At 41.3% G+C, this 230,686-nt stretch carries 192 protein-coding genes and 4 pseudogenes; 64 read left to right on the forward strand and 132 right to left on the reverse strand.

Going from position 1 to position 230,686, the window contains the following annotated elements:
- From QE382_RS00005 to QE382_RS00080, 16 genes are all read right to left on the reverse strand, one after another.
- On the reverse strand, nucleotides 1–428 hold a 428-nt coding region (locus tag QE382_RS00005; protein ID WP_307184164.1), incomplete at its 3' end, for a glycosyltransferase.
- 38 nt (nucleotides 429–466) lie between these two features.
- Nucleotides 467–1,318, reverse strand: coding sequence for a glycosyltransferase family 2 protein (locus tag QE382_RS00010; RefSeq protein WP_307184165.1), 852 nt, complete (start codon nucleotides 1,316–1,318; stop codon nucleotides 467–469).
- A 27-nt stretch (nucleotides 1,319–1,345) separates the two neighbouring features.
- Nucleotides 1,346–2,488 carry a glycosyltransferase family protein gene (locus QE382_RS00015; RefSeq protein WP_307184166.1) on the reverse strand — a complete coding sequence of 381 codons (1,143 nt, stop codon included), beginning with the start codon at nucleotides 2,486–2,488 and terminating at the stop codon, nucleotides 1,346–1,348.
- A gap of 110 nt (nucleotides 2,489–2,598) precedes the next feature.
- Nucleotides 2,599–4,047 carry a lipopolysaccharide biosynthesis protein gene (locus QE382_RS00020; protein WP_307184167.1) on the reverse strand — a complete coding sequence of 483 codons (1,449 nt, stop codon included), beginning with the start codon at nucleotides 4,045–4,047 and terminating at the stop codon, nucleotides 2,599–2,601.
- Nucleotides 4,040–4,981: a glycosyltransferase gene (locus QE382_RS00025; RefSeq protein WP_307184168.1), complete on the reverse strand. Its 942-nt coding sequence runs from the start codon at nucleotides 4,979–4,981 to the stop codon at nucleotides 4,040–4,042. The genes QE382_RS00020 and QE382_RS00025 overlap by 8 nt, the downstream gene beginning before the upstream one ends.
- A complete protein-coding gene (locus tag QE382_RS00030; protein WP_307184169.1) occupies nucleotides 4,978–5,583 on the reverse strand; it encodes an acyltransferase in 606 nt (201 codons plus the stop codon). The genes QE382_RS00025 and QE382_RS00030 overlap by 4 nt, the downstream gene beginning before the upstream one ends.
- Nucleotides 5,564–6,631 carry a glycosyltransferase family 4 protein gene (locus QE382_RS00035; protein ID WP_307184170.1) on the reverse strand — a complete coding sequence of 356 codons (1,068 nt, stop codon included), beginning with the start codon at nucleotides 6,629–6,631 and terminating at the stop codon, nucleotides 5,564–5,566. Before QE382_RS00035 ends, QE382_RS00030 begins: the two co-directional genes overlap by 20 nt.
- 34 nt (nucleotides 6,632–6,665) lie before the next feature.
- Nucleotides 6,666–7,847, reverse strand: coding sequence for a glycosyltransferase family 2 protein (locus QE382_RS00040; protein WP_307184171.1), 1,182 nt, complete (start codon nucleotides 7,845–7,847; stop codon nucleotides 6,666–6,668).
- The gene (locus QE382_RS00045) at nucleotides 7,847–8,761 is read right to left on the reverse strand and encodes a glycosyltransferase family 2 protein (protein WP_307184172.1); all 915 of its coding nucleotides are present in this window, start codon (nucleotides 8,759–8,761) and stop codon (nucleotides 7,847–7,849) included. The genes QE382_RS00040 and QE382_RS00045 overlap by 1 nt, the downstream gene beginning before the upstream one ends.
- Nucleotides 8,742–10,187: an O-antigen ligase family protein gene (locus tag QE382_RS00050; protein WP_307184173.1), complete on the reverse strand. Its 1,446-nt coding sequence runs from the start codon at nucleotides 10,185–10,187 to the stop codon at nucleotides 8,742–8,744. Before QE382_RS00050 ends, QE382_RS00045 begins: the two co-directional genes overlap by 20 nt.
- A 6-nt stretch (nucleotides 10,188–10,193) precedes the next feature.
- Entirely contained in the window at nucleotides 10,194–12,350 is a 2,157-nt protein-coding gene (locus tag QE382_RS00055) for a GumC domain-containing protein (protein WP_307184174.1), read from the reverse strand.
- A gap of 4 nt (nucleotides 12,351–12,354) precedes the next feature.
- Entirely contained in the window at nucleotides 12,355–13,095 is a 741-nt protein-coding gene (locus QE382_RS00060) for a TolC family protein (protein WP_286770379.1), read from the reverse strand.
- 20 nt (nucleotides 13,096–13,115) lie between these two features.
- On the reverse strand, nucleotides 13,116–14,312 hold the full coding sequence (locus tag QE382_RS00065) for a sugar transferase (RefSeq protein ID WP_307184175.1): 1,197 nt from the start codon (nucleotides 14,310–14,312) through the stop codon (nucleotides 13,116–13,118).
- Nucleotides 14,312–14,677, reverse strand: coding sequence for a response regulator (locus QE382_RS00070; RefSeq protein ID WP_307184176.1), 366 nt, complete (start codon nucleotides 14,675–14,677; stop codon nucleotides 14,312–14,314). Before QE382_RS00070 ends, QE382_RS00065 begins: the two co-directional genes overlap by 1 nt.
- A gap of 117 nt (nucleotides 14,678–14,794) precedes the next feature.
- On the reverse strand, nucleotides 14,795–17,038 hold the full coding sequence (locus QE382_RS00075; protein ID WP_307184177.1) for an LruC domain-containing protein: 2,244 nt from the start codon (nucleotides 17,036–17,038) through the stop codon (nucleotides 14,795–14,797).
- A gap of 247 nt (nucleotides 17,039–17,285) precedes the next feature.
- Complete coding sequence (locus QE382_RS00080; protein WP_307184178.1) at nucleotides 17,286–18,116, reverse strand: helix-turn-helix domain-containing protein; 831 nt, start codon at nucleotides 18,114–18,116, stop codon at nucleotides 17,286–17,288.
- Nucleotides 18,117–19,420: 1,304 nt separating this feature from the next.
- On the opposite strand from QE382_RS00080, the gene QE382_RS00085 reads away from it, so the two are divergent.
- Both QE382_RS00085 and QE382_RS00090 read left to right on the forward strand, forming a co-directional pair.
- A complete protein-coding gene (locus QE382_RS00085; RefSeq protein WP_209579387.1) occupies nucleotides 19,421–19,588 on the forward strand; it encodes a hypothetical protein in 168 nt (55 codons plus the stop codon).
- A 43-nt stretch (nucleotides 19,589–19,631) separates the two neighbouring features.
- Nucleotides 19,632–21,584, forward strand: coding sequence for a fimbrillin family protein (locus tag QE382_RS00090; protein WP_307184179.1), 1,953 nt, complete (start codon nucleotides 19,632–19,634; stop codon nucleotides 21,582–21,584).
- A gap of 479 nt (nucleotides 21,585–22,063) precedes the next feature.
- Here the strand turns inward: QE382_RS00090 and QE382_RS00095 are convergent, their stop codons facing one another.
- The 11 genes from QE382_RS00095 to QE382_RS00145 form a co-directional block, all read right to left on the reverse strand.
- A complete protein-coding gene (locus QE382_RS00095) occupies nucleotides 22,064–24,331 on the reverse strand; it encodes a glycoside hydrolase family 20 protein (RefSeq protein WP_307184180.1) in 2,268 nt (755 codons plus the stop codon).
- An 11-nt stretch (nucleotides 24,332–24,342) separates the two neighbouring features.
- Nucleotides 24,343–26,751, reverse strand: coding sequence for an aminotransferase class V-fold PLP-dependent enzyme (locus QE382_RS00100; RefSeq protein ID WP_307184181.1), 2,409 nt, complete (start codon nucleotides 26,749–26,751; stop codon nucleotides 24,343–24,345).
- Between the two features lie 20 nt (nucleotides 26,752–26,771).
- Nucleotides 26,772–29,642, reverse strand: coding sequence for a tetratricopeptide repeat protein (locus QE382_RS00105; protein ID WP_307184182.1), 2,871 nt, complete (start codon nucleotides 29,640–29,642; stop codon nucleotides 26,772–26,774).
- Nucleotides 29,643–29,648: 6 nt separating this feature from the next.
- Entirely contained in the window at nucleotides 29,649–31,157 is a 1,509-nt protein-coding gene (locus QE382_RS00110; RefSeq protein WP_307184183.1) for a glycosyltransferase family 2 protein, read from the reverse strand.
- A gap of 10 nt (nucleotides 31,158–31,167) precedes the next feature.
- Complete coding sequence (locus QE382_RS00115; protein ID WP_307184184.1) at nucleotides 31,168–32,247, reverse strand: HEAT repeat domain-containing protein; 1,080 nt, start codon at nucleotides 32,245–32,247, stop codon at nucleotides 31,168–31,170.
- Nucleotides 32,248–32,250: 3 nt separating this feature from the next.
- The gene (locus QE382_RS00120; RefSeq protein WP_307184185.1) at nucleotides 32,251–33,267 is read right to left on the reverse strand and encodes a ParM/StbA family protein; all 1,017 of its coding nucleotides are present in this window, start codon (nucleotides 33,265–33,267) and stop codon (nucleotides 32,251–32,253) included.
- Nucleotides 33,268–33,292: 25 nt separating this feature from the next.
- The gene (locus tag QE382_RS00125) at nucleotides 33,293–33,685 is read right to left on the reverse strand and encodes a hypothetical protein (RefSeq protein ID WP_307184186.1); all 393 of its coding nucleotides are present in this window, start codon (nucleotides 33,683–33,685) and stop codon (nucleotides 33,293–33,295) included.
- Between the two features lie 2 nt (nucleotides 33,686–33,687).
- Nucleotides 33,688–34,059, reverse strand: coding sequence for a response regulator (locus tag QE382_RS00130; RefSeq protein WP_307184187.1), 372 nt, complete (start codon nucleotides 34,057–34,059; stop codon nucleotides 33,688–33,690).
- A gap of 194 nt (nucleotides 34,060–34,253) precedes the next feature.
- Complete coding sequence (locus tag QE382_RS00135) at nucleotides 34,254–34,904, reverse strand: response regulator transcription factor (protein ID WP_307184188.1); 651 nt, start codon at nucleotides 34,902–34,904, stop codon at nucleotides 34,254–34,256.
- 36 nt (nucleotides 34,905–34,940) lie between these two features.
- Complete coding sequence (locus QE382_RS00140) at nucleotides 34,941–35,531, reverse strand: hypothetical protein (RefSeq protein WP_307184189.1); 591 nt, start codon at nucleotides 35,529–35,531, stop codon at nucleotides 34,941–34,943.
- A 179-nt stretch (nucleotides 35,532–35,710) separates the two neighbouring features.
- Nucleotides 35,711–38,638, reverse strand: a complete 2,928-nt coding sequence (locus QE382_RS00145; RefSeq protein WP_307184190.1) for a sensor histidine kinase — start codon at nucleotides 38,636–38,638, stop codon at nucleotides 35,711–35,713.
- A 392-nt stretch (nucleotides 38,639–39,030) separates the two neighbouring features.
- Here QE382_RS00145 and QE382_RS00150 point away from each other — a divergent pair, with 392 nt between their 5' ends.
- A complete protein-coding gene (locus QE382_RS00150; RefSeq protein ID WP_307184191.1) occupies nucleotides 39,031–39,645 on the forward strand; it encodes a helix-turn-helix domain-containing protein in 615 nt (204 codons plus the stop codon).
- Nucleotides 39,646–39,655: 10 nt separating this feature from the next.
- Here QE382_RS00150 and QE382_RS00155 read toward each other — a convergent pair whose 3' ends face one another.
- A complete protein-coding gene (locus QE382_RS00155) occupies nucleotides 39,656–40,492 on the reverse strand; it encodes a helix-turn-helix domain-containing protein (protein WP_307184192.1) in 837 nt (278 codons plus the stop codon).
- Nucleotides 40,468–40,914: a response regulator gene (locus QE382_RS00160; protein WP_307184193.1), complete on the reverse strand. Its 447-nt coding sequence runs from the start codon at nucleotides 40,912–40,914 to the stop codon at nucleotides 40,468–40,470. The genes QE382_RS00155 and QE382_RS00160 overlap by 25 nt, the downstream gene beginning before the upstream one ends.
- Before the next feature lie 472 nt (nucleotides 40,915–41,386).
- Between QE382_RS00160 and QE382_RS00165 the strand changes: the two genes are divergently transcribed.
- Nucleotides 41,387–42,643: a tyrosine-type recombinase/integrase gene (locus QE382_RS00165; RefSeq protein WP_307184194.1), complete on the forward strand. Its 1,257-nt coding sequence runs from the start codon at nucleotides 41,387–41,389 to the stop codon at nucleotides 42,641–42,643.
- Nucleotides 42,644–42,674: 31 nt separating this feature from the next.
- Here QE382_RS00165 and QE382_RS00170 read toward each other — a convergent pair whose 3' ends face one another.
- The 4 genes from QE382_RS00170 to QE382_RS00185 form a co-directional block, all read right to left on the reverse strand.
- Entirely contained in the window at nucleotides 42,675–43,868 is a 1,194-nt protein-coding gene (locus QE382_RS00170; RefSeq protein ID WP_307184195.1) for a C1 family peptidase, read from the reverse strand.
- Nucleotides 43,865–45,007 (reverse strand): acyltransferase family protein, encoded by a 1,143-nt coding sequence (locus QE382_RS00175; RefSeq protein WP_307184196.1) that lies wholly within the window; start codon nucleotides 45,005–45,007, stop codon nucleotides 43,865–43,867. The genes QE382_RS00170 and QE382_RS00175 overlap by 4 nt, the downstream gene beginning before the upstream one ends.
- Before the next feature lie 104 nt (nucleotides 45,008–45,111).
- Nucleotides 45,112–46,194, reverse strand: a complete 1,083-nt coding sequence (locus tag QE382_RS00180) for an endonuclease/exonuclease/phosphatase family protein (RefSeq protein WP_307184197.1) — start codon at nucleotides 46,192–46,194, stop codon at nucleotides 45,112–45,114.
- A gap of 83 nt (nucleotides 46,195–46,277) precedes the next feature.
- Nucleotides 46,278–47,363, reverse strand: a complete 1,086-nt coding sequence (locus tag QE382_RS00185; RefSeq protein WP_307184198.1) for a mechanosensitive ion channel family protein — start codon at nucleotides 47,361–47,363, stop codon at nucleotides 46,278–46,280.
- A gap of 791 nt (nucleotides 47,364–48,154) precedes the next feature.
- On the opposite strand from QE382_RS00185, the gene porL reads away from it, so the two are divergent.
- Together porL and porM are read left to right on the forward strand one after the other, a co-directional pair.
- Nucleotides 48,155–48,967: a type IX secretion system motor protein PorL/GldL gene (gene porL / locus QE382_RS00190; protein WP_307184199.1), complete on the forward strand. Its 813-nt coding sequence runs from the start codon at nucleotides 48,155–48,157 to the stop codon at nucleotides 48,965–48,967.
- Nucleotides 48,968–48,997: 30 nt separating this feature from the next.
- Nucleotides 48,998–50,533, forward strand: coding sequence for a type IX secretion system motor protein PorM/GldM (porM, locus tag QE382_RS00195; protein ID WP_307184200.1), 1,536 nt, complete (start codon nucleotides 48,998–49,000; stop codon nucleotides 50,531–50,533).
- 140 nt (nucleotides 50,534–50,673) lie between these two features.
- On the opposite strand, the gene QE382_RS00200 is transcribed toward porM, so the two are convergent.
- A complete protein-coding gene (locus QE382_RS00200; RefSeq protein ID WP_307184201.1) occupies nucleotides 50,674–51,768 on the reverse strand; it encodes a sensor histidine kinase in 1,095 nt (364 codons plus the stop codon).
- Between the two features lie 384 nt (nucleotides 51,769–52,152).
- On the opposite strand from QE382_RS00200, the gene QE382_RS00205 reads away from it, so the two are divergent.
- The 5 genes from QE382_RS00205 to QE382_RS00225 all read left to right on the forward strand — a co-directional run bounded on the left by QE382_RS00205 (nucleotide 52,153) and on the right by QE382_RS00225 (nucleotide 61,394).
- The gene (locus tag QE382_RS00205; protein WP_307184202.1) at nucleotides 52,153–53,520 is read left to right on the forward strand and encodes an IPT/TIG domain-containing protein; all 1,368 of its coding nucleotides are present in this window, start codon (nucleotides 52,153–52,155) and stop codon (nucleotides 53,518–53,520) included.
- Between the two features lie 87 nt (nucleotides 53,521–53,607).
- Nucleotides 53,608–56,676: a SusC/RagA family TonB-linked outer membrane protein gene (locus tag QE382_RS00210; protein ID WP_307184203.1), complete on the forward strand. Its 3,069-nt coding sequence runs from the start codon at nucleotides 53,608–53,610 to the stop codon at nucleotides 56,674–56,676.
- 10 nt (nucleotides 56,677–56,686) lie between these two features.
- Nucleotides 56,687–58,705, forward strand: a complete 2,019-nt coding sequence (locus QE382_RS00215) for a RagB/SusD family nutrient uptake outer membrane protein (protein ID WP_307184204.1) — start codon at nucleotides 56,687–56,689, stop codon at nucleotides 58,703–58,705.
- 78 nt (nucleotides 58,706–58,783) lie between these two features.
- Nucleotides 58,784–59,785 carry a DUF4973 domain-containing protein gene (locus tag QE382_RS00220; RefSeq protein WP_293879768.1) on the forward strand — a complete coding sequence of 334 codons (1,002 nt, stop codon included), beginning with the start codon at nucleotides 58,784–58,786 and terminating at the stop codon, nucleotides 59,783–59,785.
- A 70-nt stretch (nucleotides 59,786–59,855) separates the two neighbouring features.
- Nucleotides 59,856–61,394 (forward strand): family 43 glycosylhydrolase, encoded by a 1,539-nt coding sequence (locus QE382_RS00225; RefSeq protein ID WP_307184205.1) that lies wholly within the window; start codon nucleotides 59,856–59,858, stop codon nucleotides 61,392–61,394.
- 89 nt (nucleotides 61,395–61,483) lie between these two features.
- Here QE382_RS00225 and QE382_RS00230 read toward each other — a convergent pair whose 3' ends face one another.
- Both QE382_RS00230 and QE382_RS00235 read right to left on the reverse strand, forming a co-directional pair.
- Nucleotides 61,484–62,248, reverse strand: coding sequence for a response regulator transcription factor (locus QE382_RS00230; RefSeq protein WP_293956065.1), 765 nt, complete (start codon nucleotides 62,246–62,248; stop codon nucleotides 61,484–61,486).
- Nucleotides 62,249–62,250: 2 nt separating this feature from the next.
- Nucleotides 62,251–65,427, reverse strand: coding sequence for a ligand-binding sensor domain-containing protein (locus QE382_RS00235; protein ID WP_307184206.1), 3,177 nt, complete (start codon nucleotides 65,425–65,427; stop codon nucleotides 62,251–62,253).
- Between the two features lie 242 nt (nucleotides 65,428–65,669).
- On the opposite strand from QE382_RS00235, the gene QE382_RS00240 reads away from it, so the two are divergent.
- A complete protein-coding gene (locus QE382_RS00240; protein WP_307184207.1) occupies nucleotides 65,670–66,734 on the forward strand; it encodes a glycoside hydrolase family 43 protein in 1,065 nt (354 codons plus the stop codon).
- A 109-nt stretch (nucleotides 66,735–66,843) separates the two neighbouring features.
- Here QE382_RS00240 and QE382_RS23655 read toward each other — a convergent pair whose 3' ends face one another.
- Together QE382_RS23655 and QE382_RS00245 are read right to left on the reverse strand one after the other, a co-directional pair.
- Nucleotides 66,844–67,074 carry an Rpn/YhgA-type helix-turn-helix domain-containing protein gene (locus tag QE382_RS23655; protein WP_503167752.1) on the reverse strand — a complete coding sequence of 77 codons (231 nt, stop codon included), beginning with the start codon at nucleotides 67,072–67,074 and terminating at the stop codon, nucleotides 66,844–66,846.
- On the reverse strand, nucleotides 66,980–67,486 hold the full coding sequence (locus tag QE382_RS00245) for a PD-(D/E)XK nuclease family transposase (RefSeq protein WP_307188001.1): 507 nt from the start codon (nucleotides 67,484–67,486) through the stop codon (nucleotides 66,980–66,982). Before QE382_RS00245 ends, QE382_RS23655 begins: the two co-directional genes overlap by 95 nt.
- A 178-nt stretch (nucleotides 67,487–67,664) precedes the next feature.
- On the opposite strand from QE382_RS00245, the gene QE382_RS00250 reads away from it, so the two are divergent.
- The 3 genes from QE382_RS00250 to QE382_RS00260 are packed head-to-tail and all read left to right on the forward strand — an operon-like array spanning nucleotide 67,665 to nucleotide 73,659.
- Nucleotides 67,665–70,859, forward strand: coding sequence for a SusC/RagA family TonB-linked outer membrane protein (locus tag QE382_RS00250; RefSeq protein WP_307184208.1), 3,195 nt, complete (start codon nucleotides 67,665–67,667; stop codon nucleotides 70,857–70,859).
- A gap of 11 nt (nucleotides 70,860–70,870) precedes the next feature.
- Nucleotides 70,871–72,730 (forward strand): RagB/SusD family nutrient uptake outer membrane protein, encoded by a 1,860-nt coding sequence (locus tag QE382_RS00255; protein ID WP_307184209.1) that lies wholly within the window; start codon nucleotides 70,871–70,873, stop codon nucleotides 72,728–72,730.
- Between the two features lie 2 nt (nucleotides 72,731–72,732).
- Nucleotides 72,733–73,659: a hypothetical protein gene (locus tag QE382_RS00260; protein WP_307184210.1), complete on the forward strand. Its 927-nt coding sequence runs from the start codon at nucleotides 72,733–72,735 to the stop codon at nucleotides 73,657–73,659.
- A 159-nt stretch (nucleotides 73,660–73,818) separates the two neighbouring features.
- On the opposite strand, the gene QE382_RS00265 is transcribed toward QE382_RS00260, so the two are convergent.
- On the reverse strand, nucleotides 73,819–75,465 hold the full coding sequence (locus QE382_RS00265; RefSeq protein ID WP_307184211.1) for a RagB/SusD family nutrient uptake outer membrane protein: 1,647 nt from the start codon (nucleotides 75,463–75,465) through the stop codon (nucleotides 73,819–73,821).
- Nucleotides 75,466–75,470: 5 nt separating this feature from the next.
- The gene (locus tag QE382_RS00270; protein WP_307184212.1) at nucleotides 75,471–78,521 is read right to left on the reverse strand and encodes a SusC/RagA family TonB-linked outer membrane protein; all 3,051 of its coding nucleotides are present in this window, start codon (nucleotides 78,519–78,521) and stop codon (nucleotides 75,471–75,473) included.
- A gap of 525 nt (nucleotides 78,522–79,046) precedes the next feature.
- Between QE382_RS00270 and QE382_RS00275 the strand changes: the two genes are divergently transcribed.
- The 13 genes from QE382_RS00275 (at nucleotide 79,047) to QE382_RS00335 (ending at nucleotide 95,187) form a co-directional block, all read left to right on the forward strand.
- Nucleotides 79,047–79,388 carry a helix-turn-helix domain-containing protein gene (locus tag QE382_RS00275; protein WP_307184213.1) on the forward strand — a complete coding sequence of 114 codons (342 nt, stop codon included), beginning with the start codon at nucleotides 79,047–79,049 and terminating at the stop codon, nucleotides 79,386–79,388.
- A 146-nt stretch (nucleotides 79,389–79,534) separates the two neighbouring features.
- Nucleotides 79,535–80,119 carry an RNA polymerase sigma factor gene (locus QE382_RS00280; protein ID WP_307184214.1) on the forward strand — a complete coding sequence of 195 codons (585 nt, stop codon included), beginning with the start codon at nucleotides 79,535–79,537 and terminating at the stop codon, nucleotides 80,117–80,119.
- A 56-nt stretch (nucleotides 80,120–80,175) separates the two neighbouring features.
- Nucleotides 80,176–81,339 carry a FecR family protein gene (locus tag QE382_RS00285; RefSeq protein ID WP_307184215.1) on the forward strand — a complete coding sequence of 388 codons (1,164 nt, stop codon included), beginning with the start codon at nucleotides 80,176–80,178 and terminating at the stop codon, nucleotides 81,337–81,339.
- A 67-nt stretch (nucleotides 81,340–81,406) separates the two neighbouring features.
- Entirely contained in the window at nucleotides 81,407–85,015 is a 3,609-nt protein-coding gene (locus QE382_RS00290; protein ID WP_307184216.1) for a SusC/RagA family TonB-linked outer membrane protein, read from the forward strand.
- A gap of 12 nt (nucleotides 85,016–85,027) precedes the next feature.
- Entirely contained in the window at nucleotides 85,028–86,452 is a 1,425-nt protein-coding gene (locus tag QE382_RS00295; RefSeq protein WP_307184217.1) for a RagB/SusD family nutrient uptake outer membrane protein, read from the forward strand.
- A gap of 19 nt (nucleotides 86,453–86,471) precedes the next feature.
- Nucleotides 86,472–88,970 (forward strand): zinc-dependent metalloprotease, encoded by a 2,499-nt coding sequence (locus QE382_RS00300; RefSeq protein WP_307184218.1) that lies wholly within the window; start codon nucleotides 86,472–86,474, stop codon nucleotides 88,968–88,970.
- A gap of 58 nt (nucleotides 88,971–89,028) precedes the next feature.
- A complete protein-coding gene (locus tag QE382_RS00305; RefSeq protein WP_307184219.1) occupies nucleotides 89,029–89,571 on the forward strand; it encodes a DUF3347 domain-containing protein in 543 nt (180 codons plus the stop codon).
- A gap of 241 nt (nucleotides 89,572–89,812) precedes the next feature.
- The gene (locus tag QE382_RS00310; protein WP_307184220.1) at nucleotides 89,813–92,080 is read left to right on the forward strand and encodes a PAS domain S-box protein; all 2,268 of its coding nucleotides are present in this window, start codon (nucleotides 89,813–89,815) and stop codon (nucleotides 92,078–92,080) included.
- Nucleotides 92,055–92,426, forward strand: a complete 372-nt coding sequence (locus tag QE382_RS00315) for a response regulator (protein ID WP_209579340.1) — start codon at nucleotides 92,055–92,057, stop codon at nucleotides 92,424–92,426. The genes QE382_RS00310 and QE382_RS00315 overlap by 26 nt, the downstream gene beginning before the upstream one ends.
- Nucleotides 92,427–92,500: 74 nt before the next feature.
- Nucleotides 92,501–92,716, forward strand: coding sequence for a hypothetical protein (locus QE382_RS00320; RefSeq protein ID WP_307184221.1), 216 nt, complete (start codon nucleotides 92,501–92,503; stop codon nucleotides 92,714–92,716).
- 503 nt (nucleotides 92,717–93,219) lie between these two features.
- The gene (locus QE382_RS00325) at nucleotides 93,220–94,245 is read left to right on the forward strand and encodes a hypothetical protein (RefSeq protein ID WP_248932873.1); all 1,026 of its coding nucleotides are present in this window, start codon (nucleotides 93,220–93,222) and stop codon (nucleotides 94,243–94,245) included.
- A gap of 2 nt (nucleotides 94,246–94,247) precedes the next feature.
- Complete coding sequence (locus QE382_RS00330) at nucleotides 94,248–94,727, forward strand: type II toxin-antitoxin system death-on-curing family toxin (protein WP_209579337.1); 480 nt, start codon at nucleotides 94,248–94,250, stop codon at nucleotides 94,725–94,727.
- A 310-nt stretch (nucleotides 94,728–95,037) separates the two neighbouring features.
- A complete protein-coding gene (locus tag QE382_RS00335; RefSeq protein WP_307184222.1) occupies nucleotides 95,038–95,187 on the forward strand; it encodes a hypothetical protein in 150 nt (49 codons plus the stop codon).
- Here the strand turns inward: QE382_RS00335 and QE382_RS00340 are convergent.
- Nucleotides 95,188–95,430 (reverse strand): annotated as a pseudogene (locus tag QE382_RS00340) (IS66 family transposase); the annotation flags it as partial.
- On the opposite strand from QE382_RS00340, the gene QE382_RS00345 reads away from it, so the two are divergent.
- Together QE382_RS00345 and QE382_RS00350 are read left to right on the forward strand one after the other, a co-directional pair.
- Nucleotides 95,359–98,223, forward strand: coding sequence for a SusC/RagA family TonB-linked outer membrane protein (locus QE382_RS00345; RefSeq protein WP_307184223.1), 2,865 nt, complete (start codon nucleotides 95,359–95,361; stop codon nucleotides 98,221–98,223). The pseudogene QE382_RS00340 and the gene QE382_RS00345 sit on opposite strands and share 72 nt — an antisense overlap.
- A 16-nt stretch (nucleotides 98,224–98,239) precedes the next feature.
- On the forward strand, nucleotides 98,240–99,922 hold the full coding sequence (locus tag QE382_RS00350) for a RagB/SusD family nutrient uptake outer membrane protein (protein WP_307184224.1): 1,683 nt from the start codon (nucleotides 98,240–98,242) through the stop codon (nucleotides 99,920–99,922).
- Between the two features lie 259 nt (nucleotides 99,923–100,181).
- Here the strand turns inward: QE382_RS00350 and QE382_RS00355 are convergent, their stop codons facing one another.
- The 3 genes and pseudogenes from QE382_RS00355 to QE382_RS00365 form a co-directional block, all read right to left on the reverse strand.
- Complete coding sequence (locus QE382_RS00355; protein WP_307184225.1) at nucleotides 100,182–101,303, reverse strand: Fic family protein; 1,122 nt, start codon at nucleotides 101,301–101,303, stop codon at nucleotides 100,182–100,184.
- Between the two features lie 159 nt (nucleotides 101,304–101,462).
- A pseudogene (locus QE382_RS00360) lies at nucleotides 101,463–101,753 on the reverse strand (TlpA family protein disulfide reductase); the annotation flags it as partial.
- 24 nt (nucleotides 101,754–101,777) lie between these two features.
- Nucleotides 101,778–103,061, reverse strand: a complete 1,284-nt coding sequence (locus tag QE382_RS00365; protein ID WP_307184226.1) for a TlpA family protein disulfide reductase — start codon at nucleotides 103,059–103,061, stop codon at nucleotides 101,778–101,780.
- A gap of 361 nt (nucleotides 103,062–103,422) precedes the next feature.
- On the opposite strand from QE382_RS00365, the gene QE382_RS00370 reads away from it, so the two are divergent.
- Nucleotides 103,423–104,427 carry a hypothetical protein gene (locus tag QE382_RS00370; protein ID WP_307184227.1) on the forward strand — a complete coding sequence of 335 codons (1,005 nt, stop codon included), beginning with the start codon at nucleotides 103,423–103,425 and terminating at the stop codon, nucleotides 104,425–104,427.
- A 105-nt stretch (nucleotides 104,428–104,532) separates the two neighbouring features.
- Here the strand turns inward: QE382_RS00370 and QE382_RS00375 are convergent, their stop codons facing one another.
- Together QE382_RS00375 and QE382_RS00380 are read right to left on the reverse strand one after the other, a co-directional pair.
- Nucleotides 104,533–104,715: a hypothetical protein gene (locus tag QE382_RS00375; RefSeq protein ID WP_307184228.1), complete on the reverse strand. Its 183-nt coding sequence runs from the start codon at nucleotides 104,713–104,715 to the stop codon at nucleotides 104,533–104,535.
- A gap of 214 nt (nucleotides 104,716–104,929) precedes the next feature.
- A complete protein-coding gene (locus QE382_RS00380; protein WP_307184229.1) occupies nucleotides 104,930–105,166 on the reverse strand; it encodes a hypothetical protein in 237 nt (78 codons plus the stop codon).
- A gap of 443 nt (nucleotides 105,167–105,609) precedes the next feature.
- Between QE382_RS00380 and QE382_RS00385 the strand changes: the two genes are divergently transcribed.
- Nucleotides 105,610–106,365 (forward strand): beta propeller repeat protein, encoded by a 756-nt coding sequence (locus QE382_RS00385; RefSeq protein ID WP_307184230.1) that lies wholly within the window; start codon nucleotides 105,610–105,612, stop codon nucleotides 106,363–106,365.
- A 167-nt stretch (nucleotides 106,366–106,532) separates the two neighbouring features.
- Nucleotides 106,533–107,606 carry an AI-2E family transporter gene (locus QE382_RS00390; RefSeq protein ID WP_307184231.1) on the forward strand — a complete coding sequence of 358 codons (1,074 nt, stop codon included), beginning with the start codon at nucleotides 106,533–106,535 and terminating at the stop codon, nucleotides 107,604–107,606.
- 426 nt (nucleotides 107,607–108,032) lie between these two features.
- Here the strand turns inward: QE382_RS00390 and QE382_RS00395 are convergent, their stop codons facing one another.
- From QE382_RS00395 to QE382_RS00405, 3 genes are read right to left on the reverse strand one after another with little or no spacing between them, the layout of a single operon-like run.
- Nucleotides 108,033–108,311: a hypothetical protein gene (locus tag QE382_RS00395; protein ID WP_307184232.1), complete on the reverse strand. Its 279-nt coding sequence runs from the start codon at nucleotides 108,309–108,311 to the stop codon at nucleotides 108,033–108,035.
- A 25-nt stretch (nucleotides 108,312–108,336) separates the two neighbouring features.
- Nucleotides 108,337–108,789 (reverse strand): DUF5675 family protein, encoded by a 453-nt coding sequence (locus QE382_RS00400; protein ID WP_307184233.1) that lies wholly within the window; start codon nucleotides 108,787–108,789, stop codon nucleotides 108,337–108,339.
- A gap of 3 nt (nucleotides 108,790–108,792) precedes the next feature.
- A complete protein-coding gene (locus QE382_RS00405; RefSeq protein ID WP_307184234.1) occupies nucleotides 108,793–109,371 on the reverse strand; it encodes a hypothetical protein in 579 nt (192 codons plus the stop codon).
- A gap of 78 nt (nucleotides 109,372–109,449) precedes the next feature.
- On the opposite strand from QE382_RS00405, the gene QE382_RS00410 reads away from it, so the two are divergent.
- Nucleotides 109,450–109,629: a hypothetical protein gene (locus QE382_RS00410; RefSeq protein WP_209579325.1), complete on the forward strand. Its 180-nt coding sequence runs from the start codon at nucleotides 109,450–109,452 to the stop codon at nucleotides 109,627–109,629.
- Nucleotides 109,630–109,722: 93 nt separating this feature from the next.
- On the opposite strand, the gene QE382_RS00415 is transcribed toward QE382_RS00410, so the two are convergent.
- The 4 genes from QE382_RS00415 to QE382_RS00430 all read right to left on the reverse strand — a co-directional run bounded on the left by QE382_RS00415 (nucleotide 109,723) and on the right by QE382_RS00430 (nucleotide 113,010).
- Nucleotides 109,723–110,001 (reverse strand): hypothetical protein, encoded by a 279-nt coding sequence (locus QE382_RS00415; RefSeq protein WP_115045852.1) that lies wholly within the window; start codon nucleotides 109,999–110,001, stop codon nucleotides 109,723–109,725.
- 74 nt (nucleotides 110,002–110,075) lie between these two features.
- Complete coding sequence (locus tag QE382_RS00420; RefSeq protein WP_307184235.1) at nucleotides 110,076–110,849, reverse strand: LytR/AlgR family response regulator transcription factor; 774 nt, start codon at nucleotides 110,847–110,849, stop codon at nucleotides 110,076–110,078.
- 26 nt (nucleotides 110,850–110,875) lie between these two features.
- Nucleotides 110,876–111,904 (reverse strand): hypothetical protein, encoded by a 1,029-nt coding sequence (locus QE382_RS00425; RefSeq protein WP_307184236.1) that lies wholly within the window; start codon nucleotides 111,902–111,904, stop codon nucleotides 110,876–110,878.
- Nucleotides 111,905–112,062: 158 nt separating this feature from the next.
- Nucleotides 112,063–113,010 carry a hypothetical protein gene (locus QE382_RS00430; protein WP_307184237.1) on the reverse strand — a complete coding sequence of 316 codons (948 nt, stop codon included), beginning with the start codon at nucleotides 113,008–113,010 and terminating at the stop codon, nucleotides 112,063–112,065.
- 491 nt (nucleotides 113,011–113,501) lie between these two features.
- On the opposite strand from QE382_RS00430, the gene QE382_RS00435 reads away from it, so the two are divergent.
- Nucleotides 113,502–114,473: a helix-turn-helix domain-containing protein gene (locus tag QE382_RS00435; RefSeq protein WP_307184238.1), complete on the forward strand. Its 972-nt coding sequence runs from the start codon at nucleotides 113,502–113,504 to the stop codon at nucleotides 114,471–114,473.
- A 278-nt stretch (nucleotides 114,474–114,751) separates the two neighbouring features.
- The gene (locus tag QE382_RS00440) at nucleotides 114,752–115,165 is read left to right on the forward strand and encodes a hypothetical protein (RefSeq protein WP_307184239.1); all 414 of its coding nucleotides are present in this window, start codon (nucleotides 114,752–114,754) and stop codon (nucleotides 115,163–115,165) included.
- A 58-nt stretch (nucleotides 115,166–115,223) separates the two neighbouring features.
- Here the strand turns inward: QE382_RS00440 and QE382_RS00445 are convergent, their stop codons facing one another.
- The 4 genes from QE382_RS00445 to QE382_RS00460 are packed head-to-tail and all read right to left on the reverse strand — an operon-like array spanning nucleotide 115,224 to nucleotide 120,758.
- Nucleotides 115,224–116,591 carry a RagB/SusD family nutrient uptake outer membrane protein gene (locus QE382_RS00445; RefSeq protein ID WP_307184240.1) on the reverse strand — a complete coding sequence of 456 codons (1,368 nt, stop codon included), beginning with the start codon at nucleotides 116,589–116,591 and terminating at the stop codon, nucleotides 115,224–115,226.
- Between the two features lie 10 nt (nucleotides 116,592–116,601).
- Nucleotides 116,602–119,778 carry a SusC/RagA family TonB-linked outer membrane protein gene (locus QE382_RS00450; RefSeq protein ID WP_307184241.1) on the reverse strand — a complete coding sequence of 1,059 codons (3,177 nt, stop codon included), beginning with the start codon at nucleotides 119,776–119,778 and terminating at the stop codon, nucleotides 116,602–116,604.
- Nucleotides 119,762–120,379 carry a TlpA family protein disulfide reductase gene (locus tag QE382_RS00455; RefSeq protein WP_307184242.1) on the reverse strand — a complete coding sequence of 206 codons (618 nt, stop codon included), beginning with the start codon at nucleotides 120,377–120,379 and terminating at the stop codon, nucleotides 119,762–119,764. The genes QE382_RS00450 and QE382_RS00455 overlap by 17 nt, the downstream gene beginning before the upstream one ends.
- 1 nt (nucleotide 120,380) lies before the next feature.
- Nucleotides 120,381–120,758, reverse strand: coding sequence for a hypothetical protein (locus QE382_RS00460; RefSeq protein ID WP_307184243.1), 378 nt, complete (start codon nucleotides 120,756–120,758; stop codon nucleotides 120,381–120,383).
- A gap of 877 nt (nucleotides 120,759–121,635) precedes the next feature.
- On the opposite strand from QE382_RS00460, the gene QE382_RS00465 reads away from it, so the two are divergent.
- Nucleotides 121,636–122,121, forward strand: a complete 486-nt coding sequence (locus QE382_RS00465) for a hypothetical protein (RefSeq protein WP_307184244.1) — start codon at nucleotides 121,636–121,638, stop codon at nucleotides 122,119–122,121.
- A 302-nt stretch (nucleotides 122,122–122,423) separates the two neighbouring features.
- Here the strand turns inward: QE382_RS00465 and QE382_RS00470 are convergent, their stop codons facing one another.
- From QE382_RS00470 to QE382_RS00480, 3 genes are all read right to left on the reverse strand, one after another.
- The gene (locus QE382_RS00470) at nucleotides 122,424–122,762 is read right to left on the reverse strand and encodes an RpnC/YadD family protein (protein WP_293887143.1); all 339 of its coding nucleotides are present in this window, start codon (nucleotides 122,760–122,762) and stop codon (nucleotides 122,424–122,426) included.
- Nucleotides 122,763–122,842: 80 nt separating this feature from the next.
- On the reverse strand, nucleotides 122,843–123,490 hold the full coding sequence (locus QE382_RS00475) for an RpnC/YadD family protein (protein WP_307184245.1): 648 nt from the start codon (nucleotides 123,488–123,490) through the stop codon (nucleotides 122,843–122,845).
- A 398-nt stretch (nucleotides 123,491–123,888) separates the two neighbouring features.
- The gene (locus QE382_RS00480) at nucleotides 123,889–124,104 is read right to left on the reverse strand and encodes a Fic/DOC family N-terminal domain-containing protein (protein ID WP_307184246.1); all 216 of its coding nucleotides are present in this window, start codon (nucleotides 124,102–124,104) and stop codon (nucleotides 123,889–123,891) included.
- Nucleotides 124,105–124,480: 376 nt separating this feature from the next.
- Between QE382_RS00480 and QE382_RS00485 the strand changes: the two genes are divergently transcribed.
- Together QE382_RS00485 and QE382_RS00490 are read left to right on the forward strand one after the other, a co-directional pair.
- Nucleotides 124,481–124,840: a hypothetical protein gene (locus QE382_RS00485; RefSeq protein WP_307184247.1), complete on the forward strand. Its 360-nt coding sequence runs from the start codon at nucleotides 124,481–124,483 to the stop codon at nucleotides 124,838–124,840.
- 102 nt (nucleotides 124,841–124,942) lie between these two features.
- A complete protein-coding gene (locus QE382_RS00490; RefSeq protein ID WP_307184248.1) occupies nucleotides 124,943–125,278 on the forward strand; it encodes a helix-turn-helix domain-containing protein in 336 nt (111 codons plus the stop codon).
- Nucleotides 125,279–125,347: 69 nt separating this feature from the next.
- On the opposite strand, the gene QE382_RS00495 is transcribed toward QE382_RS00490, so the two are convergent.
- The 7 genes from QE382_RS00495 to QE382_RS00525 all read right to left on the reverse strand — a co-directional run bounded on the left by QE382_RS00495 (nucleotide 125,348) and on the right by QE382_RS00525 (nucleotide 134,958).
- The gene (locus QE382_RS00495; RefSeq protein ID WP_307184249.1) at nucleotides 125,348–127,261 is read right to left on the reverse strand and encodes a polysaccharide biosynthesis protein; all 1,914 of its coding nucleotides are present in this window, start codon (nucleotides 127,259–127,261) and stop codon (nucleotides 125,348–125,350) included.
- A 118-nt stretch (nucleotides 127,262–127,379) separates the two neighbouring features.
- Entirely contained in the window at nucleotides 127,380–128,342 is a 963-nt protein-coding gene (locus QE382_RS00500) for a nucleotidyltransferase family protein (protein ID WP_307184250.1), read from the reverse strand.
- 263 nt (nucleotides 128,343–128,605) lie between these two features.
- Nucleotides 128,606–129,589 (reverse strand): type IX secretion system ring subunit PorN/GldN, encoded by a 984-nt coding sequence (porN, locus tag QE382_RS00505; protein WP_307184251.1) that lies wholly within the window; start codon nucleotides 129,587–129,589, stop codon nucleotides 128,606–128,608.
- A gap of 31 nt (nucleotides 129,590–129,620) precedes the next feature.
- Nucleotides 129,621–130,916 carry a T9SS ring complex lipoprotein PorK/GldK gene (gene porK, locus QE382_RS00510; protein WP_307184252.1) on the reverse strand — a complete coding sequence of 432 codons (1,296 nt, stop codon included), beginning with the start codon at nucleotides 130,914–130,916 and terminating at the stop codon, nucleotides 129,621–129,623.
- Between the two features lie 27 nt (nucleotides 130,917–130,943).
- Nucleotides 130,944–131,636: a hypothetical protein gene (locus tag QE382_RS00515; protein ID WP_307184253.1), complete on the reverse strand. Its 693-nt coding sequence runs from the start codon at nucleotides 131,634–131,636 to the stop codon at nucleotides 130,944–130,946.
- A gap of 131 nt (nucleotides 131,637–131,767) precedes the next feature.
- Nucleotides 131,768–134,167, reverse strand: coding sequence for a GumC family protein (locus tag QE382_RS00520; RefSeq protein WP_307184254.1), 2,400 nt, complete (start codon nucleotides 134,165–134,167; stop codon nucleotides 131,768–131,770).
- 8 nt (nucleotides 134,168–134,175) lie between these two features.
- Nucleotides 134,176–134,958, reverse strand: a complete 783-nt coding sequence (locus QE382_RS00525; RefSeq protein ID WP_307184255.1) for a polysaccharide biosynthesis/export family protein — start codon at nucleotides 134,956–134,958, stop codon at nucleotides 134,176–134,178.
- Between the two features lie 277 nt (nucleotides 134,959–135,235).
- On the opposite strand from QE382_RS00525, the gene QE382_RS00530 reads away from it, so the two are divergent.
- A complete protein-coding gene (locus QE382_RS00530; RefSeq protein ID WP_307184256.1) occupies nucleotides 135,236–136,336 on the forward strand; it encodes a nucleotidyltransferase family protein in 1,101 nt (366 codons plus the stop codon).
- Here QE382_RS00530 and QE382_RS00535 read toward each other — a convergent pair.
- From QE382_RS00535 to QE382_RS00625, 19 genes are all read right to left on the reverse strand, one after another.
- Complete coding sequence (locus tag QE382_RS00535) at nucleotides 136,308–136,751, reverse strand: WxcM-like domain-containing protein (protein ID WP_307184257.1); 444 nt, start codon at nucleotides 136,749–136,751, stop codon at nucleotides 136,308–136,310. The genes QE382_RS00530 and QE382_RS00535 overlap by 29 nt on opposite strands.
- Nucleotides 136,752–136,755: 4 nt before the next feature.
- Nucleotides 136,756–137,715, reverse strand: a complete 960-nt coding sequence (locus QE382_RS00540) for an MraY family glycosyltransferase (protein ID WP_307184258.1) — start codon at nucleotides 137,713–137,715, stop codon at nucleotides 136,756–136,758.
- 28 nt (nucleotides 137,716–137,743) lie between these two features.
- Nucleotides 137,744–139,696: a polysaccharide biosynthesis protein gene (locus QE382_RS00545; protein WP_307184259.1), complete on the reverse strand. Its 1,953-nt coding sequence runs from the start codon at nucleotides 139,694–139,696 to the stop codon at nucleotides 137,744–137,746.
- Between the two features lie 12 nt (nucleotides 139,697–139,708).
- Nucleotides 139,709–140,560, reverse strand: coding sequence for an aldose 1-epimerase family protein (locus QE382_RS00550; RefSeq protein ID WP_307184260.1), 852 nt, complete (start codon nucleotides 140,558–140,560; stop codon nucleotides 139,709–139,711).
- A gap of 13 nt (nucleotides 140,561–140,573) precedes the next feature.
- Complete coding sequence (locus tag QE382_RS00555; protein WP_307184261.1) at nucleotides 140,574–142,313, reverse strand: phospho-sugar mutase; 1,740 nt, start codon at nucleotides 142,311–142,313, stop codon at nucleotides 140,574–140,576.
- A gap of 30 nt (nucleotides 142,314–142,343) precedes the next feature.
- A complete protein-coding gene (locus tag QE382_RS00560) occupies nucleotides 142,344–143,249 on the reverse strand; it encodes an NAD-dependent epimerase/dehydratase family protein (RefSeq protein ID WP_307184262.1) in 906 nt (301 codons plus the stop codon).
- Between the two features lie 15 nt (nucleotides 143,250–143,264).
- The gene (locus QE382_RS00565) at nucleotides 143,265–144,011 is read right to left on the reverse strand and encodes a glycosyltransferase family 2 protein (protein WP_307184263.1); all 747 of its coding nucleotides are present in this window, start codon (nucleotides 144,009–144,011) and stop codon (nucleotides 143,265–143,267) included.
- Between the two features lie 45 nt (nucleotides 144,012–144,056).
- Complete coding sequence (locus QE382_RS00570) at nucleotides 144,057–144,983, reverse strand: hypothetical protein (protein WP_307184264.1); 927 nt, start codon at nucleotides 144,981–144,983, stop codon at nucleotides 144,057–144,059.
- A complete protein-coding gene (locus QE382_RS00575; RefSeq protein WP_307184265.1) occupies nucleotides 144,967–145,854 on the reverse strand; it encodes a glycosyltransferase family 2 protein in 888 nt (295 codons plus the stop codon). The genes QE382_RS00570 and QE382_RS00575 overlap by 17 nt, the downstream gene beginning before the upstream one ends.
- Complete coding sequence (locus QE382_RS00580) at nucleotides 145,847–146,413, reverse strand: LbetaH domain-containing protein (protein ID WP_307184266.1); 567 nt, start codon at nucleotides 146,411–146,413, stop codon at nucleotides 145,847–145,849. Before QE382_RS00580 ends, QE382_RS00575 begins: the two co-directional genes overlap by 8 nt.
- Nucleotides 146,410–147,555, reverse strand: a complete 1,146-nt coding sequence (locus tag QE382_RS00585; protein ID WP_307184267.1) for a glycosyltransferase — start codon at nucleotides 147,553–147,555, stop codon at nucleotides 146,410–146,412. The genes QE382_RS00580 and QE382_RS00585 overlap by 4 nt, the downstream gene beginning before the upstream one ends.
- 1 nt (nucleotide 147,556) lies before the next feature.
- Entirely contained in the window at nucleotides 147,557–148,417 is an 861-nt protein-coding gene (locus QE382_RS00590; RefSeq protein WP_307184268.1) for an O-antigen ligase family protein, read from the reverse strand.
- 337 nt (nucleotides 148,418–148,754) lie between these two features.
- Nucleotides 148,755–150,197, reverse strand: a complete 1,443-nt coding sequence (locus QE382_RS00595) for a hypothetical protein (protein ID WP_307184269.1) — start codon at nucleotides 150,195–150,197, stop codon at nucleotides 148,755–148,757.
- A gap of 78 nt (nucleotides 150,198–150,275) precedes the next feature.
- On the reverse strand, nucleotides 150,276–151,346 hold the full coding sequence (gene gmd, locus QE382_RS00600) for a GDP-mannose 4,6-dehydratase (protein WP_307184270.1): 1,071 nt from the start codon (nucleotides 151,344–151,346) through the stop codon (nucleotides 150,276–150,278).
- A gap of 61 nt (nucleotides 151,347–151,407) precedes the next feature.
- Complete coding sequence (locus tag QE382_RS00605) at nucleotides 151,408–152,358, reverse strand: GDP-L-fucose synthase family protein (RefSeq protein ID WP_307184271.1); 951 nt, start codon at nucleotides 152,356–152,358, stop codon at nucleotides 151,408–151,410.
- Nucleotides 152,359–152,375: 17 nt separating this feature from the next.
- Nucleotides 152,376–153,371, reverse strand: coding sequence for a mannose-1-phosphate guanylyltransferase (locus QE382_RS00610; RefSeq protein ID WP_307184272.1), 996 nt, complete (start codon nucleotides 153,369–153,371; stop codon nucleotides 152,376–152,378).
- A gap of 33 nt (nucleotides 153,372–153,404) precedes the next feature.
- A complete protein-coding gene (locus QE382_RS00615) occupies nucleotides 153,405–154,787 on the reverse strand; it encodes a nucleotide sugar dehydrogenase (RefSeq protein ID WP_307184273.1) in 1,383 nt (460 codons plus the stop codon).
- A gap of 47 nt (nucleotides 154,788–154,834) precedes the next feature.
- On the reverse strand, nucleotides 154,835–155,356 hold the full coding sequence (locus tag QE382_RS00620; RefSeq protein ID WP_307184274.1) for an ArsR family transcriptional regulator: 522 nt from the start codon (nucleotides 155,354–155,356) through the stop codon (nucleotides 154,835–154,837).
- 196 nt (nucleotides 155,357–155,552) lie between these two features.
- Nucleotides 155,553–156,047: a hypothetical protein gene (locus QE382_RS00625; protein WP_307184275.1), complete on the reverse strand. Its 495-nt coding sequence runs from the start codon at nucleotides 156,045–156,047 to the stop codon at nucleotides 155,553–155,555.
- 181 nt (nucleotides 156,048–156,228) lie between these two features.
- Here QE382_RS00625 and QE382_RS00630 point away from each other — a divergent pair, with 181 nt between their 5' ends.
- A complete protein-coding gene (locus tag QE382_RS00630) occupies nucleotides 156,229–158,148 on the forward strand; it encodes a 7TM diverse intracellular signaling domain-containing protein (RefSeq protein WP_307184276.1) in 1,920 nt (639 codons plus the stop codon).
- Nucleotides 158,145–158,756 carry a response regulator transcription factor gene (locus QE382_RS00635; protein ID WP_307184277.1) on the forward strand — a complete coding sequence of 204 codons (612 nt, stop codon included), beginning with the start codon at nucleotides 158,145–158,147 and terminating at the stop codon, nucleotides 158,754–158,756. Before QE382_RS00630 ends, QE382_RS00635 begins: the two co-directional genes overlap by 4 nt.
- A 62-nt stretch (nucleotides 158,757–158,818) precedes the next feature.
- Here QE382_RS00635 and QE382_RS00640 read toward each other — a convergent pair whose 3' ends face one another.
- The 16 genes from QE382_RS00640 to QE382_RS00710 form a co-directional block, all read right to left on the reverse strand.
- Nucleotides 158,819–159,310, reverse strand: coding sequence for a hypothetical protein (locus QE382_RS00640; protein WP_307184278.1), 492 nt, complete (start codon nucleotides 159,308–159,310; stop codon nucleotides 158,819–158,821).
- A gap of 229 nt (nucleotides 159,311–159,539) precedes the next feature.
- Nucleotides 159,540–159,722, reverse strand: coding sequence for a hypothetical protein (locus QE382_RS00645; RefSeq protein ID WP_307184279.1), 183 nt, complete (start codon nucleotides 159,720–159,722; stop codon nucleotides 159,540–159,542).
- A gap of 20 nt (nucleotides 159,723–159,742) precedes the next feature.
- On the reverse strand, nucleotides 159,743–160,165 hold the full coding sequence (locus QE382_RS00650; protein ID WP_182983049.1) for an adenylyltransferase/cytidyltransferase family protein: 423 nt from the start codon (nucleotides 160,163–160,165) through the stop codon (nucleotides 159,743–159,745).
- A gap of 28 nt (nucleotides 160,166–160,193) precedes the next feature.
- Nucleotides 160,194–160,661, reverse strand: coding sequence for an adenylyltransferase/cytidyltransferase family protein (locus QE382_RS00655; RefSeq protein WP_307184280.1), 468 nt, complete (start codon nucleotides 160,659–160,661; stop codon nucleotides 160,194–160,196).
- Nucleotides 160,662–160,777: 116 nt separating this feature from the next.
- Nucleotides 160,778–161,296 carry a 3'-5' exonuclease gene (locus tag QE382_RS00660; protein ID WP_307184281.1) on the reverse strand — a complete coding sequence of 173 codons (519 nt, stop codon included), beginning with the start codon at nucleotides 161,294–161,296 and terminating at the stop codon, nucleotides 160,778–160,780.
- A gap of 56 nt (nucleotides 161,297–161,352) precedes the next feature.
- Nucleotides 161,353–162,456: a glycosyltransferase family 4 protein gene (locus tag QE382_RS00665; protein WP_307184282.1), complete on the reverse strand. Its 1,104-nt coding sequence runs from the start codon at nucleotides 162,454–162,456 to the stop codon at nucleotides 161,353–161,355.
- Nucleotides 162,449–163,531, reverse strand: a complete 1,083-nt coding sequence (locus QE382_RS00670; RefSeq protein WP_307184283.1) for a glycosyltransferase — start codon at nucleotides 163,529–163,531, stop codon at nucleotides 162,449–162,451. The genes QE382_RS00665 and QE382_RS00670 overlap by 8 nt, the downstream gene beginning before the upstream one ends.
- A gap of 44 nt (nucleotides 163,532–163,575) precedes the next feature.
- Nucleotides 163,576–164,478, reverse strand: a complete 903-nt coding sequence (locus QE382_RS00675) for a glycosyltransferase family 2 protein (RefSeq protein WP_307184284.1) — start codon at nucleotides 164,476–164,478, stop codon at nucleotides 163,576–163,578.
- Between the two features lie 17 nt (nucleotides 164,479–164,495).
- Nucleotides 164,496–165,380, reverse strand: coding sequence for a glycosyltransferase family 2 protein (locus QE382_RS00680; RefSeq protein WP_307184285.1), 885 nt, complete (start codon nucleotides 165,378–165,380; stop codon nucleotides 164,496–164,498).
- A complete protein-coding gene (locus QE382_RS23515) occupies nucleotides 165,377–166,465 on the reverse strand; it encodes an EpsG family protein (protein ID WP_370877869.1) in 1,089 nt (362 codons plus the stop codon). Before QE382_RS23515 ends, QE382_RS00680 begins: the two co-directional genes overlap by 4 nt.
- A gap of 14 nt (nucleotides 166,466–166,479) precedes the next feature.
- Nucleotides 166,480–167,544, reverse strand: a complete 1,065-nt coding sequence (locus tag QE382_RS00685; RefSeq protein WP_307184286.1) for a glycosyltransferase family protein — start codon at nucleotides 167,542–167,544, stop codon at nucleotides 166,480–166,482.
- A gap of 38 nt (nucleotides 167,545–167,582) precedes the next feature.
- Entirely contained in the window at nucleotides 167,583–168,557 is a 975-nt protein-coding gene (locus QE382_RS00690; protein WP_307184287.1) for a glycosyltransferase, read from the reverse strand.
- Nucleotides 168,557–169,285 carry a glycosyltransferase family 32 protein gene (locus QE382_RS00695; protein ID WP_307184288.1) on the reverse strand — a complete coding sequence of 243 codons (729 nt, stop codon included), beginning with the start codon at nucleotides 169,283–169,285 and terminating at the stop codon, nucleotides 168,557–168,559. Before QE382_RS00695 ends, QE382_RS00690 begins: the two co-directional genes overlap by 1 nt.
- Nucleotides 169,282–170,808, reverse strand: a complete 1,527-nt coding sequence (locus QE382_RS00700) for a lipopolysaccharide biosynthesis protein (protein ID WP_307184289.1) — start codon at nucleotides 170,806–170,808, stop codon at nucleotides 169,282–169,284. The genes QE382_RS00695 and QE382_RS00700 overlap by 4 nt, the downstream gene beginning before the upstream one ends.
- Before the next feature lie 10 nt (nucleotides 170,809–170,818).
- Nucleotides 170,819–171,892, reverse strand: a complete 1,074-nt coding sequence (locus QE382_RS00705; protein ID WP_307184290.1) for a Wzz/FepE/Etk N-terminal domain-containing protein — start codon at nucleotides 171,890–171,892, stop codon at nucleotides 170,819–170,821.
- 1 nt (nucleotide 171,893) lies between these two features.
- On the reverse strand, nucleotides 171,894–174,422 hold the full coding sequence (locus tag QE382_RS00710) for an SLBB domain-containing protein (RefSeq protein ID WP_307184291.1): 2,529 nt from the start codon (nucleotides 174,420–174,422) through the stop codon (nucleotides 171,894–171,896).
- A 271-nt stretch (nucleotides 174,423–174,693) separates the two neighbouring features.
- Here QE382_RS00710 and QE382_RS00715 point away from each other — a divergent pair, with 271 nt between their 5' ends.
- The 6 genes from QE382_RS00715 to QE382_RS00740 all read left to right on the forward strand — a co-directional run bounded on the left by QE382_RS00715 (nucleotide 174,694) and on the right by QE382_RS00740 (nucleotide 179,587).
- The gene (locus QE382_RS00715) at nucleotides 174,694–175,611 is read left to right on the forward strand and encodes a DUF5106 domain-containing protein (protein WP_307184292.1); all 918 of its coding nucleotides are present in this window, start codon (nucleotides 174,694–174,696) and stop codon (nucleotides 175,609–175,611) included.
- Nucleotides 175,611–176,084: a S24/S26 family peptidase gene (locus QE382_RS00720; protein ID WP_307184293.1), complete on the forward strand. Its 474-nt coding sequence runs from the start codon at nucleotides 175,611–175,613 to the stop codon at nucleotides 176,082–176,084. Before QE382_RS00715 ends, QE382_RS00720 begins: the two co-directional genes overlap by 1 nt.
- 513 nt (nucleotides 176,085–176,597) lie before the next feature.
- On the forward strand, nucleotides 176,598–177,062 hold the full coding sequence (locus QE382_RS00725; RefSeq protein ID WP_307184294.1) for an NAD-dependent epimerase/dehydratase family protein: 465 nt from the start codon (nucleotides 176,598–176,600) through the stop codon (nucleotides 177,060–177,062).
- Nucleotides 177,028–177,510: a Rossmann-fold NAD(P)-binding domain-containing protein gene (locus QE382_RS00730; protein ID WP_307184295.1), complete on the forward strand. Its 483-nt coding sequence runs from the start codon at nucleotides 177,028–177,030 to the stop codon at nucleotides 177,508–177,510. Before QE382_RS00725 ends, QE382_RS00730 begins: the two co-directional genes overlap by 35 nt.
- 175 nt (nucleotides 177,511–177,685) lie before the next feature.
- Nucleotides 177,686–177,955 carry a PqqD family protein gene (locus QE382_RS00735; RefSeq protein ID WP_307184296.1) on the forward strand — a complete coding sequence of 90 codons (270 nt, stop codon included), beginning with the start codon at nucleotides 177,686–177,688 and terminating at the stop codon, nucleotides 177,953–177,955.
- 3 nt (nucleotides 177,956–177,958) lie between these two features.
- Nucleotides 177,959–179,587 carry an ABC transporter ATP-binding protein gene (locus QE382_RS00740; protein WP_307184297.1) on the forward strand — a complete coding sequence of 543 codons (1,629 nt, stop codon included), beginning with the start codon at nucleotides 177,959–177,961 and terminating at the stop codon, nucleotides 179,585–179,587.
- Nucleotides 179,588–179,597: 10 nt separating this feature from the next.
- On the opposite strand, the gene QE382_RS00745 is transcribed toward QE382_RS00740, so the two are convergent.
- The 20 genes from QE382_RS00745 to QE382_RS00840 form a co-directional block, all read right to left on the reverse strand.
- On the reverse strand, nucleotides 179,598–179,993 hold the full coding sequence (locus tag QE382_RS00745; RefSeq protein ID WP_307184298.1) for a hypothetical protein: 396 nt from the start codon (nucleotides 179,991–179,993) through the stop codon (nucleotides 179,598–179,600).
- A 76-nt stretch (nucleotides 179,994–180,069) separates the two neighbouring features.
- Nucleotides 180,070–181,479 (reverse strand): tyrosine-protein kinase domain-containing protein, encoded by a 1,410-nt coding sequence (locus QE382_RS00750; protein ID WP_307184299.1) that lies wholly within the window; start codon nucleotides 181,477–181,479, stop codon nucleotides 180,070–180,072.
- Nucleotides 181,476–182,471: a GumC domain-containing protein gene (locus tag QE382_RS00755; RefSeq protein ID WP_307184300.1), complete on the reverse strand. Its 996-nt coding sequence runs from the start codon at nucleotides 182,469–182,471 to the stop codon at nucleotides 181,476–181,478. The genes QE382_RS00750 and QE382_RS00755 overlap by 4 nt, the downstream gene beginning before the upstream one ends.
- Nucleotides 182,472–182,477: 6 nt before the next feature.
- On the reverse strand, nucleotides 182,478–183,272 hold the full coding sequence (locus QE382_RS00760; RefSeq protein ID WP_307184301.1) for a polysaccharide biosynthesis/export family protein: 795 nt from the start codon (nucleotides 183,270–183,272) through the stop codon (nucleotides 182,478–182,480).
- A 56-nt stretch (nucleotides 183,273–183,328) separates the two neighbouring features.
- Nucleotides 183,329–184,420: a nucleotidyltransferase family protein gene (locus QE382_RS00765; protein ID WP_307184302.1), complete on the reverse strand. Its 1,092-nt coding sequence runs from the start codon at nucleotides 184,418–184,420 to the stop codon at nucleotides 183,329–183,331.
- The gene (locus tag QE382_RS00770; RefSeq protein WP_307188002.1) at nucleotides 184,407–185,516 is read right to left on the reverse strand and encodes a glycosyltransferase; all 1,110 of its coding nucleotides are present in this window, start codon (nucleotides 185,514–185,516) and stop codon (nucleotides 184,407–184,409) included. The genes QE382_RS00765 and QE382_RS00770 overlap by 14 nt, the downstream gene beginning before the upstream one ends.
- A gap of 35 nt (nucleotides 185,517–185,551) precedes the next feature.
- The gene (locus tag QE382_RS00775; protein ID WP_209577248.1) at nucleotides 185,552–186,658 is read right to left on the reverse strand and encodes a glycosyltransferase family 4 protein; all 1,107 of its coding nucleotides are present in this window, start codon (nucleotides 186,656–186,658) and stop codon (nucleotides 185,552–185,554) included.
- Nucleotides 186,655–187,794 carry a glycosyltransferase family 4 protein gene (locus tag QE382_RS00780; protein ID WP_209577246.1) on the reverse strand — a complete coding sequence of 380 codons (1,140 nt, stop codon included), beginning with the start codon at nucleotides 187,792–187,794 and terminating at the stop codon, nucleotides 186,655–186,657. Before QE382_RS00780 ends, QE382_RS00775 begins: the two co-directional genes overlap by 4 nt.
- Nucleotides 187,760–189,052 carry a hypothetical protein gene (locus QE382_RS00785; protein WP_307184303.1) on the reverse strand — a complete coding sequence of 431 codons (1,293 nt, stop codon included), beginning with the start codon at nucleotides 189,050–189,052 and terminating at the stop codon, nucleotides 187,760–187,762. Before QE382_RS00785 ends, QE382_RS00780 begins: the two co-directional genes overlap by 35 nt.
- Nucleotides 189,053–189,056: 4 nt before the next feature.
- Nucleotides 189,057–190,166 (reverse strand): glycosyltransferase family 2 protein, encoded by a 1,110-nt coding sequence (locus tag QE382_RS00790; protein ID WP_307184304.1) that lies wholly within the window; start codon nucleotides 190,164–190,166, stop codon nucleotides 189,057–189,059.
- On the reverse strand, nucleotides 190,075–190,953 hold the full coding sequence (locus QE382_RS00795) for a GT-D fold domain-containing glycosyltransferase (protein ID WP_209577239.1): 879 nt from the start codon (nucleotides 190,951–190,953) through the stop codon (nucleotides 190,075–190,077). Before QE382_RS00795 ends, QE382_RS00790 begins: the two co-directional genes overlap by 92 nt.
- Entirely contained in the window at nucleotides 190,950–191,825 is an 876-nt protein-coding gene (locus QE382_RS00800; protein ID WP_307184305.1) for a beta-1,6-N-acetylglucosaminyltransferase, read from the reverse strand. Before QE382_RS00800 ends, QE382_RS00795 begins: the two co-directional genes overlap by 4 nt.
- 31 nt (nucleotides 191,826–191,856) lie before the next feature.
- Entirely contained in the window at nucleotides 191,857–192,792 is a 936-nt protein-coding gene (locus tag QE382_RS00805) for a capsular polysaccharide synthesis protein (protein ID WP_307184306.1), read from the reverse strand.
- A gap of 19 nt (nucleotides 192,793–192,811) precedes the next feature.
- On the reverse strand, nucleotides 192,812–194,269 hold the full coding sequence (locus tag QE382_RS00810) for a lipopolysaccharide biosynthesis protein (protein WP_307184307.1): 1,458 nt from the start codon (nucleotides 194,267–194,269) through the stop codon (nucleotides 192,812–192,814).
- A 13-nt stretch (nucleotides 194,270–194,282) separates the two neighbouring features.
- The gene (locus QE382_RS00815) at nucleotides 194,283–195,170 is read right to left on the reverse strand and encodes a polysaccharide pyruvyl transferase family protein (RefSeq protein WP_307184308.1); all 888 of its coding nucleotides are present in this window, start codon (nucleotides 195,168–195,170) and stop codon (nucleotides 194,283–194,285) included.
- Entirely contained in the window at nucleotides 195,157–196,158 is a 1,002-nt protein-coding gene (locus QE382_RS00820; RefSeq protein ID WP_307184309.1) for an NAD-dependent epimerase/dehydratase family protein, read from the reverse strand. The genes QE382_RS00815 and QE382_RS00820 overlap by 14 nt, the downstream gene beginning before the upstream one ends.
- Before the next feature lie 16 nt (nucleotides 196,159–196,174).
- Entirely contained in the window at nucleotides 196,175–197,323 is a 1,149-nt protein-coding gene (locus QE382_RS00825; protein ID WP_307184310.1) for an MraY family glycosyltransferase, read from the reverse strand.
- 52 nt (nucleotides 197,324–197,375) lie between these two features.
- Nucleotides 197,376–197,882, reverse strand: a complete 507-nt coding sequence (locus QE382_RS00830) for a thioredoxin domain-containing protein (protein ID WP_209577225.1) — start codon at nucleotides 197,880–197,882, stop codon at nucleotides 197,376–197,378.
- 31 nt (nucleotides 197,883–197,913) lie between these two features.
- Nucleotides 197,914–199,119 carry an OmpA family protein gene (locus QE382_RS00835; protein WP_209577223.1) on the reverse strand — a complete coding sequence of 402 codons (1,206 nt, stop codon included), beginning with the start codon at nucleotides 199,117–199,119 and terminating at the stop codon, nucleotides 197,914–197,916.
- 653 nt (nucleotides 199,120–199,772) lie between these two features.
- On the reverse strand, nucleotides 199,773–200,357 hold the full coding sequence (locus tag QE382_RS00840; protein ID WP_209577221.1) for a helix-turn-helix domain-containing protein: 585 nt from the start codon (nucleotides 200,355–200,357) through the stop codon (nucleotides 199,773–199,775).
- Nucleotides 200,358–200,953: 596 nt separating this feature from the next.
- On the opposite strand from QE382_RS00840, the gene QE382_RS00845 reads away from it, so the two are divergent.
- From QE382_RS00845 to QE382_RS00860, 4 genes are all read left to right on the forward strand, one after another.
- On the forward strand, nucleotides 200,954–201,082 hold the full coding sequence (locus tag QE382_RS00845; protein ID WP_307184311.1) for a hypothetical protein: 129 nt from the start codon (nucleotides 200,954–200,956) through the stop codon (nucleotides 201,080–201,082).
- 129 nt (nucleotides 201,083–201,211) lie between these two features.
- On the forward strand, nucleotides 201,212–201,640 hold the full coding sequence (locus QE382_RS00850) for a hypothetical protein (RefSeq protein ID WP_307184312.1): 429 nt from the start codon (nucleotides 201,212–201,214) through the stop codon (nucleotides 201,638–201,640).
- Between the two features lie 388 nt (nucleotides 201,641–202,028).
- Nucleotides 202,029–202,244 carry a hypothetical protein gene (locus QE382_RS00855; protein ID WP_209577216.1) on the forward strand — a complete coding sequence of 72 codons (216 nt, stop codon included), beginning with the start codon at nucleotides 202,029–202,031 and terminating at the stop codon, nucleotides 202,242–202,244.
- Nucleotides 202,245–202,417: 173 nt separating this feature from the next.
- On the forward strand, nucleotides 202,418–203,332 hold the full coding sequence (locus QE382_RS00860) for a phosphoenolpyruvate carboxykinase (ATP) (protein WP_307184313.1): 915 nt from the start codon (nucleotides 202,418–202,420) through the stop codon (nucleotides 203,330–203,332).
- A gap of 61 nt (nucleotides 203,333–203,393) precedes the next feature.
- Here the strand turns inward: QE382_RS00860 and QE382_RS00865 are convergent, their stop codons facing one another.
- From QE382_RS00865 to QE382_RS00875, 3 genes are all read right to left on the reverse strand, one after another.
- Complete coding sequence (locus tag QE382_RS00865) at nucleotides 203,394–204,926, reverse strand: S41 family peptidase (protein ID WP_307184314.1); 1,533 nt, start codon at nucleotides 204,924–204,926, stop codon at nucleotides 203,394–203,396.
- A gap of 154 nt (nucleotides 204,927–205,080) precedes the next feature.
- Nucleotides 205,081–206,289, reverse strand: coding sequence for a DUF4374 domain-containing protein (locus QE382_RS00870; RefSeq protein ID WP_209577210.1), 1,209 nt, complete (start codon nucleotides 206,287–206,289; stop codon nucleotides 205,081–205,083).
- A 23-nt stretch (nucleotides 206,290–206,312) separates the two neighbouring features.
- Entirely contained in the window at nucleotides 206,313–208,721 is a 2,409-nt protein-coding gene (locus QE382_RS00875; protein ID WP_307184315.1) for a TonB-dependent receptor, read from the reverse strand.
- Nucleotides 208,722–209,065: 344 nt separating this feature from the next.
- Here QE382_RS00875 and QE382_RS00880 point away from each other — a divergent pair, with 344 nt between their 5' ends.
- The 3 genes from QE382_RS00880 to QE382_RS00890 are packed head-to-tail and all read left to right on the forward strand — an operon-like array spanning nucleotide 209,066 to nucleotide 211,514.
- The gene (locus QE382_RS00880) at nucleotides 209,066–209,398 is read left to right on the forward strand and encodes a hypothetical protein (RefSeq protein WP_307184316.1); all 333 of its coding nucleotides are present in this window, start codon (nucleotides 209,066–209,068) and stop codon (nucleotides 209,396–209,398) included.
- Between the two features lie 3 nt (nucleotides 209,399–209,401).
- Nucleotides 209,402–209,677, forward strand: a complete 276-nt coding sequence (locus QE382_RS00885; protein WP_307184317.1) for a hypothetical protein — start codon at nucleotides 209,402–209,404, stop codon at nucleotides 209,675–209,677.
- A gap of 10 nt (nucleotides 209,678–209,687) precedes the next feature.
- Complete coding sequence (locus tag QE382_RS00890) at nucleotides 209,688–211,514, forward strand: PepSY-associated TM helix domain-containing protein (RefSeq protein WP_209577202.1); 1,827 nt, start codon at nucleotides 209,688–209,690, stop codon at nucleotides 211,512–211,514.
- 164 nt (nucleotides 211,515–211,678) lie between these two features.
- Here QE382_RS00890 and QE382_RS00895 read toward each other — a convergent pair whose 3' ends face one another.
- A complete protein-coding gene (locus tag QE382_RS00895; protein ID WP_209577200.1) occupies nucleotides 211,679–212,959 on the reverse strand; it encodes a replication-associated recombination protein A in 1,281 nt (426 codons plus the stop codon).
- A gap of 214 nt (nucleotides 212,960–213,173) precedes the next feature.
- Between QE382_RS00895 and QE382_RS00900 the strand changes: the two genes are divergently transcribed.
- The 4 genes from QE382_RS00900 (at nucleotide 213,174) to QE382_RS00915 (ending at nucleotide 218,061) form a co-directional block, all read left to right on the forward strand.
- Nucleotides 213,174–214,277: a tetratricopeptide repeat protein gene (locus QE382_RS00900; protein WP_307184318.1), complete on the forward strand. Its 1,104-nt coding sequence runs from the start codon at nucleotides 213,174–213,176 to the stop codon at nucleotides 214,275–214,277.
- A 198-nt stretch (nucleotides 214,278–214,475) separates the two neighbouring features.
- Entirely contained in the window at nucleotides 214,476–216,602 is a 2,127-nt protein-coding gene (locus QE382_RS00905) for a carboxy terminal-processing peptidase (protein WP_307184319.1), read from the forward strand.
- A 39-nt stretch (nucleotides 216,603–216,641) separates the two neighbouring features.
- The gene (locus tag QE382_RS00910; protein ID WP_307184320.1) at nucleotides 216,642–217,151 is read left to right on the forward strand and encodes a transposase; all 510 of its coding nucleotides are present in this window, start codon (nucleotides 216,642–216,644) and stop codon (nucleotides 217,149–217,151) included.
- Nucleotides 217,129–218,061 (forward strand): IS3 family transposase, encoded by a 933-nt coding sequence (locus QE382_RS00915; protein ID WP_307184321.1) that lies wholly within the window; start codon nucleotides 217,129–217,131, stop codon nucleotides 218,059–218,061. The genes QE382_RS00910 and QE382_RS00915 overlap by 23 nt, the downstream gene beginning before the upstream one ends.
- Nucleotides 218,062–218,150: 89 nt before the next feature.
- Here QE382_RS00915 and QE382_RS00920 read toward each other — a convergent pair whose 3' ends face one another.
- Together QE382_RS00920 and QE382_RS00925 are read right to left on the reverse strand one after the other, a co-directional pair.
- Nucleotides 218,151–219,764 carry a hypothetical protein gene (locus QE382_RS00920; protein ID WP_307184322.1) on the reverse strand — a complete coding sequence of 538 codons (1,614 nt, stop codon included), beginning with the start codon at nucleotides 219,762–219,764 and terminating at the stop codon, nucleotides 218,151–218,153.
- A 20-nt stretch (nucleotides 219,765–219,784) separates the two neighbouring features.
- Entirely contained in the window at nucleotides 219,785–219,958 is a 174-nt protein-coding gene (locus QE382_RS00925; protein ID WP_209577192.1) for a hypothetical protein, read from the reverse strand.
- A 358-nt stretch (nucleotides 219,959–220,316) separates the two neighbouring features.
- Between QE382_RS00925 and QE382_RS00930 the strand changes: the two genes are divergently transcribed.
- The 3 genes and pseudogenes from QE382_RS00930 (at nucleotide 220,317) to QE382_RS00935 (ending at nucleotide 221,896) form a co-directional block, all read left to right on the forward strand.
- The gene (locus QE382_RS00930) at nucleotides 220,317–220,673 is read left to right on the forward strand and encodes a transposase (RefSeq protein WP_209577191.1); all 357 of its coding nucleotides are present in this window, start codon (nucleotides 220,317–220,319) and stop codon (nucleotides 220,671–220,673) included.
- Nucleotides 220,674–220,691: 18 nt separating this feature from the next.
- A pseudogene (locus QE382_RS23520) lies at nucleotides 220,692–220,886 on the forward strand (transposase); the annotation flags it as partial.
- A gap of 179 nt (nucleotides 220,887–221,065) precedes the next feature.
- Nucleotides 221,066–221,896, forward strand: a complete 831-nt coding sequence (locus QE382_RS00935) for a universal stress protein (protein ID WP_209577190.1) — start codon at nucleotides 221,066–221,068, stop codon at nucleotides 221,894–221,896.
- 56 nt (nucleotides 221,897–221,952) lie between these two features.
- On the opposite strand, the gene QE382_RS00940 is transcribed toward QE382_RS00935, so the two are convergent.
- Nucleotides 221,953–222,360, reverse strand: coding sequence for a DoxX family protein (locus QE382_RS00940; protein ID WP_209577189.1), 408 nt, complete (start codon nucleotides 222,358–222,360; stop codon nucleotides 221,953–221,955).
- Nucleotides 222,361–222,597: 237 nt separating this feature from the next.
- Between QE382_RS00940 and QE382_RS00945 the strand changes: the two genes are divergently transcribed.
- Nucleotides 222,598–223,428 (forward strand): universal stress protein, encoded by an 831-nt coding sequence (locus tag QE382_RS00945; protein WP_209577187.1) that lies wholly within the window; start codon nucleotides 222,598–222,600, stop codon nucleotides 223,426–223,428.
- 39 nt (nucleotides 223,429–223,467) lie between these two features.
- Here the strand turns inward: QE382_RS00945 and QE382_RS00950 are convergent, their stop codons facing one another.
- A complete protein-coding gene (locus tag QE382_RS00950) occupies nucleotides 223,468–224,370 on the reverse strand; it encodes a S66 peptidase family protein (protein ID WP_209577185.1) in 903 nt (300 codons plus the stop codon).
- 240 nt (nucleotides 224,371–224,610) lie between these two features.
- On the opposite strand from QE382_RS00950, the pseudogene metG reads away from it, so the two are divergent.
- Nucleotides 224,611–226,681 (forward strand): annotated as a pseudogene (gene metG / locus QE382_RS00955) (methionine--tRNA ligase).
- Nucleotides 226,682–226,817: 136 nt separating this feature from the next.
- Here metG and QE382_RS00960 read toward each other — a convergent pair.
- Together QE382_RS00960 and QE382_RS00965 are read right to left on the reverse strand one after the other, a co-directional pair.
- A complete protein-coding gene (locus tag QE382_RS00960; protein WP_307184323.1) occupies nucleotides 226,818–227,723 on the reverse strand; it encodes a GLPGLI family protein in 906 nt (301 codons plus the stop codon).
- Nucleotides 227,720–230,506, reverse strand: coding sequence for an outer membrane beta-barrel protein (locus tag QE382_RS00965; RefSeq protein WP_307184324.1), 2,787 nt, complete (start codon nucleotides 230,504–230,506; stop codon nucleotides 227,720–227,722). The genes QE382_RS00960 and QE382_RS00965 overlap by 4 nt, the downstream gene beginning before the upstream one ends.
- Between the last annotated feature and the right edge of the window lie 180 nt (nucleotides 230,507–230,686).

Below are 230,686 nucleotides of genomic sequence, written 5' to 3' on the forward strand. Positions count from 1 at the left end.
ACATTTAGCAAACAATTTGCATCGCTAAATACAACAATTGGAGTTTTCACATATTCCATACCATGATTAACGGCAGCGGTTTTGCCTCTCCTAAGGGGTGACCCGACAATCTCAACCATCGGATACTGCTTTAATAGATCATGGCTATGGTCAGTACTTCCATCTATAACCCATAGGATGTGCAACTTGTCTACTGGGTAATCAAGTTCAAGGCAATTTGCCATTTTTTCAGGGATAATTTCCGCCTCATTATAAGCCGTAATAAATAGCGTCAATGGAGGAAACTGCTTTCCGTCGCTGTTTTGCCCGCCCTCCTTTCTGTGACTGGGGTATGGAAATAACCTGGCTAGTATAAAAATTACGATAGCATAACCGATATAGGTATATAGCACCAAGAATATACAAGTCCAGAAGACAAATTGAATCATAGGCCTGATAGATTTTAGACAAAAATAGACAATTATTTTTACTCAATCTTGTTGGAATCGTCATCATGGTAATGCTTTTTACCCGAAAACAGTCCGCTTAGCGATCTTATAGCTTTACGCAACCTCACGAAAAAACTATTTGCAAGAGATCCATCGGCACTTAGCGTATTCTGTCCAGTCAGTGCGCGCGCCTCTTTACTGCGAATAAACTTAAGCTTTCCATAGTGTTTAAGTCCTAATGCCATTGACCCATCTTCACCACGCTTTATATCCGTCCGGAACCCCACCTCACGCCCAAGATCTGTCTTAAAGGAAAAAACCATTCCCCGCACACACAATTCCGGTCTTTTTATATATTGGAGGTTGAGGTAAATATCCCGAAGCCCTTCATAAATCCATAAGAAAGTTCTTGACTGCCTAGCTAGCGGCAAGAAGCTCCACAAACTGAATGTTGCCGACACCCCGGGTCTATCCAGTACTTTCACATGCGTTTCAACATAGCTTGGGGGATACATGGTGTCTCCATCTACGCAAAGCATAAATTTACCTCGTGCTTGATCAAGACCACACTGTCTAGCAAAGCCAGGTCCTTGCTTTAGTTCATTATGATAAGTCACACCAAGTCGTTTTAAAATTGATTCTGTTTGATCCGTCGAATTATTATTAATGACAATTAATTCCATGGGCAAATTACAGCGCTGTTCTGCTAAAGACCAGAGACATGCCAAAAGCTTCCTTTCTTCATTATAGGCGATGACCACAATACTTATAATCGGGTCAGAACTTGTAGAAAGTTGGATCTGTGCCCGAACCTTCTCAATAACATCATTATCTATAGACCCTACTTCTTGGTCATAGACCTTCGCATATTGGGTATACCATTTAGCCATCCTAGCGTCAATTATTTTGTTAAAACATTAAATTGCTTGCAGCACCTTATTCATCTGTTCGGCCCATGATAAGTCCAAAATACTATTGCGAATACAGGCTGGGTCAAATTTTTTCTTCTTTAAAAATTCCAGTATTTTAGTGACATCAATAGCGGATTCATCAGGACTCGCTTTAAGCACATAAGGTTTCCCGTCAAAGTCAGCATCAGATTCCGAATAAATAAAGGGAATTCCACGCGCTGCATATTCTCTATTTTTTAAGGTTTTTATGACCTGTATACCACTACGATGCCGGCCTAAACTACCTATTGCAAAGTCTGCCAGATTGAAAATCGCATCCAATTTGTCCCCCCAAAGCGGGCCATGCAAGAATACTTGTTGCTGAAGATTGAATTGCGCTATCAGCTCCATAATAGATGAGCGTTCACGTTCGCCGCTGAATTGCCCCACCAAGTGAAAAATAATTTGGCAATCAGGGTGACTTTGTTTATAAATACCAAGTCCGCGAACCAGTCGATCAAATCCGTGCCAATAATGTATTTCCGCAACCCCAAGCAAATGGATCGTTCGTTTTTCTACTCCTTCCTGTAGTTTACGAACAGGTATAGCGCTGAAGTCTATCCCATTGGAGATACGTATCGCTCGCTGCCCAAAAATTGTTCGGGCATCAGAAAAAGTGACAAAAGCATCCAATTGCTTTGCTAACTTTTTACGATAAAGACGATCAATTGCCAATTCGAGGCGCATGCGCAAGGTGACATACTCCTGATCATAGGGATAAGTCGGAATCTCCATTAACACTTTTGCGCCTGAAAGCCGCATCTTCTTCACCATGTTTAATGTGAAAGGATTGGCATTATGGTCAGACCGAATATAAATCAGTTGGAACTTATTTTTCTGTACGTATTCTGAAATTGCCCGATAGTCTATACGTTTACGTATTTTAGCTAGTGGACCTCTACCGAAATCTATAAGAATCTCGTCTCCGATCCTCCATACACGTGATCCATTCCTCTCTATAGTGTAATAACAAAGCTGCACATCGACGCCATTGGACTTCAAACCATTAATTTGACCCCATATTTTTTTACTTATGCCATTATGTTCACTAAAACCATGGAATACTAAAAAAAGTACCTTATACGATTTATCTTTCACCGGGACCTTCACGTTCGATTGTTGTTAAATACTTTTGCTGCTAGACTGGAAAATACAAAAAGATTATGAATACAAGAAAAAATGATCAAAATGCTTTAATGAAAAAGCTTGATAATTTAATCTTACTGTATTGATGACTTACGTAAAAATATCAACAGCAGATTGCGATACCCTCCGAACCAAATCATTAAGATCATAGATAAAACATATATACCAGTTTTCAGTGCTAAGCGAAAAGCCAAATTATCGGGCAAATGGTAACCTATGACTAAATGAAAAATAAATCCGAGTACAATTGCAAATAAGATCGGCCGCCATAGGCTATTGAAAAAGCCAACCATACTCCGTCTGAATACCGTACGATACATCAACCAGTAGGCCTGTACAAAATTGACACTAAATGTAACCAATAAACACATAGCCACTGCGTCGATACTTTTAGCGTAAAATACACCAAATAGTATTCCCGCAACATTTAATACGGCCGAAAACAAACCGCAAATAAAAAGATTTTTAGTATCTCCTGCTGTTTGGAAAATGGAGCCCGATGAGGATAGTATCAATTGGATCCCGACCGTTAGACTCAATATTTTAAAAGAAGGAATAGCTAATCCCCACTGCGGTCCAAAAAATAATAAAATGAGTTCTTCAGCTGAATAAAACAGGAAAACGGATAATGGAAATCCGATCAGCGACAATAGGCTGGTTAATTTTAGATTGGCTTCATAAAGATATTCTTTATCCTTTCCCCGCTGACTTAATATCGGATGGATCACTGGTGTAATCACCTGCGTAATGTTTTGGAGTGGCAATGACATTAGTCGATAAGACTTATCATAGAATCCCAGCGGTACCATGCCCAGATATTTACCAATTAATAGGGTATCCGAATTTCTGCTGAAATAGTTGATAATATTAAATAAAAACTGAAAAATAGAATAAGAAAATAAAGGCCGAAGAGGTTGAAATGAAAAACGTAAACTAAATTTCAATGGATACTTAAGATATGAAATAATAAAAATCAATAGCGATGAGAATATCGGATTTAAAATAAGCGCGTACACCCCCATTCCTTTAAAGGCAGCAATTATCGATAGACCGCCGCCGATAATTTGAACAAGTAAACTTCGTAAAGCGATCGATTTAAATAACCTATCGCGAAAAAATAAGGCATTAGGAACTACGGTAATTCCCGAAAAAAATAGGCTTAGCGCCAGCAATTGGCAGATTGGTTTCAATTGGGGCTGTGCATACCATTTTTCAATAATTTCAGCAGACAAAAAGAATAGTACTGACAAAGTGATAGCAATATATACAGAAAGGGAAAATAAATAGCCTAATGCCTTTCGATCCAGCTCTTTGTGCTGTATAACTGCAGGAGACAGTCCGAAATCCGCTATTAAATTTAGAAAAGCAATCGCCACCGTAGCTATGGCCACTACGCCAAACTGATCTGGTGCGAGCAATCGTGCTAAAACCGCGGTAACGACCAGCGAAATCACCAAATTCGCATATTTGGCCAATGCCGTGAAAAATACCCCAGAAACGATTTCCTTTTTTATGTTATCCATGCAAAAAGCCTTTCTTAAACAGTAGAACTCCGATCGTTTTAAATGAAACATATCTTCGCCAATGCGTTAAAACCAACAGAAATACTTTCCAGCGGTCAGCGGTCGATAGCACATGTGCTTTCCATACCACTGCGTTCAACATACGATGCAGATACAACTCAATAATTTGTCTGCTATCCGAATACTTTCGTCCGTACTCCCTCAAACGCCGGGCAACTGTGAAGTAACATGTTATATTAAAAAGTTTTAATCGGCTTGTCATAATAGAATCCGGCCTAACACGCCTGTGGAAAAATTGCTCTGGTATATAAGCAACTCGAGCTGCCGCTAGATACAATAAGACTGTAAATAACTCATCCTCATGCACGATAGCGGGTTCAAATCCAAATCCATTACGATCAAGTATGTCTTTACGAATTAAATACATACAAGCTGAAGAGAAAAAGTCGTCTGTGTTCAGTTGCTGTTGCAATGCATCCGGCCCACTAAAAACAGTATAAGCCGGTATTTTTTGTCGGGAATAATTAAAATCCTTTAGTATGGAGCTATCTGAATTATCCGCAAAAACCGAAGCATCAAAATAAACAAAATCGAGGTCTTTCTTTTCACAATAATGCAAACACATGGATAGTGCATCTGCACGCAGCAGATCATCACTATCCATAAAATAAATATACTGGCCGTTCGCAAGAGAAAGGCCTCTATTTCTGGCAGCAGATAGGCCTTGATTTTCCTGGGAAAATAATTTGACACGGTTATCACATGAGCTCCATTTTTCCAGTATGGAGAGACTTTGATCGGTCGAACCATCGTTGATCAGTATAAGTTCAACATCAGCATATTCCTGATGAATAATACTCTGTATAGCCTGATCAACATACATAGCTGTATTATAAACAGGCATTATAATGCTAATCAACGGTCTTTCATTCATGGTTTGATCCAGGCATTAAGATTAAAATCGTACTTCTTCACAATTTTGGCCGGGTTTCCAACGACAACACTATATGGCGGAACATCTTTTGTAACCACGGAGCCCGCACCTATTACAGCATGTTCACCTATGCTAATACCTGCTAGAATAACCACATTTCCACCGATCCAGACATCGTCAGCAATCGTCACTGGAGCGGTGCTGACTCCTTGGTCTGCAATAGCTTTGGTCACATCTTCATATGCGTGGTTTAATCCTGAAATAAGAACATTTTGACCGATATTCACTTTATTACCAATTGTCACTGGCCCAATGATCGTGTTCGAAATTCCTATTCGGCTATTGTCGCCGATAAACAAGTCGCCGACAGCGTTATTCAATACAGCAAATGACTCGACCACGGATCGGGATCCTATAGCACACTTACGGAAAGGAACCAGATCACGGCGTACACTACGATAAATCACTGAACCCGCCCCACGTTTAACATAAAAAAACTGCAGCATACGAACATACCAGCGCGGCCGTGTACGCACAGGACTCATGATAAACCAGTGCAGTAAGCGCTTAAACTGAGGATGATTATGAATGTACGCTTTCATATATTGCTAATGTATGTTTCCCGGTATGTTGCCAACTAAAAGCTTCACTTCGCGCTAAACCTTTACTAACAAGGGAGCTATATAACTGTGGTTCATCTTCCAATTTCAACATGCCTGCAGCAATGGATTTGATATCCATCGGGTCTGTATATACCACATTATCCCCGGCTACCTCAGGAATAGCCGATGTATTGGAAGTAACCACAGGTATGCCACAAGCCATAGCTTCAAGCAAGGGAAGTCCAAAGCTTTCCCGAATAGAAGGATACAAAAAAGCAAAAGCATCATTGTAAACTTCAACCAATTTGTCATGAGCTATATATTCTTCGACCACAATAAAATCTTTTATCGCCAACAAATCGAATTCTTTTAATAGCTTTTCCAAATACGTGTGGTCTAAATCGGCCAGGAGCAACCTTTTCTTGTATTTGCTTCTCTCCAAATAAAAAGCATAAGCCATCAAGGTATTCCTCAGGTTTTTTTTGGGATCGGTATTACCTAAAAGAAGCCAAAAAGCCCCCTTCTCGAGCTTTAAAAATGTGCTTTCCGAAGGTATATCCATCGATTTAAATCGTGAACTTACACCATTATAGACCGTGATAATTTTTTTCTGTAGATGCGGAAAGGCCGCTTCGATATTTCTTTTTTCAAAGTTAGAGACAGTGATCACGGTATGAACCTTTTTCAATACACGTGGCACGACCCAACGCCTATAGATACGGCCCAAATTTTGGTACATGGACGAATTGCTACCAATCTTTTTCTCCATAAAGATGATATCGTGCAACGTAAGTACCAGCGGAATAGACAATCCCAATGGCGCAGTGTTGGAGGTACAGTGCAGGATATCCGCATTGCTGGTTTTAATAAGTTTAGGTAAAAGAAGTTGCTCCCAAATAAAATAGTTGGAGCTTTCCAAAACTTTAATCTCAAAATTTGCTGAACCTTCCAAACAGCGGTCCTCTCCCGGTCCGACAGCAATAATATACCGGTTAAAGGTATCCAACTTTTGAAGCGCACGGATTACTTCCAAAGCCACAAAATCCATTCCGTGTTTATTAAGGCGAAAGATTCGTTGTGCCTCAATTACTATAGTCTTCTTTTTTTTCGCCATGCGGTGTATGCACAAAAGTATTACGTCCCGATTTGATGCCCATAAAGCTACGTAAGATTGCCATAAAAATAAATGGTAATTTTAAAAAGCAGAGCAATGTCCTGCGCGTATAAAATCTATTTGGTATAGCCAAACCAAGTGACACGATAAACAAGCCATAGAGTATAAGCCATTTATAGGCCAATGCTGGAGCTACCAAATAGACGATACAGCCCAAAATAGGAACCATTCCGAGCAAAATAATGCGGGGCGGAATCGACCATTGGATCAGTTTGTCGAACATAGGCCAGTTGCGGGTCCGAATTATTGTACGAAATCGCTTCAAAGTATTCAAAAAAGTGTCAATTTGAGCAGCAATCCATCTTTTTCGCTGGTTGGACAGATCGCGACGGTTCTGTACTTTCTCGTCTAGTACATACACATCTTCCAAATAAACGGTAAATATCTTATCTAAAAGCAAATAATACTCCAGCTCTTTATCCTCACCCATGGAGCTTATTTTAGCCATCGTATCTTTAAACCACTTGATTTCAAACAACATGCCCGAGCCCGTCAATGCGGCGGGCAAACCCAGGTTCACATGCCCCTGCCTAAAAATTGAATTATTTATTTCCTCACTGATCCCATCGAGATATGCGGTATCGGTATTGCTATTTTTTGCTATGCGATGTGTTTGGATGGCAACCGCGCCAGATGCAAAGCAATCGTTGACGAGTGCTAGATAATTTGGAGAAACTAAATTATCAGCATCCAATATAACAACGCCATCAAAATCTTCTTCGTTGATAACGTTCATTGTCAGATTTAGAGCAGCTGCTTTGGATCTTTTTTCATACGTAGGAATTAGTATTCGAACGCCTAAATTTTCAAGTTCGTGGTTTGTCTCTCTCGTCATACTATCAGAAACAACGATAATTTCGAAAAGCTCTTTTGGATAGTCCTGTTTTAAAAAAGAGTGTATGCTATCAACGATTACTGCATCCTCCTTATATGCTGGAAATATGATAAGGAATCGATGTTGAATATTCGATCGTTCAAAGAATAATTTCTTCGGAATGCGAAAGCCGACTGCAAAAACAAAGAAATACATGATCCAGACCAGGAATGGAATAAAAATCAATGTTTCAATAATAAACAAAACCGTTTCCATCAGCTTAGATTCTTTTTAGAAAATAATTTAATCCCAGACCATGTCCCTGAATATACTGCACCAATATGACTCCACATACCCGAAAAAACAAATTTAATCAATCTTATGCTATTCGCTATCCCAATAAGATAAAAAACAGCCAAAATCCGGCTTATCCCCGACCTATTTCGATAAGCAAATAACAAGCGGTTACGTGTCAGATAAAATGTTTTTAATGCGGAGTCCTGGCCCGTGGAAGCGCTTTCTTTATGATAGATATGGGCAGCTGCAAAATACACTAATTTATACTTTTTATTGATCCGGCAGCTCCAGTCCAACTCCTCATAGTAAAGAAAGAAAAGCTCCGACATCATACCAATTTCTCTGATAATTCTGTTGGGTACCACCATAGCTGCACCATGCAAATAGGGAATCTCCATGCTTGTATCATATTGGCCTTTATCCATCTCCCGATAACCGATCTGTTTATTACGTAGGGTAATTGATGTCAGCGGTGTACACCCGGCAAATTGGATCATTCTCTTGGGTTGATAATACATTATCTTAGGTGAAATTCCACCTACTTGTAAATCTAGCGCAAATACTTCTAACATGCCCAAAATTTCGCTATCGGCGTTTTCTGGAAGCAGTGTATCATTATTTAAGAAATAAATAAACTCGCCAGTAGCTATTTCCAGCCCCAAGTTATTTCCTCCTGCAAATCCCAGGTTCATTCGGTTATAATAGCCTTTGATATTAGGAAATTGATGTTTGATCAGACTATATTCATCTTTTAACGAACCATTATCGATGACAATAACCTCATATGCAAAAGATAGTCTTGCATTCAGAATACTTTCCAATAGGGAAATGGTATCAGCCAATCCATTGTAATTGACCGTAATAAAAGATATTTTATACGGTTCTGATGTCATCGCTCAATTTTTTGTCCAAATAAGGCGAAAGCATAATAACCCCCATTAGAATGTATACGGTCTGCCCAGTAGGCATTTGATGAAGCACTTCATTCGCATATCCCGCAACCATAATTCCTGCAAGTCCGGCTGTAGAAGCCATTGCAATAGACTTGATCCGCCTATCTTTCACTCGAAATAGTACGTAATATGTGCCATATCCCAATATCGTGAGACATAAAATAATATAGCAAATAAGACCGAAGATCCCCGTTTCTACCCATATAAAAACGAAGGAAGAATCTGTTGCGATACCATGTATTGCATCTCCTTCATTCGCATGTTTAGACCCGCCCAATCCTATACCAAAAGGATGGTCACCCATAAAGGTTCGCATTTTTTTCTGGTTCTCCAAGCGAACATTAAAGGAAGCATCCTTTGAAAAAGAGAAAGCCGTCCGCATACGACGGATATCGGAACTGCTATTGCCAATGGTCGTTAAATTAAAGAAAGCAAAAGCCATTATTAATAAAGAAAGACCAAAGATTACCCACTTCCACTCTTTTACAAGAATAATGAAGAAAGCAAAGCCTGCAAAAGGAACAGCAATAGCGGCCCTTGTCCCGGATATCATTAGCCCGTAAGCCGCAAAAGCCACAATAACTATATAAAGAAAACGTCTTTTTCCCTGCTTCTCATAAATAGCTAAGATCGTAAAAAATACCACAGCCAAGCCCATATGGCAGCCAAAATTTGCCGCATCACTGAAAAATGAAAAGTAACGGATCCCACTATAAATAACATGCGTATGAGCGCCGAATGTATATAGCCAAGCAGTCTCGAATCGGTCTAAACCGATATACTTTTGGCCTATCGCCTTTAAAGCTCCCAAAAGAACAAGGATGCCCCAAACTTTAAAAAATAAACGCAATTTGGAAATGTTATCCAGACTAATAAACACCAATAATTGAAATAAGACAATATGCATCCCAATGCTACGGACTGTCGTAATCCAGTTCGCAAAAGTTGACATTGGATTTATAATCTCCAGCATACAATAAAGCATCCAAAAGATGGAGATCAGGAGAAAAGTATTAAAGTGTACTTTCCCTAAGGAATTTCCTCTAATAAAATGTAAAGCTAGCGAGAGAAAATTAAATAAGATCAAAAGATCAAGTATGACGCCTACTGGAAGTGGAAATGTGATATAGCGTCCAAAACCCATCACTAGGTAGGATACAATATACAATAGAAAGAAACAACTTATTGGCGAAGACAGCAGCACCATAATAACCAATAGAAATACAGGCAACATATAGAACAGCACAGCCAATGACACACCAGCAAAAATAAAAATGCAAGTTCCTGCCAATCCCCCGAGTATGAGGAACAGCAGGAGCAAATGCCGATTGGTTATCATCGATTTTATATGATCATACTGCATCATATCCAACTATTTCCCCAGCGATGTCAGACCAAAATTACCCAATTGATATTCCAGACGTCTCAAAAAGGTAAACGGAGGCAACATTCCTGTAAACTCTTCCACAACATATTTTTCAGCGTTCATCAAGCAAATTACGATTGGTTTACCAGCAGAACGTTGCAATAGATCTGCAAACATCAACTCATCTTCTGTTTTCCATACTGAGTCCGCCCTTAATACCAATAGCGTGGCCATCCCCCGCTCTAAAAATAGAGAAGGAATGGGACTTAATGCCATAGAGCCATGCTTGACTAATGAAATATCATAATTACCGAGTTTTTCAGCCCAGCCACCATCCACTAAATATTCCCTCGATTCTGCACTAAAATCAGTCCCTTCTTTATAGGCCAGTACATTAATACCCAATCCCTGCCAGTAGGCTGTTAAAATGTCTGTCAGTGAGCTCAAATCTAGTGTTGAAGAGAACTTGACAATATTGATAAAATTTATAGGATTTGAGTTGTTGTAAAAACCATATAATCTATTGGCCAAAACATGGATCGCTCTTTCTTCAATTTTAGTCTGTTTGACACCACTTTTCCCAAGCTTAGGTAGCGCTGCAATCACTTTTCCTTTTGTAATCCGTTCGGTTCGTGTTTTATCTCTTAACGTACGGTCAAAAAGTTCAATAATAAGTAATATTCCAAGTATAAATGCCACAGTCCCAAAAAAGACAGCAAATACAATCAATTTTCTGCTATGCGGAAGTGCATTTAACGGAAAGCTTGCCGGATTGATCACTTTTAGCGTAGCCGAATTCATTTCCAAGCTCTTTAGTCTCAACCGCGCGGCATTTAAACTGGATAAGATTGACAAATAGGACTGCTCGGTAAAGGATATACCACGTTCCTTACGTTTTAAGACAGAGCCAATAGGTGAATATTGGGTGTATTTATGATCCAGTTCCTGCTTAAAATCACGGGCGACATTAAGTTCCGCCTCCGAGCGTTTGAAACGTAGAAGTTCTTCTACCCATTGCTTTACATAATTTGCATTTGGATAGCCATTTTTAGTATATTTTTCCGCTGTATATTGATCCATAAACGAACGGAAGCCCTTCTCCTTTTGATCCAATTCATGCGACAGTACATCTAGATCAGCTCCGCCCTGTTTATGCTTAAGAGAATCTACACTCAACGTCCGTATCTTTGAAATATTATAGTTGATGTCTGCAATCTGATTCATGCGTGCCAAAAACTCCGTATTATTTTTGATCGCACGCATATTGGCATCCATTCCCGACTCCAATTGTTTTATAGCTGCTTGCGCACTGTTATAAACAAATAAGACATCCTGATGTCGTAGTTCATACTCTTTATCCAATAAAGCAATTGCTTCCGTCTGTTTATCGTAATTGATCACCCGGTTTTCAACGTTATACATTGTCAAAGAATCTTCCTGTCCGCGAAGTTCCCGGCCTATACGTTCAAGCTCAGCCTCGAAATACCGGATGACATTGTTGGTACTGCCGAATTGCAAATTGGTATATTCGATCGCAAAAACTTTACTCAAAATATCCAATGTCTGAAAAGCAACCCCTGGATCGTTTGCCTGATAGTTGATCTGTAAAATATCGCTATTGTCTACCCTGTTGATCTTAATATTTTCGCGGAGAGCATTATAGCTGAAATAAGGATGGTTCCAGTTGAAAAGGCCGTAGACAAAATTATTACGGTCTGCTTTCTCATATTTTTCCAGATTCTTTACTGTATTTTCTTCCGAGCTCTTATCGATCAACTTCTGTACGTCTTTGGGGGTAATTGCGACAAGCTCCTTGTAATGTTTTGCGGTAATATATACATTATCTTTAGTAGGATCGCCGTGGATCATAAGCCGTGCATAAAGCTGCATAGAAAGCCTTTTGATCGTTTCCTTCGAATTAATAGTATTGATAATATTCTGGATCGAATTATTTAACACGTTCCAGTCTTGCGAAGCATTGGATTCGCCTGGATCACTTCCATAACTTGAAATAACACCTGTATAGATTGTAATATCAGTCTTATACTGCCGATCCATTTGACGAGTCAGGTAGATCGCCAGCAAGGCAAAACCTAGCGGCAAAATCAACAGCCACCACTTAATTCTGAAAATGGCCCGAAAGATATAATGGAAAATATTCATGATGCTATTGGCTTATAATTTTTGTCTTACTCAGGATTTCTAAGGTAAGGATTTCATTGGTAATAATAGATTCGTTGGTTTTCAGAATTTCATAAGCCTCTGTCTCCAACTTCTTTGCTGTATTAAGATCGCTTATATTTGCATTGCCTGACTTAAATTCATTCTCAGTCATTTTGTAATTCGCTAAGGCGATATTGTAATCTTCAATTTTTTTCTTGAGTGTAGAAAGAGCTGTTTTTACTTTCGTATAGGAGTTGACGATACGGATACGTTGCTCATCAAGCCATTTGTCCAATTCCAGCTGCGTAAATCGCTGTTCCATCTTCTGACGTTTGATTTTATTGCCTCGATCGAAGAGATCATCCAAAGGAATATTCACTCCGGCAGTTCCGTAATAGGAGCTTTGGGTTACGCCAGAAGACTGATAGAAAAGAGGAGTATATTCATTCGTGAACGCTGAATTAATCGCGATATTGCCATACTGCCAAGATCCACCAACCCTGAAATATTTTAACCAGCTTCTCTTTTCTGTTATCAACTGATTAGCCTGAGCCTCCATTTTTGCCTCATACATTTCCACTCCTGGACTTTGCTTGGCATTTTGATAAAGGGTTTCCAAAGGCGGAAGTTTAAGCTTTGTAAAATCAACCATATCCGTTGGGTCCATCACAGATTGTGCTTTTAGCAATAGGCTTGCTGTAACTAAATTTAACAGCAAAAAAGCCCTTTTAAGCAATAAGTTCATCGAAATTATTATTTATGTTATTAAACATCCGCCTTTTGGATGAATGCGGAAAACGTTTTATACAATATTTTTAAATCCATCCAGACCGAATAATGCTGTGCATAGTCAATATCCAGTTTTATTCTTTCCTGATCGGACATACTTCCATTATCGCCCCGCTTTTCAACCTGCCATAGGCCCGTTATACCCGCCGGAGCCATAAATCGCTCCACACTATCGTCTGTCGTCAGCATCTCGGCTTCATAGAGTGGCAAGGGCCTATTTCCCACAATAGACATATCGCCTTTAAGTACATTAAACAACTGGGGCAGTTCATCAATGCTATATTTACGGAGAATACGCCCGACCTTGGTTACACGTGGATCTTTCTCAAGTTTAAAGAAAGCCGCCTTTTTTTGTCTTCCAGCACTATCAGAACTTTTTACAACCGTATCATCATCTATAAGTACGTCACGTAGCTCATCCGTCGTAAAAAGATGCGCATCACCATCGCTTATCATAGTGGTCACAGTGCTACGATTAACACTTAGCGATGCATCTGCATATTGATTAAGTGCCATATACTCTTTTAAACGCTTGTCAGCGTCGGGATACATGGATCTGAATTTATAAAAATCAAACATATAATAGCCAGATCCTATCCGTTTCGACTTGTAGACTGCCGAACCTTTACTTTCAATCTTAACAGCTAGATAAGCAATTATCAATATCGGTGATAGTAGAAGGATTAAAAGTGAAGACACTACTATATCAAATAATCTTTTTCCTAAAGGAATTCCTAATTGAGGAAAAGATGTATGATTGCCTTCAAATTTTTCAGTCTGTGCTGTCGCTTCGAAATAAAGTTTAATATATTTTCTAACCGATTCAAAAACATCCACATGTGCACGTGGATTAATTGTATTTGTGATACCAGCCTCAAAATAAGATTGCTTCTCAAAACGGGAAAGATCATTTCCAATCAAGATCAGTAATGTATCTTTTCCATGCTCGACAACCTTTGTCAACCTCGATAGGTCTTTATTTAAGCTTTTGCTTTTTTCATAGAAGACCACAGAAAAAAACTGCCCTTCATGTTCTTGAAAATACATATCCATGGCTTCGAATGAATCAAAAAACTTCAATTCCACGCCCAATATCTCTTGGACTTGTTGATGAAAATAATCAAAAGTTTCGAGATTATCACCAAAGTATATATAATCGCTATATTGAGGCATTATTTTAATGCTTTTTTAATCCGCAACTTTAATTCAAGCGGATTGAACGGTTTTAAGATAAAATCATCGGCCCCAGCTTCAAGCAAGCTGATCCGGGTATTGGAATTATCCTCGCCTGACAAAAAGATTACTGGAATAGTCTTCAGAAATTCATTTTGCTTGATCATAAGCAGCAAATCGTACCCATTCATTTCTGGCATGGTATAATCTGATAAAATTAAGTCAACTACATTCCCTTCCTTGAGCCAATTGTATGCATCGATAGCATTACTAAAGAAACGAAAGTCATAATCTGCATTTAAATAAAGTGTAATTAATTGACCAATTGCTGGTTTGTCGTCAATTATTAGAATCTTCTTTTTCATCAATCTTTAGATTTAATAAGCTTTGCTTTGGAACTGCATACCCTAAAATTACTACAAATACCAGAGCCCCCCCTTTTAATAAGGCTGCTCTGGTACATGCAGAAGTTAGTGCTTCTATTACTTCTTATGTAGATACCAATCTGTATTTTGGGTACCCCCACTTGTTGCCCAAGACTCAAAGAGCGGATACGCAGCGGTAATCGCCTGTCCTTCGGACGGGTACACAAAAGATACCGGCACCAACAAACCAAATGGCTCATTCGATTTCGCTTTAAATGGATCTGATGCGGACAACAGTCTACCGGCCTCCTTCAAGACCAAACTTTTATTGATTTTGTCAGTTGCCTTATAACCAACTAGGTGCACTTCATTTCGGCCAGCAAGGTTTTGATTGAAGTTTACAATGAAGGCATTTAATGTCCCATAAGTAAAGTTATCTATCGGCGTATTGAACTCAATTGTTACAATTACCTCCACAGGCGCATATTGGCCCGATTGAGTCGATATAAAACGTGTATCTGTCACTCCAAAAGCCTTATGCGCATCATCCCATAATGGAAGCACAGCGTACGTTTGTCCAGATTCCGTACCATTTGCTCCTAGAGGCAAGGCGGTACCTACCAAATCTTTGCGTGAATATGTTACACTTTTGACATTTCCCGCCGCGATACCATCAAGCTGCACAGCGGTCGAAAAACGGATCGAAGCACCTATTGATCTTAATTTTGCTTTCAAGGCCACTTTAGTCACCTTATTCGCTGTATTTTGAAATTTGGTGATGTTCATATCCAATACGCAATCATTCATATCATAATCGCCTTTAGCGGGCCATTTATCTTCGAACACATAAGAATAAGTGCCTAAATTAACCTCAGTAACAGTCTGGTCTGTCGGATTGCCACTAGAAGCATTATTACCACCGGCGTTACAAGAAGTTCCCGCAATCACAACGGTCGACTTATCGTAAGGAACCAATTTAGCTGGACTATTGATCACATAATATGTACTCCATTGTGCATTCGCTGTATGATCTGAGCAAGCTACCTCTAGGTTACCACCATACGTAATAGCCATCCACTGGTTGCTTACATCAACCTTTTTGAGACGGGCCAATGCCTGACCCGAGGTCGGTCCAGTCATGGTGCTCGATTGGCTGTTAAATTTAGCCAAAGTTTTCACATCCAAAATAGAAGATGCAGCCAAATTGATTTTTGTACCACCGGCATCTAATTTATCTAAACTTAATAGAGCGCCCTGAGCCACCGAAATTGTCGCACCATTGGTCGTCAATGAATTGATTACTGTATGACAAACAGCCTCCAACGTAGCATTCGTTAAGGTAGCGTTCTGTACAGTAAGCGTTCCCTCATTACGCACCACCGTACCGTTTGTGGTACTGCTCAGATTTTGGATTGTAGCGACCCCATAGTTGGTAAAATTACCATTGGTGATATCCGCTTTATCGGCAGCAAGCGTACCATAATTGACATACAGCGTATTATTTTTTGTCTCCATTTTGGAAAGTGAAGCCGAGCCATAATTGACAAAGCCACCCACCGTATTCTGCGTTACGTTAACTAGGTCAATCGAACCCGCCTGCGTAATATACAATCCATTATTGCTTCCAAGGTTTAGCTCAAAGCTTGTATTTTTCCAAGATCCTTGAATGTAAATCTTCACATTACTTGTACCGTTGTTGGCATCGATCTTACCTGTAAAGGTAACACCAGATTTAACTACATACGATTTATTGGACTCGACAGAAATAGTCGAATTGCCCGATAGCGCTATTGCATCGGAAGGAACTACAACCGGTGTAGCTTCCACCGCTGCCGCTCTTAAGCTGCCACTTGCCAACGTCGCACTCGTCTTAGCGCTGCGCAAAACACTCGCTTTACTAGCCCAACCCGCGCTGACTCCACCCACATTGATCGCATTTTGCTGCCCAACTTCAATCATACTGGTTGCGGCAACACCAAGTGGAGAAGTCTCTCTTAAATAGATATATTTTGCAAGTGTTGGAATCATGAGCTTACCAACAAAATCCTGTCCAGATTTTGCCTGACCCGCAGCCAACAGATTCGTCCCACTACCCAACGTCGGATCATTATCAAAAAACTCCACCCGATAAAAGTATTTACCGCTAAATTGATCGTCAACTGCAACGCGCACATCGACAGCGCGTGTCGAATTCCACATAAAATCAGTTGGGACATTAACGCCAGCAGGAAATAAGGATGAAGAATCGGAGCCTGCAGTAGTATCGTTGTACAAATCCTTTACTTTCGAACAACTTGCCCCGAAGAGCGTAATCCCTGCAAGACCCACCAAGAAGAGATTAAAGCTTTTTATGTTACACATAATTAAATAATAATAGATCAATGTTAAACAATTCTATCAGTCGACCGAGACAGGACTTTAATATTCGGCTTTTATACAATACTATTAATGTCGAACTGCTTGAAGCAAAGATATAACTAATTTTAGTGAGTAAATGACAAAATGCGCAAGTCCAGTATAAATTGCAAATCTTGTAGCGGTTCAACTACACTGTCGCATAGAAAACTACAAAACTAGGTTATAGTTAAATAAAGATATTTTAGGAATATTATCCTTGCCAACGTTTACGGTACTCAGTTGGCGTCAAGGCCGTTTCTTTTAAAAAAAATGTACTAAAGTTATTAACGTCTGCATAACCGAGCTCCCAAGCAATCTGCTTAATGCTGAGTGATGATTCAGTAATCAGCTTTTTACTCACTCGAAGCAACTCTTCGGTGATCAGCTCTTTTGGCGTCGCCCCCAGCACATCTTTCGTTAAGTTAGTTAATTTCTTAGTTGCGATGTTTAGCTCTTGAGCATAGAAAGCTACACGTTTTTCTTTTTTTACATACTGCTCTACCAACACCTGGAAACGCCTTACGAGCTTTATATCTGCACTTTGCCCCACCAGTTCATCCGACTGTCTATCTTCAGCATATATCGCAGCTAAGAGTACAATTTGTTTAACAATATTGTGAGCCAAATCGCGATATATCACCTGATTATAATTCTGCTTAGATAGTTTAAGCTGCATACCCACAAATTCATAGTAGGTTGCATACTCCATAGGCACACACAACACATGGTAGTTATATTCGTTTGTATTAAAAGATTTGAAGTTTCGCAGAAATGCAGTATCAACCGCCGTACGGGCAAAAAAACTTTCCGAAAAATAAATAATTAGAAAAGGTCGGGACTCATCTGGGTTAGCTTCAATTTTTATCCCCTTCGGAATCAACACCAGACAGTATTCTTCAATTTCTTTAATCTGATTATTGATCCGTATACTACAGCCGCCCTTTGATACAAAAAGAACCACATAATTTTCTTTTGCTGTTGCATCGGTCACTTCCGAAGGCTCCTGCGCTACACCAATAACCCGCTGAACTCCAAATTCCATAATTATTATTTACTGCATATAAGGCCTGATAACCATTTCATAATGCTGAAATAGGGAGCAATTTAGCAAATAAATTACAAACACAAAAAAATGCATTTTCAAACCTTGAAATGCACTTCAAGTATAACCCTGATATAACATGAACCCTTAAACATATTCCCAAGCAGGCAATCACCAACTACATGTAAAAAACTATAAAAGGTGCAGGAACAACAACAAACAAGAAATTATTTAAAATAAGTTTGAACTACAGATGTGCATGCAAATTGTTTCCTAACCAACTAATCTATCAGGCAAACCATTACCACCATCCACCCTCATTTTGAACAAATTATGTTAACCAGAATATAGATCTATATACATTATAACTTGAAAAGATAAAAAATTGTAATATGAACAGAAAAAGTAATCAAACTTCCAAAAATCAGCGAATCTAAGGTGTATTCCAGAAAGCTCAACGGACCTGAACGATCGTTGCCTTAACATAGATAATAATAAGTAAAAAAGAAAAATGGACTGGTTGTTTATACAATTTTTCCTAAAATGAAATAATAAAGAAAAGAAAATAGATCACTTAAATTTAAATTTTAAATTATATTAATTTGTAAAACACGAATTAATCATACAAATATCGCCATAGACACCACACAGGATTAATTTAGATAGTTTGAAAAACGTATTTATACTTAAAGTAAAAAATAGAACATACTACAAAAGTATCAATACAAGAAATATATTTCTATATTTACAGAAAACAGAAACCTCAAAGCAATTAAAACCAGTGATAATATCAAAACAAATTAATTAGAGAAAAACAAATAGGTAAAAAATAAATCAACACGCCACCAAAACAAAATATTTAAACAAGTTGTTCAATAGAAAATTAGTATAAACAAAGTTGGATATATATGTTTTTAAACCAAGAAATATTGCCTTAAAACAATAATTTACCATAAAACATACATATATATAACGATGAAGAAAGTTGTTTTATTACACAATCAACAGATATTTATAAAAAGTTTACAATTTTTTTTTGCACAAGTTGATATTAAGTCGTAATATTACAATTCAATTCAAAAGAAGTACAACTAACATATAAGAATTTAAAGTATTAACAATTAAATTAGAAACCAAAAAATAGAAAAATAACTAGAAATATCCAGGCTACAATAGCAATATAATTGCCTATACGCAAAGGCAAGCCGTTAGATCCTAGGCATTTCTGAAGATATCAGGGTTAAATTGTCCATTAAATTTTAACCCGCACTAGTAATAGTGCGGTATATCCAAATAATATCATCATGAATAAGAACGCAAAAAAAATGTACGTCGCTCCGTCCATTAAAGAGCACGTAGTTGAACTTGAGCAAGGCATTGCTGCAGGTTCTCAGGCACAACCAGGTTCAACACCACAAACCGACGGTTGGGGAGCAGGTCCAGACGGTACTACTACCGGAGAGGGTGCTTAATGTATAATCATCACATTACTTAACAACACGAAAAAGCACTAAAATGAGATTTCATCTGACTAAAAGAGCTCACTGGGTTGTTGCGATGGCAATGCTAGCAATCCCCGGGACATTAATCACAAGTTGCTCCAAGGACAACAAGACTGAAAATGTCGACAACAAAACAAATGTCCTCACTGTAGCGGTGGGGGGCATCAAAACCAGCGGCAACGATGGCGCAGTAAAAGTTGGCTCGGCGAAACCGAGCACAACGACAAGCAAAATCCATTCATTTTCCGATGTAGACATGGTTGTTTCGACTGACCACAATTTACCAACCATTACCAATGATGGGATAGCAGTAAAACGATCTGGCGGATTAGCCGCGGATGTCGCCCCTGGCGTCACTGAAGATATGGTATCAGGCACAAAATATGTTGTCTATATCTATTCGGGAACAACACTAATTACCGCCAAACAGCTGGTAGCAGGTACAGCAGGTACGATCGAAGGGCTTAATCCCGCCACATCTTACACATGGATAGCCCTTTCTTACAACACTTCCGATAACGATCAACCTGCTCTTACACCAACAAATGGATCGATTGCTTTGGCACAAAATAAAGATGTGCTTTATGCTTCAGGAACCGTAAATCTGGCAACAAACTCTAACATCAACATCCAATTCAGCCATAAGTTTTCACGTATCGGAATTGAATTAAATACCAAAGGGGTCTTTGGTAATATCACAGGTAATCCTACAGTCAATGTAACCGGACTAAACTTAGCCACAGGTAGCATTGCATTGCTTGATGGAACTGTCACGGCAGGCGCAAGCTTCACCCCAACGTTAACATACGCCAACTTCACAAACATCGATCCGGCATTTAATGACGCAAAAATTGCTTACGTGTATACAGCATCCACTGCTGCACAAAATGCAATCAATGTACAGGTCCAAAATTTAAACATTAGCCATGTCGACGGTAGCTTAGCGCGCACCTATTTTGCTACCGCTTCAAATTTCCCGTTTGCGGTAACACCGCAACTAGGAAACAGTCATCGCCTGTTGTTGAATGTGGTGGAATCTCCATTAATCACAAATTTCGGGGGCCGCACTGTAAAATGGGCTCGGTCTAACCTGTTTTACAGAGGCAACAATGGCAATGGTCGCAATTATGCATTCTATGCAAATAATCAATTAACAGCTAGGGCTAACGGCTATTTCGCTTTTGGAAGTATTGTTCCTGGACAATTTGCGACTACAACAACAAATAATGGCGATCCATGTGCATTGGTATATCCAGCAGGTCTTTGGAAACAACCGGCAAAGGCAGACTTTGCTAACATGGTACGAGGAGATATTGAAGTAAATCAACTTACTGGGGCATTAGGTGGCCTGGGCCAAGTAGTCGACGCAACAGGAGTAACAGGACTTGCAAATATAATTACGAATCTATTGACTAATGCAACATCTTTGCTAGTAAATACAGCAGCACCTAATTCAGCATTAGCTCCTTCCACTCCATTTAATTATGGTCAGTACACATTAGCTTCTGGTGCAAACGGTGCTCCTACTTCAGGTTCGAATGCTTTTGGTGACGTAAACAGTGCATCCAATAGACTACGTTTTTATTATAATGGTGAGATTTCAAACGTGAATATCTTACCCCTACTTGGAAACGGTGGTTTAGCAAATATTGGTTTAAATGATCTTAGTGTTGACATTGCAAACTTCCAAGTGGCAAACTTAAATCTCCCCTTACTCAGTAGTTACGGCAGAGCAACAACGCTTTGGACAAATGAACAAGGCGCTAATATTGTTGGCTTAGTTGGCGCAGGTACATGGGGTTATTATGGTAACGCTGGCCGTAGTCTAACTTTAGTTCCACTATCCTTAGGCACTCGATTCCACATGGCAAACAATACCGGCCAGCTTTTGAATGGAGTTAGCGCATTAGGTGCAAATGTACTAAGTACATCATTCAAAAACGTTCGCTGCGTACGCGTAAACTAAAAAAAATAAGCATAAGATAATTTTTGGAGCTTCGGCGACCAAAAGTGGACGGCTAGAAATTCTAGCCGTCTTTTTTTTGAAATGTAGTACTTAAGCTACCTATCAAATTTTTACATGATTTTAGCATTTTTTAACAGGAGCAATTCCGTATAATTTTTTTACATTTGGGCCATCAAGTCATTTTTTTTGCGTTCGACTTGATAATATTAATGGATAGAATGGGGCGAAGGCGTTCGCCCCATTTACTTTTAATTCTTTATAGAGCCTTATTAAAATAGCTTTCCTCTCATTCAAGACCTACATCCAATTAACTAATATCCAGCCGATTTCCTACCCCATTCAGCTAATCTGCTGGATCAGCATGATGGATATGATAACTTGTACTAAGAAACAAAACGACCAAATGGCACTACGACCGCAGCTTTCGATAAATCTAACAGATAAAATAACGCAAAAAGGACAAAAAACTCGAACCGTATCTATTTTCTCACGTGAATTTCATCTATGGCAAAAAGCGGGTTACGATGCTTCGACCCTTCAAACCAATGTGGAAATTCTTGCGAAAAAGAAATTTTCACTTTTAAAAAACGTCCTTTTTGTTGTTTTAAGCCAAATGAAACTGGAAAACATATCGGGCCTTCAGGAATAAGACCAGTATCGATCTTATACGTCCCGATGTTAACGTACGAAATATTATCTTCTGAGGATTCTACCGCGATTCCATCCGGAAGAAATAGATAATGTGCCGGATCCAGAAGGAAGTTAAGCTGAATTTGTGAAGCCATTGTTTCATTCGGAAAAGGAAAAGTAATCTCCACATCCTTACTATCAAATAATAGCCAATTGTAACTGTAATCTGTCGTTCCCGATAAGCCATCATTCAGTGTTGTTTTTCCATTTGCGGGAAAATCCTCCAAAAACGAAGGTTTAAACTGAGGCTCTATCCCTTGGAGCAATGAAGGCAAATAGGGTTTATTTAATAGCGTTAGCCATTGCTGCCGGTATTGCTCAAGACTGCCACCAGTTTCAGCCAATTCGATAGCTCCGCCTCGAAGTGCATGGTCCAAAAATTCATCTATCCGATTCATCCAATTGGGATTGACTACCCACTGACCATCAGCTTTCCTGTTCAAAAAGCCGAACGGATGGTCTCCATAAGCCTTTGCCTGCTCCAAAGCTGCATACTCGAGACCCAAAGCAATCAATTTGACACGACTTAAAAATTTCGGATCTCCAGCTACAGTTTTTTGCGCATTATTCAAAAGTTCCTTAAAAAGTTTCATCTTTTCTAAACGCAGATATCCATGTCGCGAAAGGATGGGGTTACCGTATATATCAAGCGTCGAGCGACTTGTTTTTCGAGCTTCAACAAGTTGTTTTAGATACTTATTAATAACCTTTGATGCTGCACCATAATAACCGTCCAAAAAATCTTCTTCCACCTCAGCTTGATCTAGCTCAGGATTCCATAGACTCTTGGCCTGCATATAACTGGCATAGGCAGACATATCAGCCAGCGTATGTCCAGGCCCATGTTCAAAGATACCTTTTACACCGTTTTGATACATATAGGCGATATTGCTCTGGTAGTGATCATACATCGGAAAAGGATTTAAATAGGCGGTAAATTGCGTGGTATAATCCCACACAAAAATATGCGATGAGATCTTTGACCAGTCTTTGAGCTGGCGTCGAAAGGGAGCAGCTGTTGGATTAACCGCCAGGCCCTGCTCCCGCGTTGCATCTATCGTGCTTAGCAACACATGTACATTGGCCGATGGCCGAGTTATTTTGGGAGCTTCTGCGGTGTAACCATAGGCTAAGGTCGTAAAATTCTGTTCTGGAAATTGAGCTGCCACACTGTTCACAAATCGGATCAGTGTGCCCTGCGGTCCGCCTTCCTCCTGGTCAACCTTTGTACAGCGATCGCAGGTACAGTAACCTTTTCCATCCATTGGCGCTATAGACCAATAGACCGCATCAGGATTATCGGCAATGGCCTGTCGAAAATAATTGATTGCTATTTTTTGGACGTCAGGATTTGTTAAACAGAGTTGTGTTGCGCTACGCTTTCCGTTTGTTAAAGCGAAATATTCAGGATGCTGCTGAAAATAGTCTTCCGGTGGTATAATTTTAAAAAATGAATGTCCCCATAAGCCCCACAGATCTTCAAATCGATGCAAATGATGCCAATCCAGGTATTCACCATCCGCAGAAGCAGGGTAGTAAGACTCTCTATAACGTAATGGTGGTTCAAAACGAAAATTGAAATCCTGAGGAAGTGACAGATTCGCACGCTTCGGGACCCATGCAGGCCCTTGATCATATTTCCGAGCGCCAAATTGCTTCTCGATAAGTTCATATACGCCATACAGTAGGCCTTTTCCTGAACCTCCAGTCAGATAAACTTGTCCGTCCCGAACACTAATTTCAAAACCTTCGTTTCCAAGCTCAACCTTCTTTCCAATCCGCTGTTGATAAAAATTATTCCCGATATATACTACGTGTTTTTTGGTCCCAGAAGGGCTCGACAATATCGCTAATGGTACGCCAGTAATACGTTTAATATACTCTTGCAATACCAAAGCCGCCTTTCGCTCCAAATTTGATGGATGCGAGGAAATAAGGATTTCAGTTTCGGCTTTCCTATCGCGTACGATGTCCACTTGCTGCGCCATACAGCTGCTAATGAACAGCAATCCAACAAGAACGAACAGGTTCAGTTTATAATTTGCATCTTTCATCATTGCATATTAAACTAGATCACCAAGTCCACTTCTTGCTTATCCATGATCGCACAATCCACAAAAGAAGCTATCGTATCAAGTACCATGCGCAAGCGGCCCATATTTTCATAATACGGTATACCAAAACGCAGTACGTGTCCAACCTTCGCTTCTACTCTACAATGCTTAATGCATTTAATATGGATGTCTTTCTTTCTCAAAAACTCATAGAGTGGATAAGGATCATAATCTGACACCAGTAGACTTACGACCGGAGATACATCATCTCCCATAAAACAGTGGGTAATGCCTGCATGGCCCAAGATCCCATTAAGCTCTCTTTTCAGATAAGCTGCCAGATAGGTACTGCGCTCCAGGATCGCTTTCGGCCCAATTTCTCGATAACGTTTTAGGCTTTGCCTCAACCTTTCATACAATAAGAAATCCTGCCCCCCCGGAATGCTGAACCCATGGGTTTGTGGATCTTCAAAAAGATGCTGCTTATTCCAATATAAGGCCCCGATCCAACTTGCAAAATCTTCTTTGAACCAAGCTAAACCACCGCCCAACGGTCCATGCAACCATTTATGTGTACTCCCGATCAATACATCAGCATCCCCAAAAGGAAGTTGCTGAATCCCTAATGACTGTGCTACGTCAAGAATCAGAATTGCATTCGGAACTGCCTTTTTTATATTGCTCAGGCGCCACTTGTCTTGCATCAGTTTTCCTGTGGGATAATAGACATGCGATAAGAACACGATGTCTGGTTGCATTTCGCGCAAGCATCTGTTAAATTCCTCCGCGTCATTAAGGACAACATCAGGGAGATAAGTGAGCTTATATTCTGGCAAATGTTCAAAGGGGCCGATACCGCCCGGATGTTCATGCTCACTTGTCAGGACCTGAAAACACCTCTTCCCATCCTCCTGCAACCTCCGTAAAAGCACCAATGCCAATAAATTCATGGTCTGAGATGTGCTTGAAGTCACATTACAGCGATAACCGATAGCCGGCCACAATTTAGCACATTCCTCCTGTATGGAAATAAAAGCTTCCCTCCCTAATGCATATAAAGAAAGTGGATTGCCGTTTACCTGATTTTTGATGGTTTCGAGCCGATCCTGTGGCAACGTAGCCAGGCAGCCTGGATTCAGATTCACCCGGGTCGAAGGAAATGTATTGATCCTGAACTGATCCCAATACGCTTCATTTTCTGTTTTTCGGACGGCATCTACTCTTTTAAGATCAAGATTTTTCCCATCAGAACATTCGTTCCAGGCACTATGGGGTGAAAAATGATGCGATAGAAGTGTACTATATTGCTTTTGTAAAAGACTGATGGATTCCCTTATCACGGTATGGAAATCGGTATGATACAAATGACTTCCCTGCAAACTTGTCTCAATGCTATATATAGGTTTCTTGGCAGCACTTTCCCCCCTAAGATCGGAGGTAAAAGAAATCTTGGGATCCAACCCAACACCTCTGGCAATGTCAGCAATATCCGCCGCTAATTCATTGATGGAATAGTGTGTTTCTGTAACATGGTTCACCACACGATGTTCACCAACTGGTGGTACATCTTCAACAAACCGGGCCAACGAATTGACCGCATCGTTCAACGCCATAAGTCCAGTACGCTGGTTTCCGCTACCATAGACTGTCATCGAAGAACCAGAAACTACCTGCGCTAGAAAACGGTTGGCTACTGTTCCAAATATCGGATCGTAATCAAAACGGGTAAAAAGATCAGGCGAGGCATCCATTTCCGATGTTAGCAGACCAAAGACCGTTGCTTGCATCACTTCCGTGATGCGAAGCCCCCAGGTACGCGCCGCCATCGCTACATAATTCGAGTCATTTATTTTGGAAACATGATAAATATCGTTTGCCGCCCTAGGGTAAGGTAAAGGCGTCGACGCCAACTGCCCTTTATAACCAGGCTTAAAATAGCCTTCGGCGATCGGCAATCCGCCCTTGGCATATTCACCAAACGATCCAAGCTTAATAATATGGGCTTTCGGAACATATTCGCGTACTGCCCAAAGCAGACGCATATTGCCTTCTTCATTGTTACGGATGGTATAAAGAGCCTGTTGTAATCCCAACATCGAATAACTCGCCGAACACTGCTGTGCGAGATGATAAATCGTATGCGGCCGTTCCCGACGAATCAGTTCCGCCAATTCGTCCGAACAAACCTCAGCGTGCACAGCGCACATATTAGCTAAACCATATTTTCGGCCAAATGCTTCGATGCGACTTGAGAGATCCGGAATCTGTAGCCATGGCCCAAATCCGAGATTGGCAACCGTGCTTTTGCGCCAGCCATTATCCAGCAATATAATTTTTTGGTCTGGATGGTGCAGCGCTAACTTCATGGCTAGCGGCCAGCCCAAATACCCTTCGGCGCCTAAAATTAAAATTGTACCATTCATTGTTCAGTTATTGGCTAGAGTTAAAATTTCACCTGTAAGGCGAGCAGTAGATCATATTGATTACGAAATGTTGCCGTACCAATTTTTTGACTCGTGTAGGTACCATTTAGACCTAACGATGTACGATAATTTATTGTACGTCTGTATCCCGCGCCCACACTTCGACTCATAACACCACCCAATTCAGGCAATAGAATAAGCCTGCTTCTGTCGTCTGGCGAAGTTCCAAGTCCAAAATTTGCCTGTAATAAATCAGCTTCAGTAAGCTCATATTTTGCGCCTGCCTGAAAAGCGAAGTAGAAATCCTTTTCCTCCTTAATGGCAAAGATTCGTGCGTTCAGCAGAAAAGGGTCAAAACTCTTGCTCGCACCAACAACCAGTGATGCTGCTTTGATCGCGACAACTTCCAGAAAACGCACACCAATCTCCCCTTCGAAACCTTTTCCGAGCTGCCGATAAAGCGAATAGGCCAACCTATATTTGGGAAGCAACACATTATTGGATATACCTATCGAAGCATTCCAGTAAAGCAATTTATTCGCCGTATACGTCAGGTCGCCTTCTCCCATAATGCCCGTACCTGATTGCCTTCCTGTGAATAACAGCTGTGCACCATAACTTATTTTTGGCGACAATCGACGGGTGTAGTACAGTGTCGCAATACGGTATGCAGGTGGCGCTGGATTATCATCAACACCTGAAAAGGAGCTATTCAGCAAAGAAAGTCCAAAAGCATGCTGCATGGTTTTGCTTCGCAGAAGAGCCGCATATTCTCTGTATTTACGCAAATCGAAGCGCTTAGATAGTGTATCAGCATAATGTGCCGCTTCAACAAACCGACCCAAACTGTCGAGTACGATTACTTTTTTTAGAAGAAAAGGCTCGGCATACTCAAAATGCTGTAATGCCGTATCCACACTCTGCAAGGCATATACAAAGTCTCCTTTTGCCATCAGAAGGTTTATTTTATTACTATAAGCAAGCGAATCTGTTCGATTGCCCTCGAGCACGCGATCAAAACAAAAAATTGCGCTATCGGCTAACCCCTTTTTCTGAAAAGACAATCCAGCCGACATCCACGCATCCTGTACCATCGTACGGTACTTTTGATTGTACGGATATTCTGTCCGCAGCATGGTGGCGACCTGAGCAGCTGCCATATACTGCGCACTATTATAAAGGATTGAAGCTTTCTTCTGAAGAAATTCGCGGTCACCCGGATAACTTTGCAGGGCCTGCTGAACAACGAGCAAAGCTTCCGGATAGCGTCTTCTGAGGTCAAGAATATTAGAAAGGTAGTGTAGGGCTTCTTTATTATCGTTGTCTTCGATGAGTAATTGACGAAGATGCGTTTCCGCTTCTCCGTACTCTTCCACCAGTATGCAGGCATTGGCTGCGGCCAGCTTTTGCTCCAAATAAAGCGATTTAATTTTCGGATTTCCCGGATAACTGGCGTAAAGTTTTTCGCTTAAAGCTACAGCCTGCTGTATTTTGCCCGATTGTGCCAGGAAACCCGCCTTTTTTAAGTGTAAATCGATATCATTTGGATAATAACTGATCGCCTGCTCCAATTCCCGAAGGGCCGAGGATAAATTATTTTGCAGGATAAGAGCGGAAATACGCCCTTGCAGCGCTGGCATATTGCTCGGATCTAAGTGAAGCGTACGATCGTAGTAAACGATGGCGCTGTCGGCTTGTTGCTGTTGCAAATAATAACTGCCACAGGCATTGATCATTTGTAATGCCTCTGATCTAAACGCTTTATCACCGTTGCCCCCATAGAGCTTAACTGCAATATCTGCCGCTGTCTGATAGCGATGTAGCTGAAATTCAAAATCCATTTTTCTGCGCAGTAGTACACGGTCGCCTGCATTACGCTGTAAAGCACGGTCTACCCAATACAGTGCCTGTGTCGTCTCCCCCCGAGAAGCGGCTATGCCTACCACCTTTTCCAAGGCTTCCCGATCGCCTGGATTCTGATCCAAAATCGACTGATAAAGTGCATAAGTATCCGTGTTCTGATAATATCCGGCTGCTTCTTTCCGTAAACTATTGTTTAGGTCAAGGGCTTTTTTATCTTTCGGATAGTAGCGTAAGATCAGACGTAACACTTCTAAAGCCTCTGCATAACGATGTGATTCCTGTAGCAGGCTGAGCTTTTGGAATAATGCATTGTAAGATTTACTATCGCTGTTCAATATCGCATTTGCCTTGGCGATTCGGGCGTCATAATCACCGCCTTGCGCCACGAGATTGTTCATTTTTTCGATGAGATCTGTATTTTTCGGTGCGAGTTCGAGCGCCTTTTCATAATAAGAATTGGCCAGATTATTCATTTTATTGCCTTTGTACCAATCCGCTTTTGCTTCATAATGACCGGCCATCGCGAGTCTTACATTCCCATCGGTCGGAAAACGCCGGATCAGAACCTGTGCCCAGGAATCTCCATCCTGATAGCGTTTGAGCATATCCAGTATATTGAGCTTTTTGATTCCGAAATCTTTGTTAGCAGCAAAACGCGCCAATCCCATTTCGACGTACCGCAGAGCTTCAGCAGGCCGATTTTTTGATAAATAAGAACCTATAATATAATAATACACATCTTCATATTCGGGCGAAGCACGCAGTACCAGTTGTGCCGTACGGATCGACTGATCATAGCGCTTCTGCGCCATATAGATTCGGGCCAGTTGTACCTGGGCATCGATATGGGCTGGATTCAGCTTTATGGCCTCCTCCAATGACTTCAAAGCTTTCTGCTGCTGAGCAGATTTAATTTCTACCACAGCCTGTTGGTACAATTTTTCGGCACGCACGGAATTCCAGGTCTGTGCTCGCAGCACCTGTGTAGACAGTAGGAAGAGAATAAAAATAGTATAACGGAAATTCATAATAGCTTAAGCTTGATTTTTGACAGTAGACTTTTGGCTTGCAAAACCTTTACGCTGCATATTCCCCCATACCAGCTTTTGCCTGAACATGGACTGTATGTAGCCTTTGATACTAAAAAAAACAATGAGCGGATGATAAATAAACGGTTCAGCAAAGGCCGTGAGGCACAATCCTATCACCTCGCTCGTTTTGCGGTAATGTCTTTCAATTAACTGATCCCACAGCACGGCTATGGAGCTTACCAGCACAGAAAACATATAAAGAAAAGCGAGTAATGTAAATGTATTTTCCCAATTGATGGCGCCGATTAAAATAAGATAGATGTAAAACAACAGCCCCAAGACCTCAAAAATAGGCGCCAAAAACTCAAATAGGAAGTTATAAGGAAAGACAATCAGGCCGAGCCTTTTAAACTTAAAATTAAATAAAACATGACGGTGTAACAGCATGATCTGGATCAATCCCCTAGCCCAGCGTACACGCTGTCTACTGAATACCGGCAAGGTTTGGGGTCCTTCCGTCCAGCACAACGAAACAGGAATATACCGTATCGCATATTTGTGATTATTCTGGATCATGTAAACACTCATGCGCGTCACCATATCAATATCTTCGGCAAACGAGCGTGGATCATAGCCCCCAACCTTAACGGCGATATGTTTATCAAAAAGGCCAAGTCCTCCAGATACATTTGGGACACAATTAATTGAGCTCCATGCCATTTTTGAAAGCAAGTATGCCCGAATATACTCCAGTTCCTGAAAGCGTGGGAGGACTTTATGTGGCGGTTTGAAGCGCGTTATTACACCATTATCCACTTCAGAAGAATTGATCATCCGCAGAGGTGCCCCTACCGCTATGACCCGGCGTTGGTTGTTCTCCACGTGGATATAACCAGTATCGGGTATCACCTGAATGTCTTTTAAGCGGCTACGGCTCTTTTCGTCTAAAATGGGGCGCATAAGCCTGGAAAGGGTATCTTCATGCAGGATGCAATCCACGTCTGTACAGAGAAAATAATCAAATTTTGAGGCATTGATACCAGCATTAGAAGCGTCTGCCTTGCCCTTTCCGTTTTCTTTATCAATGACCAGCAACTTTTCATAAGCGCGATTAGTAGATCGAAAAAAGCGCTTTACAGTCTTCGTTTTGATCTTTTCATTGTAAGGGAGATCTACTTCCTTAAGTTCGAAATGCTCCACCAATTTTTCCAATGTATCATCCGTACTGCCGTCATTGACAATAATAACTTCGTACAATGGATAATTCAGATGCATTAATGCATACACATTATCAATGATGGTCAGGCCCTCGTTGTAAGCCGGAGCAATGACCGAGATGCCCGGTGAAAGTGGGCTTGAAATTACATTTTGTGTATAGTGCTCTCTATTTTTCCGCCTATATAACATTATTCCCTTATACGATAGCACCGCCATGATGACATAGATCACCATGGTCAGGCTACTGTAAGAAAATATAAAAAGTTGGAAAACGTCAATTATATCTTGGATCATATTGTATACATTATTTTTCGTGCAGATAATAGTTTAGAATGCGCTGTTTTCTTAAAGGCAGATTTAACGATTTCCATCCGAATTGATTATTGCGTACTAAGCGGGCGAGTATTGCGGCAACATGATTTTCGATTTCAAAATCAAAGGCCGACTGAAATTGTTCCGTCAGAAATTCCATCGCTCTGGCCGTCCGAAACATGCCGAGCGAAAACAGAATTTCGCACTGGCACTCGACAGGTTGGTTTGGATACATTTTAATCAATGTTTCCTGTGTATGTACAGCTCTCAAATGACCTAGCGCATTGATGGCGTGCGAACGTAAACTGTGGTCGTTCACATTAAGCAATCCTTCGATGCTGTCTATGGCCTCCAGACTCTGTTCGTGTGCGGCAAGCTTCATGCAGCAGATAACAACAGTTTTGTTGCGCGAATAACGGATCCAGTTTGCAAAGTTTGATTTTACCGTATCGCGGGATTGTTCGAGAATCCGAAAAAAACCGATCAATTCCCATATACTCAATGGATCGCGCACCTCATCAAAAAAGCGGAAAGGCTCGTTCTTGCTGAAGCGCATAAAAGCGCTTCGGGCTGCAGAGCGCAGTTCAGACTCTTCACTGAGATTGAATCGGAGAATATCAATATCGGAGATCGCGTAGTCCATTAGCGTCAGTTCGTGCAATCCCTGAACATTGCGATACCATTTGCGCGATTTCATCTTTTGCAGCGAATCCAGATTTAGCCCAAGTAGCACATAGATGCGATGAAGAATCAGTGCATTTGTTCCCGCCACATGCCATCGGAGACGGATTAAGGTATCAATTAAGGTCTGGCGGTTTCTTTTGTCCATCAGGGCCAACTCATCCAGTACGGCCTGATCGATGGATACATGGGCACTTTCATTACCCATTTCCTGGATAAACTGCGGCAGTATACGATCTTCAATCAGCTGGTCAAGCTTATCTTGCCGACGTTGTGCTTTTGCCGTCCTGAAACGGAGCACGATAATAACAGCATAAGCGACAAATGTTCCAATAAAGGAGGTTGCCACAATCCCCTGAATCACCGCAATAAACGTTTGATCTACCGTCATACCTTAGTTTTCAGCAAGGGCTACACGTGTTTGGATATTTCCAATATCGATCCCCACAGGCAATTTGGATTGATCCTCAATGTGACGCATAGAATTCAGCAAATAACCTCTTACAGCCAGAGATTCAGGCTGATCAACAATTTTCACTCCGGCAATATCCCCAAACTCTTCCAAAATGCAGTCGATGAGATCACCATAATAAGCCCCGCCACCACATAGAAAAATCCGGTTTGATTTAGCCAAGTTTCGATCATTGACCACATCACCCAATGCTGGTGATACAATTTCGGTATAATAGGTCTGTATCGCCTTCTTGCGCAGTCCCTGAAGGTCAATTTTTTTACGGTTGATATAGAGGTAGCCATTTCGAAAAGCCTCGTCCAGCTGCTGCATGCTCTGGAATGATAGATCATGCGTCTGTTGTAACTGCTCGCGGAGGATACTGACGGCGTAATGCATGCCCGGAGCGCTTCCCATCGCATTTTCTACTACACCTTCATCGGTACTAAGTCCCGTTTCCAATGTACCGAAGCCAAAACTAAAAACAAAGAAAGCCCCCCTTTCACAACTCTCCCCACGCCGCAAAGCCACCATACAACTCACCACCTCCGGCAAAACGTCAACCTGCGCAACCTCTATCGGCAAGATACCAGATCCATCCTCACCATAGACAGCCGGATCGGACTGGATAATATGCTTTCCCCGTAGCGTTTGTTCAGCCGTTTCCCGATACAAGCGATAAGTACTATTGGGCAAACCAATCGTTACCATCAGGGGGATATCGGAACTTACACCACTCGTCAAAATTGCCGCTTTAAACAGCAATTGGCATTCCAATGACTCCGGAGAAGCATTTAGAGGTCTTCTGGGACTACTTCCCTCATTCAGTGCTAACTTACCACAAATATACCACTGCTGTCCCATACGTATTTTTAACCCGGTCAACAGTGAGTTAGCCGTGTTTACCAATGGTGAATTTGTTGCCTGCATCAGGCTTGAGAATGACTGTACTGTATACATAATATGTTTCGTGTGTTCTATTTATTTACCACCAACGTTTACCAGACATCACTGGTGACTTCTGTGCATTATTTATCACAGTTTCCTGCACATGTGCTATCTTCCCCGCCTCCAATAGTTCTTTGAGACCTGACATTCCTGACACATCAACTATCTCCTTTACTTCTAAAATTTTTTCCACGCCTGTCATTTCTGCCACATCTAATGTCTCTGACACATGAACCGTTTCGTGTTCATCCAATAAATTTGGGGACTGTACAAAATCGCCTATCTTTGATTCGTGAAGAATCGACTCGCACAATACATCTGGCATACCTGCTACAGGACGCGCAGTATTTACAAGAACAGCGAGCTCACGCTCAACTTCTGGCGATGATTTTTCGTCAGCATCTCGGTCTCCCCTTACGATATACTGCACTCTTATAAAAGTTTTCCTACGATAAGTGGCTTTTTAAAACAGTCTTCACGGACAATTTCCAGTCCCTCACGAATATGGAGGTAGCTCATGTTGGATGTAATAATTGTCCGGGTACGAGGAGATTCCTTCATCACCTTATTGATAATCTCATAGCCATTTGCATATTGCATATGCATTTCCGTAATAACAATATCGTATTGATAGTCACGGGCTTTCAAAAAAGCAAATGCTTCTTTACCATTGGCTGCAGAATCCAGTTGAAATGCTTCATTAGCGAAAACATTCGAAATTATTTTCCGCATGAGCAGATCGCTGTCTGCATGCAATACCGAAAACACCCTAGCTTGCTTCGATTTGAGATCATGAATTTGCATACTTTAATTAAATAGATTAAGTTGATTAAAAATGGCATGACAAATTTAGAAATACAGGAAAATGATTTCCCTACCAAAAAGGGTGGTTTTTGAAAAAGGTGACTTTAAAAAAAGTAAATGCACCGCTTAGTTAACCGAGCGGTTTATTACGGTGCATGCAGTCCAAGCTATTATTTTTTGCTGACAAAATGAGATCACAACGGCTTATTATATTTCAGCATAAGCTCCGACCGGCTATTGACCTGTAACTTTCCATAGATATTTCTGATATGAAACTTCACGGTATCCACACTGATGAAAGCGGTTTCAGCAACCTTTTTATAGGTATATCCTTGTTGTAATAGGGAAACAATCTCGATCTCGCGAGGGGTCAACTGTTCGCGATGACGGTAATCAACTTTATGATTGAGCGCAGGGTTAAAGTGAGATATGACCAAACGAGCTACCTGTGGACTCATCACAGATCCTCCTTTCATCACTTCTAATAACAACTGTTGCATCTCCGCTAGTGGTGTACTCTTGAGCAGGTAACCGGCTGCTCCCGCACAAAGCGCCTGAAATATATGATCTTTATCATCAAAAACCGTAAACATAACAACCTGTATATGCGGAAATTTACGCTTGATATACCACGTAATTTCAATACCATTTTTATTGGGTAAACCAATATCGCAAAGCAGCAGATCTAAACATTCAGGGCTCCAGGCTTCATCCAGCAACTCACGAAGCTCACGCGCCGCTACAACCAAGTCAAACTGCGGATTATCAGCGAAGAAAGATCTTAATGATTCCAGCACCGGCATACGGTCTTCAATGATGGCTAGTCTAAATTTTGTGTTTCGCATAAAAATATCTTTGGCATAAAAAATAATGAATATATGTTATTCTAAATAGTTTCTCGCTCTTTTCACCGCATCCACTATAAACCATACGCTAAACAAAAAAAAGCAAAAGCTTACCCACACCAATTTATCCAGACTCTTAAGAATATAAGCTTCCTGGCTGCTGTTAAAGATAATGGCTAACACCATACTGCATTGCAGCAAGAGATAAGTGCTATATACACAATTAAAGATCAGCACTTCTCTCTTAACAACTTTAGAGACAGCGTCAGAAATATAGTACAAGCGCCATTGCCCAATCGCATAGACGATGGCGAGTGCAAATCGCAATATGTAGTGTAATTGCTGATCTACAAAGCCGTAATGGTGCTTAAACCCTAGTGGTATGTCCTCCACTAGCATCTTAAGCAGTTGCTTTTGTTGCGCTACGGGCGCCAGCGCATAAGGGATGATATCAAACAATCCAAAGCAAAACGGCAGTAGATGCACTATCCAATACTTTGGCAACACTGCACTAGGGGTATATTTGAACCAAACATAGAAATAAAAACAAGGACCCACCAAATAATAAAAAGGGATACCTTTATTATAAATTCGCGGATAATATTGAATTTCTCCTGTATAAATCATACAATAGATCAATACATGCCAAATCAAGGCCAGGACTCCTACGCAGAGCAGCAACTGCCCGCTATCTTTGTATTTAAAATAGTGAAAAGCTCGAAATAAAAGACCCGATACACAACAAATCCCCCCCCAGCATAGCGAAGCCCAAACTTATATAAAACTGTGGGTTATACGGCATCACATCAATTAAATAGGTCATAAAAAAATTTCTTTGCATGAAGTTTGGCAACCAATTCAATTCGATAATGTGTTGCAGATCTTTCAACTTCGAACTTCCCTCCTATGGCCTCTGCCCGACGTTTCATGTTAGACGTCCCCTGGCCATGTCGAGGATGTCTTGCATACGATTCCGCTGCTTTCTTAACCCGCAAGACATTGGATACCTTTAACACAAGCTGACGAGGAGCTATTTTTAAATAGACATCTACTTGTCCATGAGGGCTGTGCTTACATATATTATGTAATGCTTCTTTAAATATCAAGTAGACATTCTGACGTACATATTGTGGTAATTTTCCAGCACTTTCCAGATTTACATCAAACTGGACCTCCACATCTCGCATCGGAAGAATTTGGGATACCAAAAACCTCATCCGGTCCTCTAAACTTCCCTGACTATTATTACGCGAGTCTATTGCCCAGATCACATCATCCATCGTTTGTACAGCCTCCCGGCTGTATTCGGCAATTTTCTCAAGTGATCGATTTTGTCTTGCCGCATCTTGGTCTATCGTTATCAAATCTGTCTGCATGGCAATACCGGTCAGCAGACCACCAACCTCATCGTGCAAATCCCGCGCGAGCTCCAGCCTGAGCTTTCTATCCCTCTTCAGTTGTGAAGAGCGCATAATGGCCACAGCATAAAGAACAAAGCCAATGCCCAAAGTAATCAGCACATAAAAAAGCTGCGTCTCATAAAAGTTGGGCTTTTTATAAAACAACCACCGTTTGCTTTTAACACTTAAGCCATTGTCGCTTACCGCTTTCACTTCAAGTTCGTATTCGCCAGTTCTTAGATCGGAAATGCTGATTTCTCCCGATGTTGATAATTCCTGAAAGGATTTTACGAGCGGACGAAGACGAAAGTAGATTTTGTAATTTTGTTTATAAGCATCTATTTTTGCGACGTTGAGATTAACAAATTCGATTTGTTTGTCGAACATGACGGTATCCTGATCAGCATTGGGAGTATAGGATCTCAATATAGTACTAGAGCCAGTGCCTATAGCTATTCTTGACAATACTGGTTGTGGTACACTTTGCTGCTTCAGGCTGTGCAAAAACTCCTTCGGTTGAATCGCAATACAACCTAGCACCCCTCCGATAAGCAACTGCCCTTTAAGCCTATCTTCCAGTACCGACGCTTGGTTAAACTCTTCAAAGGGAAGGCCATGCATGGCATAGGCATTATAAAAATTTTTACCATCCCACACCGACAAGCCTCTATATGTCCCTAAGAAAAGCAAGTTATCCACCCAGGCCATATTGAAAATTACATTGTGGGCTAGCCCAACATTGGTGCCATAGGTGTCCACATGTCCTGAAACGGCATCAATGGCTATAAGCCCTTTCCCCTTTGTGGCCAAGAAAACCTTGTTATTATAAAAGGTGTGGCTATACACCTGCAATCTCTCACTTTGTAGGGGATAGATTTTCCGAACTTGCCCAGCCAAATAGTCAAAATAACCATTGTCAGTGGTGAATGAGATGACCTGCTGTCGTACTTGAATAGAATTGATCCGCTCACCCATGCCGACAAGCCTTCCTATTTTATCACGTAACGGACTTACTAATCCCGTATCTCGATTGTAAACCCATAGTCCACCAGATGTTCCTACCAGGTAGCTGTTGTTCCGATAGTGGCAGAGGCTATACACCATGGTAGACAAATCTTCGCGTGTTCCCTTTGCCTTCCTGTATGATAGGAAGCTAAATTTCCCCCGAACTAATAATCCCAAAAAATTACCCTCCATCCCCACTAACGCAGTATCTTGACCAATTGGCAAAAAAGCATAATAATTATTTAGTGGGGCAGATTCTTTTATGGATAAGTCGTTTAGCGTAAAATATTTCAATGGCGCATAGCCTCCCACATAGTACTTATCCTGCTGTTTTACGATTGCTCTGGCCGTACCGGTATTCCAATAGCTAAGCGAGAAATTTCTCTTGACAAGGCTATATAGCCCATGCTCTGTAGCACAAAAGCCTTCATGCCCCTTAAAGTCAAGTTGGTTGAGTTTTGAGTTGAAAAGGCTTCGCCGGACATCATGTATATTTTGGCTTATGAGCGTCATTCCCAGATTATTTTGATACTCAAAATAACGGCCATCACCAAATAGAAAAATTATTTTTCCCGCTTCTGCAAAAGACCAATGTGCCCAATCGCGCATATCGCCTATATCAAGTCCCTTCAGATGTATTTTATTAAATTGCCGTCCGTCAAAGGTTAAATAGCCTAAGCCATAATTTCGTAAAAGTAGGCCCTCTTTTAATAAGAAAACATCATCTAGCCCTTGATATACCCTTTTTGGCATTTGAAAATGCTGTGCTATTCCCGTTTTTAAATTTACAAAAAAGAGCAAGCTGTTGTAGGCAAACCAAAGCCTATTATCATCCGCTAGAAGGCAGTGGCCTACAGGCCGACGCAACTCCGATAATGCAGGCTCAAATCCCAAAACTCTTCTCTTCTTATAACCATTTATCTGCCAGACAACTCCCGAACGGGTCGCTACGAAAAGATGTTTGCCTTGATTAAATATCGCGATAACATATTCCCCCAAAAGCCCTTTTGAAAACGTATCTTGTCCAATAAAACGCCATAACATTGTATCAAAGATGAATAGACCATTTCTCGTCTCTAACCATAGCCGTCCGCAATCATCAGTGGTAAGCCTATTCACTTCTGTAAATCCTAACTCTGATGTATAAAGCTCCTCGAAAGGTCTTATGGACACACCATCATAACGGTAAAGTAGGCTCCCTGCCACAAACCATATAAAGCCTTGTTTATCACGGCCAGCAGATTCGATATTCCGATGGAAAGAATCTATTCCCGATAGAATCTCAATTTCATGATAGCTCGAAGCCACTACCCTATTAAAAACAGGCATAGCAAAACAAGTGCTTAATAGCAATAAGATTTTTAGCGCTTTTTCAAACACAATAGACTAAGTTCAATAATATGGACAGATCAAATATAGTTATTTGAAAACAATTATATATTAATAATCGATAAAAAATTTTACTCCAAAGAGATTTTAAAATCTTTAGCAATAACGGTATCAAGTCTAATGCCAGTCACAAAACATTGAACTGCGCAAAATGGAGATTTTGCACATGATAATCGACAGTTTTTACACCCCATTATTCATTTTATTCAACTAGCTTTGATCATCAGTTTTCAAAAAACGCCGCATTAGACCCTAGTGTACCTATTTAAACTTATTGACTAAATCGTATTGTAAAACGCTCATTAGATAAAATTGCAGTGAAAAGATTAAGTATGGGAAAAATATCAGATCAGCAATTAGCAGAGATAATTTCAAGAAGAATACTGGAAATCATGAATTTAACCGGGCTGACCATAGAGAGCCTAGCCAGTTTGGCTAATGTTTCCACATCAACTATTCGGAGTGCCTACCGTAAAACCAGTTCACTATCTGTAGATAGCCTATCAAAAATATGCTTACCTTTTGCTATTAGGCTTTCAGACTTTTTTGATCCAGCTTTATCGTTAAAAATCGAAGTAGAAAAGCTGCCCCATTTGAAGTACTTGAAAAAGCGCCTTACTGTAAATGGAGAATTAAGAAACTCCGAATTACCTATAGATGAAAGAATCAATCGAAGCGAACATCACAGGAGACAGCGAGCACTCATTGCCAATATTATCCTCCAATCCAATTACTTTGAGACCCCAAAAACAATCGATACGATGATCCGTGATTTTAAAAAAGAGTATCAGATGAACTTCACTCCCGAGAGATTATACGCCTTACTTTTAAAGCATTTAGGCAGTGGGCTGCTCGACAAAAGGGCTTTACCGAAATTAGCTCAAAGAATGCCCGCCAGTAAACGTCCTTACCTCTACTTTAAAAAAGAGTTGAAAAAGCAAGAATAGGTTCCCCTAATTAAATCTGACGAAAGGAAAGCGGATTGTTGCCTGTCTGTCGTTTAAAAAAATTGCGAAAATTAGATTCATCCGAGAATCCCATTTCATAAGAAATCTGAGATATCGACAGATTAGTATGCTGAATATAGCGCAAAGCCTGCTGAGTGACAACAGTCGATATGACACATTTAGCCGATTTGCCGCTAACAGACAAACACAACTCCGTCAGCTTACGTGGCGAAAGATGCATACGGTCCGCATAATATCGTACACTAGTATGCTCGCGGTAATGCTTATGCAAAAGCACGGAAAATCTATTAAATGATTGAACAGAAGCAGTCTCTACAGATGAGCGCACTGTATCCAACGTTAACATTTTTTGATACCCGTCTAGTAATAAAGATTCAAAGCAATGATGCGCAACCATCTTATCGATTGCACAATCTCCAGTGCATCCTTGCAAACGCGCCACGATGAGTTTCTTAAAAACTAGATATGATCTACATTCACGCATTGACAGAAAAGGATGACTTCCAAAAAATAATCCCGAATGTAGTATTTCGGTATCATCTTTCGACCTTTCGTAAAAGTCTGCGGTGAACCACAGCAAATATCCTTCTGCAACTTTAGCTGCAGCAAGCTCGACTTCATATTGTGGTCCGATGAATATGAGTTCGTTTGCAGCAAAATCATAGGACATTCGACCAATTTTAATACGGACAGGCGAGCCGGTTCGAATAATTGAAAAAACCGAAGCATTGTGCAGCCTCTTACTAAGCTGACTGCAATATTCAGCGAGATGAAGCACATCAAATTGCCGCTCTTTTTTTCCTACAACTGATTTACAAAATTCCATTTCCTGAACAAATTTTTCTCAAAATCAATAATATCCAGATTTTCACAGAGCATGGTATAATGATAGATCGATGTTAACATTTTTCGGGGAGATTGTTTTGAAAAAACAAGCTTTACGCCACTATCCAAAAATCTCTTTTTTTCATCCGTACTTTCGCTGGCAGAATAACCAAATAAGCGAATCATCGGATACCGACATCGTAATAAACGAGCCGTTTCCATACCATCCATCTCCGGCATATGCAAATCCAGAATACATACATCTGGATGATCGATACTCTTATCAAGGAGATGAACAAGCTCCTTTCCATTGTGACAAGAATATAGCATCTCATAGTTCCCCATTTCACGAGCCAAATGTTCGATTACTTTCAGGTGCAACACATTATCATCAACAAATGCAAGTTTTAATTTCCTGTCCATGGAGGTAATTGTTAAATTATAAATTTGATACCTTATAATCTACACGATGACTGTTCTTAAATTTACTATTGAAACACATGGACATTGTCTTGTCAAAACTTTCCTGTATAATTAAAAGCATTTCAATTTTAGGCGCGATATATCTCTGTTTACTATTCATATTTAGGTCAATTATAATTTTTTCTACAACCTTGTACGAGCTATTTTAATTGTAAATTATTAGTCTAATTCAGACTAGAAAAAAAACATTACACTCTGATTACAAATAAGATACATGGAAATATTTTTGATTTTCAACAGGACTTTTGTACAAATAAAAACATTTACTAACCAAATGGTTATTTTAAAGGCATATCTTGTAATTAGTTAAAAAAAAATAGTTATATTTGGATAGGTAGAATTGTAGTCTGAATTAGACTAATCTGTATAATCTAGTATCTTTATGCTCAGACAATAGCAAAAAGTTTACCTCATGATTTTTAATTTTACTTTATTGAATCCTACTTCAATATCTTTCATCTACCTTGCATTTGTTGACGAGCAACAACAGCAATTCTTAATTAAAACTCCTTTAAAAATTATTCCAGCTCAATGGGATCAAGAAAAGCAAAGGCCCATCAATATTTATTTAAAGAAATTCAAAAAGCTCAATACAAAGCTCGATTCTCTAAAAATAGCAATAGCATCCTATCTTTCTGACTTAAAGTCTAATAAAAAAGAATTTTCACTACGGGCAATCAACCGCTTGGTCAAAAAATGCTGTACAGATTCAGAACCTACACTCCCAGCAGGAGGACTGCTACAAAGTGTAGACAATTTTATCCAAAGCCGAATTCACCTGATTACCCCAACCACGCACAAACGATACCTGGTTTTCTTCCGCTTATTAAAACGCTTTGAAGGCTATCAGCAGAAATATCTTATGTTGGAGCATGTGAATAGCACATTTGTACAGCAATTTATTGCATACGGCGAAGTGGAAAACTATAGTATAAGTACGATCCACCGCACAATTCACTTTGTACGAACGGTACTTAATTTTTTGGAGAAAAGAGGGGTCAGAACATATGTTTACGAGTTAGAACTTCCTAAGGTCCGGAAAATAAATCGTGCCATAAGCCTTAATGAAGATGAGATTAGCACCATAAAAAATGTAAACGTACCAGCCCATCTAAAGGCCGCTAAAGACTGGCTGATAATTAGCTGTTACACAGGGCAACGTGTATCTGATTTTATGAATTTCAACCTTGATATGATGGAAATATTAGATGGCAAGCCCTGCTTATCCTTTACCCAACAAAAAACACAGAAAAGTATCTTACTCCCACTCCACCCAACTGCATTAATTATTATGTCAAATAATGGGCACAGCTTCCCTCACAAAATGACTGCCCAAAAATATAATGAGCAAATCAAGGAAGTCACTCGCCTCGCAGGTATTACTGCATTGGTGAAAGTAAGAAAGCGCAAAGGGTTTCGTGCATCAGATCAACTTATCCCAAAATGTGAGGCCATTACCAGCCATATTGGGCGAAGAAGTTTTGCCACAAACTTTTATGGTAAAATTCCGACAGCCTTACTAATGGATGCAACAGGACATAGCACAGAGCAGATGTTTCAGCGTTACATCAGTAATGTTGATACCGAACGCACACGCTCCCTAGGTACTTACCTGGAAAGCATGTACCAGAATCGAAGCAGGGCAAAAGAACAGCAGTTGAGCAGTTAGGTTCAACAAATAACCTCGGAAAACCGTACGCTTATCTATTCAGCTGATCACCAACTGATTTTTTTAGCGACGTCTCAAGGGCATCTTGATGAACCATTAAGGCTGTGCTTTTATAGCGTAAATATTCTTTCGTGAGGTATATAAATCCCTGGAAGGCATTGCCCCTGCCCCAAGAATTCTTAGCCAAATAGTATTCTCGACCATTTTGATCTTTAGCTAAGCCGATAATATGTAGCGCATGATCGTCTGTTGTTTCCCATGCATCAAATGCCTCTTGGCGCATCAAGGGGTCGACTTTGAGTTCAGCCTGCGGCCGCACAAATTGATACCTCTTTTCTTCCGTTGTCATCATCGAAACTGACTTCTGAGGGACATAAGCGATACCATAAGGCCAAGAGAAACCAGGCTCAGAAATATCAATTGTACACGCTACCGTAAAACCTTTTTTTAAAGCCCCATCAACGACAGCGGTAAGTTCTTCCATAGGCATATTATAAAATTGACTAAAAGACCAATTGTCGGGAATCAAAAAAACAAAAGATTTGTAGTAAGGCGCGGTGGTAACGGAAGCAATATGGATATATTGATCCGGATCAATGCCTATAACCTGATCAGCAAAGCTACGTGCCGTAAACTCTTTACCCTGATAGTCAAAATAAACAGGCACTTTCCCCAGATAGTCATCCATCACAGCATCAATATCTCGTTCCCAACCGCTTTTCATTATCCTTGTCTTCACCATACCCGACAATGTGCTGTTCAAAACCGCGCGCATGCGTTTAAAATTACCTGGGTTTTTCCCCGCTTTAATACCTGTATAGGCAGCTGTGGGCATCGCCCCATGCAGGTGCAACATGTCTATCACATCATGAAGCTGCCCACCCTCATTTAATTTTAATCCACCATGCAGGCGGAGGTAATTCCGCGCCCGTTCCAGATAGGCCATCCGGACCGTATATAACGGCGAAATCGCTACAGGAGTTTTACCCATTCGGATCATTTCTGATTCAAGAAAGGAATTCCCAGTATAAGCCCAACAGGTATTGGAAGCACCTTGGTTCTTCACTGCTGTACTTTCTAACCGAATCAAATCAGTAAAGACAAATTCTGACCGCCGCAGCGTTGAACTTTGCGGATAATAAATTCGGTAAAAAAGTCCGATACTTACCAAAAAAATAACAAATGCTACGGCCAAGAGGATCCGACTTTTCCGCTTCTTCATCATAATCTACCTCCACAGATAACGGCAGTAAAGGCGGGCAATAGCCTCCTTAAAACCCCAAAAAACAACAAGCCCAACAGAATAACACAGACTGGACAAACGAAATACATTAACAGCAGCATCACATCCGTTTGCGGCTTAACCCAACCAAACAAAAATTTGATGATAAAAACCAGCGGTAAACGGTGATAAGCAAATATAAAAAAACTTGCACTAACCAAAAAGTGATTTGGACGCCAGCTACCCTTTTCAATAAAGTACCCCGTCACTGCAACCGCAGATATCAAACCCAACAATACATTTGCACAATACAAATAGCTCCAACCGCCCTTTTCAAAACCGTAAAACGCTACTATGATTAATAGTATATAACATAGCACAGGCCAAGGTAAAAATGACTTGATAATAAGCACAAAGTTCTTATTATATAAACTAAAATAAGCCCCTGCCGAGAAGAAAAAAAAGGATACACTGCTCCATCCGGGTAGGTAAAAATAGGGGTTCAAGACCCAAACTAACCCAAGTATCAGCACGGCAAATATAGCCAACTTCCTAATTAAAAAGTAAATGATCGGCGACAGCAGTACAACCACCATCAGATCACGAATAAACCAAAAGGGCGAATTGATAGGTAAATTTTTTGCTGCTTTGCCATGCACATGGGAAGTGTCCCACAAAGACCAAAGCCAATCGGCGACACTGTACTGGACTATCGGCTTATTGGAGCCCGACAATAGTTCCGCAAAAAAGGTTTGTGCAAAAAAGAAAAAAAGTAATACCACCAAATTCCAAAAAATATATGGAATCAGTAAACTAGTTATCCGCTTTCTTAACTTTTTCAAATAAACCAAAAACGAAAAAGACTCCGTACCATAAAAAAAAAGGAAACCAGAGATAAAAAAGAAAAGTGGCACACATACCTCAAACACAAGCTTCGAAAAGAGAAAAAAAAACTGTTCAAAAACAGCATATTGACCAATGTCAACCTGTCTCGCGCCTTGAATGATAATATTTGAAAAATCCGTATGAATAAAAACAACTCCAACAATCAGCGGAAAACGTAAAAAATCAATAGTATTCGACAGGAGCTGTTCTGACGTCAAATAACCTAAAGTCGAAGGGTGAGAATATTCTCTTTCCATGAGTCGGATTCGGTTGTCTTGATTATAACCGTAAATTAAACATTTTCAGGCAAATTTTCGTCTTTTTTTTCATTATAAGAAACCTCGCCCCAAATTCTATTTTATTAATCCTCATCAGGATTTCGATTATCGCTCTCCTCCTCTTTACCAGCAGCAATCATTTCGTTCACATCAGCCATATCCCCCGTTTCCAAATGTTCGATCGCCTCAGCCTGCTCTTCTGAGTAGTGGTCAATAAAGAATGTACAACCTATTGGAAAATGATCAGAGCCTATAGAGGGATACGTAAACAGTTTATCAATAAACACCGTTGGACTATGGAATAAAAGATCCAGCGGCACTCTGAAAAACCAATAATTCGCATGGAAGGTAGATAGTATACCCCTGCCGATACGGGCATCGATTAATTTACTGGTTTTTTTAAATAGGAGCGAAGACTTGGCCCACGCCACGTTATTAAAATCTCCAGTAACAACGACCGGCATTTTATAATCGTTTACCCGTTTTGCCACACTGAGCAGATCACCATCACGCTCTTTGCTATTTTCTTCTTCAGTAGGACTTGGTGGCGGTGGATGAACAGCAAAAAAAACGAACCGATGCCCATCCAGAGTTTCCAGTTCAGTCTCGATACTTGGAATATCATCAGCTACAAAATAATGCACCTCACTTTTATTGATTTTCAGATTAGTATAAAAATGCATGCCATAGGTATTGTCTAATGTTACCTTCTCATAATTAGGATAATCCTTTTCCAATACACGCAAGGCTCTTTCCCATCCAGCATCACTTTCCATGGTCAAAAAAATATGCGGTCTCTCCTTTTGAATCAGCTCGATAAAGCGATTATACGCTGTATTGAATTGCAGTACATTACAAGAGATCACCTTAATGCTATCCGATGCACCATCGCTCTTTTGATAGGTTTCTCTGCGCCAAAATTTGGTATAGCGAATCAATATATAGCTATGGTATACAACCAAAGTGAACTGTATACCCTGCAGCCACCAAATCCAAGGATCATCGCCTACCAAATAAAAACCCAACGCAACGGTGGGTACCTGAAATACCAATAACTGCAACTTCACGAACTCAGCTACCCGAAAGATCCAGTGTTGGCTTTGAATAAAGGGCAATACACTCAGTATAATCAATATACTCGAGACTACAATATAGAAAATCAGCATATCGCTAGGGCTAACATTTTAAACAAACTTAAACAAATTATGCAGATTTCATCAAATGATTGTATTCGATTGCTTTTAAACCGTTAAAAATCTTTTTGCACCTTCTCCTCATAGTCTACCCTCGTTTTAGATAACGCGTGCGGGAAATTTGTATGGATATATGCAATCATTTCTTCTCGGATATAACAGCGAAGGTCAAAAGCCTGACCCGAATTGCGGCAGCTCATCAGACACCGAATTTCCATGGTACGCTCTTTAAAATCAGTCACCTGAAGTACATTGACCTGACCATCCCAAAGCGGATGCCCGGAAAGTAGTGTAGTCAATTTCTCACGTAAAAGCTGTACAGGTACCGTAAAATCTGTATAGATAAATACTGTTCCCAATATTTCCGAAGTAGTCCGCGTCCAGTTCTGAAAAGGCTTCTCAATGAAATAAGTGATGGGCAATACCAAGCGGCGCTTATCCCATATATTCACAACCACATAGGTCAGGTTAATTTCTTCCACACGCCCCCACTCTCCTTCAACCACCAATACATCATCCATGCGAATGGGCTGCGTAAAAGCAATCTGAAAGCCTGCGAGCAAATTCCCGAGAGACTTCTGTGCTGCAAACCCAATAATGATACCGCCAACACCTACGCCGGTCAACAAACCCGCGCCAATCTTTTGCATACTATCAAAACTTAGTAGGATAATTGCCAAAGAAATCACAATAATCAGCGTAACAACCACCTTTCGGATGAAGACGATCTGAGTTCTAATCTTCCTTTCACGCAGATTATTTTCCTTGTTGATATCAAAACGATGGTAAAGGTAATCTTCAAAAACCTTGATCCCCTGTATCAATACTAGCGCAAAGAAACTGACCAGTAAAAGTTCATTAGTCCTGCTAACAACACGTAGCGTCCTTTCGTTAAATTGAGCAAACGGCAGCAAACTGTTAAATAAAATCAAGGGTATAAAAACACTCAGAATACGGTTAAATCGTCTGACAAAGGAACGGAATACACTGTAAGACTCCTGTTGAATCGCTTGCCTTCTCAAAAGTGGTATAAAAATGAGCTTAATTAAAAAACCGACCAAAAATGAAAATAGAATTAATGCAATATTCCATAGCCATGAAGGCCATTGCTGTGAAAGTTGGATTAATATTTCGTTCATCATGCTTTCTTATCTGTGTTTACGTTTTGTTCCTATAAAAGAATAACTGATAAAAATGGCTAACGTTTGCATTATTTTCATAAATATAGGATGAAACATTAGTTAGAATACATTTCTGTATTGCCACAAACCATATTTTCAAATCGGCCTCACATAGAAATTGTACTATCAAACGAATATAAAAACACCAAAAAAAACAAAAACAAATATAAAAACTACTTTACCGGCAAAAAAAATCAAAATAATATTATAAAACCAAGGAAATACAAAAGAAAAACACGCGAAAAATGAATAATTATTGATATATATCGCTGTAAAAACAATTAAAAATACTAGAAAAAACTAAAAAAACTAAAAAAATATATAAAAACTTGAAAATAAAAACAAAAAAAACCTTATCTTTACAACACCTTAATAGGTTTATAATTGGTTATTTAAAGGTTTTCATCTCCCCGATTGAAAACCTTTTTTGTTTTTTATATATTTTACGATTAAACCATACAATACATGGTTACATTTAGAGAAAAGCACCCAATTGGCAGGATACAACGTCCCATAATATAGTTAACAATCCCATCATCATATCCAGATCCTCAGCTATCCAAAAACAGGACCATTGTTAATAACCTTTTGGTATGTTTTTTGAGCCTAAACAGCCTATTGCAAGGCAACTAACAAAATATGTACATCAGCGCGCGATATACTATAGAAAACACATTTACCGTTTATTGATGATGGACATGAACTAGCACAATAAACTTTCCAAGAAAATTAAACCAAACACTAATAAAAAAATGAGCAAGAAAAAAGACAATTCAAGATGGCTAAATGTGGCCATATCCTGGGGAGCAAGTATCGTCATCATTGGAGTACTGTTTAAGATCCTGCATATCGGCGGTACCACAGCCAATTATATGATCGGAATCGGTTTGGGCGTAGAGGCTTTCCTTTTCTTTTTAATGGGATTTAATCCGCCGCCACCGGAACCTGACTGGACCCGTGTCTATCCTGAATTGGACGAAAAATTTAATGGTGAACTGCCACAAAGAGCGAAAACTGTTGTCGCCCAGCCGGCCGGCCCCTCAGCAACTGCAGCTTTAGACAAAATGTTTGCCGATGCCAATATCGAACCAGCAAGCATCGAAAATCTAGGCCGCGGCCTACGTGACTTTAGTGAAAAGGTATCTGCCATAAATAAGCTTTCCGATGTCTCATTAGCAACAGAAGAATTCACCAATAAGCTGCGAACAGCGACTTCCAAGTTTGACAACCTGAGCATCGCCTTCGAAAAAGCCTCCGAAAACCTTGTCGCGATGTCAAATACTTCAGGCGATACGTCCAACTACCACCAGCAGGTAAAGAGTTTGACAACAAATCTAAGCCAGCTGAATGACATGTACGAACGCGAATTGCGCGATTCGGCATCCCATTTACAATCCATGAACAAGTTTTATGAGAATCTGAGCTTTACCATGCAAAACTTCAACGAATCGCTGGATGATTCCAAAGCATTTAAAGATGAAGTGGGCAAGCTTGCTAAAAACCTTAATGCCTTGAACGCCATTTACGGCAATATGTTGAGCGCGATGAATCAGCCGCGTGTGTAATTAATTCATGTATCACTTAAATCAAAAACAATGGCATTAGGAAGAGAAACTCCAAGACAAAGGATGATAGGCATCCTCTATCTGGTCTTGCTCGCTTTATTGGCGCTCAATGTACCAGACTCCATCTTGGATGCATTCAAAAATATCAACAACAGTCTCGAAACATCCAAATCGAATGTCAGCACAGCAGTACAGCAGCTGTTCAATGCATTTGAAAACACTAAACTGAAAGAAGAGCCCGCACGTGCGAAGCCCATCTATGACAAGGCAAAAAAAGCTCAGGCAATTATTGGCGAACTCAACCAGTATATCGCCTCCTTAAAAGAAGAATTTGTCAAACAGGGCGGTGGATATGACGAAGAAAAAGGTGATCTAGCGCAGCGGGAAAATGAAGACATCTCGCCAAATCTCATGATCAATGAGAAAAAAGGCACTGTGTTAAAAGACAAAATCAATGCTACGCGCACAAAATTACTTGCCCTACTCACACCTGAAGAACAAAAGATGGTATCATTTTCTTTGGAGGCAAAAGATCCAGAGAAAGCCGTCAATGGCAAAAAATCCTGGGAGGAAATCAATTTTGGAAGCGGAACTCCTTTAACCGCTGCAATGACCATTTTGACGAAAATACAAACAGACGCGCAAAATGCAGAATCTGATGTAGTTAAACTTATCTTGGGTAAAATGGATCAGGCGGTGGTCAATCTGGATAAATTTGCAGCAGTTGCTGTTGCCCCAACATCCTACTTAGTACAGGGCCAGCCCTACAAAGCAGAAGTATTTCTGACAGCATCCGATTCCAAATCTCAACCCGCAATTTCGGTCAATGGGTCAGCACTTCAAGTGGTCGACGGAAAAGGGGTATACGCAGTCAATACCAGCCGTGAAGGAATCTATACCTGGACCGGCGTGATCAAAGTCAAACAGACCGACGGATCATATAAGGAATATCGCACCCCTGTACAGACCTATCAAGTAGCACGTCCGTCGGCCGTCGTCTCACCCGACAAGATGAATGTACTATATATTGGTGTAAACAACCCCATTTCTGTATCAGCCCCAGGAACGCCAGCCGATAAAATCCGTGTCAGCATGAGCGGAGGCAGCATTTCAAATGCTGGTGGCGGTAAATACAATGTGAAGGTAAGCTCTCCGGGCACAGCACATATTTCCGTTTCTGCCGAAGTAGCACCTGGAAAAACACAAACATTGAGTTCGACCGAATTCCGTGTGAAGCGCATCCCAGACCCTATTGCCAAATTTGCGGGCAAAACAGGAGGATCCATGGCCACTGTGGCCCTTAAAGCACAAAATGCACTGTTCGCGAAATTGGATAACTTTGATTTCGACGCTACCTTCAGGGTGACCAAGTTTACGATGATCATTGCCAAACCACGCGCTGATGCCATCGTATTATCGACTTCCGGAGGGCAGCTGAGTTCTAGCATGTCATCGGCATTAAATGGTATTGTCCCCGGCACCCGCGTAATCTTCGACAATATCGTTGCAGTAGGTCCTGACGGAACATCCCGCCAGCTGAATGCTGTCGCGTTGACGGCAAACTAAAGTCGCCAAATATACTTGTATTTAGTTTTTTTATTAAACACTACAAAAACAGGGCTACCCACTTTTGGATAGCCCTGTTTTTATGCGAAAGATTGAAAGCTAAAAACTATGTCAAATGGTTGTTCCGGTTATCGTAGTTCCTATGAATGATGCGGAAAAAACAAGCGAATAACCGTTCCCTTACCCAGCTTACTGGAAAGATTAATAGTGCCGTCCAAGCGCTCCGTCAACTCCTTGACCAATGAAAGCCCTATTCCCGATCCCTGCGCTTCAATAGTATTGCTTGCTCGCTCATGCGCTTTAAATACAAGCTCCAAATCCTCTTCTGGGATACCGATTCCATTATCTTCCAAATAATAGACAGTCCCTTTGTTCGTATTTTCACTATAGATAGCAAGATAATCCTGTTCTGTCTGCTTGGCGTATTTTACAGCGTTAACAATCAAATTAAAAAATATCTGATATATCACACCGCAGTCTGCTTCCAGCTGGAGGAGATTCCCCAATCTAAACGCCAACTGTGATTCGGGGTAAATAAGCTTAGCTTCAGCAATCCATTCGACAAGTTTTTTATCCATCTCGATACATTCCCTAATGGGATTGACAGCACGTATTTTATTGATCTGCAGAGTTTGGTTAATGATAGACTGAATATTCTCTATCGCACCGCGCATATTTTCATACCATTTTTGCTGAACATGTTCCGGTAAACTGATATCCTTTTGACGCAACATATCGTTTCCCATCTTCAAAATAGACAATGGATTTTTTAAATCATGGGAAAGCGTATTGGACAAGAGATCCAATTTTCTATTGAAAGAGATTTGCTCCTTTTGGCTCTCCGCTTTCTCATAGGCAAGCTTTCTTTCGGTAACATCCCAAGACGAGTGTAGAATAGCATAGGTATTTCCCTTCTCGTCCAGCAATGCTTTATACTCGAAATCAAAGTATCGTCTGATAATATTTTTGCCGGATACGATATCAGCTGGTGTATCCTTGGCCCGATAGCTAATTCCGGTTTTCCAAACATTTTTTAAAATAGATGAAAATCCTTCTTTTTCAAAACTGGGAAAGCAAGCACTTAAAGTACGTCCTATAATCGAGCTGTCTGCATGCCAGGTATTCAGCATCGCCTGATTGACAAAGGCAATATTCAAGTCCGCACTATCATATATAGCCGTAGCTAGCGGAGACTGCTCCAGTACCGAAAGCAAAAGGTGCTCATCAAAAGGCATAAACAAAAAATTTAGTGTTCGTGTATCAATAAATATATGGGAATTCTAAACAAATTTACGCAACAGAAATAATGCCATTATTGCACTCTCCTACACAAAGAAAAATTAAAAAACAGCTACAAAAAACGCATATACCAGTATCCTAACGGATTAACGCCGCGCGCGATCTGAGACAAATCAACAAAAGATTGAATGGATTGATATTGCGCATTCGCCGAAATTAGCAGTATTAGATAAACCAATTTATAAACCAAATTCACGATTACTCTTAATTCTCGCTGTCTACAAACGCGAATCATAAGAAAATCAAACGCATACTTCACGTAGTTTGAAAATCGGCAGAATTTAACCGAATGAATGATGAAAAAGTATAAAAAGCATTTCATGCACCTCAGCTTAGCTGTGATTTTCGGTCTCCTTTTTAATTCCTGTAAGGAAAAAGAAGGTGCCAGTGAAGATCCAGACAAAGGTATTTCAGGTAAAGCCGTTTTTACGGATTTCGCCCCAAAAAAAGGAGCGGTCCGCACAAGGCTGTATATTGAAGGAAGTAATTTCGGCAGCGATGTCAATAACATCAAAGTCTTTATCGGTGAGCAGGAACTCAAAGTCGTTGGGTCAAATGGCAGCCAAATTTATTGCATGATCCCGCGATACACCAGCTCCGGAAAAGTAAAGGTGGTTATCACCCGCAACGCAGGAGAAGCAGTTGAACACATTTTCCCCGATGAATTCCAGTATGCTAAAAGTACCGCTGTCGGCACCCTTGTCGGCAATGTGGATGAAAACGGCAACTCATCTATTATAGATGGTAATTTTGAAGAGGCTAGATTTGCCTATCCAGCCTATATCACCTACGAGCCCGAAAGCAATGCACTCTTCGTAACCGAACTGGACAGAGCTGTCCGCCGCGTCGACCTACAAACGAAAACAGTCTCCACACTGATTACCAATGGGCAGGCCGGTTTCACAAAAATGCAGACCACCACATTAAGTGCAAATACAGATACCTTATTCCTCACCGACGACAACCAGAATCTGACGGCCAGAACCAAGGTCGCCATTGCCTATTCCCTCCGATCCGAAAACTACCGCCGGGTACATCCTTATCTCTATGATCCCGCCGCCTATTCTTGCGCCCCACACCCCATTCACAATAACATGTTCTATAATGGCTATGCAGGTATAGCCATCAAAAAGGCTATATTTGACCCTTTCCTCAACGAACTCGGACCCAAGGAGCTCTTTAAAATCGGCGGAAATACCAATAGCAGCTCGCTGATCTTTTTTCATCCAACAGGCAACTATGCATACATCGTTTCCTACGGCTGTATCTATAAAAGCGTGTACGACTGGACCACCCGAGAACTGCAACCACCCATTATCTTTGCCGGTAGTCCTACAGCCAAAGGCGATGTCGATGCCATCGGCACTTCTGCCAGAATCGAGCGTGCCTATCAAGGTGTATTTGTAAAGAATCCAGACTATGCAGGACAGGCCGATGAATATGATTTTTACTTCTGCGACCAATACAATCAAAGTATCCGAACGTTAGCCCCAACAGGTGTGGTCAGCACTTTCGCAGGTAAAGGTAGCCCGACCCCCGATGGTAGTAAAAGCGGCTATATTGATGGTGATCCGCGCAAGGAAGCCCGGTTTGCCGATCCCACAGGAATTGCCTACGATGAAGAACGTAAGATATTTTACATCGCCGAGCGCAATAATAAACGCATCCGCACCATATCAATCGAGTAGCGAAATTTAAAGTATACAGACAGATCCATTATGTACGCTATCACCCAAAGATTGCGCCCCAAAGGCGTATTGACCAATAATAAACCGATGAAAAAAAGAATTCTATTGCTCCTACTGGCGCTGATCGCCGTTAAGCTCAACCATGCGCAAAACGGTTCGCGCATTCCGGTCACCATCACCGGAACTGTCAGCAACAAGGCGAAGGAACCGCTTAACGGCGTCACGGTAACCATAAAAGACCAACCCGGACTTGGAACAGCAACCGACAACAAAGGAAACTATACCATCAAAGCATCCAAATACCAATGGTTGGTATTTGCCATGCTCGGTTACGAAAAACAGGAAATTTTAATTAAAGATGACCTCAAAATAGATATCCTGCTAAAAGAAGCAGACCATAGAGCGATGGACGAGGTCATCGTCACCGCGCTCGGACCACAAAAGAAAGCCACAGTTACCGGTGCCGTCACTACTGTTGATCTCTCCCAGCTAAAGACACCAACCTCGAGTATCACCAATGCACTGGCAGGAAATGTAGCAGGTGTAATGGCGATGCAGTCTAGCGGCCAGCCCGGAAGCAACATGTCCGAATTCTGGATAAGAGGTATCTCCACATTTGGCGCCGGCACCTCCGCTTTAATCCTTGTCGACGGATTCGAGCGTAGCCTAAACGAAATCAGTATCGAGGATATCGAATCCTTTTCGATCCTGAAAGATGCCTCCACAACCGCGATATACGGTTCTAGGGGTGCCAACGGTGTTGTCCTCATCACCACAAAAAAAGGGAAAACAGATCGCGTAAGCATCAATGGCAAACACGAGGCCTCCTACAATACACGAACATTTACGCCGAGCTATGTCGATGGACATACCTATGCAAGTCTCATGAATGAATCACGTATCACACGTAACGAAGAGCCTTTTTACAACAACGAGGAACTCTTCCTTATCAAAAATCGACTCGATCCTGATCTATACCCCGACATCAATTGGATGGATATGTTTTTAAAGGACGGTGCCTTTACACAACGTAGCTCGCTCAATTTCGACGGTGGCGGTTCACTGGCAAGATACTTTGTTTCCGGAAGTTACATCAATGAAGGCGGAATGTACGAAACCGACGAAAACCTCAAGAATTATAATACCAACGCCAATTATAAAAGATGGAATTACCGCGCCAATATAGATATGAACCTCACCAAATCCACTTTGTTACGCGTGGGTATCAGCGGATCGCTGGGCAAACAAAACCTCCCCGGTGGCACCTATGATGAAATCTGGGCCTCGCTCATGGGACAGAATCCCATTTCTATTCCTATTAAATACAGCGATGGACGCGTTGCATCCAGAGGTGGAGCAGAAAAGCAGAACCCCTGGGTATTGATCACACAGCAGGGATATATCGAAAATTGGGCAAACAAACTGCAGACTAACGTTACACTAGAGCAAAACCTAGATGTGCTGACCAAGGGGTTACGTTTTGTTGGGCGCTTTGGTTACGACATCAACAACAACAATAATATCCGCAGGATGAAGTGGCCAGAAGGCTGGATGGCCGAACGGCTACGCAACTCCGACGGCGAGCTTGTACTCAAAAGAACAATTACCGAGCAGCTCCTCACCCAGCGCTCCAATGCCACCGGCGACCGCTTTGAAACCCTACAAGGTGAATTGCACTACAACAAACAACTCAAAGATCATACCCTCGGTGGAGTAGTACAGTATACACAAGAAAAACGCGTTAACACCTCCAATTATGGCGAGGATATCATGCAGGGCATAGAACGCCGAAATCAGCGGCTCGCAGGTCGGTTTACATATGGTTATCAGTCGCGCTACTTCTTCGACTTCAATTTCGGTTATAATGGATCGGAGAATTTTGCCAAAGGCCATCAGTTTGACCTCTTTCCAGCCGTCTCCGGAGCATGGAATCTGGCCGAAGAAAAATTCATCAAAGAGCGGCTTAGCTGGATGAATATGCTCAAGATCAGGTACTCCTTCGGTAAGGTCGGCAACGACGCCATGCCTGTGCGCTTCCCGTATCTAGCTTCTTTCAGCACCGATGAAAATCTCGGCTATAATTGGGGCGATATCGAAAGCAAAAATCTCTACCCCGGACTCACCTATTCCCGTATTGCCTCCAATTCCATTACCTGGGAAATTGCCACCAAACACGACCTCGGACTTGATTTTTCTTTTTTCAATGACAAATTCGGCGGACAGCTCGACTACTTTCATGAACAACGTGATGGAATATACATGGAACGTAAATATATCCCTTTTGTGGTCGGCCTACAAGGACAAGATCCCAGGGCCAACGTCGGTTCTACACGATCCGAAGGCTTTGACGGCCAGATGCGGTTTACCCAAAAGATCAATCAGCTCAGTCTAACAGCACGCGGCACCATGACCTACAGTAAAAACACCATCCTCGAAGCCGACGACCAATTCAGCAACTACCCATACACCACCCTTTCCGGCTTTCGGGTCAATCAGAACAAAGGGCTCATCGCCTTAGGACTTTTTAAAGACTATGAAGATATCCGAAACAGTGCCACCCAAAACTTTGGACGTACCGCCCCCGGAGATATCAAATACAAGGATATTAATGGCGATGGTAAAATCGACGACACCGATATCGTACCCATCGGTGCTACGCGTTACCCCAACCTCGTCTATGGCTTTGGCTTATCAGCAAACTACAAATCGTTTGATGCCAGCGTACATTTCCAGGGTGCCGGGAAATCCTCCTTCTTTATCAATGGATATACCGTATACCCATTCAGCCAGGGCGACTGGGGAAATATTCTGACCGATGTGGTCGAATCCAACCGCTGGATACTAGGGGTCAACGAAGATGTAAATGCCCAATATCCCAGACTCAGTTACGGCGGTAGCGCCAATAACTACCGCGCTTCAACCTATTGGCTCCGCGAGAGTTCGTATCTACGGTTAAAAACCCTCGATATAGGATATGCAATACCCAACGGATTCACAAAAAGAATAGGCATCAAATCGGCACGGCTCTATGCCATGGGCACCAACTTGCTGACATTCTCCAAATTTAAATTGTGGGACCCCGAAATGAACAGTTCCAATGGTCAAGCCTATCCACTGGCCAAAACAATCACCCTCGGACTTACCATCAACCTTTAATGATAGCAACATGAAGAAAATAACACTACTCGCACCCCTGCTGCTCAGCCTCGGTTTAGGTCTATCCATCAGCTCCTGCTCCAAATACCTGGATGTTGAGCATTTTTTTGATGACCGACAGAGCGAAGATCGCATTTTTAAAAGCAAGGATTATACGGAGCAATGGCTCGGAAACTGTTACAACAAACTATTGGACTACAACCTCGAAATGGGCCACCGAAATTATACCATCTCCAACTACTCGGACGATATGTTCTACAATGAATCCGCCGGAGGCAACGGCGATGAGTACCGGCGATTCAAATTTGGAGAGTACGATTATACCTGGCAGCGCCAATCGTGGGCACAGTCGTATGGCGGAATCCGTCAAGCCTCAGTCATGATACACAGCATGGCTGAAGGTGGAGCTTTCACGCCAAAACAGGTCGCAGACTACAAGGCGCAGGCACGCTTTATCCGAGCCTACCTGTACTGGCTGCTCCTACGCAAATATGGTCCAGTACCAATTATGCCAGATAAAGGTGTAGACTACGACGAAAGCTATGACAAACTAGCCTACCCGCGCAACACCTACGATGAAGTAGCCACCTTTATTGCCGAAGAAATGGCTCTGGCAGCGCAAGATCTACCCTTGAAGCGTGACAACCGCAATATCGCCCGCCCCACGCGTGGAGCAGCATTGGCCACACGCGCCAAAGCATTATTATTTGCGGCAAGCCCCCTGGCCAATGGTAACGCAGAAATGAGCGAATTTACGGACGATAAAGGCCGCATGTTGATTTCTGCACAATACAGCGAAGAAAAATGGGCCCGTGCAGCAGCGGCGGCCAAAGATGTGATCGATTTAAATGCCTACAAGCTATATACAGCCGATTTTAAAGCCAAAGGTACTGCCGACTATCCGGCTACCATCACTCCCCCTCATCATCCCGAATATTCCGAAAAGAACTTTCCGGAAGGGTGGGCCAATATTGATCCCTTTGAATCTTATCGCGCCGTATTTAACGGTGATCTATATGCGGCGGAAAACCCAGAGATGATCTTCACGAGAGGCGAAAATCAAACAGATGAAAACCACGGCATTATCGCGTTGACAAGGCACCAGATGCCCCAAGTGGGCGGCGGATACAACTGCCATGGCATTACCTTGAAACAATGTGATGCCTACGCCATGAATGATGGAACCACATTTAATAGACAGCAAATCCGGCAGAAATACGGAACAAATATGTTTGTGCAGAAGGCTGAACTTGATCAATTCAAGCCACTCCTGGAAAATGTATGGAAAGACTTTGCCCATCGTGAACCACGATTTTACGCTTCAGTAGCCTATAGTGGTACACTGTGGACCATGTCTAGCGCCACCTCCAACTTATCCAATGTCACCAACAAGCAGATCTTCTATTATCGGGGTGAAAATGAGGGTATGATCAATGGTGACCGCTGGCTACCTACGGGGATAGGCATGATGAAATTTGTCAACCCAAAAGATAATGCCACAGGCAATGGCGGCAAGATATACCCCAAAGTGGAGATTGCCATACGGTATGCCGACCTCCTACTCATGTATGCCGAAGCGCTCAATGAGATCAATGGTTCCTATATGGTTGCTAGCTGGGACGGCAAAACTACACATCAGATCACTCGAAATATCGATCAGATGAAAAACAGTATAGGTATGGTTCGTATCCGCGCCGGAGTGCCCAATTATGACAACGCCATATATACCGATCAGGCAGCGTTACGCCGCCAAATTAAAGGTGAGCGGCAGATCGAATTGCTGGGCGAAAATCAGCGCTACTACGACTTACGCCGATGGAAAGATGCTCCAATAGATGAAGCACAACAGATCTACGGCTACAATGTGTATATGACCAAAGACAATGCCGACCTATTCTATACCCCTGTGCGCGTACCACAACTCCAGACTATATTTTCTAAAAAAATGTACTTCTGGCCCGTCGACTGGGATGAGCTCCGCAAAAACAGACGCATGACGCAGGCACCGGGATGGCCTTCTTTCGATTAATTAAACCCGCCAAAAAGAATCAGATAGAAAATACCGCAATCAACATTGCATACTTATTTAAGCATTTAAAAAAAACACATGAAAAATCCTTATATCTATATTTTAACCCTAGTCTTGGCCTTGTTCCAAACGGGGTGCAACGATGAATGGGAGGAAGAACTGTATACACAGATGGTGTCTTTTAAAGCCCCAATTGGAAATGAAGGTGTATCTGAAGTGTATCTGCGCTACAACAAGACCGGCGAAGTCACCTACAAATTGCCTATCATACTGAGCGGCTCCCGCGAGAACGACAAAGACCGCTATGTCAAGGTGGCTGTTGATAGCGATACACTAGCCACTTTTAACCAGGAAAAATATCAGTACCGCAAAGACTTATATTTTAAGCAGCTTCCCGAACAGTTTTTTGCACTGCCCAAGGAGAGCTGCCTGATCCCCAAAGGAGCACATACCGAAAATTATCCGATCAAATTTAAGTTTGAAAACCTCGATCTGGTCGAACGCTATGTACTTCCACTGTCCATTCAGGAAGACCCCTCCTATGTGACCAATAAGCGCAAAGGATGGCGCAAAGCATTGCTCTATGTCAAGCCATTTAATAATTATTCGGGCAACTATTCAGCTACATCCATGAATGTCTATGCCGACGGGCAAACTAAAAACCCACTTGTATCCAGCGTCAGAACATCATGGGTGGTAGACGAAAAAGCAGTGTTTTTCTACGCCGGAGTGCTGGAAGAGAAATCAGAAGATCGGGGCCGTTACAAAATTATCATGGAGTTTATGGAACCCTCGGAAGATGTTAACGGTATCAAATCGGGTACTCTTCATGTGTATGCCGCCGACAAATCCATCAACTTTGAAATGCTCGGGCAGCCCACGTACCAATTAAGGGAAATCGCAGATGCCACCAAAAAATATTTGGTCAAACAGTACTGCACCGTCAACCTAAAATACAAATATGACGATATCACCACCATGCCCGGTGTGCCCGTACGCTACCGCGCAGAAGGAAGCATGACGATGGAACGATCACGCAACACTCTTATTCCCGATGAAGACCAGGCCATACAGTGGTAGCATACGTCCGGGTAAATGCTGATCAATCAAGCGATGCAATTCAATTGAAAATCTTTAAACAAACACATCCATGAAAAGAATGACAGTAACCTTTTATTTTATGATGAGCAGCATGTTATGGGTATCTGCCTGCCAAAAAAACAATCCTAAAAACGATTTAGAGCCCATCCCCAAAAGCAATACGCAACCTGTAGATTCTGCTGCCGACGATACAGTAGTGTTAGATAGTACTTTCTCCAATCCACTCATGCCCGGAGGTCCCGACCCCTGGGTAATCCAAAAAGACGGTACTTACTATTATACCTATACCCAGGGAAGTAAGCTCGTTATCCTCGAAACCAAAAGCATGTCCGAACTCGCTTCCGCACGTCGATATGAAGTCTATACCCCCCCTGCAGATCAGCCCTATTCAAAAAATTTATGGGCACCCGAATTGCATGAAATCGATGGTAAATGGTACTTCTATTTTGCAGCAGATAATGGTAGCAATGCCAACCACAGAATGTATGTGCTCGAAAATTCTTCTCCCACCCCCGTTCAGGGCAACTGGGAAATGAAAGGTAAGATTTCCGATAGCACAAGCGAATGGGCCATTGACGGAACCATTTTGCGGCATGACGGAAAGATGTATATGATCTGGTCGGGCGGAAATGCCGGCGCACCGCCCCAAAACATTTATATAGCACCCATGAGCAACCCCTGGACAATCTCAGGACCAAAGGTCATGATTGCCACGCCCACCTACGCATGGGAGAAAAACGGAAATCCAATCAACGAAGGCCCCCAGGTGTTGATCAATCCACAGGGCAAAGTCTATATCGTTTATTCGGGCAGCGGTTACTGGTCCGACGGCTATTGCCTAGGCCTACTGGCGCTAAAAGATGACGGAGACCCACTACAGGCAGCAGATTGGACAAAACGCAACCATCCCGTATTTTCCATGAGACCCGAAAGTAGCATTTATGGTCCCGGCCACAACGGTTTTTTTAAATCTCCTGATGGAAAAGAAGACTGGATGATTTATCATGCACGTAATGTAGCCAATGACGGCAATGCCACACGCAGACCCTACATCCAGCGATTTTCCTGGCATACAGATGGCTCGCCAAACTTCGGTCTACCGGCCAATCCTGCACTCAAACAAAAGCGTCCAGCAGGAGAAAAATGGCGGAAAATATATACCAAGAAAGGATGGACTGTCGCTGGCTTCAGTTCCGAAGAACCCAATAACAACCGGGTGGCTGCCGCAGTGATCGATGACAATATCAACTCCATATGGATAACCCGCTATTCGGTCAATCCAACAAAGTACCCCGACCATTACCTCACCATCGACATCGGAAAGGCTCAACCCATAGATGGTTTTGTAATCCATCAAAAAGATGGCGACAGAAAGATCAAAGAATTGGAAATCCATGTCGGCAATGACAATCAAAACTGGGAAAACCTGGGCACCTTTACCTTGAGCGATGTCAATCTCCTGCGGCAGTTTATCGACCTGACGCAGACCAAGCAATTTCGCTATTTTAAACTCATACCTAAGTCAGGGTACGACAATCAACAGCAGCCCGGCCTGGCGGAAGTAGGCATATTCCGCAATAGCGATTAGCATACACTAAAAGATGATTGCTGAAAATTATAGGGGCAGTCCAAAAATTATTGGATTGCCCTTTTTTGATCCCCTATCGTTATGTCGAATCAGGATCTCGGCATTGACTTTAGGTAAGCCGACGGAGATACCTTATAATATTTTTGGAAGTTCTTATTAAAGATACTCTGTGAACTATACCCTACTAGGGTTGCGATCTGCTGTAAACTATATTCATTTTGTGCCATGAGTTCAGTCGCTTTCTTTAAACGCGTTTTATCGACAAGTTCCTTGGGCGAAAGCGCAGAAAGCTGCTTTATTTTTCGGTAAAATGTAGGCCGGCTCATCAACATATGTTCAGCAAGTTCATCAATACCAAGTTCCGGATACCTAAAGTTTTTTTTGATATAAGCATCCAGCTTGTGCAAAAACTCAGCGTCCAGCTTCGAAGGCGCCAACAAACGGACATCTTCAAACGGCGCATGAGCAAAATGAGTTTTTACATTAACCCTATTTCTTAGCAGATTGTCCACCTGCACCAGTAAAAGCTCCAAAGGAAAAGGCTTCTGAACATACGCATCGGCACCCACTTCAAGCCCCTCAATATGCGCCGTATAACTATTTTTTGAAGTCAGCAATAGTACCGGTATATGGCAATAGTTGAGATTCGATTTGATGAATTTACAGAGTTCAAAACCGTCAATTCCAGGCATCATAATATCCGAGATAACCAGATCAATCATTTCGCTATCTAAGATAAGTTTTGCACTTTCACCATTGTCAGCGGTGTGTGTGCAATAATTTTCATTCAATTCTTCAGACAAGAATTCCAGAATTTCCAAATTGTCGTCAATAATCAATATGTGCTGTCTCATAATTATCTAATTTTTTTCCAACTGCTAAGTTCAAACTCCCTTTCCTGCCGTAACGGCAGCTTCAATTCAAATACGACAAAGCTACCGCCACTTTCTATAAGCTGGAGGGTACCCTTGTGCAGCTCGCTGAGCGACTTGGCCAGCGAAAGACCGATCCCGGTTCCGAATCCAAGACTATTCTCTAGCCTAAAAAACGGTTCAAAGATCTTTTTTGCATATTTACCAGGAATAGGTTCACTATCATTTCCAACCGTAATGTTAAAGCTATTTTTTTCGATATCTGGATCTGCCAGGCACACATTCACGTAGGTGAGACCGTATTTTATAGCATTAGAGAGTAGATTGTTCAATATTTTTACTGTGGCTTCACGGTCGACAAAAGCGATGACATCATCTTTAGGATAAGTACTGTTCAAACGGATATTATTCTGTTCGGCGATCTGTTCAAAAGAAGATGTCACTTCCTTTAACAAGTCAACAATATTTGTTTTAACAAAATTGAGCCCAAATTGATGCAATTCTGTTTTTCTAAAATCCAACAATTCTGCTGTCAGTTCGGTCAATCTCAATGTATTTTTTTCAACCTGTAACAAGTTTTTACGGATAGTGTCGCCATCCGCAATTTTTCGTAACATGCCCTGCACCCGCCCGAGGATCAACGTCAACGGTGTTTGTATTTCATGCGTGATATGGGTGAAAAACTCAATTTTAGCCGCATAGATTTCACGTTCCTTTTCATGTTCAAACCGCATAAGTTTAGCTGCATTTTTTCGAATAGTCCATCGATGGTAATATAAAGCCATCAAGACCAAAAGCACGATCACCAGTAAAGTATAAAAGCTGTATGCGGCAAAAGTTTTCCAAAATGGCGGCTTTATAATAATGACAACCCTACGCTCAATACTCCTCCAGCTGCCTGTATTACTTTTCGCCCGCACCGTGAAAATATATTTACCCGGTTGTATATCCGTAAAATAGGCTTTTCTATTGCTGGCAAGAATTGTTCGTTTTTGAGCTAATCCTTCCAATATATATTCATATCTGGTAACCGCCGGCGAAGCATAATTGAGCGCAGCAAATTCGATACTGAAGTTATTTTGGTTATAAGCTAAACAGATACTGTCGAGATACACTACCGAACGTTTGATGGGGCTTTTATCCGTACCAGGATGGATAGCTTTATTATCTATCTCCAGGCCAGTAATAAATAAAGCTGGGCGAGGTCCAGTGGTTAGAAAATCTTTGGGAGCAAAGGCGATCAGCCCTTTTACTGACCCAAAATACAAGATACCAGACCGGTCTTTGTAAGCCGAACAAAAATTAAACTGATCAGTGATCAATCCGTTGGCTTGCTGATAGTTTCTAAAGGTCTCCGTTTTGATATCCAGACACAATAGCCCCTTTAAAGAACTTATCCAAAGGTTTTGAAAATCATCTTCCAGTATACTAAAATACACATTGGTCGGAAATCCCGCTGCAGTATCGTATCTTTTAGTGGACGTTCGGTCTCGACTTAAGCGGATCAGCCCACCACCTTCCGTCGCAAACCAGATCGCCCCCATGCTATCCTCATGAATACCATATACTGGAAATTCGGGAATATGACCTGTTTTAGTGCTGCTCCCAAATCGGATATTCCCCTGTACACCCGACTTGGGATGATAGTAATAAACACCGTTCGACATGGTGCCCACCCAAATAAACCCATTTCTATCCTCCCGGATGCTAAGCACATAAGGACGGTCAGGGATATGATTGATTCGATCAAAAGTCTTTCTTTTGAGGTCGTACCTAAACAGGCCGGCGTTCTCATCATAAGCTGTACCCACTAATATCGTGCTGTCACTTGTCTGAAAGATGCTTAAAACAAAATCGTTGCCAGATTCGGCGGGCAGACCGATAGCACGATGCTGCTGACGGATTAGTCCTGTCCGGATGTCCATAATCTCCAATCCCCGATGAAAGGGCCCCACAAGAAGATTATTTCCCACAGCGAGCAGACCGTGGATATTCGGATAGGAAAGCGCATTTTCACCTGTTGTTGGATAGTGCTTAAAATGTTGCCTTTGCGGATCAAACCTATTGAGACCGGCATCTTCCGTGCCAATCCAGAGTTGACCATCACGATCAGGAACTAGCTCACGGACGGCATATCCTGATATCGAATTCTGTCCCACAATAGGGTAGTATTTGCGAAAACGTGCGTTTTCAAGCGAGCAATAGTTCAGCCCACCAAAAAAAGTGCCCAGCCACATCCCCCCGCTTCTATCTTTGCACACCTTATAGACAGCGTTATCCGTCATAGCATACGGGTCATCAGCGCGTTTGCCAAGATGCCGGCATTTTTTGATGTTGGGATTATAGATATATACCCCAGATTCTGTTGCGACCCAATAATCGCCATTATTTCCCTTACAGATATCCCGTACAAAAACAGCGCTATCGTCCTTTCCATTAAGCACAATCGTCGTCGTCATTCGCTTATCCAAATCATAGCGCTTAAGCCCAGCCCCAAAATATCCAACGAGTACCGCAGCATCATCAAGCGGGAAAATAGCACTAATGGTATTCATATTCGAAGGCCTGTTAAAGTTTACCGTTCTCATGGTTTTCACAAGCGCCCCACGTGGGTCGAAAACACGAATTTCTCCCCGCTTATTACCCGTCCACAGATTTTTGGCACCGTCCAAAAATAAAGCAGTAGTCTGTATCTGATAATTTTTGACGATGCTTTTTTTTATGCTATAGCGCCATAGCGACGAATTGGCGATAAACCAGATATCATCCCCATTGGCCATGACCTGTTCGATATATAGCTGAGGGATCAGGTCTACTGGCGATATCACCTCACCAATGGTATCGTACCGATACATTCCCTTTCCTGTGCCGATCCATAATATTCCTGGCTGTCCTTCAGTCAAGGTATTGATTACATTGTTGCCGATGTTATTAAAAGGATCATTTTTATTTTCGCAAAGCTTAAAATTGTAGCCGTCAAATCTGCACAGACCTGCACGGGTACCCACCCACATAAAGCCTTTGCCATCCTGCAAGATGGAGCGAACAGCCTGATGAGGAAGTCCATCCTGCGTCTGATAGTGCTTAAAATAATATTGGGCATGACAAACAACCACGCTAAACTGCAGGATCAGCCAAACTAAAAAAGTAGGATAAGACATAATCTATGTTGGCAATCGGTTCTTTCAAATATAATCAAATGTACCAAAAAATGACAAGAGCAACTGTGATGACACTGCGGACAGCAGATAGCTGTGTCAAACAAAAAATGGTACAGCACGGTCTAAATCAAGAAAATATTAGCTAAGTCTAGTCACTTTGAGACAAAACGACAAAAGATTGAGCAAAAATGGAATGAAATTTTGACTTCTTTTGAAGAATTTAACACCAATTATACATGACGATGAAAAGATCACTCCCCCTATTGTTATTTATCCTACTATTATCTTTTGTGTTAAAGGGACAGACGGTAATACAAAATCCTTTACCAATCGCTTTCGGTGATCCTTTCATCCTGACGGATTCCGATGGGAAATATTATATGTATGGCACCGGCGGCGATGTAGACAAAGGCTTTGGAGCCTATTCATCTACCAACCTGCAAGACTGGACCTTTGAAGGGCAGGTTTATCATCAGGACAATAAAAATGGCTGGGGAATAGACGCATTTTGGGCACCTGAAGTATACCTGCGGAATGGCCGTTATTACATGCTGTACAGTGCGCAATGGAAAGAGAACCCGACGCAAGAACTCGAGAATTTCAGAATCGGTGTCGCCGTATCAGATAAGCCCACGGGGCCATTTATCGACTGCTATGACCGGCCAATTTTTGATCCCGGCTATCCTATTATCGATGCCAACCTTTGGTTTGAAGATGGCCGGGTTTACCTCTATTATTCCAGATGCTGCTACAAACATCCGGTCGAAAGCGAGGTGGCCACTTGGGCGAAAAACAAAGGCTGGTATGACAAAGTAGAAGAAAGCTGGGTGTATGGCGTAGAAATTAAACCTGATTTCTCCGGTATCATTGGCGAGCCAAAGTTACTGTTGCGTCCGCCACTAAAAATGGGCGTTTCCGACGATTGGGAGAGCAGATCGGTAACCAGCAAAGAGGTAAATCGACGATGGACAGAAGGCTCTTATCTCTTTAAAGAAGGGAACACGTATTATATGATGTATTCAGCAAATAATTTTGATGGCAAAAATTATGCAATTGGTTATGCCACTTCGAAAAGTCCACTAGGTCCATTTAAAAAAGCGTCAAACAATCCCATTTTACAAAAAAATGGGCTGGTAACAGGTACTGGACACAATAGTATTGCCTATTCGCGGGATGGCAAGCAGCGGTATTGTGTCTATCACGGTCGCACCGCTGAAACAGGGCATCAACGACTGGTTTTTATAGACCCGATGGAAATTACCGCTGATGGCAAGCTTATCGTACATGGACCTACATTAAAAAAGTGATAATACAAAAAAGCGACGTATTTCCTAAATTGGAAATACATCGCTTATATATAGACAATATATCTTATTAAATGGATTTAAAAACCATGCACCTATTAGATCAAAATGACTAAACCATTTTAAGATTCTCAATTTCTTCAATAGAAAGACCGGTAATATCACTAACATCCGCCTTGTTATAGCCCTTCATTAACATCTTTCGAGCAGATTCCAAAGCCTGTTTATGCTCTCCTTTCTCGAGACCTTCAAAAGATTTCATGCGTTGTCTTATCACATAATGCGACATCATAAAAATAAGGACGATCGGTCTTGCACAAAAGAAAAGCCTCATCCTCCCCATGTAGTTTAAATTCTAAAACCCCTATAAAATAAATCACAGGTAAACAGTAATCATTACCCTTCTTCCCCTTTGACAATTGCTTATTAATCAAACGTGACGTATAATAGACAGCGCGATCCTTGAAATATTCCTGAAATAATTGCTGCATCTCTATAATAAATATCTCTCCATCTGTACCGATACAATGTAAATCAAAAACAACCCTTCGCATATCTTCCTGATCACCGTCATACTCTATAGACTTATAAAATAAATCGGAAATTATTTTCTCACCTTCAAATAAGCTATTGAGCAATTCGATTAAAAGAATTTTATTTTCCTCTCGTCCGAAATAAAGCTTCCAACCAAAGTCAGTACTGGGATCAACATATTTACCAATGGATTTTAATTTACAGCCAAGCCAACAGTTCAGGACAGTTGATTAAAAAATTACCTCTAATATTACCCAACAAACCTGTTACAAAACAATCCTTTATTGGAATATCGTCCACACAAAATAGTGGACAATACGAACTTGTTCAGGTTTGCGCGATAACCAATTAATCTGCCTTAAAACGCTTTTTAAAACCTATTATAAACAAGTTAAATGTATGAATTATCCATTTTTCAAAAAATCTTTGCTAAAGCGGAGTATCAAGCTTCTTTACCCCCTGCTTGCGCTCTCGCCAGCCCCGGTTTTTGCATTACCAACAACAAATTCGCCACTTTTACTATCCACAAAATTTGCCGGTGTAACCGGCCGTGTACTTGATCAAGACGGCAAGCCTGTCTACGGCGCAACTATTCTGGTCAAAGGCAGCAAAGCCGGCGTAAAAACAGGTGAAGATGGCGTGTTCCATATTAACCTTCCTGCAGACAATACAGTTATTGTTGTGAGCTATGTGGGTTATAAAGTACAAGAAATAGACACGAAGGGCAAAACCAATATCACAATCCGACTCGAATCCAATACCAGCATAGATGAAGTTGTCGTGGTCGGATACGGTACAAAAAAACGACGCGAAGTCTTGGGGGCCGTGGCCTCTGTCGACCCAAAAGAAATCCAGGACATTCCGGCAGCCAACATTGCCGCAGCCTTACGCGACCGCGTTGCAGGATTGGGCGTAAGTGAGTCTTCGGGCAGGCCAGGCGCAGCAGTTACCCTCAATGTTCGTAATGCTTTCGCCTCAGACCAAGCCAAGTTGCAGGGTGTAACCAATGAGCCACTGTATGTTATTGACGGTATTATTTCATCATCCGATGTCTTTGAAAACCTAGATGCATCCATGGTAGAAAACATTTCGATTCTTAAAGACGCATCGGCAGCCATTTATGGTGCCTCCGGAGCAAAGGGGGTTATCCTCGTCACCACCAAGAGAGGGCAGGTAGGAAAGACACAGCTCACCTACAACGGTTACCTCGGTATCTCAGACGCTACCGTAAAGCCAAAAATGCTTTCAGCCTATCAACACGCCAAATTATTGAACGAAACCTACGCACTCAATAATGCCCAACCCACAGATTTCTTCTCGGATGAAGACTTAGCTTATTTAAAAACAAATCCGTATAAAAGCTGGTATGACGAACTTTGGAAACCCTCTAAAATGGAACGCCATAACCTATCCATTTCCGGCGGAAGTGAAAAGATAACCTTCTTTGCAGGCGGAAGCTATCAAAAAGAAGACGGTAACTATGCAGGTATGAGCCAACAGAAATACTCCTTCCGATCCGGCTTCAATACACAAATTATTGATGGTTTAAAAGCTGATGTTGCGTTTAATGTAAACAATACAAAGACCAATAGCCAAAATAGCCTATCCGACGACCGCGATCAAAACTTCTATCAAACCCTGATTACGACGCCGCAATGGGTACCCATACAGATCGATGGCCTACCGGTAAACTTCAGTAACATCAATGCCAATAGCAATACCAATCCACTGGCAATTATCAACTCAGGCTATTACCAAAAACGCAGTAACGCTAATTATAGCATTAACGCCTCCCTAAACTATGCGCCAGAATACCTCAAAGGATTCAGTGCCCGCGTACAGATCTCCAATTCGGGAACATCTTCCAGTGGCCAAGAATACCTCCCAGCTTACGATCTATACGAGTTTGTACGCACAGGCAACAACAATAAGCTCTACACCAACACCGTAGACAAAGTGTTTCGTATGGATGGTAGCAAGACAAGGATTTTACCATCCTTGGGCAAAGGAAATAGTTACCAGGGAAATATCGTATTACAATATGGAAATACATTTGGAAAGCATAGCCTTGATCTCATGGTAGGTGCAGAACAGTCGGCTTCCAATGCAGAAGGATTATCCGCTTACTGGACCAATCAACAGCTGCTAAATTTAGATGAATATTGGGCATTCGACCAATCGACTTTCACGCGGTCCGACCGTTCAATCACCGAAGCCGTCAAACGATCCTTCTTTGGACGGCTCAATTACGATTACAAGAAAAAGTATCTGCTTGAAGTGATTACCCGTGTCGATGCCTCCTCCAATTTTGCGAAAGGTAATATCTGGGGGGTATTCCCCACGGTAGCGACGGGTTGGGTGGTCAGTGACGAAGAATTTTTTAAAGACCTCAATTATATCAGCTACTTAAAACTAAGGGCTAACTATGGATTGGTAGGTGAAGACCGCGTATTAGCACGGCTATGGCAAGAACGATTCAGTGTCGACCTCGTCAATACAGGCTATCTCTACGGCGAAACACCGGTCGCATCACTCAACCCAACCATTATTGCCAACCCCGATATCTCCTGGGAGAAACACCGTACCTTTAACTTCGGAATAGAATCTCGCTGGTTTGACAACAAACTGAGCTTTGGGTTCGAATATTATCTCCGAAACTCGTACGATGTATTTGACAAAGGTAACGACGAGAATTTCCCGATGTACGCCGGATTCAAAGCTCCAGTCGTCAACTACCAGAAACGGAGAGGCTGGGGTACCGAATTTTCCTTGGGTTACCAAAACACCTTCTCCAACGGATTCAAACTTTCCACCAATATGAACTTTGGCTATTCGGCAAGTTACACTACCCAAATGTACTTCAACAAATTCCAGCTATGGGATTTCTCCTATCCAGACTGGAAGGTGGAAATGGGAACAGACTCCCGTAAATACAACAGTTCAAATTATGGACTGATCTATCAGGATATGTTGCGCACACAACAGGAAGTGGATAATTTCTTGGCCAAAAACCCCAACTATACCATCGATGGCAAAGTACCGCAGGTCGGCTGGACCGTATACGAAGACACCAATGGCGATGGGAAGATCACCGAAAAAGATCTAACCACCATGTTTGATAATACATCGCCGGTTTTTTCAACAGGGATCACCGTTGGCTTGGCTTATAAATCGTTCTCCTTAAACACCAATTTCAGGGCCGTATTTGGCGGAAAAGTATTCTATGAGTCCCAAGCCATGACCGCTCCTACTGCATTCGTGAATGTTCCAAGTTTTTGGGAAGACCATTGGTCGTTGGAAAACCCCAATGGAAAATTCCCACGATATGACGATGCTGCGATGATGAAAAAGTGGAATTCTACCTTCTGGGCAGAAGATGGTACAACCATCCGGATCAACAATATGGTGTTCAACTGGAGTGTCCCTAAAACCTTTACAGATAAGATCAATGTACGCTCGCTCAAGCTGATGCTGTCGGGGAACAACCTATGGACCATTGTCGCACCATTTAAACACCGCGACCCCTATTCCTCTTCTTTGTACAATTATCCCACAATCCGTACCATTTCCTTTGGTTTAAACTTTGGTATTTAAAATTTTAAGACATGAAAAGACATTTTACATACATAATAGCCTTATTGGTGGCGTCGAGTACAGCCCTGATGACACAGAGCTGTAAAGATGATTTTTTTGAGCTCGTAGATCATGGTGGTCTGGACGCCCGCATTTGGGACAACGAAGGTGCCATTGAATACTATCTGGCTGGTACCTATAGCATGATTATGCCTACCCATCCGCATGAAGTCACAACAAACGATATGCAGATGCACTATGCCAGTGACGAAAACTACTTTTCGGGAACGAATGCAGCCAGTAAAAAAGTATTGGGTCTGAGTGGAGAAATCACACTTAATGATGCCAAATACATCGCCACCAAATACCAGGGTACCAATATTGGGGATAACCGCTACTTTGACATTGCACGCTGCAACAATGCGATCGCCTATATTCCAGCAGGAACCTTGCCACCAGAGGTCAAGAAGAAATTTTTAGGACAGTTTTATGCCCTACGCGCCATAGTATATTTTGAGCTTACACGGCTCTACGGTGGCGTGCCCCTTGTACTCGATCCTCAAAATCCAGACAAACTGGAGTTAAGTGGTCGGGTATCCGCAAAAGCATGCTTTACACAAATCGTCAGCGACCTGGATGCTGCAATGACGAATTTAGATGGCGTAACCTGGGACGATGGCACTGGCCGTGGTAAAATGACCAAAGCAGCAGCAGCAGCGCTGAAAGCCAAAGCGCTGCTATACTGGGCCAGTCCACAGTTTAATCCAACCGACAATGCAGCGCACCCCTACGAAGCACAACGTTGGCAAACTGCTTTTCAGGCAAGCAAAGAAGCCTATGAACTCTGTCAAGCTGCCGGGCGGGCCTTAATGCCCAACTATAATGAAATCTTTTTAAGAGAAGGCATAGCCAATACAGAAGCGGTACTACTTCGTTCCTATTCTGCCACATCACCTAAGCGTTACACTATTGTCGAACGCGCATCGCGCCCCGCCTCCGAAGGCGGAGCACCAGCAGATTATTATGTTCCGACCACCCTTTTGCTCAAAGCCTATCGCATGAAAGATGGCACACCCGCCAACGGGGATAACCTCCTGTATGATGATGCGCTTTTTTGGAAAAACAGAGATCCACGGTTCAAAAACACCATTGTCTATAACGGTGCAGACTGGCCATTGAGCGGCAAGACCGGACGAAAACAGTGGAACTACACCAATGCAGACGGAGAATCCTCCATAAAATCCTTTTATTGCAAAAAATTTGTCAATCCATCACTTTCATCCGCATCTGTGGGTATTTTCAATGATATAGGCGGCAATGGTATGGACTGGATTGAGATACGATTTGCTGAAGTCATGATGAACTATGCTGAATCAGCAAATGAAACAGGCGATCTGGCACTCGCTAAAGAACTGGTCCGTAGTATCCGGCAACGCGCCGGCATCGAACAGGGGAAATACGATTACGGTTTGTCCCTTGCTGCAAACAAAGAACAGATGCGCGATCTACTGATGAACGAACGGCAAATTGAATTCGCTTTTGAAGGAAAGCGCTATCACGACCTACGACGGACGCGTCGCATGCATACCCTCGAAGGAACGATCCAAACGTATCTGTTCGAAACCAAATCCGATGCTTTAAAGAAAATATTAGAAGCAAAGAACGCTGCCGGGATCATGAATCGCGAGCGTTTAGACATGAATAATAGAGATACCGTATTGAACTACTTCAAATATCCCTACAACTTACGCGCAGAAAGCGCGAATGGAGCCTTTGCTTTCCGCGATTATTATTATTTCTACCCACTTCCAAATACCTTTATGAGCTCCTCACCACTGCTCGAGCAAACAATCGGTTATGAAGGCGGTACATTCGATCCACTAAACAACTAATTATGAAAAAGAAATATTTATTGCTCCTTATCCTCTTCAGCATATTGCTTTCCTGCAAACGGGAAGGCGACAATATTTTCAATCAGTTTACGGAGGTTAAAGTGACCCTGCACCAAGAAAATGAATTTAATATTGGTACGTACAAGGATGTTGCTTTCGGAGACTCCATCTATGTCGATTTTACGATTAGCTCAGCTTCCAAAGACATGCATCAGGTATGGATCTTTTACAATGGCGCCGGTGCAGCAGCACTCAAAATCCCCTTGGCAGACGGCGAAAAAAGAAGCCTCCGCTATGTCTATAAAATTAAAGCCGATAAGGTGGGACTTACCACTTTTCGAATAATGGCGGTAGACAGCGAAGGCGTATTTATGGGCGATGGCTATACTTCAGTCACCTATAATGTAGTATCAGATTACGCCCATCTGAACAATCGCGTGCTCTATATGCCAGATAGCACAGCGCAAAGCAGCGCTTGCTTTATTGACTTGATGGAAGGAAAAACATATACGTATGCTGAAGCCAAAGCGAATGCAGGAAAAATCGATCTGGGGATGTATCGCACCTATAAAGTAGAAGCCAATGGTGCCATTACCTATTCCTATAATATCTATTCGCTACAAGCCAGTCCGATCCCCTTTAAAGCTTTTGACTTTACGGATCTATCTGGAAAAGGCCGGGCAACCTATTTTTCCGGTATACAGAACAATCAGGCATCCACATTTCTAAACACCTTAACATCTGGAACGGTTATTCAGAACAATGCAATTTCCCGCAAAACGACAAATCTTTCCCTCAATGATCTTAAAGTGGGCAGCATGTTCTACTTTAAGACCCCAGACGAAAAATACGGTGTCGTTATCGTCAATGCTTTGAGCGGATATGACAACAATCGCTATCTAAACATCAGCATTAAACGTCAAAACTAATTTGTCCCTTTTATCCCTTTATAGTATGGGGTACCGCAACTCTGCTGGTACCCCTAACATAATAACATTATTCAAATGAAAATTGCCACCCCCAATTGAAACAAAAAAAAGCGATGTATCCCTACAGCGTAGAAATACACCGCCCATCATCTAAATCACCTAGTAACCAGGATTTTGTTTTAAGTTGGGATTCATCGATATCTGCTGTTGAGGTATCGGAAACACCGTTTTGTTTTCAGCAGTAGGTTTATGATCCCACCACGTTGCGGTATGAAATTTACCATAACGGATTAAATCACGCCTCCTGAACCCCTCAAAAATAAACTCACGCCCACGCTCCGCCAAAAGTTCATCTAACGTCAGCGTACCCGTATTGTACTGTGCTGCCGCCCAGTCGGCATCCGCAAATGCCCGTTTTTTGCACCTATTAATCAAGTCAACTGCATCTTGTGAAGCCGTACCGCCGCTTTTGCGCATCAGCGCTTCGGCTTTCGCAAAATAAATCCAGCTTAATCGATAGACATTCCAATCGGTATTATTGTAATTTTCATTAACAGGTATAACGACACCGTTAACATTCCCTTCGACGTTATTTCCAATTTTATATTTGTTAAATCGGATTCCACTGTTTTCTTCACCGTCACTCATGGTAGACGATGTACCCCCCGATTTTGCCCGACGAATATAATCCACAAAGACAAGCTGTTCACCTTTATACTCTTCCGATCCTTCAACAATTTTACCGTCCACAAATTTCACCATCGGACCACTTAAAAACCATTCCTTTTTCCGTAGATCATTTGCTGCATACTGACCGAAAACACCGGGTACCAGCACAATCCCATTATTTCCATTTCTGCCACCGCCATAGATTTCACTCTGCACAAAATGATAGAATTCACTTGGAAAACCCGCCGAAAAATCCGCTTTTTTATAATCGTAAGCGATAGAAAAAATGGTTTCCTTCGATAGATCATTCGTCGGAGCATAAGCGTCCTTAATATTCGGATCTAATTCCATGGCACCATTCAAACCACCCCCGTCACCCGATATCAGCTTATCAGCAGCCGCGATACAGTCATCCCATCTCGGCTGTCCATACCATTTCTCAGCATTTAAATATAATTCGACAAGCATCGCGTACCCTGTAGCCTGCGACACCCGACCCAACATCGCACGCGATAATTTTGGGGCTAAGTCAATATTATCTCGAATTTCTTTCTCAATAAATTCAAACACTTCTTTGGTAGAAGAGGGCTCCGGAAGGGGTTCTTCAGCAGTGGTCGGCGCTTTTGTGGTTATCGGAATATTTCCGAAAAGATCCATCAGCTTCAGGTAGTGCAATGCGCGTAAAAGCTTAAGCTCGGCAATGTATTGATTCTTTTCTTCCGTTGTAATCCCCATACTGGCCACATCAGATTTTTCTAGAATATCGATGGGGCTATTACATAAGCCTACCCCCCAGTACATCAGTACCCAGGCTTGATTCAACCCACCTTCATCTACTGTCCAGGTATGGTAATGCAGGCGCTTCCATTTGCCATTATCTTCTCCATGCCGTCCTTTAGTTGGCCAGGCCAATTGGTCGGCCGATAATTCTGCCGGACGCCACCAGCCATCCTGCCCCGAGGGCGATATCCAAGCGTTGGCATGGGTATACGGTCGCAATACAGCAGATATTACTTCATTCTTATTTGCATAAAAATCTTCTGCAACAATAACATCGTAAGCATTTTCATCCAATTTTGTACAACTCGACGCACTTATGACGCACGCCAGCATTAAAATTTTAACAATATTTTTCATAGGAATTAGAAACTAAAATTTACACCAAACAAAAGCGACCGCGTATTCGGATAAGGACCACGGCTGTCAATCCCCAAGCGTTGCCCATTCACTTCATTCCCCAAACCCGTATCCAATACGAAATCCGGATCGTTGCCCGAGTAACCGGTTATCGTTGCCAGGTTTTGTACAGTCATGTAAGCGCGCAAGTTATTTACCCAGCTGTCATTTTTTAATTTAAATCGATATCCCAAGGTGACTTCGTCAATTTTTAAGTGACTTCCACTTTCGAGGTAGTAGTCCGAATACATATAGGTATCGTCGATGTCTTTGTATTTGGTGAAAGCATCTCTCAACAAGTTGCCCGACCACACTTTATTACCATACGAAAGCGCAGTCGTATTTAAGATGTCATAATCAAATTTCCCACGCATAAACACCCTCAGATCAAAGTTTTTATAAGAAAAGTTATTCGTCCACGAAAGATAATATTTAGGTACAGCATTGCCGATCACCGATAAATCCGAAGCGTTGAGATCATCCCGCGAATTATTGATCTGATCATTTCTTACCGCCTCACCATTTCGGTTATAAAACAGCCATTTCCCATCCGCATCAAATCCGGCAAATCTTTTACCGAAAAACTCGCCGATGCGATGTCCTTCATAGGTGGTAAATGCGTTGCCTAGGGCACCTGCTCCGCCAATGTCCCCAAACTCCTTATATTTGACCGTAAAAATATCATTCGAATAACTTTCCATTACATTCTTTAATGTACTCGCTGTAAAGTCCATATTCCATTTAAAATTTTCACGTTCAATGGCACGATAGCTGAGCGCAAGTTCAATACCTTTGGAAGAAAGCGTACCTACATTGGAATAGACATTCTCTCGTATATAAGGTGGTTGAGGGGTCGTGTACGTATCCAACAGGTCAACGGTTTTACGCTGAAAAACATCAATCGAACCCGAAAGTTTGTTGCTGAATAACGTGAAATCAACACCGATATTCGTCTCCTTTTTTGTCTCCCAACGCAAGTTAGGGTTGGGGTTACGATCAGGACCGTAGGTTTCCCGGTAGGCTCCGTCGGGGTATAGGTATTTTCCGCCGCCCCCTAATGTCAATCGGGAAGCATTGTTGGAAAACCCTGTATTTCCCGTTTCTCCATAACCCGCACGAAGCTTCAAATTGTTGATAAAATCAACATCCTGCATAAAGTCTTCATTGCTGATATTCCAGCCTACAGATACGGCAGGAAAACTCCCCCACTTATTGTTTGCACCAAATTTAGAAGAACCTTCTCGTCTAAGGATAAACTGAGCCATATACTTATCGGAATACGTATAATTTACCCGTCCAAAAAAAGCAATCAACGTATTGTCATTCTTGTAGCTGTCCATATTGGCACGACCATCGCGTAATGCTTGCCCTTCCGAGAGGTTATCCTCATGAAAACGATCATTTATAAAACCCCTATTATCTGCACTCTGCCCCTCCTCTTTCTCATAACGATAACTATAACCAGCTAATGCCGTTATGCTATGCTTCTCAGCAACGGTTGTGTTGTATTGCAGTGTGGGCTCAAACGCATACCGCTCATTCAGTAAATTCGATTTCGAAGCATAGCCGCCACCCGGATAATCCTCATCTTCCATAGACGCTTCACTGTTCAAAGCCCGATAGGCACCATCGATATAAGAGTTGCGTTGCACCGATCCAAACACACTGGCTTTAAGTCCCTCGATGATGGTAAGATCCGCCTTTCCATCCAGGGAAGAGGTCTGTTGCTTCCGGTAACTGGTTTCTGTAAATAAGCGCGCAAATTCATTTGTACTTGTGCGGTCGTAACGATACGACCCATCGTCATTAAAATTTGATAAAGTAGGATTTTTAGTGGCCTCACTCTCCCAGCCGCCCCCGCCCAACAGATTCGCATTGTTGGTATTCGTCGCAATGTTCATCAATACATTCAATCGGTCATTCAAACCTTTCTGGTTGATGCTGGCGCGCACCGTATATTCCTTCCGCGAATTTTCCTTGGCGATACCTTCCAGATTTCTGAAATTTACACTACCCCGATACGTGGTCGATTCATTGCCACCAGACAGGGATAGATTGTGATTTTGTGAAAAATTATCCTTGTTGATCAAATCGTCAAAAAAGTCTGTCGAATGGCCAAAATCCGGCTGGTTTAATTCCCCCGATGCAATTTTGTCCCTAAATTCCTGTGGAGTCAAAAAATCAGGTCTATTGTATACAAATTCCTTCCGAAAATAATTGGAATAGTTAAAGACCGATTTTCCTGGCTTCCCTCGCTTGGTCGTAATCAATATGACACCTGCGTTGGCACTGGTACCGTAGATCGCCGCGCCCGAACCATCTTTCAAAACATCCACAGACTCGATATCATCCTGTTGGAGCAGATCCGGATTTCCGCCAGGTATTCCATCGATTACAAATAAAGGACTCGCACTTCCGGTCACAGAAATTGCTCCGCGCAATTGCGTCGCCACGCCTGAATTTGGGTTCGAACCGCTTCTAGACACCTGTAAACCAGCCACCTTACCCTGTATAAGGTCTAAGGGATTTCGCGCACCACTTTGACGAAATTGGTCGGCGCTCACGTGCGCAACAGAGGAAGTGACCTCCTTTAACCTTTGTGTACCGTATCCGACAACCACCACTTCATCCAATTGACTCTGATCAGCCTCGAGTTGAATCGAAACACTGCTGTTCTCCACAAAGGCTTCTTTGGTTTTGTAGCCGATCGAAGTCGCCACCAGTACTTGCCCCGCCTTGGCATCCAGCGTAAAATTTCCCGATGCATCAGACTGTGTACTTTTAGCAGTTCCTTTGACGGTGATCGTTACACCTGCAATTGGCTTCCCATTGCTGTCCAGGACTTTACCTGTTAATTGTTGTTGGTTAGTTTTTGTCTCCTTCAGGAAACTGCTCTCCAAAATGGCTTTGGGAGCGGATTGGGCGTGATTGATCGTACCGGCCAGCACAATCAGTGAGAAAAACAACCTGGATTTCCCAGTCAAGCGCACCACTGTTTTTAAATCAACATTGTTCATGTTTAATAATCGTTGGTTTTAAAAACGATTTAGCATTTAGCCAAAATCGCATCTTGTTTAATAGTTAGCATTATATATCAATAGTTCGTTGGAATAACTCGGGCACATCTGCGCCGCCTGTTTTGCAGGTTTACAACAATCAATTAAACAAATCCCAAACCCATTTCGTTTGGCAAAATCGGTTTTGCATGAAAAATATATAGAAAAAAGGGAGTCTAATACAAGACTCCCTTACTACACCCCCTTTTACTAGGCCGCCAATTCCTCATGAGCAACGTATCAATCTTCTCTTTATCAAGGCCTAATCTTTTTTACTACTGACGCCACACCTTTCTTGTTATCCAGCGCTCTTGGCTGTTTCTTAATCGTATTGGAATACAACCAATACAGGCAAATGATCTGAAGCATATTGACCGGCCAGCGCACCGGATGAAACCAAGGTATAGCTGCCTCACTTTTTTAATACCGCCCAAAAAAATTGTTTATGCATTTTTTTTCGTATCTTCCCCCTCCACAAATCTTCAAATGAAAACATTAGGCAAAAAGATCAGGTTGCTCAGGCAACAAAAAGGTTGGACGCAACAAGAGGTTGCAAAGCAGTTGGACGTTTCAATTCCTGCATTTTCAAAAATGGAAACAGGAATTACAGATCTTAACCTCTCTCGGTTAAATCAAATCGCCAAGTTATTTAATTTGACTTTGGTGCAGCTGGTATCTAATTCGGATACAGACGACATTAAAGATTACAGCAACGAAATAAGCATGCTGGCCCGAAAGCTACAACAAAAAGACGATGAAATTATCCAAATCCGCAAAAAAATCATTGCGCTCTACGAGCAATTAGAAAAAGATACCCCAACACTATAAGCTCAGCCTATCCAAATTTTACAGCATAGCATCCTATCGGCTGAAAACTATTGCCATCAACAGGAAGTATTCAGCCGAAAAGTTGTAAATTTGACAGCTGGTTACAGATTTAATCCGCATAGAATCTGACCGTTGAAAAGTTTACTATGGATATTACTGCAGAAAATAAGCTATTGATTTCGCTTTCCCATGGCGACGAACAAGCTTTTTTTGCCTTATACGATCAGTATAGCCATGCCCTATTTTCCACTATTTTTCGAATGGTCAAAGATCGGCAGGTCAGTGAAGAGATCGTGCAGGATGTATTTCTAAAAGTCTGGCAAAAAAGATCGACCATTGACCCCACGCGAAGTTTTAAATCCTGGATTTTTACAATCGCTAAGAATGATGTGATCTCCTGGTATAGAAAATTAGCGAAGGAAGCCGAGATGCAGGAAAATTTATACCAGCATTTCGAACAGCTCTACCTGATGGAAAAAGAAGTTGATATCGAAGAAAAACAGTCCGCATTATTAGAAAAAGCGCTCAACACCCTAAGTGAGCGAAGAAGAGAAATATTTGTGCTGTGCAAAATAGAGCAGAAAAGCTACGAAGAGGTTGCTAAGCAATTGCATATTTCTGTATCCACCGTGAGTAATGCCATGGTCAAATCCAACCAACATATCCGCCAATTTGTGCAAGACCATTATGAAGAGATTTTAACAATTCTTGTCACATTCTATTTTTTTTAAAAAAAATGCCACAACGATAGTGTTTTTGCTAATAAGTTGCGTATTAACTTATAGATATGGCAAAAAAAATAGAAGATATTTACAAGAACTATTTAGATGGAAGTATCAATCGTGTCGACCTCGATAGACTGCTCCACCATTTTGAACGTGCCAGCGACGAACAGCTCGAACAGCTCACTGCTTTGGCCTCGATCGATATTGACCAAAATCAAATCGATCAACCTTTTGCGTCCCATATCGCCCGTATCAAACAAAGATTGGAAGATAGGCTAAACCAATCAGATGGATTAAACCAAGCGAACAAACAACCGCTTCGTTTAAGATACAAACAGCAGTGGTGGGCTGCCGCTTCCATTCTACTGGTCGCTGGACTGGCCACCTGGTTTTACCTCGCACAGCGCGTGGCACCTTCCGATATTGCAGCACCATCAGTACCCACCTTATATGTGAAAGATAAGTCTGGCAAAGAAATCGCCATTTTACCAAAAACAGATTCGGCATGGCAGATCGGCGAAATCGCATTCTCCCGTATCGACAGTCAAACGGTAAAAGTCACCGCGACAGGAAATACCCCAAGTCTGCAAACCATCTATACCCCCAACTCCGACTTTAGGATTATTCTGGAAGATGGCACCAAGATTACGATGAATGCAGCATCTACCCTCACCTTTCAGGTTCCTTTTGATGCGGTCAAAAGAGAAGTTTCGCTCGAAGGAGAAGGCTATTTCGATGTAGCTCACGAGGCACAAAGACCATTTACCGTTCATGCTGGAGCCGCAAACGTCGAAGTACTGGGCACCGTTTTCAACGTACGAAATTATGCGAGCGACGGACAGGTCACCACATCACTGCTGTCCGGACGGATCGCTTTGAACAAATCCGGAACCGCTCAGCGCATTGTGCTGCATCCGGGTGAAACGGCCATCACCGACCACAATGGAATACATCGGGAGAAGGTAGCGCCAAAGCAAGTTACCGCCTGGACGGCAGGCTACTTTGACTACCGCGATCAGTCGCTCCGTGTCATCTTAGCTGATTTGTCCAGATGGTATGGCGTCGAAGTCGATACCCTCCCGCTACCTAACGACCGGTCGATCTATATGAAGGTCCAAAAAAATATACCATTACAGGAAATGCTGAATCTCTTAAATGAAGCTAGCGGCCTCCATTTTCAATTGAACAATAAAAAAATCAGCTTAAAAACCATGTCTAAAAACTAACGCGTAACAATTCACTTTTAACAATACATATTTAACAACTAAATACTACATTAACCTACATTCTACCATGTCCTACCTAACCCCAAAGCGACCGGTATTTTTGCGGAAATACTTGAGTTTGGTCGCTGGAATTGCCTTGATGAGCATGATTGATCCGTACGAACTGCATGCACAACAAGTACAGTTAAATTTTAAAAATGCCGATGTCAAAGAAGTGATCACAAGCCTATCGGACCGCTACGGCTACGAATTTGTTTTTGACGGCAACCTGTTAAAATCAGCCCGCCCAATCAGTGCCAACCTCAAACTCTCGAGCGTTGCGGACGCGTTATCCATTTTGTTTAAGGATCAGCCCTTCAGTTACCGTCTGGAAAACAAGCGTATCATCCTTTATCGGAAAGCGGCATCCACCAATACTCAGCCTGTGCGCGGAAAGGTTATTGATAGCCTGGGCAATACCATTCCCGGCGTTTCAATCCACAGCCTACAGGACAATAGCCAGACGATGAGTTCCGGAGATGGCGATTTTGAACTGAATGTTGCCAACCCTGCAGACATCCAATTGTCTTTCAGCCACGTCTCTTTTCAAGAAAAAGTGATGCGTTTCAGTCCCGATCAAATTGCGCGGCCCGTGCGGGTCATGCTGAGCGCAAAAGAGTCTATGCTCAACGAAATTATGATCACAGGATATCAGCGCATCAGCAAAGAGCGTAGCCCTGGAGCGTATACCATGGTCAACAATGATCAGTTAAACAAACAGATCAACGTCGACTTAGTTTCCGCGCTCGAAGGCCAGGTAGCTGGACTGACCTATATCAAAAACCCTACGCGCTCTGCTGCAGATAGTCCCGTACTTCGCGGCATCGGCACCTATTCCAATGATGTCACCACCAATCCGCTTATCGTTGTAGACGACTTACCCACCGAGCTTACCCTGAGCGATATCAACCCCTATGACGTCGAGTCCGTTACCGTACTAAAAGACGCAACAGCAGCATCCATCTATGGCGCCCGGGCAGCCAATGGTGTTATTGTCGTCACCACTAAAAGAGGCAAAGGCCAAGGAGTTTCCGTCAACTTCAATGTCGATCAGTTCATCACGCAAAAACCGGATATCGCCAAGATGCATTACGCCAGCACTTCCGACCTGATCGACTATGAAATCGATGTGTACAATAAAGAACGATCGCGCTATGCGAATACCGAATCTTTGTTCAATTACTATGGAAGGTTGGGTAGTGGAAGTTTAAAATATTATTCCCCGTTGTACGATCTATTCCGTAAAGAATCTACCGGGGCCATTAGCCAGCAAGAACGCGAGGCGACGATCAATACCTGGCGCAACAACGATTATATTAAAGAGTTTACAGACAACGTCTGGCAGAATGAATCACGCCAACGGTATAACGCCAGCATGTCACAGAATTCGTCCAAAAGCAACACCTTTGTTTCATTCAACTACGATAAAGGAAAAGGTCTAGTACGCCATGAGAAGAATGAGAAATTCAACCTGTATTTGAAATCCAGCTTCAACGTCACCAAATGGTTAAATGCAACAGTGGGACTGAACGGTACCTACGGTGTCAATAAAGAAACCGATGGTGATTACAATAATGTATTTTTACAGCCACGGTATACACGCATCAAAGATGAAAATGGCAACCTCGTGTATGCACCATACGTTGACCTTTCAAGTTCCGTCGGCCCCGGATCGGCCATTAACGGCGAGACGGCAGAACAGATTGCTGCAAACCCAAATTTAAAAAGTACCGCCTTTAATGTGCTTGAAGCCTTAGGCGAAGGCATCGAGAGCAGAAAGAATTTGAATCTTCGCGCATTTACGGCTTTGCGGGCCACTATTTACAAAGGACTCTCTTTTCAAACACAGTTTTCCTATGAACTGGGACAAACATCCCGTGAAAGCTTCTACGACGAAGATAGCTACATGATGCGTGTTGCCTCAAATGCAATGGTCAGCTACAATGCGGCGACGGGAGTATACACCAAAAACCTGCCAGCAGGAGGCCGTTACTATCAATTCGAAGCCAAACGGTACAACTATACGTTCCGGAATCAATTTAACTATGATAATACCTTTGGCCAATATGGCCAGCATCAGCTAACCGCCCTGGCCGGCTTTGAGATGCGTCAGTCGCATACACCGCGTCCTATCCAACAATTGCTTGTGGGGTACAATCCCGTCACCTTGACCTCCACCACCATAGACTGGGCCACATTGAGCAAAACCGGTGTATCGAGCTATATCTATGGGGGCAATGTCCGATTGGGCGACTTGAATGGCGGTGCACAGAAAGAAACCTTACATCGCTACACCTCGCTCTATGCCAATGCCGGCTATACCTATAACAACAGATACAACCTAACAGGAAGTATCCGCGTTGATCAGGCCGATCTCTTTGGCGTAGACCCTAAGTTTAAATACCGCCCATTATGGTCTGTCGGAGCAGGGTGGAATGTCAGCAACGAAGACTTTATGAAAAACAGCGCATGGTTAAACTCGCTCAAGCTGCGCGCAACGTACGGTATTACCGGCAATGTGGATCAGGAAAGTTCCAGCTACGGTACCGCCACCTGGAAATCCGATAAGCTTTTCCCCTACCTGCAGTATCTCGAGCAAAAATCGTTGCCCAATCCCATGTTGCGCTGGGAGAAAACAGCAACGACCAACTTCGGTGTAGATATTTCAATTTTAGACAACCGCCTGTCTGCCACTATCGATGCCTATAATCGCTACAGCTCCGATTTGCTGATCAGTGCTATACTCGACCCAACTGTCGGAGCCAATTCACGTGTTATTAACAATGGGGCCTTACGCAACAAAGGAATCGAGTTTAACATCAATGGCGTGTGGCTCAAAAAGAAAGATCTCACAGCAAGCACCCAACTGGTATTCTCCTTCAACGAAAACAAGGTCGAGAAAGTGAATGGATTGACCGCTACCGCGCAATCCTATGTTGGCTCACCTAGCAATTACTTCTTTGAAGGCAACAGCTACAATTCCATTATGGCCTATCGCTATGCCGGCATGGTGAATGGTTATCCTTATTTTCTGGATCAGAACGGCGACTCCAATGTTATTTTTGATGAAAATGGCACCCCTACGAAGATCAATGATATCAATTCACCCGATGCATTGGTCAACTTAGGGACATTGTTTCCAAAATATACAGGATCCATCAATCAGCGTCTGCGCTATAAAGCATTTGATCTTTCGGCCATGTTTGTGTTCTCCGGCGGACATAAATTGCGCAAAGATGCCATTGACTTCGCAAGCGATAAACTGACTAACGCGGTTCTGGTGAACCGCTGGACAGCAGGAGCCATTAACGATTATCCCCGATTGATGGTCGATTATCCAGACAACCTACGGAGTGGCGCGAGCACCTTATCAAAGTTATGGCGCTATAGTGATCAGCAAATCGTCTCGGCAGATTATGTAAAGCTGAGAAACATAGCCGTAGGCTATCAATTACCTAAGCAATTGGCCCATAAAGCCGGAATGCAAAACGTCAGATTAACGGCGCAGGTCAATAATTTATGGACATGGAGCGCCGCCGGCAATGAGATCGATCCAGAGTCCTATTCGCTCAATAGTGGTACACGCACTTTGCCGCTGGCCAAATCATTCCTGATGGGACTTTCACTCACTTTTTAACCCGAATCTACGATGACTTTAAAAACTATAATGGCGGCTTTTGCGACTTTGGTCGTCTTTACCGCCTGCGATAAATACCTCGACATTACACCAAAAGGTTCCCAATTGGTGCGTACAACACAAGACTATTACGATCTGGTGGCTTACCCCAATAGAGGCTACCCCGTCAATAATTTTCAGTACCTGGTCGATGACCAATACCTTAAAGAATCTAATGTCATCGGTTTGACGCCGAACATCAATACCATCAACTTTTTGTTTCAGGAACAGGAAGACCGGGTCAGTCAACTCAACTCATCGAGCTTTTACAACCAGTGCTACAAATACATTGCACAGTGGAACATGATTATTTCCCTGGTGGATGAAAGCCCAGGCGATAGCCAATTGAAGACCCTGGCCAAAGCCGAGGCCAAGATGTTTCGAGCTTTCGATTATTTCCACCTCATCAATGTCTACGCCAAGGCCTACGATGCCAGCACGGCAGCGCAGGACGGCGGTGTCTGCATCATGGATAAATATGACCTGGAGGCCAAACCAGTCAAGTCGACAGTACAGCAGGTATACGATTTTATTCAAAAGGATATTGACGACGCTATACCCCATCTGCAGGAAAAACCCACCAATCCCTACCACCCATCGCTGGCCTTTGCTTATGCATTGAAAGCCAAGGTGCATCTTTTCAAAAGGGAGATTGCCGAAGCACAGGCGGCAGCCGAAAAAGCCATGCAGCTAAATGGACAGCTCATTGACCTGGTACAGTATGAAAAATTAGGCGGACCAAGTAAGACACCGATCATCGCCGAAAATAATCCCGAAGTATTGAGCTACATGTATATCAATGGCTACAGCGAAATGAACTTTGGGTACAGCTACATGTTAAGCCCCGAACTGACGAGCATGTTCGATAAAGAAGACAAGCGTTTTAGTTTATTCTATACCAAGACCAATGCCAGCTTCCTGGATATCGGCGCCGGCGCAAGTTACTATAATGTCAGATACACCGCATTTTTCTTCCCTACCGTGGGACTAAAAACACCGGAAATCTACCTGATGCTGGCCGAATGTTACGCCCGTCAAGATCAATATGCCAAAGCCATCAGCCTATTGAATAGCTTACGTAAAACCCGCATTGAAGGCGACAAGGCGATCTTGCCAGTTCCGACGACACGCAAGGAAGCGATGGATCTGGTTATTAACGAGCGCCGTCGCGAGCTGCCGATCGGGTACCACCGTTTCTTTGACCTGAAACGCTTAAATCTCGAAAAAGAATATGCCAAAACACTCGTCCGTGTCTTCCCGATTGTCAATAAGACGGTCGAGCAAAAGACCTATACGCTGGCACCAAACTCCAGAATGTACATCATTCCATTTCCATTGGATGCCATGAAGTTAAACCCAAACTTACGGTTAAATACAGACGAAGCCGTACCGTTTTAATAGATGCTATAACAAACACATGAAAAACAAAATTATCTTTAGTACCCTCGCCCTGCTTTTGTCTGCCGGTATAATCCAAGCGCAGCAACCCTTGGAAAAGAAAGCCGATAAAACGGCTAGTAAGACCGATGCGAAAACAGCGGCTAAAACAGATACCCTGAAAACAAAAAATGACCTCTATGAGGCCTACAGTAAAATTTTAAATAAAAAAAGAATTTCCCGCTCAGGCGTTTTTAATGTTATCGAATCAGAAAAGAAGTGGTACCTGGAAATACCCGATAGTCTGCTCAACCGCTATTTCCTTACCGTAACCCGCCTGGTGTCGGCACCACAGGGATTTCCGATGTATGGTGGCGAAAAGCTGAATGAGCAGACACTTTACTTCGAAAAAGGCCTGGGCGACCGTATACAGCTCCGCGCAGCAATTTATAAGCAGGATGCGCCAGAAAATGATGCCATTCGTACCGCATTGATCCAGTCCCAGGAAGATCCCATTCTTGCTATTTTGGATATCAAAGGACTACAGGAAGGTGGCAACAGTTATTTGGTGGAGGTGACCGATCTATTCCGAAAAGACAATGCCGCCCTTTCTTTCGACAGCAGAATAAAAAGCGAAAATAAACTATCCTCCCTGGCAGACGACCGTTCTTTCATTACCGATATGAAGGTATTCCCGATCAATCTGGAAGTAAAGACCACCAAAACCTACAGTTCCACATCAGGTACGCCAGCAGCCATGTTAACAGGTTCATTGACCTTTACCACCAACACGTCCATGGTGCTGCTGCCACAAGTACCAATGAAAAAAAGGATTTACGATGACCGCGTAGGGTATTTTGCCAACAAGTATGTCCTCTTCACCGATAAAGACCAACGCTCAAAAGCCTTTAATTTTATACAGCGCTACCGTCTCGAGCCCAAAGCGAAAGATCTAAAACGCTATTTAAAAGGCGAACTGGTCGAGCCTCAACAGCAGATCGTCTATTATATCGATCCGGCGACCCCCAAAAAATGGCGTCCCTATCTCATCGCAGGTATCAATGATTGGAATAAGGCATTTGAACAAGCCGGCTTCAAAAACGCCATTGTAGGCAAAGAATGGCCCGAGCGAGATACCACCATGAGCCTCGAAGACGCACGGTTCTCTGTGATCCGGTATTTTGCTTCCGAAAAGGCGAATGCCTATGGGCCACGCATATCCGATCCGAGAAGTGGCGAGATTATCGAAGCCCATGTAGGCTGGTATCATAATGTCATGAAACTCGTTCAGCAATGGTTTATGGTGCAAGTGGGCCCATTGAACAAAGCTGCACAAAAAATGCAGTTGGATGACGAAGTGATGGGGCAGCTGATCCGCTTTGTGTCGTCGCACGAAGTAGGGCACAGTTTGGGCCTCCGTCACAATATGGGAGCAAGCAGCCAAACGCCAGTAGAAAAATTGCGCGACAAAAAGTGGGTCGAAAAGAATGGGCATACCGTATCCATTATGGATTATGCGCGCTTCAATTATGTGGCGCAGCCCGAAGACGGTGTTGGCCTGGCAGGCATCTATCCACGCATCGGCAGCTACGATAAATGGGCCATCCAATGGGGATACCAATACCTCCCACAATTTACGAGCGGTGAAGACGAGCAACTCTACCTCAGCAAACAAGTAACAGACAGCCTCAGCGCCAACCCCAAGCTATGGTTCGGCGGTGAAGGGAACGATGAGGATCCGCGGTCACAACGGGAAGATCTTGGCGATGATGCCGTATTGGCAAGCAACTATGGAATCAAAAATCTACAAAGAGTGGTTTCCAATTTGGTCGAATGGACGAATGAACCCGGCGATGATTACAGCAACCTAAAGGATATGCACAAATCGGTGCGCGCACAGTTTGACCGTTATCTTTACCATGTCCTCAAAAACATCGGTAGTCAGCAAATAACCAAGAAAGTACGCGGCCAGGAGGGAGCCGTTTATGCAGCAGTTCCGAGAGAGAAAGTCAAAGCAGCCATGCAGTATGTGAATGACCATGTATTCAACCCACCCCTATGGTTATATCCGCAGGACGTCCAGGATTTGATCGGCAAAGATGCCAACAAGGAAATCGTCGAGCAGCACGAACAGATGCTGAACATGTTGATGAGTCCAGGCATGCTCTACAATGTGTACATGAAGTCCTTCAACAGTACAAATCCCTATGGCCTCAACGAATATTTAAACGATATGGGCGGAGCTATCTGGACCTTACCTGCTGGAGATCCCCGGGTTGCCGTCTTTAAACGTGCACAACAACGCTTCTTTCTCGAAAAAGTCAATCAGATCATCAATCCCAAAGTTGGACAGGGATCCGATATCATTTCACAGGCACAGCGCAGTGATATCCAATTGTATGTACGGAATTACCTGATCGCTCTAGTGCCCGAAATTAATCAGCTTGTCGCAAAACAAAAAGATCCTTTAAATAAGCAACACCTCGAGCTGATGCTGCTCGAAATAAAACGCATTCAAAATCAAATTAATAAAGATTAAAAAAGATGAAACCGAGCTTATTCGAGCGATCATCACATATTTAAAAGAAAATAAGAACATGAAAAATAAACTAAAAGGAATTTACATCACCTGCTTGATCAGTCTTCTCATGATTTCCTGTCAATCAAGCCACGGACAAGATGTCGCACAGGCACAACGTGACCGATTATTTAAAAACTACATGGAGGTAAAAAAGGACATCCAGGATGAAAACTTTGACAGCGGCAAAGCACATGCCGTTCAGTTGGAAAAAGAAGTTCAGAACTTTCGGCTGAAAGGATTGCAGCTCGACGACATGATGCGTCTCAAGAAGGTAAGTCAAACCATGAAGGCCGATGCTGCCAGCCTCAAAGCCGCACAAGATCTAACGGCCATGAAAGCGTCTTTTTCTGCAGTCACACAATCCCTATTTACCATTATGGAGACCATGAAATGTACAGATGATGCCCTCTACCTACAGTACTGCCCCATGGAAAAAGGCTATTGGTTAAGTTACGACAAGGCAATAGAAAATCCGTACGCAGCGTCAATGCGCAAGTGTGGTGAGCTGGTGAAAGGAATGGCGAAAGCCGATTACCCCGAGCCAGTGGCCTGCCATTAATGGTATCTTAAAAGCCCTATAAAGATTCCAATTAGAGGCTATCCAAGATAGCCTCTTTACTTTCGATACCTGCACCTTCCAACCGCTCTTCTCCCAGCCTTCTCTCAATTATCACTACATCCGCTAAAGCGTTCTAAACTTGGCTGATAATTTACTTTCGACATGTCATTCAATTGTGGCCGTTTTTTTGTTATATTTAGAAACTCGACAATCTACTGTCAATATATACCCATGAATTTGTATGCGAAGTGTAGCGATCGAACAATCTGATTTTGACCGGGCAGTTTTTGACCTTGTGCCTCTTCCCATGTGGATATACGACCTGGATACATTGCATTTTCTGGCAGTAAATAAAGAAGCCATTCATCAATACGGATATAGCGAGGAAGAGTTTAAGCAGATGACAATCAGAGATATTCGTCCGCAAGAGGATGTACCCAAATTGGAGGAAGCCGTAGAAAGAACCAAAAGTCGACGTACGAAGTTCAAGAAAAGTATTTTTAGACATCAGAAACGTGATGGTCGCATCATGTATGTACAGGTCAAAGGCAACACCATCGATTTCAACGGCAAGAGAGCGGAAATTGTTACTGCGACAGATTTAACAGAACTCTACGAGAAAGAGATCAATTTAAACGCGGCCTATGAGGAGCTATCATTTAGCGAAAAGAGGTATAGATCATTGATCGAAAATGGCCGGGATCTTGTGGCCATCATCGACCTCGAAGGCAAATACAAATATGTAGCCCCCACCTCCACTACCGTTTTAGGCATTGAACCCGAAGCATTCCTGGGCAAAAATGCCTTTGATTACATCTATGAAGAAGATGCTCCCCACGTCATGGGGCAGCTTAGCAAAATGACAGAGTCGCAGTCTGTGTCCATTGACGCATATCGTTTCCCTGATATAAACGGGGACCTGCGCTGGTTTAAAACAGAATTGTCAAACCACCTCAACACACCGCTGATTGAAGGGATTATCGCCACCACACACGAGGTTACCGCCGAAATAAAAGAGAAAATCGTTAATGATCTTTTTACCGAACTGACGTCAACATTTGCGAAGTCTTTATCCTTGGCCTCCTCGCTGGATCAAGCCCTTCAGCGGCTTGTACTGCTGCCCAAAATACGTGTGAGCGAAATATGGCTGGTCGCGCCAGACCACAGCACGTTAAACCTCGTCTCGACCTCGCTGCAGCAGCGTAAGTTCGATTTATTTTACCAGCACACACAGGCATTTACTTCCTGTAAGGAAGGAGAAGGGTTAGCAGGTAGCACCTGGAAAGAGAAAAAGTTGATCGTTTGGGACAATTTAGGCCAAACCAAGCAGTTCCTACGTGCCAAAGCCGCCCAGCTGGTGGGTCTTTCCACGGGTATTGGTCTACCAATCATGTATGGCGATGAGTTTCTAGGCTGTATTGTTTGTTTTTCAACATCCGCACCAGAAATTCTTTCGGAGAAGATAAATTTACTGATGCATGTCAGTGAAAAGCTTGGTCCACTGGTTAAACAAAAAGTAACAGAAGAAGAATATCGCAATGTTTTCAATATTTCTTCAGATCCACTTTGTATCGTTGGTTTTGATGGCTATATCAAAAAATGCAATAAAGCCTTTGCTAACCTGATGGGTTATCAAAATACATACCTATATAGTACAGCAATTTTTGAGCTCATTTATCCCGATGACCGGGCAAGTGCAGCCGAAGCGCTATCCTTATTAATAGGCGGTCATTTGACCGAACGTTTTTCAGGCCGGTTTTTAACTGCTCAGGGCGAAGTCAAATGGTTACAATGGTCCGCTACTGTCGCAGCGGAATCCAAAACAATCGTTGCCGTTGGGAAGGATATTACCAAACAAAAGCTTGCAGAACAAGCGTTACAAACGGCTTATGAACAGTTAAAGACAGCGCAAAAAATCGCTAAGCTAGGTTATTGGTTTAGACCCATAGATTCCGATATCTCCGAATGGAGTGAGGAGGTTTATACGATATATGACTGTTCACCGGACACTTTTATTCCCACCGTAGAAAATGTAAAAAAAGCTTTATTGCCCAACGAACGCTATTTGATGGAAGATGACCCCTCCGTTCATCTCCAGCCCGGAACGACCAAGAGCTTTGAGCATAAAATCGTTACCCGGTCGGGAAGGCTGAAATGGGTGCATCAGGAAGTACTATTAGTTACTGACGAAAAGGGTGATCCTGTTAAAATTGAAGGCACGATACAAGACATTACAGCCTCCCGTCAGGCTATGGATCAAATTAAGAAGCAGAATGACACACTCCGTGAAATCGCCTGGCTGCAGTCTCACAGTATCCGCGCTCCACTAACACGGATCATGAGCCTAATTTACCTATCAAAGGAATTAGATGGTGGCGGAAAATCGCCCGATGAAATTATGGATCTGATTATGGATTCCGCACAAGAATTAGATGATGTGATTGCGCAGATCACCGTTAAAACAAACCTTATTCATCACGAACATGGAACAGATACTACTCATAGATGACGACGCTGTCATCAATTTTATACATACCAAAATCATTGCTAGTGTCTATCCAGATGCGACTGTGGTTATTTTAGAAAATGGGAAGAAAGCGGTGGATTACATACAACAAAACCAACAAAATTCCTATCTCGTCTTCTTGGATATCAATATGCCCATTATGGATGGCTGGCAATTTCTGGAAGCGATGCAAGATTTTCCAAACAAGGACAACCTGCGCATACATATGTTAACTTCTTCCGTAGATTTACGAGACCAGAGTCGCGCAGCAGACAATACCATGGTGCTCTCTTATCTACCAAAGCCTTTAACAAAGGATGTTTTACGATCGATACCCGTTGAACAGTAGCTGTTGGTCAAGAATGGATATATCCTAACAAGCACAAGTTTGAATACAAATTCGTATCTTTGAGGAAGATACAAATGAAAAATATTAAAAATGAACTACAAAATATCATTTTTGGAGATGGACCAATTGGCAGTTCAAGCAAACTCAAGCAAGTCCAACATTTCCTTAGAGAAAATGCGATCTCAAGCCAAGGAATTGAAAGACAAGAGTATTCCAAAGGTGAAGAAGAAAAATGCTTAATTGATTTCGCGACACAACATGCTCTATGCTATTTAGGTGAAATAGATTAGCAAGCGTCCCCTAGTCAACCTTTTCGACTATATGTACTGCACAGTAAGCGCCCAATAATTAGACTCAGCTAAGACAGCTCCAAAAACGAGGAAAAACAAACTCCAAAAAGATATTTTTAATTTTTCAATTTCAGCAAACTGTTCCTATATCATTTTAGCTGGATGAAATACACAAAATGCAACGAAGCAACTTAATCAATTAGAGCGCTTTATAATTAAACATATGTCGAACAATTGCTCAACATTATCTCAATGAAATAGGCTTTTTATCTTTCATCCTGACATGGGTATTTTAGCATTCCTAAGAACGCTCAATTGAAGAAATATTAGGAAAAGAATAGAAGTGTGACGACGCTCCAATTAATCATCTGACAATTAGTATCTTACACTAAAAAACAATGATGTCCCCGACACAGATGTCGGAGACATCCCCCAACCAAATGATACAATAACTTGTTTTCCAATATTTTAACCGTATTTTTATATCCTAATATTGATTTCACATGATATCCGACTTAACAACATCTCTGATTCAAAGAAGAAATATACTTAATAACAACGTCGCCATAAAAGAGATCTATCAACAAATAGATTATCCAGGAATTATGTTTGAAAAAAAGTATAGATTCACAAAACAACAAGTTTCTGATTTTTATGAAGTTGATATACGAACAATTGAAAGAATCTTGGAAAATAATGAGGGGGAAATCACAGAAAATGGCTATGAGGTATTAACTAACGAGCGGTTACGAATATTCAAGGCTCAATACTTAGGTACCCAAAATGTTAAAAATAAAGACGAAATTAACAAATCCCCGTCATTAGGTATCTTTAATTTTAAAGCATTTTTAAATATAGGCATGTTGCTAAATGACTCTGATAAAGCCCGTCAAATTAGATCTATGATTCTAGATATTGTAATCGATGTCCTATATCAAAAAACTAATGGTCATACAAAATACATTAATCAAAGAGAGCAACAATACATTATAACTGCAATGGATGAATTTAACTACAGGCAAAAATTCACTGATGCAATAGATCATTATATTCACCCAAACAATTTCAAATATTCTCAATTAACAGATAAAGTATATAAAAGCATATTTAAGGAGAATGCCAGTGAATATAAAAAAATTTTACGCTTAAGATCAAAAGAAAGCGTCCGATCAACGTTTTATTCAGAAGTCTTAAGAATTGTGTCAGATTATGAAAATGCCTTTGCAAAAGAATTGGAAAGAGCATTTAATAAAAAAGGCGAAAAATTAAGTTTAACGGAAGCCCACGAACTCTTCAATGATTTTGCTGAAAGAGCAGAAGATATGATGGAAGCTTCAATAGGCGAAGCCCGGAGCAAAATGGCGAGTAGGGATCTTGCCTTTCGTGATGCATTACACGAAAGGTTGATCGAATACGTCAAGGAAGTTTCGGAGGAAGATTTCGATAAATTTCTTGGAGAGCAGAGTGCTTCTTTGACAAAAAGACTAGAAGAAAATCAGGACGTATTTAAGAGACTAAAAGATCGCTAACTATGTATATTTACATTGAGACTATCGAACAAGTCATCGGCATTCATGATACAATTATATCAATTTCTGGCGGATTACCTGGAGTAAAAAATATAGGCTATATTGCTAGCGTAATAGAAAAGGTGAAAGACGACCTATATTACCCAGAATTTGAGAACAAACTTACCCACTTGGTGTTTTCAATCAATAAGTTACATGCCTTCCATGATGGAAATAAAAGAACTTCTATAGGAGTTGGGGCTAGTTTTTTAGAATTAAATGGCTTCGACCATATAGTCACGAAATTTATAAGGGAAATGGAAAATATAGCGGTTTGCGTTGCAGACAACATAATCGACCGTGATTTTTTGGAAGAAATAATTCAATCAATTTTATTTGAAGACGATTATAATGAATCCCTGAAACTCAAAATTTTAAGTGCTTTACAAACTATTACTAATCAAGAAGATAATGAGTCTTCATTAGAAGGGAATGAATTTTAAATACCCCAATAAATCAGAGCATCGAAAAAGCCACTCCTTTTCGGAAATGGCTTTAACAAATTCCTTATAACCTTTAAGATTCTTTAATATTATTTGCATGCGCTTGAAAAATGCTGGCGATATACCAAATACAAATTCAACCTTACCAATTATAGATTACAAGCTCAGGTGAACTTGACATTTTGTATTATTGTATTCATTAAATAAAGAGCTTGCACGTCTTCAGATTCGATATGATGCGTGTATCCGCTGCAAATAATTTAGTTCTTAAGTTAAATAATGGATTGTTTAAAAATATAAACATATTTTTATGAGTGGAATTAAACAGAGCGAGTTAATCAAATTAGTTGGGTTAGCCTCAACAGACACCTCTTTGGTACAGTTTTTTGAACGTCATGGTTTAGGAAAGTTGCCAAAAACAATCACTAGCAATCAGGGGACAAAGTATCCGCCCGACTAACTACATGTCAGTTGATTTTTTGAAGTTCTGTGGATAAAGTTCCTTTAAGTTTTTATGGTTTATAGACATGATGTTTTCCAGCGTGTTCTTTAACCACTGGAACGGATTTACCTCGTGCTTTTTGCAGATAGCAAAGAACGAGTAGATCATTGCAGCCCGCTGTGCTGCTTCATGGCTGCCTGCAAAGAGATAGTTTTTTCGTCCCAGGGCAACAGGGCGAATAGCATTCTCGACAAGATTATTAACAGCACCACCAGTACGTCCACCGACGCCAACGGTGGATTTACACTGACCAATGTGGAGAAAAATGCCATTCTTATCATCCGGATGATCGGCTTTACCTCCAGGGAAATTACCTATAATGGCACCTCCAGTGTACATGTACAACTGCAGTCAGACACGCAGCAACTCGAAGAGGCTGTTGTTGTAGGCTACGGTACTTTGGAAAAAAAAGAGTTGACCAGCGCCGTATCGAGCATCAAGCAGAAAGACATGGTCGCGGGGGCTGTATCACCGCTCTTAGCGATTCAGGGAAAAGTACCCGGCCTCAGTGTACTTTCCAACAACGGCACGGATCCCAATGCGGGCATCTCACTTCAATTGCGTGGGGTCAATTCAGTCAATGCCTCACAAGGTCCCCTGGTGGTTATTGATGGTGTGCCCGGCGGCGATATCAACTCAGTCGCCAAAGAGGATATTGAAACCATCAACGTACTTCGGGATACCTCGGCTGCAGCCATTTACGGAACACGTGCTTCCGGTGGTGTCATCCTGATCACCACCAAAAGACCTCAGGTCGGCAAGGCGCAAGTGAATTTTACATCCGAATACTTTGTCGAAACCATCCGCAAACGTCCACAGGTATTATCCGCAGAGAAATTTGTCGAATATGGTCTTGGTAAGGATCTCGGACACCGTACAGACTGGTATGATGAAGTTACCAATAACAATCCATTCAGCCATCGGCAGGTCGCCAACATCAGCGGCGGATCCGAAAACGCCAATGTTTATACCACGTTTACCAAACGCGACGCCAAAGGAATGGCGATCACGTCAAAACGTGAGGAAATCGGTGGACGAATCAACAGTGCCTTCAAATTTTTCGACGGCTTTGCGGAGTTAAATACAAATGTAAGCTACAACCAGGTGAAAGCGTTTGGATCTAACGGAGACATCTTTAACAACAATGATATTTTTAATATGGCGCTGGTGCTCAATCCCACCCAAACGCCTTACGATGCCAATGATGTCAGCGGATACAACGTATTGGAAGGTGGATATGACACCTGGAATCCTGTAGCTGAGGCGCGCCTACGCAGCGATGAAAAGCAATTCAAATACCTATTGGCTAATGCGACCTTAAAATTAAACCTGACAGAACACCTGACCACCAGTGCGACGATCGGCGTAAAAAACAATAGCGAGCATGGCAACTATTACCGATCTGCGCAACACCGTATTTCGCGTGAGAATAATGTGGATGGATTTGCCAAACAATATTACAGCCGGTTCAATGACCGCATCTTTGAGTGGACCGCCAACTACACCAACCTATGGGCCGAACATTCTTTAAACGCTGTGGCAGGCTACAGCTACCAAGATTTCAATGGACAAGGATTTTCTGCCGAAAACTCAAATTTCCCCGTGGATGGTATTGCCGATAACGACATGGGTACAGGGACCTATTTACCAGACGGACGGGCAGGTCTTGGATCCTGGAAAAACCCATGGGTCAAACTTGCCGCTTTCTTTGGCCGTGTCAACTATTCCTATCTAGATCGGTATATCCTCACTGCTACAGCACGATACGAAGGATCGAGCAAATTTGCTCCGAAAAACAGATGGGGATTCTTTCCCGGACTTTCCGCAGGCTGGCGCATATCACAGGAGCCCTTCCTCAAAGATGCTAGTTTTATCAACGACCTAAAACTCCGGGCAGGCTATGGCGAAACAGGCAATGAAGGCTTTGATGCAAAAGTGGCAACACGGATGTATAGTGCCGATACCTGGTTTCTGCAAGATGGTAAATGGTTCAGGACATACGGTGTGATGCACAACCAAAATCCAGATATCAAATGGGAGGTCAAAAAAGAATACAACCTTGGCTTGGACTTTTCTGTACTGAACAATCGCTTAAGTGGCCGTTTTGATATCTACAAACGTAAGATCGATGATCTGATTTTCGACATCAGCGTATCCCAGCCCCCAGCAATCCACGATCGGACAACCATGAATGTGGGCAGCATGCAAAATACGGGGTACGAGTTTGAACTGAACTTCAAAGCCGTAGACAACGAAAATTTCAGTTATACAACAAGCCTAGTGGGTTCGCATAATAAAAGCAGGCTCAACACCTTATGGGGTAGTCAGACCTTTACCGACCGGAAGGACTTTCCGGCTCCCGGCTCGCCAGGATCGGCGGTGAGGTTATATCCCGGCGAGGACATTGGCCGCTTCTTCCTGTGGAAATTTGCAGGATTTACCGACGACGGTTATTGGAAACTATACGATAAAGATGGTAATGCATTTGACGTGCGCGACCGGAATAAAACAGTAGGTGACAAGTCGTTTGTCGGCAATGCCATTCCCACACTACAGCTTTCCTGGAACAACCAGTTCAGCTATAAAAACTGGGACGCCAGTATCTACATGCGCAGCTGGATCGGACACGATTTGTTCAATATGATCAACATGTACTATAGCCTACCTAATGTAAAAGGTCAGAATGTTTTGGAAGAAGCCTACGACAAACATAAAAATATCAAGGGAGAAAAAGAGCTGAGTGATTACTGGTTAGAGAAAGGCACCTTTCTTAAGGTTGACGCACTCAACATCGGTTACCGCTTTAACCAGAATTGGATCAAGCCCTTAAAGTCCATGCGGATATATGCCACCGCACGCGACCTCTTTGTATTTACAAACTATACGGGGCTAGATCCGGAAGTCAATATCAATGGTCTCGAACCGGGCTTCGAAGAGCGCAATGTCTATCCCAAGACACGGACTTTTATGATGGGTTTACAAGTAAATTTTTAAAGCTAGCAGGACAAACATGAAAAAATATATTTCCATAGCCACCCTATCCGTAGCCTTGCTGCTATCCGGATGCACCAAATTGGATCAAGAATTCTATAGTTCGGTCACACCGGACACCTTTTTTAAAAGTGAAAAAGACATCAAAGCCGCCTTATTTAGACCATTTACCCATGCCAAATGGTATATGGGCGAAGACCGCTGGCGCTTGCAGGAATACACAGCCGACAATTTTGCCATCACCACCAAAGGACGTCATTGGTATAATGGGGGCGAGAATGAGCGCTACCATTACCACCGTTGGACGGCGGACGACAACTGGGTCTGGGGCAGCTGGCGCGGCACGCTGATGGGTGTTGCCTTGGCTCTTGATGCGAAGAGCGACCTGAGCAAACTGGACTATAGCAAATTTACACTTACGGAAGAACGTAAAGCAGCAGACCTGGCCCAACTGGATGCCTTGATCGCCTATTTCTATCTGCGCGGGCTGGATTATTTTGGCGGTATGCCTATTTTCGAATCCCTAGATCAAGAATCCCTTCCGCGCAATAGCGATCAGGAGCTATTTGCCCATATCGAGAAGCTGCTCAAAGCCGCTATCGAGAACCTACCGGCAAAGAAGGCTGGCGACAGAGAAGAGGGGGCTATCCGCCAAGCTGCCGCTGCAGCCATGCTGGCACAGCTCTATTTCAATGCAGAGGCCTATATCGGGAAGTCCATGTACGCAGAAAGCCAAAAGTTGGCTCAGGACATTGTCAATAAAGTTTATGGCGACTACAGCTTGGATACCAAATGGAACGGCGTACATGGATTTAAAAACAATGATTCGCCCGAGATGATTTGGTCTATGCCGTCAGAATTCAAGATGCTGGAGTACAATTGGTTTTATGCAGATTTCTACCATTACAACACCAGGCAGTTCTTTGCACAAGATATGGGCGGCAACAATGGCGCCCACCTAACTCCATCCAAGAAACCCAACGGCTCCCTTTACGCAGCAGACACTAAGCTAGGTTCACCTTTTGAAACTTTCGACCAAGGCGATCTCCGCAAAGCACCCTATGTCTACCACGGCACAGACCAATACGAAGGTATGTTTATCGTAGGCCCCCATAAGACCCCTAGCGGCGAGGCCATTGTTGGGGGTGAAGAATATAAAGATAAGCCCCTGGACTTTGTAGACCAAGTCGGCCGCTTTTCAGAAGTTGGGCCTGAAAAAAAATACAGTTCCATAGACCAGCTGCCCTCAAAGATGTCCGAAGGCGAGGAAAACACCGGTATACGTTTGGTGAAGGTACCGATCCCAAATCTTGCCAACAATACCTTGCGTTGGGGTGCAGATATGCCGATTATCAGACTGTCTGAAATATACTATATGCTTGCCGAATGTGAATTCAGGTTAGGAAATAAGGAAAAAGCTGCAGCACTATTCAATACCGTCCGAAAACGAAATTTTGCGCAAGAGCAGGATCCGAATCCCGTAACAGTTGCAAACATCGACAAATACCGTATTCTGGATGAATGGAGTATTGAATTTTTAGGCGAAGGACGCCGGCGTACCGATTTGATCCGATGGAAAGCATTCACCACAGAAAAATGGTGGGATCATAATCCCAGCACTTCGGCACATCTGAATCGTTTTCCCGTACCCAATCAGGCTATTGCCGGCAACAATAGTCTGACACAAAATCCAGGTTATTAAAGAGCGCAACGAATCGATTTAAACGAATAGAGCCCAGTCTGATTTAGTAAACAGGCTGGGCTCTTCAATTTTACACTAAACCCTTGATTCAATCATCCCTATTTCTCTCGCACCTTTCACTTTATTTTTTCGATTACTCACACTTCAATTGTGACTCCCGTTATTTGAACAAAACGCTTTATCCTTTATAATAAGAAAACTCTAAAAAAAACTAAAAAATCTTTATACACTATATTGAATTTAATCTTCAATATTCCTACTAAAATAACTTAATATATGGATCAAACATAAATATTTGCCCTCTTTTCCCTCCAGTCATTTCTTTCAAGATATGATATTGTTTCATTTCATCAATTATTTTGTAGGCAGTTGGCATAGATACACCAGTAAACTCTAACACCTGTTGCGCGTTAATGATTGGGCGTTGATATAAGTGGTCTAAAATATTGAGTATATGGTGACTTCTTGTGCTATTTTTCTGAATTATTTCTTCTTTTTCCTTTTTTAATTTGAGAATTGCATCAAATGTTGCAATTCCATTCTTTGCAGTTTCTATGATGCCTACTAGAAAAAACTTCAACCATTGCTTGATGTCATTGTGCGTACGAACTCGCATTAAATTATCATAATACAACCCTCGGTTTCGTTCAAAAAAATCCGAGAGGTATAAAATAGGCCTTTTAAGAATTCCTTTATCTACTAAATAAAGTGTAATCAATAAACGCCCTACACGGCCATTACCATCAAGAAAAGGGTGGATAGTTTCAAATTGATAATGAATCAATGCAACCTTCAACAAATCAGGAAAAAAATATTCTTCATTATGTGCGAACTTCTCCAAATCATTCATTAATTCAGGAATAGAAGAATGTACTGGTGGTATAAAAGTTGCATCGTTGATAGTCGCTCCACCGATCCAATTTTGACTTGTTCGAAATTCGCCAGGTAATTTATGCTCACCACGCACACTGTGCAATAAAATTCGATGGGTATCACGAATTAATCTTGATGAAAAAGGCAATGCGTTTAGTTTTTTAATTGCATGGTTCATTGCATCAATATAATTATGAACTTCTACCCAATCGTCTCTACGTTCAACTACTAAATCTTCTTTATCTAAAAAAGCATCTTCTATATTGGTTTGTGTCCCTTCAATCTTGCTGCTTTGTGTTGCTTCCTTAGCCACATGCATGCTAATAAACAAATCAATATTAGGAATGTATTCAGAATACATATCTAAGCGTCCCATCTGCCGATCGGCATTTGAAAGCAACTGTTGTATTTCCATATCATCCAATAGCCATTGTTTATTAAGTTCAGTGGGCTGAAAACTTTTATAATAGCCTTGATTGATATAATTTCCCGATTTGAAATCTTTCATTAGATTAAGTTTACAATAAAAAACAGCATAGAATAAATACTTATTAAAATTCGGCTTTACAAAATTAAATAAAGAAATCCTTATTTAAAATTAATCATCATATTTTAAATAAGGATTTCTTTGCTAAAAATTTAAAGGTATTTTTCCAAACCTCTCGAATTATTCAATTCCTTGCATCTGTTGATACGTAAACAGCTGCGGATAATTTTTTGGAAGTTCAGTTGTCAGGTTATACATTTGAAAATTATCATTTCTAATTCTGCCATCCGGATCCATGAGTACGTAGCGCGGAATTCCGTTAAATTTAAATAATTCGCGTAATGCCCTATATTCATCGGCAGAAACCCGATAAGATTCAAACATGCTATTTTTAACAATATAGTCTTTATAAAACTCCATATCTGGAGTCCCTTCACTATCTGTTATAAAAACAAACGCCACATTCGGATTATCTTTGAGTTTTAGGCGTTTCCCCTACGTTGATTCGATACCCGATCGGCAGGGACCGCACCACTGTGCCCAAAAGTCCACAACAACGACTTTACCACGATACTTATCTATCATTTTTTTAAAAACAGAGGCGGCATCGGTTTGGGGTAGTACATAGCCGTTTCTGGACTTCCATTCACGGTCTGCCAGTCTGAGCGCTTCACCTTGTAGATCCTCGTTCGTCAATATGGCCCGCAACTGATCAGTAGTCTTTGCTATCGCGGCGGCATCGGCAGCACCATTTAATGCAGATTTTAATGTACGTAGTTTTGCAACTTCTGAGACCAACGTATTGGCTATAGTAGGGTTAGTTTCTCGATTTGCCGAATCCAATACAGAATAGAAGTCTTTTGGGCGTCGACCATTTAATGCATCACGACTAAATAGTGTCGAATACTCGAATCGGTTGATAAAGGTAGAAAATTCATTTTGTGTCAAAATAGCCGGATCATTAAGGTCTAGGCGCGCTATAAAATCAAAATAATCATTAGGTAGTGGCTCTTGCAAGAAGTTATTTGTCGGATTGCTTCTTAAATAATTATTTCGATACATTTCCATATCCATTAATTGAACGGCATAATAAAGTGAAACATCCGTTCGGATCAGATTTTTTAACTTGACGGAGAAGTTGGATTTTGCCAAACGCTTGTTTACATCATTTTGCACCGAATCCCATTCCGCAACAACCAGCTTTTTGTTTGCTGAAATCGACCTTTCTTTCAACATTTTTTCCAGACCTTGATAAAAGGCGCGAGGATTCTTCCCCCAATTGAAATCTTTGAACTGCTGATTATCAGCAGCAAGCGGACCTTCATAACCTATTAGTTCTACATTTTGATCTGTAGTCATTTTAAATCTTAAGGCTAGTGTTTGCCCGGGTTCGATATAAAAATCAAAGCGGTCATCTTTAAATCTAATATAAGCAAGCTCTGGGTTGGTCGCCAAATAACTTGCTTCAAAACGGCCATCCGGATAAATCTGTACAGTGGTAGGATAATCTTCACGGGTCAACTCATTACTGCTATAAATAATACCACTTGTAAATTCTAATGCAGGACTATAATCTTCGATAAATCCGATGATGCGCACAGTATCAAATTGAAAGAAATTCTTTTTATACGAAGTAAGACTTTTTTTCACTTTAGCTTTAGCCAACTGCTGCGTTATCCAGCCATTTGGATCGGCCTTCGGCGTTTTTTCAGTAGATAATTGTGCCGTAGCAAAAGATAAAAAGAAGAAAGAAAAAAAAGAAAGTAATGTAAGTTTCATATCTAGGCTGTTGGTTTTCCTAAAGTTAATCATTTAATCCCTATGTGCAATATAAATTACAGAAGCTTGAATTCAATTAAAGCCACGCCGTTTCGGAGATGGTTTTAACAGCTTACGTATAACCTTCAAAATTCTCAATATTATTAGCATGCGCGTGAAAAATGCTGGCGATATACCAAATACAAATTCAACCTTACCAATTATAGATTACAAGCTCAGGTGAACTTGACATTTTGTATTATTGTATTCATTAAATAAAGAGCTTGCACGTCTTCAGATTCGATATGATGCGTGTATCCGCTGCAAATAATTTAGTTCTTAAGTTAAATAATGGATTGTTTAAAAATATAAACATATTTTTATGAGTGGAATTAAACAGAGCGAGTTAATCAAATTAGTTGGGTTAGCCTCAACAGACACCTCTTTGGTACAGTTTTTTGAACGTCATGGTTTAGGAAAGTTGCCAAAAACAATCACTAGCAATCAGGGGACAAAAAGCATTATTTGTAAACCATTAAATATATCATTTTGGTTTGCTTACGATATTACTAATGATCATTATCAACCCCCAATTAGTCCCCGTAACGACAATTATAAATTTAAAGCTTACTTATCCAGCATCATTTTTACGCATAGAGAACATTCTGATAAACATCCTGATCCCAAACCTAAAGAATTTTGGGATGTACTGCCTCCACCGAGCGCATCTCGGGAGGAAACAGAAATGGTAATGGGTCCGCCAGTGCATGTCAATGATGACACCTGGAGCTATAAATTGTCCATAGAGGAAGAAAAAAAACTTGTTTTGAACTATACTAAAAGTTCAAAAAACCAGCTATCCTATAATAGCTGGATATCAATACGTCAAGAGTCAGAAATTGTAAGTAGAGTTTTCTATGATCGCAAGAATGATTTTGAGAACTTTCCTTTTTTAAGGCGAGCACACACTTCAATTATCAAATGGTTATTTGACAGCAGGTTTCTACAACTTACTGAGGATGTATATCAGTTGCCCCTAAAAGGAGATACCGAAACAATTTTGGATTTTGTTGAACATCACCTTAAGAATCATCTTTGGAAAAATCAACTGGTAGATATGGATCAGCTCTCCAGTTTTTTATATCATATTACTACAAATAGAATACTAAAAGATCCTGAAGGTAATCGTGTATCGCTTTACATTCGCACCATCATATTAGAGATTTTAAATCAGGCTGAAGTGTTTGAACAGATTTATGAACAGAATTTTAGCGCCACAGATCAGTTTCTAAATGATATTTTATTTGATGAAACCCTGTATAGCGATATTTCTACCGTTTTAACGGAAAAATTTAAATTATTTCAAAGCTGGAAAGCATCTCGATGATGCTTTCTAGCCCTCCTTCCATATTCCCTTTCTCTATGCCTACGCTATCTACTTTTTTCAAGCCCTACATCTGATCTAACTGAAAGATGGATACCAATACAGTTTCTATGCTCCTTTGAAATATTTCTCAACCTCACCATTGGAAAGACCAAGTTTTTGGCATATTTCAGCAATAGTAAAACCTAGCTCTTTAAGCATTTCAATCTTACCTTCAATCTTACCTTCAATCTTACCTTTCTGAATTCCCTTTTTTTCAGCCTTATCTAATAAATATTCTTGAGTGCCCATAGTATTGCTCCTTCCTATTTTTGTTTTTATCTCTTGTTCAAACTTAGATAAATTGCATACAAGAAGCAATTTATCGATCTCTCCTCTGCCATTGAGAACTAATTATTGAGGAAATATACCCAAAACTTCCTCATTATCAAAACTTACGTAGTAAGTTAGAAACCGTTATGAGCTTAGCTCATAACAGCATCATTTCCTATTAAAAAAAATTAAATCAATGATAATCATATAGCCCCTGGCGAGTGCCTTTATCCATGTCCCTTTTCATCATTTCATCATAGAGATTATGCTTTATTTCTTTCAATCCCTCATCGGTCACTTTCTTGTTTAATATGGCCATAAGTGCGGTTAGGACTATGACAGAAAATGGGTTCTCATTGGCTCTTAATAATGACTCATCCTGATGGAGGATCTTGTAACTGTTAAAGTCGTAGCGCAATGATGTTCCCATAAACTCCTGGGTGAAGACCTCCGGCCGATAACTTCTGTTGTCATTTGCTCAAATCAAAAATAGCATCAGCATTCGGAAAAATAAATCGTAAAAAATGCGAAAATGTTTGCTCCAGGATAGATTTCCACAGGGGGTCGTCTACACGCCGTGATCTTAGACTCATAATTTTTTATTAACTGGTTAAGAATACTAAGATAGCAAAAAACAAGAACTAAAACTAATATATTTAGCATTATAATTTAAAAGTAGCATTGTACTTATTCCCGCTTGACTTTCTCTTGTTTACGTTATCTACTTTTCTCAAAAGGATGTTCATATTGAAGTTGACGAGTAGAAACTAAAATAAATTATCACATCTATAATAACTTTCGGCGATTATAACTATCTTTAAAATTATAAAACATTAAAAATTATACAGCTTGTTTACTAAAATCGCAAAAAACATGCAATTTAAAAATAACCTGCAACCACTGCTTTTGCCTTGCTTCTTAGGCCTGCTTCTCTTTTCCTGCCAAAAGGACCACTCTTCTGAACAGGCTAGTCTTATCGATGTGGAGACCAAAGATCCTAATTGGACAAAATTGAGCATTCCGGGTCAGATCAGAGGGACATCGGCTATCTACGGTAATATTGACGACACATTGGTCGTAGCCACCATGTACAAGATTTATATGACTACGGATAAAGGAGCATCATGGCAAATGGTTCATGATGCTGGGTTTGGCATACCAAGCTTTAGTATGTACCAGGGAGAACTGATGGCGTTAAGTAATTTCCAGGACAATTCGACAAGTCCGAATTTATTCTCTTTAGACAACGGCAAAAATTGGAGCGCAAAGGGCAAGTATGGATACGACGTTTATAATAAAGTACGGGTCAATCGAAAGGAAACAAAGATTAGTGAAAGTGAATCCTACAAAATCATCGCCCAACCCAATGAAATCGTCGACAAAGAATATGGACGCCCGTTAATGCAGCCCGATAAGCTGGTAAGCGTAACTGATAAAGGCCAACGGCTAATCGATTTTCCTTTCCGTAGGCAACTCAATTATATCTATCACGACAAGAAGAATCGGCTTTATATTGGCGCAGAAGGGACAGGTTTTGAGTGGAGTGTTAAAGGCAATGAACGCAGATATCCAACTGCAACAGATACAGCGATCGTTTATATCAGCAAATTCCCTATCAGCACACAATAGCGAGAGACAGAAATCCCCCGAATATAGCGCAATAAAAGCTAAAAATTCTTAAGCAGCTCCCTGCCTTTTACGATCTATTGAAACAAATCCTAACAGTAGCATGTTATCTGTAGAGGTCACCCTTTTTTTTCAATCATCCGTATTTCGTAGAAAACAAATTCATTTTTATGCTCAAATTGCCTATGACTTCTATTTACAAAAAAACTGCAGCGGTGTGTATCGTTGTGTTACTTTTTTTGATGATGACCGTTCTATTCGTCAAAGCAACCACGTTGTTACTCTTGCTATTTGGTGGAATACTATTCTCTATACTTTTTCATGCCATTTCTGACAAAATAAGGCAATGGACAGGCTGCCATACCAAGATATCCCTGTTGCTCGCTATCGTTTGGGTGATTGTCTTCTGTAGTGGCATATCCTATTTTATTGGCAATACTGCGGTAACCCAGTATAAAGAACTTGCTGCCACATTACCCGAAATGATTGACAATTTACAGCGTTACCTTGCCAATACAAACTGGGGTTCTTATCTGATCGACAACATTGACAGTGCCGAAGATCAGGTGAATACCGTCATTCAGCATTTGCCCCAGGTGTTCAGTGGCACCTTTGGTTTTTTTGGAGACCTTTACGCTTTCCTATTTTTGGGCATATTTATTATGATCTCCCCCAGAGAATATATGATCGGCATCCTCAGCCTCTTTCCAGATCAAAACAAGCAAACCGTCGAAACGGTGTTAGATAAAGTAGGTGAGCAACTGAAGATATGGCTAAAAGTACAGCTGTTGGATATGCTCTTTATTTTTACGCTTACCGCGATTTCGTTGCTTATTTTAGGTATTGACCTTTGGTTAATTTTGGCCTTGATTGCAGGACTGTTGACCTTCATTCCCAATTTAGGTCCAACTCTGGCACTCGTACCAGCTGCATTGGTCGGTCTGCTGGATGGGCCCGCAACGGCGTTGTATATTATCGCTATTTTTGTTGGCGTTCAAATTATAGAATCTGCAGTATTCGCACCTTTTGTTCAAAAGAAAATGCTGTCCTTACCGCCTGCTATGGTGCTCTTTTTTCAGTTGCTAATGGGCACACTCACAGGCCCCTTAGGCTTACTATTTGCAACACCCATCTTGGTCGCTATTGTCAATTTTGTCAATGAGATCTATGTCATGCGGGTATTAAAGCAAGAGACAGCAGGCGAGCTGATCGAAGAAATCGAAAACCTCAAACAAGAAAATTGATCTGGTTTAAGTATCAGGTAATCTTAGCGCATCAATTTAGTCTCCTTTTTGCCTCAATAAAAGCGTTTGATAGAATTTTGATAACAAAGTACGCTTGGCCATCAAATCTGACGAATGTCATTTTGAACTATGATAAAATTTCCTCTGGTCACTCTTTAAGGAATGAGCTTCATGAATTAATACAATCATTTCCCAATACAGCGATTTACAAAATGAGGTAAGGGTACCTGATTTTAAAGACATAGGCACCTGCTTATGCAGATGCCTAAATTCTATTTCTTCCTGAACATACGATTTAACAACCGGCTCAACAAAAAGCTGGCTAGTGTCCCTACAAGCGCTGTCAATGCACTGTACAGTAGCCCGCCCACTGAAAATGATGCCCAGACCCCACAAATGGTTCCCCCAATGGTAGAAAGTTTAATATCACTCCAGCGCATCGGCTCCTCCTTTCCTGCGGATCCGTTTGACCGCTTTTTTATCCTTATCCGGATCGTCGTCCTGTCGGCTCCCGTCCAGCAAATCTGCCGAAGCAGCTGTCTTTTCATTCGCCGGTCTGTCCGTATCTTTTTCTAGAACGGACTCCACAATGCCAAGCCCTAGCGCGATATATTTAACAACATTCAACGCCTTATTTGGCAATTTAACAGGTGCCAGCAGAATTACCTGCAGGACCTTTGCGATTTTATTTACGATTTTTTTCATTGATCTTACGTGTTCTTGGTCAGCCCTATAGCGAAAACTTATTCTCGATTTTTAAGATGACCTGCCCAATTTTTACCTGTTCAATAATTGTCCTATACAACTGTTTATACGCTTCGGCCGATTGATATACTCCCCAGTCGTCATAACTTTTATGAAAATAGGTTCCGACCAGCAGGCAGCCTTCCGTATCGTCATGCGTATTGCCGATATGGATGTAAACGAGACTGAAATTGGGGATAGCCCTAATTTCGATCATACCTTCGTGCATATCCGGAAAACGCTTTTTGTAAGCGGTATTCATCCCGCCGTTCCTGTTGATCCCGAGTTTGTAGGTTCCCGCGGGAATAGCTGTCCGACCTTTTATCTTTACATCGCGCACGGTGTCCTCAAGACCATAACACTGGAAGGTTCCGTCGATGTAGAGTTCGGACAGGGTACTATTATTCCCCTGCCGAAAACGTTTTAGTGTCAGCTCCATACCTTACGGATTGCCATATACTAATTCATACGTATATTCATGCCCGGGCGTATCCGTCAGTGTAACCCGGTACTTCGCATTTTCGAAATTCGGATTATCGGCCTGCACCTGGTACATCCACGATATCCCTTGTCCGTCCATGTCCTGCGCCATCCCTACTTCCAGCTCCAAGTCATTTGCATCGAAAATTCCGACCTCTACTTTCACCACCTTCATCACATCCTTCACCATAAACAAGATCTGATCCGTTTCGTTACCTTGATAACTACTATCGTCCCAACGACGAATGACCGGTGCCGTAAAGTAATCTTTAAAGGCTACATTATAGGCTGTCTGATTAATATTTGCCTTGGCCTGATAGGCCGCCTTTAGGTCAGGATCCTGTATCGCCGTACGGGCGTACAACGATGCATCAATAAAGCGATTCTGTACAGCAAGCTGTTTAATTGTGGGTGCTTTCTTATTTTGAAAAGTCGGTCTGCGGGCAATGATTGTCTGATTGCCACGTTGCCGGAATACGAGCATTTTGCCTACTGTCCCCGATGCTCCCTCCATGACGATATTACCTTTTGATTTTGCCATTACGTTTGTTTCTAAATGTTAAATAATCTGTCTAATGTCAAAACGAAGGGCGCCCATCATTGCCTTGACGATACAAATATGCACTCGAAATCAAGCGATGTCAATAGCGTCAAACAGATGCGGGGAAATACGGTTAAATCTGACGGAAAATGTTTAAAAACGGTTAAACAGATGAATCCAACGGTATGTGGCGGCGAGATGCCCCTGGCTTATGTTATCCTTGTGCTTAACAAGGGCTTAGAAAGGGTCATCGTTTAGTTGTTGTAGTATGTTTCTTGTGCGAGGCTAGGGTGAAGCACATAATTGCCCAGATCCGGTCCATATAAAATCCGGGCAATTAGATCTCCTTTGCTATTTCTGCTTTTTAGGGTTTGCCCTGATGTGAGCTGCAATCTCATTTTTAAAGTAATAATCTTTGCCGTCGAGATTGTAAATCGGGAGCTGGGCTTTGATTTGCCCCAATTTAGTATCCCGTATATGCAGCAATGCCTTAAGATCGGTATTATCCAATATTTCCACAGCGCTATCGGCCAGGTTTTGGCTTAAATGCTGCGCTTCCGTGGCGATTACCTGCACAGCCTGTACGAGCGCGCGTAATTCGGATCGAACTTCTTCAAAAAATTTTTCCATAATCTTTGTTAATTTAAACTATCATTCGGTTTATTAATTCAGTTTAATTCATCCCTCCCTACTTATCCGTCTGCTCATTCAAACACGTGCAGCTTCTGCCGAAGTTCCTTGATATAGCTACGGGTCACGGCAAACGAGCGCTGAGGACCCTCACTCATCACAATTTTATTCTTCAAAAAGGAAACAATAAAGTTCATATTGACTAGGGTCGATTGATCCACCTGAACAAATTCGGTTGCCGGTAGAAAATCGACAATTTCTTTTATGGTCTTTTTTGCCTTTCTCGGCACTGGTTTGCCAAACCCATCCAATCGCATATTTCTTTCGAAAAAAGCCAGTTCATTGTCCCCTTTCACTTTCTGCACAAAATAAATATCACTGAACTGTACTCTTTGACACATTTTATCAGACATTTCGATAAAGGCAAATTCAGGTTGTGGCCTAAACGTGAGATTGATCGGAACAGCCAAACGTCGAAAAGCATTTTCTAGCGCTCTACAGACCATCGCAAATGTAGCCGGTTTGGGCATAAAGTCCGCCGCATCCAAACGATAAGAGCGCAGCGAAAACGCTTCATGCTCCGTCACAAATACAACCTCGGGTCTTCTCTTCACATCAATAGACTCATAAAGATCCATTCCATTGAGCACAGTATCCTCAGCGCTCCGATTCAGCACAATATCCATAAAGAGTACATCATACTTGCCTGAGTGGATTTTTCGCAACGCATCTTTTTTATTATCCGCCACATCAATTAGCAGATCCAAATCTGTTTTTTCTAAAAGAGCTTTTAGTTTCTCAGCATCAGGTCGAAAATCTTCAACGATAAGAATAGGGATTATTGGCATACGCTATTATTTTTTAAAATACTCCGTTAAATCGCTTTCCGGTAGTTGTGGAGCAGCGTTAGCTGGACACTGAAAATGGAATGTTGTTCCCGATATTCAATCCGATAGGCTCCGGGCAATACCGCAGCAAATAGTTCCCGAAGCAACTTATTGCCCTCCCCTGTATGCCCTTCCGAGCGCTTTCCGCAGACATGATTGATCATCTGGAAATGCAACTGACCATTTATCCGGGTCCATTCCATGATAATTTGGCCCTGTGTTCCCGGCGGACTGTAGTTCAGCGCATTTTCAAACCACGAGAGCATCGATGCAGCAATGATAGAGCGGCTCCAATCGGTCGCAAGGAGCACTTCTTCCCCTTTAAATAGCATGAGGCGGTCCGTAAAACACGAGGCCATCACCTTGAGCTGCTTCCATTCTTCAGCAATAGCTACTTTGACTTTTCGGTTTGCTGTCACTGCGATGATATATCGGAATAGTTCCAGTGTATCGTTTCGGTTCAGCAATTTATTCTGCTGCGCGATCTTGATCCATTCTTTCACAAAGTGCTTAGAAAGACGTCCTGCCAGCCTGCCGACCTCCAATTCCATTGTGAGCAATTGAAATCTTAGCCGAAAGGAACAATATTTATAAACGATATGTACAAGCAAGGCTGTTTCCAGTGCCAATAAATTGCCTATCGCTATACGATCATGAAATTTCATCAAATGGTAATCGGTCAGTTTACCGATAAAAGAAATACTATGCGCTGGGAGCCATGAATAGGTATAATAGACCCAAAAGTCCATACTCAGGTAGTACCAACCACCAGTCAACAAGACCACGAGCAGCTTGCCATATAAACCGCTCATTTGGAATACTTTTATGGCAAGCCAATAGAGCGTAAATGAAAACAGGTAGGGTCCGGTCAAGGCCAATAGATGTCGCATGGTCAATCGATGCCATACATGAATATTCATTTTGAGCAGCAGCAGCACCAAGAATCCTGTTCCGATAAAAAATAAGATGTATCTACGCGTGAAAAACTGGGTTATTTTGGTCCGTCTATCTTCCATGATATCCTCTTTAAAATGTTGGCGAAATTATTTTTCCCCTATAATTAATGTACTTTGAACACTTAAATTACAAAAAACAAAACATAAATAATAAATTAATTAAAAATAATATTTCGCTAAAAGGAAACATCATCCTTATCAAGAAATTATACAGCACCTCATTTACTTGATTTTATACTTTTTACCCTTTCAGCAAATTTCTCGTTTTTTAGTTCGAAAAATTCCCGGTTTTTCACGTCGAAAAAGAAAGCACGCTCTTGTACATATATAGGCATTACCCACCTCAGTGCATCTTGTAAAACGACCGTTCTATCCTCAACATCCGGATGATAAATATGAATCAAGGGCCAGTTTTCCCATGCCGCCCAATCCTTCATAACGATCCCAGTGATCACCTTGTTTAATTGTCCCTTAAACCTCTTCATAAACCCGTTGGGTTGCTCCCCTCTTTTACAGCGCAGCCTCTTTGATAAAGCCAGATTCCACAGGCCATTGTTCTTGTTTTTTTCCATCAGTAGAAAAGAGAGGGGTAATTGGAACCGGAAGGCAAACTGTGTTATACTCGCGTGGAAATACAGTCTACTAGCTGCAACGGGGACCTTTAACAGGGCCCGGGGCTCTTTGACAGCCAAGCGATTTGCCCGTTCGTCCGCGTCAAGGTATACCAAAACCAAACGGTTTTCATTTAGGGCCGAAAGTATATTTTTCAGCACTGTACGTCTTGAAGCATAGATATAGCGCAGGCTGTCTGCTTCGAGATTGTTATACTGCAGCAGCTGTTCAGTCTCTTTTTGTTCCTCTTTAATAATATTAGGCGAAGCGAGTACAGTAATTTTATAGCCTGCCGCAAGCAGATAGCGCGGTATCAGACGGTATGGGCCATAATGGAAAGAGATGACAATCCCGCTAAGATCAGTTGGAAGCCTTTCAAGACACGTGGCATCCAGCATTTGGTCCAGGTGGACGGGGTGCAGCATCTTGGCAAAAGACTGTCGGTAAGCGCTCCATCTCAGGTAATTCAGTTCAAGATCTTCGACAGTAAACTCCGGAAAAAAATTCCATACGTTGGCAAACCAAAAAGGTTTGGTCAATTGGTTATTGTTCATTTAAATTGTGGTTTAAAAAAAATTTAGGTTCTTGTTCAATCAGTCAACAGCATCAACATTTTTCATTGTCAACGACATCCCCCATTTCCGGAAATAGCTGCATCATCTGAGACAAAGTCAACCCTAGATTGACGATCTGATCACTTGTCTGCATATTCTCGTTCATGTTGATTTGAATTAAATACCGGCCTGCAACGATACGGGTCAGGCCACTCCCGCTGGCTGTGTATGCACTAAAATTGTATGAGCTAACGATCAAATGTGGCTGAAATCCTTCAAAAAAAGAAAAAGAATGATAGGTTACAAAAATAGAAAGCAAATTGACAGTGATGGCATAAAGAACAAGAGAACAGGTCAGATATCCCTAATTTGGTGCATGATTTCCTCACAAATACGTCATCTATCATTTTTTTAGCTACTTCTCAAACCTCGATATTACTTTTATAAACATGGATTGAGCCCTTTATAAAACCTGATTGACCGTATATCCAATGATCAAAACTTTTCATTTTATATTGCCCCAGGTGACCCAATTTACCAGGCAAGTAAAAGCCTTTTCACCTAAGTTGCCCGATTCCCAACTACAGCGCTATGAGGATGCGAACATCCAATTGATAGAAGAATACATTGATTATCATAGCGTCATATTTTATCGCGTGCAGGCTCAGGTGCAAAGAACATTTCATTTGTCCGTGCAAACCAATAAATCCGATTATCATCTGCTGTATAATAGACATTCCGTTTCGACCATTAAAATAGAACATGCAGCAAATAATAGTCACCTGCAGCTGCCTGCTGGATATGATACTTATGCCTACATCCCCAAAGGGAAGATGCAAACGCTTCTGGTGCAGGGAGAATATTTGATCTACGGTGTTCTGGTCGATATAGGATATATCCGGTCACCCATATTTAAAGAAGACCATTTTCTATTCAAATTCAGTACAGCACATCTCCGCGACAAGAAACGACTATATCAAAGTGCAGCATGGCCAATCAAAGAAAAGACAAGCTATCAGCTATCTAGAATTGAAGAGCATTTTTTCAATTATCATAAAGACAATGAAGCTATGGCTGTAAAACTTGTCTATGACCTATTTGATATCGCCATTTACAAAAATTTTGAACACTATGAAAAGATAGATCCCGATCAGTTCCTGGCCGAAAGGGCCAAGAGAATGATTAGGGATCAGGTAACGCAGACTTTTAGCACTTGTTCCATACAGGTTATTGCCGACCAGCTACAGATTGACATTAGTAAATTGGATAAGTTGTACAAAACCGTCTATGGTGAGACTCCCAGACAGACCTGGAACACGCTTATAATTCAAAAAGCAAAAGATCTACTTCTTGCAGGGCATTCGGTCAAGGAAGTTTCAAACTATTGCGGCTATGGGTCCCAGCAGAATTTTTCAGCTTTTTTTCGGAAACAGACGGGCATCTGCCCGAGCGCTTATAAATAAACAAACATCCCTATCCATCACCCCATATATGGCATTCGCCCCTGAAATTAGACCTCTCGTCCCAAAAATGAGCGCTACCATTCACTAATAGAAATACAACCTCAAAGAAGAGACCGGGCGCCATCGCCAAAAAACCATACAACGAGCTCCCCAAAAGTCATACATCTTAAGCTGATCACTGCAGTAACTTTGGTATAAGACAACAGAAAACAACTCCACGGCCGATCCAGGAGGATAATAAGGATAAGCGACAAGGATAAACTTAAACACATAAAAAAATGAAAAAAATTGCAAAAAGATTCATCAGCACCATGAGTATTGGTGTGATGGCGTTAGGAATTTCATTCAGCGCGAATGCGCAAAGTATTAAAAGTGAAAAAGAAGTTAAAGGAGAGAAAGAAGTAAATACAGTAGCGGCGAATCAGGTGTGGTCATACCATGGCACATCCTCAGACTCTCCTACGGATCCCAGCAAATACAGCCTGGGACCAAGTGATGAATGCGGAACACTAAGCGAGACCATCTGCCAGATCAATGCACCTGCAAATCCATCAAATCCATCACAACCCGATATGACGGCGCTGGTTACCCCGCCGGGATCATCTACCCCAACAACGATCGCCCTTCGCATCAGCACTGCCAACAGTAGTAAAACACCGAATGAAACTGTCACTGATTTCAGGCCGTTTTAATTCAAGCTATAGCTCAAAGAAAGTAGCGAGGGAACTATCCTTCGCTATTTTCTTACGATTATTCCATATTGGTCATATTTTTAACCTCAGCTGGAATATTAAAAATGTAACCGCTGCTATTGGGCAAGAGTTTGAATTGTTCAGTTTTACCGTCAACGGTTACCTCACGGACAATTTCCTTTTTAAAACGTTCGTCTTTATTCAACCGTCTCAAATCCGACCACCTTAGCCCTCTACGAACCAACTCTTTACGCCGCTCCCTAATTATTATTTTCAACAAAGCTTCTGAGTTAGTTTCTGTTACAGGCACAAAGAATTGCTTCTCAATCCGATTTTGCAACAGATAATTTAACTGTTCCAATGCGCTGGTAACATTTCCCAATCGTGCGTTACATTCAGCGGCATTTAATAATACTTCAGAAGTCGTCATACCTACAAAAAAGAGCCCTGCCCCCGTTCCCATATACTGCCCTTTAAATGTAGAGAAGCCATCTGTTCCTTTTTTATAGTTTGCCCGAAGTCGCAAGTCATGCGCTTCATATAGTTGAAGTAAATCCATTGTCAAGTACGACCCTCGACTCCCAATAAACATGGTCGAGCCGTTTGAGTATGCAAAAAATAACGTTTCAGCATTCATCGCTGGATAAGGATAAGCTGCATCGACATTCATTGTATTGAGATCCATCAAAGTCTTATAACTGCCCAATACCTTATCCGCATAATTTTTTGCTTGCACATAATCTTCCATCGCCAAATACACGCGTGAAAGTGCAGCAAAGGCTGAAATCCGGTTGGGTCTTGTCAGTATACCCAGTTCATGTGGCAGCAAGTCACTCGCTTGTTCCAAATCTTCAATAACCGAACCATAACATTCCCCAACTGTTGACCGCTTGGTTTTGTCATTGATATCAGCAGTCAACTTGAGCGGTATGCCAGCCCCATTATTATCACCTTTCTGATCAAAAGGCGCAGCATATAGCTGCAAAAGAGTAAAATGCATCAATGCCCGATGAAAAAGCGCCTGTCCTTTGATGTTAGAAGGATCAAGTCCTTTCAAAATTTTAATATCAGGAAGTCCATCCAGCACCGTATTTGTTACAGCAATAGCCTTATACGCGTTGCGCCACACAACCATGTTTTCAATTGTTCCATAGAGCGCCGGATTTTGAAATGTATACACCTGTTGTTCAAAATTGTAAAGCCTATTGTAACCCGCATCCGAAACGAAAAAATCATCTGTACAAGCTTCGAGCAAAAAAGGGTAACTCCCCAAATTGAGCTGATTACCTGCATCAAGAAGTGCCTGCATATCCTCCAATGTGGATGGCACTGTGCTTGTTTTATTTGTTTTATCCTCTAGAAATTTAGTACAGGAAGCCATACAAAATAGGCTTACTATGAGTAGTTTGTAAATATATTTTTTCATGACACAAGTATTAAAAATTAATATTCCCACCAACTGAAATTATGCGCGGAGCAGGCAAATCCAAATAATCAGGATCGAGATTTTCCTTATTTTTTCGCCAGATCAATCCCACGTTATTTGCTCCAATGTAAAGTTGGCCTTTGATCTTTTTGTCGTTTAGGCCAAAGTTGTAGCCGAGTCTAATATTTTGCAACCTAATGAGATCACCTTTGACGATATTATTGGAAGAATGCTGATAAAAAAGATCGCGATAACTATCGTTGGGGTATTGCATCGATGGAACTGCTGTCGCCAATTCGTCCCCCGGTTGCTGCCATCTTTTAGCAAAATCAGCATGCCCATCCCAGGAGTCAAATAGACTACCATAGACAATGGATTTCTTCTTAAAATAGTGGCCAAATTTAAAGAGTAGACTAAAATCTAGGTAAAACTTGCCATAACCTATGGTATTATTCCATGCTCCGTATATTGGAGGTAAGGCAGTGCCATGATAATTTAGGTATTGCAGTGAATCTGTCGTCAGCGCCTGATAATCTTTCGATATTTCGCTATTTTTATATCCCCTCGGATCGCCATTGACGGGATCCAGCCCAGCGGATTTATAAGAGAAAACTGGGTACAGAGATTTACCCAATAACGGCATAAGCGTCCTCCCACCATCCAGATACAGGTTTGTCGCTCCGATTGTCCCTCTATAATCAGTCACTTTATTTTTGCTATAGGAAAAATTAATGGAAGATTGCCAATAACCTTTTCCAAACCTAACGCTTGATGCGAGCGTTAAATCGATCCCATGGGTTGCTATTTTACCTACATTTTTTGTCAACAGCGAATAACCCGAAGTCGGATCAAAGGGATCATCAGAAAGCAGGTCAAAAGACTTCTTCCGGTAATAATCTATATTGGCCATTAATTTTCCACCATAGATTGAAAAGTCCATTCCGAAATTTAAGGTACGTACCGTTTCCCATTTGAGTCCCGGGTTTGGCGGGCTTCCAATCAGAGCATAAGGCAAATTGCTGTAATTTGAATTACCGACGTAGCCGATCACAGTTTTATTGAGTGCCCCATAAGGTTGTACACCACCGTAACCGAAGGTTGACCGCAGTTTAAGATAATCTATCCAATCGGTCTCTTTCATAAATTTTTCCTTTGCTATCTGCCAAGAAAGGCCTGCCGACCATAGTGGATTCCACTGGCTGTTGACATTCGTCCCGAAGGAATTCGCGGCATCCTTTCGCGCAGAAAAAGAAAGCCCGTATTTCCCCTTGTATTCGTATAAGCCATTAAAATACATGGAAACGGTTCTCGACAATGTTCCTGCATACGAATCCAAGGGCGTCATAAACCCGTAGCCGAGCCCACCGTAGAGCTGATAGATAGCATTATAATCCATGCTTTTGCGGCTGAGAACTTCGGCATTGTAACCATAAGATCCCGAAGAGCGCTGGTCGGCATTTCTGGTATACAGCTCTGTACCGATCAGTGCATTCAAGACATGGTCGCCCCCAAAAGACTTGTTGAAACTCACTTGTACCCTTCCACGATGCGATTGCATCTCATTGTGAGCATTGCGCAATATAGCTCCAAATGGAAAATCGTACAGCTTTGCCCCATCGACAATTCGCGTATACTTATTGATCAAATCCCGCACCTCAAAAGAATCCTCTCCGGAAAGCGATTCTGATTTGGTATTACTATTCTCATAACCATAAATCAAATCAGCCTTTAAGAACGGTAGGATGTCATAATGCAAGTTAAAATTTAAATAAAGGTGCCGATTCCAGGACTTGTAAGTCGAGTTATCCCGATCAGCTAAAGGTCGGTAGTTCCAGTCCAATAGACCGTCGGCATTTGCCCTTTCAAGAAAAGATGAATTATAAAATCTTGGGATCGACAGGAAGTTTCCTTCCGCATCAGCCAATGAAGCATAAGGGTATAACGTATTCTTTCCACCACCGGGCACCATAGGATAACGTGGCGTTGAAGAGAAAATTCGGTCTCGACCATTGATCAGAGAAAGCGTGTTCTCTATGGATAACTTTTGCCCCAATTGCCAGCTGTTTATGGCCCGCAAGGTTAACCGGTCATTATTTGCCCCTTTCGTATCCCCTATACCCCGATCATAACCAACCGAATAGCGGTTTCTATTGGTTGCATTACTTGTGGATATATCCAAAAAGTACTGCTGATTGACCGCAGCTTGATAAACATATTTCATCAGGTCATTTCGGTAATCATGCCCTTCCAATTCTTTCAAATTAGTATTCAGATCATTATCAGACAAGATCCCCGCTTTATTGGCATACAACATATCCACGACAGGCGAAAATATCGTCGTCTGGTTATAGGCGCTATTATATGCATCTTCGTAATACTTATTATCAAACAGAAAACGCTCGACTTCGATAAAATCCTTACTATTGATCACTTTGTTATAGAATAGGTCAGGCTTGCTGCTGACCATTGTTGTCGCTGTGAAATTGATAGTAGGCTTACCGCCCACCTTTCCCTTTTTGGTTGTCACGACGATCACGCCATTTCCTGCTCGAGATCCCCATATACTGGATGCTGCCGCATCCTTCAATACGGAGACAGATTCCACATCATTAGGATTAAGATCATCCAATGTACCATCGTAAGGGAAATTATCGACTACGATGAGGGGCTGGGCCGCTATTTCAGAAAAGGTGTTTATCCCCCGTATATTAAGCACCGATTTTCCGCTCCTTCTATCAAACTGCAATCCGGAAACTTTACCTTCTATACGGTCCAAGATCCCTCTGCTCGGGATTTTATTAAAGTCTTTATTCGATACCACCCCGAAGCTACCTGTGGCCCGTTCTTTCGGCATAATCTGATATCCCGTGTTGACCTGCACTTCATTCAGTTTATTTTCTTTGGTCTGCATCGAAATTATCAAGTTTGCACTATAACTACTCCAGCTGACCTTTTGGGTTTCAAAGCCGATTGCTGACACGGAGACTGTAAGTGGAGTAACTATACTGCTTATTTCAAACTTACCCAATGAATCAGTTCGATAAATTGATGCAGATCCCACCAATTTAATATTCGCGTCAGCAATTGGATGCATATGCTGGTCGATAACCTTCCCACTGTACCTACCCTGAGCAAATACAGTAAAGCAACAAAGAGTTGCCAAGATGGAGCTAATTATTCGTGTCATAGCGATAATAATTCTTTAGAAAGGAGTTAACAGATACCCGACCAATCAATCTTTTTAGTGTTATTGCCGCTATTCTTTCATTGGCATCTACCCAAACATAAAATGGGTATACATCGTGCGGAAACAGCTTAATCAAATAATCATCAGCATATATTGAGGTAAGGTCATTTGTTCGAAGGATATCATTAGGCATATTGTGTATCCGTTGATAAGTATCTTTTTCACCGTAGGAGTTTACTAACAAAATATTTAATTCCTTCCCGAACTGCTTTTTTAGCTCGACTAAGTCTGGAAAAGCAGCGATACAGGCGCGGCAGGTAGTAGACCAAAAGTCAAGAATAAAAGATTTGCCTTTGTACTTAGATAGTTCTACGAATGCTGTGTCCCCTTGATTATAGATTTTCACTTTTCGGGACCAGAAATCTTGAGGTAATTTATTTCCGACGAGTACCGGCTCCACGGTATTAGACCCATTGGCCCCGCTGTCCTTGCGGGGCGTCTGAGCAGATAAACTAAACATAGAAACCAAACACAGCAGCGTCGCTCGTGCTCGTTTGCTTTTAAAAGCCTTGTGTAAATTATATAGTATTGTTTTCATCATCTTAAGGTTTTGGTTGGTTAATGGATTGAAGAAAATCGTTGATTTTTTTGGTCAGTCTGATTTCCTCCATATTCAGGTCCAGTGTCGACAGTTTTACTTGGGTTGTATCTAAATGGCGGCTATGCGTCAGGAAATAGGCTATTAGCGCGCGCAAAATATCCGACAAAAACAACGTTTGCTGTAGAGCCTCTAATTTGCTTTCGGTAGCTTCGCCAAGGGTTTTGCATTTGAGATCCAATGCATAGAGGTTTTCGCGTATCGTGACTAGCGAATAATGATCCCAAAAGTTTTCGATACATTTCAATGGATCGTAACTGTCTTCATGGATCTCATAGAATGGCCTGTCGAGATGCAGGAGATCTTCATAAATGGCTTTCATGTGTTTAGTTTTTAGCTGTGACCATAGCGCATAGCTCTCCCTGTCCGACCGAAATCAGCTCTTTTGTGGGAACCTGAATGGGTTCAGGTCACAGCGGTTAAAAAATAAGAAATAGGTTATCGGACGCGGTGCAGGACAGTTACACGTAATTTGATAGAGACGATACCGCGTCCGTTGGCAAAATAAAAAACCGACCTTTTTTATAGAATTTCTATAACAGTATTTTTCTCAAATCTTTGCTTTTGAAATCGGAAACCCTTACTTTTAAAGTGCGAAGATAAAAGAGATGAGGGCTGTTCAATTTTAGAGCGTGGATCTAAAAAAAATAGGCCGGCAAAATCAACAATTGGTATGCTATAAATAGGCCATTACGGCTTTTATATCCATTCGATACCCAGGGGCTATCGGCCATTGTAGATTTTAAGCTTTTGAGAAGCTATTCCGGTGGGCAGTATTTGTTCTTGATAAGCAATGATACTGCAGGCTGGGTAAGCTGGTCCTTGATCTGCCGTCGTTCTGTAAATGTTCTTAGCTCTTTTGATCTCATAATCTTACAATTTGGTTGTCAGCAAGAGTCTCGAGGGGAAGTAAGAGGGCAAAAATTTATAAATATAAAAGAGGCAAGCCCCACTACCTTCCACTGAATACGAGGTACGACGAATACCCATGACGCAGTTTCCAATAGGGGAGCTTGCCCCTTCCTTTTGCGAAAATACAAAAAGCACAGGGGGTTCGCAAACCCTACGTCTCGCGTCATTGAAATTTCGTCGTTTCCGTATTCGAGACTAAATCAGATTAACTGATTATAAGACAAATATAAAGATAAAAATCAAAATTAGTCCTGTTTGAGACTTTTTATTTTAAATAACAAATAAAAATGACTGATTATCAATTAAATAAACTCGAAGAATTCTCCAAATATATTTTATCCATACTTAAGAAAAAGATTAAAAATAAATCTGAATTAAAAAATAAGTCTAAAGAAATATCAAATCTTCTTAGTGAGAGCTCTCCCAAACTAGATGGCAGAATCTTTCATAAGACCTTGATTTTTTTAGGAGAAGATATTGATACTTTCTGTAACAATTATTTTAGTAAACATGAGGGCCATATTTTAGCGAGTCTAAAAAAGAATGAAAACTTATTTCACGATTTGATCAATCCTTATATAAATAGCCAGAATCAAATTAGTGATAGCTCTAAAATTATTGCGAAGAGATTTAATAGACTTTTCTCAGGAGAACTTAATGAGCTATATGCAGATGAAATATATGGCCTTTCTAAAGCTCTAGCATGTAAACCTAGTCAACTTTTCGATTACTTTTACGCTGATGGCGAGAGACCAGTAATTGGGTTAAGTTAGGATAGCCCAAAAATGGAGAGAAACAAACAGTAAAAAGCTGTTTGTAATTTTTCGATTTAAAAAATTATTTCTATACTAAATCAGCCGGTTGAGATATACCAACATCTAGCGAAGCGGCTTAATCTATTAGGGCGCTTTATTATTAACGATAAGATTTTTCATAATTTAGATTTATAAAGTTTCTCCTCTTTTATCAGCGACGAAAGGGGAGTTTTTTGAGCATATAGCATCTTTAAAATGAAAAGCCACTCCCTTTCGGAAATGGCTTAAAATAAATATCTATAAACTTTAAAAGTATTTGATTACAGCTTTTCGATCTCTTCGATAGAAAGACCGGTGCCTTTAGCAATATCAGCAATAGGTAAACCCATTTTCTTAAACTCCAGTGCAATGGCAATAGCTTCTTCCCGCTTACCTTTTTCAATGCCAGTCTTAAGACCTTTTTCAATGCCTTTCTGAATTCCTTTTTTTTCAGCTTTATCTAATAAATATTCTTGAGTGCCCATAGTATCGCTCCTTCCTATTTTTGTTTCTATTTCTTTTTCAAACTTAGATAAATTGCCTACAAAAAGCAATTTATCGATCTCTCCTCTGCCATCGAGAACTAATCTATTGAGGAAATATACCCAAAACTTCCTCATTATCAAAACTTACGTAGTAAGTTAGGAACCGTAATGAGCTATGCTCATTACAGCATCATTTCCTATTAAAAATAATTAAATCAATGATAATCATATAACCCTTGTCGCGTATCCTTATCCATCTCCCGGTTTATCATTTCATCATAAAGATCGTGTTTAATCGCTTTCAGGCCTTCGTCGCTTATTTTCTTGTTCTTGATAGCCAAAAGAGCAGTAAGAACAATTACAGAAAATGGATTCTTATTTGATCGCAATACCGACTCTTGCTGATCCATGATCTTGTAACTGTTAAAATCATAGCGCAATGACGTGCCCATAAATTCTTGCCTATATACCTCCGGCCGATAGCTTCTATTTTCATCGGCCAGAATAGCTATAGCCGTAATAGGAACTTTATAACGATCCCATATTCTATAAAAATAGCGAAACATGCGCTCGGCCAAATCACCATTTCCTTTGCTGCTCTGTATCTCAACATGGCAGAGCACAAACTGTTCGCTCCCATCATTTAAATAGACTTTGACGAGCTTATCGACATAACGAACTCCCTTACCGTTACTTTCCGGAGGGAATAATTGCTCAAACTCTTTGTCAAGATAATCAAAGGGTCTATTCAAATCAAAAACAGCATCTGCATCCGGAAAAATAAATCGTAGAAAATGCGAAAATGTTTGCTCCAAAATAGATTTCCACAAGGGATCATCTATACGCCTTCTTCTTGGACTCATAATTATTTATCAACTGGTTAACAGCATAAAGATAAGAATTATTAATACAAAATACTAATATAATTAGCATTAGTTTAACTATTTTCTATAACATGAACCGCTAGATGTAATCATTCATAATATAGTTAGTATTTAAAATTGGTTTCCTTTTATATCGGTAAAAGAGGATTATTGTTGATCTTTAAAATGAAAAGCCACTCCCTTTCGGAAATGGCTCAAAATAAATATCTATAAACTTTAAAAGTATCTGATTACAGCTTTTCGATTTCTTCGATCGAAAGCCGGGTTCCTTTAGCAATATCAGCAATAGGTAAACCCATTTTCTTAAACTCCAGTGCAATGGCAATAGCTTCTTCCCGCTTTCCTTTCTGAATTCCTTTTTTAATTTGAGAATTGCATCAAATGTTGCAATTCCATTCTTTGCAGTTTCTATGATGCCTACCAGAAAAAACTTCAACCATTGCTTGGTTCATTGCATCAATATAATAATGAACTTCTACCCAATCGTCTCTACGTTCAACTACTAAATCTTCTTTATCTAAAAAAGCATCTTCTATATTAGTTTGTGTACCTTCAATCTTACTACTTTGTGTTGCTTCCTTAGCAACATACATGCTAATAATGCCATAGAAAAGATTGAGATTGCACTAAGAACTAAACGCTAATCATAATGCCTAAATTAAGTATTCTTTGGTCTCAAAAAGGAAGCTGGTATTAAAAAGAATACTGGTTAACAAAATAAATAATCACGCATATAATAACTCTCAGTTATTATAACTATCTTTAAAATTATTCTTAGATTATAAATTACCGTACTTGCTCATTCAGATTCGGATCCGGAGTGTCCTATCGACGATACCTGGTTCGTGGTTACTATGCACACGATTTATGTCAAACCAGAAAAGGTGGTGGCTAAACGAGGCTGTGAGCAAATTGAGGTATTTATTTCCAATTTAAAACGCGCAGTTCCTAAACATATGAAAAAGAAGCTTGAAAAGAAAAATAGTATTTAATAAAAAGAAACGAGAGCAGTTTAAAAAAGAAAGTGAATTTGTCTTATTTGTCGCTACAACAACCAATTATTTCCTCCGGCCACGGACAATCTATCAAATGGCTGCGGACTTTTCGAATGAATATAGTTTCGAAATTACAGCTGAACGGATTAACTCCATTTTAAGAAAGATCGTTGTGAACGGCATTTTAAAGGCGCACAAAGTTCCCTATCGTTACGGATTTGGTTATAAGCATATATTATTTAGCACTGTCGTATATTATCATCCCGATCTCGATTGGAATGAACATCCTGAACAAATAGCGGGCTATAATTGGATGCCTACCTATATTTTCTAGCGATTTGACTGCAGTTTTTAAGATCAGCGTCAGAGGTATTGCTGTTTGAGCTGTACAGCGTCAAAGCTATTTTTTATAAGTTAACGATAAATTATTTTTTTCATGAAAAACATAGGGAAGACAATTAGATTACTTCGGATACAGAAAGGCTGGGAACAAGTAAAATTTGCCAAAAAATTGAACTTATCTAATCCCGCTGTTTCAAAGATCGAAACAGGCTTTACCACGATTACGCTCTCTCGTTTACACCAGATTGCAAGCGTATTTAATTTGACAACTGCACAGTTATTAGCTCAACATATCACAGGTAACGCAAACGAAAGAGATGAGTGTGCTGAAATTTTAAACAAAATACGACAACGTGAGGAAGAAATCAAGCAAATTCAAACGAAGATTATACAACTCTATGAGGAACTATACAAAAAAGATACTGTTTAAATACCAGCTGCACTAAACGCTGTTATAGCTGCAATTTGTCGCATTAAAGCCATTCCTTTTCGGAAATGGCTATTTGTCCAGCGTTTCAAAAACAGAATTCTGAGAACGGTATTCCGGCACGATATCTTTCACCAGCTGCACCAATTTCATTTTATCGGTGTTCGGATCGGCGGTTTTTGCCAACGCACACAATTGCTCTATTCTCGCCTTTTGCACATCCAAATCGGGTGTATTCACCTTTGCTATCATGATCTTTTCGTGATAGGTCTTCTCGGTGTTTTCGCCATTCGCCAGCAGCTCCTCAAAAATTTTCTCTCCCGGGCGCAGACCGACGAACTTAATATCAATATCTTCAGGGTAGTTGTAGCCCTTTAAACGAATCATCTGTTTGGCGAGATCTATGATCTTGACCGGCTCACCCATATCAAAAACAAATATTTCCCCACCTTTACCCATTACTGCGGCCTCCTGCACCAATTGACAGGCTTCGGGTATGGTCATAAAATAACGGGTAATATTTGGATCGGTAATGGTGAGTGGCCCTCCTTTGAGCATCTGCTTTTCAAATAGCGGGATGACCGAACCATTAGAACCCAATACATTGCCAAAGCGCGTCACGATAAAGTTCGTTTTGGAGTTGCTATTGACGGTGGATATCGCAATTTCAGCGACACGTTTTGTTGCTCCCATCACATTTGTCGGATTCACGGCTTTATCCGTAGACACCATCACAAATTTAGATACCCCATACTTGTCCGCCAATTGTGCCACATTATAAGACCCCCATACATTCGTTAAAATTGATTCGTAAGGATTGGCCTCCATCAGCGGAACATGCTTATATGCTGCAGCATGAAAGACGTAAGTCGGTCCGTAAACCTGGAACAAAGTTTCCATAAATAGCGCATCCCTGACATTACCTACCATAAACAGGCACCGATCAAAATTTGCCGACGCGTTCAGCTCCTGCTGAATATCATATAGCGAAGATTCTGCCTGGTCTACCACGATCAGCTGTTTGAGATCCGTATGTGCAAGCTGGCGCACCAGTTCACCGCCAATTGAACCCGCACCGCCCGTTACCAATACAATTTGATCCTTCATCTCTGCCGCAATGGACGGGTTGTTCAGATCAATGGCTTTTCGCCCCAGTAGATCTTCGATGCGCAAGCTTCGGATCTGGCGGGTTGCCACCTCTCCTGCTAACAGACGTGCCGTATCCGGAATAATTTTGACAATTAATGGAATCGGTTCTGCTAGCTTAAAAACGTTATTCAAGCGTTCGGGCGACCGATTGTCGATAGCAACAATCAGTTCAGCAGCATTGCCATGGCGATTGACGAACTCTTTATCCAATTTATTGATATCGTGGATTCTAAACCCTTGAATACGGTTGCCGATACGATGCGGATTATCGTCCATAATGGCCACAATGCGGTATTTGGTGCGCGATGTTGTATGGATAAAGTGAAAGGTGGTATTCCCCATATTTCCGGCGCCAAAAAGGATCACGGGAATACGATTATCTTTACCTCCCCACATTAGCTCATGGTACAATGCCCGGTAAAGCACGCGGCTAAACGTCATTCCAAATCCCGCTATCAGCGCATGAAAAAGCAGCTGGGTATCAGAGAAAGGAAAGGCTTCATGCAAGAAAGAAGGCTGCGTCCATTCCAGTAGCTTACATACAAGGACCGAAGAAAAATAGCCCAGTCCAATTGCAAACACCATCCGTTGTAATTCGCGGAGACCGGTTTTATGTATAACCCCCTTAAATGTTCCCAGTAAAATAAAGCAGATCAGATAAATGGTGGAGACCAAAATAAGTTGTATGCGCAACGCATCCGGCTCAACGCCGCCCCTGTGTTTAAAGATGAGCACATAGCTGGCAAGAAAGGACACCACTACTATGATCATATCTATTAAAAGAATAACCCAACGTGGCTTGTTAACGGACAAGCCCTCCCTCCATAAATTACTCATTTAAAATTTATTAAAGTTCCCTTTCGAGGTTTAAGTGTGTGCAGATGTACCAATTATATACTATATAAATCGTAAAAATTCTCCTATATAATAAGAGAACTTCATTTTTTAACACGATCTAAAAGTCTAAATAAATACTTTCATCAACCACCTTCTTCTCCGGCCATAAGCGTTGCGGATAATCTCCGCGCTCGATTAATTGATGAATACTTTGTTGAACCTGATCCTTATCTTCCTTATACGTCACACCAAACCACTTTGCATCGGTTGGAAGCACCGAGAAGTTCGCAATACCTTGTTTTACCATATAATCTGGCAAATCGGGGATAAAGAATTCCGCTTTGGGGTTCTCGTGATTTTGCTTCACAAAGTCAGGAAATAATGCACGTGCAATCTCAAATATTTTAGGTGTAAATCCCCAAAAATTCATCGACACCCTGGTGTTTTCAGGCAACATAGTTTCTATCTCTTCCTGCGCGTAGACGATATCGCTCGCTTTTCGATAGATGTTAGTCCTCTCCGTAACGCTCTGTAAATGATTCGTAGCATTCACTTCACATACACCACGCGAGACATAGCCAAAGTCTGAAAGGGTATTTCCAACCTCAAATCCAACTAATGCCATTTCCGTATCATTGGCTTGATGCTGTAAAAAAGTAGCCATTTTCTGAAAGGCATCATAGCCGTAAAAGTCATCCGCGTTGATCACACAGAATGGCCTATCCACCTCTTGCTCCGCACTCATTACGGCATGTCCCGTTCCCCAAGGTTTTTGACGTTCGACAACGCGATCCACACCGAATTTTTTTAAGTCAAAATCCTGATAGGCGTAAGCAACTTCAACGGAGTCTGGGAGCTTATCCCCTACATTCGTTTTCATCACCTCCAAAAATTCCTCCCGAATTACAAAAACGACTTTTCCAAAGCCAGCCTTTATTGCATCATAAATTGAATAATCGATAATTTTTTCACCAAAGGGGCCAAAGCACTCTACCTGTTTTGCCGAACCATAGCGGCTGGCCATCCCGGCAGCCAAGATGACTAAAATTGGCTTCTTGGAATACATTTCATTTCTTAGCATGACGATTTGATCTTATCTGTTTGTTGTTTTAAATATTTCTTTATATACTACACGATGAACGTTATAATACACGATTATTTTATTTGTTTGTATTTGAAAATTTATAGGATAATAGCAGCATAAAATAACAAAACATATGCCACTATATGTCCTTTACCATTAACAAACTATGAATAATTGATTAAAAAGAACCCTATAGGACCCTAAAATAGTGATGCCTCATCTTTTGTAAAGAGAGGCATCCCCAAAGAACCTTTTTATATTTACAGTTTCTCTTCTGTTGTTGCTCCTTCAGCCTTATTTCCTTCAAGCTCCTCCGCCTTTACGCCTTTCGGATTGCTCCATAGTTTCTTTTTATAGGCATCCAGCTTCTCCTCCACTTTTTTACCGTCCAGCTGCTGGCCCCCATTTTCTGTATCTTTCAGATTTTGCAACATACCAGGCGATGATTCCCTCACGATTGTACTTGCAAATTTGTTCTGTACAAAGAAATCGTCCATGGTCATATCGTACAGACCCTTATCCGGATCAGAAATATCGACCTGTATCAAGCTATAACGCAATTGCGGAAAATACAACCAGAATGCTGGCGTTGCCCCCACAGATTCTGCTAGTTCTGCTGAAGTGGTGATATTCATTAAGGGTGCCACGCCAATAATGCGTGTCTCTAATCGGCTACGTTGCTTATCAAAGAAAATATCCTCCTTCACTCTAAATTTGGTTACGCGTGCCGGATCAAACTCATTCAGCGCCATTTTGGAATCGATCTGATTACCCTCCCCATCAAAAATTGGGACCAGCACGCTATCTGCAAATCGAGCCATTCCCTCTTGCGCACTTAATCTTCCTTTGAACGAATCATCATCCGGACTGTAAAGTGACAATTTTCCTTTTTCAATGGCTTTCATAATCACTTCAATCAATGAGTTGCCTGGTACCGCCAATAAATTATTTTTTTCATCCTTAAGGTCGATATCGCGCCATACACGCTTGTAAAAGCGAATATTCTTTTTATTCACCTCGGGGTAAGCAAAAGGCACCGCATCCTCCATACTATTGGCCTGGTAAAAGCCATCTTCCAATGGAATGGTATCCTGAATTACCTCCCCCGCAGGGATAGGCGTTGAAGCACCCGTTTGCAACATCCGCTGTTGCGCAGGTACAGTATCTATTGTGGTTTCTTGTTGCGCGAACAATGACCCAATTCCAAAAGCCATCGCCGCTATCAATACTATTTCTTTTTTCATCGTTATCGATATTTATATATAGAACAGCGAATTAATATTTACGTGTTTTACTTTGTACGGTTGGCATTTCAAAAGCCGACATCACACAACGGAAACCAATGTAAGAATGCGGTTCATAATCTACCGAGTAATTTCGGGTTTCACTATTTAACTGTTCACCGTTATCTTTCCAAGATCCGCCGCGCACCACCTTACGTTTCAGAGCATCGCCGTCTTTCTCATCAGCATCGTAAAGTAACGCCGGATTTAAGTCATTCACAAAAACAACTGCCGAAGGGCTATACGCATCTAGCGTCCACTCCGATACGTTACCAGCCATATTATAGACACCAAATGCATTCGGCATATACGATTTCACCGGAAGCGTAAACGTGGCACCGTCACGCGAATACGTTCCCTCACCCTGTTTAAAATTGACCGCCAATTTCTTTTTACCTTCCGCACCATCAATAGTCATGCGCGATCCTGCAATCGTATCTTGAGGATCCAATTTACCCGATGCCGCATATTGCCATTGCGCTTCCGTTGGTAGGCTCAAGCTGAGCTGATAGCCATTGAGATAGGAGTTTTTCAATACCGTAGCCGCCATCTCATTTGCACGCCAATCCGTAAACGCACGCGCCTGTCTCCAAGTAACACCTACCACCGGATAATAATCAAAAGAGGGGTGGGTGAAGTAATTCGCATCTAGCGATGCAAGTTGCGCATTTGGAAAATCTTTTGTCCAAATATCTTCAACGGGCATTACGGCTACCGTATCGGTCACATATTTCTTTTTCACATTCCCTTTCGACTGAAGGTAAGAGAAACGATATTTGATCATGTCTGGATTGAGTGCTCTTCTATTGCCTTGCATTTCAAGCATAGGCGCAATACGTTCTTGGATAGCAGGATCATTGCTTCTCCAAATTGGGGATATCTTTTTCACTTTCGCCCAGTTGATCCGCTTTTGTCCAACCTGCTCGCCTGCAACATCCAAAAAATATTGGTCGTCATTTAGATAATCGGTTACAGCGACGGAGTCTGCCACCCAGTTAACAAATTCACGGTATTGTTTATTGGTTACTTCCGCTTCATCAATAAAAAATGCGCTCACACTCACATTTTTCCCGACGTTTCCGCTATCTAGTGATCCTTTGAACAAAATGGTTCCCGAAGGAATATACACCATTCCAGGAGGAGGAGGCAATTTTCCGCCTTTAAACGCATTTACTTTTGGCGCTTTGTACATCGCCGTATTCGATTTACACGCAGTAAAACCAATTAATATAGCTAAAGAAAAAAGCCCTAGCAGGCGATTGCCATTATAACTTTTAAGTATGTTCATTATTATTCTATTTTGATTTAAACTGGCCTAATTACGATTGAACAATGCATATTTTACGCCTACAGACACAAAGCCATATTGATCGTTATTCTTATTGATAACACCATCCAAGTTATCGTTAAAGGTCAAAGTATGCTGGTAGTTCACATTAATTGCCCATTGTGGTCCATAGAGTGTCCGTCCGAAAGGGATATCAACACCGACATTTAATGGAACGACAAAATGAATTTCACCTACGTCTTTGCTAATTTCTCCGCCTACCGATTCCAGATAATTGGCATAGAGCGCAGAAATATTTTTGGCAATTCGATTTTTAACCAATCCAGCTCCAGCGCCCACATAAACGTTTGAAAGGATACGAGACAATGTGTTTGCCTGCAAGGTGTAATAACTGTAATTTTTCGCTCCTTCCAAAAATTGACCAACACGGATTTTTCCGTTGATGTTTCCTGCGAAATATCGATTCTTAAATTCGCTTTCGTAACCATTCCCTGCCAAGGTTCCTTTTTCACCATGCAGCCCGACAGAGATAAAAGGCGTAATGAGATAATCCAATTCCCCATAAAAAGCGAATTTAGATTCCACATTACCTAAATCTGTCAGATTGATGGTCCCTCCAGCACCTGCTCCGATGCTTATTGGCCTAGAGAACTGCGCTGATGCAGTTAAACCTGTTAAAAATAAAATTCCAATAAGGTTAAAAATCAGAAGTTTTTTCATTTGGTCGAGTGTATTAAAATATTAATAACAACGACTTAGGCTTTATAATAGTATCTAATAAAAAATCCCAAGCCGTTATCTACGACTTGGGATTCAACAACAATAAGGCCAAAATTAGTTAATATAGACCTTTATTTTATATTTAAGCGATCTTTTAGATCTTGCCAAACTTTTGCAAGACCAGTTTTCTTAGTACCTTTGTCCCCATAGCCATAGCCGTAGCCATAACCGTAGCCATACCCACGAGCGAAGTCCACGTCATTGACTACAGAAGCAAGATTTTTCAATTTTCCATCGACATACAATTCACGCGGCACCTGCAGTAAGCGCTTGTCTAGATAATTTACACGAGACACATACAGTGTGAGGTCTGCATTATGTGAGATCAACAAGGTATCTGTTACTAAACTTACTGGAGCCGTATCCACCAACACATAATCATAATGCTCACGGGCGTATTTTATTACATCGTCGAAGTGACCATTCATTAATAATTCTGCAGGATTAGGTGCAATATAGCCTGAATAGACCACATCAAAATCATAGTTCCCTGGCTTTTTAATGATGATATTATCTACATCCATATCCGGGTTAATCAAAAATTGGGTAATACCGACATTTGTATGCTGCAAATGAGATAATCCCAAATAATCCAATACTTTTGGGCTTCTTATATCTGCACCAATTAAAAGGACTTTTTTCCCAGACATGGATAGGATCTGGGCTAAGTTTGTGGTGACAAACGATTTCCCTTCTCCAGAGATCGTAGACGTTACGAAAACAACTTTAGATGCCTCCCTATTGTCAGATCCAAACATGAAACTCATGTTCGTACGGAGAATGCGAAACGCTTCGGCGAGCGACGAACGATCATTAAGATGGACGATGGTATCTTCAGCTGTAGGTATTTCACCAAGTACTGGTATTTTGACTATGTCTTCGATATCCTTACGGGAATGAATTTTGTTATCTAATAGAAATTTAAGATAAAGGGTTACAAAAGGTACAAAAAAGCCTATTATCAAAGCTGCTAACAAAACAATTTCCTTTTTAGGAGATACTGGAACTTTATTTCCATAAGCCACATCGATTATTTTCAAATTATCGGGAGTAGCAGCTGCTTTCACCTCGCTTTCTTCACGCTTCTGAAGAAGTAAAAGATATAAAGATTCAACTATTTGCTGTTGTCTAGAAATCTTTCTAAATCCTTGCTCTTGATTTGGAATAGAGCCAATACGACTCTTAATTTCACTTGATTTTTTTTCTAAATTATTTAATGCTAACCTAGTTACACGCTGATAATTTTGCAATGACCTAATGATATTATTACTACTTTCTGCAATATTCTCATTAAGTGCAATAACGGCCGGATTCTGACTAGAGGCTGACTTTAATAGATCGTCACGCTCTAAAACCACCTTATTATACTCTGCAATAGCAGCAGTAATTGATTCATCCTGAAGGCCAATATTAGATGCAATAAGTTTACCTTTCGGCTGATCTCTTAAATAATCATTCATATGATCAACTAATTGCAACTGTGTACGATACTCTAATACTTTCTTCTCATTTTCAGAAGCTGTATTAAGAAAAACACCAGCTTCCGCAGTCATATCCACCATAGAGTTTGCGGACTTAAATTCTGCGGCTTCCCTATCAGAGCCTGAGAGATCTTTAGAGATTAATAGCAAACGTTTGTTTATAAAATCTGAGGTAGCACGAGTTGTGCGCATCTTATCTTCTGTTAAGTCAGCGTTATAAACATCAATTAAACTATTTAAAATCAATTCAGCTTTCTTACTTATTGAAGAAACCATAGAGAAATTTACAATATAAGATTGCATTTCTTTATTGGGTGTAATACTTATAGATGACAGAATTGCGTCTATAGCCCAATCTACAGGCACTATTTTAATTATAAATTCCTCATTAGTTCCAATCCGTGCTCTATTATTACGGCTGAAAACGAGATTCACATTTCTAATTTTAAACGGCTTTTCATAATTAGCGGTAAAATTACTTTTAGATTCCAAATCAGTAATAGATAATTGATTAGAACCTTTTAAAACTATTTTTAGGTTTGCTAATAAAGTATCTTGTTCACCATCTGTCTTTAAAGAAAATGGAACATCTTGTTCTAATACTTCAGCAGTCCGTATTTTGCCCTTTACTGAATAAATAACATTTAAATTATTCCTATTGACAACTTTACGCATTAATCTACGCGAGTAAAGAACTTCTATTTGATCTGTTACAAATGAAGACCTGGAGCCCCCTAATCCCATACTGCTAGTCAATTCAGCAATTCCGGCTAACTCTCCAGCGGAAGCGCTTTTCTCATCTTTTAATAATATCTTGGCTGATGTATTGTATATTCTTTGTGCATATCTTAAATATAATATAGAGATACCCAAAGCAAGAATAACAGTTAAAAGAAACCATTTCCAGTAATAAGCATATTGCTCAAAGAGTTGTCTTAAATTAATACCTTCTCCTTGCGATTCTTTGATATTCGTTGATTGTTGTTCCATGGATATAACTAGCGTGTCAATACAGAAATGACAGTGATTAATAGACCTGCAATGGAGATAATCACATTTGTATTACTTCCAAGTTTAGAGTTATTGATTTGAGATTTATTGGGCTCGACATAGATTACGTCATTTTGGGCTAGATAATAATAAGGTGAATTTAAAGTACTCTGTTGTGTTAAATCTAAACGGTGTACTGTTTTCTGACCATTATTCTCTCTAATTAACATAACATTTTCTCTCACACCACGGATCGTTAGATCTCCAGCCATACCTAATGCTTCTAAAATAGTTACTCGCTCTGTCGGCATAATGAAAGATCCCGGCCGTGCGACCTCACCTAAAACTGAAATTCGAAAATTATTAAAATTTATATTAACTCCTGGATCTTTAATATAAACATTTAAATCAGTTCTAATTTTCTCCATCGCTTCAATTCTAGTTAGTCCAGAAACTTTTACTTTACCCAACATCGGAAGTGTAATCTCTCCATTCTCATCTACAGTGTAAGTGGGCCTAAGTGCTAAATCTGTAGCTTGGGTAACATTACCTGCAGACATTGAACTCATTGGGTTAAATGATGTTGTAACTCTTGGATCGGCCGCAGACACAACAATAGTTAATATATCGTTAGGCTGAATTTTTGGAACATATTGTTCATATATAGCGCTAATCTGAGTTGAATCAGGTTGAAGATAGACCATATTTTTTCGCGAACCGCAGGAACTCAACATCATTAGAATCGTGGCAAATAGTCCTAATAGTAACCCAAACTTTAAAAATAACCGCATGCGTTGTCTGATAATAATTTGATTTATGACAAAAATATATTTTTTTCTCCAAAAACACCTTAAAAATAACATCTTAATAGGGTCCATTCTTTGAGCATCCTGTGCCAAACAATATTTGTGCCGAATTTCACAATATGATGATACTTTTAAATAAACGTTATGGTCTATTAAAACGCTTTATAAATTCGGATAATCATTAGAATTATCCAAATATAATCGTTCTCCTTTCCATCGAGTATGTTTAATCATTATATTTGAGTTAAATTTAATTTCATTCATGAATAAGCCTCTTCAGAATATATTTTTCCAATTATTACGCCTAGGTCTTTGGGGGCATGGAAATGTAGCGAATGATCACATCATCTCTACCGAAGATTGGGAGCAACTCTACACAGCAGCCGTCAAACGCACAGTTGAAGGGTTAATTTACGATAGCTTTAGTCAATTACGTGAAGATCAACTCCCCCCCCTTCCTCTTAGGATGAAATGGGCCATTCGCATAGACCAGATCGAACGTGTTAATATGAAAATGAATGCGATTATTGCAGAGCAATATCACTTCTTTTTGAATAACGGTTTACAACCCATTCTTCAAAAAGGAATGGGTGTTGCACAGTGTTATAGAATCCCCTTACATCGTGTGTCCGGCGATATCGACTGGTACTTTGACCATGGCGAATATTCCCAAGCTCGAACTTTACTGAAGAAAGAACATATACATATCCAAGATACTGCAGGCTTTAGCCTAAATTACTTGTATGACGGCATTGATATTGAGCATCATAAGAAACTTTTTGATATTCGAAATCCATTTAAAAGTTCTTACCTCAAAAATTTAAAGCAATTTTATTCAGATCAGTGTCAATATTTAAAGGTAGAACATCAAAAAGTCCGCCTTCTTTCTCCGGAATTACAAATAATTCAAGTTAATGCGCATATTCTAAAACATCTTATTTCATTTGGGATCGGACTGAGGCAATTTTGTGATTCTGCACGTCTCTACCACACACTATCTTCGAAGATCGATCCTGAAGTTCTTAAAAATATCTATCGCGATCTTGGAATTATTCAATGGGCACATGCCTTACATCGTATCTTAGTAGAGCTTGTTGGCCTTCCAATAACAGATATACCATTTCCTTACCCTAAAGATACAGAAATAAATTGGATCGTTGAAGAGATTTGGTATGCTGGGAATTTTGGATATTATGATGAACGGTTTCAAAATGGAACAACATCTAGCTTTTCTATGCATCCGGACGGCGCTAATCGCCTTTTGAAAAACTTTAGGCGCTATTTTAAATATGCTCCTATGGAAGTATTTTTTTATCCATTGGAGCAGCTGTATTCTAAAGTGATTGGGATAGACCGTGATTGATAAAATAGTCTGTCTCCCAACTATAGTCATCAACCGCTGCATGCTCAATGGGATAATCGGCATATACCAATAATTCACTCCCATCTTGTAACGCACGAAATGCCGTTGCATAACCTGCTGGTACATGTACGATTTTCAGGTCTGATTCATTAAGTATATGATGATCTACAGGCAAATTTGGATCTGCATTTTCCCAATTGTCTATTTTAACCAGACTAAGCGAAAAAGTACCTGAAAGCACATAAAACCACCGTTGCTCAATCCGATGTGCGCGCCAACCACGAATTAATTCAATATCATTATTTTTAATTATGTAGAATCGCTTAACTAGGGTCATATCGAACCCATTAACAAAGCGAATCTGTCCCCTATAGTCCCGGGCAACTCCGCCCTGAATAGTTTTCACTGCAGCCATCTTTCTATCTTTTAACAAATTTATTGATAATATAACGCTTTAATCCCAGATAACATGTACTCAAAAAAATCAACAGTCCAATAGCAAAAAAGATCTGCTTATTGACACTCTCCGATGCTACCTTTATCACCATCAAGCCTACAACAATCTGAAGTAATCCATACGAAAAAGATATCCAGAGTTTATTTACACCGGCCTCATTTCCTAGGTACTGATACAAATGTGAACGATGGGCTTCAAAGATATTTTCACGGAGAGACACGCGACGAATTATAGTCCAAACAGCATCTATTCCATATACGGCCAAAAATAATATATAGATCAAGTTACCGGAATGAATAATAAGTGCCCCCAACGCGAAAAGCAGAATGAATGCAATACTAACAGAGCCTACATCCCCGGCAAAACATTTCGCCTTCTGTCGGAAATTGAAAAAAGCAAATACCAGTACCCCCAAAATGGTATATATCAACAAATCTTGCGCTATAAAATTCAATTTAAAATTGACCAAAAGTAATAAGGTTCCAACAGCCAGGCTATAAGATGCAGTAATACCGTTGATACCATCCATAAAATTGTATGCATTGATTACACCGACCACAACAACAAATGTGACCAGTAAATAATACCAGGGCATACTAAACAATTGCAACTGATAAGTCATTAATAACACTGAAGAGAAATGAACTAACAAGCGAATCTTATTTGAAAGCGTATAAACATCATCCAAAAAAGAGACTAAAGTCATTAGTGTAAGCCCTAAAAAGAAATAAGGATATTGAAAATCGGACAAGAAGAAATAAAATAATGCGGCGAAATAAAATATAACACCACCACCACGCAGCGTTATTGCTGTATGTGAGGATCGCTCGTTCGGTTTGTCAATTATATTAAATTTGTCTGCTACTTTAAAATATAGAAGCTCTAAGACGAAGAGGATAATTAGAATAAATATATATGTCATTACTTTAAATATTGTAGGTTAACGTGTATCAATTCGTCAATAAATTATTATCTAGATCTTCGAAAATAGAATTTTGAGATTTAAACTCTGGAACAATGGATTTAATCAATGAGACCATTTTTATTTTATCATCCATTGGATTCGCCCGCATAACTAATTCACAGAGCTGATCAATTATAATCTTTTTTCCCGCCAAATTTACGGTATTTACTTTTGCAATCATGATTTTTTCATGATAAGTTTTTTCTGTATTTTCTCCATTAGCCAGCAATTCCTCGTAGACTTTTTCTCCTGGCCGCAATCCGACTATTTTGATATCGATATCTTCAGGATAGGATAATCCCTTCAAGCGGATCATCTGCTTCGCTAGATCCATTATCTTAACCGATTCGCCCATATCAAATACAAATATTTCTCCCCCATTTCCCATTACGCCAGCTTCCTGAACAAGTTGGCAAGCTTCCGGAATTGTCATAAAATATCGCGTGATATCGGGATGTGTTATCGTAATTGGTCCACCTTTCTCAATTTGCTTTTCGAACAATGGAATAACTGATCCATTTGAACCGAGCACATTTCCAAACCGCGTCACGATAAAATTAGTTTTTGAACGTTCATTCACAACACTTACAGCGATTTCGGCCACCCGCTTTGTTGCTCCCATAACGTTGGTCGGGTTTACCGCTTTATCCGTTGACACCATTACAAATTTTTCAACTTGATATTTGTCCGCCAATAAAGCAAGATTATAGGATCCAAAAATATTAGTCCATATAGCTTCATAAGGATTAGCCTCCATCAACGGCACATGTTTATATGCTGCTGCATGAAAGATGAATTCAGGACGATAGTGCTGAAATACACTTTCCATAAAATCCTTATCGCGCACATCCCCAACTATAAAGTTAAAATGCTCAAAAAAGGGATTAGAACGCAGTTCCTGTTGTATATCATATAATGCAGACTCCGCTTGATCCAGCACAATTAAATGTTGTGTCACTAATGCAATTTGACGCACTAATTCTGAACCGATTGACCCAGCCCCCCCTGTAACAAGAACAACTTTATCAGCCAATGCTTCCTTAATAATAGGATTGTCAAGCTGTATTGCTTTTCGGCCGAGAAGATCTGAAACCTTCAAGGCCCTGATTTGCTGCGTAGCAACATTTCCCTCCAATAACGCCGCTGAGTTAGGAATGATCTTTATCTTAATTGGGAGCAACTCAGCCTTAGATGAAATATTCTTTAGTCTCTCTGGCGATGAGTTATCAATTGCTATAACCAGTTCTTGGGCACCCCCTATCCGCTCTAACAATTTCTCATTCAGCTCTTCAAGTGGCCTGACGCGAATCCCTTGAATGTAACGGCCTATTCTATTGGGATTGTCGTCGATAATAGCTACTACCTTATAGCGATTTCGAGAACCTAATTGCAATAAATTATAGGTGTTGTGCCCCATGTTCCCTGCGCCAAATAGAATTACTGGGATCGCATTTTGCCTGCTGTTCCAGAAAAAACTATGATATGCCGTTTTATAGAGTAAACGAACGGAGGCCATAGAAATTCCCGTTAAAAGTGCGTGAAACAATAACTGTGTTTGAGAAACATAGTATCGGCTCTCAATTGGGTTCGAAACAATAGCTTCCCATAGGTAAGACAAGGAAACTCCGATAATAAACGCAACGGCGATACAATTTCCAATTAGTTTGAGATCGCGCAAGCCTGTACGCCTCACAATACTTTGATAAGGTTTAAACCAAATGAATATGATAACATAAATTGAAGATATGATTGCCGACTCCAATAGCATAATAGGCCACGGAATTACACCACGATGCTTCATCACCAGAATATAACTCAAAACAAAATTGAACCAAACAATAAAAAGGTCAATTAAAAATACCAACCAGCGTGGCCCATCTTTCCGTAGAAACCCCTTAAGACGATCTCCGCTATTACTCTGTTTATTCCTAACTTCCATTTTTATGTTGTATTATATTACTATACTCCATTTGGCTTCCCATGTCTCCCCTTTATCTAGCTTTACAATTCCCTCTTTCTCGGAAAATAGCAAATTATGATCAGCATGATCGGGTAAACCCTGCCAAGGTTCCAAACATATAAAAGCACCCCCCGGAGCAGACCATAATCCAAAATAGGGAAACCCCTCAAAGGAAAATGTTAGTTTCCGGTTAATCGACTTTAAATGCACTGAATTGGAATTTAGATGTTTAAATATCCAGGCATCCTCTTTAAAAGTATCTTTATTAAGAAATAGACAATGGCTCTCTAATTTTACAGTATCAGATGTTTTCGAAAACAAGTTATTATGCAGATAGTAGCGTTCTACTATATCATCTGCCGGAAACTCCAAGCAACAACTGGTACCAACCTGATCATAAGTGCAATTAAATGCAGGATGAGCACCTAAAGAAAAATAGAGTTCATCACTATTTGGGTTGAAAACTGTATAGCCCACTTCTAGTCTATTTTCCTTCAATTCATACGTTACTCGTAAAGAAAAATCAAAGGGAAAGCAATATCTCGTACTATCATTAGCATCAAGCGCAAAAACGATCCTTGTTATTGTGGTTTCTACAATATCAAAGTCAATATCCCGAGCGAAGCCATGCCTAGGTAGCTGGTAGGTTTGACCGGCATGAATAAACCTTCCTTCTTTCAATGCACCTACGATGGGGAAAAGAATTGGGCTAGACTTAGCCCAAAATCGTTCATCAGCCTGCCATATCCATTCATACCTATCCCGCTTGTCAACAACAGACCGCAATTCTGCACCTTTTTGAAGAACACCAACCCTTAAATAATCATTTTCTATCGTATACATGGCGTTTCAAAAATTATTCACCGATGATATCTTTCATCATACGGTCTACCTTCTCTTCTAAAGCTTTTTGTACATCGGCATAGTCTGCGGCATCTTTTAAGTCTTCTTTCACTGAACAGTAGAATTTGATTTTAGGCTCAGTACCCGATGGGCGGGCCGAAATCACGTCACCGTCTACTGTGATGAACTGCAGTACATCCGATTTAGGCAACGAGATCGCAGTTTTCTCGCCGGTACGCATATCGGTGGTTTGGGACAGTTGATAATCACGGATCTCCTTGACCTGAACACCTCCGAGGCTAGTCGGTAAATTAGCGCGTAATCCCGACATCATCGCCTGAATTTCTTCGGCTCCAGCTTTTCCTTTTTTTGTTAAAGAAATCAGTTTTTCCTGGTAGCAGCCAAATTCCTTATAGATATCCATGAGTACCTCATAGACTGTTTTGCCTTTTGATTTGAAATAGGCGGTCATCTCGGCCAAAAAAGCACAGGCGTTGGGAGCATCCTTGTCGCGTACAAGATCACCGACAAGGTAACCATAGCTTTCTTCCCCGCCCGCCAGATAGTTTGCCGAATCGCCTAATTTGGTCATCAGTTCGCCAATATATTTAAAACCAGTGAGCGTTTCATAGCAGGGCACACCAAAATGTTCTGCAATGTCTGCCTCCAGGTTTGTTGTTACAATCGTTTTAACAATATATGGATTTGATCCCAGCTGCTTAAGATCACTTTTAGCGCTAAGGACGTAGTAGATCAATAAACTACCGATCTGATTACCATTGAGCAGCTGAAACTGTCCCTGGTTATTTTTTACGGCAATTCCCACACGGTCAGCATCCGGGTCTGTTGCCAATACAAGATCAGCATCAATTTCTTCCCCTTTTTTCTTCGCTAAGGCCATGGCATCTTCCTCTTCTGGATTCGGATAAATTACCGTTGGAAAGTTGCCATCAGGAGTAGCCTGCTCAGAAACAACGGACACATTTTCAAAGCCCCAGGCTGCTAGCATTTTAGGAACAATGGTAATGCCGGTGCCGTGTATCGGAGAGAAAACAATTTTTAAGTCTTTTTGCGCTAATACAGCTTCAGGATGAATGCTTAGTTTTTTATTGGCGTCGATGTAGATCTGGTCGATTTCTTCCCCGACGGGAATGATATTTTGTGTATTTCCGTCAAATTTGATGTCATCGACTGAACGGATTGCATTTACTTCCTCGATTACATTTTTGTCGTGCGGGGCAGTCAGCTGGCAGCCGTCGTTCCAGTAGGCCTTATAACCATTGTATTCCTTTGGATTGTGCGAAGCCGTTAGCATCACACCGCTCTGACAGCCAAAATGACGGATGGCAAAGGACAGCATGGGGGTTGGTCGTAAAGACGTGAACAGATGCACTTTGATGCCGTTGGCTGCAAATACGTTGGCAACGAGCTGCCCAAAAGCCTGTGAATTATTGCGGCTGTCATAAGATACCGCTACCTTGATCTCCTGGTCTGGAAACTGTTTTTTGAGGTAGTTAGACAGGCCCTGCGTTGCTTTACCAATCATGTACTTATTCATCCGATTGGAGCCTACGCCCATAATGCCTCTCAAGCCTCCGGTTCCAAACTCCAGATCTTTGTAAAAAGAATCCGTAAGTTCTGTCTCCTCATTACTGTCGATTAAATCCTGAACTTCCTGTCGAGTTCTTTCATCAAAACTGGGGCTTAACCAATCTTCGATTTTCTTTTGTATCTCTTTATCTAGGAATTTCATAAAAATATATCAATATATTGGGTTATATGGCTATTTATTCTGAAATGATTTAATAGTCAATACGAGCCCTTCTTTTGTACTTAAAGGTAAATTAGAAATGCCAAGTGCCTTTTTTATTTTTGTATTTGACACGATATAAGACTCAGTTAGTTTTTTCAAGCGTTCGGAGTTTAAAGGTAATGGAAGCACATCACCTACTTTTACGATTGACTTGATTAGAGAAGCAGATATGTGCCATAATTTAGGCCTTTTGTCTAATGTTTCTGAAATCAACGCAACCAAATCATTTGTCGACAGAGACTCATCATCAGCAAAATTATATATTCCCGAAGGGAGATCTCTCTTTTCAATCATCTTTTGAACAAGAAAAGAAAGATTATGGATACCCAAGAAGGAGCGCTGATTAGGAAAAGAAGCAAGCGGCCAAGGCACTCCTTTTTCCACCACTTTATAAAGAAGATTCAAGTTTCCTTTGTTACCTGGCCCATGTATCATACATGGTCGGATTATAAATAATCTTTTACCTACGGGTATCGACTTACTCAACAAATAATTTTCAGCTTTAAGCTTAGACTTTCCATAAGGTGTCAGCGGATTAGCTTCTGTACTTTCCATAAGAACATCCAAAACAGTATCTGCAACAGCTTTTACAGATGAAAAATAAAAGAAATCCTTTATATCTGATTTCAGAAATAGATCAAATAATTTTATGGTTAAATCACAATTAACAGTAAAATACTCTTCATCTGCAGATGTATTTGAAGTATCATGTGCTTTTCCAGCCAGATGAATAATCGCAGCAGCCTCACCGCTCAACTCCTTTGGCCAATTAGAGTTTCTAAGTGAAAGATTTTTAATACTATTTCCCTCTTTTGCTAAATAATCAGCAAGATTTTGACCGACAAAACCGGAGGCGCCTGTTATAATGATATCCATACTGTTAAAACGCTACTATTTTCTTTTTAAGAATCCGAATATCTTCCATATAAAACGTGATTTTATACGCCAAGCTTGAAATGGAATTTCATTCATTCGAAGTGCTTTTATAATTTCTTCGCTCACCTTTTTATACGATTCATATCCTGAAGAGCTTACACCGCCCATCAGCATTTTATGCGTCGTAATTCCCGAATATTTCCATGATATCTGTTGTTTTAAAAAGTATCTAATAATTAGCTCATAATCTGCTGCAATCTTAAAATCTAAAGAATAATTGCCTAACGTATTAAATAAATCTTTTCGAAAGAAGATAGCAGGATGTGCTGGCATAAACCCGATTTTCAATTTTTCAGGGCTCCAGTTTTTTGCGGAATAACGACGAACTATCTGATCATCTTCTCGATGCTGCACAATGTCTCCTATACTGGCCTCAACATTATTTGCTTTAAGAAAGCTAACAACGTTAGATATTGTATTCTCATCATAAAATGTGTCATCCGCATTTACGATTCCAATGTAATCGCCTGTAGCCATATCGATGCCCTTATTCATGGCATCATACAACCCCTTATCGGGTTCTGAAACCCATTTTGTGATCACATTCGAATACTTCTTTATAATTTCTAATGTACTATCCTTGGATTGTCCGTCTACAATAATATATTCCAAATCAGGATAATCTTGAGATTGGACAGATTTGATAGTTTTTTCAATTGTAGTTGCCGAGTTCCAGCAAACCGTTATAATGGAAATCTTCATCAGTTATAATTCAAATTATTTTTATTCACACTTAATCAAACCCCATTAAAGATCTTTTCTAAGAATCTTCAAATAGTTATAAAAAATCTTTTTTTCGAAATTTTCAAAATTAGCAACGGAAGAATAGGCCTTACCAATCTGATTATCAGTATCTTTCTTTTTAAAAGAATAGTTCTCAGAATGCCACCAAAATAATCCTGAGATACTAATATTTTTATATTTAAATCTCGAAAAATATCGTATATATTGATCAAATACAGAACTATCAATCAACGAGACTCCTTTCACTTTGTTACTAGGATGAATTCGATGCCATATAAAGGGATATACTGGCGTACCAAATTTTGAAGCAAATTTCAATGAAAGCGATAATGTAGCATCAATTTTTTGCTTTTCAGAAATTGAAATTGGTTCATTATCTAAAATATATAAACTAGGGGATAGGAAATCTAAATTTTTGATCAGCGGACTTAATCGTTCTATTTTGTTTGAATAATTTTCAAGAGAAGATTCATAAAATTTATACGGTAGGCCGTAATATCCCCATTTAACATTTGGCCTAAGTCTTTTCGCATAAGCAAGCGCTTGATTAAATTGATCAATGTAAAAATCAAATTTTGAATTTTGCCTTATAAGCGCTTGCATCCCATCACCTTCCCAATCTAAAACAGCATAACCAAATGTTTGCTTATCTGGAAAATACTTACTTATTATCTGCTCTAATCCTTTGGCAGAAAATCTACCGTTAGTAACAAAATACCCTTGACTTATATTTACATATGTAGTCAATGAATTATCCTGAACAAATTTATTTTGAAATGCAGTTCCTTCATTAAGGAAAAAAATTTTTTTTTCCTGAGAAAAACTCAAACAAAATGAAGAAAACATCAGAAATAGAAAAAAGATAATTTTCTTATCGCATTTTACTAAAAACACTCTCATTATACGGAGAAAATTATAACCGAATTCCATAATTTTTATGTATATAGCTCCTTATTTTATCAACTTCGTTGCCACAATTTTTTTTGATTTCGTAAACCTTTGCATCTACAAGCGTGCGGTACCACCATCCTTGAAAAAAATGCCAAAGGAAGCCTTCTTTACCATCTAGAAACCCGAATTTAAAAATGTATCTATAAAGAAAGTACAGAAAGGACCTAATAAAAAGCGGACTCTTTATATATTTCATTTTTAACTTCCTTTTTTTTGCCGCTTGCTCATCTAACTTATTGTCATGACTGTTTCCTAGAATTTGATATTCCATATCTAATAAATCAATTGCTTCTCGCACAGAATAGCTATTATGTTTAGTTGTCCACCAACCAATATTATTCAAGTTATCGTCCGCAAATGCCCCATTAAGGTCAATGATCTCACCAAAATCAACTTGAATATGTTCATCCATCCATCGATTTTCCGATCTTGCCCTTCCAAAGCGAAACAATCTAACCATCTTTATCTTTGGCATATGTTTCATCTCTCTTCCCATGAAAACACGCTTCAACACCAATGTTGCTGCAGAAACACTTTTTGGAAGATTATATAATTCATTGTTAATCACTTCAACACCATTTTCGCAGAGATACTCATCTGCATCAAGCCTAAGCACCCAATCTGTATCTATAGGGCAATTCTCTAAAGCCCAATTAAATTGAACGGCATGATTAACCCATTCATTTTGATAAAAATAAGCGCCATAACTCTTTGCTATTTGCATAGTCTTATCAGTAGAAAAAGAGTCAACCACAAAAACTTTCGCGTTAATCATTTTCAGCGATTTTAAACAACGCTCTAAATGAATTTCCTCATTATACGTTAATAAAATAACAGATATTCTACACATTTGTCAACTCCCTTTTTTTGATAAATCTTGAAGGATTTCCTCCTACAATAGTCCATGGTTCTACGTTTTTAAATACGGCAGCTCTAGCACCTACAACCGCTCCCTCTCCAACTGTAACTCCCATACCGATAAATGCATCAGCTCCAATCCATGCTTGATTTTCGATGACGATAGGGGAAGAAATAAGTTCATGATTTATACTTTGTATATTATGTGAAGCAGCGCACAAATAACTTTTTTGAGAAACAGTAGCGTGTGCTCCTATAATAATTTTTCCAACATTGTAACAATCCACATCTGGAGCCAAACAGGAATATTCTTTCATCTCCAAATTCCATGGTTGATATATCTTTACTGTGGAATAAACTACAGCTGTTTTACTCACTTTCGCGCCAAATAATCGTAGTAACATTAGCTTCCATTTATTTCCTAAACTCCTAGGTAATGGTCTCGCGAAAAGCATCCATACTAAATTCCAAATAATTCGCTTTATTTGGTTGCTTCTCGACATGCTATTTTGATATTTTGAAATATCTATTTTAATATTTTCACTTTTCATATTACAAAGTCAGGTTTTTTATCATTTGATAAAATCCAGCTATAAAGCTCAAAAAAGCTATTTGCAACTGAATCAATAGAGTATTTATCCTCGATAAGTTTTCTTCCATTACTTCCCATTGCACTTAATTCCAAATCATTTTTTTGCATCATTTCCTTAAGGGATGCTACTAAAGGATTAACGCCTATTTCTATCCATTCGCCTGCACAATATTCATTAATATCTTCCCAGGGTGTACCATTAGTAGTTATAACGGGTAAACCACAAGCCAGTGCTTCAGCGATTACTATGCCGAAATTTTCACTAAAAGTTGGTAAAACAAATAGATCAGATTGGTGGTATGTTTCGATTTTATCCGGTCCAAATTTAGGTCCTAAAATCTTTATACTTTTTTCTAAATAATTTGACTTAATTAAATTATTTAAAAAAGCTATGTATTCGCTCTCCCCATTTCCCACAATTTCAATTTCCCAATTAGACTTAATTTCACTATCTAATTTTTTCCAAGCTTCTATTAAATATTCAATCCCCTTTTTAGGATGGATTCGAGAAAGAAATAAGATTTTTCTCTTTTCTTTCTTTTGCTCTTTCCAATCCTTTATAGGGTATTGGGATAGATCAATTCCATTTGGTATGATAGCTATTGGATTTTTGTAACCTAATAAACGAATACTTTTTGCCTCCATCTTGGCTGTAGCATGTAAACATGTGGCGTTCTTCAAATCATTATGTTGGTACAAAAGCATCGCTAGTCTCTTTTTTAAATAAGATTGTTTTAATGACCACGGCTCAAGCATTCCTCTTATTGAAATTATATAAGGAACATTTAATCTTCGTGCAACTTTAGCCATTTGACTTACAGGAAAATCCCAAATACCATGACCATGGAATAAATCTGTTGTAGTTCTTTTTAATCCCGACTCCAAATCTTTTGACATCTTTAAAAAGCGAGGTTTGCAGAAATGAATATGCGACTTTTGGGAGTCAAAATTTGTAATTATAGGATCATCAGACTTTAGTGTAAATAAATCAATAACATCGATATTTTCATTTTCAATAAGTTTCTTTATAAGAACCGTAGAACTTCTAGCAGGCCCGCCCGTAGATTGATCTATTGAAGAAATAGTGTGTATTACTTTCATTTTAGCCGTTGTTATTTTTTACATTTATTTGTCCTATCAATAGCCAATAAAATGCGAATAAAAGTGTACCGGAGGCAAATACGATTCCCTCAAACAACATATAAAAAAGCATTAATATTAAACAACTTAGAATAAATATATTATTTTCATTATTTTTGTCTTTAAGGAGTTTTCGAAGTGCTGTATAATTATTTGTAGCAAAAAAAATAAAACCTAAAAGCCCAGTCATCGATAAAACAGCAAGCCAAGAAGTTCCAGGTTCAATTATCCCATTTTCTGTATTAAAATCATCATCTCCATGAATATCAACAGAAGCAAATCCTATCCCAATAATTGGAGAACTCGAGAACTCCCTTAATCTTTGATTCCATTTAATATCTCTAGATCCGTACTGTAAATCGCTACTTTTCGAATTAAACTTAGACATTACGAAGTCAGCTTTACTTTCCCATAAAGGAAATGTCATAATAATACCAGCAGTAATTAGAAATAAAATAGAGACAAAGCGATGAAGCTTATTTCTATACAAAATAAAAAAGTAGGCTATTATCGCTAATAAGAGACCCGCTATTGCCGCTCTGGATCCAGATTGTATCAATCCTATAAAACAGAAAATAATCCCAAATATTGAAAAAAGTTTAAACTTTCTATTTCCAGAATTTCTTAAACCATAAATTAGCGTTAAAATCGCGATACCACACATTGCTGAAAGAACCATAGAATGCCTGTAAAGACCTGCAAAGTCCGGCCTTAAGTTATTGTAGTGATCTATTTTTTTTCCAGCATGAAGACCAACAAGCATCAATACAACAGATAAAACACATATCCAAACATTAAATTTTAAAATATGTTTAAATACCAATGATCGAAACAAATTGAAGGATGCAGATTCAATAGAATTTGTTAGAAGTAGAATCGCTGCACAAAAAACAAAAAATCTAGAATATGACTGAAAAAAAGTCGGTACGTCATTAAGAGCAATACTAAAAAAACAAGATATCAGAAAGAATAATAGAACAAAATCGATCGATCTTATGCTGTTAGTAGAAAGAAAAATTTGAAATATCAGCAATACAAATATTAAAGAATAATATATCGGACTTAGGTCAAAAAAGAAAGAGTTACTGGTCAATAAGATCCCAGCAAACAAAAGTGATAGTATTTTTATAAGTAAAACTAATCTCTCGCTCATCATTCTACTATTTATATTTATTTATTATCTTTTTTAGAATTTCTATATTAAAAATAACAAAAGAAGATAATGAAAGTACTACAAGGTATGTATAAGGTAACTTGTTACAACTATACAGAAAGTACAATGTCGAAAAAATTACTAAAGGAAGAATATACTTTATTGCAATACTTAAAAATTCTCGGCCCTCAAATAACCGACTAACACAATATATTAGGAATATCAAAGAGGTGATTTCTCCTAATGCTAGAGAAAGTCCTAAATAAACCACATTATTAATGTAACCTCCTAAAAAAAGGACAGACACAGTGATACTAATTTTAATTATATTATATATTAAAATAATCTTACCCATATTTACTCTTTTAATAAACTCAGATAAAATCATTGAATAGTTCTGAAAAAGAATTGCAATCAATAAAAAAGCAAGCAGCTGTATATTAAAATCAATTTTACCTAGTGTCCAAATATTAAAAATCCTCGGTATAATTGGCGTGAATACTACTATCCCAACAATTAGTAAATTTCCCGATAACTTCCAAAAAGACGAAATTAAATCTAATATTTGAGTTTTTTGATTTAATGAGAAGTATTTTTGCAAATTGGGCATAAGCGGCGTTGTAGCAATATTTGACACCCGTAGGGCTGAATTTGAAATGATTCTATTTGTTCCGAAAAGAGTAACAGTTAAACTGTTATAAGCCCTAGAAACCACTAAACTTAAACCGATTTCATAGATTTTTTCTATAATAAAGCTGATGCTTAAAATAAAAGATTTTTTAATGGCATCGAATGATTTGGAAAGATCAAATTGATTAAAATTGAATTTTAAATCAAAAGGTAAGTTTTTCTTACAATAAAAAAACAGATATATACTTTGTAAGCATTTCCCAATTAATAGAAATATACAAGTGTAATAAACACTCTTTGTAAAATATATTCCCACAATTGTTACTATAAAATCGTACAATTCACCTAATGTTTGGTGTTTAATAGTGATATTGACCTTACCCAATGGTTCAAAAAAACGAACCATAAACATAGTTGTATATTGATAGATAATGAGAGAAATACTTAAATAAAATAGGGATTCACCAACTTTTAGTTCTGAAAATTGAAGATCATTATAATCCAAAAAGGATCTCAATATTGTCTTAGAACATAAGATAAAAGTCACAAGAACTTGAAAAAGCATCATAACAAGACTTGCACCCTGACCCGTATTAATAGCTTCATTCACATCCTTTCCTTGATGATAACTTAAGTTAATTACATTCGAACTGTAATATAATTGCCCCAAATTAATAGCTCTTACCATTAATACAATGGCAGAGATAATTAACCAAAATGCATACCCATCTTTTCCAACTGATTGTATAAAAATGGGAACAAATAATATCTGCTTAAAGAAATTTATAACGATAGAAGAAACTCCCCATTGTAATGACATGAAATACGACGGGGATTCCTTTATTTTTCTTAAAAAATTACGAAAAAACATCTAATATATTTAACTTAGATATGCTTTTTAATTATTTAAATCACTTTTTACCATCTCATTAACCAAAGCGGCCAAATCATATTTAGGTTCCCAACCTAATTTAGTCTTTGATTTCGTAGGGTCGCCAATTAACAAGTCAACCTCTGTAGGCCGATAGTATTGGGGATCAACGCGAACAATAACTTTCCCTATCTCCAATTGATATTCAGGGTTTGAGCAGGATTTCACTTTAGCAATCTCATTTTCTTCTGCTCCTTCAAACTCCAACTCAACACCAACTTCTAGAAAAGCTAAACGTACAAAATCACGGACAGAAGTCGTCACTCCCGTAGCAATCACATAGTCTTCCGCGACGTCCTGCTGTAAAATGCGCCACATCGCCTCTACATAATCCTTAGCATGTCCCCAATCACGTAATGCATTTAAGTTTCCTAGATACAAACACTCTTGTTTACCCAAGGCAATAGCGGCGGTAGCCATTGTAATCTTACGTGTCACAAAGGTCTCTCCACGACGAGGTGATTCATGATTAAACAAAATACCATTACAGGCATACATATTGTAGGCCTCTCTATAATTTTTGGTTATCCAAAAGCCATAGATCTTAGCAACGCCATAGGGAGAACGTGGATAGAAGGGAGAGTTTTCATCATAAAAACCTCTTTCATTTTTATTCTCTTCTAAACCTCCATACAACTCAGACGTTGATGCTTGATAAATTCTTGTTTTTTTCTCCAATCCTAAAATACGTACTGCTTCCAAAATACGCAACGTTCCAATCCCATCAACGTTGGCAACATATTCTGGAGAATCAAAAGATACCTTCACATGCGACATCGCACCTAGATTATAAATCTCGTCTGGCTGAACCTCTTGAATAATGCGGATAATATTGGTCGAATCCGTCAAATCACCATAGTGCAACTTAAAATTTACATTCAACTCATGTTGGTCTTGATACAAATGATCAATACGTTTTGTATTAAAAGAAGAAGCTCTCCTTTTGATACCATGTACCATATAACCTTTTTCCAATAATAGTTCTGCCAAGTATGAACCATCCTGTCCTGTGATACCTGTAATTAATGCTGTTTTCATATTTAATATCGTATACTATTAGGTATTGTATAAAACCAGCTATACAATACGGTTAATAATCTTATAATTTTACTTCTTTATATTGTCCTTCGTTTGCTAAAAACCAGGCGTAGGTCCGTTCAATTCCTTCTTTCAATTCAACTTCATGCTTCCAACCCAGCTCATGCATTTTGGAGATATCCATCAATTTACGCGGCGTACCATCTGGTTTAGAGCTATCCCAAACAATCTCTCCTTCATGACCAACAACCTGTTGTATTAGCTCAGCAAGTTCTTTTATGGTTAAATCTTCGCCTGTACCGACATTATACAGATGCTCGGGTAATGTATTCTCCAAAGCAAAGATGACAGATGCCGCCATATCGTCCACAAATAAAAACTCACGCATAGGCGTACCTGATCCCCACAAAGTGACGGGTTGATTCCCGTTTAACTTTGCCTCATGAAACTTCCGAATCATGGCTGGCAACACATGGGATGACTTCAAATCGAAATTATCATGTGTGCCGTATAAATTGGTCGGCATTAAACTCACATAGTCTTTTCCAAATTGTTTGCGAATGGCTTGACAGGTTTTTACACCGGTAATTTTTGCGATCGCATACCATTCATTGGTAGGCTCCAAGCTATCTGTTAAAAGGTAGTCTTCTTTTAACGGCTGAGGCGCAAACTTGGGATAGATGCAAGAAGAGCCCAAGAAAATAAACTTGTCAACGTCACTTTGCAAAGCGGTATCAATCAAATTATTTTGGATCTGCATATTTTCCATTAAAAACTGATACGGAAAATCATTATTGGCCAAAATACCCCCCACACGAGCAGCGGCATCAATAACAACTTCCGGCGACTCCTCCTCAAAAAATGCTTGGACGGCCACCTGGTCACGTAGATCCAGCTCAGCACTACTTTTTCCAATAAGGTTTGTATAGCCTTTTGATGCTAATATTCTCCAAATAGCTGCACCCACCATTCCACGGTGACCAGCAATGTATATCTTTGTATTTTTTTCCATCAAAAATGTTTTTTCGGCTAATCCAATAATTTTGACTGATGCTTTTCAAGCATGTTATAAATTTTCTTGACGTCCTGAGATTTTTCCTTTTGTATAATCAAAAACGCATCTTTGGTATGCACGAATATGGCTCTTTTAAGCCCTACAAACCCAGTAAAAATATCCGTCCCGATTACTATATTTCCTTGATCGTCTTTTGGGTAACCGCTATCGATAAAATAATCGTACAACGATTCAAAAGAACCCAAATCGGACCAGTCAAAACTTGTCGGCACAACCCGAATTTTTTTAGAACGTTCCATTACAGCATAATCTACTGATATCGAAGGTATAGCTAAAGACAAATCTTCATCTAGAAATCCTTCTTTAGACGCTTCCCATACCGCCAGCGCGCGCTCATAAACAACCGGCTCATATCTCTTTAATTCTTCCAAAAAAACAGAAGCCTGAAAACAAAACATTCCTGAATTCCATAAGAAGTTACCTTTCTCGATAAAATCTTCTGCCGTATCCTGATTAGGTTTTTCGCGGAACGACTTTACCTCATCGCCATCAAATTCAATATAACCATAACCTGTCTCTGGACGGGTAGGACGAATACCAAACGTAACAATAAAGCCTTCCTTAGCTTTTTCTATCCCCTCTTCCATCGCCCTTCTGTAAGCTTCATCTCCATCAATCATATGATCGGAAGGCGTTACAATAAGGATATCTTCTGGATCTACACTAAAGGCCGCAAAAGCAATTGCCGCTGCTGTATTACGTGGAGTAGCTTCTACAATATTTTTATAAGGCAGTCCGCAGGACACCATCGCCTTATGACTTAAATGCGTATTATCTTTATTTCCTACCACAATAACGCGCTCAGCTACTTGTTGGTTGCGCTGCACTGTCATTTCAAATAGGGATTTCCCATCAAACAAGCCCAAATATTGCTTTGGACTATGCTTGCGCGATAGCGGCCACAAACGGCTACCGATACCCCCTGACAAAAGAACGTGTACGATGTTCATTTTGATAATCTTCTTTAATAGTTATTCAATAAATTATTCGCCGATGGCATAATAGTCAAAACCCAAAGCATCTAATTCTTTACGATCCAACAACTTTCGACCGTCAAATACAAAGGCTGGCTTTTTCATCTCTTGTTTTATTCTGCCCCAATCATAGGATTTAAACTCATCCCATTCGGTCAAAATAGCTGTGGCATGTGCATCGGCAATCGCTTCATAAGGGTCATTGACAACCGTTACCAGGCGGCGGTTTTCTTCGGCCGAACGCGTGCCTAAATAATCAAGATCTTTATAAATCTGCTCCGCGGAAACTTTAGGATCATAAACAACTACATGCGCTTCTTCTTCTAACAGATGGTCGGCCACATAAATGGCAGCAGATTCACGGGTATCGTTGGTGTCTTTCTTAAAAGCCCATCCCAAAAACGCAATCTTTTTACCATTTACAGTATTGTACATGGTCTTAATGATATGCTGTGCAAAACGTGCTTTCTGATGATCGTTCAATGTAATGACCTGCTCCCAATAATCAGCCACGGCCGTTAAATTATAGGTACGTGCAATATAAACAAGATTCAAAATGTCCTTTTGGAAGCAAGAACCACCAAAACCGACAGAAGCTTTTAAAAACTTAGGCCCAATACGGCTATCATGACCAATAGCTCGGGATACTTCATCCACATTAGCTCCAGTAACCTCGCACAACTCTGAAATGGCATTAATCGATGATACACGTTGTGCTAAAAATGCATTGGCCACAAGCTTCGAAAGCTCGGATGACCATAGATTGGTTGTCAAGATGCGCTCACGCGGAACCCATTCGGCATATACATCCACCAAAGCCTGTACCGCTTCTGCATCTTCTCCCCCAATAAGAACGCGATCTGGGTTGTGCAAATCCGTGACCGCAGTACCTTCGGCCAAAAACTCTGGGTTGGATAAGATATGGAAATTAACTCCGTTACCGGTATTGTCCAAAATACTTTTCAATGCCGCAGCAGTACGAACCGGCAATGTCGACTTTTCAACAACAATTTTGTCATTTTTAGCGACCGAAGCAATCTGACGCGCACATAATTCAATATACTTTAAATCGGCTGCCTGACCTTTGCCCTTACCGTAAGTTTTGGTCGGTGTATTGACAGAAATAAAAATCATATCAGCCTCATCGATGGCTTTGTCAACATCGGTAGAAAAGAAAAGGTTACGTCCTCGTGCTTCTGCAACGACAGCATCAAGACCTGGCTCATAAACGGGAAGATTGTCCAGATCGGTATCATTCCAGGCATCAATGCGCGCCTGATTGAGATCAACTACTGTAACCTGCACATTGGGATTTTTCTGTGCAATGACCGACATGGTAGGTCCCCCTACATAACCTGCACCAATACAGGCTATTTTCTTAATTTCTTTCATTTTATTGCAGTTAATTCTTATTTTTTGATAGCAATGTTTTTCAATGATTAAACAGGTGTGTCCACTTTTTGATAGAGAACGATAACACCTTGTACATTTTTAGGTACTTCTGTATACACGGTCACCTTCTTACCAAGTATTGTGCCAGCTTTGGCGGCAGCCTGCATTAAGTAGGCTGAATTAAGTTGCTCGCCAACAACAAGCACTTCAATATGCCCCGAATCCACTCCTTTGGCATAATCCCCCATCAGCGCTACTTCATGAACATCCCCGGCACGCTCCAATATTTGATCCACAAAGGTTTCAATGCCCAAAAAGCTATGGATCAGTCCCTGAAGTGACGAAAATAGCGAATGCTTGATATTAGCCTGATAAAATATCCGATGATCACGCTCCTCGCGAAGTAAATAACCGGCTTCGGTCAGTTGATTCAACTCCTTGCGAATTGAATTGGTCGATTCTTTGAACTCATCCGCCAAGCCCCGTAGGTAACCCCGGTTGCCTGCCGAAACAAAAAATTTGATTAATAACTTTAAACGTGTCTTGGATGTAATTAAGGTATCCAACATTGGAATAGCATTTAAGTTGAGTAACAAAAGTACTCATTTCTAGTTGTAGCTCCAAATTAAATTAGTATTAACTATCTGAGAATTTAACAATAAGCACATAAACTCCACGTGGAACATAACCAAAAATGAAGAAACCCCGGCAAGCAGGGTCCCTTCGGGTTAAATAGGTATGTAATATGGAATAAAAACACGTAAATTATTTATTGATCATATCGCCCTTTTTTTCGGAATGAATATGATAGACACCCATCATGGGAAGAACCGTGCTAAAGGCTTTCTTGTCCCCATTCTGGTAATTAATTACAGCTTGTATTCTGACTTTATATTGTGTCAGATCAACTTCTTTACCTTTATCCGATCCGATCCGAAACCGTACCGAAACTTCATACGAAGTATTTTCATTCTCTTTAAAGGGTAGCACCAAGATCTGCTGCAGCTTGATCTCTACTTTTGCGTCTGTCGACCGGACGTCCTTCACCACAATATTAGTGACATCGTCCCGAAATCGCTCACCCCGAAAAACAAGCGCCCCGTGGGTCGCCCGCAAACTGCCGCTGTATTGCCCAGGATGTTCCTGGAAACGGTAGTAAACATTCATCGAAACATCGGTAGGTTTTTTCCTTCTAGAAGAAAATACCCGAAATAGCGCGTACATAAATGCAATAAACAGGAATATATATAAATACGTCATAATCAACTCATCATTCTATCTGAATTTCAATACCCTTGCGTTCGTAGATATTCGTTTTAAGTGCGTGAAGCAAATGTAAAAAGTAAATGCAGACGGAAACAGAGACCCTAGGGTCTTATTTACAATTAGGAAAATAAAAGCTTATTAGATTTACTGAAAATAATGCACTTTTGTTTGCCTTATGAAGCCAAATATTATTGTCACCATTCTGTTGCTGCTGAGCATAGCAACCATCCGCTTCGGAAGAGAGGCGCTGGTAGCCAATAATCTGGCAGCATTAAAGACTTGCGTGGCCAACCAATCGCCGATTGGCATTACCAAGGAAAATCCGGCATATACCCATCCAATATATTACTCCACCCATCCCGACCTCTTTGTCCCCCTGAACCAGATCAAAAGGGATGTCGATCAGGAAAAGGGCATTTTCTGGTTAAAAAAACAGATTTATCCTTCAGACAGCTTATCAACAGGGAGTTATGTCTTGTCTTTCGATTATCTGACCTATGTCAATCTTACGGTGATCGATGCCAAAGGGGAAATAGCGTATAGAAGAAGATCGGGCTTGTTCCGCAAACGCTACGAACTCGCGCCGCAGGATGGCCGTGATCATTTTGTGTTAAATCTAAAAGCTGGGACACCCTACACGCTATTGCTCCGGGTCAAACATAGCAAAGGCTACACCCCCGTATATAATTTCCATTTGCAAACGGAACTAAATTACGTCAAAAAGAAGCAGCGTAGCCGAATTGTCCACGCCTTTATGGAAGGTGCCATTATCGTACTACTGCTCTATATGGCATTGGCCTGGATGGTGTCGCGCTACCGCCCCTATATCTGGATCTTTCTATTCCTGCTGTCTATCGGTATGTATAGCGTAGCGCTGCAAAACTTCTTTGTCGATTTCTTCTTCTATAATAGGCCGCAACTGGGCTGGAGCACCGTATCGCTTTTTAGCCGCTTTGCAGCCATCAGCTTCTATCTGCTGACCATCGATTTTCTTCAGTTAAGAAAACTGCACACACGGTATTATAAAGTCGCGTGTTATATCATCGCTGCCATTGGCCTCACTGCACTGTTTACTTTCGTCAATAACTTTTATTTTGTCAATTATAAGCAGAGCAACTGGGTCAATATTACCCTGGGTATTATCCACATGCTTTATTTTTCCAACTTGTTTATTTCCCTCTGGAAAAAGATCGACTTGATGCAGCGTTTCCTGGCCTATGGAAGTGTATTTTTTGTTACGGGCATTACAGCGATGGTGTATTGTGCGCTTACGCTGCAGGAACAGGCCATACAATATGTATCCATGCTGACGCAGTTTTTTGCCCTGTGCATCACCATGCTGCTACTGATCGGAATACGCCTAAAATTACGTAAAAACGAACTGGACTACCATCGATCGACCGAATCCATTGTGCTGGAACGCACCACCGAACTTAAGAAAGCAAACAACGCGCTTTATGAACAGCAGATTCAACTGCTGCAAAAAAATCGGTATATCGAAACCTTGATCGACGAAGTCAATCATCGGGTCAAAAACAATTTGCAGCTGTTATATAGCCTCGGCAGTTTGTATAAAACAGGGGAAAACCATGGTGTGCAACACCACCGCGCCATTCAATCCATGCAAGACCGCATCCACGCCATGATGCTGGTGAACCAGCTGCTGGTCTACAATCAAAATAGCCAGCTAAAGTTAAAAGCCTTGGTGATTGAAACAGTCGATTACCTCAGGCAGATGCATGACCCCGAAAAAACAGTCAGCATCAACGTCGATATTGAACAAGACTGGTTTATTTCAACCAACACGTCAATCCCCTTAGCATTGATCATTACAGAGCTATTGACCAATAGCTATAAATACGCTTTTCCAAAAGGAAGTATTAGCGAGCCAGTCATTAGCCTGCGTATCGTCAAGCAGAGATTTGTGACAACCATGCACGTAGCAGATAATGGCGTGGGGGCAGCCGAAGCCGTTTTATCCACTTCTTTTGGAATAGGCCTGGTTAAAGACCTCACCAGACAGATCAAAGGGACAGTGACAATCCTGCAAGAGCGCGGATTTCAGTATATATTTGAATTTAACAACATGATATGAGCCTTAAAGTATTAATTGTAGAAGATGAAATGATTATTGCCCGATTTATTGAATATCAGCTCCACTCCCTTTATACCGGTTTGGAACTGCATATTGCACTGACTGTCGACGAGGCAGATCAGTACATGGAGCAAAACTCACCCGATCTGGTACTCTGCGATATTCAGCTCAATGATCGATTGGATGGCATTGAGCTGATGGAGAAATATACAGCAAAGAAACATTTCAGTCTAATCTTTATCACTTCTTATCAATCCAAAAGTAGTATCGATCGCGCAGCAGCACTACATCCTGAGAATTACATCATTAAACCGCTGGGCGAAAACCGCCTCTATGCAGGCACGCACATGGTGATCCAGCGGCTACAGCAACAAAAGAATAAAAGTCAGGCCGTGGAAAAGCTGAAGACATTGACGCCGGCCGAGTTAAATATCCTGAAGCTGATTGCACTCCGCCATACCACCAAATATATCGCCGAATCATTATTCCTCAGTCCCTATACCATCAAAAATACAAGACACCGCATCTGCCGAAAACTGGATCTCAATGAAGAAAATAATGCCCTGTTATCTTGGGCTATCGAACATCAGCACCTGCTTAAATTTTGAGACAAAAAAATAAGGGTTTGCAATGAAGCAAACCCTTTCTCATAAAATAAGAATTACGCAAATTATGTCGTCTGATCAAGTGGGTCTTTAGCTTGATAAAGCTCCCCGATCTTCAATACGGTACTGAACGTTTTGGGTTTTCTGTTGGCATAATTCAATACACCAGCCACACGTATCCCCTTACCCTCCAAAGCGGTGAGCTCAGCTTTCCTTTTGAGCAATTTAAATCGGACAGAAACAGCCGAGTCACCTTTTTTCTTCTGCTCAAAAGGCACCACCACAATCTGTTCCAGATTGACAACCAAAGCGGGATGACTGGGCTTCACCTCTTTGATCACTAAATTTTTAAGTTCGCTGTCTTTGGGTTCCGTACAAAAAACAAAAACACCACTTTTTGTCCGATAGTCGCCGCTATATTGCCCCGGTCTATCCTGAAACAGGTAATTGACCTCCATCGAAACAGCCTCGTTAAAGAGCTTCTGCTTTTGTTTTGCCTTTAAGATTAAAAAAATGGAACTCAAAAGAAGTACCGTAAGTGCTATAAAAGTTACCATAATAAAATAGTTAATGAATAGGAATAGGTGAACCCAAAAATAAGGTAATCGCCTATAGCACATGAAAATGGAAAGGGGACAAAAAGGGGACAATTACAAATTAGGCTTTAACAGGGCAAAAAAGGCCTATCCGAGGGACAGGCCTTTTAGTGATTTAAGCTGTTATACTAGCTCAACTAATTGACAAAAAACGTGAGTATAATTCGAAAATTGAAAATAATGGCGCCCATTAATCAATCAACTTCGACTGATGACGTTCTAACGTGTTGTAAATCTTTTTAACATCTTGGGATTTTTCCTTATGTAATACCAAGATCGCATCTTTTGTATGCACAAGAATGCTATCGCGCAATCCACAAATGCAGTATAGGTGGCAATAGAGGGCTCTCAACCCCGTCAATGAAGAAAACATGAAATATTACCCTTATGAGATTAGTGTTTCTCAGCTTCCTTATCTGCAACAACCCGGCGTAAACCCTCACTGGAGAAACGGTGCGTGCGCTTATTGTAATAGATCTCAATATTTTCTTCCACACAGTACTTACGGCCAGAGAAATCTTTGTCGCGATATTCTTCCCCGATAATACGCATATCGATCGGCAAAGCTTTAATAAGGTCAATCAAATCTTGCTCAGTCTCATAAGGAATGATTTCGTCCACATATCGACATCCCTCCAATTGGATATAACGCTCCACAATGGTTTGGGTTGGTTTGGCCTTCTCCGGAAATACCTCTGATGGGTCGGTATTAAGACCAATAATTAAATAATCGCAGTGTCTCTTTGCTTCTTCAAGCATCATGATATGTCCGGCATGCAATAAATCAAAGACGCCAAAAGTAATTCCTATTTTCATGTTTTTTTAATAGCTGATGAGAACTTAATTAAATAGATTTCAATACGGTTTCATTGTCCGAATTCGCTTGAGCTACAATTCGACGTAAGCCAGAACTGGAAAAGCGGTGATCTCGACTATTAAAATAAAGTTCAATTCCTTTTTCCTCACAATATGCTCTTCCCGTAAAGTTCTTCTCGCGGTATTCATCCCCAACGATTCGAACATCAACGTTAAACGAGCGAAGGATATCTTCTAAATCCTGCTCTGTGGCGTAAGGCACAATCTGATCTACATATTTACAGCCTTTAAGCTGAATATAACGCTCCACTACGGTCTGTGCTGGCTTATTCTTTTCAGGTCGGTCCAGCGTCGGATCTGTCTGCAAGCCGCAGATCAAATAATCACATTGTCTTTTGGCATCTTCGAGCATTTTGATATGCCCTGCATGGAGTAGGTCGAATGCACTGAAGGTAATACCTATTCGCATTCCCTTGGCTGGGATTGTTATCATCATCAAAAATATGGATATAAAATTTATTAATAAAACGGCTGTATAGCTACTCAAAGATATAAAAATATCCCACTTAGCGTACTTTTTACACCGAATTTATAATAGATTTAACGTAAAAATCATGCCAAAGAAGGAATATCGGCATGCCGAATATACAAGTGCGCACAAGCACGCGCATCAGAAAGTGCCTCATGGTGGTTAAGTTCAATTCCAAGTACCTCGCAGCAGGCATTTAAACGAGCGGGCTTAAAACCTTTTCCTTGGTAAATTTTAAAGGTACATTCCCATTTTTCCTGTAAACCAAGGTATTCGTATGGCAAATTGTAATAATGCATGGTTTTGCGAAGCACACCTCGATCAAACAACTCGTTATGTGCTACCATAATCCGATTATTGATAAGCGGATAAATACGTGGAAAGAGCTCTTTAAAAGTAGGCGCTTGCGCGGTATCCCTGGGTCGAATACCATGCACACGAGTAGTCTGCCACATATACTGATTATTAGGAGGCTGTATTAAAGAATAAAATTCATCCACAATAATTCCCTGTTCAACAACGACCAGTCCAATGGCACAGGCCGAATTCTGATTCGCTGTGGCTGTTTCAAAATCTATTGCGGTAAAACTTAATCCTTGCATAATCGATCCTCCTTTAACTTCAACAAAAATAACAACTTTTTCACGTTAGATTAACTTTAATCAAAAACATGTTTTTCAATCAACGGATAAACGATCTCTTCTGAGAAATGATTTTTAACAAAGCTCTCTCCATTTATTCCATGTTCCACCATTAAAGAAGGGTTATCTAAATAAGATTGGATGGCCTGCGCTATATCAACTCCATTGATCTCAACGAACTTGCCGGTCCTGTTTTCTATAATAGAATCTATACATCCGGTCGCACGGCTCGTTATCACGGGCAAACGGGATGCAGATGCCTCTAATGTCACGGTTGGAAAACCTTCTCGAAACGAGGGTAAGACAAATAAATCCATCTTATTGTAATAGTAAGTGACATCTGATACCTCACCAGCGAAATCAATTGAAGTCTCTTGATTAATATACTCTAAAAGATCATTTTCGATCGGATCACGCTCATCAATAGGTCCTACGAGTAATAACTTGATTTTAGCATTAGCTCTCTTTAGGATCTTCCATGCTTGAATTAGCTCAGCAATGCCTTTATCTTTACTTATTCGTCCAACAAATCCTACAACCCGTACATCATTTTCCTTAAAGCCATCTCTATATGTAAAGCGATGCACATCCACTCCATTACAAGTCCCTTTACCCAGAACAATATTTTTATGCGGCTTGTTCAATCCGAGCTTCTCCGATTTACGTTTAATAGATGGACTTACATTTACAACATAATGTGAGGTTGCACTGTTGAGTTTTTCAACCAAAATTAGAAGCTGTTGTTTTATACCAGTTAAAGTTTCAAACACCAATCCATGTCTAAAATATATTCTCTTTGGGGTACCCGCAAAAAACGAAGCAATACCGCCTATTAAGCCACCTTTAGGACTATGGGTGATCACAATATCGAATTTCTCCTTTTTTATATACGTGGCAAGCCTGTAAATGGATTTAATATCCTGAAGTGGATCAATCGCTCTTTTGACGGGAATGGGAAACGGCTTAAAACCATATTCTTCAGAAAGCTGCATTAGCTCATCAGAATAAGAACAAGCCACATGAAACTCTACTCCTTTGGTTTTGAAATATTTAAATTGATTTCCTATAAAATATTTTATCGAAAATGAGACAGATAAAACATGTAGCACTTTTTTACTCATTTATCAAACTTCTATAAAGCGTTTGCAATTGGTGAACTGTATTTGATACATCAAATTTTTTGGAGCTTTCCAGACATCTCTTTTGAATACTGACATAATAGCTGTACTCTTCTAAAGCTAAAATTTTATTCATAAGATCTATCTCATTTCCCTTTTCAAAAAGTAATCCACCATCCGATACGACTTGTGCTAAACCATCAACATCTGAAGCAATTGTGGGTATTCCGCATGCCATTGACTCGGCCGCTGCTAAACCAAAGCCCTCCCAATGCGAACTTAGCACCGAAATATCACACATCTTGATCAGTGAATATGCATCTGTACGTATGCCCAAGAATTTCACTCGATCTTCTAGATCTAAAGATTCGGTCAATTGCTTTACCTGAGGAAGACGTTCTCCATCTCCTATGAATATTAATTTATAGTGATGAGGAAGTAACTTTAATGAGCGCACAACCGTATCCTGATCTTTCTGAATACGAAATCCTGCAACCATACAAATTAGCTTTTCGTTTTCGTTGAATCCAAAAGACGCTCTCGAATGCGGTATCACCTCATTAATACTGGATACTTCCACACCGTTCAATATGACTTTATATTTATCATCACCGGGGTCAATTTTTGATTTTAAAACCTTCTTAACACTCTCCGTAATACAAACAACACGCTTGTACATAGCATATACAATACGTTCTAAAGGAATATAAAAAGCCTTTTCCAAACGCCTATTAGACGTATTATGTTCAGTAAATATTAATGTTGTTTTACTTCTTGTTATAAGTTTTGCAAAGGCTACATAATACATTGCTGGGAAAAGATGAACATGAATTAATTCATACTTTTTCAGATAGGGGAACAACTTAAATATATTAAAAGGATTATACAACGACGTTCCTAAAGACATAATATTAATATCATTCTCCTGCCGCAACTTTAATAAAAAAGGAGTTTCTTCTCCATTGAGTAATAGAAGATCAACATCTACCCCCTCTTGTTTTAGAAGAGGTAATGTGGAAAGAATCAATTTTTCGGCGCCCCCTGTATGAAGACTATTTATAATATGTAGTACTCTCAAAACTTATTTATTAAATGTATAAAGATATTGAAACTTTATCTAAATCATTTCATCTTGTCACTTCTAGAAAATCGCCTAATTTTATAGATATATTTCAAACCAATTATTAAACTAGGGAAGAAAAGGACAGTAGTTAAGAATTTATGATGTGAGTTTTGCAATAGGCAGGACAGGTTTCTCCTTCCAGCTACTGAATAGACGATATATTTGATCTCGTTCTTAACTTTCGAAAACAAATCCAATGGCTGACGTTGGAGCATTTGTTTTTCAAGAATAAATCCATTGATGTTTTTTGCTGCTAGTCGAATGGTATCGGCAGATAGACCATCATTTAAATATTCTCCAGCATATATGATTTTATTTATACATTTAAACTTTCCAAATTTTTGCATATTCATATAAATTACCCCCTCTGGAATGAGCTTTTCACCAGGATATGAAGCCACTAAGCTACTATGATATATATCAGTTTTTATTACGAATAGTTTATCTCCAAAACACCTGTATCTACCAAAATACATATCTATATAATTAGATGTATTCTTTTTAAATGTTGAACCAATAAGCTCTCCAGACCTTGTTGATTTAAGAAATGCAAGCCCGATCTCTCCCTCATCCAAAATAGAAACATGCTCTTTAACCAAATCAAATGCACCAGGAACTAATACATCGTCCGAATCCAAAATCAATGAATACTTCCCAATTGGTTTTTCTGCAAATGCTCGTATTACTGCATTTGTCTTACCGGAATTTTCTTGAGTTATATATCTCAAGTTAATCTTCATTTCCTCTAACCAGACTTGCACGATAGAAGCTGTGTCATCGCTAGAGCCATCATCTACAATGATCCACTCGAAATCTGCGAATTCAAATTCCTTCAATGACTGATAAATACCACCAAGGCAATAACCTCTATTGTATGTTGGAGTAATAATAGATAGCAACATATATTTAAATAGTACGTTTAAAAAAAAAGCTTTAATAACAGAACTGATTTATTGTTGCCAATTCGAAAATTATGTTTAAAAATATAATATATCTTTTCGAAGAAATTTAACGATGGAAACTTAATGTATGCCTTGAATATGCTGGTTTGCTCAGGTGTAAACTTATCTTTAAATTTTTCAAAAAAAGATTTGTTCGCTTCATAATGATCACGATCCAAAATAGGATTAGCATAATTGAAAAAATTAAAAATACGTTGTTTAAAAGATGTTGCTACATTACCCGTCACATTTTTAAAATGTTGGCGATATAGCATAAGAGAATGATCAACATATTTAATTTCCCCAAAACAGATTGCCCCCATAGTGATGTAGTGATCGTGCATGACGATAAATTCAGGAAAATCGGAAAGTTCATTCAGAAGAGCTCGATTAAACATCAATGAGCAGCCTTGTACCCCACTATTTAAAAAAAGACTATTTGCTAGACAATCTCGTTCAAAAAGACTCACTTTGTCTTTAGTAATATATACACCATTGTAAGCAAACGCATTGCAATATACAGCGGCAGGTGAATTACGATCTGCAATTGCCTCAAATAAAGTCTGCAATTTTGATTCAAACCAGATATCATCCTGGTCACAGAAAATAATATATTCGGCTTTTGAATATGTTAATAGATGTAAAAAATTTTTTGCCGCGGAATGGCATGTTACACCATCCTCAACGAGGCATATCCGCTCATCAATAGATTGATATTTTTTTAATATGCCTATTGTCTGATCGCTGGATCCATCGTCATGAATAACTAGTCTCCAATTTTTATAGGTCTGCCCAATAATCGAAAGAAGTTGATTTTCGATAAATTGTTCCCCATTATAAGTAGCAAGTAAAATATCAATCATAGGTATGAAAAAATATATGGCCGAACTAAATCTTCGTTAATCATTCTAATCCCATAAAATAATAAAAAGGAAGCTATTAGAAAGTAATATAAAACAAACAGATATCGCTCACGTATCCTATTTGCCATTAATTCTATCGTCATAGCAATTAAAATACTACAAAATTGAAACATTATAAAAGAAAAGCGTTGAAAAATAGAAATATTTATAAATAGAAAATTCATAGCCACAGCGATAGAAACCAATTTGTAGTAAAAATTGCCCGTTTTTAAAATAATGGGATCCAAATGTAAGTGTTTCGATCTATAGTTAATCAAGGAAAAGTACAAAAGGCAAATACAATAACCCACCATAGATATGGATGCGCTACCAGCACTTTCGTCCTTTAAATAGATATTCATGTGATCAGCATTGTAACCTAATAAAGAAAAAACGAGCTGCAGTGTAAGTAACTTACCAATAAAGTAACATGGTATAGGTATTAAGACATACCATAGTTGGTTTTTAAATATCCTGATGATAAGGACTGCCAGTAGAAGAATGAAAGCAGAATTGTGGAACGATATGGCCACTAATATAGTAAATAAGCTTTGGAAATATTTTTTTGAAAGAAATAATGAAATTGCCCACATGCATATAGCAGCAGATAAACCGTATCTAATTTGCGTGAAATCCCGATATAGATAGAAAAAGCTAATATAGAATAGAATACTTAGGAATACATAGCTAGACTTCTTCCAGAAAAAGATATAATTAAATAAAGCGGTGAAGATAGCCATAACTAAAAAAAGTATCCTATGGTTCCCTCCAACTAATGAAATAATTTTATTTAAAAACACATATCCTTTTTCAACGTACCCATATCCCCCTTCTATAATTTGCATAAAAGTGGAAGTGCGGTAAAAATCGAACATATCCTGATAAGCTTCGCTATCATTATCTATCCCAACTTCTCTAAAACCTACGATTAAAGTTATAAACGTACAAAAAACTAAGTAAACACACAGTTTCCCTAATCTCGACTCTACGAAATCAAAAACACAAAGTATATAACTTATAAAGAAGATGGTATAATAGAGTATCATAGTTCCATCAGAGTTTAAAAGTTCAAATCTTTTAAAATTGAATCCCAATAAAATTGGGGTCTATATCTCAATACATTCTGTTTAAGAACATCGACATCATCTATTTTAGTGTTCGAAACAAACTCATTCCAACATGCTATAGGTAGAAATTGAGCAACATCTTTGTTCTGCAGAACATACTGAGTCTCCTTAAGCGGCGTTGATAGGATAGGCAGTCCTGCGGCAAGATAAAATGACACTTTTGTTGGATAACAAATGTTGTAGTATAACCTGCTTTCATCATAAGGAATAACACCAACATCACAAAGGGAAGAAATCTGAAGTGCGACTGAATCGGAGAAACTCCCTAAATAAAAGATATTATCAATACCTTTAAGTCTTAACGTTTGCTCTATCCAATCCCCCCCCGTGCCGAGCAAATAAAGTATATGGTTAGATTGCTCAAAAATATGTATCAAATCTTCGATCTGACGACCTTTATTCATAGAGCCCACATAAACATATCTTAATTTGCCAGGACACCTTTTCAAAAGCTCATCATAAACATGCAAGTCAAACCTCTCTAATTTGGCGGCTCCGTTCAATAGAACTTTACATTGATCAGATCTTAGATTATACATCTTTATTGCATAATCACGCATACTGTGAGATGCAAAATCATATCCTACTCTTTTAAAACTAAAAAGCCGTTTCTGAAAAGACTGGATGAAGGGTAAGTTTGGCAATTCTAAATCCCTATTTTGCTCAAAAGGAAGATCATTCACTTCAATTTGCAAGACATGTCTTTTCGATAGCCGATCAAGGAAATAGAAAACAACTTGTCCTAACCCCAAGCGAAATAGAAATGTCGGAAACAAAACAAAAATTGCCCCCAGATGCATATAAATATGATGATTCCTTTTAAAGCTAAAATATAAAATAAAATTGAACGTATTGATAAATCGTTTAAAAATATGTACTGATGCAATATTTACGATTTTCACATTAGCGTAAGAGCTAAAATGCCTATAAAATGCGTGGTTACGAACAGCCCCCCCTTCGGAAATAGTACCGCTAAAATGCTTAATATAAAACTTCATAAAAACCTCCTTTTAGATTGTAAACCACTATTCATATTTTATAATGCCATATTTTTAATTTTTTTAATCTTCCAATATAAAGCTGGCATAAAAGCGATAATAAAACATGATAACCTTACTCTCGCTGAAAGATTCTTCAGCAAAAGAATAGAAGAAAGATGCTTCGTTAATAATTTTCTTGCTCTTTCATCCTCATAAGTTATTGCCAATAGTCCAATATTTAGCAACTTAGCCTGATAATTGGGATTTATAAGATGATTATAGCCTTTTGTTTTAAAAAAAGATTCCCGTAAATCAAATATCGCTAATGTATCATTAATTCTTTGTTGTGAGATTTTTTTGGTTATACTCGCTTCCCGCTGCCTGTAAAAATAGAGTGGCTCTCGCGTATATGCTAAACGATTAGTATTGGCATACAACTCATGGATAATATATTCATCTTCATGGAGCACGCCAACGGTGTATCTTAAATTATTCCAGACACTAATCTTATACAGCTTATTCCACGCAATTACATTTTTGGGTATCCAGCTTGGATTGTATAGATTGTTAAGCATATATTCTCCGGTATATACATCTACTGAGTGATCGTATTTTGGTTGTTTAGTAGGTGGTACAGAAGTAAAGTTGGTGTAGTCACACATAGCGATTGAGGCGTCAGAATCTAATAAAACCTGTAAAAGGTTACAGATAAAATTCTTATCTATGACATCGTCTGAATCCACAAATGAGACATATTCGCCATTTGCGAGATCGAGTCCCTTATTTCGGGCATCTGAAAGGCCTCCATTTGTCTTATTAATTATCTTAATCCGAACATCATTCTTTGCATATGCTGCGCATATGTTGCCAGAACCGTCAGTTGAACCATCATTAACTAAAATGATCTCCAGATTGCTATAAGTTTGATCAATTACACTTGTAAGGCATTCAGAAAGGTATGGCTCCACATTATATACAGGAATTATAATGGAGATCAGTGGCTCCTTCAAATTACGACAAATATTTTCCATCAGTTCTTCAATCTACCATAAAAGGCAACAAGCCGCTCAAAATTCTTCTTTCCCAACAACTTAAGCAGAAATTCATTTTTGTTCCACTTGCGCTTGCTAGGCAACCAAGAACCAGTAAAATGATGGATGCAATAGGTATTGGGCGTGATATAAATCTCTTTTGTTAACCAACTCTTTGGACAAAAATAATCACTCGGATAAATAGTGCAATACCCTTCTATCTCTTGCAAAGAATTTTGGATTTTAAGCCCTTTTTCTTCCATAATTTGGGTTATTATTTCCGTATTTGGTGTTATATCTATAGTTCCATCTTTCAAATAAAAGCTTCTATGATCATAATATTTTAAAAGCTCATTCACCCATAAGCCATTTTTCTCACTACCCATTAAACCTGTAGTTAACCGATCGTTATCCTCAAATCCGGAAAATGCAACATGGTTATTAAGGAAATTATCTAACGGCTTTAATATCTCCACATCGCTGTCTAAATAAATTCCGCCAAATTCTCTCAATACATACAATCTACATACATCAGCAACGAAAGCAAATTTACGTTCTGCATACGCTTCGGCTGCGAATGGATATAAGTTAATATCAAAATTATCTTCATTCCAAAGTCGTCTTTCATATTCTGGCAAATATCTTTTCCACGATTCGATGCATTTTAATACTAAATCCGGCATCTTACCGCGACCAAACCAGCAATAGTGTATTATCTTAGGTATCATATATTAAATTTTCCTTTTAATTGCAAAAATAGCCTGTTCAATACAGATTTATCAAATAAGACAAATGAACTTACAGTCAATAAGATGACAGTCAAAATTGACAGACTTAAGATCAATCCTACCCAATCATCAATTGCTATCAATGAAAGATATTTCCACAAATAAGCAACGAGTATCAGAAGTAAAAAACTACCCAAGCCCTTTGCTATACGCAAATAGAAATATAACTTATCTTCATTCAAACATCTAGCAGCATAAATCGGAGTAAAAGTAAGGTGGCTAAACATCCCTGTTAGAAGCGCGCCTGTTGGAATAGCATAAAGACCCAACTTAGAATATTTACACAATAAAATGACAGTGGTAACACTTAAAATAGAAATAAAAACACCCCAAAAAGAAGCAATCCTCAACTTATTAGTGATAACAAAAACATGGTGTATAGTCTCAATCGTTCCATGTATAATAAAGGGTACCAATGTAATAACCGATAGCAAATAAAGCTGTTCGGAATTTTCATGTGGAAGCCAGAGCTGAAAAAACTCTTTTCCAAAAACAAAGAATACAGCAATAGGAAGTAATAATACAATAAAAATCGCTTTGAAAGAAAAGTCCAAATTAGTTTTCATTTTAATTAGATCGTTGTTCGCATATGCCCTTAATAATTCCGGGAGAAACAGCGGAACAATAATACCCAACAGCATCTGCAGCGCCATAGGCACCATTTTAGTCAACGATAGTACACCCATATCACTTGCGCCAAAAAAACGATTTGCAATTATAAGATCCAATTGGGTATTTATAACGTTGGACAGCGCTAATACAGAATTCCAAACACCAGCCCCGACCAGAGTAGAAATAGCTACCCATGAGAAATCGCCTATAGAGAAAGCGATCTCAGGCATTAACCGCTTAGTAAGTTTGTAATTTGCATACATAAAATATACTGCCGAACAAAACGATGCAATACCCAAAAAATAAATACGCGGAGTGAAAAAATAAAACAGCAAAACAATGATTAATAATCTGATGACATTCATCACAATATTAATAAGCGCTAGTCTGTCAAAACGATTGAGCGCAAATGCGCTCACTGAGAAAATAGAAGAAGAAACATTAATGACCAAACCCAAAAAGACAAATGCGAATAATATCTTCACATCAAGTTGAATATTTAACGGGATATCCAGTATGTTTTGTGCAAAATAACAGAACAATCCACCGGTTAATATGAAGAAAAGTGATACTAAGAAATTACCGAATAGAACAGAATTGAAATATATATTAACTTGCTTTAAATCTTTTTTTTCAAGGCTTATCGTTATAAAACGGCTCGACATAGAATTCAACGCAGTTGTCAAAATCCCGGCATACATGATAAAATTAGTAGATAAGGGATAAAACCCGTAAGCTTCTTTCCCTAAGGTTTCAACAAGATAGGGCGTCAAAAAAAAAGTTAATCCCACCCCTGTCAAAGCACTCATGCAGTTTGACAACAAATTCACAAAAAAACGCTTCAAATCCATCTAAACAATATTAACTAGACATTAGATCCCTAAAAGATTTAATACCTAACAAAATAATTACACAGATGAAAGATGCTAAGATCCCGCCTATAACAAGACTTTTAAGCTTCCCTGTCTTTATAATATGAAGTGGATAAATAGGCTCATCTATAACCTGAATAAGCGGTGTTTCTTTGAGTAAAGCCATTTTGGACATTTCTAAATTTTGCACGAGTTGTCCTAATATCGCCTTATTTGTTTCTACAGAAAATTGTGAACGCTGAGCTGGAATTAAACGCTGCGACTGCTTAGTTGGATTAAGGTTAGGAGTTACATCAACAATTACTGCTGAAGATGCAATAGCGCCATTCATCACTGCACGTACCGAATCAGCCTTTCGTTGAAGAATAACGATATTATCTAAAGATTTCTTTGTTTTTGTTGTGATATAGAAACTATTGACCTGATCGACAATTGCCTCATTAAACTCCTTTGAAAAGACCTCGTTGGGAGATATGACATCAACCTTGATAATTGAAGACTTTTTGTCAAGATGACCAACTTCTAGATTACTTTTATTTATATTTTGTACAGTCTGTTGAAGAATACTATCTCTAAGACGTGCCTGCTGAGAATTTGAATTTTTCAGGAAGTCAATATTCAATAATTCTGGATTAGATTTTTCCCACTTATTCCGTTCATTTGTTAATGATAAAAAACGGTCTAAAAGTAACAATGAGCTGTCGCTAGGAGATCGCTGAAGAAGCGCCAACTCAATCATTTTCCGTGATTTATACAATTCAAACAGATTATCACCTTGAAAAATTCCACCTCCAGATGGGCCTAGATCCACACCCGCGAGCGCAGCAAGTCCTGCCATTTGGCCTAACCCACCGCCATTACTTTCACCTGACTCCAAAACAAATGTTGTTGTAGATTTGTAAGTTGGATGTTGCAATTTTGCATACAAGTAACCTATACCCCCACCTAAAATTCCAACGATAAATATAATGTACCATTTTAAAAGTAAATAGCTAAACAATTTTCCCAATTTCAAGAAAATCTCCTTTAAGCTAATCTGTTCCGTAATCTTTCTCTCACTCATACTACCTCAATAAACTAACGATAATAGCCGCCAAAGAAGCAATACCAGTTCCTAACCCTACCCAGCCCTGCGCACTCATGCGTTCTCGAGGTGCCCGCTTAGGAACAATAATTTCTGCCCCCGGTTTAACTTCGGGGTAGCCGCCATCTTTACCTTTTACGGCACCATTCGCATACTGAACAAATACTCTTTTCTTCAAAGCATTGTCGGTAAAGCCTCCAGCTTGATTCACATAGTATTTTAAGTTCTTGCCTTTAACATAGACCACATTGTTTGGATTCAAGACCTCACCAACAACCTTCACTGTTTCTAATTCCTTGGGTACGCTAATAATATCGCCATCTAAAACCAAGAGATCACCTTTTTCATAAGGTTTTTCTAATATTTTATTCAACTCAATACCCACCAGATCACTCGTTTCAATGTCCGATGCTGACGTCCCTTGTTGTGATACTTTTGCTAAAGCGCTACTTTTTGCTTGAGTACCATCATAGTTTCTTCCTACACCCTGATCTAGGCTCGTATCTTTTTGATTGCTTTCTTCACCCAGCCTATCCTTTTCCAGTTCTTTCTTCAATCGCTCCTGCTCCTTTTTTTCAGCGGCCTGTAATTTAGAAATACCGGTGCGTTTTAATGAAGCACCTTCGGTATAAGCATAAGTAGTCAAGCCACCTGCACGCTTGATAATATCTGAAATGCGTTCATCCTCACGCGAAATCGTGTAGTAGCCTGGATATAATACTTCCCCCTCAATCTTAACCTGACGTTGGGTCCGGAAACCCGCATCACCCAAAACGGAGATAACATCGTAAGGTTGCAGTGTCATATTTGGATCGGTAAGCACACCCTCTTTAATGTCCACCAAGATAGTATTCGATGAGCGGTGATCGGTTACGTCCAGATTTTTGATGCGTCGGGCGATTTCTACCCTAGCATTCTTAGCACCCTCGGTCAAGCCGCCTGCTTTCTGAATAAGATCGCCCAGTGTTGCATTGCTGGCAAAAGGGAAATCACCCGGAAAGCGAACCTCGCCCTGAACAGTAAATTTGTATTCGTCTCTTAGATCAAAGATCGATGAAATCTCAATCTTATCTTCCCGCTTTAATGGAATATCGGCTGCAGTTCCTGCAAGGACATCGCGTACATTGAAATTGATCAATTCGGAGGTATTGTCTGCTTTAAGACGATTAATAATACCGCGTTCCAAGAAAGCATCTTCACGCACGCCATCGGCCATCTCCAGCACTTGCTTTAATGTCATGCCTGGCTCTAAACCAAATATGCCTGGACGAAATACTGCCCCTAACACGCTAATACGATTGGCAAAACGATCCAAAATAGGTTCTACAATATATTGATCGCCACTTTTGGGTGTGTAATTGGCAAATTGGTCGGCGTAGATATCTTGTACACTCCGCTCGCGGCCTGTGGTCTGCAACACTTTAACCTTGGCACTATAGGCATTTTCGGTAAAATCCCCCGCATAACGCAAGATATCGGAAAGGGATTCTCCGGGTACGGTCTCAAAAATGGCGGGGCGCTTAACTTCGCCTTCAAATTGTACTCTGGCACCGTAAACGGGGATATGAATAATATCTTGATCTTGTAGACGGATGTTTCCTTGTTGAATACCATTGGCTAAAAAATCGTACACATCAATCGTACTGATCACTCGATTGCCGCGGATCACCTGGATCTTGCGGTAGGTACCATTTTTATTGGGACCACCTGCGGCATACAGTGCATTAAACACGGTTGCTAACGAAGGCAAACTGTAGGTGCCCGGTTTTGTAGCTGCCCCCGTTAACGTTACACGAATGGTACGGATGTTACCAATATTAACGCTCACCTGCGTACGTCCTGAACGTATTGCCGGGTAAGTACCGCTTAAGCGTTGTTCAATTTTACTTTTTGCTGCAGCAATGGATAAACCAGCCACATTGATTTGCCCGACATATTCTACTTTAATGGTTCCATCGGGACTTACGGGAAGCTTGTAGGAGGCTTCGTTATCGCCTGTGATATCTAATAGGATCTCATCGTCGGGACCAATAATGTACGAGCTAGGTGTAGCCATACGGAGATTGGGCTCAAAAGTGATGGCGTTATTCTTGAAAAGGTCTGAGCCAAAAATCTTGAGCTTACCCTCTTCATTATCCGTCGAATCCCTTCTATTCGTCTGATTATTTTGCAAAGAATCTACATTGGAGTAACCATCCACCTGGCGGCCATTGCTGCGCGTATTGCGCGACTGGCTGGAAGAACCTTGTGACGTATTTGGCTGCTGCTTTTTACGTTTGATATCCGCCAGACGCTCTTTTAATTTTTGGACTTCGACAGCTGAAACGCCCTGTGCACGCGCAAAGCCATCTAACTGACTTTCGTCATACCCCATTAAAGCGGCCTGTTTGACATACTGTTCAATCTGTGCGTCACTAAGATTGTCTACTTTTATATTGGCAGGATTGGTCTGTGCGTGTACTGTACCCACAAATCCTGCTATGCATAACCATAATATTATTCTTTTCATCTATACCGCGGTATTTGCCGCAAAATTAGTAAAACTATTTAATTAAATGATTGAAACATTTTCTGAATCGGCGTATGGTCCTAATTTGGCACTAAATACCATTTGCTACAGCCTATTGTAACGAACGTAAAAACAAGTAAAGTTGCTACACAATAGGGTAGCTGGGCAATCATCATATTACTTTTTTTATTTAACGAAATAGTTAATCCGTTAAGAAGGCTTATATTTGCTTATTCGGCTATTTACGAGGTCAATAGACTGATAAATGATAATGAATAACTTCAAAATGAAAAATGTTTCGACAGCACTCTTCCTAGCGATTAGCGCACTCCTATTATCCTGGTCCTGTACGGGTACGAAGAAGGAAAACAAGGAATCGCCCCCCCAAAACACCTTATCAAGCAGTGTGTCGGATAGCGCCTTATTTCATTTTTGGGATCAATTTGATATGCAGGATACGGCTCTGGTCAAGAATCCGGAAAAAGGGGAACAGCAATTAGCCGATTTTCTGGGGCTCTTAACAAAGACACCTGACTCCGCCACAAGGGATAAGGCGGCAGCAATCATGCTCGACAAAGCCAAAGTAAACCGCACGAGTTTTGACTATTTCATCAAACAATACGAACACTATTTGTATGATGGCAATTCGCCCATGCGCAACGATATCGCCTATGAGTCGGTATTGCGCTACCTGATCAATACAGCTGTACTCACTGATCTGGAAAAAGAGGGCTACCGCCCAACCTATAAGCTGGTACGCCAGAATAGGGTGAATCAGACAGCAACCGACTTCAGCTTTGAACTACCCAACGGACAGAAGCAAAAGTTGTCGGAGACGGATGCCAAATTTATGCTGTTAATGTTCTACGATCCGGACTGTTCGCATTGTAAGGAAACCATCCACCAGCTTCGCGACAACCCGCAGCTCGTCCAGCTGTTTACACAGCTGCAGATACAGATCGTGGCAATAGACCCATGGGGCGACCGCAGCAAATGGAAGCAGTACCAATCGGAGTTGTCGTATCAATGGATCAATGGATTGGATACTGATCGCCAGATTTTGTCGGCCAACCTATATGACCTTAAAGCATCGCCAACGATCTATCTTTTGGATGAGCACAAAAAAGTGTTGTTAAAAGATACGTATTTGGAAAACGTGATACAGTATTTTGCCAATGCCCATAAATAATGCAAGACCAAACGGGAAAAAATAAACCAAAGATTGTCTCCAACGCAGCCTATTTTGCTGAAGTGCAGCGTATGCTGCAGGAAGGCAAAGAAGTCCGCATACGCATTAAGGGACAAAGTATGCGTCCATTTATACAGGATGGAGATACGGTCATGCTACGGGCCTACCAAGGGCAACCGCTCCCACTTGGCAGTAATATACTCGCCAAAGACAAGGGAAAATTTGTGTTTCACCGCTTGGTAGGGAAGAAAAAGGATCAATATGTATTGGCGGGCGATGGCAATCTCGTCCTGCACGAGCACATAACGGAAAAAGACATCATTGCGGTTGCTTATATGCATTACCCACAAGATAAAGAAGCAGCAATAGCAATCCACCAGCCCTGGCCAAGACTGCGGGGCTTGGGCTGGTACCACATCCGTTTGCTCCGGCGTATACTCACAAAATTTAAATCGCTCACTCCAAAGAATTAAGCTTAAATTTATTGTACGCCAAGCAATTCCACGAATAAAACAATTTTAGTAAAACTTTTACGCTTTTTAAGTGTTCTCAATCAATTATATTTCCGAATAAAACATAAAATACAGAAGTTGCCAATAGCACATCAACCACTGGAAACAAAACAGACTGATATCCACAGGATTACAAAAAATTCGAAAAGTAGTGTAGCATTTTGGATAGATTTAACGTTGAGTAAATAATTATAAATTATTAAATGTATATTTGCATCGATTATACTAACTATAATTATGAGGGAAGAAATTTAGTTAACAAATGTTACGTACCATAATATGCAATGTGTTAATCTATTATCTCTACTCTATATTGGTTCTAGATTGTTAAATAATCTTAAGCCATAACGACAAATTGTTTATCGGGAAGTGTAAGAAAAGAATTTTCAAAAAGTCATATCAAGTTTAGCATGGTGTTTTTTCATTTAGCGGTAATTAGCATTTAGCAGCATAATGAATAAGGGGTTGAATAGCATGAAAGTATTAGTTTTAGGAGGAAGTAGCGGCTTCTTAGGAAGTCATTTAAAGAAGAAACTCAAGGATCCAATTCAATGTGAATTTGTGTCCATGAGAGATTTAAGTTGGTCAAAGGAGAACTTTCCAACCGACTGCATCATCAATTTAGTAGGCAAAGCGCACGATTTTACAGGAAAGGCAACGGAAGAGGATTTCTTCTTTGCAAACTTTGAGCTGGCAAAAAAAGCATTTAGTATATTTATTTCCTCCCAGGCGAAGTTATTTATACATATCAGCTCCCTCGCCGCCATTGAAGAGGTAGAATCGGCCAAATCCCTCTCGGAAAATGCGAACTACAACTCCGTATCACCTTACGGTAGATCTAAACAAGCTGCTGAGGAATGGCTGTTGAGCCAAAAAATTACCTGCAGACAAGAAATTGATTATCTTGCGTCCGCCCATGGTGCATGGCGCAGGCGATAAAGGTAATTTAAAACAGCTATTTTCAATTGTCAGTAAAGGAATTCCTTATCCCCTCGTTCGATTTAAAAATAAACGCTCTTTTCTGTCAGTTGATAATTTCTGCTTCTTTGTCGAACAGATTGTTTTACAGCATGCAAAGATCAATTCGGGAATCTATCACCTGTCCGACGATGAAACCTTATCGTCAAATGAAATCGTAAACATCATGAAACAGGAAACAGGTTTAAAAATCCCTTGTTTCCCCCTACCGAAAAGTATAATTTCATTTCTATCAAAAATTGGCGACCGCAGTAGCGTATTTCCATTGAATACCTGGCGGCTAAAAAAACTAACCAGTAATCTGGTGGTTTCCAATAAAAAAATAAAAGTGGAACTGGCAATCGAACGGCTACCAAAAACAGCAAAGGAAGGTCTTCGAGAGACCATCAGGGCATTGAAGCAAAAGTAAATTGAAGCATGATTAAATCGTGTGTCAAGGCAACCCACACATCACAGCAAATCACTGAAAAAAATATAAATTGTGCCTTAAATACAAGCCTTTAATATTGTATTTAAGGCACAATTTATTTATGTTTGATAATATAGCCCCATGGGGCTATTACTTATTATAAAAGTTAAATAGTATGAAATTAAGATCAGATTTAATTTTAAGAACCATAGGTTCGGATCATTTAATTGTGGACCCGAGCCAGGATATGGTAGACTTCTCAACCGTATATACCCTCAACAGCTCGGCGGCCTGGCTTTGGGAAGAGCTCAAAGGAAAAGATTTCGATACGGACACCATTGTGGAGTTGCTCCTTGAAAATTATGAGGTCAGTAAAGATCAGGCTGCATCTGATGCAGCAGTGTTGCTCCAGGATTTTCAAAAACAGGGATTGCTCGAAGAATAGCAAATGAACAGCAGCAGCCTCAAACAGCACCTGCGCTGGGCCTGGTCCATTAGCAAAGGGTATCGAAGCCGCCTGTCGCTTTATTTTATATTGGAGCTGATCTGCATCGTCCTCTCCCTGCTCTTTGTGTACTTGTCCAAGAAAGCGGTCGATACGGCAACGATGCCGGGCCAACTGCCACTGAAATGGCTGCTGATAGGCATCATAGCCACCATTACCCTCAACGTTGGCATCAAAGGTTACTCCGGGCGACTGATGGAACGCATCAAACTGATGCTGACGCTGGAACTGCAGCGCAACATGCTCGACGCCCAAATGCTCTCCGTCTGGAAGCTGATCAAAAACTGGCATACGGGCGATATTCAGATCCGCATACAAACGGACTGCGAAGAAGTCGCCAATACCATCGCCAATACCCTACTGTCTTTTGTATTGACCGCAATACAGTTGCTGGCCTCGGTCGGATTCCTGTGGTATATGGATCCGATGCTGGCCCTGATGATCCTGGCCATATCACCGCTCTTTGTCTTTTCGAAACTGTATTTCCGAAAAATGCGCAAGCTTAGCCAGGAAGTTAAAACGGAGGAAAGTAACTTCGCTAACGTGCTGCAGGAAAATCTCCGCTTTCGCCTCCTCATCCGCGCCATGAGTGCTTTCCGAAAGAGAAGGGCAAAATTGACCGAAAGCCAACAGCAACTTTTCGCACTAAAAATGCGCCAGATAAACTTCTCCACATATACGCAGGGTGCCATGAAGGTGGCCATGAACGCCGGGTACCTCGTGGCTTTTTGTTGGGGAATCTACCGCTTGCAATCGGGACTGATTTCTTTTGGTACCATGACGGCCTTCTTGCAGCTGGTGGCCCGCATACAGTCGCCCATCCTCGCTTTGATCGCTTATATCCCGGGCTTTGTCCGGTTCCGCGTCTCCGCAGATCGCCTACTGGAACTGCAGGCCGGTGAAATGGAACCGCAAGTGCCACAGCAGCGCCTGCAGCACACGCAGGAGCTCCGCATCAGCGATCTGTCGTTTCGCTATGAAGACAAATGGGTGCTGCAAAATTTGAATCTTTCCCTGAAAGCGGGTGAACCTACCGCTATCATCGGGCCGAGTGGAAAGGGAAAAACTACCTTGATCCGGTTGCTGCTCGCATTGCTGAAACCCGGAAAAGGACAGATTACACTTCGGGACCGGGATGGTGAGCGGCCGCTGTCTGCCAGCCATCGCATCAATTTTGCGTATATACCGCAGGGCAATTCGCTCTTTAGCGGTACAATTCGTGAAAATATACTACTGCACGCCAATGAAAATCATTCTTTGGATATAGACGAAGCCTTACGCATTGCAGGCGCTGAATTTGTCTTGGATCTACCGGATGGCATAGACACCTACATCGGCGAGTCTGGTATCGGGCTATCGGAAGGACAGGCGCAACGCATTGCCATAGCGCGTGGATTGATGCATGATGGGGATATTTGGCTCTTCGATGAGGTCACCTCGGCCTTAGACCGCGCAACGGCTGATGCACTGATACAGCGCTTATTGGACTATGGGAAGCCTAAATTGTGCCTCTTTGTGACGCACGACCTTCACTTGGCTGAACGGTGCCAGCAACGCATCTACCTGGATTAAAACCGGGCAATCATTTGGCTTTCTTGTGTTTGATATGGAGAATATCGATCTGATAGGTCCTTTCTGCATAATGGATCAATACTTCGAGATCGTTAATTTTATTGGTCAGAATCTGCTGAAAATGCAGCAGCTCTAGGTTTCGCTTTTTGGCCGCCGCCAGTTCGGATGCTAGTTTCGCGATTTTTTCTTCGGCCGAATGATGGCTGATGTCGCCTGCATAGCCGCTCTGTTCGAGCGTCAGGTCCAGAACTTTCTCCGGATTGCGTTCTCGCATGGCTCGTTTCACCCAGCTCACAATGGTACGCTTATCTTTAACCTGGCTGCGCTGCATGGCTTCTTCAACGGAAATCCGCCCCGTGAGCACTTCACGGGCAACTTGTAACATAAATGCTCTTCTATCTTTCATTAGCATGGTTTCTCTTACTGTCTAATGTGCTAAAAAGCCGCAACCGACCGGTAGGGTACGGTCGCGGTGCGCATATTTATCGGTGCTTTTTGCTGCCGGTAAAGCTATTTCGAATGGAACGAAGCAGTTTACCCCAGCCATTTTTTCGCTCATCCCGGCCATACCCATAGCCGTAACCGTAGCCATAACCGTAACCGGACTGCCCCAACTTGAGGCCATTCAGAATAATCGCCAGATTGGAAAGTCGCTTCTCGGCATAGATTTTTTGGATCTCCGGCAACTGCCGCTTATCCATTTTACCTGCCCGGATAACAAATAAAGTCAGGTCAGAAACACGGTCTACCACTGTGGCATCGGCGACAATGCCGGTGGGTACGCCATCGATGATAATGTAATCATAGCGGCTACGCAAATCGGCAATCAACTGGTCCAGCCGCTTGCTCAGCAAGAGCTCTACTGGATTGGGTGCCTCCATGCCAATGGAGATATAATCTACGTTTTCACCATGCAAATTGTAATGGATAATGGCGTCCAGTTCGAGGTTGATGTCGGAAAGATAGTGGCTCAGGCCCTTGCCGTGTATAATGCCCATGCGGTCACTCAATGTTCCCTTACGCAGATCCATATCCACAACGATCACTTTTTTATTTAAAAAAGATAAGGTGCTGGATAGATTCAGTGACGTAAAGGTTTTCCCCACGCCCGGAATAAAGGAGGTCAGGGTAATGGTCTGCGGATGCTTACCCTCCCGCGACATAAAGCTCATATTGGTACGCAGGATGCGGAAAGCCTCCGTGAGGGGGTCTCTGCCCATACCGCTCACCAAAATGTTGTGCTGCGATAAACGCCGATTGTTGACCAATGGAATTTCGCCCAACAGCGGTACATCAATGGCCTCCTCGATATCTTGCCGACGCCGAACACCGGTGTCGAGAATGGACAGGGTCATAATTACAATCGCGGGCAATATCAGGCCTATGCCCATCCCTAAGCCCAACTTGCGCATCTTGCTCGGGGCAACGGGATCGTACGTCACAATGGCTGGATCGATAACGCGGATGTTGTCTTCGGTCATGGCCTGGTTAATGGCATTCTCCTCGCGCTTGTTCAACAAATACAGATAAAGTTCTTCTTTTACTTTTTGCTGCCGCTCTACAGAGAGCATCACCCGTTGCTTTTGCGGTACCTGCATCGCTTTGCCGCGTGCAGCTTGCTCTTCTTTCTTCATATTGCCGGCCTTGATCCTTAATCCGCCGATGGCGTTGTCTACTGCCCGCCCGATATTGCCGCGCATGGACTGCAAGGCCCGGTCCAGATCCTGAACCACCGGATTGGCATCACTGCTGCCTTCAATAAGGCGGTTGCGACGAAGCAAGGTCGTGTTGTAATCGTTGATTTGGGTTTCTACATTGGCATCTACCAGTCCGGTATTGTTTGGAATCAGCTCATTTTTCTTACTGCCGTCGGCCAGATAGCCGCGCATCATCTGCGCAAGGTTGATATCGGTTTCTCTACTTTGCTGCGCTCGGCCTGATACAATCGGCTGTCTTCAAAATAGGCTGTGCCCACCGTGGACGCATCCATACCCTGATTTTGTGTCCGCAGATTTTCAATATTTGATTCCACGGAACCCAGTTCCTGCTCAATGATGGCCAGCCGCTCCCGAATAAAATTAGCGGTGTTTACGCCAATCTGGTTTTTGTCCTGCAAGGCGACTTCATTGTACACATTGATCATCTCCCCAATAAGGGCGGTGGCACGCAGCGGATTGGTATCCTCTGCAACAACCTGCAGCAGGGAGGCATCTTCTTCCATCTGGGTAATGGTAATGGTCGAGATAAAATAATTGACCATACGCTCCAGCGCAAACTTCTCTACCTTGATCTCTTGCTCCGGTAGTGCTTTGCCGGGGGTTAGGGCCGACTGCACCGTAACCTGCCCAAGGGGGGTGTTAACCGGTTTGCCTAAGGTGGCTTTCACCTCCAACGTGGCTTCACCGTGGCTCCAATTGCTCAACAATACTGCCGTACCGCCAACTGGTGTGACCGTAAAGGAAAAGGAATCCTCAGGCTTGGTATGGGGTACGCTCACCTTGATTGGACTAGCCGTGTAAAGCTCGTTGCGTCGCAATCCTGCGGCAACCGAATAGCTCATCTCGGCCCCGATACGGGTAACCGTCTGCCGCATCAATTCTTTCGACTTGAGCTGCAGGATCTCACTGGCCACGCTAATGGAATTATAGGCTTCATTGGTGCGCGAGATGCGTGCCGTACGCGGGGTATTCATCGGTGTTTTGATGATAATCGTTTCGGCACTGCGGTAGATAAACGGCGATTTGGCGTACTGATAATAGTAGTACGACCCAAAAACAAGAATGGACAGTGCAAACCATTTCCAATGGTAGAGCAGATGTGCCAAAACATCCAGCACATTGATCGATTTGTCTTTCTGTAACTGATTATAGTGTGTTGTTTTCATCGTTGACTATTTAAGCAGGTTTATGGCGGTCAAGATCACAGTAACGATACCTGTAGCAATGGTGGTGAAGCGCCAGCTCCGATCTTCGCGCGGTGTATTCTCCGCAGCGATAGGCTCTACATACACAATATCATTTTGCTGCAGGTAGTACGCCGGGGAATCAAAAATATCCTGCGACCCCACATTGGTCAGCATCTTTTTTCGGACGCCATTTTCTTCACGAATGACCGTTACACGGTCTGAAGCAGCATTGCGGGTGACTCCGCCAGCTTTAGAAATGGCTTCAAGCAAATTGATACGCGAGTCGGGCACATCGATAATGCCTACACGGTTGACTTCGCCCATCACGTTGACCTTAAGATTGAGCAGTTCGACTTTCACAATGGCATCTTTGATATAGCCACCGTCGGACAAGCGCTGCGACAGCAGATCGCGAACCTGCTCCAGCGTCAACCCTTCGAGGTGCAGGTTGCCCAGGATCGGAAAGGTAATATTGCCCTGCTGATCGATGAGGTAACTTGGACCGCCGGTACCGGCCGAGCCGCTACTCAAACCATTTTCCTTCTCAACAACCGTGTAGCTGCCGCCCATCACATTGAAAGGTGCGGCGAGCTCGGGGTTTTTCGCGCTCACGGTAATGCTAAGCCGATCGCTCTGCTGTAATTTTAACATCGGTACTTCCAGCGCCCGGTAGGCTATATTGGGTACCATGTCATTGACATAGACCACTTTCTTGGGTGACATGCACGAACTCAGTAGGCTAACACCAAGTAAAATCATTGCTAAAATTTGTCTTTTCATATCGTAATAATCGTTTGTTTTTATATGCATATGCCGTACGCGGCTTCTAAATTGGATTATGCGCCGCGTCGGTTTAAAAAATGAATAATCGGGAACCAGAAAGCTTCTTTCGGAACGTAGGGAAAATAGCGGACAATACGTCGCAGTATGGCTTCGGTACGTCCTTTACGCGCCAAAAAAGTGCCGTCAATACGTTGTACATAAGCTTCATCGTAAAAACCAAAGTTGCCGCTCTGCCACACTTCCTGAAGGATATCCATTCCGGAGCCGCCAGCAGGGCTGGTAAACGGAAGTTTGTCTTTTGCCAAGCCAAGCTCATTGACCAAAAACTGATGCACCGGAGCAATCCAGCGCAACAGGCCGATCCTGCGGTAAAGCTGCTCTAACCGCACGCCATCCAGCAGGTGCCGGTAACGGTGATAAAGTGCCGCCAGGTCGCAGAATTGACGAAGCCCAATGCCAAAAGCCAGGGAATGCTTGAGAATATGTGCCGTCACCTGAACAACTTGAACCTGTGGCGCCAACACGGCGACGTCCTGCCCGGATATAGACAGGGTGGTATCGGGGAAATCCTTCCTGTACTGGTTCAATAATCGCTTGCAAAAAGGATTGTGGAGATCGAAAAGCCGGTCATGCAGATCCATTTCACTTGCTGTCCAACGATACACCTGCCCGCCAACATGGATGCGAGGGATGCGGTTTTTGATGAGATGGAGGCCTGCCAGGGTACACTGGCGCGTGGTTTCAAAATACCAGTCGATATCGCCACAGACGCGATGTTCGGGAAAGCGGTAGCTCTCCGCGACGCCCTGCCCCTTCAACAGCAGTGGACTGAGTTTACGCTTTTTGAAAAAGGCATACTGCTCGGCAATCTGGCTATTGGTACGGCGATGGCTCCGTTCGATCCGGTCAATCTGCACCGACCATTTGATCTGCAGCTGACGCGGCGGCAAATGGTCCTTGTCTAGGCACAAAAGGCCGTCGTAAACAATCCCTTGGACGGTCTGCTCGTTCGCCCGGCGATAGAGCCCGCTCCACTCCGCATCGGATAAGGGAAAGAACTGCTTTTCGTTATGTTGCTGTTTCTTGCCCCAAAGTCCGCTGCGCAAGAGGAACAAGAAGGCCGCTTGAATTTTAGTATTTTTCATAAATCCTCCTACATTTTGCGATCATTTTCTCGCGTGTAAAATTTGCTAGATACCTCTTCCGTCCCCCCTCGGCATAGGTTTGATAACACCACGAATCGGTTCCGATCTGCTGAATGGCAGCAGCCAGCGCTGTTGCATTTTCGGGGGCAACGACGAGTCCCGATACCTGATCTTGGTTGACCCAGCTGACACCGGAGCCCGGTATTGCGGTCGACACAATGGGTTTGCCGCAAGACATGGCCTCGATCTGCACAATGGCAAAAGCCTCGGTTTTCCAGATGGAACTCAGGCAAAAGATATCGGCAGCGCCAAAATAGGTCGGAATGTCATCATCGGACACAAAGCCAACCATACTGACACGGTCCTGCAGGTTGAGGTCCGCGATAAGCTGATGAAGCTGCTCCTCCAACGGCCCCTTACCACCAATGATCAGGTGAAAACGCGCATCCAGCTGCTGCATCGCCTGGATGAGGTAGGCATAGCCCTTGTACTCCACAAGCCGACCCAGGGAAAAGATAATGGTCTTGCCCGGATAGCGGCTTCTGAGTGCTGCAACGGCTGCCCCGTCGTAGCCTACCGGATTGACACCAATGGGAATAAAGTCGATTTTGGCCTTTACCTGTTGTAAAAAGGGCGACTGCTCGACATAAACGGGGGTGGTACCTACAATCTGTTCGGCTCTGTTGATCAGCCAGCTCTGTAAGGGCTTATAGAGTTTGAGCAGGTTCTTTTGTTTTAAAATATCCGAATGCCAATGCAACACAACCCGCCCCCGGTAGCCCGACAGGTAAAGTGCCAGACTGGCCATCGGATCGGGATGGTGAATGTGAATGATATCATATTGTCCAGCAATTTTCCGCAGCTTGGCGATCATTGCCGGAGCCAACATGGTGCCTGCAATTTTAACGGAGGTATGCACAACAAATAACCGCGCATAGGGATTTACCTGTATTTCGGCGGCAGGATGATCTTCGGTCGATGCGCAAAGCATATCACAGCATACTCCGCCCTCGGATAAACCGAGCATCAGGTCGTACATCACTTTCTCTACACCGCCGCGTATGGGATAAAATTTTCCAAGTTGTAATATTCTCATCAATTTTTTTGCGTTTAACAGTTTATGAATAGCTATTATTTTAAAAGCGTATGAAAGAGATCCGTCCAGTTTAGCGCAAAGGGTTGGTCCAATGGTTCCTTAGCCACAGCCTTCAAAAAAGACCGGTCGCCGCGCATCAGTGCACCCATTTGTGTTGCTAAAGCCTTTGGATCGTCGGGATCAAAGAATGACACGCATTTACTCCCTGCCGCCGTGTCGTGTGCATAGGGTAAATCGGCTAAAAGCATCGGCTTGTCATAAGCGGAAAACTCGGTAATGGGCAGTCCCCAGGACTCGGCCTTTGATGGAAAAATCAGACAGTCGCTGCCGGCATAGTAATCTTCGAGCTGCGTACGGCTCACAAAGCCCATAAAATGCAGGGATTTCAGATGTCCCCACCTGCGGTGCAGCCACTGTGCGTATGTATTTTCATCGCCCTTCACCGTCAGATGTACTGTAAAGGGCACCGTATCCTGCTGCTCGAGCAGTGCTGCTGCCCGGCAGATTACTTCAAAATTCTTGTGACTGTTGGGCGACCCGGCAAATACAAAGCTGAATACGCCCGGCGCCTCCTTCTTTTGGCAAACCGCATGCTGCTTGGCCGATAACTCGGGTGGCGCAACAATAATTTTAGTGCGAGGAACTGCAAACAGCCGATGAAAGGCTTTGCGCAACCATTGCTGCTGCACCACCAGATAATTATTGCGCCGAATATTGGGCTTGTAGATATATGTACTGAAGAGCGCAAGCAACGCGATCTTGGGTGCAAAAAAAAGATCGTGCGCCTTCCAGCGATAAAAAGGAAATGCATTATGGCAGTATACGGCCCGGCGCTCGGCAATCACCGACGGACTGGTATCGTGCAGCGAAAACCAAAGGTAAACGGGACCGATCTCTTTTGATATCGAGCGCATGGACACATATTCATAATAGAGGCGGTTGACCCAGCGTTTTTTGGGCCACTGCGTTTCGATATATTCGATATGCGGGAAATCGGCCAGTGAACGCTTGTATACAAGTGCAATAACACGGTAGTCGCCCGACTGAGCCAGCACAGAAAGGCAAGCCAAACATTGCTTGAGGATGGCCAATGGGCCTGCCTCCACCAGATTGACGGCAGAAATAACGATCGTTTTGCTCATCGCTTCTCTCCTTTCATTAAGCGCTCAAACAATAAAAGCCATTGGCGCATAATACGTTCCGCATCGAAATTTTCGGCCATTTCCCATGCTGCCTGGCCCATCTGCTGGCGGAGCACACCTTTTTCCATGAGCCGGCAGGCCTTATCGGCAAAATCTGCACGATCGCCTTCGGCAATCAAATACCCATTCTTACCGGGTTTAATAATATCGCGGGGCCCACATTTGCAGGCGTAGGCAACCATGGGCAGACCGCTGGCCTGAGCCTCCAGCAGTGTCATTGGTAGCCCCTCGTAGCGCGAACTCATCAAGACTAATGAGCTGTGCATATACGCTTCCATAATGTGTTTGACTGGCGCGTGGAGTGCAATCTGCCCGTCCAATCCCAAAGCATGGATCTGGGCCAACATATCGGCTTTCAAGGGACCCTGCCCATAGATATCGAGCTTCCAGTCGGGACAGCGCGCTTGAATATCCTTCCAGATCTCGATCAGCTGGTCAAATCCTTTCTGATAATCAAACCGCCCGACAGCAATAGCGCGTTTCTCGGTAAGCGCTGCCCGCCGAGGTACTGAAAAGGTATTGGCGTTGGGGATAACGACACTATTTTTCAATCCCTTCCAATAGGTCAGGTCTTCATGGGTGAGCACCACAAAACGATCGTATTTTTTGGCCAAGGCCAGATCATGGCCACTGCGCCAGGTATTGACTAATTTCCAGAGTCCTTTGCGACCGTATTGCAGCCGTTTAAATCTTGAAAAGTGAATTTCAAGGACTTTCTTGCTCCCATCGGTGATGTCGTGCAGAAAACTAACATCGTGATCAAACATGGAAATGACAATATCGGCCTTTAAGGGCATAAGAACTGCTTCAAGCCGCTCGCGATGGATACGCTGCCGACGCTTATAGGAAAGTATTTTACGAAAAATGCCCAGTCCCGCATCGTCGGTATAATTGATCGCAAGGTCTACCTGGCAGATCAAAGGATCGAGTTCAAAATGAGGTGCACGTGCTTTTTGATCTGTGGTCACAACAGTCAGTTCATGCCCCATCCGTGCCAGGTAGTTGGCCTTATTGGCCAATACGCGTTCCATGCCGCCAGCATTATATGTTCCCAAGATGCAATAGACTATTTTCATTTTCGACAGTAGATTTGGAAGTGAACAAAGCGCCCTGCACGCCTTCGACGCAATAAAACAGGGCATAAATCAGAAATATATCGGTAGAGACTTTAAACCAGATGACAAACGAGAAGGCCAATAAAGACAGAAACAACAGCTTATATTGGCGGTACCTCGACAGGAATGACAATCCATGGTAGATAAAAAAGCCAGCAAAGACACTGAATCCAATTAGGCCACAATAGAGTATAAAACGGCAATAGCCAATGTCGGTGTTAAAGATCCAGCCGTCAAAAAGGCCTGTACCGATGAGCCAGGTGCGGGTATCTGTGGGCCAAACCCACATGTTCATGCTCAGTTTGTCGGTCGAATCGGTTCGAAACTCCCCCGTCTCGTAATAATTGAAGAAGCCTTCGAAAGCAAAGCGCATATATCCCCGGAAAAGCTCATTGTGCGCATAGAAGTACATGGAGATCAGAACGGCCACCAGCAGCAGAATAGTAAGAACCGTAAAGAAACGGACAAACTCTATCCGGATAATACGGTGGAATAGCCCCGTGGAAAAAAACATCGCCAGCAGCCCCATCACCCCGCCAATGGACGTGGTCCGCGCCATAATATTGCCCAGAATAAAGATGGCAAAGAAAACAATCAATAAAAGGGCCGTCAGCAATAGGGGCTTTTTCTGAAACAGGTCTCGTGTAAACAGCGCGGAAAGCATGATCAAAACGATCGAGAACCGCACGCCGGCATTATCGAGGGAAGCACCGATGCCATACAGGCGGTCTACCTCCTGCGCGAAAGCCTGTCCCTGCTCGATATAGCGATCGACCAGAGACTGCACCCCCGGCGAGCTATCGATCCACAAGGCCAATATACACTGCGCCAGACAAACAGCCGCGAGATAATACGTGAGGATATGAAAATTGATATAGCCATGCACCTGACGGATGGCCATAATGACGGTATAACCCGCAAGAAGCCATATCGCAAAACTGAGGTAGTAGGTAGCATAGGCAAAGTCTTCGGTGCGGTTGACATCGGTAGCAATGTAACAGACCAGCGAAAAAACGAGAGCTAAACCTGTCGCCGAAAACAGCGGCCGGCTAATTTCGACCCGTTGGGCGCGAAACAGTTGCACGAACAGCAAGGGTGCACCAATACCGGCCAAAATAATTTTAGTATTGACACTGGGCGGTAGAAATGTAAAGCCGAACGAGAAGAAATAGCAGCTGACCAACAGGCCAACAAAAAAAATCAGTAATCCTTTTATCATAGCGCTATTTATAGATGATACCATAGAAAACCCGTAGCAACAGCAGATGATACATCCGTACTGCCCAATATTGCCTTTTGGAGGCAAACCATTGTAAGAGGCGTGTATGCAGCGACGCCGAGCGGTTTTGCAGGATATAGCGGTCGGAACTGCTAAACCAGTTGGTCCAGCGGATATAATCTGATTTTTGCCCCGTCACCAGCAAAGGCAATTTGATCGTCAATTTGAGAAAGTCGATTCCAGGCCCGATAGCCGATGCATACTGACTTGCCCCAAGGTAGCGCTCAATCTCGCCGATATTGGTTTCTACTTCGCGCATATGCTGCGTGGAGAACGTTTTGCTGATCGAGCCGGCATTATCCTGCCGGTAATGATACAATACGCGGTCCAGCAAACAGATGTGCGTGGCATGGACAAATAATTTTAGCGTAACCAAGAGGTCTTCGCCCATATTGGCTCCGGGTATAAAGCGGATGGAATACGCCTCATAAAGCGACCGACGCACCATAAATAACCACAGATTCCAGCGCATACGCCCCGCCAGCATGGCCTGTATGGCTTCCAAAGGAGTTGCACATGTGGGCTGCAGCATGGTACGCTCGCTGTTTTGAAAAACAAGGCACCACTGAAAGTATACGATGTCCGCTCCAGTACGCAAGGCTTCTTGCACACAGCTTTCTACCGCATCGGTCTCCAGGCTGTCATCGGCATCGACATATAGAATAAACTGGCCCGAAGCATGATTCAACCCCGTATTACGGGCTGCAGACACGCCTTTGTTTTGCGGATGGGAAATAATTTTGACTGTAAACCCTTCTCGACCGTCCACGGCATGGGCAAACACATGCAGCATCGCCAAGCTAAGGTCGCTGCTGGCATCGTTGACACAGATAAATTCGATATGCCCATAGGTCTGCCGACGTAAAGACAGTAACGTGCGTTCGAGGGTGTCTTGTGCGTTATAGACGGGTGTGATAATGCTGACTAAGGGTAAAATTTTCATCATATGCGTGTTGGATACATTAGGGTGTAAAAATTCGGCTAACAACCTCTTGCTCATACCGTTGATCTGCCCGGTCATGCTGCTTGTTTCCATCCTTGACTTCATTGACATATTTGCCGGGGATAGCTACTTTTTTGGGGGCACGCTGCAGGAACCATTCGTATTCGATATCCACATGCCCAATATCCAGGGCGCGTAACCCCAGGTGCGAAAGATCATAAGCAAGCACCGTAGCCGTGGGGCCAAGTGCCAGCAGCACCAGGTCATAGGCTCTGCCTACGCGCTCCGTTTCCAGTAGCAAGGCATCGTAACAGCTAAAGGCTTGCTGCGACAGGGTAATAATACGGCCGATAGCCGATGCCCCTGAAAACAGGTCGTTGCCCACGCCCAGGCGGCTCATTTCACCTTCGACAATTAAAATGCGCTTGTCCTGCCAGAGTTGCTTAAGCTTCGAAAAGAAGCTAACGCAATGCGATTTATCCTGCCAATCCATATAAGGCCGTGTCACACAGGCATCGTAATAGGGCCTCGAGTAATTGAAGTAAGGGATATATTTTCGGTAATGAAACACCACAAACTGCCGCCAGAAAAAACTTCCCTGCGCATTGAGATGCTGTACCGAACGCAGGCCATAAGGGATGCAGATCATGCATACCGCACTGTTGCTGCTCAGAATAGCACGGAGACGCTGCGAGAGCTCGTCGTCCATATCCTGAAAACCCAGGTGCTCGGTCTGATTGATCATATGAAATTCGCCATCGCCAAATCGGGCCATCGAAAGGTTGGACTGGAGCAGCTTATCCAAAGTTTCCATAGGGGTATGAATCTTTGGAAAAGGCAATAGCAACCTGAACAGGCGATACCGAATGGTCAAATAGCAACGTCTTATTATATTCATTGTACTACAGTTGAATTTGAAGTCTGTTTACCACATACCCGTTCGACCATCCGATCCACGAGCTCCATGTTCTTTCCGTTAAACTTGCGGGCAAACAGCAGATCGGAAGCAATCAGGCGATCAAAGTCGGCGCTGGTCCATTCGGTCAGTTCGCCCTTATGCCAGCCGATCATCCGTTGGCAATCGTGATATTCGCTGTTGGTATGATGCCGCTTCAACCGAAAACGGGAGTTCCAGCAAAGGGTCTGGATAAAGATTTCGTCGCTACAGAAGGTATGTCGATACATCTTGAGCACTGCACTTTTGTGGGTCAGGAGATAACGGACAAATGCATCGGTCACGCTGACCCATTGGGTACCTTTTTTGAAGATCACATCTTGGTTGCGGTATAGGCCAAACAGTCCCTGCAAGCGCAAACTGAAGGCACGTGCAGCCCGGTACCAGTAGGCAGAAAGACCCTTGCCGGCTCTAAATCGGTTTGGATAAAAATGGATCCGCCGTACTTTTCTGTCGATCTCCTTGTCGCAGTTGCCCTTTTGGAAACCGATGAACTCCTGCCCCTGATGTGCCGCAAAAAAAGCATGAATCTCATCCTGACTTTTGAGCGGAAGATCTACGCCCGACAATACATGGTAGTAAGCATACTGCTGCTGTGCAGCAGCGGTTTCAAAAAGCCGATATTCTGCCGCCACCACAGAAACATCGCCCCAATGCACATCAACGCGTGCGTTCAATACACAAAGCCGCGCATGTTGCGTGCTGAGCTCGGGCAATTGCGCTACCTTTTGATCAAAATGGATGTAGATGTCGTTGCGCTTATCGTCCAGGCAATGCACCAATTTTTGGAGGACATCAAACTCGTTATGCGCCAAAATAAGGTAAGCGTGTTTTAACCTGTCCATATTAACTATCCTCCTTTCTAGCGGGCGCTGCCGTTTTAGTCTGGCGCAGAATCTGCTGGAGTTGAGCGATGGTATCTTCGGGGAAATACGTTAGCTTGTGCAGGCTGGTCCGCAAAAAAATATCGGAATAGGCCATTGGGTAATTGCCGCCCGACAGCTTGGTCTGCAAGAGATGCGGGTAAACATCACTCACATGGAGGCCCTGCCCTGCCGATTTTCCAGCGGGCAGCAGCTGCTCGTGCAAAATCTGAAAGAAAAAATAGTCGAGTGCCCCGTCTGCAGCTTTCCAGTAATTGAAAAGCAGCTGACACAGCTGACCGAGCAGTGCATGCCCTTTCTTGGCGAAAATAATACTGTTGAGCATCTTTACTTGATGATCTTCGTGCCAGCCCCAATAGTAGGCATAACTATTTTTCCAATAATCGGTGTAGGGTTCCTGCGCGTCCCGCTGGTACACAAAATAGTCCTGTTCACAAAACTCGGCGGGCAACTCATCTGTCAATAGAATGGTGGCGTCGAGCCACACACCGCCATAAACCTGCAGCAGCGCCAGACGGATAATATCCGAAAAAAATGTCCGGCTGATGATATCTGCCTTCCGTTTTGACCCTATAAAATCAGGTATATCGAGGTATTGTGGCAACGTATTATCGTCTACCCGAATGACGGTGTAGTCGCCCCGGTAGGTATCCACCGACTGAAAGCAGAGCTTGACGACATCCGGCAGGCGGTCGGGCTGTGTACCTTGTCCCCAATATTGCCAAATCACTTTATTGGCAGGGAGGTCCATCTTGGCTCGAAGTGGAAAATGTTCGAGCTGCCCGGCCGCTTCCCGCGCGATCATCTGATTCCAGAACGCAGCCACCTTGCGGTGTTTTCGCAAGATCTTCTGTTCACGGAGCATGCTCCAGGCTGTTTTTACGATCGACTTCTTCATGATATAGATGCGCTAGTAGTTAAATCTTAATTCGTTTTTTCCATACACTGCGGAGTATGCCGCAAAAAAAACGGTATTCCTCCAATTGAATGAGCCAGCATACCGTAGCAAATGCCACGATATAACTGGAGAAAAGCAGGAAGGCTTCCATCCCGTCCGTGAGCTCATAGGGCAGCAGTGCGGTGCCCCACCAGACTGCGCAGCCAAGGGCGCACGATACGAATATACTGGGCAACAGATCAGACAGCTGCTGGCGCATCGAGTAATCGAGAAACCTGGCCGTGTAGTGGGTATTGATAAAAAGGGAGGCAACAGAAACGGCCACCTGCCCCCATATTAAACCAAAAATGCCATACCGCAATCCCACCACCACAGCGATGACGATGCAGATCTTTTTAATGATTTCGAGCTTGAGATAAAGATCTGACCGCCCCTTAACCTGCAATACGTTGAGATTGTAGTTGTGAATGGGCTGAAAAAGGGCTCCCAAGGCCATCAGCTGAAAATAGGGGACCGCAGGTAGCCATTTTGCACCGAGCAAGAGCCTGATAATGGGTTCGGCTGCAATGACCATCAGCGAGATCGTAGGGGCAATAATAAAGATAACCAGCTTGAGCACACGCCGGTAGGCATGGCGCAACTGCTGATCGTCGTTGCTGAACTTGGCAAACAAGGGATACGTGACCTTGTTCAATGCGGTCGAAATATTGTTGATCGGTAGATTTTTCAGCGACTCAGCCCGGTTATAGTAGCCCAAGGTTGTTTCCGAAAATCGTTTGCCGATGACAATGGAATACACATTATTGAAAATAACGTTGAGCAGCGCAGAGAGGGTTAGCCGGATACCAAAAGCAAAATGCGTGTTAAATTTATCGCGGTCAAATGTAAAGGTAGGCCGCCAGTCGCTGTAAAACCAATACTGCAGGGTATACAGCAGATTTTGCAGCAAGGCTGAATAGACCAATGACCACACCCCCATTCCTGCCAGCGCAAAGCCAATACCTGCCACCCCGCCCACAATAACCGACGGTAAACGCACCTTGAAGGTGGTTTTAAAATCCAGTTTCTTATCAAATAGCACGGCCTGTACATGCACAAAGCTGTCGATGATGAGCACAATACTATAGACCCGAATGATGGGACTCAAGATGGGTAACTGATAAAACTGGCCGATCCAGGGAGCTGCAATAAATACAAGCAGGTACAATAAGGCTGTCGTCGCCATATTGAACCAAAAAACGGTGGATAGATCGCGTTCGTCTACCGATTGCGTCCGAACGAGGCTACTGCTCATTCCGCCGTTGATCAAAACGGAGCATATATTGATCACCACATTAAAAAGTGCTATCGTCCCAAAATCTGCCGGCATCAGCAAGCGGGCCAACACCAGGTTGACCACAAAGGACACCAGCTGTACGCCAAATTGATCCATAAATACCCAGATTGCTCCCGTTGCGACTTGTTTCTTTAGCTCCATGTGAAATCGGTCATTAAGCCAGTTGCTTGGTCAGCGCCTGGTACTTTGGTTTTAAAGGAAGGGGGAAAGCCGCTAAAAGCCGGCGCTGCAGCGCGCTCAGATCAATCTGAGAGTGTGCTTTTTCCCAATGGGACGCAAACAAGCTCCTCCAACCCGATTCGCTGGTCAAAATGTCATCCAGCTGATCAAATCCATTGTAGGAAGGGATATCAACGGAACTAAAATAATCGTCAAACTTAAATCCGTCGGTATCGATATAGCCCATTTTGATCCACAATGCCGGTAATCCATAGGCGTGGGCAACAATCAGCCCATGCAAAGAAGAGGAAAGGATATACGCGCAGTCTGTAATCTCGTCGATAATACGTTCCACATCGACCGTACGAAAATCGATTAGATTGATATCGGTTCCAAACTTTTCGCGAAAAGCATCGACCTCTTTCCAATGTGGAATTACGCCGAGCTGCTTGGTCTTCTTTTCCTTGCCGCGAATCCAGAGCGGAAGCAACACCGCCGGGTCACCGAAGGTATCGCAGCGCGGATACCCCATGGCCTCCAGCTTCTGACTGGTATATTTGCCGCGGACGGCATACACGCGTCCACCTCCGAACGGATCATCGGCATTCATAAACCCTGCACCCCAAACCGACGATTTACGATTGCCCCAGCGGATAACGGATCCCACCGCAATCAAGGAGGCCTGCGATGGCCAAAGAATGTTGTGAAAGGCGGAAAAGCGAAAACGGATGAGCTGCATACTCAAATTTTTCAATCGGGCCATCGCCGAGGGATCCCAGCTTTTATACTGCACGGGAAGGCCTGTCAGCTCTTCGACCAAACGCGGGCTAAGCGCATCGCCAAAATTCTTTCCGTCCCAGTAGATCAGGTTAACCGTTTTCATAGCTCGCAAACTGATTGTTGACTTTTATATAGGCTGAAAAATCGCTTTCTAGCGTACGGCGAAGACCTTCCTGCAACGCAAAAGGAGGCTGGAATCCGGTCGCTAGCGCCTTGGACGAATCATATTGTGTAACGGCGCAAAATTTGCGAACCCGAACGGAGCTGATCGCCAATTTGCGGCGCAGGATAAAAGCAAGGGCATCAAAAGCGTAGCCGCCCATAAGACCCAGCGAATAAGGTATGCGTAATGTGGGGATATGCTTACCAAGTACTTTACCGGTATAATACACCAGATCATTGGTTGTGAGATCGGGCTTATCGCCATAATTGTACAGACTGTACCCGGTGCATTGGTCCGAAATCAGGTAGGCAATAAATGCCACAATATTGCCGATGTAGGACATCGACTTCTGATTGTCTCCTTTTCCGATCATCATAAATTTACCGGAGGCGATCTGCTGCAACAGGTTATAGACATTGCCGCGATTGCCCTCGCCAAAAATGACCGTGGGCCGGATGACCTGGATGTTCCAGTCGGCATGCGCTGCGTACCACTTCTCCAACACCTGCTCGGCTTGTAGCTTGCTCTTCCCATAATGGTTGAAGGGCGCTACTGCCGCCGCCTCACTTGGGTTTTCTTTACCCAGTCCATATACAGCAACAGAACTCGTAAAAACAATACGTGTGATTGCATTGGCCTGCATGGCGTAAAGTGTGTTTTCAATGCCATTGACATTGACGTCGTAATATTTTGATACCGGGGTAACGTCATCCCGGTGTTCTGCGGCCAGGAGCACCACTTGATGTACCCCCTGAAGTAGACCACACAGCGCATCCCGATCTTGCACATTGCCGATACGGGTCAACTGCGGATATTTTTCACTGATTACCTTATCGATAATCACGATTTCGTGGTCGGTGGTATGGATCAAGAGGTCGGTCAGTCTTGTTCCCACAAAACCGGATCCTCCAATTAAAGCTATTTTCATCTGTCGTGTTTACTTGTTATAGATTGATAAATAATTGCAGTCTGGCAATGAGCTGTCTCTTTTCCAATACATTGAACAGGTAATGAAAGCCCCCCCAGAAGAGCAGATCGACCAGCACAACCAGGTTGTTGCTGACGTAGCGTACAGCCACAATATTAAATAGGCAAAACAGCAACGTCATCAGCAGGATAAAGAGCAGGGCACTATGGCGGCTCAATCCCGCCCGCAGCAACTTGTGGTGCAGGTGATTGCGATCGGGTTTAAAGATCGGCTTACCAATACGCCAGCGTACGAACATGACCCGGGCCACATCCAGCACCGGCACAATGAGGGTGGAAAAAGCGACCACAATAGCACCATCGGAAAAGGGTTTGATAAAGTGGTTGTTCATGGAAAAACTGACCACCAGAAAAGCAATGGAAAAACCCAGCGTCATACTTCCCGTATCGCCCATAAAGATGCGCCGACGCCGACGTGTCGTCCCAAAGACATTTAAATAGAAAAATGGAAGCAACACGGCAACCGTGATAAAGGCAAAAATGGCATGCAACCAGGCGCCATAATAAGCGAATAAAGCTCCTAAAACAGCCAAACCGATCGTTACCACACCCGAACAGAGACCGTCGATGCCGTCAATCAGATTAATGGCATTGATAATCAGCACAACGACAAATACCGTAAGCGGCATACCCAGCCAGGCCGGAATACCAATAACAAACCCCAGTCCATACAGGTCATTGATCCATACACCACTCAGTGGCAGCAGGCAGCCTACCATAATCTGGGCGACAAATTTCCATTTGTAACTCACCCCGATCAGGTCGTCGCCAATACCGATCATAAAGAGGATAACCAGACCGCAGACCAACAAGGCCATACTCGGCAGGATAATCCACGAAGCGACCTGCAGATCGATATTACCAATATTCAGTTTGTATAAACTGACGAAAGTAATGACAAGGATGCAGCATTGAATGGGAGCAAAAGCCACCCCACCCAGTCTCGGGACAATATGCTGGTGAAGCTTCCGGGAATCAACTGGATCAAACAAACGCTTCCGGTAGGAAATCAGTAAGATATAGGGGAGCATTCCCCAGCTCAATAACATCGCACATAGAAAAGGTAATAGCACAGTGCCGTACTTCATTAACTCCAAACTGTTCATGGTGATCTAATCTATTTGTTATAAAAATTTCTGCTCAATGCCATGGGTACATTTACTTTTCAAGGAATGGAATAAGCGCATCCAATCCCATCGCTGTTTTCATCTCCTCGTTGGCATCGTTCAATAACACGAGCCTCGGAAACGACGAGAGAAAAAAATAGGGTTCTACCCCGCCCTCCCCTTTCAGGTCGAACCCGTTGATCCACTGCGACGGAATATGCTTTCGGTAGGTATTCCAATGGCTTAAATCTCCGTTAACGCAGATGGCCACCACATTGACCTTGCCCGATGCAACCCATTTTGCCAAAGGCACAGATTGCTTCATCGCGGCAATCAGTCCGAAGCTTTCCTCCGATTCGGGGTCATAAAAAACCAATAATTTGTACGTCCCTTTCATATCTTTCAGCAGATGCCGGGTACCATCAATGTCTATAAATTCATACGCGGATGCGGATGCCATCAATTTCCCCTGTTGCGCATCAGGATAACGGCCATTGCCCTGACAGGCGAACAAGGAAATTGAAAGCAAACAAGCGAGATATAAATAGATGGACTTCATTTGAATAGTGAATGGCTACTGGTGTAACAGATTATTTGGCAATAGTAATGACTGCACGGCTAAGACGAGGATCATCGTAATACATATTGTCGACACCGCCTTCATAAGCCAGCTCAAGCTGCTGCGGCGATACGTGAAACTCTTTCACCAATACATCATAGATAGCCTGGGCGCGCTCACGGCTCAAACGGTCATTGATGGCTTTGGTACCGGTTCCTTTATCGGCATAGCCCGTCACTTTATAGGTAATGTCTTTATTGCCGGCCTGGATCACTTTGGCAAAGAAGCCCAAGTTGACACGCGCTTCATTGCTTACGACGCTTTGATTAATCGGAAAGGTCACCAATATCGGAGCTGCCAATATTTTTTCTTCTACACGGATATCGGTAATAGTTTTACCCTGCGATACAGCCAATTGCGCTTTGAGTGCTTCATTATCCTCGGCAAGCTGCTGTACCTTTTGGCGCAGACTATTCAGCAACGCATCACTGTACGTGATGACCACCGAACTTGGCTTCTCCCAGCCCCGCTGCTTAAATTTGTAAGTCAGCCCCAGTGCAGCACTTAAATTACCGTCCTGGCTACGGTGCCCCGTTTCACCATCAAAGCGATCGTTTACCATGGCTCCGCGCACATCAAACGTTAGGTCCAACGCATCGCTGAGGCGAAAACTGTTGTAAATACCGATGTTAGCACTGACTTCTTTCTGCTTGGGTGCATCGTTGGTGACCATCCAACCTAAGCCCACATAAGGACTGATGTTATAAAAACGATCTTTTTTATAACCAGAAAAAATGTTGGACAAGTTGAACAGTACATCGCCATGGATGTGGAAATAATTAAATTCCTGATTGTACAGCCAGTAACCATCCCAGGGCTTACCATCATACTGCACCCCCGTAGAATGGCTTCCATTTTGCGTCAGTCCCTTCACTTTAAAACCCGTTAGGCCGGCGCGCACACCGATGCCGGGGCTAAACCACTTTCCAAGGTTAAATTCGAAGCTTGGGGTAAGGCGTTCAGAAAATTTCATCTGCTTATCGTGGTCGCCAAAATAAATCTGGGCGCCCGCGCCAGCATTGATAAACCAGTTGTCCCAAAAGCGGTTGCTCTCGGTCCGATAGCGATCTTTAGATACGGAAACGATTGTATCTGGCTTTACATCAATTTGCTGTGCCAGGGCAACCTGGGCTCCTGCTACAGCTGTAAGTAGTAAAAGTGTCTTTTTCAAAATCATGATCGGTCAAAATTGTTGTTGAATGATAGTTGATAATATTGCTTTGTTAGCTTCAACAAAATTGGATAAAACAAACTTTGGGTATACTATTGGGATGTATACCTGAGACTTTCCATTTTCCGAAAAAATAAAGCGTATAGGCTTTAATTTAAAGGAAAGCATGATCTAACGGTAGATTAAAGAGATTCGGAATGGTAATTTGAGGATAAAAAAAAACACATTTTCCTTTAATGGAAATCAAATTTCTACAAATGATAAGTAAAGGTGACTTTAAAAAAAATGTAACTTACTAAATATGTAGTACTTACACTACAAAAGTTAAAAACATAGCGTATGCACGACTTCTCGGTAAGTGCGTTATTTTATAATAGAGAAATTTAAAACGAACAATAAAGCAGGAATTAAAAAGAATTCAATAAAATGCAAGGATGTAGTCAGTAATGCTGTATCATATCATGAAATTCACAGCAATCGGCTGGGTACACAATACCAATAGGAGATAGAAGCCTGAGAATATGACCTAAAAAGAATGTGAGCGAGGGTTAATGTTGATTGTAAAGTGTACGGTAGCCTAGAGTATCGAATAGAAATCTAATAGACACTTTCTTATCCAGAGATAAAAATAGAAATTGTTTAAAGGAAGAAGATAAAAATCAAAGGGTCATCCGTAAGCGTTGAAAATATTCAGAAGGGGGGATACCTTTTACCGCTTTGAATACAGAGGAGAATTTGCTGATACTTGAAAAACCGGCCTTTTCAGCTAAGACAGAAAATTTCACGTTAAGCAGATCTGGGTTCAGTTCTACACTATTTATTAAATATTCTATTCGCGCCTGTTGGATATAATTATTGAAATCCAATCCAACATGGCGATTTAAAATATAAGATGCATAACGTTGATTAGTACCGAGCAGATCTGCTAAATCTTGTAGAGAAACACCCTTTTTTAAGAAAAATCGGGCCGCTTGAGCCCTTTCAAACTGCTCTACCAAACGGTCCTCCGTTATTTTACTCATCAGCACATCTGCACACTTCAGCTCATCTTTTGAACAGATAGTCTCTTCTCCATCGTTATTTTCAATCCTTATATCATCAGCTAATGGCAAGGCAATCACCTGTGCGTTTTTCCGCGATTGTATGTACCGTAATACAAAAAATAGCAATAACAGTAAGTTCACAACCGAGAGAATACAGTTGATCAGCGTAAATAGGTCATTATAATCCATTTTCAAGTTCATGCGTTGACGTCAATTTGGCTCCTGATTAGTAGCATTGAAGGACCTTAACTAGCTGCATAAGGGCAATCAAAATAATATAGACGACACTAATTTGCACTAAAAAAGAAATATCAGCATAGATTTTTTTATTTACAGGTAATCTTGTAGTAGATACGCTACTACGCTGTAGCTGAATAGCTACAAAGAAAGTTACAACACTAACATTAGACGAGGGTCAAAACGAATAATTTTTATTTACACGCCTTTTTCTTGTCTATCATGTAAATGGATTAATTTATAAAGCGAACAAAAGGATTTTATCTGCCCAAATCGGCTAGTTAGTCGCTATGCTAAGCGATATATTCCTTAACCATATTACCCAAGAAGAAAATGTAATTGAAAGATTAAAGAACTGTTGAATTCATTTTTAAAGGTAGATGCCATCTATCCCTCATATTGTAGTTGTCCCGCTACAACTTGTAGCCGATCAATTATCAAAAAAAATTAAAAGCATTGATTAACAATTGATTCAAAAGATATATTAATAATTTCGAAAACAATAACGGCCATTTGAGTACATCGTGAAAAGCTAACGATCATTTTCAATTTTTCAATACATGAAAAGAAAACAAACACGTAAACGTTACAAAACTACTTTTCTGTTTATTTTGGTGATTGACAGGAAAGGAGCTTTGCAGCGACTTCAACAGGAACGATCAATCCTGGAAGCTCACCACAGCAAATAACCCTACAGCCGAGGACTGGACTGATAAGAGCAACAACAGTAAGGATTTTTGATATATAGGCATATTAATCTAAAGAAAATTTCACTTATGTCATTAAAAAACATATATAAACAATTTAAGCCCCGGCTTATGCTCGGCATAACGGTGGCGTTTGCTTCCTGCTCATCAAAGGAAGAGCAATTTCCCTCAACCAATGGTGCCATATTAAATGTGGGCGTCAAAGGTAATGAAGAAGTCGTTTCAAAAAGCCAGGTTATGTCTTCCATCAAAGCGAGCAGAAACAATACGGAAAGTACACCTGCACAATCAATTGTCTCACGGGTTGAAGTAGACGCGCTCATAAAATCCCGAAAAGGAAATATAGCGGCAACTTCGCAGACTTCGACCACCATACAGACAGCAGAGAATACAGCAAATTCCGCTTATGATGAAAATAATCTTACGCTTTCCTTTGGAGGTTACCGAACAAAGGCATACTCTGTTGGCGGCAGTTCGGTATCGGGAAGTCCCGCCAGAGTGCTATTAGTTGCTTTGGCAGCGGGTGAATACCATTATTGAACGGCAGATAATTATGACATTAACAAAGCGTATTCCGTTAAATCATCGTTTAGCCGAGTAGCCTGGCTTTTCTCCTGGGGAAATGTTACCTATCCTCACCTGGATAAAATGAAGGAAGAAATATCCATTGTGTAAGACAAATCGTCAATAACTAGCCGCATGTAAAAATGGAGTAAGTAAAAACTGGATAGCCTAAAATAGTACGATAGACTATCGATTAGTATACTAACATTAAAACCGCTATTCACACTACATCATGATGGATGTGTTACGAATTGAAAATAAACGAATTCATCTAAACTAGAACCTCTAATGTTTCTTTAAAAGAAAAATAAGGTCTTTTTGATAAAATGATTAATTAAATAAAAACACATTGTTGTCTAAAAAAATGAAAACTAAGCGAGAAACGGAAAACCTTGGCGAGCCAAAGCCTCCTTTTAAAGAACGGCTTCAGATGGCGGTGTCCAGTATACTTGAAGGTCGATTTTTTATCGAAGAAGCGGTAGAACAATATAACATACTTCCATCAAGTATCATTCAAGAACTACGAAGGATACAAAAACTCAAAAAAGCATCGTGCCCGCCAAAAAAGAAAAATAAATAGTTTATGCGTCTAAAAAATTGTCTTTATTTTGAGCCTATACGCTTTGATAATATGTTTTTTTGATGGAGAATTTTAATATTCTTTCGTAATTTGCCCTTTACAGAATATGTTGTGCTTCGCGACCAACCTATTCTATTACAACTCTTAGAGACAAATTTTATTTATATTGCACTATGCAGATACCAGCTTCAACGACATTATCCCAAACGCGCTACCGCATTGCCGAATTAGTGTTGGAATTTGAACATCCCGTAGATTATCCGCTGGTAAACCTTCTCCCCTCTTTTAAGAACTTCCAATGGCTAGCCTCCACCGAGAAAACTGACATTAGCGTCGCGATCAGCTTTGCGCAAGCGCCGATACCGGAGGATATGGGATTGCTCCGCACAGATGAGTCTATCGCATGGGGGAACCGATTTCGCTTTTATGAAAGGGAAGATGGTTTTGTCACCACAATCGTAAACGAAAAGGGCGACGGCCTATGGTATCTCCATAGTGAACGTAATTTTGAAAAGTCCACACTGTATATACCGAGTAGTGCTGCAGCAGAACAAGGTGCGGTGATCACCTGGATGGCCATGATGATCTTTGGACAAGCGAGCCTCTTACATGACACCATCATGATCCACGCATCTGTAGTGAACCATCAGGGTAGAGGCGTGGCCTTTTTAGGCAAGAGTGGAACTGGTAAAAGTACGCATAGCCGTCTATGGCTACAATACATTCCAGACAGTGTTTTGCTCAATGATGATAATCCTGCGATCCAAATAAAACCTGAAGGAATTGTGATCTATGGGACTCCATGGAGTGGCAAAACCTCGTGTTATAAGAACGAATGTTTGCCGCTACAGGGTCTGGTACGGTTACAACAGGCACCTGAAAATGAGTTTGAATGGCAAACGGGGCTGAAGGGTTTTATTGCCGTGTTGCCAAGCTGTACATCCATCCGGTGGAACAAAGACCTTTTCGCAAGCATGAACACCATCTTGGAGAAAATCATTGCACAGGTTCCTGTCGGTTATTTGAAATGTTTGCCGGATGCGGCCGCTGCAGCGCTGTGTCATTCGGCTCTTTTTCCGAACGAATAATAACCTAAAAAAATCCCCTAAGTTGTATGCTTAGGGGATTTTTAAAACACATATGTCTTGATTAACGTTTCTTGATCATGCCGCGATCTGGTCGGATATTGACCTCTCCTCCTTTGAGGGTACGATATCCTTTGCGACTTACAGCGTTAATGGAAGCTTTGGTCGTGATACCTGGCGCAGCATCGTTCAATGCTGTCGCAAGCATGGTCTCTTTTTTATTCCCCACATCAGCAAATACATAATCTTCTATATTACGTTTATCGGGAACAAGTCCATCCCAATAGTCAGAAAAACCAGCAGAATTTTTCAATAGAAAGGAAACTGGCCAGAAAGAAACTTTGTTTTGGACGACCTGCTCAAAGAAACCTACCGGTTTGCCGTAAGTACGCGTACCGGAGGCTATGATCTGTACTTGCATATATGGTTTCAGTACATTGATCAGCATTTCGGCAGCAGATGCTGTACTTTCGCTCACCAGGAAGTAGACTTTATTGAGGCTTAAATTGCTCTTGCCTTCAAACTTGGTATCCTGAAACATATTATTGATACTTGGCGTGGATTTGATGTAATTGTTTACTTCATAGGTAAGCATCAATTTGCCCTTGGTAGTTGCACCACCGATTTTATCAGCAATATAGGCAGAAGCATCGACATAACCGCCGCCATTATAGCGCAGATCAACGATCAGGCTTTTAATCTGCTTATCCTGAAACTTGGTAAAGACAGCATCAATCGCCGACTTGTTCGCTATCCCTTCGCTACTTGATCCCGAAGCGGCCGGGTCTTCTATTTGTTCAAAGGAAGACAGGGCAAGATAGCCCACATTGTTTCCGGTTGACTCATAGATAGTATCTTTATAAATCGGATTAATGGTATAACCATTTGCATAGCTCATTAACGTTGAAAAAGTACTTCCATCCTGATGTTTTACCTGAAGAGTGAGCGTAGGGGCATCCAGGGCAGCATTTAATTTGTTCATCATTTTATCCCGTGCACTTGCATCATTGATGGTACAACCAGCATCTGTGCACGTTACAGCCACAGAATAATCGGCATCTCCATTGACGGCTGTGATAAAATCGGATCGCTTGAAGCCTGCCTTTTGTGCCGGAGATCCACCTTCCACAAAATAAATAATCGGAAAGGCTTTCTTTCCATCGTCGGTACCCAATTGAACATATATCCCATACCCGTCGTTGGTATCCATCTTGAGCCTTCCAGTAGCTGCAGTTGCCGTGTTGTAACCATCGAGCCCCACGATATACGAAAACCGGTCGAACACACCGCCTGAATAGGCTGCATGCGCTGGAGTCAGTCGCTTGAGTGCGGCAAGCACTGCATCGGCAGAACTGTATTGATCGGTAAACTTGGAAGGATCGGCTTTATAGTCAGGAATGGATGTCTCCCAAAGGGAATATAATTTATAATACTTGTAAATATCATCCTTAATTAGCTGCGCTTCGGTACGCTCGGTCACAACGGGCTCGGGTTCTGGCTCAGGTTTAGGGTTATCCTTTTTACAGGAAACGACAACCAGCCCTGTCAGCGCTATACCAACAAACTTTCCTGCTCGGATTAAAGTCTTTAATTTCATAGTTGAAACATTTGTAAAACAAACATAAAAAATTTAATCCTATCTGCAATAAAAAAAACACGCTAGCCTTGGGGAGTGCCAGCGTGTTTACTACCTATTGAAAAACGTTATAATAACAATCTATCATAGGGAAAGGTTTTAAAAAGTTTGTACTTTATTTCAATTTATTGATGTGATAGACCTGCGTAACTCCAGGATCAATTTCAGCACCTTTTTTAACGCTATTGTTCTTAATGTTATATTCGTAGATAAACCACTTTGATGCGGGCGTTTTCACTGCGGTATAGAGATTGCCGTCTTGAATCAAATTAATGGTAGTCGTAGGGTCGCCACCTGTCATCTCGGCTAAGTTGGCGACGATTCTCTTATTGGCAACATCGATAACATAGGGCCTGATATACGCTTTACCATCACCCAACCAGGCGAGATCACCACCTTTTACGGCATAATCTTTCAGATCGTATAAGTAGCTTTTGTCAAATTCCGTCTGTCCATTATTGACGCGCAAGATCGCAAAAGTACCATCTGTTTTACCACGCGTCAAAAGGTAAAGATTGTTGTTATCATCAAGGAAAGAATAGTTTTCTCGCTGCCAGTGACCAGCTACGTAGCTCGCTCTGTCGTCGCTCATGATATGACCATTGGCCATACTTGGGTAATCACAGATATAGGCATAAGCTTTTTTGTTGACAGGTTTATAATCGGAATCGTAGTAGAAAAATCCAAAATAGGCCTTGCCTCCAGCAACGCGCATACTGGTCACATTGAGGATCGTCGGATCGACCGTTCCATCTTTCTTATATACGGTGTAATCCAACATCGGGATCTGCGCTTTTAAAGTCTTATTCAGCGTCATATCCTTTGTGTTCATAAAGTAAATATCTTTTTCAAATATTTTTTTCTCTAGGTTGGCATCACTGGCTCCTGTACTTGTAAAGACAATTTCGTCGTTTGTGCTAAACTGGCTGGCAACTTTTCCAAGGTAAAAATCACTTGGAAACGCATAATTATCTACTTCTTTGAATAAAAGCCCTTGAGGGGTTTGTACCAATTGGTGCTTACTGAAACGTGTACCATCGTTGGACAGGTAATAATAACCATTAAAGATGTACGCGTAACCGGCATAGCGAGCTTGAGGTAAGTTGCCGGTAATGTCTACGCCCTTATTGTTGGCTGGCGATAACAAGGTATCCTTCATGATCTCATCCGTCGTTAAAAGATAGGAGCCATTTGCCGTAGCAACCCATACCGAATATTCTGTCGGTTCGGGCGTTGTTACCTCAGGCACATTTGGACTATCTTTACAGGAAGATAGCAGTAGTGCAGCGAATGCACAAAAACCAAATAATCTATTTTTTTTCATGATTATAAATGTTATTTTATTAATTATAGGATTGAAACTCTAAATTTTACATAAAATGCGCGCCCCGGTTTTTGAAGACGAAAGTTGTCGTAAGCGCGTTCGTCAAAGATATTACGCGCCTCACCCGAGAGATTATAGCGGTTGCGGTTCCAGGAATAGCTAAGCAGCAAACTGTGTACGAGTTGTGTGGGAATATAATTCTTGGAAGCCAGCGAGCCCAAATGGCTGTCGCTTAGGTAAAACCATTTGGTATACTGTGTCGTCCAGTTGATCTGTGTACGGCTGCCTTTACTGAACCAATCGTTTTGTGCAAAACTTAAATCCAAATTTCCATAGACCCATGGCCGGTTTGGGATCTGGTACCCATAAGTCGCGCTCACTTGTTGATTATTTTCATTGGTGTATTTCTGATTATCGATGGCTCGGTCATAACTACCATTGAAGGCGACAGTAATAACATCTTTATACCCGTAGCGTGCTTCGAAACTTCCGCCGTAGATCTTTACACCCGGAATGTTGTAGTACTGAAATTTGTCCTGTCCATTGTCTGTTACAATGCGTGTATTTTGATAGTCTTTTGCCAAGCGATAAAAACCGGAAAGATCTATATTGATAAAATGGTTTTGGTCAAAAAAGGTATTGTAGTAAAAACCGCCATTGAGATTATCGCTATTCTCGGGCTTTAAATCCCAATTGGAAAGAATATTAAAATTATTACCATATATTGCTGTCATCTCAGGCAATTTATAGGCTCTTTCTGCAGAGAACTTTACGCCACCATCTTTGAATATCCGATAACGGGCAGCGATACTATAGCCCGTATTGCCCAAATAGTTTGTTTGTGTCACGATGTCACCACTCAAATACTGATTATTATCGTCGTATTTTCGTTCGTCAATCTTTTGGTAGGTATCAATACCGTAGTATTTAAAGGCAAGGTTGGCAACCAGTCGTTTGTCAAACCATTGACTTTGCCAGGCTAGACCCGCAATATGTTTAATCATATTCTTTGGTAATCCCGAAGTATTGTGATTTAAGATTTTATCATAGGTTTGACGGTCATTGGTACTGATATTATAATTCAGGTTTAAGCTCTGCGTGCGGCTCTCGTCAAAATCGTAGTTCAAGTTTATTCTTCCAAGTAAACTACTGGTATTATCTCTTATATATTTCTCTCGGTTAGGGGTATTTCCAGTGGAATTGGCGATTGGACGGCCACCCCACTCATAGTTATATGTTGCCGTATCCCTATTCCGGGTGACGTCATAACCATAGTTGGCATACATATCAGCATAAAGGCGGTGTATTAGAAAGTTTTGCTTTTTGTAGCTAATGGTCGGCATAATGTAAGCCGATTCGGTCCAGTTGCCACCAAAAGGTTTGTTGATTGTGGCGCCGAGTTGATTTTGCTTATTGTTACCTGAATACGTCAGTCCTACGAAAAACTGATCGGCCCAGCTTTTATCCCGCAGCCCCACCTCAATCTGACCCATGCTTGAATAATAACGGTCATGAAATCGTCTTGCTTCGTCAATAGTGACAAATTTATTATCGATTACTTTTTGAATAAGAATTCCATACTTCTCCTCCGTATACATCTTGTAATCGTTGTCGGAATAATTATAGAAAGCATTGGTACGAATCGACAGCTTACTTTTGGGATTGGTGTACATCCCTACTAATGATGCTTGATGTGTATTGAAGGATCCATAACTATAACTCAGATCAAGAAAGTGCCTATTGCGTTGTTTAGTAATGATGTTGACGGCACCACCAAGAGCATCTGATCCCAAAAATGCCGGAACTACCCCCTTATAAATCTCCACCCGGTCCACCAGATTGACAGGGATATTATTCAACGACATAGCTGGCCCAAAATCATCCATCGGAACACCGTCTATATAAATTTTTGCAGCCAACCCGTTAATGCGAAAAACAAAATTGGATCCCAGTCCGCCGTCTTCACGGATGGTGACACCGGGCGCAGTACGTAAAATCTGATTGACATTGGCTGTTTGATTGGCATATCGGTTCATATCAATCACACTGACATTAAACCCGGATCTTTTTATTTCGTTAACTCGGCGTTGGTTTTCGGTCTGCCCCCTAACATTGGCCGTTTCAAGAACACGTTCATCTCTCTTGAGCTGAATATCTTTGTAATTCTCATTGCCTTTTAAAAGTGCGCTCTGTGCAATGTACCCGATAGAAGTTACTTCTAGCTTATAGGGTGGTTTAGCGTCTACACGCAACTTATAAAACCCATCCAAATCAGTAGAGGTTCGGTTTTCTGTGCCCAGTATACTAACGGTAGCACCTTCAATTCCTTTTCCAAACAAATCTTTTACATAACCTGTAAGGATGCGCTGTGCTTGGACTGAGTTCGTAAAAACTAATAAAAATATAAAAACGATGTAGGAAGACTTAAACATGTTCGTTTGGTAATAATTTCAGTTGTTTATCATGACGTTTAAATAGTCTATTCATTGAAAAATCTCGAAGCCATCTCGATCATTAGAAGGAGACTATTTTCATCGCCGGCACAAATATAGATTTATTTAGATTTATTACAAATAATAATTTCAATTAACCTCTATTTTTCACTTGAAAACAAGTAAACTCATACTGAGATATATACACATATAAAAGAGTGGTGATTAATAAAGCGGATAAATTTTTAGACAAGTTGTAAGAATAAATATAATTGATATATTTGCATAGTTTAAAATGAATCTAAATAAAAGAAGTGATATTTAATCACTATAAATAGTCAACAATGTATACGCTTTTACTCCTATTTATTTTCACCGGTAGCTTTTTTTGGTACTGTTCCTCGGCAAAGGTGCCTATCAAACCAGGTTCATCTTTCGTGATCGCTCTTATACAAAATAAGAGCCGTGCGAGGTTACTGGCCATGGCTGTGCTCGGTCTTTCATGGCTATGGACCATGTACTTGCAGGGTGCTCTTTCGGGAACATTGGCTTTTGGAGCCTATACCATGGGATTCTTTAGCTTGATTGTGCTTTTGTGGCCCTATCGGTATTTCCAATGGAAACAACTGACCGTTATCCTGCTTCTTTCTCTGTTTTTTGAACTTTTTGTGTTTTAAGACATGCCTGCCAATAAAAAATATCTAAGCTCTCCTTTTCAACGTTTCCTCAAATTGACCGCGGGTTTCTTTGGGGGCTATTTTGTGATGCTATACTTCCACCTTTGCTTAACAAAAATATGCGATAAAACAGACATTTTAATTACGGCTTACGTCACAGGTTTTATCGCCTGGGCAATATTATTGCTCGTTGCCTTTCTTGCAAAAAGTGGTTGGCTGATATGGGGCATATACCTGTTTCTGATCGCTGTATTCTATAGCATCTTTATGTACCTATAATATCCTTATCATGAATTTAAGACGTTATAATATCTACTTCAATACGCATACAATCTCTGGGATAATCATTTGTGCCATTTTGTATGTGATTTTTTTCGCGGGATCTTTTTCATTTTTTAAAAATGAAATCAATGCCTGGCAAAAAAACGAGTCCGACAAAGGTGGAAGCTACCAAAATATGGTTTTTGATCATCTCCTAGATTCTATTGCACAGATTAAAGAACTAAAAGGAAGAGATATTACCTTTTACATGCAGCACAACGGTCATGCGAGTTATGTCAATATCGGCGCATCGCAGGATACCCTGGTGGCCAATAAAGCGAAAGCGGTAGCGGCGCAAAAAGAATTGGCCGAAAAGAAACGACTCGCGACGGAAAATAAAGGTGCAGCGGTAAAAGATGCAAAGGCCAAAGATGAAAAAAAGAAAAGACGTGGCCGCGGCCGACGTGGGAACGAAGATTCGATGTATTTTTCCTATGACCTGGCTACTAAAAAATCGTCAGATTATAGCGATGGCTATACCATGGGTGAATTTTTGTATCGCCTTCACTTCTTAGCGCCGCTCAACCAAATTGGGATCAATATTGGCAGACCCTTTGGCTACACCCTTGCTGGGCTGGTATCGTTTATCTTCCTCTTTGCGCTGATCTCTGGTCTGATGCTCCATTGGGATAAAATCAAATCCAACTTCTTTGTCTTCCGGCCCGGCAACAAATGGAAAACGGTATGGACAGATATGCATACGGCCCTGGGTGTGATCGGCTTTCCCTACCAGTTTATGTATGCCCTGACGGGAATCGTACTGATCGTAAACTCCGTATTGATTATTCCGTTTAGCAAATATCTCTATGATGGAAAGGAGGATCAAGTATATGAAGCCCTTGGCTATAGCGACAATACACAATATACGTATTTGTATGAGCCGCTCAAGACAAGCTTCAACATGGGTAACTTCTTGGACAAGCTGGAAAGCAAATGGCCAAATAGCCATATGAACCGCATCTTTATCAAAAATTATGGAGACAAAAGCATGCATGTCGTAGCGCTTTATGATGCCGATATCGATAAAAATTTTGCCGGTTCGGGGAAAATTATCTATCGGGTGGCCGATGATAAAATCCTCTTTGAAAAATCGGCGGCAGAAAATGGCTCTTATCTAGATTATATGAAGGGGTTTATTTACCGACTCCATTTAGCAGATTTTGGTGGCTATCCCGTCAAGATTATCTATTTTGTATTGGGTATCATGGGCTGCTTTGTGATCATATCGGGTATTCTGATCTGGCTCGTCGCAAGGGATAAAAATAATATCCCCAAACGCAAACGCATCTTTAATTTCTGGGCGGCCAATGTATTTATGGCGAGCTGCCTGACGATGTTTCCAATTACAGCAATGTGCTTTATTGCAGTCAAGCTGGCGACGAAAGTAGATCAATCGTTTATATTCCATGTTTACTTCTATAGCTGGCTGGCCCTGGCTGTTTTTTATGTGATCCGGCGCAACATCGCAAAAACAAACTTAGAAACACTCCTACTCGGCTCGATATTGTCTCTTGCAATCCCAATGGCGAATGGTGTAAAAACGGGGAACTGGATCTGGGAAACTTATCGCTCAGGAGCAAACGATATTTTACTGGTGGATCTCCTCTGGTTGTCTTTGGGCATCATCGGCCTACTCATCTTTAAAAAGATGCTGCAAAACCAAAAAAAGGAAAATGCGAATGGTAAAACGGACTCATCCGATGACAGCGTTGTTGGCCGTACGACTGGCACAGCCAGTCGCATGCCGCTTAAGAGCACATTTGCCCTAAAAAACAAACCTGCTACAAAATACTAAAGTTACGATGTTCATCGTTGCAAAGGCGAGCTTTATCACTCGCCTTTGCTATAGTGTTGACGCTAATTTATGATTCTATTGACGCCAAATTTTTCCTATCGTCCGACAATTCTATTGATGAAATCTCGCACAGCGCCGCCCGTGTGTTTAAATCTGGGCCAGAATCAATAGTTATATTTCTCCTTCCACTTGTCCCGTAAACTCTGCCTTAATTTCTCCTCCTGTGGATTTTTACCAGGTTCATATAATTTGACGCCGCTGATTTCTTTCGGAAGAAATTCCTGGACAACAAAGTTTCCTGGATAGGCATGCGAATACTTGTATTCAGCGCCATAATTTAGGTTTTTCATCAACTTTGTTGGGGCATTACGGATAGCCAAGGGTACGGACAGGTCGCCGGTTTGTTTCACCAAAGCCTGTGCCTTATTAATGGCCTCATAAGAAGCATTGCTTTTGACCGAGGTAGCCAGGTAGATCACCGTCTGCGAAAGAATAATACGCGATTCGGGCCATCCAATCACGTTAACCGCCTGAAAACAGTTGTTGGCCAACAATAAGGCATTCGGGTTGGCATTACCAATATCCTCCGAGGCCAAAATCAACAGCCGCCGTGCAATAAAGGATGGATCTTCGCCGCCTTCAATCATCCGCGCTAACCAATATACCGCTGCATTTGGGTCCGAACCACGGATGGATTTGATAAAGGCGGATATAATATCGTAATGCTGCTCTCCTGCTTTGTCATAAATCGCCATATTCTGCTGTACCTGTTTCAGTACAAAGGCATTTGTGATCGGCTCTCGGTGTAGTATGGCCGCATTGACAACCAGCTCCAGCACATTTAATAATTTACGTGCATCGCCACCGGACAGCCGCAAGAGTGCCTCATACTCCTCAACAACGATCGTCTGTTTCTGCAGGTATTCATCCTCATGCAATGCTTTCTCGATCAGACCAATGAGATCTTGCTCGGAAAGATGCTCCAATACATACACTTGACACCGCGAGAGCAAGGCTGAAATAACCTCGAACGATGGATTTTCAGTGGTGGCACCAATAAGTGTCACCAATCCGCGCTCAACTGCTCCTAACAGGGAGTCCTGCTGTGATTTGGAGAAACGGTGAATCTCGTCGATAAATAAAATTGGCTGGTCTTGGTTGAAGTTCATCAGCCTTTCGGCCTTTTCGATCACTTCACGAATATCCTTCACCCCTGCCTGAATTGCACTTAATGAAAAGAAAGGTCGATCCAGTTCTTTGGCGATCAGCAAGGCTAAACTTGTTTTACCCACCCCCGGTGGTCCCCAAAGAATCATGGAAGGAATATTCTTTTGCTGGATTGCATGATAAAGCACTGCGTCGGGACCGACAATATGCTGCTGCCCTACATAAGCGCTCAATTGCCGCGGTCTAAGTCGTTCTGCTAATGGAATTCGTGTCGCCATAGTACAAAGTTATAAATTAAAAATAGCACAGGGACTAAATATTTTAGTTTAACGCTTTAACATTTTTTCACACAATTTTTCGTCATATTTGCTCTATTATTTATGTAAATTGCTTTTCACAGCGCATGAGCAGTATTGAAAGTTGTGCAAAAACAACGCTGAATTGCTCCGATAGTGAAGTTTATAGTAAGCATTAATTGTGATGTAATCATCAATGAGAATGACAAAATACTGGTTTTATATCTTGACCACCCTGACCATATTCATGAATATACCGCGTCGGTCCGTGGCACAAAATGCAGAAAAAGATTATACGGGCGCGATTAAAAAATACGATGCTTCGTTTAAGGGTATCGGACCAGAAGTGTACTTCTTACCTCCACCTAAAACAGCCAATGAAATACTTGCAGAAAACTATGCTGAAAAGAAATTTTTTAGCAAAGAAATTGCGAGGCAACTCTTACTCCAACGTTTGCTACTGCAGCTGCGAAGCACCAATAACCTTGGGCATTTCAACTACTTAATGAATCCGATGCCAGCGACTGCCAACGCCTGGAACGATGCAATTGAAGGGCAAAAGAAAGCGGAAAATTGGACGGCAGGCTATGCTTTATCAAATGAAGCCGCCCTATTTTCCATTAAAAATAACGACAGCAGCAATGCGTCAGCATTTTTATATCAGGCACTTTCTTTGGCTAACCGCACCGATAACAGGGATGATATTGCAACAATCAATTTAAATATCAGCAATTTTCAGCTGTACAGCGGGGACTTTGAGCGAGCCGAAGAAAGTGCACAAAACTATCATACGTACGTGATGAAGAGCAAAAGTTATGTGGAGCAGGCAAACGCCTGGCTTTTAATTGCTATGGCGCGAGCGGGACAGGGAAAATATAAAACAGCCGAAAACAACATCATTCGCAGTGCGATACCGCTATTCAATAAGGCTAAAGCTTATGAAGGAAAGATTTTTGCCTGGGAAATGCTTGCGGAAATCTATTTTAATCAGCATAAATATACAGAGGCCCAATGGTTTCTGCTGCAGGCCCGTGACCTGGCCAATGCCAAAAAACTAAGTAGCGAACTTGCAGAAATTGAATATTTGCTGGCCTCCTCCAAACAAAAGGATGGTAACTTTAAGGTGGCAATCAAAGAGTTTGTGCAGGCCGCAGAGTTGGCCGCAGCGGAAAATAATAAGCAACTGTCGTTGGCAATACTGGACAAACTCGGAGAAGTATATCTGGTCTTAAAAGACTATCCATCGGCTGATCAGACCTACAAAGCCTATACACAGTTAAAAAATGAACTGTATAAATAAAACAATCTACCCCTTCTGCTGGTCTACTGAAAGAGCAGTTTACAGAGCGACTTTAAGCTTTTTGTAAATATTGAAACATAAATCAAATTAATTTTTAGATTCTGCGGTAATGTGCTATGAATTTCACTAAATTTAGCACGCTTATCAAAAAGAGCTGAATATTTTTTAAAAAGAATGATTAATAAAACCGTCGAAAATATGTTTAGGAAACTCATATTTGCACTTTTTGTTGTATCCATTGTATCTTGTGGTTCAAAACCACGAGTCGCACTTCCTGATGACGAAGGGCTTAAACCAAGCACACAGCATCAGATCATCGCTAAGGAAGTCTCTGGATTATTGGAAAATGCAAGCTACAAAAAGGTCAAAATGAACGATTCAATATCGGGCATTATATACGATAATCTGATCAAAAGTTTGGATCAAGGAAAAAATTACCTGCTTCAGGCAGATATTGATGAATTTCAGTCTTACAAAAATAATCTTGCCCAGGACATTAAAAATGGGGATCTATCGGCCGCTTTCCATATTTTCAACGTGTATTCGAAGAGATACCTGGACAGAATGCAATATGCGCTTTCCGAAATCGGCAAAAAACAGGATTATACGAAAGACGAGTATTACCAGCCTAACCGTGAAAAATTAGGATGGTTCAAAACGGCAGAGGAGGCCAATGACCAATGGCGAAAACGTGTGAAATACGACTTGCTCAACTTAGAAACTGCCAGTGGCAAATCTACCGACAGTGCAAAGACCAAACAGGTAGAGACATTAAAAAAACGCTATGTCAATTTGATCTCTCAGGCCAAAAAAAGCAACGCAAATGATGCTTTTCAGATCGTGATGCAAGCGCTGACAGATGCTGTAGATCCGCATACTTCTTATTTTAATCCATCTTTTGCCCAGGCATTTAACGAAGGAATGGCCAATACTTTTGAAGGGATCGGTGCAAGATTATCCATCGATAACGAAGCGGTAAGTATCTTTGAAATTATCCCCGGTGGACCTATTTTTAAAGACAAGAGCATTCACGTCAATGATAAAATCATTGCTGTAGCGCAGGGAAAAGATGGTGAATTTGAAGATATTATTGGTTGGAGACTGGATGCTGCTGTAGCAAAAATCAAAGGTCCAAAGGGAACAATCGTTCGTCTGAAAATTATTCCTGCCGGCCAGCCAATGAACTCTCATCCACGCATTGTATCCCTTGTACGGGAGAAAATCGTCGTTGAAGAAGAGTCTGCGAAAAAAGAAATCATGAACGTCAAAGGAGCGGACGGAAAAATGTATAAAGTGGGTATCATCAACATTCCTAAATTCTACATGGATTTTGAGGCTTACAGAAGACGTGACCCGAATTATAAGAGCACAACAAGAGATGTTAGGATGATATTGGACACACTGAAACAACAGAAAGTGGATGCGGTGGTTATCGACCTGAGATTTAATGGTGGTGGTTCTTTACCTGAAGCAATTGATTTGACAGGTTTATTTATCGACAAGGGTCCTGTTGTACAAGTGAGAGATACAAAAAATAACATTGATGTTGAAGAAGATAAAAATGCCGGTGTTTCTTGGGATGGCCCACTGGGCGTCATGATTAACCGCTTCTCGGCTTCGGCTTCTGAAATCTTTGCTGGTGCTATACAAGATTATGGAAGAGGGATTATTTTAGGATCTCAAAGCTACGGCAAGGGCACAGTGCAGTCGGCAATAGACATGTCACGTGTGATCAGCCCAACCAGCCGATTGCTGTTAAAGGCATCGGGCGAAAAAGATCCGGACACCCCGGAAGGCGCCCCTCAGTATGGACAGATCAATATTACATTGGGTAAATTTTATCGGGTTAACGGAAGCAGCACACAACACAAAGGTGTGACGCCTGATATTGTATTCCCTTCTCAGTTTTCTGCAGAGAAATTTGGCGAAAGCTCAGAAAAATCAGCGCTCCCTTGGGATCAAATCCAATCAAGCAACTTCAAAAAAGTAGCTGATCTGAGTGCAATCGATAAAAAATTGGAAGCGATGCATGAGGCACGCATCAAAAACTCATTGGAATATAAATATCTGAAAGAGGACATCGAAGAAGCTCAAAAGGATGAGGATGTTAAAATTCCATTGGAATTTAACAAATTCAAGAAAGATAAAGATGACAACCTCAAGAAAAATAGAGACCGCATCAACGCTTTATTGAAATTGCAGGGGAAACCAGCTTGGGAAGAAGGCAAATCACAGCCTAAAATCGACCTGGATTTCGTGAAAGACGAAAGTGCAAAAGTGATGACCGATTATATCATCAACTTTGGCACAAAAAAACCGATGTAATTTGCCCAAAACTAAAACTGTAACGTAAATAGCAAGAGGGTGTCCAAAAAGTGCATTGCCCCCAAAAAGTTAACCACTTTCTGGGGGTATTTTTTTATGAATAAGAAAAAGAAGCACAGTTTTGAATTTAAGCAGAGCTGTGTTAAACAGATGGATGAGCATTATCGCTCTGCAAAATCTCTTGGTAGAGAATTAGGAATCACCTATTCATTACTTGACACTAGGCATAGGATATATAAGTATCATGGATATGCAGGACTTCTTCCCAAAAAAGGGAAAAGGATCTTTAGCCCGTCTTTTAAGTTGTCAGTCCTTAGCGCAATCCGTGAAGAAAGTTTATCTTTGAAAGAGGCCCGCTTACGCTTCGACCTTTTCTCGTATGTCCACATCATCAACTGGCAAAAAAGACTGGATGAATTTGGTCCGGCAGGATTGGAGCCGCAGGCTAAAGGAAGACAACCTATGACTAAAAAAGCAAACCAACAGATCAAGAGAAAGGCCAGGAAAACGAATAAACCACTCACGCGTGAAGAGGAATTTTTGCAGTAGACGAGTATTTACGGGCGGAAAATGCTTTGCTAAAAAAGCTCCAAGCCTTTGCTCAAGAAGAAAACAGGCGCAAGCCATAATGGAGCTAAGGCATCAATTCGACCTGGTTACCATGTTGAACTGTATTAAAATGGCAAGGAGTACTTTTTATTATTACTCCGGGAAATCTGGACAACCGGACAAATATGAACAGGTAAGAAACCTAATCAGCAGAATATACCATGATCAAAAGGGGCGCTTTAGCTATCGCCGTATCGTGCTGATGATCAAACGATATGGAGTAGGTATTAACCACCATAAGGTCGTGCTTATTCTGATGGGAGAAATGAAGCTGAAGAGCCTGATCAGGGTGAAAAAATACCGATCCTACAGGGGTGACCTGGGCAAGATGGCTCTCAATATCCTTAATAGGGAATTCAAGGCTGACAAACCATCCCAAAAATGGGCTACTGATGTTACAGAGTTCAAAGTCAGGGAAGGAAAGCTCTACCTTAACCCGATCATTGATCTGTTCAATCAGGTAATTATCCGTTATGAGCTTACTGACATACCGGTCTTCAAGGTTGTAATGGACATGTTGAAAAAATCTCTTCCTTGTGCAAAAGTATCCTCAGAGTTGGTTTTAGATTCAGATCAAAGATGGCAATATCAAATGCATAAGTATCAACAATTGCTCAGGGAAAACGGAATCACCCAAAGTATGTCCAGAAAAGGAAATTGTCTGCATAACGCTGTGATTGAAAATTTCTTTCGAACACTAAAGTCAGAGCTCTTCTATATGAAAGAATATGAATCAACTGAGCAGTTAAAAAACGATATAAAAGACTACATCTTCTACTACAATAAAAAGGCGGATCAAACTCAATTTAAATGTGGAATGAGCCCGACAGAATATCGAGCTCATTTCTAAAAATCTAATAACTAAATTTGTCCAACTTTTGGGGGCAGTCCATTTTCGGAAAGCCTCTTCTAAATTTTGCAGCTTAAGTAAATTCGCAATTAAGACCCTGAACAGGAAATCAGCTTTCGACCATTTCCTTGGCCAATAATCACCGTTCTTCCGTCTACCTTTTGGCTGATGACAACACTATTATTTCCCGATGCACTCCAATTAACGGTATTGAACGATAATCCATTTTTCAATTTTAGCTGAACCAGAGGCCCTCCACTACTTTTACTTCCCAGTAATGTTACCTCCCCATATCGGCTAATCAATATCCGGAGTAATGGCGCATTACTTGTACCCTTCATATCATAAACTTCAGGTATACCATTTACAGCATACTCCGTACCATCTACAAACTGAATATTCCGCACGGTTCCAAGACTAGTATTGGTCTGAAATTGAACCTGATCGTTCGTACTGCTTCCAAATATATATTGCCCATTTACGCGCATATTGAAAGCGTTGTCGAATTCGGTAATATCAAATTGAAAACCGTAATTTGCCTGCGGCGCGCTAAACGTATTTGTAATTACCTCATTATTAGCATAGCGCGTACCATCTTTAATAATGCCACTGTATGAGTTGCCATTAGCCGTCCAAGTCGCCCGCTCATAATTCCAATTAAGCGCATCTGAGGTTACGCTTTGCGTACAGGCTTTGAAATTCAATACTAAATTATATTTGTGCCCAGGTATAATCTTAATATTTGGGACAACAATATTATTCTTCGTATCACCATCAAGTGTAATGGAACCTATGGTGAGACTGGCCGTAGTTGTATTCGGACTGATCACTAGCGTTGGAAAAGCCGTCACTGAACGTGATCCAGAAGAGATCGCTGCAAATGTAATTGCCGCGCTCGAATTGGTAGAGGCATATACAAGACTACCGTCATTTAGGCTAAATGTTGCAGAACTTTTAGCAGGACTGACAACCATATTTGATAAAGCCGCTATAGATCCAGTCATACTATTGTCCATCTGCACTGTTGTAGTAATCTGACTAAACTGATGCGTCAGTATAACAGCTAAGTTGTTATTTCCGTATGCTAACTGCATCGTTTTTTTAAAGTACATCAGATCGCCATTGACATCTTTCAATTTAGCGGTTGACAAATTGGAAATACCGTCTACATTTGGAATGACAGAAGTGCTATTAATAGAATACACCACAAACGTGTAAGTTTTTCCAGCATCCAAATTGAGCTGTGGCGCATTAGATCCGTAGCTATAGTCAGTTGATTGCAAATAATTACCAGAGGCATCGTAAACAACAATTCGATATTTTACATTAGTATCAAGCGTTTTAGTGATCACCTGAGAAGCTGCCCTCAATGATCGCGTGTTAAGAGCAGGATCGACATAATCGCTTCTTTTAAAGGAAGCATCTAATTGGGAGTTCTGTTGATCTCTTAATGTTACGCCCAATGTCATGTGTTCTGAAACAGCCACTTCTGACACCTGCTCGGCTAATTTGCTATTTGTGACTTTTCTGTTGGATGCCAATACCACAGTTTCTTCTTCGGGATCCCCTACCGATACTCCTACGGTAACAATTGCCAATCCTTCCTGTTCTGCGACAGGCACATTGTTTGACTTGGTACAGGATTGCAAAAGAACTAAACCCATGCAAAGCCCAAACAATAATCTATTTATAGTTAAATCCATTCCTTTCATGATATTTTTGATTAATTATAACTTCCCCAGTCTAAGTTTCTAATATCATCATTATCTTTCGTCCATTGTTCAACTACCTGACCATTAGAGTTTTGAGGCTGTACAGTCGCAGACTCAGCGGCTATACCCGATTCAAGATCGATTAAAAATAGTTCGATTTTTGGTTTTACGTATTGCTTTTTCATGATAAATGATGTTAAAAGGATTTAATAGAATCTAAGATATATATAAACGAGGTTCTTAAACAGTCCAAAATTATCCCCCAAATATTTCATATACAAACAAATACTAGAATATAAAAATACCTGTAGCTAGGCTACTACATAATGTAGAGTTACCTAAATATATATATATATATATATTGTCCGATTAAAAATATTGCTCAAATAATAAAACAAAGACGCGTATGCTGAATATCTATAAAATAGACAATACCTTTATTGACCATCCCAAGTTTTCAATCATGTAAACGTGTAAATGAGCTTGCCGAAGAGGGAAATGGAAAACCATCCACTGTGGAAATCAATCTAGCAGATGCTAGATATGGGGAAGTTTATCACGCACGTTTCCATCCATCAGAAGCCGGTTGAAACCACTACTTTAAAACTTCATCTGGATGGGTTTGAGAAAGCTTACAGTAAACAGAGCATTGAAGTTGTTGCCGATGCCGGTTATGGCAGCGAAGAAAACTACGAAATGCTTGAGGACAAGGAGATCGAAACTTATGTGAAGTACAATTATTTTCATAAGGAACAGAAAAGAAAGATGAAGAATGATCCATTCTCTGTCCAGAACCTGTTCTATAACACCATGGAGGATTTCTACGTCTGTCCGATGGGGGCAAAAATGGAAAATATCCACATGGGAAAACGAACTTCGAGCAATGGTTATGAATTCTAGGTCGCTTATTATCAGGCGAAAAGTTGTGAAGGATGTCCGCTACGCGGAAAGTGCCACCAGGCAGAAGGGAATCGCAGAATAGCATTAAATCACCGTCTTAGAGAACTGAAAACGAGCGCAAGAGGGCTTTTTAAGAGTGAAAAAGGACTGGATCACCGAAGTAAACGCCCGATAGAGGTAGAAACAGTGTTTGGACAGCATCGTTTTTTATGATACTCATCACTGTGGAGGGATCTTAACATTAAATTCACGTTTTATTTGTAACTTATCGCTAGATTGATTGTTTTGGTAATATACCGCCGCTATACGAGACCCTATAGATCCACTTAAGCGAAGGATCGGGATGACATAGCGCAGCAGGTTATCAAGTTAAACGTATAAAAAAGAATATCATGAGACATATCCTCCTGTTAACTGACTTTTCAGAAAATGCTCTTCTAGCAGCAAAGCAAGTTGCACTATGTACAGAAGCATGGAAAACGCAAAAGGTGATTGTATATCACACGTACAATAGTGTTACCGTCGTCGACAATGAACCTATTGTTGTTGTCAATGAGGAAGTAAAAGCGGCCAAAGAAAAGGAACTTGCGGACTGGTTCGACCAAATTAGACTATTGTTCCCACCACAAGTAGCATTATCCTATCAAATGGAAGACGTGGATTTACCGATGGGCGTTCAAGAAATATGTCGTGCCCAAGCTATTGATCTTGTCGCATTGGGTATTACAGGTCAAACAGGCTTTGCTAAAATCCTGGTAGGAAGCAATGCCATTACGTTAATGGATATATGCCCTAAGCCGATGCTTATCGTGTCGCATAAGGTAGATCCGGCAGTCCCCAAAAATGTACTGGCGACAACGGATCTGAAAGAGGTGGATCGCAAACTGGATTTATTTAATTTGGACCAGGTTTTGGAAACCTTTCAAGCAAAATTATATGTCTTGAATGTTGCGAAAAGAGAGGCATCTGCTGCAGACCTGGCGCAGGAATTAAAGCATCTTCATGAGCGCCTGGACAAATACCATCCGATTTATGACTACATTAGTCACGATGATGTTGCCATGGGTATCGAAGAATATGCAAAAGAGAAACACATCGACCTCATCCTTTCATTCCATAAAAAGCAGGGACTATTATCTAGCCTGTTTAAAAGCAGCATATCAAAAAAGATAGCCTGGAATGGCTCCGCCAACTTATTGGTTATTCCCATGGATAGATCATAAAGACAGTATATTTTCACATAAAACCATCGCAATGAAAGTGAAAAGGAAAAAACCGTTTACTTTTTATCAACGGAGTGTCTACCGGGACCGATAAGAATAAGTCCTAAAAATACAAAACAGAGCTCAATTGCATGGGATGCGCCAGAGATACCATCTCCTTTGGAAAGATGCAGTAATCCAGCGATAACCATTGTAAAAGCAAGCAATAGTGCTGCTGGTCTGAAAAAAAGACCCAACAACAAAAATAGCCCTCCAACGGTTTCGGTCACGGCCGCCATAAATCCCCAAAATGTAGGCAGAAAATGGATACCAATCGTGCCCATTGCTTTACCTATGCCGGCCCAAAGCTCTGGGCCACCCTGCAACTTGGGCAGACCGTGCATAATCATCATCACGCCCAATCCAATACGCAAAACCAGAAGCCCTGTATCCCTATACTTACTCAATGAATTCCAAATTGCCATATAAAACGGTTAAATTATTAATTGATGAACAAAACCACTCGCCCTAAATTAATGAAATTATTTAAATTGAAGGTCCTGCAGCGCTATGCTAGGAATAAATTTATTGTATTTTTAATACTTTATGTGTAATTTAATAGCTATATAATCGACGGTAAAACGGTGGACTGCAACAGAAATACGGCCTAAGTCGGTAATAGCTTTGCGACGGATTATGTGATAAACAAATAACTAATAAGGATGAAAAACCTACTCTTGTTAACAGACTTTTCGGACAATGCCTACGCCGCTGCTCGATACGCCGCGCAATTGGCTCCGCTATGGGGCATTGAAAAGGTTGTCTTGTACCATACGTACGAAGTAATCCCTACGGTAGGTACTGAACCTGTTGTTATCAGCAATTCAGAAATTCTTGAGGAGAAACAAAGTGATCTTAATACCTGGCAACAGGAGCTCATGCTGCTTTTCCCGGAAGGGATAGCCTGGAAATCTGTGCTTGAAGAATATGAACTAAGCTACGGCGTAAACCGTACTTGTGCAGAGGAGGATATTGACCTCGTCATCGTCGGCACCGCGGGCAAAAGTGGCCTAAAGAAACTACTACTCGGAAGCAATACGCTCAAGCTGATCGAAAATTGTCACACGCCCTTATTGGTGGTCCCGGCACGGGCTGAACTTAGGGTACCGAAAAAGATGCTGATAGCCTCAAATCTTAAGGAAGTAAAACTAAAATTGAACCGCCTGTTGGTCAATGCATCTGAAGTATTGCGCAAAAGTGAGGTATATGTGGTACATGTCACCAAAGAAGATCCTGCAAATAAAGCTGTAAATGCTGAAATAACGATCATGAAAGATCTGCTGGCGCCCTACAATCCCCTGTATAGTTATATCCTTCATACAGACATCGCCCTTGGGATTAACCAATACATTAACGAAAATAATATCGATATGATGGTTACTTTCCACCGCGACAAGGGCTTGTTAAGCCGAATTTTCAACACCAGTTTAGCCCAGAAGATGGCTTGGAAGAGTCAGGCGGCAATGATGGTCATTCCGGTACATTCCGGCTAATCAGAATAGGCGTTGCAGCTAAATGCTGTTCAGCTATACCTACAAGTAAGTTAGCTGAACAGCATTAGCCGTGGTTTTCAATTCCACTTTTCGGCCTAGTACGAGGGCATGATTGTCATCAATATGACCTGCCGGATAGGCAAACGCTACCGGAAAATCATATTCTTTAACTTTATCCCACACAATTTCTTCCACACTTTGGCCAAAAGCGGGGTCGTTGTCCTTCATGGCAGAGAAACCGCCGACAATAAGACCGCTCAATTTTTTTAATTTTCCCGCACGCTTCAATGCCCATAGCATTCTGTCTATGGAGTAATAGGCTTCCCCTACATCCTCTATAAATAAAATTTTATTCTTGTAATTGACATCCGAATCGGACGCCAGTACAGAAAGTAAGATAGCCAGATTTCCACCCACCAGTTTTCCCTCCCCCTTGCCTGCACGGTTGGGAAATAAGGTTTGCTCGTAGGCAAAGTCCATATTATGACCAAACAATGCATTTTTCAAGGTCTCCAAAGAGGCCTCTGTGCCCGTCTCAAAAGACTTGGGCATCTGTCCATGTATTGTGGCTACTTTAAAATTCCGTTGAATATGACTGTGCAATACGGTAATATCGCTAAAACCCACCAGCCATTTGGGGTGTTTTTCGAAGTTCGAAAAATCGATTTCATCGACAATTCGAACACAACCATAGCCGCCACGTGCGGCGAATACCGCCTTAATCGATGGATCGTCCAGTGCCCACTGCAGATCAGCTGCTCGTAAACTGTCTTGTCCGGCAAACTGGTGGTACGATGTGCTGACAGTCTCTCCGACCACAACCTCCAATCCCCAGCCCTCCAATGTTTTTAGGCCTACATCAATAGATCCACGGATAAAACTCGCAGGACAGACGATCGCAACTTTATCGCCTACTTTCAGAAAATCAGGTATTTTGGACATCTTTTTATCGCTAATGATCAAACAACCGGAAGCACAAAGTCTAGTCTCCAATAAAAAAATTATGGGAAAACGATGTGCTTATCCCTACAAATAAACGTAAATTTATCTGAGTTTTCTACCGCTATTTGGAATAATATTTTTGCGATTGTTTGATATGATACGCATTTATATTGCATATAAACAGCAATTTATCTAAGTTTGCCAAAGAAAACAAGTACACACTTTAATATCTTTCAAGCATTGAGTATTCTAGATAAAAAACGTTATACCATCACATCGGCATTACCGTATGCCAATGGTCCTTTACATATTGGACACCTTGCTGGAGCATACATCCCTGGGGATATCTTTGTCCGCTATTTGCGTCTGAATCAAAAAGATGTCGTTTATGTATGTGGTTCAGATGAGCATGGTGCGGCGATTACCATCCGTGCAAAAAAAGAGGGCATTACCCCACAACAAATCATTGATAAATACAATCAACAAATTAAAGAGAGCTTTGAAGAGTTTGGCATTTCCTTCGATATATACCACCGCACATCGGAGCCCATACATCACCAGTTATCGCAGGATTTCTTCTTGAACCTTTACAACAAAGGTGAATTTGTCGAGAAATTTTCCGAACAGTATTAACGATGAGGAGTACCACCAGTTTTTGGCCGACCGCTATATTACAGGTACTTGCCCAAATTGTAAGTCCGAAGGTGCCTATGGTGACCAATGCGAAAAATGTGGAACATCCCTGAGCCCGACAGATCTGATCAATCCGATTTCGACATTGAGCGGAAAGACACCGGTATTGAAAGAAACAAAGCACTGGTACCTCCCTTTGGATAAATACCAGCCATGGCTTGAAAAATGGCTGATCGAAGGAAAGAAAAATATCCTTAAATCCAACGTGTTTGGGCAATGCCAGTCTTGGCTTAAATCGGGTTTACAACCGCGTTCAATGACCCGTGATCTGGACTGGGGTGTGGATGTACCGCTGGAAGAAGCACAGGGTAAAAAACTTTATGTCTGGTTGGATGCGCCTATCGGTTACATCTCAGCAACCAAACAGTGGGCATTAGACCACGGCAAAAACTGGGAGGACTATTGGAAAACGCATGATAACCCTGCCGATGATTCTACGTTGATTCATTTTATCGGAAAAGATAATATTGTCTTCCACTGTATTATTTTCCCCGCTATTCTTCATGCTCACGGCGATTACATTTTGCCTGAAAATATTCCAGCCAACGAATTCCTTAACCTGGAGGGCGATAAGCTGTCTACGTCTAGGAACCATGCGGTTTGGCTACATGAATATCTACAGGAATTCCCTGACAAACAGGATGAATTGCGTTATGTATTAACGTCGATATTACCGGAAACCTCCGATGCTGAGTTTACCTGGAAGGATTTTCAGGCACGCATAAACAATGAGCTGGTAGCTATTTTGGGCAACTTTGTAAACAGAGTAATGGTACTCTCTCACAAATATTTCGATGGTCAGGTATTGAAGGGATCTGCTTTGTCTACAGTAGACCAAGCGGTATTGGATGAATTAAAATCATTTCCGGTTGCCATTACATCTTCTTTGGAACAATTCCGTTTCCGCGAAGCTTTGGTAGCATTTATGAATGTTGCCCGCCTTGGCAATAAATATCTTGCGGATGAGGAACCATGGAAAATCATCAAAACGGATGAAGAACGGGTTAAAACAATATTAAACGTCGCGGCACAGATCGTTGCAAACCTCGCTGTCCTTGCGCAGCCGTTTTTGCCTAAAACAGCAACCAAATTATTTGAAATGCTCAATTTTCCTCAAGGAAACTGGAATGACGCGGGTTCAGATGCGTTGATTGAAGTGGGCCATCAATTGGGTGAAGTACAATTGTTATTTGAAAAGGTAACAGATGAACAGGTCGACTTTCAGCTCGATAAACTTACAGCAGCAAAAGCCAAAAACATAGCCGACAATGCCAAGGTTGCTCCTGCAAAAGAAAATATCAGCTTCGACGATTTTGTTAAAATGGATATCCGTGTCGGAACCATTACAGCAGCTGAAAAAGTTGCCAAAACAAAGAAATTATTGAAATTGACCATCGATACGGGTATTGATACACGGACGGTAGTTTCGGGTATTGCAGAATTCTTTAGCCCTGAAGAAATTGTAGGGCGTCAGGTGTCCATATTGGTCAACCTTGAACCCCGGGAAATAAAAGGGATTATGTCGCAGGGAATGATCCTTATGGCAGAAGATGCCGATGGAAGACTGGATTTCGTCAAACCAGATACAACAATTAAAGTAGGGAGTACGGTGCGTTAATACCAAACGTCATACCATGATAATAAAAGCCTGTTCGTCTGCACAGGCTTTTTTATAGGCTATTTTTGATAGGTACTTCGAGGCCACCGCTTTTCTGGTAGTAGCCTATCTTTTTTCCTTTAGCATAGTTGGCTGATTAAAAGAATATGCTCTGCATACGTTTCTTAAAATCCTTTTCATCCAAATAATCATAAACGGTATCTTTTAGCTTTTCTAGGATCTCTGCTCGAGATTCGGCCACCACTTTTTTCTTTTTGGTGAGCACATTTGAGACCGGAGCATTCGTGATCTCCACCTTGGTTGCAAACATATTGACATTCATACTTGGAATGGACACCCCCATGATTAGCCCTGGTAGCCCATGAATAAGTTCCGGACCTCCGGAAATAGGAATTTGTCCTGCAAAAAAAGCAACGACATACACTGAATCTTGCACAATTCCATTGACTCTTCGGCAGTCGTATCCGGCAATATTTCGATATTCATCGGTATACTTCCATTTTACAGCAGGCAATGAATCTTTAAGTAAAAGTTGATCATCACCAAATGGAAGCAATTTGAGAAACTCCTGCTGTTGAAAATTGATATAAGTTTTTGAATCTGCAAGGATGGACTGGTATCGTGTGACATTGCGGTAACTCGGAGGATAGTCTTCCTGAATAGTCTCAAAGAGGGTTTCATGATCGTAAAATTTCAACATATGATGTGTCACCACCTCTGTAGGACCATTTTTGACGGCATTGTCGACCGTTAACTTGTCCCAGGTATCTAAATCTGGATTGTTGAGGTAATTACGCTTCAAGAAGTTCTGCACATGAAACTTCCGTTCATAGGTCACTATTCCGCTGCTCGGAAAATAGGCATGCTGCGCCTGGGCTGTGCTCATGCACAGCAACAAAACCCAAATCATCAACTTCGTATATTTACTCATTTGGTATCTCCTTTCATCTGTAAACAAAATATTTTTTCCATTGGTCAGATGGAGCTTATCAGAATTAATATTCACCTTAACTTTGGACAAAAAATTGGATATTGCTATCATGGGCGGTTCATTGATGTAAAATTATAGATTACTTTTAGCATGCCATAACGGCGCAATACGTCGTTGCTCGTCTGAATAAATGACGTTCCATTTTGATATCGGTACACGCCATTATTTTTATTTAAAATATCATTGACGAACACCTGCACTTCCAACGATTTATCTTTCAATAGTTTTTTGGAAACATAACCATTCATATTGACAATGTTAATCGACTGTAATGTTTTCGTAGCAGCCTGATAATTTTGATTGGTCGTTAAAGAGATTTTGAAATCTTTTGGGAAGTAATACGTGAGCTCGGAGTAGGTCCTCAACGTAAAAGTGGAACGATTTAACTCGGGCTGCAAATAGGAATTCATTTGCTGAACACCTGGCCTGATGGAAATATAGAAATCCATCTTATTCGCCTTATAGCGACTAAAACCGATATTCGGTGAAACACTCCACGTTTGATTTCTATTGAGCTTTGGCTCTTCGGTATACGATGATAGGTAACTAAATTGGCTATTGTACTGCACCTGCATCCCTAGATTCATTTTCAACCCCCATTTTTTTTGTAATACAAAACTGTATCCACTACCGCCATACATCCGCCAATTGTCCTTGTCAATATTGACATAGGAAATCTGCTGTGTACCTCTATCCAAATCGTACCGCACACTATTGTTGATGCTATTTTTACCTTGATCTGCATTTACATAAAAATAGATGCTCTGATCTTTCAACTGCTTATAGTTATTGTAATCAATTGAATACGAATTGTCAAAACCGGCTTTTAGGTTTGGATTATCCAGATATTCAATAAGCGGCTGTGCATTTTGCTTTAGGGGTTCTATCTGTGTCAAAGAAGGTTGACTGGTATGTCCACTGTAACGGAAATTGATATTTTTACTTTTAGAGATTTTATAATTCACCGAGAAAACTGGATTAACTGACGTTTGATTGCGCTGTAATGTTGTATTCAGATTATTATACGTCCTCTTCACATCCTCAAAATCCACCCTATTGCTTACATTGACAGTCAACGTACTAGATTTGTAATTCAGCGAAGTATTCACTGCACTTTTCAAGCTGGTGTAATCGAAATCATTTAATAGATTCTGATCTAGCACAGTATATTCACCTGTAACGGGATCTTTATCAAAAGACTGATTCAGCGTTTCCGATTTACTGCTGTTGAATGCATATCCAACGGCGGCAGTCAGCCGTTTTGACAAGGGCTCCGAATAAGTTACTGAGGCGCCGTAGGTATTGTTGGCCAGCTTATCATTTTTAAATTGATCAATCAGGGTGGTATCACCTGAACTTTGAAAGATGTTTTCAGAGAAATATTGGATTTTTGAACGATTCTGATCCGTATTTGCATTCATATTAAAAGTGACAGAACGGCGCTCTTTTCTGAAGCGGCGTGTTAACATCGCATTGACATTAAATCGATCCTGATCAGCATTCAAATCATTTTTTGATGTCGTCTTTGTGATCAAGACTCCATCCAGTGTACGTTGATCAGCTTCAGAACCAGAGAAATTATCACGGCTAGACTTCATAAATCCCATATTAACGGTCAAATCGGACATCGAATCCAACTTCAAATCATACCTCAAATTAGCAGTATTGGATTTACTTTCGTTCTGCGACCGCGTCACGTTATTGTCTACCTGCGCCCGCTCAGGCAGATTGTTTTGCGCATTGTAGGTACTGGTGTTGCCAACACGGATCTGATTACGCTTAAAGTTGACATTGACCTTGTGCTTATCATCTTTGGTTTTATCGGAATAGCTAGCACCCATATTGATCGCTCGAGGTACTCCTCCACCGGAATACGTACCGTCCCAGTCGCCATCAGAACCGTCGCCACCCGAGGTAATCATAATACCTCCGCCTTCCATCACCTGCACATTGCTGCTTCCACCGACACCATATTTTTGGCTATCTTCAAAGCCCAGTCCAACCATGCCGTCATTGGCAAGAATGCCATACGCGGCAATTTTTTGCGAACCTTTAAACTTATTGAACATCACTTTACCGCCGTAATAGTGATCCGTACCCGCTCCGGCAACGGCTTGCCCAAATAGTCCCTTCTTCTTATCTTCTTTGAGTTTGATATCAATGGTCTGCGTACGCTCGCCATCATCCACGCCCGTTCGAACGGCGAGGTCTGATTTCTTTTCATAAACCTGCACTTTACTGACCATATCTGACCGAATATTCCTAGTAATTAACGTGGGGTCATCACCGAAGAATTCCTCCCCATCGAGCAGTACTTTTTTCACTTCTTTGCCCTGAGCGGTAATCTTGCCAGATCCATCCATCGTAATGCCGGGCAATACTTTTAACAGGTCCTCAACTTTGGCATCCTTATCAACTTTGAAACTACCGGCATCGTATTCGATGGTGTCCCCTTTAATAACCACCGGAATTTTGCCATTCACCTGCACCTCCTCCAACAGTAAGGCTGCTTTGGATAGTTTCACCAATCCAATGTCTACGTCTCCGGCAGTAACTTGGATATCCCTTACCAAATCTGCATATTGGGGATAGGAAACCACCATCTTATAAGTTCCTGTATCCAGATTTGCGAGTTGGAACGTTCCATTTTCTTTTGTCCGACCAAAGGTAACCAAGACCGAATCTTTGGGGTTGAGCAGTGCGATTGAAGCCTGATGCAGTTTTGCAAGATCCTTGCCATCCACAACCGAACCCGAAAGCTTATGTTGTGCATAGGATTTCGAACTTAAAATAGCTAGCAAAAGAAACAAAACTAGGGAATAGGTTAGTTTCATAAATTAACGTTTATATATTGTCAGGTAAATATACTGCTAATGCTACGGAAAATTCGTAAAATAATGTTAAATAATTATATAATTAAAAAGGCATTCAATCATGAAAAATTCATTAGATTAAAATGCTGTATTCCAAAAATATAATAACAAAAAAAGAGGCCTGACTTATTTATCAGGCCT

This window comes from Sphingobacterium zeae (assembly GCF_030818895.1).
Classification (GTDB): Bacteria; Bacteroidota; Bacteroidia; order Sphingobacteriales; family Sphingobacteriaceae; genus Sphingobacterium; species Sphingobacterium zeae.

What these genes read in the sequence shown, in the direction of transcription:
- QE382_RS23655 (WP_503167752.1), bottom strand. Translation starts at nt 67,074, where the DNA reads ATGGGGAGGATGAGGCTTTTCTTTTGTGCAAGACCGATCGTCCTTATT.
- QE382_RS00525 (WP_307184255.1), bottom strand. Translation starts at nt 134,958, where the DNA reads ATGCGGTTATTTTTAAAGTTTGGGTTACTATTAGGACTATTTGCCACG.
- QE382_RS00305 (WP_307184219.1), top strand. Translation starts at nt 89,029, where the DNA reads ATGAAAAATAAACTAAAAGGAATTTACATCACCTGCTTGATCAGTCTT.
- QE382_RS00280 (WP_307184214.1), top strand. Translation starts at nt 79,535, where the DNA reads ATGGATATTACTGCAGAAAATAAGCTATTGATTTCGCTTTCCCATGGC.
- QE382_RS00805 (WP_307184306.1), bottom strand. Translation starts at nt 192,792, where the DNA reads ATGAAGAAGTCGATCGTAAAAACAGCCTGGAGCATGCTCCGTGAACAG.
- QE382_RS00480 (WP_307184246.1), bottom strand. Translation starts at nt 124,104, where the DNA reads ATGTATGTTGCTAAGGAAGCAACACAAAGTAGTAAGATTGAAGGTACA.
- QE382_RS00720 (WP_307184293.1), top strand. Translation starts at nt 175,611, where the DNA reads ATGCAAGACCAAACGGGAAAAAATAAACCAAAGATTGTCTCCAACGCA.
- QE382_RS00690 (WP_307184287.1), bottom strand. Translation starts at nt 168,557, where the DNA reads ATGGAAAATATTTGTCGTAATTTGAAGGAGCCACTGATCTCCATTATA.
- QE382_RS00430 (WP_307184237.1), bottom strand. Translation starts at nt 113,010, where the DNA reads ATGAACAATAACCAATTGACCAAACCTTTTTGGTTTGCCAACGTATGG.
- QE382_RS00470 (WP_293887143.1), bottom strand. Translation starts at nt 122,762, where the DNA reads ATGAGGAAGTTTTGGGTATATTTCCTCAATAGATTAGTTCTCGATGGC.
- QE382_RS00185 (WP_307184198.1), bottom strand. Translation starts at nt 47,363, where the DNA reads ATGATGAACGAAATATTAATCCAACTTTCACAGCAATGGCCTTCATGG.
- QE382_RS00735 (WP_307184296.1), top strand. Translation starts at nt 177,686, where the DNA reads ATGAAATTAAGATCAGATTTAATTTTAAGAACCATAGGTTCGGATCAT.
- QE382_RS00150 (WP_307184191.1), top strand. Translation starts at nt 39,031, where the DNA reads ATGGGAAAAATATCAGATCAGCAATTAGCAGAGATAATTTCAAGAAGA.
- QE382_RS00550 (WP_307184260.1), bottom strand. Translation starts at nt 140,560, where the DNA reads ATGTATACGATAGAAAATGATTATTTAAGGGTTGGTGTTCTTCAAAAA.
- QE382_RS00265 (WP_307184211.1), bottom strand. Translation starts at nt 75,465, where the DNA reads ATGAAAAATATTGTTAAAATTTTAATGCTGGCGTGCGTCATAAGTGCG.
- QE382_RS00545 (WP_307184259.1), bottom strand. Translation starts at nt 139,696, where the DNA reads ATGGAAGTTAGGAATAAACAGAGTAATAGCGGAGATCGTCTTAAGGGG.
- QE382_RS00850 (WP_307184312.1), top strand. Translation starts at nt 201,212, where the DNA reads ATGCTCGGCATAACGGTGGCGTTTGCTTCCTGCTCATCAAAGGAAGAG.
- QE382_RS00585 (WP_307184267.1), bottom strand. Translation starts at nt 147,555, where the DNA reads ATGAAAGTAATACACACTATTTCTTCAATAGATCAATCTACGGGCGGG.
- QE382_RS00820 (WP_307184309.1), bottom strand. Translation starts at nt 196,158, where the DNA reads ATGAAAATAGCTTTAATTGGAGGATCCGGTTTTGTGGGAACAAGACTG.
- QE382_RS00135 (WP_307184188.1), bottom strand. Translation starts at nt 34,904, where the DNA reads ATGCGAAACACAAAATTTAGACTAGCCATCATTGAAGACCGTATGCCG.
- QE382_RS00180 (WP_307184197.1), bottom strand. Translation starts at nt 46,194, where the DNA reads ATGCTGATTTTCTATATTGTAGTCTCGAGTATATTGATTATACTGAGT.
- QE382_RS00895 (WP_209577200.1), bottom strand. Translation starts at nt 212,959, where the DNA reads ATGGCGACACGAATTCCATTAGCAGAACGACTTAGACCGCGGCAATTG.
- QE382_RS00010 (WP_307184165.1), bottom strand. Translation starts at nt 1,318, where the DNA reads ATGGCTAAATGGTATACCCAATATGCGAAGGTCTATGACCAAGAAGTA.
- QE382_RS00760 (WP_307184301.1), bottom strand. Translation starts at nt 183,272, where the DNA reads ATGAAAAGACAAATTTTAGCAATGATTTTACTTGGTGTTAGCCTACTG.
- QE382_RS00290 (WP_307184216.1), top strand. Translation starts at nt 81,407, where the DNA reads ATGTCCTACCTAACCCCAAAGCGACCGGTATTTTTGCGGAAATACTTG.
- QE382_RS00815 (WP_307184308.1), bottom strand. Translation starts at nt 195,170, where the DNA reads ATGAAAACGGTTAACCTGATCTACTGGGACGGAAAGAATTTTGGCGAT.
- QE382_RS00025 (WP_307184168.1), bottom strand. Translation starts at nt 4,981, where the DNA reads ATGAATGAAAGACCGTTGATTAGCATTATAATGCCTGTTTATAATACA.
- gmd (WP_307184270.1), bottom strand. Translation starts at nt 151,346, where the DNA reads ATGAAAACAGCATTAATTACAGGTATCACAGGACAGGATGGTTCATAC.
- QE382_RS00345 (WP_307184223.1), top strand. Translation starts at nt 95,359, where the DNA reads ATGGCTGCCTGCAAAGAGATAGTTTTTTCGTCCCAGGGCAACAGGGCG.
- QE382_RS00515 (WP_307184253.1), bottom strand. Translation starts at nt 131,636, where the DNA reads ATGAAAAAACTTCTGATTTTTAACCTTATTGGAATTTTATTTTTAACA.
- QE382_RS00865 (WP_307184314.1), bottom strand. Translation starts at nt 204,926, where the DNA reads ATGAAATTAAAGACTTTAATCCGAGCAGGAAAGTTTGTTGGTATAGCG.
- QE382_RS00490 (WP_307184248.1), top strand. Translation starts at nt 124,943, where the DNA reads ATGAAAAACATAGGGAAGACAATTAGATTACTTCGGATACAGAAAGGC.
- QE382_RS00630 (WP_307184276.1), top strand. Translation starts at nt 156,229, where the DNA reads ATGAAGCCAAATATTATTGTCACCATTCTGTTGCTGCTGAGCATAGCA.
- QE382_RS00170 (WP_307184195.1), bottom strand. Translation starts at nt 43,868, where the DNA reads ATGATGAAGAAGCGGAAAAGTCGGATCCTCTTGGCCGTAGCATTTGTT.
- QE382_RS00495 (WP_307184249.1), bottom strand. Translation starts at nt 127,261, where the DNA reads ATGAGTAATTTATGGAGGGAGGGCTTGTCCGTTAACAAGCCACGTTGG.
- QE382_RS00260 (WP_307184210.1), top strand. Translation starts at nt 72,733, where the DNA reads ATGAAAAAGAAATATTTATTGCTCCTTATCCTCTTCAGCATATTGCTT.
- QE382_RS00095 (WP_307184180.1), bottom strand. Translation starts at nt 24,331, where the DNA reads ATGATGAAAGATGCAAATTATAAACTGAACCTGTTCGTTCTTGTTGGA.
- QE382_RS00710 (WP_307184291.1), bottom strand. Translation starts at nt 174,422, where the DNA reads ATGAAAAGAATAATATTATGGTTATGCATAGCAGGATTTGTGGGTACA.
- QE382_RS00040 (WP_307184171.1), bottom strand. Translation starts at nt 7,847, where the DNA reads ATGGAAACGGTTTTGTTTATTATTGAAACATTGATTTTTATTCCATTC.
- QE382_RS00330 (WP_209579337.1), top strand. Translation starts at nt 94,248, where the DNA reads ATGTATATTTACATTGAGACTATCGAACAAGTCATCGGCATTCATGAT.
- QE382_RS00565 (WP_307184263.1), bottom strand. Translation starts at nt 144,011, where the DNA reads ATGAAGATTTCCATTATAACGGTTTGCTGGAACTCGGCAACTACAATT.
- QE382_RS00140 (WP_307184189.1), bottom strand. Translation starts at nt 35,531, where the DNA reads ATGATTTATACAGGAGAAATTCAATATTATCCGCGAATTTATAATAAA.
- QE382_RS00570 (WP_307184264.1), bottom strand. Translation starts at nt 144,983, where the DNA reads ATGGAATTCGGTTATAATTTTCTCCGTATAATGAGAGTGTTTTTAGTA.
- QE382_RS00795 (WP_209577239.1), bottom strand. Translation starts at nt 190,953, where the DNA reads ATGAATATAATAAGACGTTGCTATTTGACCATTCGGTATCGCCTGTTC.
- QE382_RS00240 (WP_307184207.1), top strand. Translation starts at nt 65,670, where the DNA reads ATGAAAAGATCACTCCCCCTATTGTTATTTATCCTACTATTATCTTTT.
- QE382_RS00335 (WP_307184222.1), top strand. Translation starts at nt 95,038, where the DNA reads ATGAGTGGAATTAAACAGAGCGAGTTAATCAAATTAGTTGGGTTAGCC.
- QE382_RS00365 (WP_307184226.1), bottom strand. Translation starts at nt 103,061, where the DNA reads ATGAAACTTACATTACTTTCTTTTTTTTCTTTCTTCTTTTTATCTTTT.
- QE382_RS00755 (WP_307184300.1), bottom strand. Translation starts at nt 182,471, where the DNA reads ATGAAAACAACACACTATAATCAGTTACAGAAAGACAAATCGATCAAT.
- QE382_RS00210 (WP_307184203.1), top strand. Translation starts at nt 53,608, where the DNA reads ATGAAAAAAAGAATTCTATTGCTCCTACTGGCGCTGATCGCCGTTAAG.
- QE382_RS00385 (WP_307184230.1), top strand. Translation starts at nt 105,610, where the DNA reads ATGCAATTTAAAAATAACCTGCAACCACTGCTTTTGCCTTGCTTCTTA.
- QE382_RS00740 (WP_307184297.1), top strand. Translation starts at nt 177,959, where the DNA reads ATGAACAGCAGCAGCCTCAAACAGCACCTGCGCTGGGCCTGGTCCATT.
- QE382_RS00860 (WP_307184313.1), top strand. Translation starts at nt 202,418, where the DNA reads ATGCAGATACCAGCTTCAACGACATTATCCCAAACGCGCTACCGCATT.
- QE382_RS00320 (WP_307184221.1), top strand. Translation starts at nt 92,501, where the DNA reads ATGAAAAATATTAAAAATGAACTACAAAATATCATTTTTGGAGATGGA.
- QE382_RS00270 (WP_307184212.1), bottom strand. Translation starts at nt 78,521, where the DNA reads ATGAACAATGTTGATTTAAAAACAGTGGTGCGCTTGACTGGGAAATCC.
- QE382_RS00460 (WP_307184243.1), bottom strand. Translation starts at nt 120,758, where the DNA reads ATGAAAGCCATTTATGAAGATCTCCTGCATCTCGACAGGCCATTCTAT.
- QE382_RS00540 (WP_307184258.1), bottom strand. Translation starts at nt 137,715, where the DNA reads ATGACATATATATTTATTCTAATTATCCTCTTCGTCTTAGAGCTTCTA.
- QE382_RS00395 (WP_307184232.1), bottom strand. Translation starts at nt 108,311, where the DNA reads ATGAAAAAAATCGTAAATAAAATCGCAAAGGTCCTGCAGGTAATTCTG.
- QE382_RS00060 (WP_286770379.1), bottom strand. Translation starts at nt 13,095, where the DNA reads ATGAACTTATTGCTTAAAAGGGCTTTTTTGCTGTTAAATTTAGTTACA.
- QE382_RS00950 (WP_209577185.1), bottom strand. Translation starts at nt 224,370, where the DNA reads ATGTCCAAAATACCTGATTTTCTGAAAGTAGGCGATAAAGTTGCGATC.
- QE382_RS00200 (WP_307184201.1), bottom strand. Translation starts at nt 51,768, where the DNA reads ATGCCTTTTGATGAGCACCTTTTGCTTTCGGTACTGGAGCAGTCTCCG.
- QE382_RS00940 (WP_209577189.1), bottom strand. Translation starts at nt 222,360, where the DNA reads ATGGCAATTTGGAATTCATTGAGTAAGTATAGGGATACAGGGCTTCTG.
- QE382_RS00110 (WP_307184183.1), bottom strand. Translation starts at nt 31,157, where the DNA reads ATGATCCAAGATATAATTGACGTTTTCCAACTTTTTATATTTTCTTAC.
- QE382_RS00355 (WP_307184225.1), bottom strand. Translation starts at nt 101,303, where the DNA reads ATGAAAGATTTCAAATCGGGAAATTATATCAATCAAGGCTATTATAAA.
- QE382_RS00065 (WP_307184175.1), bottom strand. Translation starts at nt 14,312, where the DNA reads ATGCCTCAATATAGCGATTATATATACTTTGGTGATAATCTCGAAACT.
- QE382_RS00045 (WP_307184172.1), bottom strand. Translation starts at nt 8,761, where the DNA reads ATGACATCAGAACCGTATAAAATATCTTTTATTACGGTCAATTACAAT.
- QE382_RS00605 (WP_307184271.1), bottom strand. Translation starts at nt 152,358, where the DNA reads ATGGAAAAAAATACAAAGATATACATTGCTGGTCACCGTGGAATGGTG.
- QE382_RS00615 (WP_307184273.1), bottom strand. Translation starts at nt 154,787, where the DNA reads ATGAAAGAAATTAAGAAAATAGCCTGTATTGGTGCAGGTTATGTAGGG.
- QE382_RS00745 (WP_307184298.1), bottom strand. Translation starts at nt 179,993, where the DNA reads ATGAAAGATAGAAGAGCATTTATGTTACAAGTTGCCCGTGAAGTGCTC.
- QE382_RS00055 (WP_307184174.1), bottom strand. Translation starts at nt 12,350, where the DNA reads ATGAATATTTTCCATTATATCTTTCGGGCCATTTTCAGAATTAAGTGG.
- QE382_RS00660 (WP_307184281.1), bottom strand. Translation starts at nt 161,296, where the DNA reads ATGCAAGGATTAAGTTTTACCGCAATAGATTTTGAAACAGCCACAGCG.
- QE382_RS00410 (WP_209579325.1), top strand. Translation starts at nt 109,450, where the DNA reads ATGCACTCGAAATCAAGCGATGTCAATAGCGTCAAACAGATGCGGGGA.
- QE382_RS00610 (WP_307184272.1), bottom strand. Translation starts at nt 153,371, where the DNA reads ATGAACATCGTACACGTTCTTTTGTCAGGGGGTATCGGTAGCCGTTTG.
- QE382_RS00845 (WP_307184311.1), top strand. Translation starts at nt 200,954, where the DNA reads ATGAAAAGAAAACAAACACGTAAACGTTACAAAACTACTTTTCTGTTT.
- QE382_RS00830 (WP_209577225.1), bottom strand. Translation starts at nt 197,882, where the DNA reads ATGAAGTCCATCTATTTATATCTCGCTTGTTTGCTTTCAATTTCCTTG.
- QE382_RS00165 (WP_307184194.1), top strand. Translation starts at nt 41,387, where the DNA reads ATGATTTTTAATTTTACTTTATTGAATCCTACTTCAATATCTTTCATC.
- QE382_RS00310 (WP_307184220.1), top strand. Translation starts at nt 89,813, where the DNA reads ATGCGAAGTGTAGCGATCGAACAATCTGATTTTGACCGGGCAGTTTTT.
- QE382_RS00680 (WP_307184285.1), bottom strand. Translation starts at nt 165,380, where the DNA reads ATGATTGATATTTTACTTGCTACTTATAATGGGGAACAATTTATCGAA.
- QE382_RS00450 (WP_307184241.1), bottom strand. Translation starts at nt 119,778, where the DNA reads ATGACACGAATAATTAGCTCCATCTTGGCAACTCTTTGTTGCTTTACT.
- QE382_RS00810 (WP_307184307.1), bottom strand. Translation starts at nt 194,269, where the DNA reads ATGGAGCTAAAGAAACAAGTCGCAACGGGAGCAATCTGGGTATTTATG.
- QE382_RS00415 (WP_115045852.1), bottom strand. Translation starts at nt 110,001, where the DNA reads ATGGAAAAATTTTTTGAAGAAGTTCGATCCGAATTACGCGCGCTCGTA.
- QE382_RS00250 (WP_307184208.1), top strand. Translation starts at nt 67,665, where the DNA reads ATGAATTATCCATTTTTCAAAAAATCTTTGCTAAAGCGGAGTATCAAG.
- QE382_RS00235 (WP_307184206.1), bottom strand. Translation starts at nt 65,427, where the DNA reads ATGTCTTATCCTACTTTTTTAGTTTGGCTGATCCTGCAGTTTAGCGTG.
- QE382_RS00275 (WP_307184213.1), top strand. Translation starts at nt 79,047, where the DNA reads ATGAAAACATTAGGCAAAAAGATCAGGTTGCTCAGGCAACAAAAAGGT.
- QE382_RS00695 (WP_307184288.1), bottom strand. Translation starts at nt 169,285, where the DNA reads ATGATACCTAAGATAATACACTATTGCTGGTTTGGTCGCGGTAAGATG.
- QE382_RS00705 (WP_307184290.1), bottom strand. Translation starts at nt 171,892, where the DNA reads ATGAGTGAGAGAAAGATTACGGAACAGATTAGCTTAAAGGAGATTTTC.
- QE382_RS00935 (WP_209577190.1), top strand. Translation starts at nt 221,066, where the DNA reads ATGAGACATATCCTCCTGTTAACTGACTTTTCAGAAAATGCTCTTCTA.
- porL (WP_307184199.1), top strand. Translation starts at nt 48,155, where the DNA reads ATGAGCAAGAAAAAAGACAATTCAAGATGGCTAAATGTGGCCATATCC.
- porK (WP_307184252.1), bottom strand. Translation starts at nt 130,916, where the DNA reads ATGAACATACTTAAAAGTTATAATGGCAATCGCCTGCTAGGGCTTTTT.
- QE382_RS00700 (WP_307184289.1), bottom strand. Translation starts at nt 170,808, where the DNA reads ATGGATTTGAAGCGTTTTTTTGTGAATTTGTTGTCAAACTGCATGAGT.
- QE382_RS00230 (WP_293956065.1), bottom strand. Translation starts at nt 62,248, where the DNA reads ATGAGACAGCACATATTGATTATTGACGACAATTTGGAAATTCTGGAA.
- QE382_RS00555 (WP_307184261.1), bottom strand. Translation starts at nt 142,313, where the DNA reads ATGAAATTCCTAGATAAAGAGATACAAAAGAAAATCGAAGATTGGTTA.
- QE382_RS00685 (WP_307184286.1), bottom strand. Translation starts at nt 167,544, where the DNA reads ATGAAGTTTTATATTAAGCATTTTAGCGGTACTATTTCCGAAGGGGGG.
- QE382_RS00420 (WP_307184235.1), bottom strand. Translation starts at nt 110,849, where the DNA reads ATGCCAATAATCCCTATTCTTATCGTTGAAGATTTTCGACCTGATGCT.
- QE382_RS00425 (WP_307184236.1), bottom strand. Translation starts at nt 111,904, where the DNA reads ATGGAAGATAGACGGACCAAAATAACCCAGTTTTTCACGCGTAGATAC.
- QE382_RS00900 (WP_307184318.1), top strand. Translation starts at nt 213,174, where the DNA reads ATGAGAATGACAAAATACTGGTTTTATATCTTGACCACCCTGACCATA.
- QE382_RS00105 (WP_307184182.1), bottom strand. Translation starts at nt 29,642, where the DNA reads ATGAATTTCCGTTATACTATTTTTATTCTCTTCCTACTGTCTACACAG.
- QE382_RS00080 (WP_307184178.1), bottom strand. Translation starts at nt 18,116, where the DNA reads ATGGAATTTGGAGTTCAGCGGGTTATTGGTGTAGCGCAGGAGCCTTCG.
- QE382_RS00300 (WP_307184218.1), top strand. Translation starts at nt 86,472, where the DNA reads ATGAAAAACAAAATTATCTTTAGTACCCTCGCCCTGCTTTTGTCTGCC.
- QE382_RS00520 (WP_307184254.1), bottom strand. Translation starts at nt 134,167, where the DNA reads ATGGAACAACAATCAACGAATATCAAAGAATCGCAAGGAGAAGGTATT.
- QE382_RS00075 (WP_307184177.1), bottom strand. Translation starts at nt 17,038, where the DNA reads ATGTGTAACATAAAAAGCTTTAATCTCTTCTTGGTGGGTCTTGCAGGG.
- QE382_RS00770 (WP_307188002.1), bottom strand. Translation starts at nt 185,516, where the DNA reads ATGAGAATATTACAACTTGGAAAATTTTATCCCATACGCGGCGGTGTA.
- QE382_RS00945 (WP_209577187.1), top strand. Translation starts at nt 222,598, where the DNA reads ATGAAAAACCTACTCTTGTTAACAGACTTTTCGGACAATGCCTACGCC.
- QE382_RS00115 (WP_307184184.1), bottom strand. Translation starts at nt 32,247, where the DNA reads ATGACGGTAGATCAAACGTTTATTGCGGTGATTCAGGGGATTGTGGCA.
- QE382_RS00390 (WP_307184231.1), top strand. Translation starts at nt 106,533, where the DNA reads ATGCTCAAATTGCCTATGACTTCTATTTACAAAAAAACTGCAGCGGTG.
- QE382_RS00085 (WP_209579387.1), top strand. Translation starts at nt 19,421, where the DNA reads ATGAATAAGAACGCAAAAAAAATGTACGTCGCTCCGTCCATTAAAGAG.
- QE382_RS00315 (WP_209579340.1), top strand. Translation starts at nt 92,055, where the DNA reads ATGGAACAGATACTACTCATAGATGACGACGCTGTCATCAATTTTATA.
- QE382_RS00030 (WP_307184169.1), bottom strand. Translation starts at nt 5,583, where the DNA reads ATGAAAGCGTACATTCATAATCATCCTCAGTTTAAGCGCTTACTGCAC.
- QE382_RS00655 (WP_307184280.1), bottom strand. Translation starts at nt 160,661, where the DNA reads ATGATGATAACAATCCCAGCCAAGGGAATGCGAATAGGTATTACCTTC.
- QE382_RS00145 (WP_307184190.1), bottom strand. Translation starts at nt 38,638, where the DNA reads ATGCCTGTTTTTAATAGGGTAGTGGCTTCGAGCTATCATGAAATTGAG.
- QE382_RS00635 (WP_307184277.1), top strand. Translation starts at nt 158,145, where the DNA reads ATGAGCCTTAAAGTATTAATTGTAGAAGATGAAATGATTATTGCCCGA.
- QE382_RS00960 (WP_307184323.1), bottom strand. Translation starts at nt 227,723, where the DNA reads ATGATAGCAATATCCAATTTTTTGTCCAAAGTTAAGGTGAATATTAAT.
- QE382_RS00325 (WP_248932873.1), top strand. Translation starts at nt 93,220, where the DNA reads ATGATATCCGACTTAACAACATCTCTGATTCAAAGAAGAAATATACTT.
- QE382_RS00765 (WP_307184302.1), bottom strand. Translation starts at nt 184,420, where the DNA reads ATGAAAAATACTAAAATTCAAGCGGCCTTCTTGTTCCTCTTGCGCAGC.
- QE382_RS00285 (WP_307184215.1), top strand. Translation starts at nt 80,176, where the DNA reads ATGGCAAAAAAAATAGAAGATATTTACAAGAACTATTTAGATGGAAGT.
- QE382_RS00350 (WP_307184224.1), top strand. Translation starts at nt 98,240, where the DNA reads ATGAAAAAATATATTTCCATAGCCACCCTATCCGTAGCCTTGCTGCTA.
- QE382_RS00890 (WP_209577202.1), top strand. Translation starts at nt 209,688, where the DNA reads ATGAATTTAAGACGTTATAATATCTACTTCAATACGCATACAATCTCT.
- QE382_RS00440 (WP_307184239.1), top strand. Translation starts at nt 114,752, where the DNA reads ATGAAAAAAATTGCAAAAAGATTCATCAGCACCATGAGTATTGGTGTG.
- QE382_RS00930 (WP_209577191.1), top strand. Translation starts at nt 220,317, where the DNA reads ATGGGGAAGTTTATCACGCACGTTTCCATCCATCAGAAGCCGGTTGAA.
- QE382_RS00445 (WP_307184240.1), bottom strand. Translation starts at nt 116,591, where the DNA reads ATGAAAAAATATATTTACAAACTACTCATAGTAAGCCTATTTTGTATG.
- QE382_RS00560 (WP_307184262.1), bottom strand. Translation starts at nt 143,249, where the DNA reads ATGGATATCATTATAACAGGCGCCTCCGGTTTTGTCGGTCAAAATCTT.
- QE382_RS00725 (WP_307184294.1), top strand. Translation starts at nt 176,598, where the DNA reads ATGAAAGTATTAGTTTTAGGAGGAAGTAGCGGCTTCTTAGGAAGTCAT.
- QE382_RS00220 (WP_293879768.1), top strand. Translation starts at nt 58,784, where the DNA reads ATGAAAAATCCTTATATCTATATTTTAACCCTAGTCTTGGCCTTGTTC.
- QE382_RS00375 (WP_307184228.1), bottom strand. Translation starts at nt 104,715, where the DNA reads ATGGGCACTCAAGAATATTTATTAGATAAGGCTGAAAAAAAGGGAATT.
- QE382_RS00870 (WP_209577210.1), bottom strand. Translation starts at nt 206,289, where the DNA reads ATGAAAAAAAATAGATTATTTGGTTTTTGTGCATTCGCTGCACTACTG.
- QE382_RS00070 (WP_307184176.1), bottom strand. Translation starts at nt 14,677, where the DNA reads ATGAAAAAGAAGATTCTAATAATTGACGACAAACCAGCAATTGGTCAA.
- QE382_RS00090 (WP_307184179.1), top strand. Translation starts at nt 19,632, where the DNA reads ATGAGATTTCATCTGACTAAAAGAGCTCACTGGGTTGTTGCGATGGCA.
- QE382_RS00925 (WP_209577192.1), bottom strand. Translation starts at nt 219,958, where the DNA reads ATGAAAAAGCAATACGTAAAACCAAAAATCGAACTATTTTTAATCGAT.
- QE382_RS00595 (WP_307184269.1), bottom strand. Translation starts at nt 150,197, where the DNA reads ATGTCATTACAATGGGGAGTTTCTTCTATCGTTATAAATTTCTTTAAG.
- QE382_RS00035 (WP_307184170.1), bottom strand. Translation starts at nt 6,631, where the DNA reads ATGGATTTTGTGGCTTTGGAAGTAATCCGTGCGCTTCAAAAGTTGGAT.
- QE382_RS00215 (WP_307184204.1), top strand. Translation starts at nt 56,687, where the DNA reads ATGAAGAAAATAACACTACTCGCACCCCTGCTGCTCAGCCTCGGTTTA.
- QE382_RS00885 (WP_307184317.1), top strand. Translation starts at nt 209,402, where the DNA reads ATGCCTGCCAATAAAAAATATCTAAGCTCTCCTTTTCAACGTTTCCTC.
- QE382_RS00400 (WP_307184233.1), bottom strand. Translation starts at nt 108,789, where the DNA reads ATGGAGCTGACACTAAAACGTTTTCGGCAGGGGAATAATAGTACCCTG.
- QE382_RS00465 (WP_307184244.1), top strand. Translation starts at nt 121,636, where the DNA reads ATGACTGATTATCAATTAAATAAACTCGAAGAATTCTCCAAATATATT.
- QE382_RS00855 (WP_209577216.1), top strand. Translation starts at nt 202,029, where the DNA reads ATGAAAACTAAGCGAGAAACGGAAAACCTTGGCGAGCCAAAGCCTCCT.
- QE382_RS00715 (WP_307184292.1), top strand. Translation starts at nt 174,694, where the DNA reads ATGAATAACTTCAAAATGAAAAATGTTTCGACAGCACTCTTCCTAGCG.
- QE382_RS00370 (WP_307184227.1), top strand. Translation starts at nt 103,423, where the DNA reads ATGAGTGGAATTAAACAGAGCGAGTTAATCAAATTAGTTGGGTTAGCC.
- QE382_RS00435 (WP_307184238.1), top strand. Translation starts at nt 113,502, where the DNA reads ATGATCAAAACTTTTCATTTTATATTGCCCCAGGTGACCCAATTTACC.
- QE382_RS00780 (WP_209577246.1), bottom strand. Translation starts at nt 187,794, where the DNA reads ATGAAAATAGTCTATTGCATCTTGGGAACATATAATGCTGGCGGCATG.
- QE382_RS00530 (WP_307184256.1), top strand. Translation starts at nt 135,236, where the DNA reads ATGAATAAGCCTCTTCAGAATATATTTTTCCAATTATTACGCCTAGGT.
- QE382_RS00120 (WP_307184185.1), bottom strand. Translation starts at nt 33,267, where the DNA reads ATGTATACAGTACAGTCATTCTCAAGCCTGATGCAGGCAACAAATTCA.
- QE382_RS00475 (WP_307184245.1), bottom strand. Translation starts at nt 123,490, where the DNA reads ATGAGTCCAAGAAGAAGGCGTATAGATGATCCCTTGTGGAAATCTATT.
- QE382_RS00875 (WP_307184315.1), bottom strand. Translation starts at nt 208,721, where the DNA reads ATGTTTAAGTCTTCCTACATCGTTTTTATATTTTTATTAGTTTTTACG.
- QE382_RS00880 (WP_307184316.1), top strand. Translation starts at nt 209,066, where the DNA reads ATGTATACGCTTTTACTCCTATTTATTTTCACCGGTAGCTTTTTTTGG.
- QE382_RS00455 (WP_307184242.1), bottom strand. Translation starts at nt 120,379, where the DNA reads ATGATGAAAACAATACTATATAATTTACACAAGGCTTTTAAAAGCAAA.
- QE382_RS00020 (WP_307184167.1), bottom strand. Translation starts at nt 4,047, where the DNA reads ATGGATAACATAAAAAAGGAAATCGTTTCTGGGGTATTTTTCACGGCA.
- QE382_RS00380 (WP_307184229.1), bottom strand. Translation starts at nt 105,166, where the DNA reads ATGGGAACATCATTGCGCTACGACTTTAACAGTTACAAGATCCTCCAT.
- QE382_RS00625 (WP_307184275.1), bottom strand. Translation starts at nt 156,047, where the DNA reads ATGACGTATTTATATATATTCCTGTTTATTGCATTTATGTACGCGCTA.
- QE382_RS00835 (WP_209577223.1), bottom strand. Translation starts at nt 199,119, where the DNA reads ATGATTTTGAAAAAGACACTTTTACTACTTACAGCTGTAGCAGGAGCC.
- QE382_RS00750 (WP_307184299.1), bottom strand. Translation starts at nt 181,479, where the DNA reads ATGATGCGCGGCTATCTGGCCGACGGCAGTAAGAAAAATGAGCTGATT.
- QE382_RS00160 (WP_307184193.1), bottom strand. Translation starts at nt 40,914, where the DNA reads ATGGACAGGAAATTAAAACTTGCATTTGTTGATGATAATGTGTTGCAC.
- QE382_RS00580 (WP_307184266.1), bottom strand. Translation starts at nt 146,413, where the DNA reads ATGAAAAGTGAAAATATTAAAATAGATATTTCAAAATATCAAAATAGC.
- QE382_RS00500 (WP_307184250.1), bottom strand. Translation starts at nt 128,342, where the DNA reads ATGCTAAGAAATGAAATGTATTCCAAGAAGCCAATTTTAGTCATCTTG.
- QE382_RS00175 (WP_307184196.1), bottom strand. Translation starts at nt 45,007, where the DNA reads ATGGAAAGAGAATATTCTCACCCTTCGACTTTAGGTTATTTGACGTCA.
- QE382_RS23515 (WP_370877869.1), bottom strand. Translation starts at nt 166,465, where the DNA reads ATGATACTCTATTATACCATCTTCTTTATAAGTTATATACTTTGTGTT.
- QE382_RS00775 (WP_209577248.1), bottom strand. Translation starts at nt 186,658, where the DNA reads ATGAGCAAAACGATCGTTATTTCTGCCGTCAATCTGGTGGAGGCAGGC.
- QE382_RS00535 (WP_307184257.1), bottom strand. Translation starts at nt 136,751, where the DNA reads ATGGCTGCAGTGAAAACTATTCAGGGCGGAGTTGCCCGGGACTATAGG.
- porM (WP_307184200.1), top strand. Translation starts at nt 48,998, where the DNA reads ATGGCATTAGGAAGAGAAACTCCAAGACAAAGGATGATAGGCATCCTC.
- QE382_RS00825 (WP_307184310.1), bottom strand. Translation starts at nt 197,323, where the DNA reads ATGAACAGTTTGGAGTTAATGAAGTACGGCACTGTGCTATTACCTTTT.
- QE382_RS00675 (WP_307184284.1), bottom strand. Translation starts at nt 164,478, where the DNA reads ATGTTGCTATCTATTATTACTCCAACATACAATAGAGGTTATTGCCTT.
- QE382_RS00205 (WP_307184202.1), top strand. Translation starts at nt 52,153, where the DNA reads ATGCACCTCAGCTTAGCTGTGATTTTCGGTCTCCTTTTTAATTCCTGT.
- QE382_RS00640 (WP_307184278.1), bottom strand. Translation starts at nt 159,310, where the DNA reads ATGGTAACTTTTATAGCACTTACGGTACTTCTTTTGAGTTCCATTTTT.
- QE382_RS00840 (WP_209577221.1), bottom strand. Translation starts at nt 200,357, where the DNA reads ATGAACTTGAAAATGGATTATAATGACCTATTTACGCTGATCAACTGT.
- QE382_RS00965 (WP_307184324.1), bottom strand. Translation starts at nt 230,506, where the DNA reads ATGAAACTAACCTATTCCCTAGTTTTGTTTCTTTTGCTAGCTATTTTA.
- QE382_RS00785 (WP_307184303.1), bottom strand. Translation starts at nt 189,052, where the DNA reads ATGATAAAAGGATTACTGATTTTTTTTGTTGGCCTGTTGGTCAGCTGC.
- QE382_RS00225 (WP_307184205.1), top strand. Translation starts at nt 59,856, where the DNA reads ATGAAAAGAATGACAGTAACCTTTTATTTTATGATGAGCAGCATGTTA.
- QE382_RS00130 (WP_307184187.1), bottom strand. Translation starts at nt 34,059, where the DNA reads ATGCAAATTCATGATCTCAAATCGAAGCAAGCTAGGGTGTTTTCGGTA.
- QE382_RS00905 (WP_307184319.1), top strand. Translation starts at nt 214,476, where the DNA reads ATGTTTAGGAAACTCATATTTGCACTTTTTGTTGTATCCATTGTATCT.
- QE382_RS00155 (WP_307184192.1), bottom strand. Translation starts at nt 40,492, where the DNA reads ATGGAATTTTGTAAATCAGTTGTAGGAAAAAAAGAGCGGCAATTTGAT.
- QE382_RS00255 (WP_307184209.1), top strand. Translation starts at nt 70,871, where the DNA reads ATGAAAAGACATTTTACATACATAATAGCCTTATTGGTGGCGTCGAGT.
- QE382_RS00405 (WP_307184234.1), bottom strand. Translation starts at nt 109,371, where the DNA reads ATGGCAAAATCAAAAGGTAATATCGTCATGGAGGGAGCATCGGGGACA.
- QE382_RS00645 (WP_307184279.1), bottom strand. Translation starts at nt 159,722, where the DNA reads ATGTTTTCTTCATTGACGGGGTTGAGAGCCCTCTATTGCCACCTATAC.
- QE382_RS00050 (WP_307184173.1), bottom strand. Translation starts at nt 10,187, where the DNA reads ATGATGCAGTATGATCATATAAAATCGATGATAACCAATCGGCATTTG.
- QE382_RS00665 (WP_307184282.1), bottom strand. Translation starts at nt 162,456, where the DNA reads ATGAGTAAAAAAGTGCTACATGTTTTATCTGTCTCATTTTCGATAAAA.
- QE382_RS00295 (WP_307184217.1), top strand. Translation starts at nt 85,028, where the DNA reads ATGACTTTAAAAACTATAATGGCGGCTTTTGCGACTTTGGTCGTCTTT.
- QE382_RS00575 (WP_307184265.1), bottom strand. Translation starts at nt 145,854, where the DNA reads ATGTGTAGAATATCTGTTATTTTATTAACGTATAATGAGGAAATTCAT.
- QE382_RS00920 (WP_307184322.1), bottom strand. Translation starts at nt 219,764, where the DNA reads ATGGATTTAACTATAAATAGATTATTGTTTGGGCTTTGCATGGGTTTA.
- QE382_RS00100 (WP_307184181.1), bottom strand. Translation starts at nt 26,751, where the DNA reads ATGAATGGTACAATTTTAATTTTAGGCGCCGAAGGGTATTTGGGCTGG.
- QE382_RS00650 (WP_182983049.1), bottom strand. Translation starts at nt 160,165, where the DNA reads ATGAAAATAGGAATTACTTTTGGCGTCTTTGATTTATTGCATGCCGGA.
- porN (WP_307184251.1), bottom strand. Translation starts at nt 129,589, where the DNA reads ATGAAAAAAGAAATAGTATTGATAGCGGCGATGGCTTTTGGAATTGGG.
- QE382_RS00620 (WP_307184274.1), bottom strand. Translation starts at nt 155,356, where the DNA reads ATGTTGGATACCTTAATTACATCCAAGACACGTTTAAAGTTATTAATC.
- QE382_RS00790 (WP_307184304.1), bottom strand. Translation starts at nt 190,166, where the DNA reads ATGTCAATGAAGTCAAGGATGGAAACAAGCAGCATGACCGGGCAGATC.